The sequence below is a fragment of the Micromonospora sp. D93 genome (assembly GCF_018070365.1).
In the GTDB taxonomy this organism is placed as follows: domain Bacteria; phylum Actinomycetota; class Actinomycetes; order Mycobacteriales; family Micromonosporaceae; genus Micromonospora; species Micromonospora ureilytica.
This window is the reverse complement of record NZ_JAGPXW010000015.1, coordinates 1-163483: the sequence shown is the minus strand read 5'-3', so window position 1 is coordinate 163483 and position 163483 is coordinate 1. Positions and strand designations below refer to the sequence as shown.

133 protein-coding genes, 1 tRNA gene, 1 rRNA gene and 5 pseudogenes are annotated in these 163483 nt (G+C 68.1%); 70 read left to right on the top strand and 70 right to left on the bottom strand.

The window, feature by feature from the left end; genetic code table 11:
* The first annotated feature begins 4 nt into the window (after positions 1-4).
* Positions 5-121 (top strand): 5S ribosomal RNA (rrf, locus tag KBX71_RS18865).
* Between the two features lie 90 nt (positions 122-211).
* Here the strand turns inward: rrf and KBX71_RS18860 are convergent.
* Positions 212-2047 (bottom strand): hypothetical protein, encoded by a 1836-nt coding sequence (locus KBX71_RS18860; protein ID WP_210819320.1) that lies wholly within the window; start codon positions 2045-2047, stop codon positions 212-214.
* Between KBX71_RS18860 and KBX71_RS18855 the strand changes: the two genes are divergently transcribed.
* Positions 2036-3022, top strand: a complete 987-nt coding sequence (locus KBX71_RS18855) for a Replicase polyprotein 1ab (protein WP_307847166.1) — start codon at positions 2036-2038, stop codon at positions 3020-3022. The two genes, KBX71_RS18860 and KBX71_RS18855, sit on opposite strands and share 12 nt — an antisense overlap.
* Positions 3019-4050 (top strand): HAD-IIA family hydrolase, encoded by a 1032-nt coding sequence (locus KBX71_RS18850; protein WP_210819307.1) that lies wholly within the window; start codon positions 3019-3021, stop codon positions 4048-4050. Before KBX71_RS18855 ends, KBX71_RS18850 begins: the two co-directional genes overlap by 4 nt.
* Before the next feature lie 13 nt (positions 4051-4063).
* On the opposite strand, the gene KBX71_RS18845 is transcribed toward KBX71_RS18850, so the two are convergent.
* The gene (locus KBX71_RS18845; protein ID WP_210819306.1) at positions 4064-4402 is read right to left on the bottom strand and encodes an SCP2 sterol-binding domain-containing protein; all 339 of its coding nucleotides are present in this window, start codon (positions 4400-4402) and stop codon (positions 4064-4066) included.
* Positions 4403-4513: 111 nt separating this feature from the next.
* On the opposite strand from KBX71_RS18845, the gene KBX71_RS18840 reads away from it, so the two are divergent.
* From KBX71_RS18840 to KBX71_RS18820, 5 genes are all read left to right on the top strand, one after another.
* Positions 4514-5107, top strand: a complete 594-nt coding sequence (locus tag KBX71_RS18840) for a phasin family protein (protein ID WP_210819305.1) — start codon at positions 4514-4516, stop codon at positions 5105-5107.
* Positions 5108-5196: 89 nt separating this feature from the next.
* Positions 5197-5379 carry a hypothetical protein gene (locus tag KBX71_RS18835; protein ID WP_112584512.1) on the top strand — a complete coding sequence of 61 codons (183 nt, stop codon included), beginning with the start codon at positions 5197-5199 and terminating at the stop codon, positions 5377-5379.
* Positions 5380-5417: 38 nt separating this feature from the next.
* Positions 5418-6278 (top strand): TlyA family RNA methyltransferase, encoded by an 861-nt coding sequence (locus KBX71_RS18830; RefSeq protein ID WP_210819304.1) that lies wholly within the window; start codon positions 5418-5420, stop codon positions 6276-6278.
* Positions 6279-6387: 109 nt separating this feature from the next.
* Positions 6388-7272 (top strand): NAD kinase, encoded by an 885-nt coding sequence (locus tag KBX71_RS18825; protein WP_196927235.1) that lies wholly within the window; start codon positions 6388-6390, stop codon positions 7270-7272.
* A gap of 158 nt (positions 7273-7430) precedes the next feature.
* The gene (locus tag KBX71_RS18820) at positions 7431-11150 is read left to right on the top strand and encodes a S8 family peptidase (protein ID WP_210819303.1); all 3720 of its coding nucleotides are present in this window, start codon (positions 7431-7433) and stop codon (positions 11148-11150) included.
* 78 nt (positions 11151-11228) lie between these two features.
* Here the strand turns inward: KBX71_RS18820 and KBX71_RS18815 are convergent, their stop codons facing one another.
* Positions 11229-12248 carry a helix-turn-helix domain-containing protein gene (locus KBX71_RS18815; RefSeq protein ID WP_210819302.1) on the bottom strand — a complete coding sequence of 340 codons (1020 nt, stop codon included), beginning with the start codon at positions 12246-12248 and terminating at the stop codon, positions 11229-11231.
* An 89-nt stretch (positions 12249-12337) separates the two neighbouring features.
* On the opposite strand from KBX71_RS18815, the gene recN reads away from it, so the two are divergent.
* The 9 genes from recN to KBX71_RS18770 all read left to right on the top strand — a co-directional run bounded on the left by recN (position 12338) and on the right by KBX71_RS18770 (position 25080).
* Positions 12338-14095, top strand: a complete 1758-nt coding sequence (gene recN / locus KBX71_RS18810; RefSeq protein WP_210819318.1) for a DNA repair protein RecN — start codon at positions 12338-12340, stop codon at positions 14093-14095.
* A 119-nt stretch (positions 14096-14214) separates the two neighbouring features.
* Positions 14215-15393: a putative cytokinetic ring protein SteA gene (steA, locus tag KBX71_RS18805; protein ID WP_124773929.1), complete on the top strand. Its 1179-nt coding sequence runs from the start codon at positions 14215-14217 to the stop codon at positions 15391-15393.
* Between the two features lie 27 nt (positions 15394-15420).
* The gene (locus tag KBX71_RS18800) at positions 15421-16365 is read left to right on the top strand and encodes a copper transporter (protein ID WP_196927232.1); all 945 of its coding nucleotides are present in this window, start codon (positions 15421-15423) and stop codon (positions 16363-16365) included.
* Between the two features lie 67 nt (positions 16366-16432).
* Entirely contained in the window at positions 16433-17299 is an 867-nt protein-coding gene (locus KBX71_RS18795; RefSeq protein ID WP_210819301.1) for a hypothetical protein, read from the top strand.
* 1 nt (position 17300) lies between these two features.
* Positions 17301-18983: a murein biosynthesis integral membrane protein MurJ gene (gene murJ / locus KBX71_RS18790; protein WP_210819300.1), complete on the top strand. Its 1683-nt coding sequence runs from the start codon at positions 17301-17303 to the stop codon at positions 18981-18983.
* A complete protein-coding gene (locus tag KBX71_RS18785) occupies positions 18980-20149 on the top strand; it encodes a glycosyltransferase family 4 protein (protein ID WP_210819299.1) in 1170 nt (389 codons plus the stop codon). The genes murJ and KBX71_RS18785 overlap by 4 nt, the downstream gene beginning before the upstream one ends.
* Positions 20149-22563 (top strand): hypothetical protein, encoded by a 2415-nt coding sequence (locus KBX71_RS18780; protein ID WP_247683702.1) that lies wholly within the window; start codon positions 20149-20151, stop codon positions 22561-22563. Before KBX71_RS18785 ends, KBX71_RS18780 begins: the two co-directional genes overlap by 1 nt.
* 163 nt (positions 22564-22726) lie before the next feature.
* Entirely contained in the window at positions 22727-24478 is a 1752-nt protein-coding gene (locus tag KBX71_RS18775; RefSeq protein ID WP_210819298.1) for a CTP synthase, read from the top strand.
* A complete protein-coding gene (locus KBX71_RS18770) occupies positions 24475-25080 on the top strand; it encodes an NUDIX hydrolase (RefSeq protein ID WP_210819297.1) in 606 nt (201 codons plus the stop codon). Before KBX71_RS18775 ends, KBX71_RS18770 begins: the two co-directional genes overlap by 4 nt.
* 83 nt (positions 25081-25163) lie before the next feature.
* Here KBX71_RS18770 and KBX71_RS18765 read toward each other — a convergent pair whose 3' ends face one another.
* Positions 25164-25439 carry a TM2 domain-containing protein gene (locus KBX71_RS18765; protein ID WP_210819296.1) on the bottom strand — a complete coding sequence of 92 codons (276 nt, stop codon included), beginning with the start codon at positions 25437-25439 and terminating at the stop codon, positions 25164-25166.
* A gap of 292 nt (positions 25440-25731) precedes the next feature.
* On the opposite strand from KBX71_RS18765, the gene ald reads away from it, so the two are divergent.
* From ald to KBX71_RS18720, 9 genes are all read left to right on the top strand, one after another.
* The gene (gene ald, locus KBX71_RS18760; protein ID WP_210819295.1) at positions 25732-26847 is read left to right on the top strand and encodes an alanine dehydrogenase; all 1116 of its coding nucleotides are present in this window, start codon (positions 25732-25734) and stop codon (positions 26845-26847) included.
* Positions 26848-26885: 38 nt separating this feature from the next.
* Complete coding sequence (locus KBX71_RS18755; protein WP_210819294.1) at positions 26886-27851, top strand: site-specific tyrosine recombinase XerD; 966 nt, start codon at positions 26886-26888, stop codon at positions 27849-27851.
* Positions 27852-28031: 180 nt separating this feature from the next.
* Complete coding sequence (locus KBX71_RS18750; protein ID WP_124817891.1) at positions 28032-28955, top strand: ParA family protein; 924 nt, start codon at positions 28032-28034, stop codon at positions 28953-28955.
* 41 nt (positions 28956-28996) lie between these two features.
* Positions 28997-29977, top strand: coding sequence for a ScpA family protein (locus tag KBX71_RS18745; RefSeq protein WP_374102615.1), 981 nt, complete (start codon positions 28997-28999; stop codon positions 29975-29977).
* The gene (gene scpB / locus KBX71_RS18740) at positions 29970-30917 is read left to right on the top strand and encodes an SMC-Scp complex subunit ScpB (RefSeq protein WP_210819292.1); all 948 of its coding nucleotides are present in this window, start codon (positions 29970-29972) and stop codon (positions 30915-30917) included. The genes KBX71_RS18745 and scpB overlap by 8 nt, the downstream gene beginning before the upstream one ends.
* A complete protein-coding gene (locus KBX71_RS18735; protein WP_210819291.1) occupies positions 30904-31674 on the top strand; it encodes a pseudouridine synthase in 771 nt (256 codons plus the stop codon). Before scpB ends, KBX71_RS18735 begins: the two co-directional genes overlap by 14 nt.
* A gap of 195 nt (positions 31675-31869) precedes the next feature.
* Positions 31870-32550, top strand: coding sequence for a (d)CMP kinase (gene cmk / locus KBX71_RS18730; protein WP_210819290.1), 681 nt, complete (start codon positions 31870-31872; stop codon positions 32548-32550).
* On the top strand, positions 32547-33953 hold the full coding sequence (gene der, locus KBX71_RS18725; RefSeq protein ID WP_247683701.1) for a ribosome biogenesis GTPase Der: 1407 nt from the start codon (positions 32547-32549) through the stop codon (positions 33951-33953). Before cmk ends, der begins: the two co-directional genes overlap by 4 nt.
* Before the next feature lie 213 nt (positions 33954-34166).
* Positions 34167-34240 (top strand) — tRNA-Pro (locus KBX71_RS18720).
* 113 nt (positions 34241-34353) lie between these two features.
* On the opposite strand, the gene KBX71_RS18715 is transcribed toward KBX71_RS18720, so the two are convergent.
* From KBX71_RS18715 to KBX71_RS18705, 3 genes are all read right to left on the bottom strand, one after another.
* Positions 34354-35565 carry a site-specific integrase gene (locus KBX71_RS18715; RefSeq protein WP_210819289.1) on the bottom strand — a complete coding sequence of 404 codons (1212 nt, stop codon included), beginning with the start codon at positions 35563-35565 and terminating at the stop codon, positions 34354-34356.
* Between the two features lie 4 nt (positions 35566-35569).
* Positions 35570-35779, bottom strand: a complete 210-nt coding sequence (locus KBX71_RS18710) for an AlpA family transcriptional regulator (protein ID WP_112584515.1) — start codon at positions 35777-35779, stop codon at positions 35570-35572.
* A 1104-nt stretch (positions 35780-36883) separates the two neighbouring features.
* Positions 36884-38821: an Hsp70 family protein gene (locus KBX71_RS18705; RefSeq protein WP_210819288.1), complete on the bottom strand. Its 1938-nt coding sequence runs from the start codon at positions 38819-38821 to the stop codon at positions 36884-36886.
* A gap of 1347 nt (positions 38822-40168) precedes the next feature.
* Here KBX71_RS18705 and KBX71_RS33820 point away from each other — a divergent pair.
* The 3 genes from KBX71_RS33820 (at position 40169) to KBX71_RS18690 (ending at position 45154) form a co-directional block, all read left to right on the top strand.
* Positions 40169-41716: a hypothetical protein gene (locus KBX71_RS33820; protein ID WP_247683700.1), complete on the top strand. Its 1548-nt coding sequence runs from the start codon at positions 40169-40171 to the stop codon at positions 41714-41716.
* A gap of 328 nt (positions 41717-42044) precedes the next feature.
* Complete coding sequence (locus tag KBX71_RS34840; RefSeq protein WP_210819286.1) at positions 42045-42458, top strand: ankyrin repeat domain-containing protein; 414 nt, start codon at positions 42045-42047, stop codon at positions 42456-42458.
* On the top strand, positions 42401-45154 hold the full coding sequence (locus tag KBX71_RS18690) for a tetratricopeptide repeat protein (protein WP_210819285.1): 2754 nt from the start codon (positions 42401-42403) through the stop codon (positions 45152-45154). Before KBX71_RS34840 ends, KBX71_RS18690 begins: the two co-directional genes overlap by 58 nt.
* A 214-nt stretch (positions 45155-45368) precedes the next feature.
* On the opposite strand, the gene KBX71_RS18685 is transcribed toward KBX71_RS18690, so the two are convergent.
* The 22 genes from KBX71_RS18685 to KBX71_RS18580 all read right to left on the bottom strand — a co-directional run bounded on the left by KBX71_RS18685 (position 45369) and on the right by KBX71_RS18580 (position 65140).
* Entirely contained in the window at positions 45369-46391 is a 1023-nt protein-coding gene (locus tag KBX71_RS18685) for a C40 family peptidase (RefSeq protein WP_210819284.1), read from the bottom strand.
* A gap of 74 nt (positions 46392-46465) precedes the next feature.
* The gene (locus KBX71_RS18680; RefSeq protein ID WP_210819283.1) at positions 46466-46807 is read right to left on the bottom strand and encodes a hypothetical protein; all 342 of its coding nucleotides are present in this window, start codon (positions 46805-46807) and stop codon (positions 46466-46468) included.
* A gap of 75 nt (positions 46808-46882) precedes the next feature.
* Positions 46883-47212 (bottom strand): hypothetical protein, encoded by a 330-nt coding sequence (locus KBX71_RS18675; protein WP_210819282.1) that lies wholly within the window; start codon positions 47210-47212, stop codon positions 46883-46885.
* A 163-nt stretch (positions 47213-47375) separates the two neighbouring features.
* A complete protein-coding gene (locus tag KBX71_RS18670) occupies positions 47376-47654 on the bottom strand; it encodes a hypothetical protein (RefSeq protein ID WP_210819281.1) in 279 nt (92 codons plus the stop codon).
* 101 nt (positions 47655-47755) lie between these two features.
* Entirely contained in the window at positions 47756-48157 is a 402-nt protein-coding gene (locus KBX71_RS18665; protein ID WP_210819280.1) for a hypothetical protein, read from the bottom strand.
* Between the two features lie 119 nt (positions 48158-48276).
* Complete coding sequence (locus KBX71_RS18660; RefSeq protein ID WP_210819279.1) at positions 48277-49266, bottom strand: DUF932 domain-containing protein; 990 nt, start codon at positions 49264-49266, stop codon at positions 48277-48279.
* Between the two features lie 77 nt (positions 49267-49343).
* On the bottom strand, positions 49344-50636 hold the full coding sequence (locus KBX71_RS18655) for a MarR family winged helix-turn-helix transcriptional regulator (protein WP_210819278.1): 1293 nt from the start codon (positions 50634-50636) through the stop codon (positions 49344-49346).
* A 377-nt stretch (positions 50637-51013) separates the two neighbouring features.
* Positions 51014-51745 carry a hypothetical protein gene (locus tag KBX71_RS18650; RefSeq protein WP_210819277.1) on the bottom strand — a complete coding sequence of 244 codons (732 nt, stop codon included), beginning with the start codon at positions 51743-51745 and terminating at the stop codon, positions 51014-51016.
* Positions 51746-51834: 89 nt separating this feature from the next.
* A complete protein-coding gene (locus tag KBX71_RS18645; protein ID WP_247683699.1) occupies positions 51835-52530 on the bottom strand; it encodes a hypothetical protein in 696 nt (231 codons plus the stop codon).
* Positions 52531-52845: 315 nt separating this feature from the next.
* Entirely contained in the window at positions 52846-53697 is an 852-nt protein-coding gene (locus KBX71_RS18640; protein WP_210819276.1) for a replication-relaxation family protein, read from the bottom strand.
* Positions 53698-53902: 205 nt separating this feature from the next.
* Positions 53903-56368: a type IV secretory system conjugative DNA transfer family protein gene (locus KBX71_RS18635; protein WP_247683698.1), complete on the bottom strand. Its 2466-nt coding sequence runs from the start codon at positions 56366-56368 to the stop codon at positions 53903-53905.
* Positions 56368-58071: a VirB4 family type IV secretion system protein gene (locus tag KBX71_RS18630; RefSeq protein WP_247683697.1), complete on the bottom strand. Its 1704-nt coding sequence runs from the start codon at positions 58069-58071 to the stop codon at positions 56368-56370. The genes KBX71_RS18635 and KBX71_RS18630 overlap by 1 nt, the downstream gene beginning before the upstream one ends.
* 44 nt (positions 58072-58115) lie before the next feature.
* Positions 58116-59006, bottom strand: coding sequence for a PrgI family protein (locus KBX71_RS18625; protein WP_210819274.1), 891 nt, complete (start codon positions 59004-59006; stop codon positions 58116-58118).
* On the bottom strand, positions 59003-59920 hold the full coding sequence (locus tag KBX71_RS18620; protein WP_210819273.1) for a hypothetical protein: 918 nt from the start codon (positions 59918-59920) through the stop codon (positions 59003-59005). The genes KBX71_RS18625 and KBX71_RS18620 overlap by 4 nt, the downstream gene beginning before the upstream one ends.
* Positions 59921-59929: 9 nt before the next feature.
* Entirely contained in the window at positions 59930-60223 is a 294-nt protein-coding gene (locus KBX71_RS18615) for a pilin (protein WP_210819272.1), read from the bottom strand.
* 263 nt (positions 60224-60486) lie between these two features.
* Positions 60487-60705 carry a hypothetical protein gene (locus KBX71_RS18610; protein ID WP_210819271.1) on the bottom strand — a complete coding sequence of 73 codons (219 nt, stop codon included), beginning with the start codon at positions 60703-60705 and terminating at the stop codon, positions 60487-60489.
* Entirely contained in the window at positions 60702-60842 is a 141-nt protein-coding gene (locus KBX71_RS18605; protein ID WP_210819270.1) for a hypothetical protein, read from the bottom strand. The genes KBX71_RS18610 and KBX71_RS18605 overlap by 4 nt, the downstream gene beginning before the upstream one ends.
* Positions 60843-61591: 749 nt before the next feature.
* Positions 61592-61975 carry a hypothetical protein gene (locus tag KBX71_RS18600; RefSeq protein WP_210819269.1) on the bottom strand — a complete coding sequence of 128 codons (384 nt, stop codon included), beginning with the start codon at positions 61973-61975 and terminating at the stop codon, positions 61592-61594.
* A 302-nt stretch (positions 61976-62277) separates the two neighbouring features.
* Positions 62278-62895 carry a hypothetical protein gene (locus KBX71_RS18595; protein WP_210819268.1) on the bottom strand — a complete coding sequence of 206 codons (618 nt, stop codon included), beginning with the start codon at positions 62893-62895 and terminating at the stop codon, positions 62278-62280.
* Between the two features lie 236 nt (positions 62896-63131).
* A complete protein-coding gene (locus KBX71_RS34295; protein WP_210819314.1) occupies positions 63132-63341 on the bottom strand; it encodes an RNA polymerase sigma factor in 210 nt (69 codons plus the stop codon).
* A 224-nt stretch (positions 63342-63565) separates the two neighbouring features.
* On the bottom strand, positions 63566-63901 hold the full coding sequence (locus tag KBX71_RS18585) for a hypothetical protein (protein ID WP_210819267.1): 336 nt from the start codon (positions 63899-63901) through the stop codon (positions 63566-63568).
* Between the two features lie 462 nt (positions 63902-64363).
* The gene (locus KBX71_RS18580) at positions 64364-65140 is read right to left on the bottom strand and encodes a hypothetical protein (protein ID WP_210819266.1); all 777 of its coding nucleotides are present in this window, start codon (positions 65138-65140) and stop codon (positions 64364-64366) included.
* Positions 65141-65534: 394 nt separating this feature from the next.
* Between KBX71_RS18580 and KBX71_RS18575 the strand changes: the two genes are divergently transcribed.
* The 9 genes from KBX71_RS18575 to KBX71_RS18535 all read left to right on the top strand — a co-directional run bounded on the left by KBX71_RS18575 (position 65535) and on the right by KBX71_RS18535 (position 73643).
* A complete protein-coding gene (locus tag KBX71_RS18575) occupies positions 65535-65993 on the top strand; it encodes a hypothetical protein (protein ID WP_247683696.1) in 459 nt (152 codons plus the stop codon).
* Positions 65986-66828 (top strand): TRM11 family methyltransferase, encoded by an 843-nt coding sequence (locus KBX71_RS18570; RefSeq protein WP_210819265.1) that lies wholly within the window; start codon positions 65986-65988, stop codon positions 66826-66828. The genes KBX71_RS18575 and KBX71_RS18570 overlap by 8 nt, the downstream gene beginning before the upstream one ends.
* Before the next feature lie 722 nt (positions 66829-67550).
* The gene (locus KBX71_RS18565; protein ID WP_210819264.1) at positions 67551-68660 is read left to right on the top strand and encodes a hypothetical protein; all 1110 of its coding nucleotides are present in this window, start codon (positions 67551-67553) and stop codon (positions 68658-68660) included.
* Positions 68661-68827: 167 nt separating this feature from the next.
* Positions 68828-69862: a DUF4192 domain-containing protein gene (locus KBX71_RS18560; RefSeq protein WP_210819263.1), complete on the top strand. Its 1035-nt coding sequence runs from the start codon at positions 68828-68830 to the stop codon at positions 69860-69862.
* A 5-nt stretch (positions 69863-69867) separates the two neighbouring features.
* Positions 69868-70320 (top strand): hypothetical protein, encoded by a 453-nt coding sequence (locus KBX71_RS18555; protein WP_210819262.1) that lies wholly within the window; start codon positions 69868-69870, stop codon positions 70318-70320.
* A gap of 252 nt (positions 70321-70572) precedes the next feature.
* Positions 70573-70851: a hypothetical protein gene (locus tag KBX71_RS18550; RefSeq protein ID WP_210819261.1), complete on the top strand. Its 279-nt coding sequence runs from the start codon at positions 70573-70575 to the stop codon at positions 70849-70851.
* Positions 70852-71115: 264 nt separating this feature from the next.
* The gene (locus KBX71_RS18545) at positions 71116-71811 is read left to right on the top strand and encodes a GGDEF domain-containing protein (protein WP_210819260.1); all 696 of its coding nucleotides are present in this window, start codon (positions 71116-71118) and stop codon (positions 71809-71811) included.
* Positions 71808-73103: a hypothetical protein gene (locus KBX71_RS18540; RefSeq protein ID WP_210819259.1), complete on the top strand. Its 1296-nt coding sequence runs from the start codon at positions 71808-71810 to the stop codon at positions 73101-73103. The genes KBX71_RS18545 and KBX71_RS18540 overlap by 4 nt, the downstream gene beginning before the upstream one ends.
* A 102-nt stretch (positions 73104-73205) precedes the next feature.
* Entirely contained in the window at positions 73206-73643 is a 438-nt protein-coding gene (locus tag KBX71_RS18535; protein WP_210819258.1) for a hypothetical protein, read from the top strand.
* A 450-nt stretch (positions 73644-74093) separates the two neighbouring features.
* Here KBX71_RS18535 and KBX71_RS18530 read toward each other — a convergent pair whose 3' ends face one another.
* The 11 genes from KBX71_RS18530 to KBX71_RS18480 form a co-directional block, all read right to left on the bottom strand.
* On the bottom strand, positions 74094-74579 hold the full coding sequence (locus KBX71_RS18530; protein ID WP_307847160.1) for a GNAT family N-acetyltransferase: 486 nt from the start codon (positions 74577-74579) through the stop codon (positions 74094-74096).
* 12 nt (positions 74580-74591) lie between these two features.
* Positions 74592-75686 (bottom strand): FxsB family cyclophane-forming radical SAM/SPASM peptide maturase, encoded by a 1095-nt coding sequence (locus KBX71_RS18525; RefSeq protein WP_247683695.1) that lies wholly within the window; start codon positions 75684-75686, stop codon positions 74592-74594.
* A 19-nt stretch (positions 75687-75705) separates the two neighbouring features.
* Complete coding sequence (locus KBX71_RS18520; RefSeq protein WP_210819256.1) at positions 75706-75861, bottom strand: hypothetical protein; 156 nt, start codon at positions 75859-75861, stop codon at positions 75706-75708.
* A 33-nt stretch (positions 75862-75894) separates the two neighbouring features.
* The gene (haaT, locus tag KBX71_RS18515; RefSeq protein ID WP_210819255.1) at positions 75895-78579 is read right to left on the bottom strand and encodes a cyclophane-containing RiPP biosynthesis TPR protein HaaT; all 2685 of its coding nucleotides are present in this window, start codon (positions 78577-78579) and stop codon (positions 75895-75897) included.
* Positions 78580-78651: 72 nt separating this feature from the next.
* Positions 78652-80523: a hypothetical protein gene (locus tag KBX71_RS34605; RefSeq protein WP_307847159.1), complete on the bottom strand. Its 1872-nt coding sequence runs from the start codon at positions 80521-80523 to the stop codon at positions 78652-78654.
* Positions 80520-82601 carry a methyltransferase, FxLD system gene (gene fxlM, locus KBX71_RS18505; protein ID WP_210819254.1) on the bottom strand — a complete coding sequence of 694 codons (2082 nt, stop codon included), beginning with the start codon at positions 82599-82601 and terminating at the stop codon, positions 80520-80522. Before fxlM ends, KBX71_RS34605 begins: the two co-directional genes overlap by 4 nt.
* A 14-nt stretch (positions 82602-82615) precedes the next feature.
* Entirely contained in the window at positions 82616-83908 is a 1293-nt protein-coding gene (locus KBX71_RS18500; protein ID WP_210819253.1) for a lanthionine synthetase C family protein, read from the bottom strand.
* Positions 83905-87015, bottom strand: a complete 3111-nt coding sequence (locus KBX71_RS18495; protein ID WP_307847157.1) for a lantibiotic dehydratase — start codon at positions 87013-87015, stop codon at positions 83905-83907. Before KBX71_RS18495 ends, KBX71_RS18500 begins: the two co-directional genes overlap by 4 nt.
* An 81-nt stretch (positions 87016-87096) precedes the next feature.
* A complete protein-coding gene (locus KBX71_RS18490) occupies positions 87097-87255 on the bottom strand; it encodes an FxLD family lanthipeptide (protein WP_210819252.1) in 159 nt (52 codons plus the stop codon).
* A 109-nt stretch (positions 87256-87364) separates the two neighbouring features.
* On the bottom strand, positions 87365-87697 hold the full coding sequence (locus KBX71_RS18485; RefSeq protein WP_210819251.1) for a hypothetical protein: 333 nt from the start codon (positions 87695-87697) through the stop codon (positions 87365-87367).
* Positions 87694-87939 carry a hypothetical protein gene (locus tag KBX71_RS18480; protein WP_210819250.1) on the bottom strand — a complete coding sequence of 82 codons (246 nt, stop codon included), beginning with the start codon at positions 87937-87939 and terminating at the stop codon, positions 87694-87696. Before KBX71_RS18480 ends, KBX71_RS18485 begins: the two co-directional genes overlap by 4 nt.
* A 526-nt stretch (positions 87940-88465) precedes the next feature.
* On the opposite strand from KBX71_RS18480, the gene KBX71_RS18475 reads away from it, so the two are divergent.
* Both KBX71_RS18475 and KBX71_RS18470 read left to right on the top strand, forming a co-directional pair.
* Complete coding sequence (locus KBX71_RS18475; RefSeq protein WP_210819249.1) at positions 88466-89839, top strand: tetratricopeptide repeat protein; 1374 nt, start codon at positions 88466-88468, stop codon at positions 89837-89839.
* Positions 89839-90813: an aminoglycoside phosphotransferase family protein gene (locus KBX71_RS18470; RefSeq protein ID WP_210819248.1), complete on the top strand. Its 975-nt coding sequence runs from the start codon at positions 89839-89841 to the stop codon at positions 90811-90813. The genes KBX71_RS18475 and KBX71_RS18470 overlap by 1 nt, the downstream gene beginning before the upstream one ends.
* Positions 90814-91248: 435 nt before the next feature.
* Here the strand turns inward: KBX71_RS18470 and KBX71_RS18465 are convergent, their stop codons facing one another.
* The gene (locus KBX71_RS18465) at positions 91249-92514 is read right to left on the bottom strand and encodes a restriction endonuclease subunit S (protein WP_210819247.1); all 1266 of its coding nucleotides are present in this window, start codon (positions 92512-92514) and stop codon (positions 91249-91251) included.
* A gap of 95 nt (positions 92515-92609) precedes the next feature.
* Positions 92610-95039 (bottom strand): N-6 DNA methylase, encoded by a 2430-nt coding sequence (locus KBX71_RS18460; protein ID WP_210819246.1) that lies wholly within the window; start codon positions 95037-95039, stop codon positions 92610-92612.
* Positions 95040-95762: 723 nt separating this feature from the next.
* On the opposite strand from KBX71_RS18460, the pseudogene KBX71_RS34835 reads away from it, so the two are divergent.
* The 4 genes and pseudogenes from KBX71_RS34835 to KBX71_RS18445 form a co-directional block, all read left to right on the top strand.
* Positions 95763-95879: pseudogene (locus KBX71_RS34835) on the top strand (transposase); the annotation flags it as partial.
* A 175-nt stretch (positions 95880-96054) separates the two neighbouring features.
* Positions 96055-98151 carry an AIPR family protein gene (locus tag KBX71_RS33810; protein ID WP_210819245.1) on the top strand — a complete coding sequence of 699 codons (2097 nt, stop codon included), beginning with the start codon at positions 96055-96057 and terminating at the stop codon, positions 98149-98151.
* A 591-nt stretch (positions 98152-98742) separates the two neighbouring features.
* Positions 98743-100701 (top strand): ATP-dependent endonuclease, encoded by a 1959-nt coding sequence (locus tag KBX71_RS18450; protein ID WP_210819244.1) that lies wholly within the window; start codon positions 98743-98745, stop codon positions 100699-100701.
* A complete protein-coding gene (locus KBX71_RS18445; RefSeq protein ID WP_210819243.1) occupies positions 100698-102587 on the top strand; it encodes a UvrD-helicase domain-containing protein in 1890 nt (629 codons plus the stop codon). The genes KBX71_RS18450 and KBX71_RS18445 overlap by 4 nt, the downstream gene beginning before the upstream one ends.
* A 347-nt stretch (positions 102588-102934) precedes the next feature.
* Here KBX71_RS18445 and KBX71_RS18440 read toward each other — a convergent pair whose 3' ends face one another.
* Positions 102935-104350, bottom strand: coding sequence for a PQQ-like beta-propeller repeat protein (locus KBX71_RS18440; protein WP_210819242.1), 1416 nt, complete (start codon positions 104348-104350; stop codon positions 102935-102937).
* Positions 104350-105177 (bottom strand): hypothetical protein, encoded by an 828-nt coding sequence (locus KBX71_RS18435; protein WP_210819241.1) that lies wholly within the window; start codon positions 105175-105177, stop codon positions 104350-104352. Before KBX71_RS18435 ends, KBX71_RS18440 begins: the two co-directional genes overlap by 1 nt.
* Positions 105178-105769: 592 nt before the next feature.
* Here KBX71_RS18435 and KBX71_RS18430 point away from each other — a divergent pair.
* On the top strand, positions 105770-106438 hold the full coding sequence (locus KBX71_RS18430) for an HNH endonuclease family protein (protein ID WP_210819240.1): 669 nt from the start codon (positions 105770-105772) through the stop codon (positions 106436-106438).
* Between the two features lie 57 nt (positions 106439-106495).
* Here the strand turns inward: KBX71_RS18430 and KBX71_RS18425 are convergent, their stop codons facing one another.
* The 3 genes from KBX71_RS18425 to KBX71_RS18415 all read right to left on the bottom strand — a co-directional run bounded on the left by KBX71_RS18425 (position 106496) and on the right by KBX71_RS18415 (position 107875).
* Positions 106496-106744 (bottom strand): hypothetical protein, encoded by a 249-nt coding sequence (locus tag KBX71_RS18425; protein ID WP_210819239.1) that lies wholly within the window; start codon positions 106742-106744, stop codon positions 106496-106498.
* 129 nt (positions 106745-106873) lie between these two features.
* Positions 106874-107107 (bottom strand): hypothetical protein, encoded by a 234-nt coding sequence (locus KBX71_RS18420; protein WP_210819238.1) that lies wholly within the window; start codon positions 107105-107107, stop codon positions 106874-106876.
* A gap of 489 nt (positions 107108-107596) precedes the next feature.
* Positions 107597-107875 (bottom strand): hypothetical protein, encoded by a 279-nt coding sequence (locus KBX71_RS18415; RefSeq protein ID WP_210819237.1) that lies wholly within the window; start codon positions 107873-107875, stop codon positions 107597-107599.
* A 539-nt stretch (positions 107876-108414) separates the two neighbouring features.
* On the opposite strand from KBX71_RS18415, the gene KBX71_RS18410 reads away from it, so the two are divergent.
* From KBX71_RS18410 to KBX71_RS33805, 8 genes are all read left to right on the top strand, one after another.
* Positions 108415-108771: a CU044_2847 family protein gene (locus KBX71_RS18410; protein ID WP_210819236.1), complete on the top strand. Its 357-nt coding sequence runs from the start codon at positions 108415-108417 to the stop codon at positions 108769-108771.
* A gap of 11 nt (positions 108772-108782) precedes the next feature.
* Positions 108783-110675 carry a trypsin-like peptidase domain-containing protein gene (locus KBX71_RS18405; protein WP_210819235.1) on the top strand — a complete coding sequence of 631 codons (1893 nt, stop codon included), beginning with the start codon at positions 108783-108785 and terminating at the stop codon, positions 110673-110675.
* Between the two features lie 200 nt (positions 110676-110875).
* Positions 110876-111670 carry a MoxR family ATPase gene (locus tag KBX71_RS18400; protein ID WP_247683694.1) on the top strand — a complete coding sequence of 265 codons (795 nt, stop codon included), beginning with the start codon at positions 110876-110878 and terminating at the stop codon, positions 111668-111670.
* A 6-nt stretch (positions 111671-111676) separates the two neighbouring features.
* Entirely contained in the window at positions 111677-115063 is a 3387-nt protein-coding gene (locus tag KBX71_RS18395) for an SAV_2336 N-terminal domain-related protein (protein WP_210819233.1), read from the top strand.
* 416 nt (positions 115064-115479) lie between these two features.
* Positions 115480-115683: a hypothetical protein gene (locus tag KBX71_RS18390; protein WP_210819232.1), complete on the top strand. Its 204-nt coding sequence runs from the start codon at positions 115480-115482 to the stop codon at positions 115681-115683.
* A gap of 122 nt (positions 115684-115805) precedes the next feature.
* Positions 115806-116441 carry an RNA polymerase sigma factor gene (locus KBX71_RS18385; RefSeq protein ID WP_210819231.1) on the top strand — a complete coding sequence of 212 codons (636 nt, stop codon included), beginning with the start codon at positions 115806-115808 and terminating at the stop codon, positions 116439-116441.
* Complete coding sequence (locus KBX71_RS18380; protein ID WP_210819230.1) at positions 116438-118411, top strand: hypothetical protein; 1974 nt, start codon at positions 116438-116440, stop codon at positions 118409-118411. Before KBX71_RS18385 ends, KBX71_RS18380 begins: the two co-directional genes overlap by 4 nt.
* A gap of 307 nt (positions 118412-118718) precedes the next feature.
* On the top strand, positions 118719-118946 hold the full coding sequence (locus tag KBX71_RS33805) for a transposase family protein (protein ID WP_247683693.1): 228 nt from the start codon (positions 118719-118721) through the stop codon (positions 118944-118946).
* A 5-nt stretch (positions 118947-118951) separates the two neighbouring features.
* Here the strand turns inward: KBX71_RS33805 and KBX71_RS18370 are convergent, their stop codons facing one another.
* The 8 genes from KBX71_RS18370 to KBX71_RS18335 all read right to left on the bottom strand — a co-directional run bounded on the left by KBX71_RS18370 (position 118952) and on the right by KBX71_RS18335 (position 127085).
* Positions 118952-119602, bottom strand: a complete 651-nt coding sequence (locus tag KBX71_RS18370) for a hypothetical protein (protein WP_210819229.1) — start codon at positions 119600-119602, stop codon at positions 118952-118954.
* A gap of 172 nt (positions 119603-119774) precedes the next feature.
* Positions 119775-120998: a hypothetical protein gene (locus tag KBX71_RS18365; RefSeq protein ID WP_210819228.1), complete on the bottom strand. Its 1224-nt coding sequence runs from the start codon at positions 120996-120998 to the stop codon at positions 119775-119777.
* Between the two features lie 638 nt (positions 120999-121636).
* Positions 121637-122035, bottom strand: coding sequence for a hypothetical protein (locus KBX71_RS18360; protein WP_210819227.1), 399 nt, complete (start codon positions 122033-122035; stop codon positions 121637-121639).
* Positions 122036-122094: 59 nt separating this feature from the next.
* Positions 122095-122505 (bottom strand): hypothetical protein, encoded by a 411-nt coding sequence (locus tag KBX71_RS18355; RefSeq protein WP_210819226.1) that lies wholly within the window; start codon positions 122503-122505, stop codon positions 122095-122097.
* 26 nt (positions 122506-122531) lie between these two features.
* On the bottom strand, positions 122532-123650 hold the full coding sequence (locus tag KBX71_RS18350; RefSeq protein WP_210819225.1) for a hypothetical protein: 1119 nt from the start codon (positions 123648-123650) through the stop codon (positions 122532-122534).
* A gap of 114 nt (positions 123651-123764) precedes the next feature.
* Positions 123765-124007 (bottom strand): hypothetical protein, encoded by a 243-nt coding sequence (locus KBX71_RS18345; RefSeq protein ID WP_307847154.1) that lies wholly within the window; start codon positions 124005-124007, stop codon positions 123765-123767.
* A gap of 467 nt (positions 124008-124474) precedes the next feature.
* Positions 124475-125278: a DUF6308 family protein gene (locus KBX71_RS18340; RefSeq protein WP_210819224.1), complete on the bottom strand. Its 804-nt coding sequence runs from the start codon at positions 125276-125278 to the stop codon at positions 124475-124477.
* Positions 125279-125540: 262 nt separating this feature from the next.
* Positions 125541-127085 (bottom strand): helix-turn-helix domain-containing protein, encoded by a 1545-nt coding sequence (locus KBX71_RS18335; RefSeq protein ID WP_374102614.1) that lies wholly within the window; start codon positions 127083-127085, stop codon positions 125541-125543.
* 657 nt (positions 127086-127742) lie between these two features.
* On the opposite strand from KBX71_RS18335, the gene KBX71_RS18330 reads away from it, so the two are divergent.
* Positions 127743-127916, top strand: coding sequence for a hypothetical protein (locus KBX71_RS18330; RefSeq protein WP_210819222.1), 174 nt, complete (start codon positions 127743-127745; stop codon positions 127914-127916).
* 386 nt (positions 127917-128302) lie between these two features.
* On the opposite strand, the gene KBX71_RS18325 is transcribed toward KBX71_RS18330, so the two are convergent.
* The 3 genes from KBX71_RS18325 to KBX71_RS18315 form a co-directional block, all read right to left on the bottom strand.
* Positions 128303-128926 (bottom strand): hypothetical protein, encoded by a 624-nt coding sequence (locus KBX71_RS18325; protein ID WP_210819221.1) that lies wholly within the window; start codon positions 128924-128926, stop codon positions 128303-128305.
* A gap of 296 nt (positions 128927-129222) precedes the next feature.
* Positions 129223-130899, bottom strand: a complete 1677-nt coding sequence (locus tag KBX71_RS18320) for a tetratricopeptide repeat protein (protein WP_210819220.1) — start codon at positions 130897-130899, stop codon at positions 129223-129225.
* Complete coding sequence (locus KBX71_RS18315) at positions 130892-131764, bottom strand: alpha/beta fold hydrolase (protein WP_307847167.1); 873 nt, start codon at positions 131762-131764, stop codon at positions 130892-130894. Before KBX71_RS18315 ends, KBX71_RS18320 begins: the two co-directional genes overlap by 8 nt.
* Before the next feature lie 440 nt (positions 131765-132204).
* Here KBX71_RS18315 and KBX71_RS18310 point away from each other — a divergent pair, with 440 nt between their 5' ends.
* Both KBX71_RS18310 and KBX71_RS18305 read left to right on the top strand, forming a co-directional pair.
* The gene (locus tag KBX71_RS18310) at positions 132205-132906 is read left to right on the top strand and encodes a hypothetical protein (protein ID WP_210819218.1); all 702 of its coding nucleotides are present in this window, start codon (positions 132205-132207) and stop codon (positions 132904-132906) included.
* A gap of 341 nt (positions 132907-133247) precedes the next feature.
* A complete protein-coding gene (locus KBX71_RS18305) occupies positions 133248-134174 on the top strand; it encodes a hypothetical protein (protein ID WP_210819217.1) in 927 nt (308 codons plus the stop codon).
* Positions 134175-135269: 1095 nt separating this feature from the next.
* On the opposite strand, the gene KBX71_RS18300 is transcribed toward KBX71_RS18305, so the two are convergent.
* Positions 135270-136091 (bottom strand): DUF6338 family protein, encoded by an 822-nt coding sequence (locus tag KBX71_RS18300; RefSeq protein WP_247683692.1) that lies wholly within the window; start codon positions 136089-136091, stop codon positions 135270-135272.
* Positions 136092-136106: 15 nt separating this feature from the next.
* Positions 136107-136283: a hypothetical protein gene (locus tag KBX71_RS18295; RefSeq protein WP_210819215.1), complete on the bottom strand. Its 177-nt coding sequence runs from the start codon at positions 136281-136283 to the stop codon at positions 136107-136109.
* A gap of 151 nt (positions 136284-136434) precedes the next feature.
* Between KBX71_RS18295 and KBX71_RS18290 the strand changes: the two genes are divergently transcribed.
* The gene (locus KBX71_RS18290) at positions 136435-138723 is read left to right on the top strand and encodes a CHAT domain-containing protein (protein WP_210819214.1); all 2289 of its coding nucleotides are present in this window, start codon (positions 136435-136437) and stop codon (positions 138721-138723) included.
* A gap of 2 nt (positions 138724-138725) precedes the next feature.
* Here KBX71_RS18290 and KBX71_RS18285 read toward each other — a convergent pair whose 3' ends face one another.
* Positions 138726-139325, bottom strand: a complete 600-nt coding sequence (locus tag KBX71_RS18285; RefSeq protein WP_210819213.1) for an AAA family ATPase — start codon at positions 139323-139325, stop codon at positions 138726-138728.
* Positions 139326-139402: 77 nt separating this feature from the next.
* On the opposite strand from KBX71_RS18285, the pseudogene KBX71_RS18280 reads away from it, so the two are divergent.
* Positions 139403-140183: pseudogene (locus tag KBX71_RS18280) on the top strand (transposase).
* 106 nt (positions 140184-140289) lie between these two features.
* A pseudogene (locus tag KBX71_RS18275) lies at positions 140290-141063 on the top strand (transposase family protein).
* A 69-nt stretch (positions 141064-141132) separates the two neighbouring features.
* Here the strand turns inward: KBX71_RS18275 and KBX71_RS18270 are convergent.
* Positions 141133-142158 carry an HNH endonuclease gene (locus KBX71_RS18270; RefSeq protein ID WP_210819212.1) on the bottom strand — a complete coding sequence of 342 codons (1026 nt, stop codon included), beginning with the start codon at positions 142156-142158 and terminating at the stop codon, positions 141133-141135.
* Positions 142159-142490: 332 nt separating this feature from the next.
* On the opposite strand from KBX71_RS18270, the gene KBX71_RS18265 reads away from it, so the two are divergent.
* From KBX71_RS18265 to KBX71_RS18255, 3 genes are all read left to right on the top strand, one after another.
* Complete coding sequence (locus KBX71_RS18265) at positions 142491-142784, top strand: hypothetical protein (RefSeq protein ID WP_210819211.1); 294 nt, start codon at positions 142491-142493, stop codon at positions 142782-142784.
* A 356-nt stretch (positions 142785-143140) separates the two neighbouring features.
* Positions 143141-145201, top strand: coding sequence for a tetratricopeptide repeat protein (locus KBX71_RS18260; RefSeq protein ID WP_210819210.1), 2061 nt, complete (start codon positions 143141-143143; stop codon positions 145199-145201).
* 394 nt (positions 145202-145595) lie between these two features.
* Positions 145596-146840, top strand: coding sequence for a WD40 repeat domain-containing protein (locus KBX71_RS18255; protein WP_210819209.1), 1245 nt, complete (start codon positions 145596-145598; stop codon positions 146838-146840).
* A gap of 646 nt (positions 146841-147486) precedes the next feature.
* Here the strand turns inward: KBX71_RS18255 and asnB are convergent.
* Positions 147487-149310 carry an asparagine synthase (glutamine-hydrolyzing) gene (gene asnB, locus KBX71_RS18250; RefSeq protein WP_210819208.1) on the bottom strand — a complete coding sequence of 608 codons (1824 nt, stop codon included), beginning with the start codon at positions 149308-149310 and terminating at the stop codon, positions 147487-147489.
* A 989-nt stretch (positions 149311-150299) separates the two neighbouring features.
* Between asnB and KBX71_RS18245 the strand changes: the two genes are divergently transcribed.
* From KBX71_RS18245 to KBX71_RS18235, 3 genes are all read left to right on the top strand, one after another.
* Positions 150300-150953, top strand: coding sequence for a hypothetical protein (locus KBX71_RS18245; protein ID WP_112584355.1), 654 nt, complete (start codon positions 150300-150302; stop codon positions 150951-150953).
* A gap of 737 nt (positions 150954-151690) precedes the next feature.
* Positions 151691-152239, top strand: a complete 549-nt coding sequence (locus KBX71_RS18240; RefSeq protein ID WP_210819207.1) for a hypothetical protein — start codon at positions 151691-151693, stop codon at positions 152237-152239.
* Between the two features lie 991 nt (positions 152240-153230).
* Entirely contained in the window at positions 153231-153626 is a 396-nt protein-coding gene (locus tag KBX71_RS18235) for a hypothetical protein (protein WP_210819206.1), read from the top strand.
* A gap of 1195 nt (positions 153627-154821) precedes the next feature.
* Here the strand turns inward: KBX71_RS18235 and KBX71_RS18230 are convergent.
* Together KBX71_RS18230 and KBX71_RS18225 are read right to left on the bottom strand one after the other, a co-directional pair.
* Positions 154822-154963: pseudogene (locus KBX71_RS18230) on the bottom strand (site-specific integrase); the annotation flags it as partial.
* Between the two features lie 81 nt (positions 154964-155044).
* Entirely contained in the window at positions 155045-155683 is a 639-nt protein-coding gene (locus tag KBX71_RS18225) for a class I SAM-dependent methyltransferase (RefSeq protein WP_210819205.1), read from the bottom strand.
* Positions 155684-156800: 1117 nt separating this feature from the next.
* On the opposite strand from KBX71_RS18225, the gene KBX71_RS33800 reads away from it, so the two are divergent.
* Positions 156801-157640 (top strand): hypothetical protein, encoded by an 840-nt coding sequence (locus KBX71_RS33800; RefSeq protein WP_247683690.1) that lies wholly within the window; start codon positions 156801-156803, stop codon positions 157638-157640.
* Positions 157637-158005, top strand: a complete 369-nt coding sequence (locus tag KBX71_RS18215) for a hypothetical protein (RefSeq protein WP_210819203.1) — start codon at positions 157637-157639, stop codon at positions 158003-158005. The genes KBX71_RS33800 and KBX71_RS18215 overlap by 4 nt, the downstream gene beginning before the upstream one ends.
* Before the next feature lie 168 nt (positions 158006-158173).
* Here KBX71_RS18215 and KBX71_RS18210 read toward each other — a convergent pair whose 3' ends face one another.
* Positions 158174-158719 (bottom strand): HAD domain-containing protein, encoded by a 546-nt coding sequence (locus KBX71_RS18210; RefSeq protein ID WP_307847151.1) that lies wholly within the window; start codon positions 158717-158719, stop codon positions 158174-158176.
* 52 nt (positions 158720-158771) lie between these two features.
* Between KBX71_RS18210 and KBX71_RS18205 the strand changes: the two genes are divergently transcribed.
* On the top strand, positions 158772-159389 hold the full coding sequence (locus KBX71_RS18205) for a hypothetical protein (RefSeq protein WP_210819201.1): 618 nt from the start codon (positions 158772-158774) through the stop codon (positions 159387-159389).
* 368 nt (positions 159390-159757) lie between these two features.
* Here KBX71_RS18205 and KBX71_RS18200 read toward each other — a convergent pair whose 3' ends face one another.
* Complete coding sequence (locus tag KBX71_RS18200) at positions 159758-160015, bottom strand: transcriptional regulator (protein ID WP_210819200.1); 258 nt, start codon at positions 160013-160015, stop codon at positions 159758-159760.
* A 152-nt stretch (positions 160016-160167) separates the two neighbouring features.
* Here KBX71_RS18200 and KBX71_RS18195 point away from each other — a divergent pair, with 152 nt between their 5' ends.
* Positions 160168-160710 (top strand): hypothetical protein, encoded by a 543-nt coding sequence (locus KBX71_RS18195; RefSeq protein ID WP_247683689.1) that lies wholly within the window; start codon positions 160168-160170, stop codon positions 160708-160710.
* Between the two features lie 13 nt (positions 160711-160723).
* Here KBX71_RS18195 and KBX71_RS18190 read toward each other — a convergent pair whose 3' ends face one another.
* The 3 genes from KBX71_RS18190 to KBX71_RS18180 are packed head-to-tail and all read right to left on the bottom strand — an operon-like array spanning position 160724 to position 162498.
* Positions 160724-161473: a hypothetical protein gene (locus tag KBX71_RS18190; protein ID WP_210819199.1), complete on the bottom strand. Its 750-nt coding sequence runs from the start codon at positions 161471-161473 to the stop codon at positions 160724-160726.
* 41 nt (positions 161474-161514) lie between these two features.
* Entirely contained in the window at positions 161515-161832 is a 318-nt protein-coding gene (locus KBX71_RS18185; protein ID WP_210819198.1) for a hypothetical protein, read from the bottom strand.
* 9 nt (positions 161833-161841) lie between these two features.
* Complete coding sequence (locus KBX71_RS18180) at positions 161842-162498, bottom strand: hypothetical protein (RefSeq protein WP_210819197.1); 657 nt, start codon at positions 162496-162498, stop codon at positions 161842-161844.
* 289 nt (positions 162499-162787) lie between these two features.
* Here KBX71_RS18180 and KBX71_RS18175 point away from each other — a divergent pair.
* Positions 162788-163240: pseudogene (locus KBX71_RS18175) on the top strand (type VI secretion protein); the annotation flags it as partial.
* Positions 163241-163483: the final 243 nt, after the last annotated feature.

The following is a 163483-nucleotide window of genomic DNA, read 5'->3' as shown; positions in this document are numbered from 1 at the left end:
GAGTTACGGCGGTCATGGCGGAGGGGAAACGCCCGGTTACATTCCGAACCCGGAAGCTAAGCCCTCCAGCGCCGATGGTACTGCACTCGTGAGGGTGTGGGAGAGTAGGACGCCGCCGGACAATCTTCCAGTCGAGGGCCGCCCCATCCGGGTCGGCCCTCGACTGCGTAGCGCCATTGGTGGCGCAATCAGGAAGGATGTACCTGTGAGTTCAGGACCGCAGGGCGGAGACCGTCCCCGTCGTTACGAAGACCGTACTGACGGTGCGGGCGGACGCGACCGCGGCCAGCGCCGCGATGACCGAGACCGGCCCCCGTACCGGGGAGACCGCGACAGTGGCGGCGGCGCCCGAGGCGGATACGCCGGCGGCCGCGACTCTGGCTCCCGTGGCGGTGACCGGGACAGCTCGCGTTCCAGCGCCCCCCGTGAGGGTGGCTACCGTGGCGGTGACCGGGACAGCTCGCGTTCCAGCGCTCCCCGCGAGGGTGGCTACCGTGGCGGCGACCGGGACAGCTCGCGTTCCAGCGCTCCCCGCGAGGGTGGCTACCGTGGCGGTGACCGGGACAGCTCGCGTTCCAGCGCTCCCCGCGAGGGTGGCTACCGTGGCGGTGACCGGGACAGCTCGCGTTCCAGCGCTCCCCGCGAGGGTGGTTTCCGCGGCGGCGACCGGGACGGTTCGCGTTCCAGCGCTCCCCGTGACGGTGGTTTCCGCGGCGGCGACCGTGATGGTTCGCGCTCGGGTGCTCCGCGTGAGGGTGGCTTCCGCGGTGGTGACCGCGACGGTGGCTTCCGTGGCGGCGATCGCCGTGAGGGCGGTTTCCGGGGCGGCGACCGCGATGGTTCGCGTTCCAGCGCCCCGCGTGACGGTGGTTTCCGTGGCGGCGACCGTCGTGAGGGCGGGTACCAGGGCGGCGACCGCACTCGCTCCGGCCCGCCTCGTGAGGGCGGTTTCCGGGGCGGCGACCGCGACGGTGGCTCCCGCGGTGGTGACCGCCGTGAGGGCGGTTTCCGGGGCGGCGACCGCGATGGTTCGCGTTCCAGCGCCCCGCGTGACGGTGGTTTCCGTGGTGGCGACCGTGACGGTGGCTTCCGCGGCGGCGACCGTGATGGGTCCCGTTCCAGCACCCCGCGCGAGGGTGGCTTCCGTGGCGGCGACCGTCGTGAGGGCGGGTACCAGGGCGGCGACCGCACTCGCTCCGGCCCGCCTCGCGAGGGTGGTTTCCGTGGCGGTGACCGGGACGGCGGTTTCCGTGGCGGCGACCGCCGTGAGGGTGGCTTCCGTGGCGGTGACCGTGATGGTTCGCGCTCGGGCGCCCCGCGTGAGGGTGGCTTCCGTGGTGGCGACCGGGACGGTGGCTTCCGTGGCGGTGACCGGGACGGTTCGCGTTCCAGCGCTCCCCGCGAGGGTGGTTTCCGCGGCGGCGACCGTGATGGTTCGCGCTCGGGCGCTCCGCGTGAGGGTGGCTTCCGCGGTGGAGACCGGGACAGCTCGCGTTCCAGTGCCCCCCGTGAAGGCGGTTTCCGCGGTGGAGACCGGGACAGCTCGCGTTCCAGTGCCCCCCGTGAGGGTGGTTTCCGTGGTGGTGACCGCGACGGTGGCTTCCGTGGCGGCGACCGCCGCGAGGGCGGTTTCCGTGGCGGGGACCGGGACAGCTCGCGTTCCAGTGCCCCCCGTGAGGGTGGTTTCCGTGGCGGCGACCGCGACGGTGGCTTCCGTGGCGGCGACCGCCGCGAGGGCGGTTTCCGTGGCGGGGACCGGGACAGCTCGCGTTCCAGTGCCCCCCGTGAAGGCGGTTCCCGTGGCGGTGACCGCGAGGGCGGCTACCGGGGCGGAGAGCGTACCGGCGGTTTCCGGGCCGACGAGCGGCCGCGTCGCGAGGGGGAGTTCCGTCGCGACGACCGCGCGGGTGGCTCCGAGTCGTTCGAGGGCGGGCGTAGTTCGGCCCCGGCGCTGCCGGACGACATCGTCGCGACGGACCTCGACAAGGACGTCCGCGCTGAGCTGCTCTCGCTGAACAAGCCGGTCGCCGAGACGGTGGCCCGGCACCTGGTCGCCACCGGGCAGCTGATCGACGAGAACCCGGCCGAGGCGTTGGCGCACGCGCTGGCCGCCCGGCGCCTCGCGTCGCGCATCTCCGCTGTCCGTGAGGCGGTCGGCCTGGCCGCGTACCACGCGGGGGAGTGGCAGTCGGCGATCGCCGAGCTGCGCACGTACCACCGGATGAGCGGGTTGCAGAGCCACCTGGCCGTGCTCGCGGACTGCGAGCGGGCTCTCGGCCGACCGGAGCGGGCCATCGACCTGTTCCGTGGCGCGGACCGGGAGAAGCTGGACCAGGCCGTGGCGATCGAACTGCTGATCGTCGCCGCCGGCGCGCGGGGCGACCTCGGGCAGAAGGACGCCGCGGTCGCGATGCTCCAGGTCCCGGACCTCACCAGCGAGGCCACCGTGCCGTGGACGGCCCGGCTGCGGTACGCGTACGCCGATGCGCTGCTCGCGGTGGGTCGGCGCGAGGAGGCCCGTGAATGGTTCTCCCGCGCTGCCGACGTGGACACCGAGGATGAGACCGACGCCGCCGAGCGGCTGCTCGAACTCGACGGTGTGGTCATCGAGGGTGACGACGAGGACGAGACCGACGAGGAGATCGCCGCAGGCCCGGGCGCTCCCGGTGCGGTGCCGGCCCGGCCCGACGCCGACCTGGCTGGCAACGAGGACGACGCCGACGAAGACGAAGACGCCGACGAAGACGAAGACGACGACGAAGACGACGACGACGACGAAGACGACGACGACGACGAGGACTTCGACGACGACGAGGAGGACGACGCTGTCGGCCGTCCCGGCGACGACGACGGCTTCGACGACGAGGACGAGGACCGTCACCCCAGCGGAAGCGGCAACGCCGACGCGGACACCGCTGGCGACAGCGGCGTGACGTCCGGCGACGTGGCGGACGGTGACGCGGCGAACGCCGACGGGACCGTGCCGGCCCGGGACGACGAGTCGGGTTCGACGCAGCGGTGAGCGCGGGCGTGGGGGAGCGGCTGGTCGACGGGTACACCCTGGTCGTCTTCGATCTGGACGGCGTGATCTACCTGATCGACCGGCCGATCCCCGGCGCCGTCGAGGCGGTGGCCCGGCTGCACGCCGAGGGACGGTCGGTGGCGTACGCCACCAACAACGCGTCCCGTCGGTCCAGTGAGGTCGCGGACCTGTTGACCGGGATGGGTGTGCCGGCCCGGCCGGAGGAGGTCCTCACCTCCGCCGCCGCCTCGGCCGAGCTGCTGCGCGACCGGCTGCCCGCCGGCGCGTCGGTGCTGGTGGTCGGCGCGGAGGCGCTGCGCGCGGAGCTGCGCGCGGTTGGTCTGAACCCGGTCACCCAGGCCGATGAGAAGCCGGCGGCGGTGGTGCAGGGGTACGGCCCGCAGGTCGGCTGGGCCGAGTTGGCCGAGGCGTCGATCGCGGTGCGGGCGGGTGCGATCTGGATCGCCACCAACACCGATCGCACCCTGCCCAGTGGGCGGGGACCACTGCCCGGCAACGGTTCGCTGGTCGCCGTGCTGCGTACGGCACTGGAGCGGGACCCCGACGTGGTGGTCGGCAAGCCGGAGCCGGCGCTGTTCGAGACCGCCGCCCGGCGCAGTGGCGGTGGGCGGAGCCTGGTGGTGGGTGACCGGTTGGACACCGACATCGAGGGCGCCCGCCGGGCTGGGCTGGACAGCCTGCTCGTGCTGACCGGCGTCAGCGGCGTACCGGATCTGTTGGCCGCCGAGCCGCAGCGTCGTCCCACGTACGTCGCGAGGGACCTGGCGGGGTTGTTCGACCCGGCCGCCGCCGTGCGGGTCCCGGGCTCGGCGGACGCTGGCGGTTGGTCCGTGACCGACCGGGACGGCACGCTGGAGTTGGCCGGGGCCGGTCGCGAGCTGGACGCCTTGGCCGCGCTCTGCGCGGTGGCCTGGTCGGCGCCGGTGCCGGCGCTGCCGAAGATCCGCCCGGTGGGCCTGGACGCGACCCGCGCGGTGGAGAGTTTCGGTCTGACTGCGGCGGCGTGACCCGGCGGGGTCGTCAGAGCAGTTTGCGCAACTTGAGCAGGTCGAACGGGTTGGCCTTGATCGACACCCGGCGGGAGGTCACCGCGTTGGTGACGTCCAGGTCGCCCCGGACCAGGGCCAGCAGGTCGTCACTGGACGTGCTCAGCGCGATCTTGGCCTTGGGGTTGTCGCCGGCGGTCAGCTCGACCAGCCGACCGCCGGTGATCCGGCCGTGGAACGCGGTGTCCAGGTCGGTGATCCGGCAGGCCAGCGTCCGGTCCAGGTCGATCCGTTCGCGTACCGTCTCGGCGTTGCGATCCAACCGGGCGGCCAGCTCCTGCAACGCCTGCCGGCACTCGTCCACGCTGGCCACATCTCCCCCTCGCTGATCGCCACGCCGTCCTCGGCACCGTACCGCACGGGTCGGTCGGGGGTGCCCGGTAGCGTGACACCTGCACACCCCGCCCCGTGGAAGGACTCAGGCATGCAGGACGCGTGGCGCGCCTACCTCGAGCTGGCCATGGGCCTTGCGGAGGCGCCCCGGAAGAAGGCCCAGGACGTGGCACGTCGCCTCGTCGGCTCCGGCGGCGCGACCGCCGCCCAACTCCAGGCCCTCGGCGAGGAGTTGGTCACCACCGGCGCCGCCAACCGGGAGGCGCTGACCAAGCTGGTCCGCTTCGAGGTCGACCGGGCCCTCGGCGCGGTCGGTCTGGCCACCGCCGACGAGGTGGCCGAGCTGACCCGGCGGGTGCACGACCTGGAACGGCAGCTACGGGAGGCGCGGTCCGCCGAGCCGGCCGGCGGCCCCACGGCGCAGCCCGCCTCGGCCGTCGCCGCGCGGCCGGGCAACGGTCTCGTGCCGTCCGACGGCTCGGCCGGTGCCCCGGTCTCCGCGCCGGTGGCGAAGAAGGCCGTGGCGAAGAAGGCGGTCGCCAAGAAGGCGGTCGCCAAGAAGCCGCCGGCGACGATCAGCCGGACCGCCGACGAGGACGTCCCGACGCCGGCGGTGATGCCGGCCAAGAAGGTCATGCCCGCCAAGAAGGCGGTCCGCAAGCAGCCGCCGGACGACGCCGAATGAGCCGGCCCGGTCCACCGTCCGGGGGGTCGTTCCCGGCCCGGCCCGCGCCGCCGGCTGGCGGGTCGTTTCCGGCCCGCCCCGGTCCTCCGGTGGGTGCCCGCCCCGGGCCGCCGCCGGACCTCGGGGACGACGAGACGCGGCATCCGGCGGTGGACGCCGCCGTGCGGGCCATCGCCAACGCGGCGACGCTCGCCCCCGCCGACCAGATCGCCCAGTACGAGGCGGCCTACGAGACGCTGCGCGAAACCCTCGCCACCATCGACCAGACCTGAGCGGGACGACCAGGCCTGAGCAGACCGGAGAACCACCCATGGCACGTCGTAACCGGCTGGACGCCGAACTCGTCCGCCGCGGTCTGGCCCGTTCCCGTGAGCAGGCCGCCGCGTTGGTGGAGGCCGGCCGGGTCCAACTGCGGGGCGTGGTCGCCCGCAAGGCGGCCGCGATGGTCGACCCCGCCGACCCGCTCCTGGTGACCGGCGCGGACCCAGCCGAGGAGTACGTCTCCCGGGGCGGGCACAAGCTCGCCGGCGCGCTGGCCGCGTTCGCCCCCGGTGGGTTGCAGGTGGCCGGGCGGCGTTGCCTGGACGCGGGAGCGTCGACAGGTGGGTTCACCGACGTGTTGCTGCGCGCCGGCGCGACCGAGGTGGTGGCCGTGGACGTCGGCTACGGGCAGCTCGCCTGGCCGCTGCGCACGAACGAGCGGGTCCGCGTCCTGGAGCGCACCAATGTCCGTACCCTCGATGCTGACGCGATCGGTGGCCAGGTCGACCTCACGGTGGCCGACCTGTCGTTCATCTCGCTGCGGCTGGTGCTGCCGGCGCTGGCCGGCTGCACCCGCGACGACGGTGACCTGGCGTTGATGGTCAAGCCGCAGTTCGAGGTCGGCAAGGACCGGGTCGGCGCCGGCGGTGTGGTCCGTGATCCGGAGCTGCGCGCCGAAGCGGTGCTGGACGTTGCCGCGACGGCGGCGCGGCTCGGCCTCGGGTTGGCCGACGTGGCGGCCAGCCCACTGCCCGGGCCGAGCGGCAACGTGGAGTTCTTCGTATGGTTGCGCCGGGGCGCACCAGCGGCCGACCCACAGCGGGTGCGGGCCGTGGTGGCGGCCGGGCCGGACGGCTCGACGACGGCCGGCGACGTGTCGGACGTCGCGGCGGAGGAGGTCGCAGGGTGAACGTGCGCAGCGAGGGCGCCACAGTGGGCCGCGCGGTGACACGCGGCCGTGCCGAGGCGACCGCGCCGGTGGCGCGACGCCGCCCGGTCCGACGTGGGCGGGTGGGCCGATGAGCCGGACCGCGCTGTTGGTGACCCACACCGGCCGTCGGCGCAGCACGGAGCACGCCCGGTCGGTCGCCGCGGACCTGATCGACGCGGGTTTCGAGGTACGGGTGGTCGCCGACGAGGCCGACGACCTCGATCTGCCCGGCGTGGTGCCGGTGGCCGGCCCGCAGGCCGCCGAGGGCGCGGAGATCGTCTTCGCGCTCGGTGGGGACGGCACCTTCCTGCGCGCCGCCGAGCTGGCCCGGCCGGCGAAGGCGCCGCTGCTCGGCATCAATCTCGGCAAGGTGGGCTTCCTGGCGGAGGCGGAGATCGACGACCTGGACACCGCCGTCCGGGACGTCGTCGGCCGTAACTACACGGTCGACGAGCGGCTGACCCTGGACGTCACTGCCGAGTTCGACGGTGGGCCGACCATCGAGTCGTGGGCGCTCAACGAGATCAGCATCGAGAAGGGCGAGCGGGCCCAGATGCTCGAGCTGCTCGTGGACGTGGACGGCCGACCGCTGTCGCGTTACGGCTGCGACGGTGTCGTCTGTGCCACGCCCACCGGCTCCACCGCGTACGCGTTCTCCGGTGGCGGCCCGGTGGTCTGGCCGGAGGTGGAGGCGCTGCTGCTGGTGCCGATCAGCGCGCACGCGTTGTTCAGCCGCCCGTTGGTCACGGCCCCGACGTCCACCTTCGTGATCACCGTCGACCCGTTCACCACCCTCGCCGTGCTCTCCTGCGACGGCCGGCGGGTCTACGACCTGCCACCCGGCGCGCGGGTGACGGTGCGCCGGGGCGCACTGCCGGTGCGCATCGTGCGGTTGCGCCCCCGCCCGTTCACCGACCGGCTGGTGGCCAAGTTCGCCCTCCCGGTGCACGGTTGGCGCGGCAGCCGCCGGTGACCGTGGCGCACACGGTCGGTGGATGTCAGTTGTCCACCTGACGACATGTCGCCGCTGCGGCGGCGGGCGACTAGTGACCTGGTGACACGCTCCGACGCAGACTCCGATCGGCCCTCATCTACGGATGGCGGGCCTGGAGGAGTAGAGGAGCCCATCGCATGCACTGGTCCCCACGCTGGCTCGCCGTCGGCGCGGTCGGCGCGTTGGTGGTCGGCGTCGCCGCACCGGCGTCCGCCGGCCCGCCCGCCCGGCCCACCGGCCCGACGTCGGGCACGCCCGCCCAGCACGCACCCGTCCGCATCACCCTGATCACCGGCGACCAGGTCGAGCTCGCGCCTGCGGCGCCGGGCCGGGTCGCCGCCACCGTCCGCCCGGGACCCGGGCGCGAGCGGGTCATCTTCCAGACCCTGGAGGTCGACGGCGGGCTGCGGGTGCTGCCCAGCGACGCCCTGCCCTACGTTTCGAGTGGGGTCCTCGACGCCAACCTGTTCGACGTGCAGGAGTTGGCCGCCGACGGATACGGCGACGCCGCGCAGGGCGCGTTGCCACTGATCGTGCGCTACCAGGAGCAGGCGGCCGGGCGGGTCAAGCCGCTCACCGGTGCCACCGACGCCCGGCCGCTGGAGAGCATCAACGGCGCGGCGCTGCGGGTCGGCAAGGGCGCCCTCGGCGGCCTGTGGACCACGCTCGCCGGTACGCCGGCCAGCCGGACCACGACTGCCGCCGCGCCCCGGCTGGGTGCTGGCATCGCCCGTATCTGGCTGGACGGGAAGGTCCGCCCGACGCTGGAGCACTCCGTGCCGCAGATCGGCGCCCCGATCGCCTGGGCGGCCGGGCGCGACGGTGCCGGCGTGAAGGTGGCGGTGCTCGACACCGGCGTCGACGCCACCCACCCGGACCTGGCCGGTCGGATCGTCGAGGCGCAGGACTTCTCCGGCAGCGGCAGCGCCCGCGACGGGCACGGCCACGGCACCCACGTGGCCGCCACCATCGCCGGCAGCGGCGCGGCGTCCGACGGGTTGCGCAAGGGCGTCGCGCCCGGCGCGCAACTGCTGGTCGGCAAGGTGCTCGACGACGGTGGCTCCGGCTACGACTCGTCCATCATCGCGGGTATGGAGTGGGCCGCCCACTTCGGCGCGAAGGTGGTCAGCATGAGCCTCGGTGGCGACCCCACCGACGGCACCGACCCGATGAGCCAGGCAGTGAACGACCTGACCGCCGAGACCGGCGCGCTGTTCGTGGTCGCCGCCGGCAACTCGGGCGCCGCGCGTACCGTCGCCGCGCCCGGCGCGGCCGCGGCGGCGCTCACCGTCGGCGCTGTGGACCGTGCCGACAACCTGGCGGAGTTCTCCAGCCGGGGCCCGCGCCTCGGCGACAACGGCCTCAAGCCCGAGATCACCGCGCCGGGCGTCGGCATCGTCGCCGCCCGGGCCGCCGGCACCACAATGGGTACGCCGGTGGACGACGCGTACACGACCGCGTCCGGCACCTCGATGGCCACTCCGCATGTGGCCGGGGCGGCGGCGATCCTCGCCCAGGAACACCCGGACTGGCCGGCCGCGAGGCTCAAGGACGCGCTTGTCAGCACCACGAAGGCGAACCCGGCGCTGACCGTCTTCGAGCAGGGTGGTGGTCGGGTCGACGTGGCGCGGGCGCTCGGCCAGCAGGTGTACGCCTCGGCCACCGCGGACTTCGGCCGGATCTCCACCGGCGGTGCGGCGGTCGAGCGGACCGTGACGTACACCAACGGCACGAAGACCGCGCAGACCCTGCGACTGGCCCTGGAACTGCGCAATCTGGACACCGGCGCGGCCGAGCCCGACGGGGTCGCCGTGACCTCCGGTGAGGTGTCCGTGCCGGCGGGCGGCAGCGTGGCCGTGCCGCTGCGCGCCGACCCGGCGAAGCTGGCCCGGGGTCCGCACGGTGGCTGGCTGGTGGCGACAGGCACGGACGGCGTCGCCGTGCGCACCCCGGTCGGGCTCACCGTCAGCGGTCCCGTGCACCACCTCACCATCAAGCTGCTGGACCGGGACGGTCAGCCGGGCCTCTCGCCGGGGTTGACCGTCTTCGGTGAGCAGCCCGAGTCGGACTTCTGGGGCATGTGGGGTGGCGAGGGCACCCTGGAGGTCGAGGAGGGCACCTACGTGCTGACCGCGCTGATGACGCACGGCGTCCCCCTGGACGAGCAGATGACCCAGATCATCGAGCCGGAGGTGACAGTCGACCGGGACCTGACAGTGGTGCTCGACGCGCGCAAGGGCACGCCGGTGCGGATCGAGACGCCGAAGCCCAGCGAGCAGCGGGCCACGCTCAGCTACTACGTGCACCGGGTGCTGGGCAACGGTCGGCAGATCGACCACGGTGTGATGGCCTACAGCACCGTTCAGCAGGTCAACGTCACGCCGACCCGCCAGGTGCGCCAGGGCGAGTTCGAGTTCACCTCGCGGTGGCAGCTCGTCGCACCCATGGTGGACGCGACGATCAGCGGGGTGTCCGGTCCGTCGGACATCAACCTGCTGGGCACGTCGCCGGCGCCGACCGGTCGGCGGAAGCTGCCGCTGGTCTGGGCCGGCACCGGCACCCCCGCCGAGCTGACCCGGGTGCGGGGTGCCGCCGTGCTGCTCGGCGCCGACCCGAACCGCTCGGAAGAGGAGCAGGTGGCCGCCGCCGCGGCAGCCGGCGCCGCCGCGGTGATGGTCGTCCGGCCGGAGGACCAGAGCGCGTGGACGGTCTGGCGGCCCACCGGAGAGCGGCTGCCGATCCCGTCGATGGTGGTCGCGTACGACGACGGGCAGCGGCTGATCGCGGCGGCGCGCAAGGGCCGGGCGACGCTGGACCTGACGCTGACCGTGGACAGCCCCTACCTGTACGACGTGTGGCAGGTGTCGAAGGGTCGGGTGCCGGAGCGTGTCGTGCACACGGTGACCGCGAAGAACACCGCCGAGGTGACAGCGAGCTACGGCGACACGGGTGCGGGCTGGGCCACCGAGGAGCGGTTCGGCTGGCGTCCGTGGCAGGAGTACGCCTGGAACGACGACCAGCGCATGGTCCGCAACGGCACCACCCGGCAGGAGTTCGTCAGCGCCGGGGACTCCTGGTGGCAGCAACGGGTGCTGCACAAGCAGATGTTCATGCAGTGGGGGCAGCTGGCCGGTGGTCTGACCCAGCAGCCCCGGCGCTATGCCGCCGACGACCGGGTGACCGAGACCTGGCACGCGCCGGTGCTCCGCCCGGCCGTCCCGGCCAGCGGGGCGCCGGTGCCCACCCGCACCGGTGACAACCTGGAGCTGCGGGTGCCCGAGTTCGTCGATGCCGACGGGCACTACAGCGTGGCCGGCGAGAGCGAGGAGTCGGACACCGTCGCGGTGCGGGTCAGCCGCAACGGACAGCAGATCGCCGACCTCTCCGACGGCTGGGCGTCGGTGCCCACCACCGCCGGGGCCGCCCGCTACCGCCTGGACGTGACCACCCAGCGGTCCTCGGCCGAGTGGCGTTACGGCACGCGCACCGAGACGGCCTGGGAGTTCACCTCGGCTCGACCGGCGGGCGACGCCGCCAAGGCGTTGTCGCTGCTCCAGGTGGACTACCGGGTGCCGGCCGACCTGCTCGGCACCGTACGCGGCAACCGGTCGCACCAGCTGGGGCTGACCCTGCGGCAGCCGGCCGGGGTGTCTTCGCCGACGGGCACCAGCGTTCGGGTGCAGGTCTCCTTCGACGGCGGTGTCACCTGGCGGAACGCGCCGACCAGGGGGTCGGGCACCCGGTACACCGCTACCGTGCCGGCCGGGCGCGGAACGGTGTCGCTGCGGGTGCACGCCGCCGACCGGGCCGGGAACACCGTCGAGCAGACGGTGCTCCAGGCGTACGGGCTGCGCTGATCGGGCGGGCGGGGCGGCCTGGCCGTCCCGCCCTGCCGGTCGAGGGCCCGCCGTCGGTCGACGGCGGGCCCCAACGCGTCAGAGCCAGCCGCGTCGGGCCACCTGGAACGCCAACCCGGGCCTGGTGTCCACGCCGGCGGCGGCCATCAGGTCGGCGATGCGCCGTTGCACGGTGCGCCGGCTCACCCCGAGCTGGGAGGCGATGGACTTGTCCGGTACGCCCGCGACGAACAGCGACAGCAGCCGGGCCTCGTCGGCGTCGGGCTGGTAGCCGTCGCCCGGCTGGTCAGCGGGTTCCGGCCGCCGACCCTCGGGGGCCGCGACGGCGAGGGGATTGTCGAGGCGCAGCCGGGTGGCCACCCGCCAGTGACTCTCGAACAGGGCGAGCAGCGCGTCGAGCAGTTGACTGCGGCCGATCACGGCGGCGCTCGGTTCGCCGCCGTCGCGGTCCGGCACCAACGGGCAGATGGCCGTGCGGGCGTCCACGATGGCCAGTCGGACCGGCAGCCGGTCCAGGACGCGGGCCTGCTCACCGGCGGCGACCCCCTTGGCCAGGTCGGCCAACGCGCCCGGCTCCAGCAGCAGGTCGCGTTCGTAGATGGCCCGGTAGTTCACCCCACGGGCCAGCGCGTCGAACTCCTCGACATTCTCCGGGCCGGCCATGGCCAGGGGATTGGCCCGGCAGAACCAGAGCACCTCGGTACGCGCCGAGTTCTGCAGGTCGCGCAGGCGGTCCCGAAGAACCCGGGCGCCGGTGATCACCTCCACGAGGTGGTCGACGTGGTGGCGACGCAGCCCGGAACGGTATTCCTCGGCCAGTTGGGTGACCAGTCGGCGGGCCGACTCCAGGTCCTCCTGGCGGCGCAGCAGCGTCCCGCCGAGGGCGACGTCCGGGGCGGTCGGGCGCAGCGGGGCGTCCGGGTCGTTGTCACTGCGCTGCACGAGGCCCTTGCCGCGCAGTGCCTCGACCTGGGCGACGACCTGCTCACGGGGCCGGTGCAGGCGACGGACCAACTCGTCGATGCGGGCCGTGGTGAGCTGGAGCAGGCAGCGGTAAAGCTCCTCCTCAGCCGGGGTCAGGCCGATCACGTCCAACACGGGGCAGAACTGTACGTCGGCCGGGTACGGGCCGTACCCGGGCCCGTCGGCTGGTCAATTGTCGTGCCTCGCGTCTACTGTCGGTGGCTGTGCTGGAAGAGCTGCGCATCACCGGACTGGGCGTCATCGAGGACACCACGCTGCCGTTGACCGGCGGCATGAACGTCATCACCGGCGAGACCGGTGCGGGCAAGACGATGGTGGTCACCGGCCTCGGCCTGCTCTTCGGCGGCCGGGCCGACGCCGGGCGGGTCCGTGCCCAACCCGGCCGCGCGGTGGTGGAGGGGCGGCTGCGGCTGCACGGGCGGGTCGCCGACGCCGTGCACGCGCGGATCACCGAGGCCGGTGGCGAGCCCGACGAGGACGGCTCGGTGCTGCTGAGCCGCACGGTGACGGTGGAGGGGCGATCGCGCGCCCACGTCGGCGGCCGGAGCATGCCGGTGTCGATGCTCGGTGAGGTCGGCGAGCAGGCGGTCGCCGTGCACGGCCAGTCCGACCAGCTGCGGCTGCTGCGCCCGGCGGAGCAGCGGGCCGCACTGGACCGGTTCGCCGGCCCGGCGCACGAGAAGCTGCTCGACGCGTTGCGCGAGGCGTACACGGGGTGGCGTCGGGTGGTCGACGACCTGGCCGACCGGCGGCGCAACGCCCGCGAGCGCAACCAGGAGGCGGACCTGCTGCGGTTGGGCCTCGACGAGATCACCCGGGTGGATCCGCAGCCCGGTGAGGACGACGACCTGAAGACCGAGGCGCAGCGGTTGGAGCACGCCGAGGGCCTGCGGACGGCCGCGCAGATCGCCCAGCAGTGCGTGGCCGGTGGCGCGGAGGCGGCCGACGAGACCCCGGACGCGGCGGTGCTGCTCGGCACCGCCCGGCGGACCCTGGAGGCGCAGTCCGGCACCGATCCGGCGCTCGGTGAGCTGGCGGCCCGCCTGGAGGAGGCGGCCACGCTGGTCACCGACGTGTCCGCGGAGCTGTCGGCGTACCTGGCGACGCTTGACGCGGATCCGGCCCGGTTGCAGCACGTCTACGAGCGGCGGGCGGCGCTGCGCGCGTTGACCCGCAAGTACGCCGACGACGTCGACGGGGTGATCGCCTGGGCCGATCGTGCGCGCACCCGACTGTCCGACCTGGACATGTCCGACGATGTGCTCGACGAGTTGGAGCGGGAGGGCCAGCGGCTCGCCGTCGAGGTGGCCGACCTCGCCGGGCGGGTGTCCGCCTCCCGGCAGGAGGCGGCGGTCCGCTTCGCCGACCAGGTCACCGTCGAGATGGCCGGGCTGGCCATGCCGCACGCGCGGATCGAGGTGGCGGTGCTGCCCCGTCCGGCCGGGCGTGCCGAGCCGACGCTGTCGGTCAACGGCGTGGAGGTGGGTGTCACAGCGGACGGCGGTGACGAGGTGGAGCTGCGGTTGCTGGCCCACCCGGGCGCGCCGTCGCTGCCGTTGCAGCGCGGCGCCTCCGGCGGTGAGCTGTCCCGGGTGATGCTCGCCATCGAGGTCGTGTTCGCCGGCTCGGGCGGCCCGCCCACGTTGGTCTTCGACGAGGTCGACGCGGGGGTCGGCGGTCAGGCGGCGGTGGAGATCGGCCGTCGGCTGGCCCGGCTGGCTCGCAGCCACCAGGTGCTGGTGGTCACGCACCTGCCGCAGGTGGCCGCGTTCGCCGACCGGCACCTGGTGGTGGCGAAGGACACCGGCGGCGCGGTGACGACCAGCGGGGTGCGCGTGGTGGAGGACACCGAGCGGGCCCGGGAGTTGGCGCGCATGCTGGCGGGTTTGCCCGATTCAGATCTGGGTATCGCCCACGCCGAGGAGCTTCTGGCCGTGGCCGCCAAGGAAAGGCGGCTGTGACGCCGCGTATTGTGAGCGCAAGCACACCGGCTTGTGCCGACGTGTGCTTCCCTGGGTAGGCGGCCCTGCTCAGGCATGTCGCGACAGAAAAGCCTGCCTCACATGCCAGGATGGTCACGATGCGTCTACCCACGTTGCGCCGGAACCGGAACTCCGAACCGGGCAGAGTCCTCGGCACCGCGCGCCTTGATCGCCGGACGAAACGCCTGGTCGGTCGGCTGCGCCCCGGTGACATAGCGGTCATCGACCACGTCGACCTGGACCGGGTGGCGGCCGACTCGCTCGTCGCCGTCGGTGTCGCGGCGGTGCTCAACGCCAAGCCCTCGGTCTCGGGCCGTTACCCGAACCTCGGCCCGGAGGTGTTGATCGCCGCCGGCATTCCGCTCCTCGACGACCTGGGTGAGGGCGTCTTCGAACGCATCCGCGAGGGCGACCAGGTGCGCATCGAGGGCAACACGGTCTTCGCCGGTGACGAGCCGGTGGCCCACGGCAGCCTGCAGGACGCCGAGTCGGTCGGCAAGGCGATGGCTGACGCGCGGGAGGGTCTGTCGGTGCAGTTGGAGGCGTTCGCCGCCAACACGATGGACTACCTGCGCCAGGAACGCGACCTGCTGCTCGACGGTGTCGGAGTGCCGGACATCGAGACCCAGATCCAGGGCCGGCACTGCCTGATCGTGGTGCGCGGCTACGACTACAAGGCCGACCTGGACGTGCTGCGCCCGTACATCCGGGAGTTCAAGCCGGTGCTCATCGGCGTTGACGGCGGCGCGGACGCCCTGGTCGAGGCCGGCTACACCCCCGACATGATCATCGGGGACATGGATTCGGTCACCGACGACGTGCTGCGCTGCGGCGCCGAGGTGATCGTGCACGCGTACCCGGACGGGCGTGCGCCCGGCCTGCCCCGGGTCAACGGCCTCGGTGTGCCGGCGATCACCTTCCCGGCCGCGGCGACCAGCGAGGATCTCGCCATGCTGCTCGCCGACGAGAAGGGCGCCTCGCTGCTGGTCGCCGTCGGCACCCACGCCACCCTCGTCGAGTTCCTCGACAAGGGGCGCGGCGGGATGGCCTCGACGTTCCTGACCCGACTGAAGGTCGGCGGCAAGCTGGTCGACGCCAAGGGGGTGAGCCGGCTCTACCGGCAGAGCATCTCCGGCTCGTCGCTGCTGCTGCTCGTCCTGTCGGCGATCGCGGCGATGGCGTCCGCGGTGGCCGTGTCGACAGTCGGTAAGGCGTACCTGGGCGTGGTCGCCGAGTGGTGGGACAATTTCGTGTTCCAGCTGTACCGGCTTTTCTAGTTCCCGACCGATCAAGAGGCTGCAAGCGTGATCAACTTCCGCTACCACGTGGTGTCCCTCACCGCGGTCTTCCTGGCTCTGGCGATCGGTCTGGTGGTCGGCACAGCCGCCCTCAACGGCCCCGTCGCCGACTCGCTCGAGGGGCAGGTCACCGGGCTACGCAAGGACAACCAGCACTGGCGTCAGACGGTCAGCAACATGGAGAAGCAACTCGCGCTGGAAGAGGAGTTCGCCGAGGCGACCTCCCAGCTCCTCCTGCCCAACACCCTCACCGGGCGTCGGGTCGTGGTGCTCAGCCTGCCCAACGGGCGCGACCACACCGAGGCCGTGCTCAAGAAGCTCCAGCTCGCCGGGGCCACCATCACCGGCCAGGTCGAGCTGCAGGACAAGTTCATCAACCCGGACAACAACTCCAACCTGTTGGAGTTGGCCGTCACCGCGGCCCGCCCGACCGCGCAGACCACCGGCCTGCCGGGGAACGGGCACGGCGTGGAGACCTCCAGCGCGCTGCTGGCCAGCGTCCTGCTGGACCGGGCCCAGGGCGTCGCGCCGGTCAGCGACGCCGACCGGCGGGCGGTGCTCGCCGCCTACAACAACGCCGGTTACCTGACCACCGACAGCAACAAGGTCACCGCCTCGGCGGAGGCCGTCGTCGTGGTCAGCGGCCAGCCGTACGTCGACAAGGACTCCGACCGGCGCGACGAGTCGGTGGTCAAGATCGCGGAGCAGTTCGACCGCACCGGTTCGATCGTGGTGGCCGGCAACGGTTCCGTCGGCGGCAACCTGGTCGGTGTGGTGCGTGGCGATCCGGTGCTCGCCCAGACCATCTCCACGGTCGACAACGCCAACACCGTGCAGGGCCAGGTGGTCACCACCCTCGCCCTGGTGCAGCAACTCACCGAGAAGAAGGCCGGGCAGTACGGCGTCGGCGACAACGCGGCCTCGGGCCTGTTGCCTAGACTGCCCCAGTGAGCGAACGACGTACCCCCGTGTCCGGATCCGAGCTGGTGGCGCCTGACCGAGCGAGCGAGGTGGCGGCGTGAGCACGTTGGGCCGGCTGCTGATCGCCGGCGCGGGTGCCGCGGCGGCCCGCTACGCGCTTCGTGAGGCGCGTACCTCGCCGGCCGGGCCCGCATTGGAGCGCACCAACTTCCGTGGCCGCACGGTGAGCCTGGCAGCCGGGCCGGCGCTCGCCGCCGGCGCGGCCGCCGCCGGCGCGTTCGGTGCCACCGGCGGCGCGGCTGGTGGGGCCGCCCTGGTCGCCGGTCTCGGCGCGGGCGGCGTCGGGCTGTACGACGACGTGGTCGGCGCGCGGCCGGAGCAGAAGACGGCCAAGGGCTTCGCCGGGCACCTCGCAGCGCTGCGCGAAGGGCGGGTCACCGCCGGTCTGGTCAAGATCGTCGGGGTGGGCGCCGCCGGGCTGGGCGCCGCCGCGCTGCTCGCCGCCGACCCCCGGGTCGCCGCGCACCCGCGCCGACAGAAGCATCGTGCGTTCGGCCGGGGGCTCGACGTGCTGCTGGGCGCCGGCGTGATCGCCGGCACGGCCAACCTGCTCAACCTGCTCGACCTGCGGCCGGGCCGGGCGATCAAGTCCGGGTTGCTGCTCGCCGCGCCGCTGACCGGCGGCCCGCAGGGCGGGATCGCCGCGGGCGCGGCCGGCGCCGCCGCCGGCCTGCTCCGCGACGACCTGGCCGAGGACGTGATGCTCGGCGACAGCGGCGCGAACGCGCTCGGGGCGCTGCTCGGCGTCGCCCTCGCCGCCCGCACCGGCCCGCTCGGCCGGGCCGGTCTGCTCGCCGTCCTCGCCGGGCTCACCGCCGCCAGCGAGAAGGTCAGCTTCACGGCGGTGATCCAGCGGACCCCGGGGCTGCGCGAGCTCGACGCACTGGGCCGACGCGCCGACTGACGTGACGAGACCGGCACCCCTCGCCGGCGCCGGCCGGCTGGCCGGGGCAGCCGCGCTCATCGCCGTCCTCACCGTGGCCAGCCGACTCGCCGGCTTCGGCCGCACCGCCGTGTTCACCTGGGTGGTCGAGCAGAGCGACCTGGGCGGCATGTACGTCATCGCCAACACGGTGCCGAACATCGTCTTCGAGATCGTCGCGGGCGGGGCGTTGGCCAGCCTGGTCGTGCCACTGCTGGCCGGGGCGGTCGCGGCGGAGGACCGGCGGACGGTCGCGGCGACCACCGGCGCCCTGCTCACCTGGACGGTGAGCCTGCTGGTGCCCCTCGCCGTGCTCGTCGTCCTGTTCGCCGACCCGATCATCTCGCTGATCAGCGAGGGGCGATCGCCGGCGGAACTCGCCGCCGGGGCCCGGATGCTGCGCGTGTTCGCTCCGCAGTTGCCGCTCTACGGGATCGGCATCGTGCTCACCGGCGTCCTCCAGGCACACCGACGCTTCGCCTGGCCGGTCATCGCGCCGCTGCTGTCCAGCCTCACCGTGGTCGTCGTCTACGTGGCCTTCGGGGCAGCCCAGGGGCGGGGCGTGTCCGTGGCCCAGGTCGGCCGCAGCGGCGAGCTGCTCCTCTCCGGCGGCACCACGCTGGGCGTGGTCGTGCTGTCGCTCTCGCTGCTGATCCCGCTGCGGCGGCTGCGGGTACGACCCCGGTTCGGGTACGCCTTCACCCCTGACGCCCGGGCGCGGATCGGCGGGCTCGCCACGGCCGGCGCGGTCACGGTGGCCGCACAGCAGGTCGCGCTCCTGGTGGTGCTGAAACGGGTCTCCGGCGGCCCCACCGGCTCCCCGCAGGTGTTCAACCTGGCCCAGGCGATCTACCTGCTGCCGTGGGCGGTCCTCGCCGTGCCGCTGGCGGTGGCGTCCTATCCCACCCTCGCTACCGCGAGCGCCGCCGGTGACGAGGACGGTTATCGACGGACCCTCTCCGGCACGGTGCGGGGCGTGCTGCTCTTCAGCTGCCTCGGCGTCGCGGCGTTGATCGGTACCGCGCAGCCGATCGCCGCCCTCTTCTACCCCGACAATCCGGCGTCCACCGCCGCGGCCATCAGCGGGTTCGCCCCAGGTCTGCTCGGCTACGGCCTGTTCGCGGTCCTGTCCCGCGCGCTGTACGCGCGCGGCGACACCCGGTCGGCGACGCTGGCGATCACCATCGGCTGGCTTGTCGTTCCAGCCGTGGCGCTGCCGTTGACGGTGCTGCTCCCCACCGCCGACCGGGTGCTCGCGGTGACGTCGGCCAACTCGGTGGGGATGCTGGTGCTCGGCGCGCTGCTGCTCCTGGCGGTGCGGCGCGGCGCCGGCCGTTCCGCCCTGGCCGGCGCGGCCCGGGCCGGGGCGTCCGGTGGCCTCGCCGGTGTGCTCGCCGGGCTCGCCGGGTTCGGCCTCACCCGTTGGCTCGACCAGTCGGACGGCGGCACCCCGACGACGGCGGCGGCGCTCGGTCAGGGCATGCTGTCCGGGGTTCTGGTTGGGGTGGTGTTCCTCGCCGTGGTCTGGTTCGTCGACCGGCGGGACGTACAGCCACTGCTCGCCGGGGTGCTGCGGCGCCTGGGCCGGCGGGGGCCGTCCGGCGGTGCGCCGCCGGACGCGGGCTCCGCGCAGCGGGGCGACGGGAAGGAGACGGCGACGCGATGACTGAGCCAGCTCTGCCCACCGGGTGGTCGGGCACCGTCGCGTTGGTGCTCGCGTCCAGCACCGGTGGCGTCGGCCAGCACGTCCGCTCGCTGGCCCGTGGCCTCGTCGCGGGCGGCGCCACCGTCCTGGTCTGCGGGCCCGCCGCCACCCAGGAACAGTTCGACTTCACAGGTGTCGGCGCGCGGTTCGAGCCGGTGGAGATCCCGGCCAGCCCGACTCCGGCCGACGCCCGCGCGGTCCTCACGCTGCGTCGGGCGCTCACCGCGGCCGGGGTCGACGTGGTGCACGCGCACGGCCTGCGGGCCGGGTTGGTCGCCGTGCTGGCCCGTCCGACCGCCCCGCTCGTCGTCACCTGGCACAACGCGGTGCTCGCGGGGGGACTGCGGGGCGGGGTGTCCCGGCTCGTCGAACGGGTGGTGGCCCGGGGCGTCCGGGTGGCGCTCGGCGCTTCCGCGGACCTGGTGCGACGGGCCGCCGAGGTGGGCGCCACCGACGCCCGGCTCGCCCCGGTCGCCGCGCCGACGTTGCCCGCGCCGCGTCGACGCCCGGCGGCGGTACGCGCCGAGTTCGGCGTCCGCCCGGACCAGCCGCTGATCGTCTCGGTCGGTCGGCTGCACCCGCAGAAACGCTACGACGTGCTGATCGACGCGGCGGCCCGCTGGCGTACACGTACCCCGCCGCCGGTCGTGGTGATCGCGGGCAGCGGGCCGGCCTATCTGCCGCTCGCCGCACGGACCTCCGCCGCCCGCGCGCCGGTGACCCTGCTGGGGCACCGCACCGACGTGGCCGACCTGCTCGCCGGCGCCGACCTGGCGGTGGTGACCAGCGACTGGGAGGCGCGGCAGCTCTTCGCCCAGGAGGCGCTGCGCGCCGGCGTGCCGCTGGTGGCCACCGCTGTCGGCGGGCTCCCGGACCTGGTCGGCGACGCCGCCACGCTGGTCCCCGCCGGTGACGTGGACGCGGTCGACGCTGCCGTACGCGGGTTGCTGGACGACCCGGCCGCGCGAGCGGAGTTGGGCCGGCGGGGCGCCGAACGGGCGGCGACGTGGCCGACCGAGGAGGACACCGTCGCCACGCTCGTCGCCCTCTACGCCGAGCTGACCGGGAACCCCGGCGGTCCGGCGACCGCCCCGGGCTCCGACGCCCCGAGAACGGGACACCGGTGATGCTGCGCCGAATCGCCCCCGCCCTGCTGACAGTGCTCGTGGTGGCGCTGGGCGTCACCGCGCTCGCCGCCCGCCCACCCCAGGGCGCCCCGCAACGCACCGCCGACTTCGTGGTGCTCGCCGGGATCGCCGGGCTGCGCTGGGAGGACGTGGATCCGCAGAGCACCCCGACGCTGTGGCGGATGGCCCAGGACGGGTCGATCGGCTCACTGTCGGTGCGCTCCGCGCACCGGCCCACCTGCCCGGTGGACGGCTGGTTGACCCTGGGCGCGGGCAGCTTCGCCGCGTGGAACGGCAGCCGGGCGGCCGACGGTTGCCCGGCGGCGGCGGTGACCGTGGAACAACCGGACGGCATCGGCGCGAACCTGCCCGACCAGGAGAGCGTGGTCCAGTACAACCAGCAGCGGCTGCCCTGGGGCGCCATGCCCGGCTCGTTGTCGGAGTCGGTGCGGTGCTCCGTCGCCGTGGGCCCGGGCGCGGCGGTGGCCGCCGCCCGACCGTTCGGCCGCGTCGACAGGTACGCCTCGGCGCTGCCGGCCGACCCGCGGCCGCTGCTCGGCTCGTGTGTGCTGAGCATAGTCGACCTCGGCACGGTCGGTGGGGCCGACCCGGCGACCCGCGCCGAGGAGGCCCGCGCGGCGGACGCCGAGCTGGCCCGGGTGCTGGCGGCGCGACCCCCACGGTCGTTGGTGCTGGTCGCGGGGATCTCCGACACCACCCAGTCGTCACGGCTGCACGTGGCGGTCGCCGACGGGCCGGGCTGGGAGCGGGGGTGGCTCACCTCGGCCAGCACCGGCCGGGACGGGTACCTGCAACTTGTCGACCTCGCGCCGACCGCCCTCGCCGCGCTGGGCCGGCCGATGCCGGAACGGCTCTTCCTCGGCCGTCCGGCGCTCAGCGTCGGCGGTCGTCCGGCCGACCTGACCGAGGCCATCGACGCGCCGGCGAACGCCGACCGGGAGGCGGCCGCCCAGCACTCGGTCTCCGGTGTGTTCTTCGCGTTGCTCGCCGGGGTGCAGGTGCTGCTGGCGGTCGCGATACTGCCGCTGCTGCGCCGGGCACGTCCGCACGCCGGCCCGGCCGGCCCGACGCCCGTCTCCGGGCGGATCGTGGCGGTGGTGGAGCTGCTGCTGGTCGCCGCGGCGTTGACAGTGCCGGCGGCGCTGCTGGCCGACGCGGTGCCCTGGTGGCGGAGCGAGCACCCCGGGTGGATCTTCGCCGGGGTGACCGCGCTGTTGGTGGCGGCCGGCACCGCGGCGGTGCGATTCGCGCCCGGGTACGCGAACACCCTCGGGCCGGTCGGCGCGGTGGCCGGTCTCACCACGCTCGTGGTCGGGCTGGACGTGCTCACCGGGTCCCGTCTCCAGCTCAACAGCGTGGTCGGCTACTCCGCGTTGCAGGGCGGCCGGTATTCCGGGCTGAGCACGGTGGGGCTGGGAGTGTTCCTCGCCGGCGCGTTGGTCACCGGCGGCTGGTTCGCCCAACGGGTGCACCGGGGCTGGCGGCCGGCGGTGATGGTGGCGGTGGGTGGCCTCGCCGTGGTGGTGGTCGGCAGCCCGTACCTGGGTGCCGACCCGGTCGGCGCGATCGCGCTCACCGCCGGGGTGAGCGTCGCCGCCGTGATCAGCGCCGGCGGCTGGCTGACGATCAGCCGGCTGGCCTGGGCCGCCATGGCCGCGCTGGCGGTCGGTATCGGGTTCGCCGTGGTGGACCTGCGGCGTCCTGCGGCGGAGCGGGGCAGTCTGGGCCGGTTCCTCTCCGCGCTCGGCGACGGCACCGGCGGGTTCGCCGTGCACCGGTCCAGCACGGAGAACTTCGAGACGTTGGTCAACAGCCCGTTGACCGTGCTGGCGTTGACCGGCGGGTTGTTGGTGTGGTTCGCGCTGTTGCAGCCGTGGGGTGGGCTGATGCGGCTGTTCGGCATCTACCCGGCGGTCCGGGCCGCGCTGGCCGGCACGGTGGTCGCCGCGGTGCTCGGTGGTGTGCTCGACGGCGCGGCACTGGACCTGATGGGCGCTGCCGCGGCCCTGGTGGTGCCGATGGCCGCCCTGGCGTCGCTGCGGGTGCTCGGGCACGCCGCGGACCGGACCCGCCCGGCACCGGGCCGCTCCCGCGCCAACGGCGCCGACGACGACTCCGGCTCGGGCGGGGTCGTCCCGGTCGGTGGGGGTGACGGACCGACCGGCGGCGGTGGGCCACTGGGCGCCGTGCACCCCCGTCCGATCAGCGGCCCACTCGCGAGCGCGCCGGCGACTGTCACGCAACCGGCGTCGGACACTCCGGGCGACCGCCGCGGGGACGCCGACGAACCGGCCGACCCGACCGCGAGCGGGTCGACGCCGGACGCCGCGCCGACGGTGCCCGTGCCGCCCCGGCAGGTCTCCCGGTCATCGACGGAGGTTGCCGCGTCCTGAGCGCCGGGCCTCGCCCGGATGGCCCGGAGGTGTCGCAGCCGGGGTGCGGCCTGCGGGTACCCGCCCGGGAGGTGTTACCGTCGAATCCCGTGGATCGCGTGATCACTTTGCTGATCAAGCACGGCGGTCTGCATGACCGCGACAGACGACACGGGAGCAGGCCTTGGCCCCATCAGCACGGACGACCAGGCACATTTTCGTCACCGGGGGCGTCGCCTCCTCGCTGGGTAAGGGCCTCACCGCCTCCAGCCTCGGCAACCTGCTGACCGCGCGCGGGCTGCGCGTGGTGATGCAGAAGCTCGACCCCTACCTGAACGTCGACCCGGGGACGATGAACCCGTTCCAGCACGGTGAGGTCTTCGTCACCGAGGACGGCGCCGAGACCGACCTCGACGTCGGGCACTACGAGCGGTTCCTCGACCGGGCGCTGTCCGGCAAGGCGAACGTCACCACCGGCCAGATCTACTCCGACGTGATCGCCAAGGAGCGCCGGGGGGAATACCTGGGCGACACCGTCCAGGTCATCCCGCACATCACCAACGAGATCAAGTCGCGGATCCTGGCGATGGCCGACCCGGACGAGGACGGCCAACTCCCCGACGTGGTGATCACCGAGGTCGGTGGCACTGTCGGCGACATCGAGTCGCTGCCGTTCCTCGAGGCGATCCGCCAGGTCCGCCACGACCTGGGCCGCGACAACTGCTTCTACCTGCACGTCTCGCTGGTGCCGTACCTGGCGCCCTCGGGTGAGCTGAAGACCAAGCCGACCCAGCACTCGGTGGCGCAGCTGCGCAGCATCGGTATCCAGCCGGACGCGATCGTGCTCCGCTGTGACCGGGAGATCCCGGTGAAGCTCAAGGAGAAGCTGTCGCTCTACTGCGACGTGGACGCCGAGGCGGTCGTCGCCGCCCCGGACGCCCCGAGCATCTACGACATCCCGAAGGTGCTGCACCGGGAGGGGCTCGACGCGTACGTGGTGCGCCGGCTCAACCTCTCCTTCCGGGACGTGGACTGGGCCAGCTGGGACGACCTGCTGGAGCGGGTGCACCGGCCCCGGCACACGGTCACCGTCGCGGTGGTCGGCAAGTACGTCGACCTGCCCGACGCGTACCTGTCGGTGAGTGAGGCGATCCGGGCGGCGGGCTTCGGCCACCGGGCCCGGGTGCAGCTGCGCTGGGTACCCAGCGACGAGTGCGTCACCCCGGCCGGCGCCGCCGCGGCGTTGGCCGGCGTGGACGGCGTCCTCATCCCCGGCGGGTTCGGCGTCCGCGGCATCGAGGGCAAGATCGGCACCGCCCGGTACGCCCGCGAGGCAGGCATCCCGCTGCTCGGCCTCTGCCTCGGCCTGCAGTGCATGACCATCGAGGTGGCCCGGCACCTGGCCGACCTGGACGGCGCCAACTCGTTGGAGTTCGACGAGCAGGCGGCCCACCCGGTCATCGCCACGATGGCCGACCAGGAGGACATCGTCGCCGGCCGGGGCGACCTGGGCGGCACCATGCGGCTGGGCGCGTACCCGGCGACGTTGACCGAGGGCTCGATCGTCGCCGAGGCGTACGGCAGCACCGAGATCAGCGAGCGGCACCGACACCGGTACGAGGTGAACAACGCCTACCGGGACGCGCTGACCAAGGCGGGCCTGCACATCTCCGGCACCTCGCCGGACGGCCGGCTGGTCGAGTTCATCGAACTGGACCGCAGCCTGCACCCGTTCTTCGTGGCCACCCAGGCGCACCCCGAGTTGAAGAGCCGCCCGACCCGCCCGCACCCGCTGTTCGCCTCGTTCGTCAAGGCGGTGGTGGCGTACTCGCAGGCCGACCAGCTGCCGGTCGACCTGGACGCGGCGGCGGAGGCCCCGACGACGCGCAAGGCCGCCCGCAACGGTGCCGCGACGAAGGCGTCGTCCTCCTCGTGAGCGAGCTTGAGCACCGGTACGAGGTGCGTTCCCGACAGGAGCGGTACCGGGGGCGGATCTTCGACGTGGTCACCGAGGAGGTGACCATGCCGGGCGGTGGGACCGGGCTGCGTGACCTCGTCCGGCACGTCGGGGCGGTGGCCGTGGTGGCGCTCGACGACGCCGGTCAGGTGGTGCTGATCCGGCAGTACCGGCACCCGGTCGGGCGGCACCTGTGGGAGCTGCCGGCCGGTCTGATGGACGTCTCCGGCGAGGAGTTGCCGGCGGCGGCGTTGCGGGAGCTGGCCGAGGAGGCCGACCTCACGGCCGGGCGGGTCGACGTGCTTGTCGACCTGCACAGTTCGCCGGGTTTCACCAACGAGATCGTCCGGGTGTTCCTGGCCCGGGATCTCGGTGACGTGCCGGCCGACGAGCGGCACGAGCGCCACGACGAGGAGGCCGACCTCCAGGTCGTCCGGATCGACCTGGACGAGGCGGTCGCCATGGTCCTGGCCGGTGAGATCACCAACGCGTCCGCGGTGGCCGGGCTGCTGGCCGCGGCCCGTGCCCGGGACACCGGCTTCACGTCTCTGCGCCGGGCGGACGCACCGCTGCGGCGCTGAGCGTCGCCGCCGGTCCAGCCGGCGAGGGGAGTACGCGAAGAGGGGCCCCGCGGTCAGCCGCGGGGCCCCTCTCGTCCTCTGGTCTAGGAGTCGCGCAGCGGGCGGCCCTGCGCGTCCGTGCCGCCGTTGACCAGGATGAGGATGCCGTCGATGAGGCCCCAGAGAGAGCCGAAGCCGCAGGTCACCAGGCTCACGACGAGCTGGAGAACGGCGATCTTGGTGTGGCCGGTGTAGAACCGGCCGGCGCCGAAGGTGCCCAGCAGGATGCCGAGGACGCCCGCGACGAGCTTGCTCTTGTCGGAAACGCCCTGGGGGTACCCCGGCTGGGGGTAACCGGGCTGGTAAGGAGGAGTGGTCATGGGCGGACACACTAGTGATCCACTCGTCGGCTGTCCGCACCGCCGTCCGGCAGATGGGACGATAATGGTGAAACACTGTCCTGTCGGCTGAGGTGACACTCGGCCGCCGGATGCCGGCGGCGCCCTGACACTTCGTCAGGACACCCGGGCACCGGATGCCACTGTGCTGGCTCGCGGCGGCGCTGGGCGCGCCTAGACTGCCGCCGCGGGACCGGTGTACCGCGGCGGCAAAGGGGCCGTCGTGGCACCGAGCAGTCGGGGGAGAGCAGCCCCGAAGAGAGGTGTCTGCATCGTGAAGGTCGGAATCCCACGCGAGGTCAAGAACCACGAGTACCGCGTGGCGATCACGCCAGCGGGTGTCAACGAGTTCACCCGCAGCGGCCACCAGGTCTTCGTCGAGTCCGGCGCCGGGGTTGGCTCCAGCATCACCGACGAGGAGTTCGCCGCCGCCGGCGCGACGATCCTCGCCACCGCCGACGAGGTGTGGGAGACCGCCGAGCTGGTGCTCAAGGTCAAGGAGCCGATCGCCGAGGAGTACCACCGGATGCGCGAGGGGCAGGTGCTCTTCACCTACCTGCACCTGGCCGCCTCCAAGGAGTGCACCGACGCGCTGATCGACCGCCGGGTCACCGGCATCGCGTACGAGACCGTCGAGCTGCCCGACCGGTCGCTGCCGCTGCTCGCCCCGATGTCCGAGGTGGCCGGCCGGCTCGCCCCGCAGATGGGCGCCTTCTACATGATGCGCACCGGCGGTGGGCGCGGCGTGCTGCCCGGCGGTGTCTCCGGCGTGTACGCGGCCAAGACCGTGGTCATCGGCGCCGGCGTCTCCGGCATGAACGCCGCCGCGATCGCGCTGGGACTGCAGTCCGAGGTGCTGCTGCTGGACAAGAACGTCGCCCGGCTGCGGCAGGCCGACGCGATCTACCGGGGCCACCTGCAGACCGTCGCGTCGAACGCGTACGAGGTCGAGCGGGCCGTGCTCGACGCCGACCTGGTCATCGGCGCGGTGCTGGTGCCCGGCACGAAGGCCCCGACGCTGATCTCCAACGAGCTGGTCTCCCGGATGAAGCCGGGCAGCGTGCTCGTCGACATCGCCATCGACCAGGGCGGCTGCTTCGAGGACTCGCGTCCCACCACGCACGCCGACCCGGTCTACAAGGTGCACGAGTCGATCTTCTACTGCGTCGCGAACATGCCCGGCGCGGTGCCGAACACCAGCACGTACGCGCTGACCAACGTCACCCTGCCGTACGCCCTGGAGCTGGCCAACCAGGGCTGGCGCGAGGCGCTGCGCCACGACCCGGCACTGGCGCTGGGCCTCAACACCCACGCCGGTCAGGTCACCTACGGCCCGGTCGCCGAGGCGCACGGCATGGACGTGCTCCCGCTGGCCGACGCGCTGGCCTGAACGGTGGCGGGCTGACCGGCGGCACGGACTCCGCCGGCGTGGGCACACCACCCACGCCGGCGCTGCGCCGTGCCGTTCGCGGCTACCTCGACCACCTGACCGTCGAACGTGGCCTTTCCGCGAACACGCTCGCCTCGTACCGTCGGGATCTGGACCGTTATCTCGCGACCCTGGCCGACGCCGGCGTCGCCGACCTCGCGTCGGTCGGCGACGGCCTCGTCGAGTCGCACCTGGCGCGGCTGCGCGCCGGCGACGACGCGCACCCGCCCCTCGCCGTCTCCTCCGCCGCCCGCGCGGCCAGCGCGGTCCGCGGCCTGCACCGCTTCGCGCTGCGCGAGGGCCTGGCCGGCGCCGATCCGAGCCGCGACGTCCGCCCGCCCACGCCGCCCCGGCGGCTGCCCCGGGCGCTACCTGTCGAGGACGTGATCCGGCTGCTGGAAACCGCCGGCACGATCACCGCGACCGGCGACGACGCGCCCCTCGCGCTGCGCGACCGGGCGTTGCTGGAGTTCCTGTACGGCACCGGCGCGCGCATCTCCGAAGCGGTCGGCGCCGCCGTGGACGACCTCGACACCGACGAGGGCACTGTGGTGCTGCGCGGCAAGGGCGGCCGGGTGCGGCTGGTGCCGATCGGCGGGTACGCCGTCGACGCGGTCCGCGCCTACCTGGTCCGGGCCCGTCCCGGGCTGGCCGCCGCCGGCCGGGGCACCCCGGCGGTGTTCCTCAACGCCCGCGGCGGCGCCCTGTCCCGCCAGGGCGCCTGGGGCATCCTGCGGCACGCCGCCGACCGGGCCGGGCTCCCCGTGCACGGGCCCGCCGCCGTCTCCCCGCACACCCTGCGCCACTCGTACGCCACCCACCTGCTCGACGGCGGCGCCGACGTTCGGGTGGTCCAGGAACTGCTCGGCCACGCGTCGGTGACCACCACCCAGGTCTACACGTTGGTCACCGTGGAGCGGTTGCGCGAGGTGTACGCCACCGCGCATCCGCGCGCCCGGGGCTGAACGGGTCGCGGTCGGCGCCGACACGCCGGGCCGGTGCCGAACCCCCTGCTGGTCGGTGGCGTACAGTCGGCATCGGCGCGGACCTCCTGGGGCGACACGACCGGGGTGCGCAGCGGCGCCGCGAAGGACGTCGGACGGCTCCGACGCCGGGTGGGGTCGTCGGGAGGGGGCAACGAGCACATGGCTGGCAACGGTGACCGTGCCGAGACCTGGACGTCGGAGCTCCGCGAGCAGCAGGCCACGCTCGGCGCGGACCTCGGTCCCGCGGACCCGGCTGCCTACACGATGCGCAAGCCCATTCCCGAGCCGATGCCCACCGACCGGCACGGCCCCGCGCGCATCATCGCGATGGCCAACCAGAAGGGTGGCGTCGGCAAGACCACGACCACCATCAACCTGGGTGCCGCCCTCGCCGAGTACGGCCGCAAGGTGCTGCTCGTCGACTTCGACCCACAGGGCGCGCTCTCGGTGGGGCTGGGCGTCAACCCGCACAACCTCGACCTGTCCATCTACAACCTGCTCATGCAGGACGACATCCTCGCCGAGGACGTCGTCATCAAGACCGACGTCGCGGGGCTGCACCTGCTGCCGGCCAACATCGACCTCTCCGCCGCCGAGATCCAGCTCGTCAACGAGGTCGCCCGGGAAATGGCCCTGGCCCGGGTCCTGCGCACGGTCCGCAAGGAGTACGACTACATCCTGATCGACTGCCAGCCGTCGCTCGGCCTGCTGGCGATCAACGCGCTGACCGTCGCGCACGGTGTGCTCATTCCGCTGGAGTGCGAGTTCTTCAGCCTGCGCGGTGTGGCACTGCTGCTGGACACCATCGACAAGGTGCGTGAGCGGCTCAACTTCGACCTGGAGCTCGAAGGCATCCTCGCCACCATGTACGACAGCCGCACCACACACTGCCGCCAGGTCCTCCAGCGGGTGGTGGAGGCGTTCGGCGACAAGGTCTACCAGACGGTCATCACGAAGACGGTCAAGTTCCCCGAGTCCACCGTGGCCGGTGCACCCATCACCACGATGGACCCCGCCTCCTCCGGGGCACGTAACTACCGTCAGCTGGCCCGCGAGGTGATCGCCGCCCAGTCGGAGCGGTAGCCGGAACGCCCGGTGCCCGCCTCGTGGACTACGGTCGTCCGGTGACCGCGCCACCCCTCGACCCGCCCGAGACCGCCGCTCCGGCCGTGGTCGACGGTGTGCAGCCCGTCGGGTTCACGGTCCGGCTCGCCAACTTCACCGGCCCGTTCGACCTGCTGCTGCAACTGATCGGCAAGCACAAACTCGACGTCACCGAGGTGGCCCTGCACACGGTCACCGACGAGTTCATCGCCTACATCCGGGCGATGGGCGACGACTGGGACCTGGACGAGGCCAGCGAGTTCCTGCTCATCGCCGCGACCCTGCTCGACCTGAAGGCGGCCCGGCTGCTGCCCTCCGCCGAGGTCGAGGACGAGGCGGACCTCGCCCTGCTGGAGGCACGGGACCTGCTCTTCGCCCGGCTGTTGCAGTACAAGGCGTACAAGGAGGCGGCGGCGCACATCGCCGAGCTGGAGGCCGTCGGCGGCCGACGGTATCCGCGCGCGGTGAGCCTGGAGGCCCGTTACGCCGAGGCGCTGCCCGACCTGGTGCTCGGCATCGGCCCCCAGCGGTTGCTGAGGCTGGCCGTGAAGGCGATGACCCCGAAGCCGGTGCCGGAGGTCTCCATCGCCCACATCCACATGGTCCGGGTCAGTGTCCGAGAACACGCGGCGATCCTCGCCGCCCGGCTGCGCCGGGCCGGGACGGCCACGTTCTCGCTGCTCTGCGCCGACTGCGAGGCCACCCTTGAGGTGGTGGCCCGGTTCCTCGCGCTGCTGGAGCTGTACCGCGAGGGCCTGGTGTCCTTCGTGCAGGAGCGGGCCCTGGAGGAGCTGACCGTGCGCTGGACCGGCCCGACCGACGGCGACACCGAGCTGCACGTCGACGAGTACGCCGGCACCCCGCCCGACCCGGAACCGCCCGAGCCTGGGCCTGAGTCGGTGGAGCTTGGGCCTGCGCCGGTGGAGCCTGGGCCTGAGTCGGTGTTGGAGGCCGGCGGGCCGGACGGGGCGGGGACGACGGAGGGTGCGCGGGATGAGTGACGAGGAACGCCGGGACTCGCTGGCCGACCAGGCGGCCGCCTGGGTCCCCCCGTGGGACCGTCCCCGCCCGCCCGCCGCCGAGGACACCCCCGAGAACACCGACGTCCCGCGGGCCGAGTCGACCCCGTCGACGGTCTCGGCCATCGCTCCACCGTCGGATCAGGAAGATCTTGGAGGGGAAGTGCCCATCCAGGGGCCGGAACCTTCCAAGATCTCCGCCGAGCCGGACGCGAACGCGTCGGGCTCGGAGTCGGAGTCTGGGACGGGGACGGGCTCGACGGTGGGGGAGCCGGGTCACGTGGGGGAGCCGGACGCGACCGCTGGGGACGTACCCCGGCGGCAGTTGGCGGGGCGGCGGCGGGCGACTGTCGCGCCGGAGCCCGCGCCCGAGCTGTCCGACGCCGAGCTGCGAGGGGCGTTGGAGGCGATCCTGCTGGTGGTCGACGAGCCGGTCAGCGAGCTGGTGTTGGCCCAGGTGCTGGAGCAGCCCGCCGAGCGGGTCGGGCCGATGCTCGACGAGATCGCCGCCGGTTACACAGCGGCCGGGCACGGGTTCGAGCTGCGCCGGGCGGCCGGCGGGTGGCGGCTGTACACCCGGCCGGAATACGCTACGTACGTTGAGCGGTTCGTGTTGGACGGGCAGTCCGTGCGGCTGACCCAGGCGGCGCTGGAGACGCTCGCCGTGGTTGCGTACAAGCAGCCGGTGACCCGTTCGCGAATCTCAGCCATCCGGGGTGTGAACTGCGACGGGGTCATCCGTACGCTGGTCACCCGTGGCCTCATCGAGGAGTGTGGCACCGAAACGGACAGCGGGGCGTTCCTCTACCGGACCACCACGTTGTTCCTGGAGAAGCTCGGGCTGAACACCGTCGACGAGCTGCCGCCCCTCGCACCCTTCCTGCCCGACGACGTAGAAGAGCTTGCTGATGCGACCCGATAACCGTTCCCCCAAAGCCGACGCGCCCGTCTACGAGGGGGCTGAGCGCCTGCAGAAGGTGCTCGCCGCCGCCGGCGTGGGTTCCCGGCGCGCCTGTGAGGATCTGATCTTCCGCCGCCGGGTGACCGTGGACGGGCGGGTCGCCAAGCTCGGCGACAAGGTCGACCCGGCGATCTCCGTGATCCACGTCGACGGGGAGCGCCTCCAGGTCGACATTCGCCTGGTCTACGTGGCGATGAACAAGCCGCGTGGGGTGGTTACCTCCATGGCGGACGACAAGGGCCGCAACGAGCTGGCCGACTTCATCGGTGCCCGGCTGGAGCAGCGGGTCTACCACGTCGGGCGGCTCGACGCGGACAGCGAGGGGCTGCTGCTGCTCACCAACGACGGCACCCTCGCGCACAAGCTCATGCACCCGTCGTACCAGGTGCTGAAGACCTACCTGGCCGAGGTGGTCGGGCCGATTCCGCGCAACCTGAGCAAGCGGCTGTTGGCCGGCGTCGAGCTGGAGGACAGGCCGGTCACTGTCGACTCGTTCAAGGTAGTGGACACTCTGGGTAAATCCGCCCAGGTGGAGCTGAGCCTGCACGAGGGCCGCAAGCACATCGTCCGGCGGCTGATGGAGGAGGTCGGTCACCCGGTCACCCGGCTGGTGCGTACCTCGATCGGGCCTATCCGGCTGGGTGAACTGCGGACCGGGCGGATCCGGCGGTTGACCAACGCCGAGGTCGCCGCCCTGTTCAACGCGGTGGGTGACTGACCCCCGAGTTCGGGGTACGGCTGCCGGTAGGCTCCGCAACGGCCGGGACGCGGCCGCCGGGGTGGCGTGGGTCGCCTCCGGCGGCGTCGCGCGCGGGTTCGCCAGAGGACCCGGGCATGATTGATGACGATTGACAAACCGCTTGCGGCGCCAGATCACCGGGCGATCCGTGAGGTACGGGCTGAGGAGGACACGGTGGAGGAAAACGTACGGGCCGGGCGATGTGTGGTCGCTGTGGATGGGCCGTCCGGTTCGGGTAAGTCCACCGTGTCGCGGCGGCTCGCCGTCGCTGTCGGTGCGCGCTACCTGGACACCGGGGCGATGTACCGGGCGATCACGTTTGCCGTGCTGCGCTCCGGCGTGGACCTCGCCGACGCCGCGTCGGTGGCGAAGGTCGCCAGCGAGGTCAAGCTTCACATCGGCACCCACCCGCAGGGGTACGCCGTGACCGTCGACGGCGTGGGCGTGGACGCGGATATCCGGGGCCCGGAGGTGACCGGCGCGGTTTCCGCCGTCGCCGCCGTGCCGGCTGTTCGTGAGCTGCTCGTCACCCGGCAACGCGAGATGATCGCCAACGCTCGTCGGATGGTGGTCGAGGGTCGCGACATCGGCTCGGTCGTCGCGCCGGACGCTGACCTGAAGGTCTTCCTGACCGCCTCCGAGGCGGCCCGTGCCGCCCGGCGCAGCGCCGAGGACTCCGCCGACGTGGCGGCCACGGCCGCCGACCTGGCGCGGCGGGACCGTCTCGACTCGACCCGCAAGGTGAACCCGCTGGCCCAGGCGCCCGACGCGGTGGTGCTGGACACCACCGAGCTGGGCATCGACGAGGTCGTGGCGCGGCTGCGTGACCTGCTCACCGAGCGGGGTGTGGCATGAGTAGCGATGGTGGTGGGTGGGTCGAGCTGCGGGAGCCCGCCGTTATCTTCGAGGAACCGAGCGGCCCGCAGCCGGTGGTGGCCGTCGTCGGCCGCCCCAACGTGGGCAAGTCGACGCTTGTCAACCGGATCATCGGCCGCCGGCAGGCGGTCGTCGAGGACGTCCCCGGCGTGACCCGCGACCGGGTCCCGTACGACGCGCAGTGGAACGGCCGGGCGTTCACCGTGGTGGACACCGGCGGCTGGGAACCGGACGCGAAGGACCGTGCCGCGGCCATCGCGGCGCAGGCCGAGACGGCTGTCGTCACCGCCGACGTGGTGCTCTTCGTGGTCGACGCGATGGTGGGCTCCACCGACGTGGACGAGGCCGCGGTGAAGATGCTGCGGCGCAGCGCCAAGCCGGTGATCCTGATCGCGAACAAGGCCGACAACACCTCCATCGAGATGGAGGCCACCTCGCTGTGGTCGCTCGGCCTCGGTGAGCCGTTCCCGGTGTCCGCGCTGCACGGACGCGGCTCCGGCGACCTGCTGGACGCCATCCTCGCCGCGCTGCCGGAGGCACCGGCGATCGTGGAGAACCGTCCGCGTGGACCGCGCCGGGTGGCACTGGTCGGGCGGCCGAACGTCGGCAAGTCCAGCCTGCTCAACCGGTTCTCCGGCGAGGAGCGGGCGGTCGTCGACTCGGTGGCCGGCACCACAGTGGACCCGGTGGACAGCCTGGTCGAGATCGGCGGCCAGACCTGGCAACTGGTCGACACGGCCGGGCTGCGCAAGCGGGTCGGCAAGGCCAGCGGCACCGAGTACTACGCCAGCCTGCGTACCGCCGGCGCGATCGAGGCCGCCGAGGTGGCCGTCGTGCTGCTGGACTCCAGCGAGCCCATCAGCGAGCAGGACCAGCGGATCCTGTCGATGGTGACCGAGTCCGGCCGGGCGCTGGTCATCGCGTTCAACAAGTGGGACCTGGTCGACGCCGACCGTCGGTACTACCTGGACAAGGAAATCGACCGGGAGCTGCGCCGCATCCCCTGGGCGATCCGGCTGAACCTGTCCGCGATGACCGGCCGTGCCGTGGACAAGCTGGCCCCGGCCCTGAACAAGGCGCTGGCCAGCTGGGAAACCCGTGTGCCGACCGCGCACCTCAACCAGTGGCTGACCGCGCTGGTGCAGGCCACCCCCCACCCGGTGCGTGGTGGACGGGCGCCACGAATCCTGTTCGCGACGCAGGCCGGTGTGGCGCCGCCACGGTTCGTGCTCTTCACCACGGGCCCGCTGGACGCCGGGTACCAGCGCTTCGTCGAGCGCAAGCTCCGCGAGGAATTCGGGTACGAGGGCAGCCCCATCGAGATCTCGGTCCGTCCGCGCAAGAAACTCGGCCCCGGCGGCCGAGGCAAGGCGCACGGCTGACGCCGTTCCAGTACTCCGCGAATGCCGGATGGGCGATCCTGCCCATCCGGCATTTCCCTGCCCAACCCCACCCTCCTAGGACGCTTTAGGGGCTGTGTGGTGGCTCCTTGTGGGGTGGTTCGGTCGCGTCGCGACGCCGGTGGGGCCTGTGCGGACGACCCGGAGCTGCTGCGCTAAGCTGTACCGGCTGCCGCGGGGGAAACCACGCGGGGGCGGGACGTGGCGCAGCTTGGTAGCGCACTTGACTGGGGGTCAAGGGGTCGTCGGTTCGAATCCGGCCGTCCCGACAGAGAAAAAGCCCTGACCAGCGGAAACGCTGGTCAGGGCTTTAAGTTTGTCTATGGGGTTTTGAACCGCCCCCCGAAAACCCCCCATTTACCGGGGTCGGCGACCAGGTTCGTCATCCCTGCGCATCGTTGGGCAATGCGCGTGTGGGACGTCGCCCGCGGTCGGCGCCGAGTCGCTCGAGGATGTCCGAGACGTCCGGGGCTTGGGCGGGCTTGGCGATGTAGTACGTGGCGGTGACCTCCTCGCTGGAGTGTCCAAGCTGTGCTGCGGCGCTTTTCGTGTCGGTCTCTTCCTTGATGAGGGTGGCGACGGTCTTGCGGAAGGTGTGGGGAGTGACCCAGGCGAGGTCGGTGTCGGCGCGAGCCTCACGCCACTGGCGGCGGACGTTGTTGGGCGAGAGCCAGGTGCCGCGTCGGGAGGCGAAGATCGCATCGTGGGGGTTGTCGGCGGCAACGAGCTTGCGGGCCATGATCATGCCGACGGCGAACCGGGGCAGCACGACCATTCGCCAGCCGGCGTCGCTCTTGGTCCAAGGTTGGCGGAAGAAGCCCTGGCCTTTGACGAAGACGAGCGTGCCGCAGATCGTCAGGGTGGGGCGTTCGGCGGCGAGGTCGAGGTCCTCCCATCGCAGGGCAAGGATCTCGCCGATGCGGGCGCCGGTGGCGAGCATCAGGTCGACGACGTCCGCCAGGTCGCCGCTGTGCCGTGGTCCGGGCTTGCCGGGGATCGGTCGCTGCCAGTCACGGATAGCCGTGCGGACGGCCTGGAGATTCTCGTCGGTGAGGGCGACGACCGCGCGGCGGGGTTTACGGAGCCGGCCGGTGTCGCGGACGGGGTTGGTGGGGATCGCGCCGTGGCGAACGGCCAGGGCGAACATCTGGCTCAGGACAACTTTCGCGCCCTTGGCTGCCGAGGGACGGTCTTTGGCGATGTCGCGCAGGAACCGATCCAGGCGCCCGACGCTGGCTTCTCTGATTCGGAGGTTGCCCAGAGCGGGCAGGATCGCGTTGCGAGTGCTGGTCTCGTATCGCTGGATGGTCTGTGCTGCGATCCGCTCCTCGGTGGTGATCTCTTCGATCCACAGGTCGGCGAGTCTGCTGACGCGGGTCTCCCGGGTGATCTCGTCGTCGTTGGGGGTGGTGCGGTCACGTAGCTTGACCTTCAACGCCCGTTCCGCGGCCGGGCCGGTGGTGCCGGTGGCCTCGATGTCGCGGGTCTTGCCGTCGTAGTCGCGAAACCGCGCTCGGGCGCGGAACCGATTGGGCCCCAGCTTCTGAGTGCGGATCTTGCCCCAGGTGCCGATGGGTAGTTCAGGTCGGGCCATGGGGTCAGCGCTCCGCGTCGGTGTGGTCGTCGAGCCAGCGTTCGACTTCGCTGCGCCGGTACCGCAGGGTGTTGCCGACGCGGATCGCGCGGGGTCCCTTGCCTCGGCTGTGCCAGGCGTAGAGGGTGTTCTTGGGCTTGCCCAGCCAGGCGGCGACGTCGTCGATGCTCAGGAGAGGGTCTGGCCGCCATTCCGGGGCGGCTGAGACGTTCATCGGCGACCCAACATGTTGGTGGAGCCGGGCAGTCGGCGCGGCGTGACGCGGCCGGCAGGCTGCCGGCCACCGGGCGGTGAGGAACCGGCGGCGGTGCGGGGGTGGGGCGGGCATGGATCGGATGTCCTTTCAGGATTCCAGCATGATTGGTATCGGGGGTCCTTGGCGCTATCACTGCTAAAGGCGGTCGTGAGACTTATCGACTGTGGCTGTTTATCCACCCGGTTTGGTCGTATGGTGTCAAGCCTCTCGTCGATTGTTGTTACGGCAGCATGCTGCGGGCATTGCGGCTCGTCTCGGCGGAAATGCTTGCTCTGAATCTCGATGCTTGACGCCGGCGATTGGTGGGCGCCCACTGGTTTTCCGGTCAGTGAGGGTTTGGCATTGCGGGATCTCATGCGAGGCTGGGGTGCGTAGGAGTTTGTTGAGCAGGTTGTAGGGCGCGTCCGCTTGGCCTGCTCGACACCAATGCGGATCCGGAAATTCTGGAACGTTCCCATGTTTGTGCCCTTTCGGTGAGGTGCGGTGGCCGCGTTTGCTCAGTGGGGTTGCTCCACAACGGCGTTCGCGTGTCTGCCAGCACGGCTGAGTTGGAGGTCCTGAGATCGGCGCGCTGGCCGGATTGCCGACCGGTGCGCTGAAAGGACTGGCTGGCTCGAAGTCTCGTGGCGCTTGGGTCACTCGAAGGTGTTCGGTCTCGGGGTTCAGTCGGCCATCGTGGTGACCGAGTGGGATGGCCAGGACTGTTGATGGCTTCGGCGATTTTTGGAACTTCTTCCGAAAATGCGAGTGCCGGCTGAGCCTTCGCTCAACCGGCACTCGTTTGCTGCTATACGTATCGCTGTATGTAGGTGTGGCATTTCGGCCTGCCTCTTCCTCGGCGGGCGTGTCAGGCGTTCTCTAGTCGCTTGTTGACGTTGGTGGACTGCTGGCTCGGTTGCCTTGACGCGGCTAGGTAGGAAAGCAGGGACGAGTAATGGGTCGAGTTGGGCGAGGATCTGCTGCTGGCTGACGGAGACGCTGCGCGGATGGTCGATGTGACGGGCGTCGTTGTCATCGGCGTTGTAAATGCGGTAGTAGCGGCCCGAGGGGCTTCGCGGTCCTTCAGCTGCCCGTGCGGTCGGCGAGGCGGCGCAGCGCTGTTCCTGGCTGGGGGAAGGCGAGCCGCAGGGTGTGTGCGGTGAGTCGGATGCCCCACCAGGTGAGGGCGGCGAGGTAGCCAACGATGAGGGCGCCGGTGGTGTCAACGGTGAAGACGAGGGCGTAGCCGATGGCGAGACCGGGTGCGGTGATGGCGCGGATCGTACGGCGGCGGCTGATGGTGAGGGCGGTGGCAATGCCGACGAGGGCTGCGCCGATGCTGCCAGCGATGGGGGCGATGGCGTTCGTGGAGATGGGTGTGGTGAGGGTGATTGCGGCGCGCATGAGGTAGATGCCGGCGGTGGCGGTGATCGCGTGGGTGACGGCGGGGCGGGTCATGGCGAGCCACGTGGGTAGCGCGTCGGCGGGGATGCGGGGTGCGATGGCGGCGATGAGGGCGGCGCAAGTGGCCAACGGTAGGGCGGCGCCGAGGGTCCATTTGAGATAGGGGGTGTAGTCGTATTCGACGGCGGTGCCGGTGGCGAGGCCGTAGAGCGCTGCGGTGATGGCGCCGCCGACGGCGGTGGTGAGGTATCCGCGTCGTATGAGGCTGCCTGTGGTGGGTTCGGGTGTTGATGCGGTGGGTGTCCCGGCGAGCAAGGTGGTGGGTGCGAGGTGCGCAACGGCGAATGCGGTGAGCATGACGAGTGCGCCGGCGGTGCCGAGTTGCGGTAAGGAGGTGCGGACGCCGACGACCCAGGTGCTGAAGGTGGTGATGTAGGCGCTGAGGATGGCTTGCAGGAGCAAGACCAGGGAACAGGCACCGAGGAGCAGGGCGCCGGTGAGGTCGCTGATGCGTAGGCGCACGCGGGGTAGCCGTGCGGCGGCTGCCGAGCTTGATTGGTGCGTGGTGGTGAGGGAGAGGGCGCCTTCGGCGAGGGCGTGGGGGTGGTCGATGAGTGTGGGGGTTTTGCCGGTGGCCGCGGCGAGAGCTTCGGCCAGCGCGGGTACGCCGGGGGCTGGTCTGAGGACGACGTCAGCGAGGTGCGTTTTGTCGATGTCGGCCGCGTCGAGGAGTCCGTCGACTGCGTCGGGGATCTGGTCGAGGAGGGGCTGTGCGGCGGCCGTGACGTCGTGACGGGTGATGACGGCGGGTTGGCGGGGCGCGGGCAGCAGGATCGGGGCTTGGTCTTGGGTCGTGAGTAGGTGCCTGGCGGTGCGGACGGATTCCAGGAGGGCACGTCCGGCGTCTGCCTGGTCGCTACTGGGCGCAGTGATGATCGTGTGGAATGGGTCGGAGTCTGTGGTGGCCGTCTGGACGACGTGGTGGGCGATGAGGTGGTCGAGGTCATGGGCAAGGCTGATCTGCTGTGTCGCCAGTTCGCGGTAGCCGTCGGCGGCGGTTTGCAAGACGGTGAGGGTGGCCGGTTCGCGGTCTGCCTGGCATATAAGCACGCAGGAGCCTGCTGGCGCGGTGACGCCGAGGATTGTGGCGTAGGCGGCGAGGGCGGCGGGTGCGTTGACCAGGGCGGGAGGTGGAAAGCCGGCGCGGTTTGCTGCCTCGCTGACGTGTCCGCAGCGGCGTGGTCCCCAGCTCGGCGGAACGGTAACGGTGAGCGCGGTGATCGGCCCGTTGACGTGGACGGCAGCGTGATGGGTGACGTGCCGCAGCACGGTGGCGAGTAGATCCACCGGGTCGGGTTGCGTCGTATCGGCGGTGATGATGGGCCGGCCGAGGAGGTCCGTCGGGTTATCGACGAACCGGTGGTCTACCGGCAAGGACGTCGCGGCCATTGGGTCGAGACCGACGTAGATTTCCCCTGCGGGCCCGATAACGACGCCAGGTGGCATGACGAGGCGACCGTCGATGAGGATGGGGATCTTGAGGCCTTGCCGGCTGACAGTGGCGGCGATGGCCGACGAATTTAAGTCGACCGACAAGACAGTGCCCCCGCTTGGCATGAGGGGCAGTCTCGTCCCTGAAGGCATCCGGGTGTCAACCGTGATCCGCAGAACGTGACTCGTTGTACGCGGATGGTGAGAATCTCTCCCGATGGGATAGTCGAAGGCACTCACCCTCGTGTATTTGAAGAAGATCGGGGATCAACGGCAGGGGGACAGGTGCAGCAGATGCACCGAGGCAGAGACGACAAACTCGCCGAGTACGGTGCACGCGCCACCGTCCGCATCCCAGCAGATTCACGGCCGCGTGCGCGACCGTCCCTCGGCGGGGCTGTTCGCGGCGTCATCGGCGCGGGACTCTTCTTGGTAGCCGTTCCGGTGCTGCTGTGGGCCGCGGGTGGAAACCCTCTCCGTCGGCTGCCGGCCTGGTCGCAGATCCCCGACTGGTTCGCGCGCTCCAGTGGGCGGTTCACCCCGGATTTCCTCATTAGCGCGGCTCTCTGGACAATGTGGCTGCTGTGGGGCGTGTTCACACTGCTCCTGCTCGCCGAGCTCCTCGCGGCGGTGACCCGGTGGCGTATCCCCATACTCAGGTTGCCGGCCCCGTTGCACCGGCTCGTGTTCGGTCTGGCCGGCACCGCAGCGCTCGCCGTCACCCCCGCCGGCTCCCTCGACGCGGCGGTGCACGGGGATCGGCCGTCTACGCCCGCCGCCGCAACAGAGCGTGCCGAAGTTCCCCGGCAAGCCGCAGCCCGTGGACCCGCCATCATCCACGTCGCCAATCAGCGCTTCCTCTACACCGTCGAGCGACACGACACCTTGTCAAAGGTCGCGAAGGAGTGGCTCGGCGACGCGGGTCGGTGGCCGGAGGTCTGCCGCCTGAACAAGCACCGCCACTTTCCTGTCGGCGGTGTCCTGCGTGACTGCGACCTCATCTACCCCGGTTGGGAGCTTCGCCTTCCTGCTGACGCCCGCCCACCACAAGCCGCCACACCAGCAAGGCCCCCCAGCCCCCGGTCGGGCCGGCCTGCGAAACCACCCGCCTCGCCGAGCGTCGCACCGGACCCGCCCGATCCCACGGTGCCGCCACCTGCGCCCCAGCAATCGGCCGCCGCGCCCATCACCACACGGTCCGCAGCCCCAAGCGGGTCCGCTTCGTCGCCAGCACCGTCGTCGGGGATCCCCAACCCCGCCACGTCGCCGCCCGCCACAAACACTCCTACGGCGGCCACAGACGACCAAAGTGTTGATCTGTCGGACTCCGGTTGGCTGCCCTGGTCGCTCGCCGCCGCGATCAGCGCCGCCGCCGCGATGCTCTGGCTCCAACGCCGCCGTCGATACAACGCCGAGCCTGACGATGATCCGCCCACCGAGCTGCCCCCGACCGTGGTCCAGGTCCGCCGCGCCGTGGCCGCCCGCAACCCCGAGCCGTCGGATGCGAGCCGCGACGACGACCCTCCACTCACTCTCGTACCCGACCTCGGGCTATTGCCGGGCGGCGGAACCGGAATCGTCGGAGACGGCGCACACGCTGCCGCCCGCGCTGCCCTCGTCGCCGTGCTGGCCTCCGGCAGCCCGCACCACCCCGACGCCCGCGGCGAGGTCGTCATCGACGCCGGCACCCTGACCACGCTGCTCGGCCCAGACGCGGTGATCCTCAGCCCATGGCCGCGCCTCCAAGTGGCCGACAGCATCAACGACGTGCTCACCCGGATCGAGTCCCGACTGCTGCACCGCAGCCGCATTCTCGACGAACACTCCCTGACTGACCTGGACGAGCTGCGACGGACGGCGCCCGACGAGGAAGCACTACCGCCCGTCCTTTTCATCACCGAGACCCCACCCGCCAGTGCCCACCTGCGCACCAAGATCTCCCTCGCCCTGGGCGAGGGCCTGCACGTGTCCGCGCTGTTACTCGGCGAATGGGTCCACGGCCCCATCGTCGAAGTCACCCCGGACGGACACACCAGCCTCATCGCAGGGCAGTCCGCCGAACCCGTGCCGCTGCGCCTGCCCGTGCTCGAGCAGGCCGCCGCCCTCCAGATCCTGACCACGCTGCGCGAGGCGCAGACCGGCGAACCGCCAGCGATCACCCGACCCGACGCACCGGTCACGATCGTGCCTCTACATGCCAGCCGCATCGAGATCACGCCAGCCGCTACGGACCCGGCTACCCCGACCGCCGTAATGCCCGCCGCCGGCGCCGTGCCGACACGGGCGCGGCTGCGCGTGCTCGGCCCCCCGCGCATCGAAGGCATTACCGCGGAAGGTCGGCCGCTCCGAGCCAAAGCCCTGGAACTGGCGGTGTACCTCGCCGTCCACCCCGACGGAGCCGCCACCCGCGACATCGGCGAATACCTCGAGCCCGACGCTCGCATCAGCCAAGCCGACCAACGCGTACACACCAACGCCTCGAATTTGCGGCACGTCCTCGGCCGCGCTGGCACCGCAGAGACGAAGAACGCGTACCTCATCAAATCAGCCGGACGGTACCTGCTCGACCCCGCGACCGTGGACGTCGACGTGTGGGCCCTCCGCGACCTGATGCGCAGCGCCACCATCACCACCGAGCCGCGCCGCCGCGAACTCCTCACCGCCGCCTGCGACCTCTACACCGCACCCCTCGCGCAAGGCCAGGACTACGAGTGGCTGCAGCCGCACCGCGAGACGATCCGCCGCTGGGGCACCGAAGCCCACCTCTTGCTGGCCGACGACCTGCTCGGCAGCAACCCGCGGGCAGCATCCGACCTACTCACCAAGGCCATCGGACTCGACCGCTATAACGAGGCCCTCTACGTCAAGGCGATGCATGCCCGACACGCCCTCGGCGACGTCGACGGCATCCGAACCCTGCTGCGCGCCCTGACCAGAGCCCTCGCCGACCTCGACGCCGAACCACAGGAGGACACAATCGCGCTCGCCGCCCAGTTGCGCAAAAGCCTGGACGAGAATTGACCGTCCCCGCCAGACTGCCCGGCGCACGTGTGCTACCTGCTGGCGCTCGTACTGAACCCCCGCTGGGTCGTTGCCGTACAGGGTGTGCCGTACAGCCAGCCTTGGCGAGCCGCACGCCTGTGCGGCCGGGCGGGCGAGCTGGTGCCCAGGGTGGTGGTGGGGCCAGCGCCGGTCGCGGGGACGCAGCCGCTGTGGGTCAACACCATCAACCCGTCCGTTCGCTGCACCGCGTGCGGCCTACTCATCGGCGCGTCCCGCAAACCGACGAACCGCCACCGCGCCGTCCGCCCTCGTGTGATGGGAAAACGCAGCGGTTGCCAGCGCCCTCATGCGCGTCGGAGCGGACCCCAACGCGGCCGACTGCGAAGGCTCGACCCCGCTCTACCAGGCATCCGTGCGCGGCGCGGTCAATCTCATGCGGCTTCTTCTCGCCGCCGGCGCTGCACCGGACATCGAGAGCGGGCACGGCCAGGAAGGCACGCCCCTACGGGCGGCGGCAGCCCGGGGACATACTGGGGGTATCCGGTGCTTAGCGGCATCCCCTGGTGGGGGCGGCTGCCGGCTGGTGTGGCGGTGGCCTTCCTGCTGGCTGCGGGGGCGGCCGCTGCAGGAGCTAACTTCGTGCCGTGGCCGATCGCGGTGCTCCTCGGTGTGGTCTCGGGCGGAGCAGGGTTTGCCGGCACGATGCTCTGGGCCCAACACATCACCCGCACCGCCTGGGTCGAGGCATGGAACAAGGTGACCGATCCTCACCCTGCCAGAGATCCGGTCTCGGCCGGAGACAGCCTGCTCGCCGCGCTCAACCCCGACCAGCAGATCGTCGCGTTCAGCCCGCTGCGCGAACGCGATCTGCGGCGGCTGGTGCATTGGTGGACCGAACCGGGAACGCAACGGATATGGCTGGTGAGCGGGGCTGCGGGCTGCGGTAAGACCCGTCTGCTGATCGAGGCGATCTCCCGCCTTGACCAGAGTTGGACCATCGGCTGGGTCGGTCGCGGGAAAGGGGCCGACGCGGCGAAACTCGCCGTGGCTCGGGGCGAGCCGGTGCTACTCATCGTCGATGACGCGGACACCCACCCCGACCTTGCCGCGATGCTCACCACCGTCTACGACAGCACCACCGTTCTGGTGCTCGCTGCCGCTCGGACCGTCGAAACGTGGTGGCCACGGCTACGGGAGAGCCTCAACGCGGACGTCGACGCAATGGTCCCGGCCCGAGCGCAGACCATCTTGGATTCGCTCACTTCGGACGCCGCCACTCAGCAGCAACGGTTCACCCAGGCCGTGCGGTATTTCGCCGACGGCAGCGACACCGCTGCAACGCAGGCCAGCTTGATCCCCGCCGACCCGCCCGCCGGGCTGCTGCTCGTACACGCCGCCGCCGCAGTTGCTGTACACGACAACCTGACCGGTCCGATCACCCTCGACCGCACCGTGGACCGCCTGTTCACCATCGAGGAAGCCTGGTGGCAACGCAACGCAGCCGCCGCCAAGCTACCGGCGGTCGGGTTGCCTGCCCTGCGGGCGGTGGTGATGGCAGGAGTCCTGCTCGGCGCGGACGGCCTCGGCGACGCTACCGAGGTCTTGCGTCGGCTACCTGGCTTGACCGGCAGCGGCGACGATCTTCTGCACGATCTCGTCCTGTGGTTGCGCAAGTTGTACCCGACCAGGGCCGGTAGCTGGCTCGACCCCCACTTACCCGCCCGGCTCACCGAGCACTTCATCGCCACGCATCTGGTCACCAACCCGGCATTGCTTACCGCGATCGCGGACCTAACCCTTCCCCTGACCTCCCCGACCTCCCCGACCCGGGCGGTACGGGTCCTGACCATCGCTGCCGCAGCCGCTCAACACACCCCCGCCGCCGCAGACTCCATTCGGCAACTCCTGTACGCCAACCCACGGCTGCTGCAGACCGCTATCCGGGTCGCTCTGACCGGCACGGGGCCGATCGATCAGGCCATCGCCGACGCCATCGACACCATCCCTTTGGATCCCGGAGATCTCGCCGCCTACGACGAAGCCCTACCCGCCACCACGAACCAGACGCTGCTGCACACGCCTGTCGCGATCAGCCGCGCACGGCTGGCCCGCGCCGACACTGACGACCAACGCGCCCTACACCTCCACAGACTCGGTGCTCGGCTGTCGGCTCTGGGGCGGCGCGAGGAAGCCCTGACCGCCACTCGCGAGGCCGTTGACGTCCGGCGCCGGTTGGCCGTTGCCAACCCGGCCGCGTTCGACTCCGACCTCGCCCGATCACTGTCCAACCTCGGCCTCAGGCTGTCGGATCTGGGGCGGCGCGAGGAAGCCCTGACCGCCACTCGCGAGGCCGTTGACACCTACCGCCGGTTGGCCGTTGCCAACCCGGCCGCGTTCAACCACGTCCTCGGGGTATCGCTAAACAACCTCGGCGGCGACCTGTCGGGTCTCGGTCGGCGCGAGGAAGCCCTGACCGCCGCCAGCGAGGCTGTCGACATCCATCGCCGGTTGGTCGCTGCCAATCCGGCCAAGTTCGACCACGTCCTCGCGGTAATGCTGAATGTCCTCGGCGCCCAGTTGATGGAGCTGGGTAGGCGCGAGGAAGCCTTGTCGGCCGGAAGCGAGGCTGTCAGCATCGCCCGCCGGTTGGTCGCTGCCAATCCCGCCGCGTTCAACCCCGACCTCGCCCGATCACTGCACAACCTCGGCGTCTGGCTGTCGGATCTGGGGCGGCACGAGGAGGCCCTGACCGCCGCTCGCGAGGCCGTCGACATCGACCGCCGGTTGGCCACCGGCAACCCGGCGGCCTTCGATCCTAAGCTCGCGACATCGCTAAATGGCCTCGGCAGCCAGCTGATGGAGCTGAGGCGGCACAAGGAAGCCCTTACCGCCACTCGCGAGGCCGTCGACATCAACCGCCGGTTGGCCACCGGCAACCCGGCCGCCTTCGACCCTGAGCTCGCGACATCGCTGCACAACCTCAGCAGACGCCTGTCGGCTCTGGGGCGGCACGAGGAGGCCCTGACTGCCGCTCGCGAGGCCGTCGACATCGACCGCCGGTTGGCCACCGGCAACCCAGCCGCCTTCGACCCTAAGCTCGCGACATTGCTGGACGGCCTCGGCACCCGGCTATCGGCTCTGGGGCGGCACGAGGAGGCACTGACCGCCGCTCGCGAGGCCGTCGACATCAACCGCCGGTTGGCTGCCACCAACTCGGCCGCGTTCGACCCCGGCCTCGCCCAATCACTGCACAACCTCGGCCTCTGGCTGTCGGCTCTGGGGCGGCACGATGAAGCCCTGACCGCCGCCAGTGAGGCTGTCGACATCTACCGCCGGTTGGACCGCCACATGCCACACGTCTTCCACAACGTCCTCCTCGTGATGGAACACCAACTCCGACGAGCTCAGGCATTTCTTGGCCAAACACCCGACCCGTCAAGCGGGATTCCTAGCTAGGTCCCAACGAGGTCGCCGCGCTCGGCACCGGCGCTGAGCGCGCCGCGCTCGCCTGGCAAGGCCCGCTGCCCGAGCCGGTGCTGAAGGGACGCACGACTCGGGGAGATCGGACAAGCGCTGCCGTCACGATGAGGGTTCCGAAGATCATGTCTTAAGCGACATCGACCGCGACATTTTTGAGGATTTGCCATCGAGTTTGAGAACCCACAGACGGTCAGCGGATCTCGATACGGCGTACCGCCGCGATCTCGTCGATCCAGCTGATCAACTTGGTGATCTTGACGATGTCGCCGGTTCTCGGGGCTTGGATGATGAGTCCTTCGCCGACGTACATGCCGACGTGGCGTGGGTTGGCCATTGTGCCTTGGCGGCCGGGGATGAAGACGAGGTCGCCGGGTAGCAGAAGCGTGGGGTCGGCCACCGGCTTTCCGGCGTCGACTTGGTCGGTGGTGACGCGCGGGATGGAGATGCCGGCGGCCCGGTACGCCGCTTGCATCAGCGAGGAGCAGTCGCATTGTTTGTCGGGGTCGCCGGAGTGCGGGTCGGTGCAGGTGCCGCCGAAGTGGTACGGCGTGCCGAGTTGGTTGACGGCCCAGGTGATGGCGGTCGCTACGGCGGGTGGGGTGTTGGCGGGTAACGCGAACCCGGTGGGGAGCGCGTCCAGGGCATCGGTGGCACAGTCGGCGAGGGTGCTGGTCAACTGCTCCACGAGGTGCAGGGCGTCGTCGGTCCACGTGGCGTAGGCGTCGGGGAACGCGGACACCTGCACGGCCTGCGCAGCCTGGGTGAGTGGCATCGTCTGCCAGCCGGGCACGGTCTGGAGCTTGTCGAAGAAGGTGCCGGCCTGGTAGGCGGGCTTGGACAGTTGTGCGATGGTGCCCCAGCCTTGGCTGGGGCGTTGCTGGAAGACGCCGATGGAGTCGTGATCGTTGCGGTCGCCGAGGTGGGGCAGGTTGCGCAGGCCGGATTCCTGCATTGCGGTGGCGACGGCGACGATCCAGCCCCAGCGGGGTACGCCTCTGGTGACTCCGACGTCGATGATCGTGGCGGCGATGTCGAGTTGCTCGGTGTCCCATCGGCTGGCGCCGGGCGGCTGCCCGGAGGGGCGTAGGCCGGGTGGGGCGGCGATGGCGCATCGGCCGGGGCCGCGGCCGGTGACGGAGGACAGCAGGAGGAGGGGCAGGCCGAGACAGGCGATGACGACGACGGTACCGACGCCGACGATGATCTTTGTCATGGTGGTGACCTCTCGGGATAGCGAGAAGGGGTCGGTCTGCGTGCGGTGCGCGACTGGACGCCGCGACGTGCGTTCTAGAGGCGGTAGAGAAGGGGGAGCAGTGCGGCGTGGGTCTCGCGCAGGAGACCGGTGATCAGGGTGCTGGCCGGGAGCAGCGGGTGGCCCACGTCGACGGGGGTGGCGTAGCGCCAGTCCCAGTGGCCGGGCTCCAAGCTGGGCACGTACCAGAGGGCGTCGGCGGCATCGAGAAACACGGCGCCGTTGATCTGTGGGGCGAGCAGGGTCATGGGTTGGCTGGCGCAGGTGGCCAGGCAGTGGCAGTCGGGGTTGTTGTAAATCGAGCGCGGTTGGCCGTGGTGGATCGGGCAGCGGCAGTCGCAGGCGCGCACGCGGGCGGTGCGGTAGGTGCGGTGCATAGATGTCTCCCTTAGTCGTGAAGCACGAAAAGGTCGTGGGCCGCCCCCAAGGGCGGCCCACCTTGAGCGGGCGGGTCAGTCGGTGGACTTGTCGAGGACGTTGGCGGCCTGGCGTAGCAGGTGCTCGATGACGAGGCCGGCGTCGTAGACGTCGGCACGGGTGTCGATCTTGGTGGCGTTGTCCCAGTCCCAGGTGCCGCTGGCCATGGCGGGGACGTGCCAGAGGTCGCCGTCCTGGTCGAGGAAGAATGCGCGGCCCTGCTGATGGGCCAGCAGTGTGAGGGGTTGGGTGGCGCAGGTGATGGTGCAGGCGCAGCCGGGCTCGTTGTAGGTGGTGCGCGGCAGGCGGTAGTGGATGATGCAGCGGCAGTTGCAGACCCTGCGCCACGGTGGCGTGTGCGTCACGGGTTCCTCCGCAAGGGGTGAATGCGCGTACGCCTCGGTCGCCGCCGGCGTTGGGGCGGCTTCCGAGGCGTACGCGGTGGGATCGGGTTGTGTCAGGCCGTCCTGGGTTCGACGGCGGGATGGCGAAGGTTCTGCCTGGTCCGAGGAGCAGGTCGTTCTGGACCTACCGGGTTTCCTCGACGGTGAGCACATAGGTCGGCAGCCGCGGTATGTGTCTGCGCCAGGCGCGGTAGAGGCGGTGGGTCCCGTCGATGAGTAGCGTGGCGGGCGGCTGTTCGTTGACGCTGATTTGCGCCACAATCGAGGGCTCGGCCAGGTCGGTGGTCATGGCGTAGGTCCGATTGAGTGCGGTGTTGGTCGGGCCGATGAGGTTGGTTGCCCACGGGTTGGGGTTGTCGAGATGGGCAAGGCCGTATGCGGCGGCCCACGCCGGCACGTCCAACGGGTCGGGTGTCGCGGGGCGACGCCGCGATCAGCGCCTGCGCGGCGTCGATCGAGAACACCCACGGCCCGAAGTGGAACCACTGAGGTAGGCGGAGCCGGTCACTGGTGGTCCTTCATCGCGGTGACGCGGGTGTAGATCGCGATGCAGCGCAGGATCAGCTGGTGTGACGGCAGGGTCAGCAGCTGTTGCCGCTTGTCGTCGCGGAGTTGGTCCCAGATGAGGATGGTGACGCTGGCCGACCACAGGTCGACGAGGACGCCGTCGATCTTGGCGTGCTGCCGGTTGGCGATGATGCGCCGCAGCGTGTCGATGAGGGTCGCGTCTCCGGGTGGGTGGTTGGCGTCGTCGGGTCGGGCGGCTTCGGGGAGCAGGGTGTAGCAGTCCTCGCAGGTGGACTCGACGCGCTGCGGGTCGTCGGTCTCCCACCGCTGAATGTCGGCGGCGGGCAGGCCGCACACGGACTGTCGGAGGTCGTGGGGGTGGCGGATGTGGCGGATCATCGGCTTGCCGTCTCGTCTGATCCGCGCCGCCTGTTGCTCGGTGCTGCCATGGGCGTGTCCGTTCTGTGCGGGCCGGGGCAGCGGTCGGTGGACCGCCTCCCAGAGGGGCAGAGGTGCGGTCAGACCTTCAGCAGGTCGAAGGTGGCCACCTTCAGCTCGCCGACGTTGCCGGTGAGCACCCGGTTGGCGCGGGCGAACACGTTCTTAGCGGGCTGATAGTGGTCGAGGTACTCGGTGATGGCCTGGTAGCCGGCCCACCGGGTGCCGGAGATGGCCTTCTGGGTGTCGGCCTCGCGGATCAGGTACTTGAGGGTGCCGAGGCGCTGCTTGGCGTTGTTGCGGGTCTGCTCGGACGCGTTGTCCTTGACCGGCCACACCTGGCCGACGATCTTCTCGAACTCGCGCATGGTCAGCTCGGTCTGGAGCATCCGCTCGGCGGCCTTCTCGAAGGTCTCCATGTACTTCCACATCAGGCCCAGCGCCTCGCGAGCCTGGCTGATCTGGGAGTTGACGTTGGAGGTGTGCCGGAACGTGTAGTGCCCGGCAGAGTGGGCGAAGGCGGCGCGTTGGGTGTTGGCGCAGACGACCCGGATCGGGCTGGCGTCCACCCGCAGGGCGGCGGTGCCGTCGTGCGAGGTCGTGCCAATTAGGTAGAGGTCCAAGCGGTCCACCCCGGCGATCTCCATCGCCGTCGGCAGCTTCATCGTGACGAACACCGACTTGCCGCGGCGGAGGCTGCCCGCGGTCTCGAAGTGGGCGCCGCCTACCTGATCGACCAGGCGGTCGAGCATCTCGGCGCACTGCTCGTTCTGGACCACGGTGTAGTCGGTGCCGACGATGCCCAGGTACTCGGTTGCGCTGGTGACCGGGTTGCGGCGGACAGTCATGCGCTTGTCGTCGGCGGGGATCTGCACCTCGACTCCGTTGACGATGTCGATTCCGACGGTGCGGATGGTCCGTACGCCCCAGTCGCCGAGTCGGGCGGCGGCCATGATCTCCTCGGCCTTCATCGTGTCCTGGGTGACGGTGCCCAGCTGGTGCCAGGCCGACAGGCGGGCGCTGGCGAAGGCGGTCGTTCCGTCGGCGAACGTCTCGAGTTCGTGCGGCATGGGGTGCTCCTTCTCGATATGCCGCGGGGGCCGAGCGCATCCGCTCGGCCCCCGCGATGAGTTGGGGATGGTGCGGGTCAGGACTGCTCGGCGTCGTTGTCGTCCTGCTGGGGTTGCTCCACGCTGGTGCTCGCGGTGGGGCTCGGGTCGGCCTGGGCCGGGTAGATGAAGGTCAGCGGCGCATCGGAGACCAGGAGGATCCGGCCGGCGGCGGCGGCCTTGGTGCAGTTGTTGCGCACCGCCCCGGAGCTGACCGCGCGGCCGAGCTGTGCACTGATGGCGGTGGCGATGTCCTGCGGGCTCATCGTCTGGCCTGGGTTCGCGGCCAGGACGTCGAGGGTCAGCTTCTCCAACTCGCCCCTGCCGAACGGCTGGCTGCCGTCGGCGTTGGCGGTCGCGTCGCTGCGGCCCACGCTCGCGGTGATGCCCGGCGCGCGCGGCGGCATTCTCTGGGGCAGGGCGATGATGTGGGTCTCGCCGTCCGATGCGACGACGTGCAGCGTGCCGTCCGGCCGGATCAGGGGCAGCACTGCCGCAGTGGCGCTCGGCGCGGTCGCCAGGCCGCGGATGACCTGGTAGCACAGCGGGCAGCGGGGCGGCTCCGGGTTCGGGTCGACCTCGCTGGCCTTGGTCGGGCCGGCGATCCACCGCTGCGGCAGGCCGGGCAGCCGGCGGGCGGCGTCGGCCTGCTCCATCGCGGTCAGCAGCCGCGAGGCGGTCGGGTGACTGATACCGCTCTCGCCCACGATCAGGTCCAGCGTGGCGCCGATGTCCCCGTGGTCGGCCAGGACACCCTTGATGGCCATGACCTTGCGGTCACCAGGGCGAGCGGGCTGCACGGCCGCGACCGTCAGCGCCTGCTCGTCCTCGCCGCGCCCGATGTCGTCCACGGTGGTGCCGTCGGGCTCGTTCGCGCCGTCGCTGTCGAGCTGGCTGCCCGATTGGCCGGCCGTCTCGGTGTGCGGCGTGTCGACGGCGTCATCGCTGCCGTCGTCCGGTCCGTCGTTCTCGGCGACGGCGCCGTGGACCGCATCGGTGGGCTGGTGGCCCATCTCCGTGTGCGGCTGGTGGGCTGCGTTGTCGGCGCTCGGGTCGCCGATGTCGGTCTCGCCGGCCGCGTCGGCGGGCAGGTGGGCATTGGCGTCGCTCGGCGTGGCGAGGGTCCACCGGGCTGGGATGCCCTCGGCCGGGTCGGCGTCGGTGTCCATCGCGACGATGACACCGGCGTCGGCCAGGGTCTTGATCGCCTTGTCGGTGGTCGAGCGGGCCTTGCCGGACTTGTCGGCCAACTCGTGGACGTCGCCCTGACCGAGGTCGGTCAGGGCGTCGAGGACGGCCTGCGTGGCAGGCGTCAGCGACAGCTGTTCCATCAGGGTTTCCTTCCGTGGGAACTGGTGGGGGCGCCTGGCACGGTGGTGTGCCGGGCGGTGGTGCGCCGGGTCGCGGGCAGCGGTCAGTGCGGCAGGCGCGTGACGTCGTGCGCTGCCGAGGGGTGCGGCCCGGTGGTCGTGGCGGTGGGTGGTGCCGCGTCGGCCGGTCAGTGGCCGGGGAAGGCCTCGTCGGGCTGGAGGATGTAGAGGCGGCCCTCGGTCGGATCGCGGTAGATACCGGCGTCGGGGTGGGACAGCCACAGCGGGTTGACGCTGCCGGGCGGGCGGAGCCTGGCGTCGGACTTGCCGACCTTGACGTGGGTGGCGTGTCCGACGAGGTTCTGCCGGCGGCAGGAGTCGGTATCAGGTCCCCCGCTTCAGCTGGTGAGGTGGGCGAGTTCGGCGGGGTCGAGTTGGTTCGGGGTGCGGTTGCGCCAGGTGTCGGAGTGGCGCAGGTGCCACCAGCGCAGCAGCGACCGGCAGGCTGAGGCGAGGTCACCGCACGCGGGTAGCTGATACACCGTGGCGAGCGGGGCTTGGTGAGGCGGCCGAGCGATGTAGGCGGTGGGCGTCCAGCTGTGCTCGGTCTCGGTGACCTCGCCGACGACGCGATCCGGGTAGGGGATGTCGAACGCGCCAGCGGCCTCGGCGTCGGGCACCACCAGCCAGGTATGCGGGTCCTTGCGCCGTAGCGTCGCCACGCCGCGCGACGGGTCGCAGCGCCGCAGGAGCAGGTACCGCTCGTCGCCGTCGCCGATCGGCTGGTGGTTGCGCCAGGCGTGGTAGCAGGCGACGAGCGCGGCCCCGAGGACGTTGTGCCGTTCGCGGGCGACGATCGCGTCGGTGAGGGTCTGGTGGTAGCCAGCGATGTGCAGGTCGGCGCGGGCGGCCAACCCTTGCCGGGCCGTCTCGGCGAGCACACCGACCCGGGTGAGGGCCTGGTCGAGGTTGGTGGTGCTGTCGGTGAAGTCGCGGGCGGTCTTGTGCAGGATGCGGGCGAGGTCGCCGATCGGTTCGGGGGTGGCGGTGTCGTGGCGCCACAGGTGCTCGGGTAGGACGTCGTTGGTGTCGGCGGCGATGCGCCGCAGCGCGGGATCGGTTAGGAACACGAGGGTTCTCCTCTGCCGGCGGTCGTGCTGTGGGCATGGGGAAGGCCGGTCGCAGAGGGGCTGCGACCGGCCTTCGGTACTTCAGGCGGTTAGGCGATGGCGACGGCGCACAGTCGTGCGCTGGAGCGCAGGCCACGCAGGTAGGCGCAGGCTTCGTTGAGGAAGCGGAACCGGTCGGCGACGGAGTCAGTGGCCGGGGTGAGCAGGCGGCCGTCGGTGGTGATCAGCGCGTCGCCGATCAGCGCGATGCGCCAGTGCAGCCCGACGTAGGTGGCTTCGCCGGCCTGGTAGACGGACAGCTCGTACGGGTCGAAGGAGAGGGCGAGCATCGCCAGGACGCGTGGCTGTTGCTCGAAGCGGCGGCGGGCCTCGGCCACGCTGACCTTGGTCGGGTCGGCGTGGTGCTGGGCGAGGTAGTCCTCGAAGGGGCGGGCCGGACGGGTTGTCGCGGCGATGTGGGTGTTCCAGGCACGCCAGCGCAGCGCCGCGTAGTGGGAGGCCTTGGCGGCGGTGCCGGTCAGGTCAAGGCGACCCTTACGGCCTCCGGCGGCCACGGTGACCGCGCCGAAGCGGCGGGCGGCGTCGAGGAGGTAGTAGCCGAGGAAGCGGGTCAGCCAGCCGATGAGGCGGCGGTGGCGGACGTGGTAGCGGCGGGCGGGGGTGCCGTTGGCGCGCAGAAGATCGTTGACCTTCTCCGAGGCGGCGAACCAGTCGGCGTCCTCACCGGGGGCGAAGCAGACGGTGATCACCGAAGCGGTGAGCGGGGTGGGCGTGGGCATGGGCATGACAGGCTGCTCCCTTCGCGAAACAGAGGGCGTGGAGTGGGGGATGCGCGGTGGTGCCACCGACGCGCGGCGTCTGGACCGGGAAAGCTGCCGTGCAAGGCGCGGGGCGTGAATCACGAGCCAACCGAGGGTGGGCTGTGGGTGATCCCGCTGGCGCGGGCAGATCCGAGGAGGAACAGAGGCGGCGGCGGTGCGAGCAAAGAAAGAAGAAGCTGCACCGTAGCTGCGTGACCTGACAGCGCCGGCGTTGTCAGGAACCTCGACCATGCCTGTGAGCTGCGCTGACAGGATCCGCCGTGGGAGTGCCAGGGTCTGTCAGGGCACGAAGACACCGTCGTCGTAGTTGGGGTTGTCCGCCACGGGCTGTCCGTGGTCGCTGGGCAGGTCGGCGAGGCGGACTCGGCCGGTGGCGCCCACCGGGAGCCAGACGGCTTCGGCCGGTTCGGCGTCGTGGGTGGCGGTCGCGACCGGTACATCGCCGCGCTGGCCGCGCAGGAGTTGGTGAAGGTGCCCTTCGCGTTGCTCGCTGCTCAGCCAGAGCAGCACCGGGTAGCGGGGGCCGCCGCGGCGGATCAGCTGCGCGTACCGGTCGAGTTTGGCCACCACCCGGCCGAGGGGTTCGGTGCCGGTGTCGGCCTCCAGGAAGAACCCCACCGTGGCGTCGGCGACGCTCCACAGGCCGTGCCCGTCGGCGGTGATGGTGCGGAACTGCTTCGTGGTCATCGTCTCGGACCACCACCGGTCCAGCCGCGCCTGCGGGTGCTGGCGGGCGTGCACGGTGAGCCGGACGAAGAACTCGTTGGCCAGGAGCAGGTGGGTCAGGTTCGGGTTGGCCGAGAGCCGGTCGACGCTCTGACGGCTGGTGCGCACGGTGGGTTCGGGCCGGCGGTGAGCGGCGGCCTGGAACTGGTGCCCCTGGTGGCCGAGTGTCCAGTGCCACGGATGACTACCACCCCCGGCGCGGGCGAACCGGAACCGGTCCAGCAGGCCCAATGCGGCCAGCTCACCGAGGCGGATCTGACAGGTCCGTCGGGCGAGGAACAGCATGCGGTGGATTTGATCGGTGGTGAGGACCTGGTGGTCGTCGAGCAGTTGGAGGAGCCTGCGGTCACGGCTGGTGATGTGGGGATAGATGGACAGGAGGCTGGCCGATCGTGATTGCGGCATAGGTGGATACACCCCTGGAGAGAGAGTCCCGTAGGGAGTCTGGATGAGTTGATCTTTATTTCGGTGCTGGCGTCGGGTGGGTTGGGGCAGGTCAGGCGCCTGACAGACCAGGGGCGTGGGACTCGTGTGGGGTCTCGTGTCGCGGACACCCCCAGACGAGTCCCCGGTGCTGCACCCAGCCGAGCCCTGATGCGAGCCGGAGTGCTCAGCGGTCGCGGTCGGTCATGCGCCGCTTCATCGCGGTACGGGCGAGCTGCTGCATCGGCGGCTCACCACCGGTGCGGCTGTGGGCGGCGGCGCACTCCTGCCGGATCGCGGTCGCTTCACCCACCGGCAGCGCCGGCGGGTTGGTCACGAAGGTGAACGCGGGTAGCTCCCGGTTGCCGACCAGCAGCCGGGCTGCGGCGGTGTAGACGTCGAGGTGGGCGAGGTCGTGTTCGTCCAGCTCGGGTTTGGTGTGTCGGGACAAGTCCCGCGCGTCAGCGGGATCGACGTTGAAGAACAGCTTCGTCCGAGCATTGGCCGACACCGCCGCGGCGATGTCGTTGGGCAGTTGCGCAAGGTCCTGGTGCGCCAGGACGAGCCCGAGCCGAAAACCGCGGGCCTCGGCCAGCATGTCTCCAACGCTGCCGGGCAGAGTGAGGAAGTTGTGGCACTCATCCACGTAGAGGTTGGCGTCTTTGCGCTGGTCTTCGGGGATGCTGGCGCGGGCGATGGCGGCCTGCCAGACCCGGGCGACGATCATCGAGCCGAGGATGCGGCTGGTCTCCTCGCCGAGGATGCCCTTGGGTAGCCGGCAGAGCAGCACCCCTCCGTCGAGGACCCGGCCCATGTCGAACGACGAGTGGGCGTTACCGATCACCGATTTCACGAAGTCCCGCAGCAGGAAGGCTCGGAGTCTGGCGAGGACGGGTGCGATGACCTGGCCCCGGAACTGCTCGTTGATGCCGTCGTACCAGAGCCAGAACCCGCCGAGGCCGTCCGGGTCGTCCAGCCCGTGGGTGAACCGGGCCCGGAAGTCGCGGTCCTGCAGCAACGACGGGACCAGACTCAGGGTTGGTTTCGCATGGCGCATCAGGGTGAGGCAGGCGACGCGCATAGTGTCATCCATGCGGGGCCCCCACTGCCCTTGAAAGATCTTGGCGAAGATGCCGACGAGGTTGTCCACGGCCAGGTGCGGATCGCCGCCGTCATCGAGGGGGTTGAAGCAGCCGGGGTTCTCCTGGTCCGGGTCGATGATCACGATCCTCTTGGCGAAGGAGGCGGGCAATCGGTCGAGGATGTCGGTGATCAGGTCCCCGCGTGGGTCGATGACCACGGTCCCGCGCCCGGACTTGATGTCGCCGAGGATCATGTTCAGCAGCAGCGTGGACTTGCCGACGCCGGTCTTGCCGACGACGTGCACGTGCTGGCGGGCGTCGGTGACAGTGAGGCCGATGCTGTGGTGGCCGATCTGTGAGCGGCCCAGCACCTTCACGCTCCGCCCGCCGGAGGGGACCTGCACGGGCGCCGGCACGGCCTTGGCCCGCGCCCGGTCCAGGCCAGGAACGGCGAGGTCTTGCGGCAGCGCGGCCAGGGCCGCGAGTTCCAAGACGGTGGCCAGGAAGCCGCGCCGCAGTTGCCGTCCGGCGATCGTGGCCACCGGGTGGGGCATCTTCATCCGGCGTAGCCGGTTTGGGCCGGTGTACGCCGCGGCGGCCGAGGCGATGGTGTGCCCGAGCCCGACGAGGCGTTCGTGGACCTGCTTGGCCCGCTCCTTGTTCATCGGTGGGCGGTCGGAGTCGGCGGCGACGGCGAAGCGGACCGCGATCTCGAAGTGCGGCACCCGCACGGCCTTGTCCACGATGGTGCGGGCGTCGGCGGTGGCTACCGGATCCCTTTCGGCTGCGCGCGCCGCTGCGGCGCGCGCCGGGCTGTGCGGCCGGGACGAGCCGGGCAGGAAGACCTCCAGGAGCCACAGCAGAGGCTCGATGGCCAACCGCGCCGCACCCGAAACAGCTTGGGCGGCCATGTCGGGCCGCCCGTGGGGATGGTTGCTGGTGGTGGCCGCCGCCCGGCGGGCCGCCCGCACGCGGCGGGCGGGTGCCGGGCGGGCGAGGATCTGCACGCACGCGTGTTCGCGGTGGCGGACCTCAGCCCCGGCGGCAAGCAACGCCCGAAGCGGGTCAGTGTCGTGCTCGCTGCGCAGCGGCAGCCCGTCGGTGTGCTGCGGCCAGTGCGCCCCGCCCACCTGCTCGCCCACCTCGACGGGGATCGGCGCGGCGGCATCCGCGGTCGTGAGGGTCGCGGCGGGCCAGGCCGCCCGGACGGCGGCTTCGACCGCGCCGGGCGGCACCGTGCTCGGCACCCAGACCCGGATGGTCAGGGCCCGGCCGGTCCACGTGTACTCCCACCCCACGTGTGGGTACCCGTACGTCCTGCGTCGCCACACCGATGGCGTCAGCACGCCGGTGAGCGTTGTCCAGAACGCGGCGGCGGCCTCGGCGGTAACCTCCGGCGGTGCGGCGATGGTCAACCACCGCGCGCCAGCCGCGAACCGCTGGTGCCGCCAGGCCAGTAGCTGGTCGTGGCCCAACACCGCTGCGACGATCGCGGCAGCGGCGACGAAGCCGAGCCATGGCCGGGCGATGGTCCAGTGCCCGAGGTCGGTAGGCCAGGTCGGGGTGGTCATCAGTCGGCCTCCCCGATCCCAGTTACGGCAAGCCTGTGCTCGGCCGCCGACCCCACCGCGCGGAACGGGATCCGGCTACGACCTGCGACGAGGAGCCCTTCGCCGCGTGGCGCCGACAGCAGCAGCCGCGATTCCCCGGCGGTCAGGCCGAACGCCTCGGACACCGCGTCGATGGACTGCGTGCTCTGGCGCATCAGGACCTGGGTCGCGGCGTTGGACACCACGGCGAGGCCGAGATCGGTCGACAGCACGTCGGCCGCGTCCTGGGTGATCACGCACAGCCCGGCGGACCGCTTCCGGGCTGCCTTGGCCATCCGGAACAGAAACCGGCTGCCTTCGCCGTCGCGCATCAGCAGCCAGGCCTCGTCCACCACGACCAGCTGCCGCCGCCGGCGGGCCCCTGTGGTGGGGGTGTCGATGCCCGACCAGATCGAGTCGAGCGCCAGCAGTGTGCCCACCGTGCGCAGCTCGTCGGGCAGGTGCCGCAGCGACCACACCACCAGGTGCCCACGCGGGACGGTCGTGGTCGGCCCGTCCAACAGGGTGGCGAAGTTCCCGACCGTCCAAGGGGCGAGCCGGGCGGCGAGCTGCCCGGCGGCCGGGTCGTCGTCAGCGGCGAGCATGTCGGCGAGGTCCCGCAGCAGCGGCGCGGGTTTGGTCCAGGTGCCCGGGTCGCCGTTGATCCCGGCGCGGGCGTAGGTGGCGGTGATCGCCCGGTCCAGCGCGGCGCGCTCGCCCGGCGGCGGTGCCGCACCGAGCATGACCGAGATCAGGGTGTGCAGGTACAGGCCGCGTCGGGTGAGGGTGTCGGGCCGGTTGTCGGCGGGCAGATCGAGGGGGTTGACCCTGACGCCCGGTTGGCCGAGCTGCACGACCGTGCCGCCGACGTGCTCGGCCAGGGGCGCGTACTCGTCTTCGGGGTCGATGACGGACACGACGGTGCCCTGGTAGAGGTTCCGCAAGACCTCCAGCTTGACGAAGTACGACTTACCCGCGCCGGAGCGGGCCAGGACGACCGAGTTGTGGTTGTCCTGCGCCCACCTGTTCCAGATCACGACCCCGTTGCTGGTCGTGTTGACCCCGTACAGCAGCCCTTCGGGCGCAGCGACGGTGCCGGGGGCCGGGGCGGCGAGGTCCGCCGAGGCGAGGGGAAACGCCGCCGCGAGGGCGGTGGTGTCGAGGATGCGGCGCATCCGTAGCGGGTCCACGCCGACCGGCAGAGTGGAGATCCAGCCCTGGTGGTGCCGGAACGTAGCCGGTTGTAGGTCCAGCAGGACGCTGGCGGCGGCGGATTTCACGCCCGCGGTGACGGTGCGCAGCTCGTCGAGGGTACGGGCGTGGATGGTGACGTAGATGCCGGTGTCGAAGAGCTTCGCCGCGCCGCGGGCGACGCGTTCAGCGAGGTCGGCGGCGTCCGCTGCGGCCGCCTCGACCATGGGATCACCCAAGCGTCCCTGGTCGGCATCCAGGCGGCGCGAGGATTCGAGGCGGGCGCGTTGGCGCTTGAGTAGCGGCGCGGCCAGTTGCGGTGCCACCGGGTCCAGGTGCACCGAGACGGCGACCCGTGCCGGGTAGGACAGCAGCGGGTCGAGCCACGCGGGGCCGACCTCGGCCGGATAACCGCACACCGCGTAGGTGGCGGCATACCCGTCGCCGACCTGCACGTGCCACGGCGTGACCAACAACGCGGCGGGGGCGGGCATCCCCTCTCCGCCCGCGACACTCATTTTGGGCCTTCTCAACAGGTTCATGATGTGCTCCGCAGGGTGATCGGGGTGCCGGGTACCGCACGCGGGCCGGGCACAGGCGGGGAGAACGGATCGACCGCGCCGGCGAGCGCGGAGGCGACAGCCGGTCCGTCCAGAGCTGCGGCTTCGACACCGAGGCCGGACAGCGTGCGCACAGCGGCGTCGGCCCCGAGCTCTCCGGTGATGACGGCGAGGACCTGGCGGCGCAGCGGATCGCGCTGGCTGTTGAGGTCGAGCAGGAACTCGGCGTAGTCGGCGGCGGCGGCCTGCAACGCCGGGTGCGCCAGGCGCGGCGCGTGGTCGACAGTTGCCTGCGCGTAGACGGTCAGGTCGTGCCGCTGCGCAGCCACCACGATCTGCGCCGGTCCGGTCAGGCTGTTGAGGAACCGACCAAACCCCTCCAACAGTGCCCCCTGTTCACCGCCGGTGCGCAGGTGGATGTTCGTGGTGCCGCAGGCGATCAGGACTTTGCCGTTGCCCTCACTGGTCAGGAGTCCGGTCGGGCTGACCGCCGTGACCGGGGAACGCAGCGGCGCCGGAAGGATCGGGTTTCCGGCCACGACCGCGACCGAGCTGGCCCGAGCCTTACCCGGCGTAAGGGTGCGCGGCCTGCGGCTGAGCGCGAACCCGTGCCGCAGCCACACGTCCAGCGGCAGGCCGTCACGGCGGCCGAGCGCTACCACGATCGCCACGGCGAACACGATCGCCCCGGCGACGATCCAGGCCACCTGCGGCAGTAGGTGCACGAACGTGCGGTAGACACCGAGCCCGCCGAGGCCGGCACCGCCGACGATGCCCAACTGTCGGAACGTCAGCCCGAACGCGATGCGGTCGGGCTCGTTGACGTTGGCCGGGACGACGGCACGCGGGACGCTCTCCTCGACCGTCATCGCCCACCTCGCAAGGCGGTACGTCGTAGCCCGCCAAGCGGGAGACGGCGGGTGATGCCCTGGATGACCACTGCCCGCAGCAGAATCCCGCCGATGTTCGGCGACCCCTTGCCCGTGGCGTACCGGCCCATCATCGAGGGGATCTTGACCGTCATCCACAGCACCACCGCGACCAGCAGCAGGTTCAACACGTCCGATTCCGGCAGGCCGATCAGGACCGGAATGCCTGCGTTCGGGTCGGTGAGCAGTTGGATGCCGGTGGAGAACGCGATGGCCTGCAGTACGGCTGTGCTGAGGCAGCCCAGCAGGCTGCGCCACCACAGATCAGCGGTGGGTTGCGTCCAGGGCAGGCAATAGCAGGCCAGCGCGACCGGGGCGAGCCCGGCCAGGATGACCAGCACCGCCACGCGTACAACCCAACCGGTGACGAGGGCGAACATCAGCCCGACGATCAGCAACCCGATGACCAGGGCGATGAGCGCGTTGGCCGGGTCGATGAGGGCAGCGGCCACGTGGGTGCGGGCCATCGTGACCGCCTGCGTGGTCGGCGCCGCAGTGCCGACCATGGCCACCGTCAACGCATTCGCGACATCGATGAGGACGGCACAGAGCGGGACCGCGAAGTTCGACAGGATGAACCCGACAACGAGGCGTGGCACGAGTTCCTTGACGCCGTATCGCATCTCGAATGAACTGCTGGTCATCGTCACGAGGCCGGCGGTCAGCAGCGCGAGGATGTAGCAGGCGTTGACGACCAGCGCGCTCTTCGCGGCGATCGTCTGCACCTGCGGCAAGACAGTGACGTCCGGCGACAGGAACATCGACGACGTCAGATAGGCCAGGAGCCCGCCGAGCAGGTCCTGCAACCGCTCGGCGAGCCACTCCACCAGGCCATTCATCATCCAGTCGACCATGACGGGTCCTCAGCCGCCGATGATGCCCTGCAGCACCTGCAGGATCACGGGGGACAGGACCGCCAACGCGTAGCCGATCAACGCGGACTTGAAATTGCCCTTCGCCTGCTCGACCTGGGCAGGGTCACCGCCAGCGGCCATGTAGCGGAGGCCGCCGATGACCAGGAACATCGTCGCGACCAGCGCGATGATCCCCATGATCCACGCAGTGATCGAGGAGATGACCTCGTTGATCGTTTTCGGGGCCGCCAGGGGCTGTGGCGCGGCGGCGAGGTCGGACAGAACTGACAGAGTCGTGTGCATTGCGACGCTCCACAAAACATCTGCGGGGCCGCCGCGGTGGGGGCCAGGGCGAGGCTTCGACTGGGCCGGTGGGGGCGCTCCTCCCTTGCCTTTGGCGAAGGGGTGCGGTGTCAGTACGCCGCGCCAGCCGTGCCGGACCATCAGCCTCACCGGATAGGAGGTCCCCTCCGGGCGGACATGCCATGGATGACATGCACCGCCCAGAACTCGGCTGTCAGGCCGATCGAACTCGCCTGGCGCCTGTCACGGCCTGACAAGATCGGTCAGCGACTCGCGACGAGTTCGGCCTGAGGCACCCGCACCTCCGCCTCGTCGGTACCCAGGACGTGCAGCTCGAACGTGACGGACATCGCGCCCCGGTAGTCAACGCCGAACGCCCGGCCGTCGGCGCGGGACCGCGGCACGTCATCGGTTGCGTGCTGGGCCTGCCGGATGGCGCGGGCAACCGACCTCTGCCGGGCCGAGAACTCCTCGTCGGTCATCGCCGCGCGGCCGCGGCGATGACCTGCTTGCGGGCGAACCGACAGCGCCGGTCCCTGGAATGCAGCTCCTCATGGAAGTCCTTGCCGGCGGGGACGACGACGAACCTGGTCAGCATGAGCCGAGGTATCGACGTCACGAGGCGGATCCTCGCCAGCGCAGGCGGCTTACGTCCCGCCCGGCGCCGCGCCAACCCTGTGCGGTCTGCCGATCGGCGATTCCTGTTGTTCGGGGCGTACGGAAACCTCTCCTCATCGGAAAGGCCCTCCTCATGAACGGAGTCGGTTTGCCGAGCTCTACCCAGCCGTCGAACGACCCGCGCGGCAGCCTGCCCTTGGCCCTGGTCTTCATGGCCGCACTGCTGGTGGCGAGCTGGACGGGGTTCATCGTGTGGGCCAGCACCCACGAGCTGGCAGAGGTGATCCTCCTCGCTGGTGTGGCCTTCGCCGGCGCCGTCGGCCTTTTCCTTCGGCCTGGGCGGTGTACCGCCGGCGGTGACAACGGGGAGGCTCGGGCTTGGCCCGGGGCCTCCCCGGTTCACAGTCCGAACGGGGACCCGGTGGTCCTTGCCGGTCTTGCGCCGGCGGGGCAGCAGCTCGATCACCTGGTCAAGGACGGCGCGCTCGTTGGCGGCGACTTGGTCCTCGTACCGGCCCCCGTCGAGGGCGATGACGCCGGGTCCGCACGAGCAGTGATACTCCGTTGGGCAGTCGAGGACCTTGCGGGCCGTTTCGGCGCGGGACAGGACGTCTGGACCCCGGTCAGGGCGCGGTTGGCCTCACGGCCTGGGTGGCTTCCAAAAATTCTTCTCCTCGGCGGGTCGCTCACCCCCGCGCACCTGGTGGAGCAGGGTGGGCGCGGCCGGTGGTGACGGCCGCGCGGCGGCCGCTACGAGGCCGGCGCCATCGCCGCCGTTGGCGAGATGGACGGCGCAGAGCTTGACGGCTCTGAACCGGACGGCGCCGGGGTGGCGTCGGCCGGCCGGTTCATGCACCCGTTGACGTACGACACCTTTCGGGCGGCCTGGAACTGCTTGTCGCGCTGCTCGTCGTAGGTGCCTTCGGCGTCCGTGTTAGTGCTGACGAACATCTCGGCGCACGACGCGTCGGTCACCTCGACACCCCGACGCTCCATCGAGGCACGCGCCTCCTTGCCCTGCTTGTAGACCTTGTCCAGTGCCTCAATCCGGACGTCGGCGGTGCTCTTCTTGTCGCAGCCGGTCATGGCGAGTCCGACGCAAACCAGCGCGGCCACAGCGGTGAGTCTCTTCATGAGTCCGCACCGTAGTGGACAGCTGCGATGGCCGGAAACGGCGAAGCGCCGCCGACGTGGTGCCGGCAGGGCTTCGGGATCGGGGCCTAGACGAGTTGGCCGCGAGGATCGCCGCCGAGGGACTTCCCCCCCCGGCCCCACAAGGTGCACCCGTCGCGGATCCTCCCCGCCGGCACGATCCGCGTCATGCGCGGTCACCTTATCCACCAAGCGCTCACCGGGAAGCCAGCCCGCCTCAGCTGATCTGGTACAGAAAGGCCCGCAGGGGTTGCCCCAGGGTCCTTCCTCCGTTTGCCAGGAAGTCAGAGCCGGCGCGGCGGTAACGGGAGGAGATAGCCCTCCCTGTCTCGCAGCCACCGCCTCCCTGATGCGTCGCGGAACTCCAAACTGACCACAAGCCCGGCTTCCCCCGCAGTCCCCAGTCCCGTCTCTGCGAGGAGGTCCGGCACCGCGACGGTCAGCACGTCTTGGTGAGGGGGCACAACCAGGATCCACTCGCGGATCCCCCTCTGGAGAAGCGGGTGAAGGTACTTGAGGGTGTCCGCGTATCGGGGGGAGAAGATGACCAGCACGTCGTAGATCGGCTGGTTGGACGCGTTGAGGACGTGCGCTGCCCACACCTTGACCTCCCTGGTCCCGGACTTCCCCCAGTTCGTGTGCTCCTTCTTCGTCGCCTCCGCGAACCACACCGAGATGAGCTGGGCCTGGCTGCGCCGTTGGTCCTCCGCGCGTTCCCGCCGCTCATCCTCTGCCCGCTGATCCCGGCCGGACTCGATCTTGTAGATCCGGAACCCGACCAGCGACGCCACCAGGGCGAGCACGACCGTGGCTACGTTCGCGACCGCGCCAATCCACGTCGCCACGTCTCCGAACTCGGCCTGGGCCAGCATGACGGCGAGCCAGGCGTAGGTAGGCACCACGGGCTGAGGGTACGGAGCGCGTGCCACACCACAGCTGCCCCACCAGCACGAGTGCCCCCTGGGGACGGGTGGGTGCAAGCCAGCAGACCGGAGGACCTGCCCCCGGCCTGCTGGTGGTGCTGTGTGTCCCTATGCGCGGTGATGCTGTACCGGGGGGTGTCGTACGGCCACGTCTTGCGTCGTGCCAACGGATCGTCGCCGCCCGCCCGCCATCTGGTGAGGGCCTCCCTGTCGGACTACTTCGGGTGCCGGGTGTGGCCACCTCGGTGCTGCGGCCACAACAGCCCGCGGAGCTTCTGGCGCCCCTTGTAGAGGCTGCTGCGCACCGCCTCGAGGGTCATGCGCAGATGCTCGGCGATCTCGGTCGGCTCGTAACCCTCGAACGACCAGGCCAGTACCTGCCGCTGCCGCTGCGGCAGCTTCTGGACCGCCTCGGGTGGTCGCAGGGTTCATGACCGGAAAGGAGGTTGCCTCGTGGTCGACCAATGCAACGGGTAGCAGGAGCCGGAGTTCTGCATCGGGCTACCGGGTTGTGCGCCGCGTTGATGGCCCGCCGGGACTTCATCCGTGAGTCGATGGAGTACCCGACGATCAGGTTCGACCACATGTCTTTGATCGCGCACAGGTAGAGCTTGCCCCCGCCGGCGCGGTGCTCGGTGATGTCGGCCAGCTACAACCGGTTCGGGCCGTCGGCGGTGAAGTCTCGTTTCACGAGGTCGTCATGAAACGGTTGGCCGCCCCTGCCGCGCTTCTTGCGCTTGCCGAAGGCGCTCCACCAGCCGTTGTCCGAGCGGATCTTCCACGCGGTGCGATCTGCCAACGCCTGTCCGGCGGCGCGGGCCTCGTCGACCAGGAATCGGTAGCCGAAGTCCGGGTCATTGCGGTGGGTATCGGTCAGGGCGTTCGCGCGGTAAGCGGCGACGAGTTCGGCGTCGCCGACGGGCCGGGGGAGCCACCGGTAGTAGGGCTGACGAGCGATCTTCAATACCCGGCAGGTCACCGCCACGGGGATACCGTCGGTGGCCAGCTCGCGAACGAGCGGGTAGAGCCTTTCCCGGCAGATTCGCCTGCGACAGATACGCCGCGGCCCGACGCAGGATCTCGTTCTCCTGCTCCAGCAACCGGATCCTCTTGCGGGCCTCGCGCAGCTCGGCCGACTGGCTGTCGCTGGCACCCGGCTTGACTCCAGCGTCAACGTCAGCCTGCGCAGCCATTTGAACAACGTCATCGGGTGGACTCCGAAGTCCTTAGCGATCTGCTCGAGACCGTCACGCCCGGATCACGGTCACGTGCCACCCGTACGACATCATCGCGGCACTCACGAGGGTAGGGCTTGGGCACAGCGACATCCTTTTAGCCCGCCACCTGGGCATGCCATCTCAGATGTCACCTATCGGTGCGGCAGACCCCTTATCTGTCACGAGGTACCTATCTATGTATTCGGCCTGTTGCCGAACGGGTGGTGTGGTCACGCCGCCATGGCGGCTTCGCAGCGGACGGAGTAGGGGATCGGGCCGGACAGGTCGCCCCGCGTGACGGCGGCGGCCACGACGTGTTCGGCGCGGCGGCGGCGCATCCGCAGGACTGGCGCGGTCACGCCCTTTTCGGCAGCAAGGTGCTCGATCAGCGCGTCGCCGAACCGGGTGGCGCTGATCAGCTCAGCGGCTTCGGCCGTGATCAGGCCGGCGGCGGCTGCCCGGCCGAGCAGGAGGTCCGGATGCCCGTAAGGCATCCTTGGCGAGCGCGATCCGGTGGACCGGTCCAGCGGCAGCTCCTCGCTGTCGTCGGTCTTGACGACCCCGGCCCCGGCGCGCCAGGCCGCCCAGCAGAGCCGCAGCCACAGTCGGGGCGGGGCGAGATCCGCACTGCGCAGGGATTGCAGAAATCCGGCCAGGACTTCGGAGTCGACGTCGTCGGCGTGCCGGGCATAACCGCGGCTGATCTTCGCCGCGAGGTGCGTCAATGCGGGCAACGCCACGCCGATCGCGCCGACGACCCAGGCCGGCCCCCACTCGCGGGCGTGGTGGGCCAGCTGCCGCCACAACTCGTCGGTGGTGTCACTGTCGTAGCGCCCGAACATGAGCAGCTGGCGCAGCTCGTCCAGCGGCATCGTGGTGTCTGGCAGGCCCGGCACCGGCCGGGCGTCGAACACCAGCGGGGCGGGTTCGCAGGTCAGCAGTTCGAAGGCCTTCTCGGCGGTGGTCAGAGCCGTGTTGGCCGTCCTCGTGCGGGTGGTCGTTGCCATGGTGATGTCCCCCTTGGCGGGTTCGCTTCGCCCGGTGCGAAGGCTCCGAGACCTTCGATTAGGACAGCGCGGCCTGACACGACGAGCGTTTGTCAGACCCGGATAGGTCGTGACCGGTCGTGTCAGGTTCGCCCTGTGCTCACCACCGCTGGCGCGCTGACGTGGGTGTCAGACCGGCCCGGATGACCGGTGCTGTCAGGCCAGGGGTGGGTTCGATCGGCCTGTCAGCGGCGCACTGGGGATCGTCAGTACGCCCGCCGGTCCGGGGGCCACCGTGCCCATGACCGACAGAAACCATCACCGTGCGCCGGTACCCGTGGGGGACGTGGTGCCCGGCGACCCGCCCGTGCCGATCACTGTCTGGCCGGTCCCCGCCCCGCACGAGGGGGAGACCATGTCCAACGCGATGGGCGTGCGGTTGGTCCACAACCTCACCCACCCGTCCGACCTCATCGTCGACTTGGTCGACGGACCGCAGTTGGCGCGCGCGATCATCGCGGCACACCGCCGCAGTCACCTGCAGGCGGCCCGTCCGGTCGGCTGGGGCCGCGAGTCGGCGACGCTGATCGTCACTGGCTGGCCGCTTGCCGACGCCTCTCCGGTCGACTTTTTCCTCCGCTGCCGCGCTCATCTCGTGCTAGGTGGCTGCGTGGCGGTGTTGCTGGCGCACGGCGACGTCTCCTTGCCGGTCGATGTCGTCATCGCCGCGAAGCGGGCCGGGCTGGCGTACCTGCAGCACATCGTGGCGGCCGATCGGCCGCCCCGGCGTGGTCAGCATGCGCAGTTGGCGATTCACACCGACGTGCTGATCCTGACCCGCAGCGCGATAGGGGGCGGGGGCGCCGATGGCTGAGAGCATGCCGATCACCTCGGTGTGGCTGACGTGCCAGATACCCGCCCGTGATCAGCGGCGAGGCCGCTATGTCCGGGAAACCTCCAGCCATCCAGCCAAGATGTTGCCTCACCTGGCCGCGCACGCGATCAGCGCGTACACCGTGCCGGGGGATGTGGTGTTCGATCCGATGTGCGGGTGCGGCACCACGTTGGTGGAAGCCATGCACCTCGGCCGGCAGGGCATCGGGATCGACATCGAGCCCCGCTACGCCGCACTCGCCGAGGCCAACGTCGCCCTCGCCGCGTCGCACGGCGCCGCCGGCGCAGCAACGGTGATCGCCGGGGACGCCACCGATTTGCTCGACTTGGTGCCCGCGTCGGCGGTCGGGAGAGTGAGTCTCGTGCTTACCTCGCCGCCGTACGGGCGCGGGACGCATGGCCTCGTGCAGACGTCGAGGACCGGGGTACGCAAGCGGGATCACCTGTATGGGGACCGAGGGCGTGGCAATCTCGCCTATGCGGGGTGGTCCCGCCTGCTGGACGGGTTCGCCTCCATTCTGTCGGCCAGCTACCGGCTGCTGCGTCCCGGCGGAATCGTGGTGATTACCTCCCGGCCGGTACGTCGCCAACGCGATGACCTGATTGACCTGCCCGGCGAGTTGCTCGCCGCCGCACGGTCGGCCGGGCTGGTCCCGGTGCAGCGGACGGCGGCGATGCTCGCCGCCGTCCGCGACGGGCAGGTCGTGCACCGGGCCAGCATGTTCGGGATGATGGCGGTCCGCCGCAGCCGTGACGACGGCATCCCCGTGCACTTGGTGGCGCACGAGGACGTGTTGGTCCTCCGCCGCCCTTGAGAGCCATGCCATCCCTAGGAGTTTCGGACCTGGCAAGGCCAGCGCCGGAGAGTGCTTGACCAAGCCGCTGACGAGATCAGCTTGTCGGGCCCCAGTCCCGTCGAGTCCTGCTGCTGTCAGCAGACCAGACACGAGGTCGGGGTCGCGGGGCTGTCAGGTTCTGCCAGGAGGCCGATCCTGACAGCCCCGTCGAGGGCGCTCCCGGACTGGCTAGGTTGAGAGCTCTCCTTACTTTTCACGTGCCTCTGATCTGATGCCTCGCGCGACGGCATCGCGCCCACCAGCAATGGTCGGCCGCCGCCGCCAGGCTCGGATCTGGCACGCACCGACCCCACGCCCTCGCCCATGCGCGACCAGGGCGCGGCTCATCTATCCCTTCAGGCGGCCACCAACCGGTGGCCGCTTTCTTGCTGTCCGACGGAGGACAACATGCCTCGTCCCACCCCGCACCTGACAGACGGTGAGGTCCAAGCCGACCTCCGTCACCCCACCTCGCCCGATCTCCTCCGCGGAACCCTCGCGGCCGTCGGCGAACACACCGACGTTCATCCGGCTCACGACATGCCCACCGTTCAGGTGGCTGCACGCGCCGGGTTGGTCACGGGCATGCCCTTGGCTCATACCGGCAGTCGGGCGGTGCAGCGATGACTGGCGGAAGCCCGGCGGACCGGGCCCGTGCTCTGCATGCCGACACGACGGCTGCCATCGAGCAGCGGGCCGCTTTGGCCGTCGAGGCCCGTTGCGCCCTCATCGCCGCGTTGCGCAGCAGGCTGATCTGTCGGCCCGGATGCGAGGACGCCCTCGCGACCTGGGGCCTGGACCCGCTGCCGCAACGGTGGACGATCTCCGCAGGGGCGCAGCTGTCGTATACGCGGTCGCACATCAACTATGACGAGGCCCGCGAGCAAGCGCGCTGGGGTGTACCGGACGAACTGCGCCTGTTGCAGCCGGCGGTGGCGGTCTACCCGCAACACGTCATCGACGTGGCACCCGCCCCCGATGGCGACGACGCGCCGGGGCCGCAGCGGTACGCGATCACTGTGCAGGTCATGCTTCAAACCTGGGCCACGGCGGTCCGGGAGGCGGACGCGCGCGAGATCGCTCGCACCACGACGGACACCCATCTGCGGGCGCTGGCAGAGGCCGGTATCACCCTGACCACGCCGATCTGGCAGCGCACCGACAACCCTGACGAGGCCACGCCGGACCCCATCGGCACCCATGCGCAGCCCGCGGCCGGCGCGGTACAGCTAACAGACGCCGATGAGCTCGCCGCTGCGACGGCGGCGCGTGATGCTGCCGTACAGGCCCTCGCGGGACTGCGACGCAGCATCAGGGCCCGCGCGATCCGCGCCCTGGTCGACGACGAGTTCGGCGGCGTACATCAGCATGCGGCACAGCGGGTCAACCAGTTCCTCGTCGACCTCGGGCTCGACCCCCTGCCTCAAGCACACCAAGTCACGGCGATCGCCGACCTCACGCTGCCCGTCGGCGACGGCACCGCCGAGGACGCCTGCGACGCCGCACGAGACAGGATGCGTGCCGTCACCACGATCAACCCGGACGTGGCACGGCCATGGACCTCGTACGGCTGGACCATCCCCGACAACGCAACCGTCGATCAGGACGGCTGGCGGATGCCGTGGCGACACGAGTACGAGATGTGGCTCCGTGGACACGCCTCCCGTGCCGACGCCACCACCGCAGCCGAAGCCCTCGTCCGCGCGGACTTGGCCCGGGCACTGCCCGAAGTCAACGACGACCTGGTCACGGTGACCGCCACCGTCGAGAGCCACGGCATCGATTTCCAGCTTAACCCCGACAGCGACTGAGTCGTCTGCCGCCGAATCTTTGCGTCCCTGAGCAGGTGCCAACTGACCCTGCCTCCCACAGGCCGCCCTCGGTTGGCACCTGCCCGTGGATCGGCGCTATGCGCGACGACTGCGCCGTCCCGCCGGCTTTCACTCCTCTACCGACCCCACTATGACGGGAGATCAATGTGTCGTCCTCCGAGAACAAACTGACAGTCCGATCCTCAGCCGACCTGGCGGCCGCGGTGCCGTACCTCATCGGCTTCCATCCCGGTGACGGCAGTATCGTGGTGATCGCCTGCCGAGACCGGCGGATCGTGTTCGCCGCCCGCAGCGACCTGCCGGCCCTCGGATCCCCCGCACATCACCTGCGCGAGCTCACCGCTCACCTCGTCCCGGTCGTGCAGCGGCAGCAGCCGATCACCGACCTCGTGATCGTCGGCTACGGCGCCCAGGGACACATCGACCCGGCACTGCATGTCGTCGGCGAAGCGTTCACCGCCACCGGCCTGACCGTGCGGGAACTGCTACGGGTCACCGACAGCCGCATCTTCAGCCTCACCTGCGACGACCCCGGCTGCTGCCCACCACAGGGAACCGCCGTCGACTCCACCACCTCGCTCCTCGCCGTGCACGCGACTGTCGCCGGGCTCGTTGCGAGGCCGGACCGGGCGGCTGTGGCCAGCCGTTTCACCGCCGTCGACAGCAGCGGCGACGGCATCAGACACGCCACGACCGAGGCGACCGCCCGCATGACGGCCTTGGAGACCGCAGGCAGCACCGCGGTGTTCGAGGCCGGCGTGCATGCGGTCCGCGGCGCGCTGCGACAGCACGACGACGGCGCACGTCTCACCGACGACGAGGTGGCCTGGCTGACCGTGCTGCTGACACACCGGCCCGTGCGGGACCTCGCCGTTGACCTCACTCAACCGCACGACCAGCACGTCACCTTCTGGGCAGAGATCACCCGCCGCGCCGGCGAGCCGCTCGTGCCGGCGCCCGCGACCGTACTCGCGCTCACCGCATGGCGCTGCGGTGACGGCGTCCTGGCCCTCATGGCCGCCGAGCGTGCCCTGCAGGTCGACCCCGACTACCAGCTCGCCGACCTGGTCCTGCAGACCCTGCACGCCGGACTGCCGCCCTCTGCCTTCGAGCAGGCGAACACCGGCACCCTCCCCAGCCCCTTCAGCCCGAACCCCAACATTCCCTCAGAACAGGAGTAACCACGGTGGATCCCATTCGCAGCATCCTGCTGTCCCTCGCCCGTATCGCAGAAGAAGCCCGACTGCTCTGGCACGCCGAACGCGCCGCCCTGCGCGCCCGCGGAGAAGCGCCCATCCGCACCGGGGCATTCGCCTACGACGTCCAGGCCACCCTCTGCCTAATCACCGCGATCACCGCCGCCGACCTTCCGGTGAACTTCCGCCTCTACGACACCACCCTGTCCCGAGACCCGCTCACGGCAGCCGCGCAACTTCGCCAGGTCACCTCCGCCTACGACCACAGCGGCCCGATTGAGGCCGCACACGAGGCAGCGCGCCTGGCCTACAAGGCGGGATTCGCCGAACCGCTCAACGCCCGTGAGCAGCACTACGTCGACCTCCTCGTCGACCTGCCCGCCGCACGACGCGACAAGATCATCGAAGAGGCGGAGGAACGCGCCCGCCATTTGCCGGCATGAGCATCGGCGCACCTGCCGGCGGCACCCCCACTGCCCTCCGAGCAGGGGCGCAGCAACACACGGTGCCTCCTCCTTGGCTGTCGAAAACCAGACCAGCCGGCGCCCGACAGCGTCGGACACGACGGGGAGTGAGCCACGACGACGCAACGCGCGCCGCCCGGCACATCCACCCAGGCCAGCCGCCCGCCGCTGCACGACCTCCTGAGGCGCACGGCGCGCCGGGCATGGGCAGCAACCCCAGGAAAGGAATTCATGAGCCTGTACACCCTCACACCCAAACCCGGGTTCGAGCGGTACACCATCCAGGTCGGCTGGAACCCGCACCGCACGTACTTCGCGACCGTCGTCGACTTCACCTGGGACCCGGTCACCGAACCCCACCGCCAGCCCGACACCATCCACTTCGGCCGGATCGAGACGCTTCTCGACCCGGCCGAGGTGCTTGTAGCCGTCGCGCCCTACGCCGAGATACCGGCTGACCTACCCGCCAGACTTCGCGCCGACCAGGCCGCCCATCCGGTGCGCCGCTGACACCAATTCCCGGTTGCCGGACGTCGCATCGCGCGCCAACGGCGGCAACCAACTCGCAGGCACGCCATCACGAGCACTGCTGATTGAACCGCCGCGATGACGCCTCCTCGGGGAGGTCGTCGTCATCACCGATGCCGTGAGCCCGAGCGGCACGAACCCGCAAATCCGGCCCGTCCCAGAGGCGGGCCGTCGTCGTATCAGGACCCGGGACGCGCCGCCTACGAAACGATCGCGTCCCGGGTTCTCCTGCAAAGGAGGAACCCAGTGTCCCTACCACTGATCATGATCGCCACCGCGGTGGTGGCGCTCGCCCTGGGCAGGCTCACTGCCTGGCCGACGATTCACCGCCTCCGCACCCAACTCGCCAACGCCACCTGGTCGCTGCTCCACGACCCGCTCACCGGCATGCTCAACCGCGCTGGCCTGCAGGCCGCACACGCGACCCTCGCCAAGACCGCCCCCGCGCAGCCCCTCATCGTCGCCCTGATCGACCTCGACGACTTCAAACGCGTCAACGACACCCACGGCCACGGCCGAGGAGACGACCTCCTCATCGAGATCGGCGACCGCATCACCGACATCGCCGCTCTTCACGGAGGCACCGCAGCACGGCTCGCCGGCGACGAATACGCCGCGCTCCTTCCGGCCCGCACCGACGACCTGGACCGCATCGCCGACACCATCGCCACGATCATCGCCCAGCCCGTCGCGCTTCCCGCAGATGGCAGCTCTGCCGCGGTCACCATCACCGCCAGCATGGGCCTGGCACTCGTCGACACCAGCGACCCCTTCACCGAAGTGGCCCTGCATCGTGCGGACATCGCCATGTACCACGCCAAGCGGAACGGCCGGAGCCGCCACGCTATCTACCAGCCGGGCATGACCATGCCGCCCGCACAGCACCGTCGCGGACCCCGCCTGCGCGACCGGCACCAGCCGACCGACGGGGCCACGGCATGACCGCCCCACACGACGAGATGGCCTGCCAGACCTGCCTCTCCCCGCTGAACACCCTCGGCATGCCGCCCACCTACGTACACCCGACCCACCTCGCCACCGACGGACACCAGCCAGCGCCCGTCCCGCTCAACCGGCTCGACACCGTCCGCCGCAGCTGCGACTTCTGCGGCGACCCGTACCCCATCTGGACACTGCGCGGCGGCGAGGTGACCGCCATTGCCATCGGCCCCACCGCAGGGCTGGTCCAAGACTTCGGCGACTCCTGGGCAGCATGCGCGGCCTGCCACACCCACATCGACGAGGGCCGCAACGACAAGGTCATAGACCGCGCGGTACGGGCACTCGGCCTCGCCAACCACCCACAGGCACGACAACGAATCGAGGAACTGCACCGGGCGTTCCTCAACGCCCGACTCCCCGGCCGAACGCTCATCACAACGACCGCCTGGCCGGCAACCACCATCACCGCCGCAGAACTGCCCAAGGTCCGTGACCGGCTCACCCGCTTCTACCGAAGCACCGACAACCTGCCCGCCATGCTCAGAATCACCGACACACGTCAGCAGATAGCTGCCGGTCTTGAGCGATCACACCTGTACTGGATCGACAACGACTTCACCGACCTGGCCGAGCACGCCGCAGCGCAACTGCCCGACGTACACGTCAGCCGCGACCTCATACCCTCGGCCGACGGAATGCTCATCTGGCCCCAGCCAGTCACGCACCGGCAGCTCACCGCCGCCTCCTGGACCGACACCATCCACGGCCGGACATTAGTCCTCTACCGCACCATCGGCGCCGGACTGCACGGCAAACCGCTGCAACGGCTACGAGAACAGGTCGGCTGGCTCGCACCGACGAGCGCAACCCACCTCCCCGAACAACACGTGATACCCGGTGACCATCCGGCGGCAGCACTGGTCGCGACGTGGCTGCTGATCGCCCAGCAAACCGCCGAAGTGACCACGGCACGAGTCGACAAATCCGTCGCCAAGACCTACGCCCGCACAAACCGACCCGTACCCGAACTGCGCATCGTGCACATCCGCGGCCACCGCACCACCCCAGGCCAGGACGGGGAATCGATACCAGGCAGCCAAGAGCGCTCTCCGGCCAGCCGGTTCTGGGTCTCCGGCCACTGGCGAAACCAAGCCCACGGCCCCGGCCGAGCCCTGCGCCGCCCCGTCTACATCCACCCCTTCCTCAGAGGCCCCGACGATGCGCCGATCAAGCTGAGCACCACCGTACGCATGCTCAGCAGCCACCAACCCAAGCCCCAAGACTGTCAGTAGATGGCGATGTCGGCGGTGGCACGGTTCCGTCCGTGCCACCGCCGACATCGACGCCTGCTCGTTCAGGAATGTGCCCCAGTCACTAATAGGAGAGGATGAGCCATGCTCGAGGCCTTCGTAGCAGAACCACCGTGCGCGGTGTGCGGGCGACCGGCAGCACACATCGAACTCGTCGCACCCGGTACCCGGCCCGCGGACTGGCCGCGCTGGTCACCGGCGCAGCGCGACGCCTACAACGCCGCCCGACAGCGCGACGGAGGCCAGCAGTGGTGGCTGCTGTTCTCTGGAATCGAGGCGGGCAACGGATCTGGTCGGCCGGTGGACATGGCGCATGCGGATCGGATCGCCGTCGCCTTCACCCAGCCGTACCGGTACGCCGCCGTTACCGGCGCAGGCTTCTACGACGATGCCGGATTCTGCGGTCAATGCGACGCCCCGTTCTGCTATCACCACTGGAACGTCTCCAGCACTGGCTACGGAACCTGCCCTCAAGGCCACGGCAAGAGCCTCGATCCACACTGGTGGCCTGACGATCTTTAGAGCCCTAGAGTCCGTCGGCTGACCTGGCCCACGATGACGATCCGTGGGGACAGCGCTCTACGACGTCGGCGACCGCACTGGTGCCAAGCTCCTCGTAGCGGCCGAACAGCCTGTCTGCGTGTGCTCGCCCTGGCACCCCGTCTGTCGACGCCGCGTGAAAACTGGTTCTGGCACACATCTTGTGAGTTGTGCTCTCTGAGGTTCGGGGTGCGGGGTGGAGATCATCTTGGCGTTGCTTTCGCGAGAGCATCCTCGCCCCGTTCCACCCCTACCTGCGGTAACGCCTCACCAACGGCGTCCAACGCGACGCCTGCGGATGACGGGGCGCGCGGAGCCGACGGCAGATGTGATAGCCCGACTACATCCCGAGTGTCCACGCGCGCCAGACTGGCGGAGTTGGTTTTGACCGCCGAGCAGTACTGCCGGAATTGCGGAGGATCCCGCGTCCATTCAGCCGAGTGGCCCCGGGATGTCGGACCCGACGCGGTAGTTCACCTTCCCCTCAAATTCCTCGAATCCGAGTCGTCGGTAGAAGGCGCGTGCGCCGTCGTTGTCTCGGTCGGTCATCCACTCCACTCGACTGCACCCCGGCGCGGCGGCCGCAATTGCCTGTATCTCCTGCATGAGTCGCGTTCCGGTGCCCAACCGCCGTCCGTCCGGCCGCACGTACAGCTCCTTGATGAACAGTGAGTGCGTCGATCCGGCAGCCGGCCATAAGAAGGAGTACGCCGCCAAACCGAGCACGTCATCGCCGCTAAGTGCGAGCACGCAGTACGCCAGGGGTGGCGTCCCGAACAGCGAGGCTTCGACCTGTGCCAGTCGTTCATCGAACGGCTGGATCGACGTGGAGCCGTAGTACCGCTCGATCTCTTCGATCATTCCGGCGACGGTCTTGGCGTCGCTGGGCTCGGCGCGGCGGACGACGAGGTGCTGCACTGTGCTTCTCCTTCAGGCCGGAAGCGAGGCTTGGACGTGCCGGATGAGGTGGGCGAGGTCCTGACAGTAGACGGACGGGTTGCGGTATCCGCGCTCAGCGCTCAGTCGATGCGGCAGATACCCGCCGCCGCAGACCGACACCAGTGGGCAGCCCTGGCACTCTTCTGCCAGTGCCGCCACGCCGACCTGCCGTCGCTGGATCGCTGGGTGGTTCGCCACCTCGTCGAAGGTGTGGTTGAAGACGTCGAGGCCGAGGCTTGCGGCGCCCGGGGAGGCGGCTTTGAGCGTGTCGACGTTCTCGATCGAGCCGTCGGATTCGACCACGACGATGTCGGCCGGTGCGAGTCCGAGCGATTCGACGGAGCCTTTCGCGCCGAGGCTGAGGGCCACGATGTCTTCGAGTATGCGCACCGAGTGCGTGTAGGAGTCGGCGTTGGTCCATGCGTCGTAGACGCGGCTCAGCCAGCGGCCGTACTCCGGCTCAGCGGGATTGGTGCGTGCCGGTGGGGCGTCGTGCGTGGCGTGCGGCAGGTTGAAATCAATGACCGCCGGCCCGAGTGACGCGAGATAGTCGTGAACGTCAGCTGGGTCGTTGTGGAGGTCGACCACGGCCAGGACACCGGCAAACAGGTGGGGCCGATTGCGGAGCAGTTCGATACCGCGGACCGCCGCATCCGACGTCGACCGACCGCGGTGGCTGACCCGGTGGCGGTCATTCGCCGTGGGCCGGCCGTCGATGCTCACGCCGACCCGGACGTCGAACCTATCGAAGAGGTCCAGCCAGTCGTCGTTGAGCAGCATGCCGTTGGTCTGCAACTCGAAGCGGACGGACGGGACTCTGTCGTTAAGTATCTGCAGGATGGCGCCGAGGTGGCGCGGCCCGGCGAGCAAGGGCTCGCCACCATGCAGCACGACGTCTACGTGGTCGAGGTCGTGGGCGGTGGCGTGCTCGGCGATTCGCTGCGCGACGGCGTGGGCCACCTCGACGCTCATCCGTACGGGCAGGTTCCGCCAGGACTGGTCTGGCCCGTTGAAGACATAGCAGTAGTCGCAGTTGATGTTGCAGCGGTTGACCACCTTGAGGATGAAGGTTCGCAGTGGTGGCATGCCCGCGCTCCGCGCGTGCTCAGGATTGCGCGGGAATCGACGCCGCGTGCGCGGCTCGAACAGCCTCGGGCTTGGCCTGCTCGGCCGCGATCCGGGCGTGGACCCTCTGGACCACCGTCGCCAGCACAGGCTGCACGTTCGACGTCGTCGACTGCTGCATGGTCGCCTCCTTCATGTCTGACGGTGACGATACCGGGACGCAGTGAAGTTACGTAGGTTGATTTCCGAGCCGTTCGTGGAGCATCTGGGCCGCGCTGTGGAGGTCGGCCGCTCGCTCAGGTCGCCCCAGAGCAAGTTCGCAGCGCGCGAGGCCGTCCAGCGCATGCGCCTCCTGCAGCGGCACGCCCAGTTCGCGGGCGAGGGACAGTGCGAGCTCGTATCGCTCATTCGCCCGGTCGAGTTCACCGGCGTCGAGGTGCAACGCGCCGATGTGGTTGTGCACTTCGAGTTGACCAGTACGGTCTCCGAGCTCGACGTACCACGCCGCAGCGCTGTCCAACCCGCTCCTGGCACCGACGAGATTGCCCGCGAGACGACGCAGGACGCCCAGCTCGGCCGTGGCGGCGGCCAGCCCACCCCGACTTTCCAATTCGGCGTAGAGGGTCAAGGCCCGCTCCTGGGCCTCAATCGCCGTTGCCTGGTCCCCTCGGAGCCGGTGCAGCACCCCGAGGTGCCGGATGGCGTTGGCCTCGCCGAATCGGTCACCGAGCTCGGCGTACTTGGCCAGTGCCTGTTCGTGCGATTCAGTCGCACCGTCGAGGTCTCCCTTCAGGCGACAGGCGACTCCCAGCTCGTTGAGCGCGTACGCCTGATGCACCGGATCACCGATCCTGGTGTAGATCGCCAGCGCCTCGCGGGCGTTGTGCTCGGCCTCGGCGTAGTCGCCCGTCAGGGATCGGACCAGTCCGAGGTCGCGGAGCGCGTTGGCCTCGCCGAAACGATCACCGATCAGCCGGTAGATCTCCAGCGCTTCCGTCGAAGCTTCGGCGGAAGGTCCCAGGTCACCGGTCATGCGCCGCACCATGCCCAGGTCGGCAAGTGCGTTGGCCTGGCCGAGCATGTCACCGGTCTCCCGGCAGATACTCAACGCTTCCGTCTGGGTGCGGGCCGCCTCGTCGTACATAGCGGTCAGGTAGTGCACAATGCCGAGCTGGTTGAGCACCGACGCCTGCCCATGCAGATCGCTGAGAGCCCGGTAGATCGCGAGCGACTCGTCCAGGGTCTCCACCGCTGCGCGGTAGCGGGCCATGAGGCGGGACACCATGCCGAGGTTCGCCAACGCGTTGGCCTCTGCCTTCCGGTCACCCGTGCGGCGTGCCGCCACGACCGCAGTGCGGTGCAGATCGGCGGCCTGGTCCCACGGACCCGCTTGGCGCAGGTACGGCGCCATCACGGCGGCGAGTCCCACGACCAGGGCGTGCTGCTCGCGACGCACGCACTCCTCGACGCAGGCGAGAACGTTCGCGCGCTCAGCGTCAAGCCACGCCGAGGCCGTGGCCAGCGAGTCGAATCGGGTCGTGGTGGTCGTGGATCCACGGTTGATATGGGTATTCGCCGCGCCAATGGTCTCCAGGTAGTGTCCCGCGAGATTCTCGATCGACATGGTCCCGTCCTGCCCGTCTTCTCCGAGGCTGCGTCCATAGTCCCTGACCAGGTCATGGAACCGGTACCGTCCGTGCTCGGTTTCATCCAGCAGGTGATCCCCGTACAGCGCCTCAAGCTCGGACCGCGCCACCTCCTGGGAGACCGAAGCCAGCGCAGCGGCGGCCTCTTCATCGACGTCGAGCCCTGGGAACCGGCTCAGTCGACGGAAGAACCGCTGACGTTCAGCTGGCAGATCCTGATACGACAGGTCGAATGCGGCTGCGACGGCGCGCTCGCCCGCCTGCATCTCCGACAGGCGGTGCTGCGTCGACAACAAGCGATCCTTGAGATCCTCGACGCTCCAGGACGGGTGGTGCCGTAGCCTCGCCGCAAGCAGGGCGACCGCCAACGGAAGGTAGCCGCAGGCAGCGACGAGCTCACCGACCGACTCCTTGCTGACCCGGCTACGACCAGCCAGACGCATGAACAATGCGGCGGCGTCCGTCGCAGACAAAGCGCTCATCTGCAGACTCGTCCCGTCTAGTGCGGCTAGCCGACGACGGCTGGTAACCAACACGAGGCTGCCGGCCGCGCCCGGCAGCAGCTGCTCCACCTGCGCGTACGTGGCGGCGTTGTCGAGGATGAGCAGCATCCGCCGATCAGCCACCCGAGTGCGCCACAGTGCGGCGCGGGCCTCGGTCATCGCCCACTGATCGTCGCTGTTCGGGATCTTCTGCGGGGCGACGCCGTCGGCGAGCAGCAGCGACGCGAGTGCCTCGGCCGGTCCGACCGGCTCGCGTCCAGGCGTGTGCCCGTTGAGGTTCAGGAAAAGCTGACCGTCCGGGAACTTCGGCGCCAGCAGATGGCCGACGTGGATGGCGAAGGCGGTCTTGCCGACGCCAGCCATGCCGTCGATGGTCCGGACCGGCATGATCAACTGATCCTTCGATGCGTCGTTCAGGATCTGCTCGATCTCGTCCCACCGGTTGGTGAAGCCGGCGACATCGCGCGGCAGGGTGCGCAAGACAGCAGCTGACCCCACCGAGGGCGTGGGCTCATCATCGGCCTGCCGTACGCCGACCTGGCCGGGGTCGGTAAGGCCCGGCAGCAAGGCGGCGAGGACCACGGCAACGACCGCAAGCAACAGGAACGACTGCCACGGGTGCCGTTGAACTAGGGACAACCAGCCGGGCCACTGCTGCTCATTGGAGGCGGCGTTTGTCACCAGGCCGGTCATTAGCGTCACGGCGGCAACGCCGGCAGCAACCAGTGCCGCAACGGTTACCCGGCGCAACTTCACGATCAGCACCGTAAGGCATATCGACAACAAGCACTATGGAGAATCCTTCATCGCGACGTACACCGTCGCCCGGCGCACGACTTATCGAGCCTGCCGCTGCGTCGCGGCGATCGGGTAACCGATGGCGGCGATGTCTTCCCGGAGGTCGGTGACGGCAAGCTGAGGGTTCAACGCCCGTATCACGGAGTCGGTCAGTGGCCGGTGGGCGACGACGTGCTCAACTGCGGACCGGTCCACCTCGATCTCGTAGTAGTCGCTGGCAAACTCGACGAACCTGTCAACGACGCCGTCGAGCAGGATGTCGAGCATGCCGGATCCGTCCGGCGCGGTCTCGTCGTAAGCCTCGTGCACCGTTGGGAACGTGATGCCTTCGCCGGCATGCCAGCGGTCGTCGCCGGCCAGCCGCCACAGCACCGCAGTGGCGATGAACTGTCCGCTCTCATCGCAGAAAGCGGGTTCCTCCACCTGCGGATGCATCACTTGGGGGATGCCGTCGAGCAGGCTTGGCCATAGCTCGTGGTCTGGATCGCGGTAGGGCGACATCGCGGACTCATGATCGAAGACCCGTATGAAAGCGCCTTCGGCGCTGAACACGACGGCCCACTCGTCGCCGCTGCCGTTGCTCATCAGCGCCGCCTCGTCCGCGCCCCATCTCGAGGTGTAGCCGTAGTAGGGCTCCCCGCCGTCGATAATGCGTTCCAGCACGGCCAACGCCTTGCAGCGCCGCCGCAACAGGTCGATGGTAGGCAGTCGGGCGGCGATCTCGTACGCGGTCACCTGGTGACCGTACTTGGGCAGGCAGCGACTCGATCTCCTACGTGACTCGGCGCTGGCGACGCACACGCGCCTGTATCGGCCGGGTGGCAGCCGTTGGATCACCGCTCTACTGATGGCCAGGGACCGCAGCAGGTGCTCGTGAGCGACGCGCGGTATGCGGCCGTAGCCCGTCCCACCTTCCTGCAGCATATTGCCAAGGTCAGCTTCGCGTTGGGTATCGATGACCGTACGCATGCCGCTGTGATCCAGTAGTTGCCGTGCGACGTGGGCGTCATCGAAGGCGAGTGCATGGTCGATCAGCTCTTCAGCGAGGCTTCGTACCTCCGGATGAGCTACTCCGCCGACCACATCAATGACTGAGAGCCCGAGTCGGGTGTGAAAGACGGCAAGGCTGTGCGTGGGCGTGAGCCGTCGATAGCTGTCGATCATCGCGTCGAGCAAGCTCTCTTCGCCGGCGGCCTTCGCGCACAGGTAGTCCAGGCATGCTGTGACGGCCTGCTCCCACGGCTCGCCACGGGCGGTCTCGGCGACGAGCGTACGGGCGTGCTTGATCTCGCCGGTGGTGGCGTGGGCGATGACCGCGACCTGGCGTCCGTCCATCATCCGTTGACCGATGCCGTTGTGCCGCTGGAGGTGGTCGTATGCCTCTTTCCACCGGCCAGCGCTGGTGAGCGCCCGAGCACCGTCGGCGAGGAGCACGCCCCACAGCCATTGCCGCACTTCACGATGATCGTCGTCGGTTCGGGTCAGCCTGCTCCCCGGCAGGGGTTGACCGTCGATCCGGGTGTCGATACGGGATGAGACAGCTTCGAAGAGGTCGCTGAGGAGCCGAAGAGCGGCGTCGCCGTTGCTGCCTCTGATGCGCAGCCGGGCGAGGTTCACCAGGGGCTCGAGGGCGTGCCGCGCGGCTTGCGCGCCTAAGGGGAGGGCGTTCAGGTACGCGTTTGCATGTTGGTGGCACCACTGCCGGGCCAGTTCGGGCTGGCCGCAGTCCGAGGCGATCAGCGCTGCTTGGTTGTAGACGGCAGACGCCGCCGCCAAGTCATTCTGTCGATCGGCGCGGTCGGCGAGGGCGCGCAGGTCGTCGACGCGGATCGTCAGAGCCTTGGCGGCGGGCCGCGGTCGGGCCACGAGGGGAAACCGTCGGAGGACGAGGTTGTTCGGGTCCATCGTCACTGCCAGGTGACGGTGATCGGGTGGTGCGGCCGGGTGAGGACGAAGCGTCCAGCCGACGGGTTCGGCTCGGCCGGGGCGTCGGGGATCTCGAAGCGCACGGTCCGGGCGCGGTATTCGGTGTCCCAGACGCGGATCTCGTTGGTGACGTGCTGGGCGAGGTCCTTGCCGGAAGGGCCGTGACCGATGACTCCGACCTCGTACAGCTTGCCGCCGTCTGTGGCCGGCGGGGCAGGTCGGATGGTGAGGTAGGCGAGGTTGGCGCCGCGGGTGGTGGCCATCGCTCCCCACGGGAACATTGGGGAGACGGTGCCGCGTTCGATGGCCTGGGGCTTGGCGTTCATCCGCATGATGGCGTTGTCGAGGCGGCAGGCCAACCACAGATCCAGCCACTCGTACGGCACCATCGGCGGGAAGAGCACGCCGGTCCATATCTCGTGCCGCTCGCTCTCGAAGACTCCGGCGAGTGCGGCTGCGTCGGCGCTCTGGTCCTTGTGCACCTGCAGGGTCACGTCCTGCTCGTCAGTGAGGGTGACGAGGCGTCGGGAGTCGTCGCCGATGCCGCGCAGGGGCATGAAGACGGCGAGTTCGCTGCCGTTGTCGCGCCATCCGCCGTCGTACCGTTCGAAGATGATCGAGCGGGATGCGGCGCCGCGGAGGCGGAGCGGTACGACCAGCCGGCCGTCCGGGGCGAGTTGCTCTAGCCAGGCGGCGGGCGTCTCCCAGGCGCCGACGGTGGCGATGATCCGGTCGTAGGGCGCGCCGTCGAGGTATCCGATCGCGCCGTCGCCGCGAACAACCTCGACGTTGGCGACGCCTGCGGCGGCGAGGTGTTTTCGAGCCCCGTCGACGAGGTCGTCGTCGACGTCGATGGTGACGACGCGTCCGGTGTCGCCGACGATGGCGGCCAGGAGAGCCGCGTTGTAGCCGGTACCGGCACCCGCTTCCATAATGCGGTGGCCTGGTTGTGCGTCGAGCTGCTCGAGCATCATGGCGACGATCCGGGGCTGTGAGGCAGCGCTGATCGAGGTGCCACGTCCGTCGGTCTTGGTGTAGACCGGCCCATCGGCGTACGCCTGTTCCAGCGGCACGCCGGGCAGGAACAGGTGCCGTGGCGCCTGCCGCATCGCGACCTCGACGCCCGGCGTTCGGATGATGTCTTCTGCCCGCAGTCGGTCGGCGAGTGCGGTCCGGAGGTCGACTGGTTCACGATGCGTGGCCATCTGCTCGACGCTAGCGGTCGGCGGAGTGGTTTCTGAGGCGGACACGGTGCTCCTCCTGATGGGGTCGAAGACGTTCCTCACCGCGAGAGCGGCGAGGGCGGACTGGTCGCGTACGGACAGGCCCATGCGGTTGGCGTGGAAGATGACCTGGTGGGCGATGACCGCGCGGAGGCCTCGTCGGAGGCGGCTGCGCCGCGCCAGATCGGCGAGAGCCTGCCCGGCTGTCTCGAACGCGTCGAGCCATGCGCCGTAGCCCGGAAGCGGGCCGCCCGAGGCGGGACGGCTCAGGCTGCGGATGTCTGTGGTCATGAGCCGGTTCATCGCCCGGCCCAGGGCAGCGGTCGCAGCGCCCTCGTCTGGCAGCGCGAGGGCGGGACGGAGCTCGGCGACCTTGGCCCAGACGTCACCTTGCTCGTACCAGTCCAGGCCGGCACTGCGCATCAGCACGCTGCACAGGAGGACAGAGAGTTCGCGTCTCCCGAGCGGGGCCGACTCGGCGAAGCCTGGTCCAAGGAGCAGCTGTCGGCAGTCTTGATGGAAGAGCCTGTGGGCGACGTGCATGCCGGCCGAGCCGCCGAAGGCCAGCCTCTCCGGCTCGTAGATGCCGTTGGTCCAGTTGACGATTCGTTCGTCAACGGCGAGCGTCTCCAGCAGGTCCTCGAAAAGGTGAGAGCTCGGATCGTCGGCGACGTACCGCCACCGCCACGAGGGGTACTTCCGGACGTACCACCATCCGTGCAGGACGCCTTGGTCCTGGGCAGCAGCCAGTGCTGGGGCGAGCACGGTGGCGGCAATCTGCTCGGCCGCGACTGGGTTAGAGAATTCGACGGTGTAGTGCCGCCATGCTGGTGTCGGCATCGGATTGGACGTCCTCACGTGAGGGGGTGGGCAGGTCGGACGGTGAGCAGGCATGAGTCCCAGGAGCTGTTCGGCGTCGACGCGGTGCTGCAGCTCAGCGCGGCCAGGGCCACTCCGGCGGCGCCGTCGAGCAACCCAGGGCCTGGCGCGTCGCCGATCAGAGCGGCAGCCGTACGCCGAGGGCCGCCACCCGCTGAGTCGATCAGGCTGAGCAGGTGGGGGACCCGGGCGTCGAGGCGGGCGGTGTTTCCAGGGACAGCGTCGGCGGCGACCCGGTGAGCGATGTGGGCCAGGCCGGCGTACCCGTGACACAGGGAGGAGTCCGTGGTCGCGGCGAGCTGGCGCGGATCGGTCAGGGCGCGGGTGAGTGTGTCTTCGGCAGCCACGCGACGGGCCGCGTCATCGGTCGCGAGAGCGGCGAGCTGCTGGGCCCGCGCGACGCCCGCGGTGCCGTAGCACCATGACGGCCGTTGGGTGCCCGGCGCCGGCGCGCGGCCGGCGCGCAGCTGCGGTCTGGTGATCCAGTACGGCCAGCTCCGGCCGGCGTCGGTCTTGCTGCGCCACCGGTCGAGCCAGGAGCAGACGGTCGCGATCGCCGCGAGTTGACCCTCAACGACGACGCCTTGGAGGGCGGCGAGTGCCAGAAGCGCCAGGGGCCCGGCGATGCCGTGGGCCATTCCGGTGTTGCCGTGCCCGCCGGGGAACCGGGCGTCGGTGCGTCCGTTGGGGCCGGTGCCGGTCCACCAGCCGGGCAGCATTTCGCCGTCGCGGTGCAGGGGAGTGGTCAGACGAACCAGATATCCGAGTACGTCGCGAAGCTCCTCCCCGCCGGAGGGTCGGCGCAGCAGGTACACCCCGATTCCGGTGAGCCCTCGGATCGCGTCGAACTCGGCAAGAGCCGGCAGCTCGCCGGCATCGATGCGAGCGTGTGCGGCGGCTACGCGGCGTCGCGTGTCGGCGGCGATCGCTGTGTCGAGGCCGTCCAGCGCGCGGGCGTACGAGCCGGGCTGGTGGGTAGCCGCGCATGCCAGGACGTGCGCCAACGCGGGTGCGCCGTGGAAGGAGTGACTGTCTGCGCCCGCCGTTACCGGGCCGCCGGTAGCGGCGGTGAGCCAGTGCCGGGCGCGTTGCCATGGTCTTAGCCCCGCCGCTGCCAGCTCCACGTGCAGCAGCGCGATGCCCGGTACGCCGAGGGCGAGCGACTGCCGCCACCAAGGTTGGTGGATCGGCAGGCTGGGATCGTCGGGATCGGCAAGTAGGTCGGCGACCGCGACGGCAAGCTCGTGGCTCTCGTACGCCAGGCTCATGACCGGCTCCGGGCGAAGTAAGCCAGGGCGGCGGCTCGGGCGAGGTAGCGGCATTGGTCCTCGTCGTCGAAGTCGATGCCGACCGCCCGGATGTAGTGCGCGTGCATGAGCGAGCCGAGAACGTCGTCGGGGGCGATGCCGTCGGTGTCTGGGCCGGGCAGGTGGGTCCGGTAGACGGCGAGGGCCACGTCTCGGGTCTTCCAGGCGTCGACGATCTCTGTGCCGCCAGCGACCGCGCGGAGGGCTGCCCAATCGCCACCGGGATGAGCGAGGCGGACGGCTTCGCCGAACAGCGTCCTGGCGACCGACTGTGGTGCCGCCGCGGGCACGTGATCGATCAGCCAGCGCATGCCGGCCTCGACGCTGTCGGTGTAGGCGACGGCGATGGCTGCGATTTGCGCGGCGACGAGCGCCTGCCGGCTGGGGCGTACGGGTTGGCGCAGCTGCGTCAGTACGGCGTGGGAGTCGGCGATGAAGACCGCTTCGGCGGCCTGCATGGCGGAGCCGGATCCCCACCGGCCGGTCTCCGGGTAGGAGGTGGCGTACTGCACCTCTCGCAGCAGGCCGCGCCGGCGTAGGTCGTCCGCCCAGGCACTGACCCGTTCGGCTGTCGGCCCGAACGCCGACGGGTCGGGTAGGGCGATCCGCAGACGCAGGTGCTGCTCCGGGTCGCGGAACCGCAGAAACCACCAGTCGGGCGGGGCGTCCCAACCGGCCAACAGCCGAGGGAGGTGTTCAGCCAAAAGCAAATCCTGGCGGCGGATGTCTCCGTACAGCTTGGCGAGCAGGATCCGTGAGGTGGCCGGTGTTTGTCCCTGGTCGCGCCCGATGACGCGAGCCGGGGTCGGTGTGGGCAGCGGTGGCCAGGGTGGTGGTTCGGTGGCGTGCAGCGCGACGATGACCTCGTGCGGACGGCCGCCGCACCACCCGAGATCCTCCGGAGTGGGTGCCTCCACCAGGACCGCTCGCGGCGCCGTGAGCAGGTGGGTACGCAGGAGGACGCGGTGCGCCGACTCGTCGAGATCCAGCGGCAGGCGTCGGTCGGCCTCGACCAGGTGCACCAGGCGCGGCAGCCGCCGGCGTGCCCGCCATTCGTCGAAGGCGTCGTCCCAGGCGTACCAGGGTTGGTGTCGGTCGGGTAGCTCGGCGGCCTCCAGGCGCCACGTAGCTGGGGCCAGGATCGCTCGTCCGTACCGCACCCGGGGGAGGAAGGGCAGCTTCGCCCGGGCGGCGGCGCCCCAATTGAAAGCCGTGACCTGCGCGCACTGGGCGCGCCCGAGGTCGATGAGGAAGCGGGCCAGCGGAGGAGTGTGGGTGCGCAGGTTCAGCGCGTGCATGCCGACGGCCTCGATCCGATGGCCGCTGTCGGGCACCGCGAGGTACATGCGTCGGCCGTCGCACCCCACCGCCAGGTCGTCGATGGTGAGCACCGATCGACTCGGCCATCGGTGCTCGGCCAGGCTGATCACCGTTGGCAGCACCCGGACGGCACGCGCGACGTGCGCGGTCGCGGGGTCGAGCGGCGGGAATGACACCTGCGTCGGTTTGGTGGCCCGGTCGCTGGCGGGTAGATCGGCCAAGCTGGCGACGAACCTTCCCGCGTCGGTCGGTCGCAGCACACTGAGGAAGCGTCCGGTGAGTCCGCCGGCGGCTCGGGACACGGAGGTGACCTCGACAGTGAATTTGCCGCGTGTCAGGTCCTTCTCGTGGGCGGCCTGCACGCGTACGCACGCTTCGAGGTGCGGAGGTAGGCGTAGCCGCCGCGGCCCCAGGTCCAACTGCTGAATCAGCGCGTCGTCGAGGACGACCTCGGTCGCGCCGTCCAGTGCCGCGCGTTGCGCCACGCTGAGCAGCACCTCGTCCCGACGGGACATTGGCGAGCGAGGCTCAGGGGCGGGGCTGCCCGGGTAGCCGTCCGGCAGGCCAATGCCGCTGTCCGGGTCAACCACCTCCCGCACCGGCACCAGCGAGCCGATCCCGTAGCGCTCGTAGAAGCGCTGGTGGTAGGCCCTCCACGCTGCGGTGCCGTACGGATGCGCGCTCAACCGGGTCAGCGCCAGCGCGGCACGTTCCACCTCCCTGGCTACCTGATCGGGGAGCGTCACCGAGGCGTCCAACCGGAGATCCACGGCGAGCGGCTCCTGCTCGGAGATCGCGAGACTCCGCATCTGCAAGGCCACCAGCCGCCGGGCCGCCGCGGCGTGGCCCGGCTGCGCTGTGTTGTGACGGTGCAGCCCCACATGGATCTCCTTCAGGGCGTCAACGACGTCAGCGACGGACGTGCCGATTCCGGCGCCGGCCTCGTCGAGCTGGCGCAGCAGGTACCCGAGCGCGTCCGGCTCGGTGCTGGGAGCGTGCAGGCTCGTGATGAGGGCGTGGTGCGCGATCAGCTGGTTGAGCATCGCCACGACGACTGCCGCCGATGCCTGCGGAAACGCGCCACCGAGCTGCGAGCTGAGGACCTCCACCCGGATCGGGTTGCGGGCTGCCTCAATGGCAGCCCGTACCGGTGCTGAATGCCGCAGGGATACCTCCGTCGCTCCCACCTCGCCGTTGAGCCCAGGACGCGGCTGGTAGGGGACGATCAGCCGGTTGTCACGCACCGTCAGCGTGTTGTTCGCGACCACCGGCAGGCGGGAGACCAGCTCCGGGCAGCGTTCGAGATGGGCGATCACATCGGTCAGCCAGCCAGCGTTTGCCCGAGCGATCGCCTGATGGGTTGTGCCCCAGCGGGTAGGCGCTGTCGAGCCGAATACGGCGGGTGCCACGCCGGCGAGCAGTCCGAACGGCGTGGGTCGACCCAGTAGACGCTGCAGGTACCGGGCGACGGCGTGGACCGTCCGCCGCGTCTCGCGTACCGAAGCAGTCTCGCCCGCACAGAGCTTGCTGACCTTCTCCGTGAGCACCGGGCTCGAGAGCGTGACCGCCTCGGCCACAGCGTCGATGGCCCAAGCCTGCCGTAGCCAGCCGACCCAGGTCGGCACGAGGTCGGGGCGAGACTCGGTCAGGTCTGGCCACGGGGGCAGGTCGACCGCCGGGTGGGCGACGGCGCGGACAAGTGCGTTGCTCATTGACCGGTAGGCGGGGGACTGAATGGAGCGGCTCACGTGATCACCTCGGTGTGACAGGGATAGCCGGCCAGCACCGACGGTTGTGGCGGTGCCAGCCGGCCTTGCAGAGCCCGTTGATCAGGCGACGTTGGTGGTGCACGCGGTGCAGGTACTGCCGCAGCCGTCGTCGGTCAGGTTGACCAGACCGGCGAGGTCCGCCACCTCCAGCAGGCTGACGTCGAGGTCGAACTCGTCGTCGTTGCCGGTCGCGCTGAGCTCCAGCGTTCCGCTTGCCATGTGTTTCTCCTTCTCGGTTCCGCAGGTCTCCCTGACCCGCCATGAAGCTCGGCTTCCGTGCCTTTGGAACGGTCGCCGCTACCGCCGTCACCGGCGGAGATTGAGAGCGTTACCTCAGGCGCATGACCACCGTCTCGTCGGTGGCAGAAACGGTCGACACCAGCTGCAGGGCTGGGGCGCTCCGGTCGCTTTCGGACCGACGATCTTGAGTAGGGGTTCCGCCAGCCATGGGTGCAGGGCTGCGATACGTGGCGATGACTCGTGCAGCCCAAAGGTTGTACTCGCACGGGAAGGGCTTGAGCTGGCGGAAGTAGACATAGCAGCCGAGACAGAAGCCGTCGTCGTCTCGATGGATGTCCAGGACGAGGCGCGCGGTCGCACGGAACTTGCTGTCCGGTGAGGCCTGCGAGGCCTGGATCCCGGCCACGCCAGCGGTCTTCACGGCGACCTCTCCTTCTCGAGGTCACCGATCTCGCCATCGATCCAGACCAGCTCGCCGCCGTGGATGCGTTCGCAATGGGCAGCTCTACTGCAGAGGGCGACCGCCTGGCTGTCGAGGCTCAGCGAGACGGCGGAACCGTCGGGCAGTTCGATACCCCACCCGATGACCACTCGGCCGTCATCGCCGTTCGGGTAACGCACCAAGGCGAAACGACGGGGAACCAGGATCTGCTCGCCGATCATGAATCGCTCCTGTCAGGCGTCGGTGTGCGATCTCGGGTGGGATGCGGCCCCTGGAAGTGGCTGTGCGCGGAGTGGTCCGCCCGGTGGTCCGGAGCGGGGGTCGCACGGGGGACGGCGCTCCCGCGCAGCACAGACCTCCGGTGTACGCGGGCTGGAAAGTTGCCGACGTCTCGGGTCAACGCCTGCGTGCTTTCCTGCCGCGCGCTGGTTCGAGGCGAGCGGGCCTCCTGCACAGCACCCACCCCGAACCCGTCCACGCCAGCCTCGTGACGGCCGTCCTCACCGACCGGAGACTCGTCCGCTCCGGTAGCCAGCCCCTGAGCGGGAACCCGGAGCTGGCGGTGGCGTCTGGCTGGCATGGCAACGACCTTGGCCGATGCCGACTGCCACCAGCTAGCCACCGGTGAGCGCCTCACGGTGGGCATCTCACCGTGAGATGGCCAGCTACGGGACGGGCGGCAGGGCGGATATGTTGCCAGGGGACGACTACTCTGCGCAGTATCCGCAGCCGGAGGAGGTGACATCCATGCAGCGGGTCGTCAGACCGCAGTGGTGGCATGAGGGCGCCTATCGCGGCGTCGCCATGCGCGTACACCTCGCCCGCCATGACATCGGAGCCGTCTTCGGCTTTCTCAAGGAACGGGGCTTCAGCTGGTCCTCGGTCGCGACCGCGACGGGCTTGGGCGCTAGCCGAGTCTCAGAGATCGCCGCAGGTCGGCGCATCGTCAACGACTACGCCGTACTGGAGCGCATCGCCGAAGGGCTGCTTATCCCGCGCCACTACATGGGGCTCGCCCTCGACGACCACGCTCATCACTACCGGCAGAGAGCGCCGATCGAGCCGGTCGGTGTCGTTGCCCCACTCGATCCTCGCGAGTTGCTCGGCGTCGTCGCGAGCATCGCGGTAGGCGCCATACCCGCCGACGTAGAGCGGTATTTGCCCAGCTCCCATGATGTCGCGGTCCCTGGTGCGGTCGGCCATGACGAGGTCGCCACCGTTCGAGCCGTGACCGCCTTTCACCGCCGGCTCGACGCTGCCGCCGGGGGAGGTCGGTGCCTGCAGTCCGCACGTGGGTACGTGGCATGGGCGACGCAACTACTGCAGGTGAGGTGCACCGAGGTGGTGGCTGCCGACCTGCACGACGCACTCGCCGAACTGCACAACCTCGTCGGCTGGGTGGCGCACGATCTCGACGATCACGACATGGCGCGCCGGCACCTCACCCAGAGCCTCGTCCTAGCCCGACGGACTGACTCGCTACCGCTGCTGGCCAACACGCTGTATCGCCTCGGGCGGGTCAGTCTGCACCAGGAACAGCCGGCGGAAGCGTTGCAACTCTTCGGCCTTGGGCAGCTCGCGGCGCAGCAAGCCGCCTGTCATGCCAGCGTCGCCATGCTGCACGCCAACACCGCTTGGGCCTACGCGCTCCTCGGCGCTGACCGCCAGGTCGTCGACAGCCTGGCCCGCGCACGACGCGAACTCGATCAGGCAGACCTGGACACCGCGCCGGCCTGGACTCACTTCGCGCTGACCGAGGCGGACGTCCATGGAATGTCCGCCGTCGTCTACTCCGCCCTGGCCCGTCACCCAGAGCATGTGCGGTACGTCGACCGTGCTGCCGAGCACTCGCATCAGGCAGTGCGGCTTCGCCGCCCGCAAGATCGTCGGTCGTTCATCTTCGACACGATCTCGGTCGCCACGGCGAGTACTCTGGCCGGTGATCTCGCAACCGCTGGCGAGTACGGGATGAAGGCGGTGGGCCTGGTGGCGGATGGGATGCGATCAGCTCGTGTGAACGATCGTCTGAATGCACTGTGGGAGCTTGCCGCGCCGCAGGCCGCGCGGGAACCGGCGCTTGCTGCTCTCGGAGGTCGGATCGCGGAGCTACAGGCGGACTGATGACTACCGCACTCAGCGATGCGGTCGCCGCTGAGCTCCATGGCCATCTGAGCGATGTCTGTGCTCAGATCGGCGTGGACGCGGATGGTGCCAGGCTCGTCAAGTACACGATGAACGCGGTGTTCGTGGCGCCGCCGTTCGTGATCCGACTTGCTGCCGGACCCCATGCTGCGACGCTCGCCCGCCGGGTGGTGTCGGTGGCGGCCTGCCTTGAGGAGGCTGGCATGCCTACCGTGCGGCTGGCCCCCGGCGTGCTGTCTCAGCCGATCTTCAGTGGGGACTGGGTTGCCACGGCATGGCAGTACGTTCCCGCCGCCGACGAGCCCAAGCCGGTCGACCTCGCTGCGCCGCTGCGTGCGCTCCACAGCCTTGACGGGCTCGATGTAGCGCTGCCGATCTGGTCGCCGATCGAGAAGTTTCGTCGGCGTCTCAACGCTGCCGCGACGCTACCACCCGAGGAAGCCGATGAGCTGGAGCGCTGGTCATGGTCAGAACTGGGGATCCCGGCAGCCGACTTGCTGCACAATCTTCACCGGCGCTGCGACGAGGCTGAAGAGGATCTCGATCGGGTCGCGTGGCGGCTGCCGCCGGGGGTCATCCACGGGGACGCGCACACGGGGAACATCCTCTTGCCGGCACCAAATGACGGTGCGATCGCTTGCTCGGAGCCTCTGCTCTGCGACTTGGACGGGATCTGCATCGGCCCGCGGGAGTGGGATCTCGTGCCGACAGCCCACGGTGCTACCCGGTTCGGGCGCTCAGCCGCGGAGTATCGGGGGTTTGTCGACGCCTACGGGGTCGACATCACTGTCTGGGCGGGTTGGTCGGTCCTGCGCCGCGTTCGAGAGCTGCAGCTGGTTACCAGCACCATCGACGCCCTTGCTGGCCGACCCGACGTAGCCCGCGAACTGGCTCACAGACTTCGATCGCTCTTCTCGGACGATCTCAAGGCCACGTGGCGTCGGTATCGGTAGAGCTTGGGTGGCTGACCACCGGCGCGGCAGATCTTCGCGATCGCCGAACGGTGGCAGGCCGCTTGACAGCGACACTGTGTGCATCAACGGCCACGCGGAGACGTACTCCTCGGCAACGACGACGCGTTGCCACGCCTCGACCTGGACGATGCCATCCACCTGGCGCTGCTGCGCGGTCACCTTGATAGGCACAGACGGCTCCGCGGCCCCCGCGCACGCGGCACCACTGCTCCCCGCGCACACGGGCACAGTGGTCGGCCCACCTTCGCCGTCTTCTCCAGCCAAGGATCGCCCCCGCGTCAGCGGCAAGTTGCCTATGAACTACCGGGACATTGTTCGGGTTCTGCCAGATTGGTGCAAGGCCGAATCATCGTGCACCCGTGCCCGAAGCGCCGGCACATGACACGTCGGCGGGCATGCTCACTCGGGCCTTCGTCACGGAGACGAGCTTAATGCCGAGATAAGGTCGGTTTCGGCCTGCTTCCGCAGTCGTCCCGCGTCAATGAGAGCCGCATGAGCCTCAGCGAGGCCCTCTCGCAAGTCGGCGATGAGCCGAGCTTGATCTCCTATCGGCGGAACGGGGACGGGTGCGGTCGCGAGGACACTGACGGGGATCGTGTATAGCGTGCCGCTGGTCGTGCGGGCCCGGGCTCGGACGTGAGATCCACCCGGTGGGGAGTTGAACCAGGCTTCCACGTACTCAGGCAACAGGTCCGATGTGACCAAACGGGCCCGGATTACGTGGTTCTGGTGGATACACAGAGGAATCTGTCCGTCCCACCGTGCGCAGCGTCCAACTTCCTCAAGCGAGTTGGCTTCAAGGAACAGTAGGTCGTGGCGCTCCAGTGCGAGCCGGGCGACGGTGTCGGCGCTAACGTTCATCGTCTTCACGTGGGCTAGGTCGAGATAGCCGCGTTGAACATTGGCGACCCGGAGGTAGGGCACGTCCTGCCCTCCGGTGTTCGACCGCTGCAACTGGACGCCAAGCCGTACGTCGGCGACCGCGTCGAGGCGAACCAGCGGATACGGACTGGTGGTCCCGACGGGAGTGACGTCGGTATCCCAGCGGTCGAGCGCGGAAAACCGGGTCACGGTTACCATGCCTGCAGTCGCGGCTGCCGCCGGTTCGTGGATCAGGTGTGAGCCGAAGCGATCCCACGCGGCGCGAGTGAGAGCGGCCGACTTTCGCTTAGCCTCTCCGGCGCGCTGCAGCGTCTGCCGGTGGGCGGCGACGATTTGCCGCTGGACGTTGATCGGCGGAAGGGGGATCGGAGCGTTCGCGAGCTTGCCGGCGCCGATATGCCAAAGAGATCCAGATGTGGTAGTAGCGTGGCGACGGATGTACCCGTTTCCGGCGCTAGTATTAAACCACAACATGACGAAGTCTCGATCAAGCCGGTCGGTGGCTAGTCGAACCCTGATGAGGGCGTTCTGAATGATTGTCGGGTTGTCCCCATGCCACGCAGCGACCCGACCAACCTCCTCTAGAGAATTCCCTTCGACGAATAGGAGATCACCCCCGATCAACTGGAGACGTTCGGCTTGCTCCTTTGTAACGAACATCGTCTTAACATTCTTCAGATCGAGAAATCCGCGCTGGACGTTAGCGGCCCGAAGATAGGGCAGTCTGATGCCGTCCGTGATCCTGCTTTGGAGTTGCGTGCCGAGGCGGATATCGGCAACATCCTTCAGAACTGTCATCGGCCAGCACCATTTGTGACCCGATGGAGAGCCGCCGAAGCCAGGATCCCACCGGTCGAGCTCGGCGAAGCGTACGACGCTTGTCATCGTGGCGGTCACCAGGTGCCCTCAGGAAGGTTCTCCGCATTGAACTGCTGCCAGGCAGTGAGGATGGCTGGAAGGTCGTTGGGCACGTTGTCCCCGGTTTCTCCTGTGGCGGTGATCCCGACTGCCTTCGGCGTCGCGGTGAATACCGGGTAGTCGAATGCCTGGCGGACGTGCTGCCACATGCTGGTCGTCTGCTGCTCATCGAGATCCTTCAGCGCTGCCCGCAACGACGCCAGGGACTTCGTCAGGCCGGGGACCTTGGCAGCACGGTCGGTGTATGCCTTCTTCAAATCTCGCGTGGCTGTGGTCGCGCTGCCGTGCCAGATGGGGCTCCGCAGCGTGGTGGTGGGCGCGGCTCGGACAAGGCCCTCCTTCCGCGTCCGTGTGGGCTCCGGAAGAACTCGCGTGACTCCGAGTGCAAAGAGCAGGTCGAGCAGTTCGCGAAGCTCGGTGTCGTCGCTGTGTAGCAGCGCGTCGGAAGCGTTGCTCAGCAGTCCATCGCGCCGAGGCCCGAACTCATGCTCGGTGGCTTCGAAGGCGTCAGTCCAGCACTGTTCCCACCGCTGGGCGTCTTCCTCGGTGAATTTTTGCATGAACACGACCGAGGCCGTGACAGAGGCGCCTGAGAACTTGAAGGTCTCCGGCGCCAAAGCGACGACGGCTCGGAGGAGCGCCTTCCCCTCGGCCCAGCGGCGTAGCCACGCCTGCGACGATGCGTTCAGGTTTCCGTTGGGCAGGACGATGCCCAGTCGCCCTCCCGGCTCGAGCAAGCGGAGGCATCGTTCGAGGAACATCTGCTCCGTCTTGCGGGACGTGGTGCCCGTGCCGATCTCGAACTGGTCGAGGACCTTCTGTCCGCGAGAGTTGACTACACGATTGTGCGCATCCAGCCAGTCCTTGCCGTAACGCTGCTGCTGGCGCCGGCGGTAGTCAAGGTCGTCTGGCACATTCGTCTCCGGGCCGGAACCGATGCGCTGTGAGGAGGTGACGGTGGCACCGAAGGGTGGGTTGGTGACAACGACGCGGAACCGGCCCTCGAAGATCCCGTTGATGTCCACTAAGCCGTCGTGCCAGTGAATCCCGCCATGCCCGTCGCCATGCATGATCATGTTCATCTTGGCAGTGCGAGCGGCTCGCGGTTCCTTATCGGTGCCATAGATGCACTGCCAGGCGAGCTGGCCGACGCGGGTATCCGTCGGACCGCCGTCCGTTCTGCTCGGGGCGAGTTGCCTGTTCAGCTCTTCCACGGCGGATTCGATGCGCTTGTCACGTTCGTCGAGAGCTGCGTCATCGGCGTCATCGGGGTACTCCCCAGTGATCGTGTCGATGAGCTGTTGCCGTTCGGCGGCGATGTCCGCGGAGATCTGGTCACGGACATGGTCGAACACCCGGATGAGGAACCCGCCGGAGCCGGCGGCTGGGTCGCAGATGACCTCACCCTCCTTCGGGTTGAGGACACTGACGATAAATTCCACGACCGGGCGGGGTGTGAAGAACTGGCCGAGCTCACCACGGAATGTGCGCCCAAGGAACCTCTCGAACGCGATTCCTTTTATGTCCTCGCCGGTTTTCGAGAGGTTAAAACGTTCGAGCTTGGCGACCAGGTCGCGGAAAGTGTCCGCCGAGATGTCCAGGCGGTCGTCTTTCGCGAATAGGTCGTCAGCCGAATAGGCTTCCTTCGTCTGGTCGAACATCTGCTCGTGCAGAGCGAGCCTCGGATTATTAAGGAACCGCGCTGCGTCGGCAAGGTACTTCGTCGTGAACGTATCGTGCGTCCTTGTCCGTTCCACATGGAGCTTGATGAAAAGCACCTTTGAGATTGTGTCGAAAGCGCGATCGGGAGTCATCGCATGATTGTCCCGCAGTAGGCTATGGCATTCGAAAAGCACCCGCTGGAATTGTTCGCGGTCGAATACCTCAAGCCGGTTAACCAACGCATTGAGGCGCTTCTCGTCTTCGATGTCGACCAACTTTGGCCAGTCGTTGATCTGACGGGCGCGCCCCGGTATGCCCTTGGTCAATTCGAAGACGACGTGGTTGCTGGCGTTAGCGAGAACAAGAAACCGCGCCCCAGCCGACCGCGCGTAAGATTCGCCCTGCCAGAAGTCGGCCGGCCGAACCACGCCCGCACCGGCCTTGGTCTCAACGACTAATACTGGCTCGCAGCCGGCCTGTTTTTCGGCCGGGTTACGCCACACCACGATGTCAGCACGCGGAGAGCGCCGGCCTGAATACGTGCGACGCTCCTGATCCATCTGCCTCAGCGAAAACCCGCCGTCGATGTGGAGACGTCGAATCCACTGCTGCCGTACAAGTTCCTCCGGCTTGTGTGACACATCCACCCAACCACGCAGCGGGGCCCATGCCATGGATCCTTCTTGATGAATCCCTTCTGCGGGAAACGGCGTGCTGGGGGTGCTGAGGAGCGGGCCTGTCATGCCGAGAAGGCTAACGGCTCCCGCTCGCGGGACGGTGCACCCCCTCGCCGCCCGCGCCAACCTGCATGACCAGCCGGGCCGGGGCGGGGAGCGAGCTAGGAGCATGCGGTGCCATCGCGCACTTGAGCGGTACTCCGCCCATCGATGGTCAGGCAGGGTTGTCAGGTGGAGTTCTCGCTTCACGGACTGCATCCGGGCTGCGGAGAATGATCGACATAGCAACTATGCCGCTTACGGACGTCTCGTCGATGCCGAGTCACCCTAAGTGATCTTGAAACTGCGATGCTGGTTGCGTTGGGCGCACGCTCAACCTCCGCTGCATCATCGACGCGGTGAACAGCGTTGACGTGATGCCATTCGCCGACAGCGGCCCCCGGCGCGCTGGAGGCTGCCTACGAACGCTGTTCAAGCGGCGGCGCGCTTCCGGCGAAGCGGTCACGATTGCAGACGACGGTCAAGTTTTCGCACACGAGCTCGTGCTCATGGCGAACGAGCCACCGCCACGCTCAAGACTTAGAAGATCCTGGCCAAGCTGCGCTGATGCCCACGCCGCGTCCTGCACCACGTCGAAGCGAAGCGCAACCCCGGAGCAACGTGCCTCATAGATCGTCGAAGTGCCCTACGCCCTCCGCCGGCACTGTCAGTTTAGTGCGTGTTTGAGAAGGTAGAATGTGGACGAAGTGGCGGCGTGACGATGGCCGCCGGGGCGGGCAGGGTGTCCGGGTGTCGTCGCCTCGTCGTGGTTACCCGTCGGACCTGACCGATGCCCAGTGGGCGTTGATCGAAGGGTTGTTGCCGGAGCCCAGCACGGACGGGCGGCGGGAGAAACACCCTCTTAGGGCCGCTTCGGGCGGTGAGTCTCCGTAGACCTCTTCATGTCAGGTGTCATCTTGCAGGTGCCGCCACCGCCGGGCCCGCGCGTAGGATGACGCCGTCCATTTTGATCTCGAGTACCGGGGGCGTAAGGGGTGGGGGACGTTTGAGCTCGGTCAGGCGTAGGTCTGGTCATGTGGACGTGGCTGTCCAGGTGCGGCAAGTGGAAGCGGCTCTTCGGTCAGTTTATGTGGAGTCCGGTCTTCTTGACCTCAGTGATCTCGAGGACAAGCCTGAGGAGGAGCGCACGCCTCGCGAGCTTTCGCGAGCGCTTGCGGCGCAGGCGGTGCGGATCGTGACGGGTTGGAGCCCAAGGGACGCGGCTGCTTCGGTCATCGATGGCGATGCGGATCAGGGCATTGACGCGATCGCCGTGATCGAGGGCACCAATCCCCACATCTTCCTCGTTCAGGCGAAATGGAGCAAGAACGGAAACGCCAAGTCCGAACGGTCCGCGGTGATGGAGTTGCTCGCCGGACTTCGGCTTATTGACGACGAGGACTTTACTCCATTCAACTTCCGCGGCCGTCCCCTCGCCGAGCTGGCGAAGACCGTCATGTCCCAAGGGCCGGTTGCCGTGACGCAGGTGATCGTGCTGATGCGTGCCGAGCCGGTAACCGCCGGCTTCTTAGCCGCCATCGAAGGCGGGGAGGACGAGTTCAATCGTCATGGCAGCGTGTTGGGCAACCGTATCATTCTGTGCGCCGAGGTATGGACCTCCGTGCGTGAGGACATGGTGCCGCGACCCGTCGATTTGGAAGCGGAGCTGTTTCCGTGGTTCCCCATCACCGTGCCCTACGAGTCCTATCAAGGTGTGGTTCAGGCGGACCAGGTCGCCGATTGGGTCGTACACGGTTCCGGTCTCTTTAATCTAAACATTCGCAACCCTCTTGGTCGTACGCCCATTAACAATGAGATGATCGAGACGCTGATCGGCGAGCCTGCAAACTTCTGGTACTTCAACAATGGAGTCACGATTCTTTGTGAATCGGTTGAACGCGTTCAGCAATCGATGCGTTCGCCACAGTCTCGCCCGCTGCGGCTGACGTTGAAGAACGCAAGCGTGGTGAACGGTGCCCAGACAGTCAGGTCGGTAGCGGAAGCTCTCGAGACCGACGAGGACGCCGCCTCGGCGCAGGTGGGCGTACGTATCATCGTGACTGGCAAGGCTGTTGAATTTGCAAAGCAGGCCACCCAAGCGACCAACCGGCAGAATAGAGTCGAGTCTCGAGACTTCATTGCGCTAGACCCAGTGCAGGCGGCGATTCTAGAGGAAATGCGCGCCGAATTAGGGCTCGACTATAGCGTTCGCCGTGGCGAACTCGAGCCGGAGCCCGACACCGGGTGTTCCGTAGTGGAAGCTGCCTGTGCCCTCGCTTGCGCTCATCCTGACAGCCAATATGCGGCCCGCATGTCGACGACCCTCGACGTGCTGTGGGAACGAGGCGCGCAAGGAATTTACGATATTCTCTTCCGGCCACAGCCGGGGGTTTACCTCCTCTGGAATGCGGTTCAAATCCTACGCCAAGTGCGCCGGACACTGCACGACCTGCGGCCCCGTTACGAGGGCCGCGGTGCCGCGTTGGCAGACCACGGTGTTTATCTACTGACCCATCTGGTCTTCCAGCAACTCGACACCGAAGCCATCGACGAGCCGGATCCCCGGCTCGAATGGGCTGCACAGGCATGTAGTCAAGTCGGATCCCTAGTGGAGACACTGCTGCCGACGGTTGCTGCGGTGATCGATGCTCTCTATTCGGACCGCTCTCAGATCCGATCAGTCTGCGCGGATGTCGACCGCTGCCGCGAATTGACCGAGAAGGTGCTTACCGGCGCAGGGGCGGAGGACAGCACGGTCCGCGCCAAGTACCGGCGCGTACCACCCACTAAACGCAAGCGCCGTCCTAACGCGGTCTCTGTCATCATCGACCGAGGTCTCCTGGACGAAGGCGCGGCACTAACACTGGTTACCCCGTTGGCCGCTGAAATCGAGGCCACGCGGGACTGGTTGGCCGCAGACCCTCGACGAGCGCGGGGCACATGGGTATCGCATCGTTCCAGGCCGATCTTGTGGTCAGCGGACGGCCAGCAATACTCACCATCGGGCCTAATCATGAAGATCTGGGAGCAGGCTGGCTGGGAAAAACACCCGGTTGCCGTCCAAGGAACTGCACGTTGGACTGTGGAGTCGGGCGAGACGCTCACTGACCTAGCCTGGCGTGACCTCCTAGATCAGTGAAGGTCTCTGCGGCTCCCGAGCGATGCCAGGGCCATGACGATCGTGTGGGTGGTCGGTCCCGTCGGGTACGGAGCGATTCGCCACTACGCCGCTTCGCCCTGCTCGCCGCCGAAGTACCTGGTCCAAGCGCGCCATAAATCAGCGCTAGGCATGCGGACCGAGTGCAGTGTCGGCTCCGCCTGCTGCGTCGCTGACCACATGGTGCTGTCGTCGATCGCCGCGGGTTGACGACTGGGGTCGGTATAGGCCTGGCCATGGGGCGTACCCAGACGCGGATAACAGGATGAGGCGGGGTCGCCGCACGCCGCGTTACTCTGTCCGCCGCTAGTGCAAACGGACCAGGCGCTCCGGGCGCGGGCGACGGCACGGGGGTCTCTCGTCAGAGTGGTGTCACGACGATTCCCCGAAGCAACACTTCCCGGCAGGGTCTGTCGCCGAGGTGTACTCACGGCCGTCGGAGCTTAGGAGCGTTCCGGTCCCCCTTCGTCTCAGAGGAGGACTGTGGAGATCGCCTGCGCGAAGACCTCCAGTAATCACCCAATCTGCCGCCCACATGAAACCGGCATCGCTCCAGGCCTCGGGCGGTAGATCGTGCGCATCAGCCGACTCGCCATCAGGAACTTCCGGAACTTCCGAGACCTCGTCATCGACCCGTTCCCCGACAACGCTGTCATCGTTGGCGAGAATGGCATCGGCAAATCGAACCTGCTGCACGCGCTGCGACTGCTCCTCGACCCGGATCTGCCGTACAGCGCCCGAAAGCTGCGGGCGGAGGACATCTGCGAGTTCAGTGACCGGAGCCTCGCCGACGGGGTCGAGGTGCGCATCGAGGTCGACCTGGTCGACATCGACGAGAGCATCGGCGAGGATGGGACATGCGACGGTTGCTTCGTCAACCTGAACCCCTTGACAGCCCGCCTCACGTACGTTTTCCGGCCGCGACTCGGCCTTGCCGGCGCAATCGAGCCACTCGGCCGGGACGACTACGAAATCAGGATCTTCGGTGGCTCAAACGAGCAAGACGCGCCGCGGCGATTCAGCGACGACGTGTCATTGACGGTCCTTCCGCCACTGCGGGATGCCGTCAACGAGTTATCGCGTTGGCGCGGTTCGCCGCTACAGGACCTTCTTGAGGCCCGCCCACCATCGCGGTCGGCGCTGGACACTGCCGCCACCGACGTGCGGGACGCGATGGACACCTTGGCTGCCGATCCTGCGATCACCGGCCTGGCCGGCGACCTGGATACCCGCCTAACCGACATGGCTGGCCCTCGGCTCGCCGTGGTGCCTACCCTCGGATTCGCCTCAAGCATCCCAGACAGACTCCTACGATCCATCCGGCTGTTCGTCGATACAAACCGAACCCGGAGCGTCGGGGAGACCTCCACCGGCAACGCCAACGTCGTCTACCTCGGCCTCCTTCTGGAACGGCTCGCCTCCCGGAAGGCACGCGATCTCATCGTGGCGGGGCTACTTGCCGTCGAAGAACCCGAGGCGCACCTCCACCCGGTGCTTCAGCGGCAACTCTTTCGCTACCTGCTGCGCAACGAGACCTCGCTCGTAGTGACCACCCACAGCCCGCACATTGCTGCGGTTACCGACCTCGAATCCCTTATTCTGCTGCGTGCCGACTCCAGCGGCGCGACGGTCGCCGCGTGCGCCGGGCACGCCAACCTGTCGAAGGATGAGGTGGCCGACCTCGAGCGTTACCTCGACGCGAACCGGGCGGAGCTGCTGTTCTGCTCGATGGCAATACTTGTCGAAGGGCCGTCCGAGACCTACCTGCTGCCCGCGATAGCGTCGACGCTCGGGTTCGACCTCGACGCACACGGTGTCATCGTCGCGGACATCTCCGGTACGAACTTTGGCCCGTATCGTCTCCTGCTCGGTCAACCTGCCCTCAACATCCCCAACGTCGTTGTCACCGATGGTGACCCAATCTCCGGCAAGAGGTACGTTGCCGCAGGCCTCACCCGAGCGGCGAAGTTCGCTTACACCCCCGCGCTCGGGCAGGAAATGACAGCCCAAGTCACCATCCTGGTGGCGGCCGGCGGCGAAACCGACCCTACCGATGTCCGCTTGGCCGCCATGAAGAGCAACGTGTTCGTCGGGGTAGACACGCTTGAACCCGACCTCGCACCGCTGCTGGCCGACGAGATGATCGCCGCATACCAAGAATTGGATGACTCGGACAGCCTGGTAGGGCAGTTCACCGCAGCCGTGGAGTCCTTCCGCGTCGGGACCAGTGACGACGAGCACCGGGCCGAACTTCTACGGCGCATCAAATCGGTAAGCAAGGGCCGCTACAGCCAGCGGCTTGCCGACCACGTCCACGGCAGCAAGCCGCAGTCCCTCCTCGGTGACCTCGAGCTATCCGACGAAGAGGAAATCAATAACCTCGACCAGGTCGAGACAGCAAACTTGCTGCTATCAGCGGGGACCTACGGCTACGTGCTCGCCGCGCTGGACCGAGCATCGTGGATGATCCGCGGTCACAGCATCCTGCAGATCCTCAACAAGCCGGAGTCCGAGCCGGAGAACCCTGAGTGAGCGTCCCGGCTGGGTTAACACGGCGCCTGACAGCGGAACTCGCTGCACTCAACGACTCTCAATTAGCAGCGGCGATCTATCCGGGCAGCCTGGTCGTCCGGGCCGGACCCGGGTCCGGCAAGACTCGAACCCTCGTCGCGAAAGCCGCGTACGCACTCGAAACGGTGATCCCGCCCCGGCGCGGACTCGCCGCCATCACCTACACGCGACACGCCGCCCAGGAGATCGCCCGCCGGCTCGATGCCCTCGACGTGCAAGCCGATGACCGCCTCGCCGCCGGAACCCTACACAGCTGGTGCCTGCGCCGTATTCTGCGCCCGTTCGGCCCGCTCGTCGGTGTCACCCCACCCGGAACTGGCGACATCATCGGCGACCAGAGCGACGAGTGGATTGGGCTCCTGCAGCAGTGCCTAGACGACGTGGCGGGCGGCGCAATCGCCGGTCATGTCAGAGTCGAGCTCTGTAGGATTCGACGCCGGATGGCTGCCGGCGTGTCCCAGGATCCACGCGACCCGCTGGTGCGCGCCGCCGTAGAGATGGAAAGGCGCATGCTGGCACGGCACTGGTACGACTTCGACCTCATGATCTCGGAGTCGCTCGCGCTGCTGCGTCGCAACCCTCGCGTCACGCAACTACTTGCAGCACGGTTTCCATTACTTATCGTTGACGAATATCAAGACCTTGGACCGGTACTCCACCAGGTCGTCATCCATCTGCGCGACCACGGCGGCGTGCAGGTCGCCGCCTTCGGCGACCCCGACCAAACCATCATGGGCTTCACAGGCGCGGACCCCGCCTACCTCCTAGAGCTAGCCGGCAGGGCCGACTTCTTCGACACGACCCTGAACATCAACTATCGATGCGGCACCGCGATCATCACCGCAAGCCACGCCACTGTCGACGGTGAACGAACGCACCAGGCTGACCCGCTGCGCAGCGATCCTGGCATCGTCGAACTGGTCTCCGTGCACGGCGCCGTACCAGATCACGCGGCGATGACGCTCATGAAGATCGACGAGCTCGTCGCTCAGGACGTCGACGAACATCACATCGCGGTGCTGTACCCGAGCAAAGGCCCCCTGCTTGACGCACTCATCGAGGCTCTAAGCAACAGCATCTATGAGTTCGTCCACGAAAATGATCAACGGTTGCCTGATGGTGACATCGTCGAATTCGTCCGCGGATGCGCAGCGCGCGCTATCGCGGGGCCGCAGCCGGTCGGCTACCCCGACGTCGGGCACGCCTCCGCGGTACCGACTATCCGGCAGATGACAGCGAACTACCGCGAACTACATGAGACCTTCGGCCAGCCGGCACCCCTCCGCCGACCCGCAAGTCGCCTCCTGTCCACTGCGCTGCGCACCATCACGCCGGATGTCAAGCTGAACAGCTGGCTTGAGCAGCTCGACACCAAGATGGGTCTCAGTGACCTTGCCGGACACAGTCCGCAGCGGCGGGACCGCAACGCAATCGCGTCACTGCAGGAAGTGGCCACACGTACAGAGTTGTCCGTGGGTGACATTGCCGGCGCCCTGCGGACCGGCAAAATAACTCTGACCACGTACCATGCAGCTAAGGGTCGGGAATGGGACTACGTCATCCTGCCTGGCCTCATCGACGGAGTGATGCCCAGGCGTCGCTTGGACAAAGCGACCTGGCAATGGCTGCCCGCTCCGGCTAATGAGTTCGAGCAATCCCGACGAGCTTTTTACGTCGGTCTGACCCGCGCCAAGCGGGCCGCCATTCTAATCGAAGGCGACCACTGGCTCAGCCCGCGCGGGATCCCGAACCGTTATGGGATCTCTCCGTTCGCCCGCATGGTCCGCACGCAGCTCGAGCCCCGCAGGGGTGGGCCGCGAGCCCGAGGTGTAGGCGAGCCGTTGTAGCACAGTCGCGTATACCCAAATTTGCCCGGAGCGCTCAGGCCTGCCCTCTACACCTTGCCCACCCCGTTGACTCCGGCGAAGCGGAGTAAGCTCACATTACAGAGTAGCCCGCGCCGTAATGACCCTTATGCAGGCTGATTTGCTGAAGTTGGGTCCATGAACTCGGGCGCAGCGGTGAATCCTTCGGTGAGGGGCTGTCGTCGTCGAACATCAGCAGGCCGTGATCTCGATCTCAGACCTCGCCCGGCTCCGCATTCCCTGTGCGACAGGAGCACGAGCGCCTGCCGGAAGTTGGCCCTGGCTGGCCAAGATGGGTGTGACGGCGGCCTCCCGCATCCTTCAACGGGTCATTCGGCCGGCAGATCGATCGAGTACAGGGCGTCGGCGGTAATCATGTACAGGGTCCGCTCGATGACGAACAGCTTTCCGTAGATCGACGGGGGCTCTATCGGTGATTGTGCGACGCCATCAGCTATCCGCCAGCGCCACACACCGCCGACCTGGTCTTCCCACCGTCGCATATAGACGACGCCGTCATGCGCGACCGGAGTGGCGGGATGGGAGAACTCCGGTACGGTCGCGTGCCAGCGTTCTATGCCTGTATCGACGGAGAGCGCAACCAGGCCGCAGACCCCGCCTACACAGACAACTCCTGAGTCCGCCGCAAAATGATGGTCCCGGTCGTCGCCGAGGATCTTCGCTGCCTCGCCGACGGGACGGTAGATCCACTTTTCCCGACCCGTACGTGCGTCCAGTGCCTGAATTCGCGCCGGGCCGCCCAGTCGTTCGCGGCTCATGAGATACAGCGTGCCGTCGTGCAGTAACGGGTCGTGTTCCATGCGGTGCGCCACGGTTCCCCAGAGAGGCTTCCCGGCGTTGACGTCGAACGCGGCCAGGTCGTACCTGATGTTGTCGGGTGGGTCGTCGGCGGCGATTACCACCCGTTGCCGGATCAGGTGCACGATGCCGTCCGAGGCGGTGCTGAGCCAGGCCAGCCGCCATGCTCTCACCGGTGGCTGTGGAGCGGCTCCGGGACCGACCGCTCGCCATCGTGCGGCTCCGACCTCTGCGTGCCACCGCAGTTCCCCGCTCGCACCGTTTACGGCGCAAAACGTCGCGGTCTGTCCGCGCGCGAAACTCCGGACTCCTTCGACGAGGACCGTTTCCCCGACAGTGGCCAGATGGTGGATGCCCCAGTCGCCGCCTGGGACGGTTGTGCTCCACCGGGGTTGTCCGGTGACGGGGTCGAGGCCGTACAGCATCCCGTCGGAGTCACCAACGATCACATTGCCCGCCGCGAGAGTCGATGCGACATTCACGTTGCTGGGCATCGGCGTGCGCCAGCGCTGCCTGCCTGCGGGGTCAAGGCCCACCACAGCGCCCGACAGTTCCGGATCGTCTATCAGTGCGCCGCCGACAACCAGAACGCCGTCAAACGACCTGACTCCGGCGTGCACGGCCAACCCGGTGTTGACCTGCCAGCGGGTTGCTCCGGTGCTGACGTCGAGTGCGTACACGACGCCCCCTGGGCCGATCACGTACAGATCGGTGTCCCCCCGCAGCGGCGTGGCGAGTACGGAAGCCTCGACCGCAGCACGCCACCTGCCCTTGGTCGCCGGGGTCGCTGAAGGTCGTACGAATCCACCCGGTCCGTCAGATGGGGACTCGGCCGGGGTCTTCCGCGATCCCAGGAACAGCCATCCGAGCCCGGCGCCTGACAGTCCAAGCGCTGAGCCGGCGAGGAGTACTGTCCGCCGGCGCATTAACCGGTTGCCATTCGGCGATATGCCGCGATCAGCCGATCGACTCCGGGATGCACAACGGTGGCTGGTGGGTCGCCGTCGGAGACGAACTCCTGCAACTCCTCGGCCGCCTCTGCGGCGCAGCGGCGCACCCGGTCGGTGTCCGAGGCTGGCTGAGGTCCCGCCCAGATGAAGCTGCGGTAGACCTCGTCATCGAGCGGGGGGTACTCGGTCGCGACGCCGTCCACCCAGTGCGCCTCCTTGCCGTCCTTCGATACCGCGTAGATGGAGAACCGCCAGACCAGGCCGAGGTCCCCGCCGATGCGCGGGCCCATCGTGATGGAGAGTGCGTCCACGCTCCGCGGAGCGACGGTGAAGTTTTGTGGATTGACCTGCGACCACTCTGCACTCAGTGCTTCTGGGAAGTGGAAGTCGTAGTTGAGGCTGGGGTTGACTCCACCACCCATTGGATCACCACAGACAGGCGTCCGGAAAGTCCGATGCACGACCAGTTTGACGCCGGTCAGCACCGCTGGATCATCGCTCGGATTCCGCTGCGTCAGAACCAACTTCAACCGCTGTAGGGTATTTGCGCCCGGGGCCGGCGAAGTCTCAGGATAGGGCGATACTTCGAAAGGATGCCCCGGGAACACGTCTTCCAGCACGGTGACGGGCTTGGGAGTGGGATCAAACTCCGCATCGACAAGTTCCAGACGTTCGTCCGCGGGTGGCGCCTTACTCTCCGGCTGGTTCGCACCAGGTGGGGCGATCCACTGAAGGAAGCCGAGCACAATACCTACGACCAAGGCGGCAACTCCAGTGATGCCGGTGACCGCGTTCCAGGACACTCGTCGGCGAGTCCTCGTGGGGACACCGCTTGGGACCTCGGACTCGGCGGTCGGCACCGGAGCCGGTTGGACTGGCTCATCTGCCGGATCTGCCGGATCTGACGGATCCGCCGGGCCAGACAGGTCGGAACTGTTGCCGTTGTGCGACGCCGACATCGGCTCCCTCACTGATGGAGGACTGGTGCCGTGAGCCTAGAGATACGGGTTTGCGACGTGATCTCGCTGTCACTTATGCGACACGGGCCAGCATATTCGCCCGGCTGCTGCCCCTGTCAGTTCCCCGCCCAGGCCCCGGGCAGCTTGCCCACTCGTCCTTCACAGCCATCCAACCCGGCTTGGCCGCCTCAGACAGATCTGATGGCTGGGGGTCTATGGCCTTGCCAGCATCGCGGTGGCTGAGGCTAGCCGAATGCAGGCCGCGTCGGCGGCGCGGGACGAGTTGGCGCCGTGTCCCGCGCGCACGCTGAGACGCCAGCGACGCTCAAGCTCCTCGAAGATTGGTAGCTGCTTCCTCGCCTCTTCACAAACACGCCCTTCGATGGACATGCTCGTCAGAGACGGTTACTGCCCACCCAGTGCTGAGGAGGCCCCCATGCGGGCAACCCGAGTCTCTGCCTACTTCCCACGCGTCACGCGCTATGCCGCCGCAGTCGTCCTCGCCGCCGTCGCCGCCCTGGTCGGCGTCAGCCCGCAGCCAGCGTCGGCCACACCTCCCGGGATTCCGTCGAAGGCGACAGCCCAGTCACAGCTCAACGCCCTGACCGTGGCATCCCAAGGCTCGACCAGCGGCTACTCCCGTGACCTGTTCCCGCACTGGGTCACGATCAGCGGAAGCTGCAACACCCGCGAGCAGGTCCTCAAACGCGACGGCACCTCCGTCGTCGTCAACAGCGCCTGCGCCGCCACCTCCGGCCGCTGGTACAGCCCCTACGACGGCGCCACCTGGACGGCAGCATCCGACGTCGACATCGACCACGTCGTCCCCTTGGCCGAGGCCTGGCGTTCCGGCGCCAACTCCTGGACGACCAGCCGCCGGCAGAGCTTCGCCAACGACCTCACCCGCCCCCAGTTGATCGCGGTGACGGACAACGTCAACCAGTCCAAGGGCGACCAGGACCCCTCCACCTGGCAGCCGCCCCTGTCGTCGTACCGGTGCACCTACAGCAAGATGTGGATCACCGTGAAGTACAACTGGGGCCTGACCCTGCAGTCGTCGGAGAAGTCCGCCCTGCAAAGCATGCTCAACACCTGCAGCTCCTGACCACGACCCTGGCTCGCGGTCCGCGGCCCTGCAGGCTTGCGGACCGCAAGCCAGGCGCTATGCCTGCTGGGGCGGCTGGCCGTCGGGCTGCTTGCGCCACTGGCCGCCCGCATCAGCGGCGAGAAGGCGTTTGACCATGGCGAGGGCCTCGTCCTCGGTGGCGAACTCCCACCGCAGCACCCTGCCGGTTTCGCTATCTCCGGCACGGGCGGTGACCTTCCACCTGACCTCCCGGGTCAACCACACATCCCGGCGGCCCAGACGCCCCCAAATGCCGTTCCACCAGCGCCCCGCCACGTCCGCCACCAACGCATCGTACAAACGTTCGAATCGCGGCCGGCGTGGGGTAGCCGGTTGACCCGGATGAGGCTGCGCCGACCGTTCCGTGGTCCGAAACGGCCAAACCCTTCGGCCTGCTGGCTATCCTCGCCGACGTCACTCGTCGTGGGGGAGCGGCCCGTCGTACTGGAAGGTTGGCGGATCGGCCTCGCCGTCACAACGAACATAGCGGTACTGCACGGGTGGGCTGGGGTGCTCGCGGGCGCCGAGATACGCGCCGCTCTGCGGCAGGATGATGACCTGCGGAAGGAACCCGTCCTCGTCGACCTCGATCGGGGTGATACGGCCGTCGGCCGGTCCACCGAGCAGCCATGCCTCGACCGCGGGCATCAGCGATCCACCAGCAGCGCGGCGGCAGCCGTCAGCAGCCCCGCGACGGCCGCGACGAGAGCCGCCACCGCGCCGACGAGACCAGTCACACCGGCAAGGTCGACTGGTGCCGTCTGCCAGTGCCTGCGCCGTGATCGGCTGCGTCCACCCCGGGTCATGGCTGCTCTCCCTCACCAGTCGATGGGACGTCGCGTCGTCCCTGCGGAGGTACTTCAGCAGGCACAGTTCAGCCGTTCAACCCGCAGCAGCGCCATCTGTGGATAACTCAGCGCCTGTGGATAACAGAATGATCATCACGATCTTCAGGGATCGTCTCGCGCGCCGTCGACCCGAAACGCGCGGTGCGAATGAAAGCGCCCTCACTCGCCCGCATGTGATGACCGGCGGCCCATGGATAGCTGGTCCAGCGTCACTGTGGAGGCGGCCGCCCCGATCCTCGAGTGTGAGCAGGATGGGTCGTTCGCCCATCACGGCGGTGCTGGCAAAGGGTCACCAGGGTCCGCTGGTAAGCGCCATGTCCCGGCATCCCTGCCAAGCAGGATCGAGTCCGGCGCCAAGGCGGCTGCGGTAAATGTCGATGGTGGCCAGGACCATGAGGTCGGGGTTGTAGCACCAGGCCGGGTCGAAGAGTCGGTCGTTCAGATCGGGTGTGCTGTAGCGGACGACGGCAGGCGCCTCGTCCTGGTCGACGAGCCCCTGTTCCTCGGGCCAGTACCAGGCCGGTCGGAGCGCGTAGCGGGCGGCGATCAAACGGCGGATCGCCGCCACATGGGGTTGAGGACGTGCTGGCAGGTCTGGTGCCCAGTGTGGAGGACGGTCGCAGCACCGATCGTTCAGACAGCAGGACCGGTGGGCACCGGTAGGGCCTTCCATCAGGTCGTACCGCTCGTCCATGCCGTCGTAGCGGTGTTCGCCGTAGAACCACTTCCGTTCGAAGTAGGAGTGGACTCACCGAAGGCGCTCAACCGCTCGGTGTCGCTGGCCCGATCGACGCGTGGGGCGAGGGCCACGGACCGGGCCTGGTGCAGCTGGTCTGCAAGGTCGCTGACGAGGACGAGCCCGACCAGCCTCGGCGCCCACCGGCCCCAACTTCCCGGAAGGCGATCTCCGAACCACCCACGGATGCATCAGGAAACCCGCAGAAGGTCCGGGCAGCCCCACCGCTGGCGATCATTGATGCGCTACATGCAAGCGACCGCGGCGGACTGTCGCCGATCCGTCGCTCAGCGGCTGTCGCAACGTCGAGCCGGAAGGTAGCCTTACGCCCTGCCCGCCGACCGCTCCTGCTTGTCTTCCTGCGAGGTCTGATGCCGAGCAAGCTTGTCCAAGTCGAGCTGCCGACCGGGGACCTCATCTGGGCTTGGGTGGCCGTCGACGGGCCGACCAACGTCGCATCTGGGGTGCTCCAGAAGCTCGACGTCGAGGACCTGCGGAAAACCGTCAGGGGCGTGTCGACGAGCCTCCCTGAGGCGGTCAACGATCTAGTGCCCGACGCAGTGCAGGTCGAGTTCGGACTCGAGCTAGCGCTGAAGTCGGGAAAACTCACTAGCGTGCTGGCGGAGGCTGGCGCCACGGCGAGCGTCAAGGTGACGCTCACCTGGAACGGCGCAGACCTGCAGTCGACGGGCGTGGCCCTCGGTTCAGTGCCCGTCCAGGGAGATTGACGAGTTCGTCATTGAATAATCCCCTGGGGAAGCTGACCGAATTGGCCGCTGCCTGCCTCGTGCGGATCGGCACTAGCCTGCGCGAGGCTCATGACGAGGGAGGATCCGGTGTCTGGATCGCCCCCGGAGTCGTGCTGACCTGCGCACACGTGGTGCGCGGCGGCCTGGCGACCGACGTCGAGGTCGGCTGGGGCGCTCATATCCTCCGAGGCCGGGTCACCGATCACACGCCGAACGAGTCGGTGACCGACCTGTGGTCGTACCCCGACCTCGCGGTGATTGAGGTCGCCGATGCGCCGTCTCATCCCTGCGCCTGGCTCACTGAGACACCCCCGATCGAACAACTCACTGCCTTCGGACACGCGGCCTCGCTCGGGGATGGCCTGAAGCCGCTCTCGGTCATTGGACGGTGCGGTGGTACTTACTTCTTCGGCTCCGGACAGTTCGCCAAGTTCAGTGGCAACGAGGTAGTGCCGGGCATGTCAGGCGGCCCGGTGCTGGACCTGCAACAGGGCGCGGTCTGCGGCATCATGAGCAGCACCCTGGGCGAGGGCGCGGACCGGGGTGGATACCTCGTGCCGGTGTCTGCCCTGCGGTGCCTGGGTCAACGGCGACGACGTGATCTCCTGAACGCGCACGATCGGTTTCACGGAGCTAATCCGGAGTGGACCGACATTCGTGCACAGATGCCGCCTAGCATGCTTCTGAGTAGCCCCGTCAAGCCAGCCGAGGAGGTGGAACTCCTCGCGCTCCTAGCCCAGCTCGACGCGCCAGAGCCCGATGAACTGCTCAGCTTCGTCGCGCTCAACTCGGCGACCGGTCGTCTGCCCGACCCACCGGCCGGCTGCCTCCGGGACGTCGTGTGCAGCCTGCTAGACAGCGTCGATTCCGCCTCGGGCGAGGTGCTCGCCCTGCTGCGCCTGATCCACGAATTGATCGGCTCCGCCCCGCGGACCGAGCATGTGGGTCTGTACCACTGGGCGACCGCGTTTGCCGCACAACACCATCGCCTGCCCGACCTACGCCGGCTCCGCACCGAGCCAGCGAGGTCGAGCGTGCCGCCGGGCGGGACGGTGTCGGTCGAAATCGCCTACGGCGCGGCCCAAGTCGACCGGTTCCGGTTGGCTGTATCGGTGCACCCCGCGCGCCAGGCCGCCCGGCTGATCTATCAGGACAAGGAGCCGGTGCATCGGCTCAACGACTTGATGCAGATCGTTTCCGATCAGCTGCGCACGGCGCTAACCCTGCTGGGCGGTAACGCGCAGGTTGAGTTCGTCGTACCCATCGAACTCTTCGACGTGCCCTTCGACGACCTTCAGCCGCTGCATCGATTCACCACCCTCGGCCGTAAGTTCCGGGTGGTGCTGCGTGACTACGACCGGCAGTCCAACCCGCTCGTACGCTACGACTGGGAACGCCGTTGGAACCACGCCCGGTCCACCTCGTGGCGTTCACACTGGATTACCTGCACCGACAACCTCAGCGCCGATGAGTTCTCGGCGGAACTCGAACAGCATGCTGACACCGCGCTCGTCGCTCTGGGCCGGCGGCCGTCATCCGCCCGCCATGTTCGCGAGTTGCTCCAGGTCGCCCTTGAGTCGGGAGTCCCGGTGGCCGTCTGGCGCCGGGACGCGTGCGCCGAACACGACCGCGAGGCGGCCGACTCGGACTGCTCCGGGGCGCGCTTCCTGACGTCCGTCCGCCCAGTCCTTGACGAGACGGCCATCGACGAACTCCCGGAGACGGTCCGCCAGCTACGCAACCGGGCCGTGGGCCAATCGCCCAGCCCAGCGGACGTCTCCTGTCAGTGCACTGTCCTGCTATACGACAAGCCGGCCCGCATGACCTACCAGACCGCGTCGGTCCGGGAGCCCTCGTTCGAGTCCTTGGAGAGCGATCGATGACTGCACGGATCTACCGCGGCGATGGCGAGCACCGCGAGTGGGAGATGCCTCTCGCACCACCGTGGCGGCAATTCGAGGGCGAGCCGGTGATATGCGGCCCGGGCGACGACGATTGGGATTCCGGGCACCCCAACCACCTGGAACGAGCTCGCACGTACCGCCCGCAGGAGCGGGAGATCGAGCTCATAAACGTGGCGATGATGCTTCGCCGGCCGCTGCTGATCACCGGTCAGCCGGGCACCGGCAAGTCCACGCTCGCTTACGCGGTGGCGCACGAGCTACAGCTCGGCCCGGTGCTCCGCTGGCCCATCACCAGCCGTACTACGTTGCAGGACGGGCTCTACCGGTACGACGCTATCGCCCGGCTGCAGGACTCCAACTTGGCCAAGCGGAACGATGAGGGTGCCGGCGAGTCGGCTGGCATCGGGCGGTACATCCAGCTCGGTCCGCTCGGCACCGCGCTTCTGCCCTACGAGCGGCCGCGTGTCCTGCTTATCGACGAGGTGGACAAGAGCGACGTCGACCTGCCGAACGACCTGCTCAATGTGCTGGAGGAGGGCGAGTTCCGGATCCCGGAACTGGTCCGGATTGCGGAGGCCATCGAGGAGGTGCAGATCGGCGTCGAAGACTCGCGGAATCCGGTGCCAATCCGGCACGGGCGGGTGCGGTGCCGGGCCTTCCCGATCGTCGTGATGACCAGCAACGGGGAGCGTGACTTCCCGCCGGCCTTCCTCCGCCGGTGCCTGCGGCTGGAGGTTGCCGAACCGGACGTACAGCGTGTGGCGGACATCGTCCGGGCGCACCTGGGCGACGACGCCCTCGTAGCCAGCGCCGACATCATCGAACTTTTCCTGCAGAGGCGCACCGGCGGCGAACTGGCGACTGACCAGCTCCTCAACGCCATCTTCGTCACGCTGCACGCGGACACTACGCACGCCGACGATCGCCGTCACCTCGCCGATCTGATCTTGCGCCACTTGAGCGTTGCGTACTGACCGATCATGTCCGTCACCGACGTCATCAAGGTCCTGCAGGACGCCGGTATCCAGGCCACCGGGCGGGAGATCGCCGAGGTGATTTGGCTCGCTCAGCACCTCACCCCGCCCACGGCGCCCGCCCCCGAGCAGTCGCCCGAGGCAACCCGCAGCGAGCACCGGGACGAGGCAATCGAAACCGCCACCCCCGCGGACCCTCCCGATTCAGTCCCGCTCGCCGTGCCGAGGCCGGCGAGCCCGCAGGCCGGCTTCCTCGGGCACCCGGTCCGGGTCCCTGAGCTGCCTGGCATGGCTGAACAGCCAGCCGTCCAGCGCGCGCTTCGGCCGCTACGCCGACGTGGCCCATCGCACACCCGTCGGTTGATCGATGAGGACGCAACAGCGACGTTCATCGCAGCCACCGGGATATGGTCACCGGTCATGCGGCCGGCCCAGGAGCGCTGGTTCGATGTCATCCTCGCGGTAGACAGCTCATCGTCGATGGACCTGTGGCGTCCGCTCGTGGAGGATCTGCGGCAGGTGCTCACGCGAACCGGCGCCTTCCGGGACGTTCGCGTGTGGCAGCTGACGCCCCGTCCGCGGGAGAGCATCGTGCGGCCCAGTTCGGCGTCGGCCGCCCGGAGCCCGCGGGAGCTCGTCAACACCGCCGGTCGGCGGCTGTTCTTCGTTGTCACCGATGGCGCAGCCGAGGCATGGCACGCCGGTCACGCCATGCCGGTGTTGTCCCATTGGGCATCTACCGGTCCGGTTGCGGTGTTGCAACCCCTGCCCGAAGAGATGTGGAACCGGACCGGCTTGACCTCGACCCCGGCACGGCTCGGCGCCCACCTGCCGGGCACGCCAAACAGCAAGTTCCGGGTGGCGTACCGCCATCGGCGACACGCCGACGGCGTACCTATTCCGATCCTCGGGATCGAACCGGTCGCGCTGCACACCTGGGCACAGCTGGTCGCTGGGTCGGCAATGGGCTTGCCGCTCGCGGTGATGCCCACCGGCACCGAGCCGTCGAGCCTTCCGCCGATGCCCGGCACGGATGACGCCGGCAGCTCCCTCGACCGCTTCCTCGCCAGCGCCTCACCGCAGGCGTACCGGCTCGCGGTGCTGCTGTCGGCCGTGCCGCTGACCCTGTCGATCATGCGGCTGGTACAGCATGTGCTGTCGCCGGTCGCACCGTCCTCGGCGCTCGCCGAGGTGGTGTTAGGTGGTCTTCTGTCGCGCACCGGGCCGGATACCTACGAGTTCCGTCCGGGCGTACGCGACCTGCTCTTCTCGGAACTGCGCCGCTCCGAAGCGGCGATCGTGTTCTCGGCCGTGGGCCGGTACATCACTCAGCGGGCGAGCGCGGTGGACGACACCTTCCCTGCCATCGCCGGTCGCCCTGACGGGCCGGTCGCGGCCGACGCAGATGCGTTCGGCTGGGTACCACCGGAGATCGCCGCCCGGCTTGGGCTGCCCGTTGGTCCGAACGGCGACCGGCAGCCCAGTATTGCAGTGGCTACCGATCCCATCCCAGGGCTCGATGCGCCCTCAGCCGCCACCGCATCGCCCTCGGGATCGACTACAGAGGTCAACGCGACCCGGATCACCAGTGTGTCCGTCGTCGGAGGCGACGGAACGGTCCGGGCCGGCTCGGGCTGTCATGTGACCCGCGGCGTGGTGCTGACCTCGGCGCAGCTCGTCGACGGCGCCGATCAGATCAGGCTGCGCCTCGGCTCCGACCGATTCCGAGACGTGACGATCCGCGGGTACGTGGCCTGGACCGATGACGAGGCCGACCTCGCCGTCGTGCACTTCACGCCCCCACCGGAGGTACGGCCGATGGCACCGGTGCGGTGCGGCGCGGTGTCAGAAGACCTGCCGGGTGCACTCGTCGACATTCTTGCCTTCGGTAAAGAGGATACGCGCTCCGCCCAGCCACATATCCTGGCAGCAGGGGAAGTCCTCCCGACAATGGATGGCGAGCGCGCGAGTTTCGATGTCTATGGTGTTCTGCCGCCCGGCGTACCCGCCCCGGCCAGCCTCGCCGGAGCGTCCGTCTGGTACGAAGGCCACCTCATCGGCATCCTGTGCTCCAGGAGCGCGGCCGAGAAAAACGATCGATGGACAGCGACGTCGGTTATTCAACCTGCGGGTGGCATGCTGGCGCAGCGGCTCGATGAGGCGTTGGGCATAGTCGATCGGCGCACGGTCGAAACGGTCCCCACCACCGATCGGGCAGCGGGCCATGCCGCTCGTCGAAACCGCCTGCACGGTCTGGTCCCGGCGGATCTGGCCGAACGCCAGAGCGAACTCGACGAGCTGCTTGAGTTCTGCTCCGGCTCAGAGCCCTACGTTTGGTGGCAGGGCGAGGCTGGGGCTGGCAAGACGGCCCTGATGGCCGCGTTCGTCGAGCGCGCCCCGGAACATATCGAAGTGGTGTCGTTCTTCGCCGATGTCGACGCTGGCGCTGGGCCCGGACAACGGGCGGATGGTGCAACCTTCGCCGAGGTAATGGCGGTGCAGCTCGCGGCGGTTATAGCGGAAAGGACGGTTACCTCACGAACATTGCGTCCTGGAGAATGGCCGACGCTGCTCGCCCGCGCCGTCGAACGGCTACGCGCCAAGGGGCGGAGCGTCCTTGTGCTGGTCGACGGCATCGACCAAGATCAGGCGTTCGACCCGGACCACGGAGCGATGAGCATCGCCGCACTATTGCCGGCCGCCCGAGACGGCCTACGCGTGATCGTGACGAGCGGCATCCGGTTCCTGCTTCCCCCGGACGTACCGGCCGACCATCCGCTACGGCACTGCCGCGTTCGCGTCCTACGTCCAGCGGCCGGACAGGCGTATTACCCGGAAGCCCCGGCGACGACGAAGCAAACCGCGCTCACCGCCACGAATCCGCAGCAGATCCTCGCCGAGCGAAGCGCCGAGTTCGGAGCGGACCATCCGCACACCGCGATCGCCGCAGCCGAACTGGCCTGGGCCCGACGCGACACCGACGCTCCGAACAACACTGCCGCCGTATTGGAGCGGGCATTGTCCACACTCACCCGTACCTTCGGCCCATACCACACGGAGACCCACCGGAATCTCATCCGGCTCGCCCTGTTACGACTTGAGTTGCGCGACCCCAGCCTGGCAGACGCCTGGGCGCGCGTCCTCGAGGTGCGTGTCCGCGAGCTTGGGCCCGACCATCTCGACACCCTCGCCGCCCAAGCCGTGTTCGCCTCGGCGCAATATGAAATCGGCGACCATGCACAAGCCATTGCTCTGCTGGACCGGGTCTTGGCCACGCGTCTCGCGGTGCTCGGGCCCGAGCATCCCGACACGCTGGCTACCCGGGCTCTGGTAGATAGGTGGCGCGCAGGGTCACCCCGCGGCGTCATGCGCGACTATCTCAATCCGGAGTAGCGCAGACCGACCCGATGGAGTAGCTGCGGGCGTCGTCTGGGCAGGGAGGGGATCATCGCCCGGCGCCGGCTTGCTGGGCCAGCGTCGGCCTCACGCCGACATTTGCAGATGCCGCGTATGACCACTCCGAGGCCGATGACGGCCAGGCCCAGCTGAGGCGGATCACCATCTCCGTGCTCGCTTCGGCCAGTGAGGTCGATGCCTTGATCGACCGTCTGGTCAACACCACCCGGTCCACGCCCCGCCAGGGTCGCTTACCCGGACCGTGCCGCCTCACGACGCGACGGTCGCGTCCTCGGGCCGCTCATGCGAGGGCGGCGTTGACCTGCGAGTTTTCACACCGAGGCCGCCGACCGGTTCTCGTTGGTGGAGCGCGTCCCGGGCGGGCGCGGCGGATCAACGAAGGGCGGTGCGGCATGGCCCGCAACGAACGTAACCGGCGCCGGCCGCAACGGGACAGCGGCGGTCACCGGACGGTGCTGTGGCTAGTCAACGGCGTGCTGGCTGGGGTGGGCGGTGTTTTCGTGGCCACCGAGTCGGTGGTGGTCACCGCGGTCGCCGCGGCGGCCGCAGTGGTCATCGTCGTGACCGCGATTGTGGTGTGCCGGCGGCTGCCTTAAAGATCTTGGGCGCCAACTTCACAAATCTTGGCCCGGCCGGTTCTAGCCAATAGGGACCGGCCAACACGGGCCCCGCCGACAGGCCCGGCCCTCCGGCTAGGCAGGCTGTCTAGTCGTCATCGATGACGAGATCGGAGGGGCCGTCGGTGGTCCACGCGAACAAGGGGCTGGCCCCCGCGGCGCCCGAGCAACGCTCCGAGCATCGGGCTACAGGGCCGGAGCGGGAAGCCGAGATTGAGTTCGAGGCCTTCCTCAACGAGCACTACGAGTCGTTGCTGACCTTCGCCACATGGTGGGGCAAGGATCCCGACGACGCGGACGACGCCCTCAACAAGGTCATGATCCACATCGGCCGTAACTGGAGCACGATCCGCGAGCCGGTCGCCTACGCGCGCACCGCCGTCACCCGGGCGATTCTCAACATCCGCCGGGACCGCGGCGCCCACCGATACATCCCGGTGCCATCGGATGAGCTGCCCGAGCAGGCGCAGGACACCTGTGACCTCGACCGGCTGGAAGGCCAGGAGTGGGTCGACGGATTACTCAGCAAGCTCCCGCCCACCCAACGAGCGGTGCTGAGCCGGTACCTCGACGGCCTGGGCATGCGCGAGATCGCCGACGAGCTGCGCAAGAGCGAGTCGACAATCCGGAAGAACCTCCAGCTGGCCCGCGACCGGCTCAGCCCGTTCGTCGCGGAGTACGACCGAAGAAGACCCCGCCCGTCCGGCGAGCAGACGACGAGGGAGGACAACCGATGAACCACGACGACTTCGACCGCGACCCGGTGACGGACGACGAGTTCTTCGGGGAGCTGGCCGACACGATCGAGCTGGTCGACAAGCTGACCCGGGACCGGCTCGCCGACGGTGAGTTCGAGCGGCGCCGCAAGGCCATCATGGACCAGGTCCGCGGACGCATTACGGCTGAACCGGCCGCTCACTCTGCACCAGCCCCGACACCACGCCCGGCCATTGACCCGGCCGACTTGTGCGCGCGGGACGGCAACAGCCGCATCATCATGCGGCTCACCGACTGGCGGTCGCCGACCCGCGACCGCCACAGCCATCACCAGGGCGATGTGCACCGCGTTAACATGGCTGACGGCGCATTCACGCACCACCTCGGCCCGGCCATGGCGGGCGCCGTGGCCGACGCTGAGCGCTACCGCGACGGCGCGCTACGCCGAGCCGCAGAGATCGTCAAGCAAGCCCAACGGGACGCAGACAAGCTGCTAGCACAAGCCCAACAGACGCTGGACGAAGCCCGCCGTACGGCGGTCGCAGCAGCCCGCGAGGCCGGGGTCGCCCGACGCGAGGCGACCGTCGAGCCGAATCCGATGATCGCGCTGCCGACCCGGTCCTGGACGAGCTGGAGACCGCACAGAATGGCGGGGCCTGCCGCGCCGACAGGTGCCGAACGGCGGCTGCCGAAACTGCTGCTCCGTGTGGACGAAGGCTGCGCAGACACGACCGAAACCATGTCGCGCCTGGCCGACGATGTCCTACTGGCCGGCGGAACCGACGCGATGAGCCGTGCCTCGTATCTGACGGCAACGTCCACCATGGGTGACGAGCGACGGTGGGCCACTTGGGCAACGGCGTCGCACGACCGGACGGACTGGCTGAGCTGGAGATCGTCGCGGTTGACCTCCCTCAGCCCCGATGCAGGCATGGAAATCGCCGGACTCGAAGCAATCTCAAATGCGGTGCTCTACCAATGCAAGAGCACCGCACGCTTGGGCGATGCCGCGCGGCAGCAGCCCGAGCAGGGCTGGCCGACACGGCGCGAGGCAGAAATCGTTATGTTCTTGGTCAACGCCCAAGCACTCGCGCACGCGGTGCCCGAAGCCTGCCATGCTGCGTTCAGCACCGCCGTACTCCGCCGCGCCTGGTATCTGAAGAACGAACCCGTCGACGTGCAACCAGATCCGCGTTGGCGCCGACTCTTGTCCGCGGTACTCGCTGCAGGTGACAGCCTCGCTCTGGACAGCGTCGCGTCGGAGCGGCTGCGCCTGCCGGCTGCGTCATCGCACGTCGGTGGTTGGCTGCCCATCCTGTCGCCGGCACAACGCCTGCTGTTCGCCTGCGACGTCGAGGGCTTCGGCCAGGCCGACGCTGGTCTGCAGTCACGCTGGCGGCACGCGGTCCATCAGATACTTGGCGAAGCCGCCAGCCAGGTGGGACTCGACAGCCAGCGCTGGCAACGGCAATGCGCCGGCGACGGTGAGCTGGCAGTCCTACCGCACGGAACATCGTGGCGGACCGTGTTCGAGCACCTAATGGACGCTGTCGACCGGCAGCTGCACGAGTACAACCGGTACGCCACCGACAACGCCCGGCTGCGACTGCGGGTCGCCGTGCACGAAGGAACCGTGGCCGACACCAGCGACGGCTTCGCCGGTCAGGCGGCCGCCACCGTCACCCGCCTCGTCGACGCGTTACCGCTACAGCAAGCCCTCGCGGAACACCCGAAAGCCAGCATGGCGGTGGCCGTGTCGGACCCGGTGTTCCACGAGATGACCGCCGGCCGCAGCACCGAGCCGGATCGGTACATGAGGATCACCGTCCCGCAGAGCATGGAGTCGACCGAAAGCGCGTGGATGTTCGTACCGGACGGCACCACGCGATTTCCCAACTACACGGCACCCGGATCGCCGCCTGTTGCCGACGATCACGGCCTGACAGCAAGACGGCTGCAAACGGGCCCACGGCAGGTGACCCCGGCATAACCGAATACCGGTGCAGAAGACGGCTGCTCGACCAGCGACGGCACCGAGAAGGGAACAAGCACGCGGGGCAGTGCCCCGCGTGCTGACCCAGGTCCGGCGAGCACAGCGGCCCCGCGGCCGTCCGTGGCTGAGCGGGGTTGCCGGGTGCATGACGGAGTCCGGCCGCGCACTCTCGCCGACGTGGTCGGGTATCTGGGTTAGCGCCGGCGAGCGTTGACGGACGCCACCGAGGTGGAGGCGTCCGCCTGCCGGTCGAGGGCGGGCGGATAGGGACCGGCTCGTATCTGGCAAGGCTCGGCTGAACACAATGAAGGCGCTGGTGATCTGCGATTCGGCTGGCCGGCTGTTGTTCTGCGGCGAGACTCGGCCAGGTTCGATGCATGACCTCACCCAGGCGCGGACCGCCGGCCTTATCGGCCTACTGCTCCACGCGCCCCTCGGAATCCGGGTCCGCGCCGACGCCGGTGAGGCAGCCGGCACCAGCCGCGATCGACGTCGCCACCGTGGGCGGAAGCGTCATCGACGCCGCAGATGAGGTCGTCACAGGCCGGGTATCTCCTGCTGGATGTCAGCCTGGAATCCGCGGGGTGGAACATCATCGGGCGGCTCGACAGCGTGCTCGATGACGGGATCGGCTCTGCGTCGTTGTCGCCTCAGCGTCGGGACAAGCAGGTCAGGTGGCATCACGTGGTTGGCCTCATTCCAGCAATCGTCGCAATTGACCTCATCGCGTGCCAGTGGTCGCGGGCTGGTGCCTAAGAAGTCAACGATCCGTTTGACACGCTCATCAAACAGGCGAGGGCCGGCGTGCAAGAGGTGGAAAAGTGTTAATCGGGTGCAGATCAGCGGGCTGGGGCGGCGTGGAACGCAGACGTCGAGGTACTCGAGTGGGTCTAGAGGATGCTCGCGTATCCGGACCACGATGTTGTTCCGGTACTGATCCCAGCCGGCAGACATTGCTCGGCTCTTCTCCCAGTCCGTCGCTTCTCGGGACAGGTGCCAATGAGCGCCGTCATATTCAACGATCAACGCGCTGGTGTCGGTCAGTGGGAACAGCATGTCGATGCGGCGCCGGCGGTTGCCGAGTTGCACCTGGAAGTCCTGGATTCCCGGACCGAGGACGTAGTCCAGGAGGGTGAAGATGTCGGCCTCAAGCTTGGACGTCGCCCGGTTACCGGTGAGGGCGCACACCCCGTCCTCGCACCTGGGGGTGTATCGACCGTTGGCTCCGGCGAACTTCGACCACCGCATAACGCGAGAAGGTAGCGGCGGCGTACGACATTCCGCGATCAAAGGTCTGCAGGGGTGCAGACTCGTAGCCCGGGCCACTTCTCCCAGCCCTTCCCGGTCTGGGCGGCCCCGATCACAGGTGGGTGCTGGACCACGTCCCGTCGATCTCGTCTCGGCGCCAGTAGGTAGGGGAGTTGCTGCAGAGCTGGCAGGCGAGCACCAGCGGCTGACCGGCTCGTCCGGGTGGCTTCTTACCGCAGCACAAGGGCAGGCTTTCTACCTCGGGCGCTTCGGCCTGCGCGACGCCCGGGCCGTATCGCCGTTCGCAGGCACGTTCGGCTGCCTCGTCGCGGCGGGGGTCGCTTGCGGTTTCGGCCAGCTCGATGGTCCCGCCCCGTTCGGTGGTGACCGTGGTGTGTGCGTCGGCGGGGATCCAGCTGACGCGGTCGCGGTGCCGGTAGGGCAGCCACGTCCCGTGCAGGATGCCCTCGAGTAGGTGGTCCAGGTGGGGGCGTGGACCGCAGGGGAACATGGCAGTTGTTGCGGCCTTCTGCCGGCTGTAGCTGCGTGGGTTGAGCGTTGGGTACAGGTGTAGGCGGCCGCACGGGATGGTCTTGCGGGTGACCGGGCACCGGGTGGTGCCGGTCCAGAGGTCCGCCCAGCCGCACCGTTGCGTTTCGAACGTGATGGCGCCTGCGCCGATTTCCAGACGGGTCTCGGATAGGTACATGCGGTGGTCGTCGAGGGCCGGTACGGACAGGTGTGGCACCGAGTGCAGGAACGCGATGTCGTCGGCGCCGCGGTCGGTGGTCCACACCACCCGGTCGCCGGCTTTGCGGAGCGCTCGTTGCCGCGCCCGGATGGTCCGAGGAGTTTCCTTGGAGTGCTGGATCTCTCCGGCCACGGTCAGGACCGGACCGGTGGCCAGGACGTCTGGTCGGCGGCGGGCGCGTGGCCGCCACACCTCGACCTCTACGGTGCCGCCGACGGATTCCCATGTGCGGGCCTTGCGCTCTTTGAGCGCCTTGTGGGTGTCGGTCTCGGGCTGGTGTTCCGGGTGAGGGGAGCGGCCATCCTCGTGTCGGAACATTGGGCCGTGCCGCCCTTCGACGAAGGTCAGCCAGACCGGTGCGCGGGGGAGTCCTCTTTGGGCCTGGTAGCGCATGCAGAGCAGGCAGAGTAGCTTCTCGCCGCTGATGCCGTGGGGGCGGTCGTTGGCGATCCGCTCGCGCAGAGTGGGTTGGTCAGGATGGCCCCAGAGCGTGATTCGCGGCTGCAACTCGACCGCGGCCGGCACGTAGAACACGCCGTCGTTGTACGTGAGCGGGTCGAGGTGTTCCCAGACTGGTCGGTTCACGGGTCCCCCTGGCGGTGGTCCTGGCGTGCGGCCGGCGGAGTCTACGAGTTACGTGACGCCTACTGAGAGTATCGGCACTCGTCAATCTTGAGAGCTAAGTGAGTGGATTTCGCTGAGGTTGTAGCCTGCGCACGGACTGGCCAGGCTGTTCCGGCCCGTGGATGGCGCTCGGCACAATGCCTTCGGGATCCAGGGCCGCTTCGAACGCCTGGGTGGCCAGCGCGAAACCTCGTCGGCGAGCATCGGCCGAGGGTCGCCCCGCTTTACGTCAGCCGAAATCAGCTCTTGTGGGACGTTCAGTGGCTGGTTGGCATGGTCACCATCCTGACCGAGGCCGAGCCTGCTCGCTCTGCGCGCCGACAGAAGCAGCGCACCGCGTAAACCCTGACCGATGGCGATCTCCACCTACGCGGGAGCAGGGCTTCTTGAGCTGGGCACTGGACGTCAGGACTGCCGGCTTTCTTCGCGCCGGCTCGGGTGACCGTCCTCCTTCGAGGTCGCCCCCGTTCTGCGGGCAGATCGGCGGTTGGAAACATGGGGGCTGCTGCGGCAGGCGTGCTTACACCTCGAATTTTCGACACGCGAGCAAGCTCTGACCTCCGTAGCGGCTCCTAGTGCGTGGGCGGCAGTGCTGTTCGTTACGGGTAACGGGAGGTGTGGCGGAATAGGCCAAGCCGGTCTAGTCCCACCAGGGTCAGCAGAATTCCGGCCAGGAGCACCAGCCACTGCTCGACCAGCGGATACAACGGCACGGCCCACCCCTGCGTGAATGTCACGTTGTCCGTACAGGAGACCGGGGCCGGTCCGGAGAACCACGGGTTGACTCGACGACCGTCGATGTGCGGGCCTCGGCTGGGCCAGGACGGCACGTCGACGGTCCGCTCGTCGCCACTCACCGGGGTGATGGTGCAGGCGTGCGTGCCGCCGCGGACGGCGCTGGTGAGGTACGCCGGACCGGTGCCGTCCCAGGTGTGGCCAGTACCGACGGCACCGGTGCGGGCGTAACCCATGAGAGCCAGGCACAGCGCGACGATCACACATCCGAGAGCAACGAGCCCTCGGCCCAACAGTCGGGTAGTTCGCTCCGACCGCGCTCTTACCGCCACGGGCCCTCCCTGTGCGGCTCGTCGCCGTCGTTCGTCCCACTCCAGCCCGAGCTGGGCGCGCTGTCGGACGCGGCCGCGGGTTCATTGGGGGTCGATGAGGTGTCGTCTGTCGCGACGGCACGGGCGGCGGTGGCCAGGGCGTCCAAGTCGAGTCGTTCCGCCTGGGCACGGGCTTGGCGGAAGAAGTTCTGGTAGTCGCTGGCGGCGAGCAGGTCCCGAGGGCTGAGGCTGCCGTCGCGCAACTGCTGCCCGATCTCCCGGCCGACGGGGTCAACTCCGGAGATCAACGATTCGTAGACCATTTGCCGCCGTCGGGCCTCGTCGCGCACGACAGAACCGTACGGTGTGCGGTCGACGGCGGCGAGGACATCCGCTGGTCGGGAGTGCGGGGTGTCGTTCACGCAGATCATCCATTTCTGAGGCGGGATCAGTGGGGCATCCCGTTGGGTGCCGGTGCGAGCACCGGCAGCTCCTGGGCGGTGGCCGCCATACCGAAGTTGCCGACGGCTGCGGTGAAGGCGCTGGTCAGCGAGTCAGCGCGGCCCACCAGATCCAGCGCCTCCTTCAAGATGTCCCACATCTTGTAACCCTCGTACAACGCCGCCGCTCCGAACACGACGCCGCCGATAACGGTCTCCGACGTGGCGACGGCCGTGCTGGCGGTCACCGTGAAGATCATGGCGGCGTCGACGAGGTCAGACAGCAGCGATCCAAGGACCTTGCCGATCTCGAACATCGCCTCGGCCGTCCTGCGGTACTCGGCAGCGAGCGCGAGCAACGGTCCCCCGGCGGTGTCGAGCTTGCGTGCCGAGTCGACCAGGTGCGCCTGAAAGGCGGTGGCGGCCTTGCCCTGCCAATGCTGTTCGGAGCTGAGGGCACCCCACCGCACATTGTCTGCCATGCCCGCCAAGGCTGCGGCGAGGTTGCCAAACACGTCCGCACAGCCCCGCACCCCGGCCCAGTCACCGGCGACCGGCTTCAGCAGCGACTCGTACGGGTCGTACGCGCGGTCACAAATGCCCAGCTTAGCGGCGAGCCAGGTGGCGCCCCAGATCACATCCCGGGTCACTGACGTGGGGCTCGCCATGTCCCACAGTTGCGGCTCGAACTGGAACGCGTCGTCCTTGTCGTAGTCAGGTACCGCGCGCAGGAGTTGCTGCGGGTCGGTCCGGTCGGCGAACGGCGCCGGCAAGGCGACGTCCCGGTAGAAACCCGCGTACTCGGAGCGATCCAGCACCCAGTCACGCCGGAAGGCCTGGTCCAACCGCTCAGCGGCCGCAGCGTCGGTCCGTTCGTAGTAGTCGAGCGACTGCCGCAACGCTCCGCCGGTGTCGGCCGCCGTGTACTTCGCGACGTCCTCGACGAGGTCTCGGATGGCCAGCATGGCGTTCTCGTGCTTGCCGCTGATCCGGTTGATGAAACCCGGCCCATACTCCAACACAGTGTTCGAATCGACATAGGTCAACCCGGCGCGGGCGTCATCCCCGAGCCGGTCGAACAACGGTGGAAGGCCCCGCAGCGCGGCCACATCGACTGCAAAACCCATGACCCAAGCCCCCGTGTACGCCGACCGACGGCCCCCGCGACCGACATCGGCTCACACATCGTGCTACACCTGCCACCTTCTGTGGGGGCGGCGTTTGGAGGCGCGTGACCCCGCTCAGGCAGTGTGCTCGGCGACCAGATCCCCGTCGACATAGGCCCTGATCTGCTGCGGCCGGAAGCCGGCGAAGAGAAGCTTGCGCTCCTTCTCGATGCGCACCGAGTGACGTTCCTCCTGGCCGACCACAAACTCGTACCGCTTGACTAACTCGACCGACAGGACCCGCAGCTCCTGGCGGACAGGCTGGCCGTCTACCAGGATCGACAAGCCTCCCCAGAACTTGCTGAACGAGAACGTCACCTCGTGCCGCTCCTGGACACCGACGTCAAAGTTGAACTTCACTAGCCGAATTCTGCCGCACGGGTACAGGCGGTGGTAGCCGGCCGTGCGTCGTCCGGTACTGAGCGAAGGCCCGGAATACCCGGTGGAGCCGAATATGGCTCAGGCATGCCTCAATGTCGGAACAATCACCCGTTCGCGCGGGGACCCCGCCGTCGGCCGGCCCCTTCGGCAGCCAGCGGATCGACGAAAAATCAAGCGTTCGCGTGCTCGAGGCCGCGGCCACTGCTGGATCCGGTCAGTCGCCCGACGACACCAGGGGTTAGCCGGCCGGAAACTATTGTCGTTCTGCGAGGGCCTGGCCGGGTGGACGAGACTCCGCCGTTGTCGGACGAACGACGAGCCCATGATCACCTCTTGCATGCGATCTGCAGCCGCGCCTCACGGATGGACCTTGACCAAGGCTCGCCTTTCATACCAGTGAGTGACTATTTGGCTGGGGGGATCGGTTCAGGCCGTAACTCCTCAGCTGTGACATGCTGGCCGACTGGCCGGTCGATCCATCGTTCACCTTGGCCGGGCCGCCGGTATGTCGGCGTGTCGTCCTGCGATGTCCACAAGACGATGTCGATCAACTGAAGGTCTGGTAGGTCGTGGATCTCGGGTACGGTTGGTGTCACGGCATCTCGCAGGGCCGCTATCTCGGCGCGGTGGATTCGAATCCAGATCGCCAAGGCCCGAACGACCTTGTCGATGCGCTCGCGGCGGCCCAGGTCGTGCTGGCGCGCCTTGTTCGAGAATCCCTCGCGGTTGAAGCCGAACACCTCCGCAACGTGTCCGTCGAGCACGGGAACCGCGTGGGGCCGATATAGGGAACCCATCTTGGTGATCTTGGGTCCCCAGACACCGTGGTACCCGAAGTGGCACAGGTTGACAACCGCGGCTACGCCGTCGTCGTCCATCGTGTGCAGGTCGGTGTCCTCCGGTACGGCGGCGACTCGGGCTGCGAAGTCGCGCCGGCGGTCACGGGAGAATCCGGCCACGTCTTCGATGTCCACTCGGCCGGCGAGCGCGTTGACGTAGAGCAGTGACCAGGTGGTGACCTGATCGAACAGGCCGGAGGTCTGGGTGCTGCGGGCGGCGAGATGGTAGGTGACCCATCCGCTGCGCGGCTCGGTGCAGAAGGCGAGCACTCGTCGGGCTGCATCCGTCACGGGCACCGGAGCCAGCACGTCACCGTCAAATCCTGCCGCTGCCGGGTCGATGACCATCTCGGAGAGGTCAGTAGTCACAGCGACACCGTACGGGCTGGTCTCCTAAAGATCGACGGACGGCCCTGCCGCGGCAAGTCGTTGAGAGGTAGATGCCGGTTAGCCAGTCGTCACTCCGGCCTGGAGGCGCGCCGGTCGGCTCCGCTCAGGGCAGGGTGAGCGCGTCATCCGGCAATATGGCGCTTCGCCGTGGCCCGGCGGCATACCGCGAGTTCGTGGCGGACCGCGACGTGGTGCCGCGAGAGCCTGAACCAGGCGACGCCTTCGGCCTGGGCCAAATCCGTCAGGCTTTGTCACGTAGGCCGAAGTCGGAGTGCCCGAATCGGGCTCCCTCACTGCTTGCCATTTCCAGGACGTTGGCGAGGGCTTCTCGTAGGTCAGCGGGTGTGGTGTCCGGGAACACGCCCGCGACGACGGGATCATCGATTAGCAGTCGACGAACCATCGGCTGGACACGATGCTCGTACAGGGCCGCGAAAGTGGTGTAGAAGTCGCGGGTGCCGTGCTTGCCGCCGTGTAGGAACGCGACGAGGCACCACAACAGGTCGGCCTGGCAGAGCGAGTCCAACAGGGTGTCGCCTCGTTGTGGTGTTTCGCCGACTACGAAAGCGTCGACTGGTGCGGCGACGTCGCGGCGCAGTGCCGGGACTCGGCTGATGATCTCGCGGGCTTGAGCGATCAGAATCCCGGGGATGGGCTGCCCGTCAGCGTTGGTGGGGACAGTGTTCCACCGAGAGTTCCATACGACCGCGTGCCGGAGCCAGGAAGCCCGCTCGTACGCGCCAGGCTCGGTGCCGACTGGTTGCAGCGTGAGGGGCCGGACTGCCCACCATGCCTCGACGCGCACGGCGAGCGCGATGGTCGCCAGTACGCGCGCCACGATGGTGAGTTGGATGGTGGCGGCGGCATCGTTACGGGGTTGATCCATGATCAGCCCATGGGTGTAGATCTGATGTAGTGCGCGGGTGAGTCGTTCGGCCAGGTTCCTGTCATCGAGGACGATGCCGTAGGCGAGCGCGGATACGGCCCGGTCCAGGAGATCTTGCAGCCGGCCCGGTCCGTCGTCGCTGGGGTCGTCGAGCAACGCACAGCCATCCCGAGCAATGTCGAAGCCGAGGAGCCGGATCGGTGCCTGATCCTGTCGGCGGGACAGTTCGATGACGGCGGTGTCGAAGTCGTCTTGGCCGAGTTGCCAGGTTAGTGCGGTGGCTGGACCGAGCGCGGCCTCTAGGCCGCGGTACTGCTGCCGGACTGCTGCCACGATGTCGTCTACTCGGGCGCGTTCCTCGCGGCGAGCGGCTTCGACGTACGGGGTCAGAAGTGACGCGAGGTCAGCCGATCTCCAGCGGCGGGTGCTGGTTCCGTCGCGGACGTACACGTCGCCGGCCCGTAGGGCGGTCTTCTGGGTGCCGCCCGGCTCGGTGTAGGTGAAGTCCGACTTGACGATCGGAAACAGTCCGTCGGTTCGTCGTGCGAGGTAGATCAGCGCGATTGGAATTTTGTCGACCTCATGGACGGCGCTGCGCACGTCAATGCTGCCTTCGAGGTGCTTGGCGAGCATGTCGCGTAGCCGGCTGGAGTCGAAGTCCGCGGCGCGCAGGCCAGAGGCGACCGGGTGGCCTCGTTCGTCGACTCCGACGACGAGGTACCCGCCGTGTGGGCGGCTGAGCATGGCCGCGCAGTCCTTGACGAAGTCGAACCTTGACTTGCCGGCCGTCCCGAGGTCGTACTTGTGCTTGTAGTCCAGAGACGGCAACTCGGTCTGCAGCCCCAGCAGGTAGTGCAAGCGCTCATCGTCAACAGCGCCGTCGTTCGGCACGGAATCCATCAAGCGGAGTTCCTATCTTGATCTTCGATTTGCTTTGCGGTCTCGCAGGAAGAGGGCCCACTCAGGGCTGCTGTCGTTGATTCGTTGCCTCGAAACCGTAGGTCGGGCTGGTGTTCCGGCTCAACCTGGTTATAGCGGAACGTCAACGTTACTCGAACGGGTGTCCGATTGGTCCCTTCATGTTCGGCACCACGGCGGGCCACTCATGATCGTCGCCTTCTGGACACTTCCACCACAGCTGGCTACCGCTGCCCGCCAATCAAGGTGGCCAGGTCCACGCCCAATTCCGATCCGGGTGCAGCAACGGCACCAGGTGCGAATGGGCATCCCGCAGCAGTGTCCCCGCGCAAAACGTTTCCCCCGCCCCACTGCGAGCGGGAACAGCGGTGGCTGGGTTGGGTCCCGTAGCCCATGGCTGGAAACCTACGCGCGGGGTACGACAGTTCAGCTCGCGGTGAGGTTAGAGCTGACCAGAATCCACACTTGCAGCGGACGCGGACATCGAGGTAGGCCGTTTCGCTACTGCCGCGACAAGGTTGGGCGCCTCAAGATGAAGCAAGCCCTACCGAGACTCTCCGGTCGCTCAGGCAGGGGAAGACGGGTACGCCGTCGTACTCGTTTGATCCGTCGAACCGCAGCCCAGCCCAGCGTGGAGCCGTGCAGGTCGTCTATCGCGCTTCGCTGCACGACTACGACTGGGCCGAAGGTTGGATCGAGGAATTCGTCCGCTGCTCCGAGCGCGAGAAGGCGATCACCTTCTACGATCCAACCCGGTTGGCTCAGGAAGTGCAGAGCGGCCTGGCAGGGGTCGCTTATCGCTGTCTTGATTGACCGATTTGATTGAGTTCTGGTATGGTTGTTCTGGCACCTCGGGTGCCCCTGACCAATCCGGTCGGTTGCGGGTTCGAGTCCCGTCGTCTCCACGCCTGGGGGCGTAGTGCTCAACTGGTAGAGCCGCGGATCGTCTTACCGAGGCCGGAGCGGCTCCCGCTCCGGCCTCGGCGTTTCAGGAGACTTGACCGGCCCCGCGACTGTACCGGTGCCGCGCGCAGTTCGTCGACGAGCCGGCGCATCGACTCCGCGTCGGCCCGGCCGGTCCCGGCCATCGCCCAGACTGCTCGCCGCTGCCCACGGGTTCGATTGCCAGGGCCAGCTCCTCCTCGGCCCGGGTCATCCGCTGCCGGCATAATGCGGCGAGTCCCTCCAACCGCTCGGCTTCAGACAAGTTCCTCGTCGAAGCCTTCGAGTTCGAGCGCCCGTCGCGCGAGCAACCGTCCGTCCTTCCCCAGGTTTGCATACATAGCGTTGTACGCCGTTCTCCAGCTTGAGTCGCTTCGGACGACCCGATACAGGACCTGGACGCCCCCAGCGATCTCGAAGGGCACATCGTCGGCGTAGAGGTGGTCGGCGGTGATCGGCATGATCAGGCAACCCCGAGGACACCCGGTGACGGGGCCTACCTGGTCCAGCGTGGGATCCAGCATGATTCCCTCCTGCGACGCGAAGAGAAAGAGGTGCCCGGCGCCGTTCCATAGCTCGGTGCTCGACGCCCGCCGAACCGCCCCGCCGGGCAGCAGCGGGATCACACCCTCCACCGCCTCACCCAGCATGCAGGCTCCAATCGGCCCCTGAACCGCGACCGCGACCGGTACGGGCTCGGCCTTGATGCCAAGCAGGCCGGCTGCGCGCTCAAGCACCGCCACCCTCTCGATGCACTGCGGCTTCCCACCGTTGTACTCGGCGAGGACCCGGCCGGCCCGCTTGAGAACAGCGGTCCGCTGCTCACGAGTGAGGGCGCGGATCCCGCGGGCCTTGGTGCTTTTCCGGGCCGCCTTTGCCATCGAGAGTCCTTCCGTCCGAGACCTGGATGCAGGGTGGTTCACGATAGCGACCAGTGCTCGCCATCTCCTGGTAGAAGCGGGTGCATTCGTCGGCCAACTGCCCGCACGGGCCGCCGTTGACGCCGGCTCCCCGTCCAGATAACGGGAGCCGGCGCCGGACCCTGCCGAAGGCAGGGGTTTTGACAAGCAATGACAAGCCCTGAACGAGGCTCGACAAGAGGTTCTTCTGGGTTCAAGTCTCCTCGTTCCCACGCAGACCGCCTGGGCAACTTCTGGAAACCTTACTGAGCGCTTCCTCAAGATCCGCGTAGCGTCGTCGTCAAGCTTTCGACGAGATGCTGTTCGGCGATCGGGGTCATGTTGTTCAATGCGCTCGTTGAGAGTTCGATCCGTTTGCCGTCCGGCGCCGTAATCACCACCCGCGCGCGGCGTGGGCGGGCTCGGATCCACGACACGAGCACCCGGACGAACGGGGAAACCGACGCGGAAGCAAACGCGACCGCGATCGTGTCAGAGAGCGAGCCCATGGCGCCCGGGTCGAGTGCCGGCTCGGTGAGGCGCAGTGTGCCACGCAGCGCCGGCTCCTTCTCAATCCAGCTTGCAAGTGACCGAACCTCGCCAGAATCGCCGCCAAGCACCGTCAGCGCTACCTCCGTCTCCACGGGCGAAGTGCCGTACTGGGCCGGCTCACCCGGTGGCCACAACGCAGCAAGCTCAGCGAGAATGCTCCGGCATCGTGGATGCTCGGCGCCGAGGACAAGCTCGGAGACCTCCAGCGCCTGCTGGTATAGCTCCCGCGCCCCAGCCACATCGCCGAGCTCACGTCGCACTCCGGCCAGGTTGGTCATTGACACCAGGGTGCTCGGATGCTGTCGCCCGAGAAGGCGCCGCGACTCCGCCACCACCTGTTCGTACATCCGCCGGGCCACGGCGAGGTCGCCAGTGCTCCGGAAGATACCCGCGAGGTTGTGCATCGACGCCAACGTGTTTGGATGATCCGGCCCGTATAGCCGGGTGCGGACCGCGAGCGTCTGCTCGTAAAGACGCTGTGCGCCGTCGAGGTTGCCGAGGTCCTGCAGCACGCCGGCGAGGTTGTTCATTGAAGAAAGCGTCGTGGGATGTTCCGGGCCGAGCACCCGGCCTGCACGTTCGTAGGTCTCCCGGTGCAGGCGCTCGGCGGCCTCGAGATCGCCCTGGTTCTGCAGTACGACCGCGAGGTTATTCATCGAGGCGAGAGTCTGTCTGTGATCATCACCGAGGAGCCGCCGACGTCGGTTCAGCACCTCGCGGTAAATGTGCACCGCCTCCATGTTCAGCGAGCGCAGCTGCCCGTCGTCCTCGTCGATGAGCCGTCGAGGCGTTCGCTCGTACTTCGCCCGTAGTGCGTCGCCGAGGTTGGACATGGCCGTCAGATATTCCGGCTGATTGGGTCGGAGACGGCCCACTGCGGTCCGCAGCACCGCCATTGCCCGATCGACGTCCTCTTCGTGATCCGACTGGTTAAAGCGGAGCAGCAGTGCGGTGCCGAGGTTCGTCAATGCTGCGATGTCATGGTTGGTCTCCGTTAGCTGCTCGACGGCGGCGCCGAGCACCTGGATCGCCTGCTCTAGATCGCTGGCTTGGCCAGCAAGCTCGTAACGGCGAAGGTGGACAGCACCCAAATTTGTCAACGCTGGCAACCGCCGCCGGTCGCCCTCCGGTAGTCCGTCGACTGCGGCTCTCAACGCCCGAGCCGCCTCCTCGACGTCATCGGCGTGCCCGGCAAGCTCGTAACGACGCAGCAGCGCGGCGCCCAGATTCGTGAAGGCGGCGTTCCACTCCGGCGTGCCGGGTGGTAGGTGCACCAACGTGTTACGGAGCATGGTAACGATCTTGTCGAGGTCCTCGCCGCGCCCTGTACGGCTGAAGTCATCCCACGCTTGCTGGGCCTCGCGGAACGGCACTCGCCGCTGGTAGTTTTCTTCGCTACTCATCCGGCTGCTCCTCGCGCAGTTCCCTGATCCATGACAGCGCGACGTCCGGTGTGGTGATGAAGTCGACCGTACGAGAGTCGGGGTTCCATCGCACCACCACGTTCTCCCCGTTTACTGGCTCGGTGGAGTCGGGGGACGGCGGGGCTACCGCGCCATTGCCGGTGACGATGATGGCGGGACGTTGGCCGAAGGTCTCGACGAGGTGCCGTTTCAGGGTGGGAAACGTCAGGTTGTCGGCCTGCGCTGCGTGCAGGATGGAGGAATGGTCTCCCGGTAGGGTTTCGGCCTCCGGGAAGACGCTCTGCGCCGAGGCGCGGGTGACGATTCGGTCGCTGCGCCCGGCGTAGACCCGGAAGGGAATCCGGCACTCCCGAGCGGACACGGTGTCGGCGTAGACGACCTGCCGCAGCACCGTGCGGCGCGCGTCGGTCACGTCCGAGCTGAGGACCTGCAGGTCGCGGGCCTGTGCGTGGCGGCCGAAGCCGGCCATCTTCCGAATGGACCGGCTGAACTCTGAGCCCTCGTTGGGGCAGGCGAGCATCAGGACCAGCTTGACCGACGCGAGTTCCTGCCCATGTCCCTCATTCAGCATCCAGGCGAGGAACCGCTGCAGGATGAGGCCGCCCTGGCTGTGTGTGACGATCGCGGTGTCGCGTCTGGACACCGTCGCCGCGAGGTAGCTCCGCAAGGACTGCGCCACGTCGTTGTAGTCAGGAATCCGGGTGGCAGCGAACGGCATCGGCAGCTTCGGCGACTCGTACCGGAACCGGTGGACGCGCAGGCCCCGCAGATCCAGGTCGGCCTGCACCCGCTCGGCCACCTGGTCCCAGGTGGCGGGCGACGACCAGAAACCGTGGATGAGCACCAGGTCCGCGTCGATCAATGACGTCTCCGTAGCACGCAGTTGGATGCCCGTTCACGCAACGTGCCGGAATACTACCGGCCCGGGAGGCCGGCAGGGTGAGGGGCGGGTCGCCAGCCGGGATCTACGTGGCCATTGAGGGCTCCGCCTCGGGACCGGCCGGCGAGCCCACCATCTTGCACGCTAGGACACCGGCCAGGCGGGCGCCGCCCGCACGTTGACCGACACCGCTTCCGCCATCGCGCACCTGCGCAACATCGCCCTGACCTGGTGACCGCCAACCCGGCGCAGGGCAACCTCCTTCAACTAGTTACGAGACAGCCCAAAGGCCCAAAGGCCCGAAGGCCCGATTTCCATACAGGACTTTCGGCGCTCGCCGCAGCCCAGAGTGCACCGGCACTGCTGCGTCGATGCTGGTCGGATAATTGATCAAGGTCGGTAGTGTGCTGTCGGTGGAGCCGAAACGTAAGTCATGGGTGCCCTGGCTGCTGACCATCTTGGCTGCATGCCTGGTCACCGTACTTTCGGTAATTGCCGTTCGCCTTTCCGTGACGTACGAGCCACCGCCCGGTACGGAGCCGCCGAAGATAACCGACTGGATGCAGGGGTGGGGGAGCTTGGCCGGCGTGCTCGCTGGCGCTGGGGCGGCGGTGGCGGCGAGCTGGTTGCTGGTGCACGAGCGGCAGCAAAGCAGGGAGGCTCGCGTCGAGGCTGAGCAGGTCGGAGCCCGCGCGGTCCAATACAAATCGTTGTTCGGGACGATGTGGCGCAGTGCGAGTGGAGGCGCGCGCCTCTCGATTGACTTCCAGGTGACCAATTACGGTCCAGAGCCAGCGCGCCGTGTCGTGGCGGTGGCTCGGTGCCCGCGCGCGCGTAACATCTGGGTGATCTTCGTGGCGGAGATCCTTGAACCGCACGATAGCTGCGGGGGGTCAGGGATGTTCGAACTGCCCGGCGCGCTGCTTCCTCCGACACCGCTGACCAGTATGGGGATCGATAACTTCCTGTCGGACATCTCCCTGACGTTGCGCTTTTTCGATTTCAACGGCCGGGAATGGCAGCGGACAGACAACGGCGATCCAGTGCGAGCGCGAGAGCCTTTCCCACAGGGGGAGCCGGCAGTGGAGTACGAGGACCAGCCTTGAACCGCGCCGCCAAGCCTCCGACGTCCGTTTCACCACCTCTGCCCCGCTAGACGTGGGTCCGCAGTTCCGTGAACGGGGGCAGGACCCGCCTCCAGGGCCGCGTTCGACTCGCCCATGCGCTGCCTGATCTGCATGTACCTCGGCACGGGTTTTCCTCGCCCGGCGGGACCGGCTCTCGGCCCTCGCACCCTAAGGTCGAACGGCTGGCCCAGTGATCGGTATGACCAAGGAGGTAACCCTCGCCGATTCACCGGTTCGGTCGACTGGCGGTTCCGGCCGGCCTGGATCATAAGGACGACAAAGACAGGAACTTTGCCGGCGAAGCTCGGTACCTTCGCGTGATGCCAGCTCCCAGGCCACGGCGCAGGCGACGCCGAGCCGGCTCCACGGCTCAGGCGGGCGGCGACGCGCCCAGGACGATGCACGTCCACGCCACCGGCGACGTGTACGTCGATAGCAGCATCAGCAACAGGAGCAGTGTCAGCAGCAGTACCGTCAGCTACGCCCCGGATCGGGCGAGCGTGGCCGACGACCTGATGCCGGCCGTGCTGACGGCGCTCCCGCTGCTGCTGGTGCTGCTCCTGCTGTCGTTGACCGGTCAGCACGTCCTCCTCCGTTCGATCGTGCAGGAGGGGAACCCGCTCGGCCTGACGGCGCTGCTGCTGCCGCTGTTCCTGCCGACTATCGCGGCGTCGCTCGTCTACCTCGCCCGGCAACGCGGCTGGCTGGGCTGGACCCTCCGTGCCACCAACTGGGCGGCGGCCGGCCTCGCCGCCGGCTTCGCGATCTTCGTCCCGTTGAACTACCTGCTGTTGCAGTTCATCGCCTTCCTGGTGAGTCTCGGGTGGATCTGGGCCCGGCGCCGGCTGGCGCCGCATCGCCAGGGCATCGCGATCGTCGCAATCATCGTGCTCGCGGCTCTGGTCGTCGAGGAAGGGCTCGCCGAGTCCGGATGGCCCCGCTACAGCTTGTCCCGGGTCGCCGTCGGACGTGTGGTGGACGGTCTGACGCGGATGAACCTCGAAGATGCCGGCACGAAGACGGAACGCTCCGTGCTCGTGGTGAGCGTCAACGACGGCTACGCGATCGTCGCCTCGACCGGCTATCCACCCAGGATCGAGAGCATGGCCCCGAGCGAGCTGGCAGGCGGCCGGATCTGCCAGCTCAGGCCCCGGGGAATGCAACTCAGTCCTTTCCAGTGGATCGGCAGGGTGGTCTCGGCGAACCGTCGGACGCCCCCGGCCGCGGAGTACTGCGTTGATCCCTAGCCATCGGCCTGCTGCAACCGGGGGTCCGTGATTGCGTCGATCTCTGCGGTGGATGTCGCCAGATGGCGAGGAGGGTTAGCCATGCGTATCTGCGTCGCCTGCCGAGTGGACCAGCGCACCGTTGTTCGTATCGGCAGTTGGGGCGTGCCGCACGGTACTCCCGGGCACCAGGTCACCTACCGCTGGACCAGCCTGTCCGTCTGTCCATTGTGCGAGGCCGGGCTTCTCGTGCACTTCGATCATGACTGCTTCCACCAACCCTGGGAGGAGCCATGGGACATGAACTGGTCGTGGCCGGTCCCCGTTGACGGAGTTCAACAGCTGAACGCTGCTCTTGCCCGATGTCCGGATCCGCTGCATCCGTCGTGCGAGTGCCCTGTCCACCGGTCGTTGCGGGACAGCATCGAAAGCGCACCGCCACGTGAGGTTCCGCTGACGGTCGCGCTGACCGAGGAAGGGCTGCCACAGATTCGGTCAGCACCCATGCCGTGAGGCAGGCGCCACACGGTGACAGGGCCAGCGGGGGCGATCAGACCTGGCGGGATTCTGTGTGGCACCCCCGTTTACCCCCCGAAAACCCCGCCCAATCGTTGACGAAGGGTGACAAGGAGTGATGAGCGCCTGGCGGTGTCTTCGCAGCTCAGCGACCACTTTCGTCAAGCAATGACAAGCTTGGTTCGGTTACTGTTGGTAACAAGGGGTTTTGACAAGCAATGACAAGCCTTGAACGAGGCTCGATGAGTGGTTCTCCTGGGTTCAAGTCTCCTTGTTTCCCACGAGGGTTGCGTGGGCGGCAACCGCCTAGCAGGGAGGATAACCGCTGCCTGCGCGAGGACGATGGAGACAGGCAGCCTGGAGGAATTGATCCGGGTGGACGCCGAAGAACTCGGCGAGCGCTGTCAATGTTGAAGTCGTCAGGTTGGAGTGCTCGGCAGTCCGCAATCTCCGCAGAGTCTCTTCGGAGATGCGATGCCCCTTGGTGGCGCGCCTGTTCGTGCGTCCGCGCTAGCGCCGCCGACCAAGCCCGCCACCTGGGCCTTCGAGACGGGCGGGATGACCTCCCGCGGAGTGGCCGCGCGCACGAGGAGCTCTGACTCATAGCTGGCGAAGAAAGATGCCGAGTGCAAGGGGGATCAGGATCTCCAGCCCGAGTATCACGGCGAGGCGCTGGGGGTCGGTGACCAGCGCAGCTAGGAACCGAGTGGTCCTGCGGCCGCGAAGCTGCGACGCTGTGGCGGAAGGCGCCCCTCGGGTGAACCGGACCATGATCGAACGGATCTGTGACGCCGGGACGATGATCCGTTGCCAGCCGGGTTCGAGCGGCTCGAATGGGCCCTCGGCGCGCCGCACGTGCAGAGGAGGAGCCAGCACGAGCTCCCGGTCGACCAGTGCGGCGTCCGCCGAGTAGGTGTCCCGGACGCCGAGGTAAGCGGTGCCGTCAGTGAGCTCTACCTGCAACTGCGTGCGGATGCCGAATCCCGGAGATGACGCGTCCTGCTGGTCGTACAGTCGCTGCGGCAGCCGGTTGAAGGTGAAGACCCATGCGCTCTCCATGTGCACGTTACCGGCGAGTCCGGGCGCGGGCAGCAGGGCGTAGCACAGCGCGGCCAACGTCAGGGAGACCAGCAGAAATAACACCAGCGACCAGAGGGTCAGCCACAGGTGGTCGGCGACGTACCGCGGTTCGATCCAGAGCTGCCGGGGATTCAGCATAACGGCGGGCGCAGCCGTCCTGATCAGGCCGAGCGGCAGCAGGGTCCCCACCGTGACCGCCGCGCCGCCGAGCAGGACACGCGCTGTCTCGACGAAGACGCTGTCGGCCCGGCCCGGCCGGGATCGCTGACGCAGCAGTTCGAGCGCGATGCCGGGAAGCACCAGCAGCACGAAGATCGTCACGCTCACCAGTGATGTGGGCATCAAGGCGGCCCGCCGTCAGTCCGTTGTGGTGGACGCCTGCTCTTCGCTGGCCTGTTCCTCCCCGCTGTCGGACATGATCGGCGGCGTCAGCAGGTCGCTGAGGCTGATGGGGTTGTCCAGGTCGTCAACGAGTCCACGTTCGGCGAAGGTGAGATTGGTCTGCTCGGGCTGCGGGTCTTCCATCCGGCGCATGTCCCCTCCTGTGATCATCCATCGAATCCTGTCAAGGCGCCGGTGGCGGTTCAACTGTCCGATCAGCCGCTATGTCCGGCCGAGCGTGGATTGTGGCCGTGGTCCCACAGGAGTCTGCTGGAGGCTCGCACCGACACAAGGGGAGCCCGCCATGTTCGACAGAGCTCGGGGGATTTTGTCTGCCAATGCGGCGCTGAAGGCATACCACCGCGGCGACTTCGACACCGCGCTGCGAAAGATCCGGGCGTCCGAACCGCTCTTCGCCACCGAACCGGACGCCCGTCAGCGCGATCGTGACCTCGGTCGATTACACCAGCTGGCTGGACAGGTGTACATGCAGCGAGGCAGCGTGGAGGAGGCGTTGCGCTCGTTCGCCCGTGCCGAGGAGCATCTGGAAAAAGATCCACGAAACGTACGGCATTACGGCGAAGCGATGCACGACATCGCGATCTACTTCGCGGACCTGGGCATCGGCTCGGTGGCGGAGATCTACATCGAGAAGGCGGCGAAGGCCGTCGGGCATCTCCCTGGCTATGTCGATCAGATCCGACGGGTGAGGGAGGATCTGGCGGAGCGGGGCCAACGCCGGATGAGCGCAGCGTCGATCGAGGGCTTCCGGCATGACCTGGAGTCGGCACGCACCGACGCCGACCGCGCCTTACATAGCTACAACCTCGGGGCCGCCCTACTGGAAGTTGATGGGGCCGACCAGCACGAGGCGTTCACCCATATCCGCTTAGCCGTGAACTACTACGCGACGCGTGACCGTGAGAAGTTCCTGACCACGCTTAGCATTCTCACCGACTCCCGGCACCGCAGTCGCTCGTTCCCCGCATGGCTGGACTCGGCCTCCCAGCACGGACTGCGAGTGGCACGGGAGACGGCCAACCCCCGTCATGTGGCCAATGCGGAACTTGGCCGGGCCGCCTTCCTCCTTAGCTGTGGCAACCTTGATGACGCACTCACGCACGCTCTCGCGGCGGTAGCTCGCAATAACGAGATCAGCGCTCGAACGGAAGCCTCCGCCTTGCGCCTGTTCAGCAACATGGGAGGAGAGGCAGCGCGGGAAGTGGCGCTCCAGATTGCCTGTGCACGCCACGACACAGCGCTGGCGGCCGAGCTCATGGAAAGCGCCCGTCTCCAGGTGCTCCCCACGGGCGGACCGACCGCAGAACGATATCGCGGCATGTCGCCGGCGGGCCTGCTCACCACCCTCGGCACCACCCGGGTCTCCCGGATGCGGCCGATCGCCGTGGACGGCTTCTCCCACCTTGCCTCGCTGTACGCCGAGGATGTCGCCGGAACCCCGCTGTCCTTCGACGACTACGTCAGGCAGGTCGGCGGCGAGGACGCCTGGTGGTGGGGAGCCTGGGGGTTCAACGAGCGCATCTACTGGTGTGTGCGGGGCGGCGGCGAGGCGGCCTGCGGGTTCCTCGATGCCGCCAATGGCACCGAGCTGGGCGACGCCTTCGAGACGTTGATGAACGCCAGCCTCGTCAACGACGACGCCACCGCCGCGGATGTGCTGAACGGTCCCCTCAGTTCCTCGTACCACGCGGAGGAGACCCTTTCGACGCTTCTCGGACATCACCTCATCCCGCCGATCCTGCGCGCCGAGCTGCTGCGCCGGGTCGGCACCGGTAACCCCTTGCAGCTGGTGCTCTGCGGCACTCTGTTCGCCGTCCTGCCGACCACCCTCCTGGGCATCGAGACGCAGAGCCCCGATCGCCACCCCGCGCGGCTCATCGACGCGGCGGTGCCGCGGGTCGCTCCGCCGGCCGCCCTGATGGACTACGTCGACCGTCATCCGACGTTTCCGGTGGACGAACTCCCGCTGAGTGTCGCGTGCGTCGACCCGCGCGGCGACCTGCAGTTCTCCCGGCTTGTGCCACCTGGCACGGAGATCGCGCTCACACATCCCGGGGCTACCCCGCAGGCCCTGGCGATCGCCTTGCGGCGGCTCGGACCGTCACATCCGAGCCTGTTCTACTATTCCGGCCACGCGAGCGGTGACGGCGATGTGGAGAGCGGCCTCGCCCTGCAGGGCAGTCTGGTCACCGCCGATCTGATCTTCACCAGTGCGGGTGACGACCCGGCCCTGCCTTTCCCGTCGCGGGTGATGCTCGCTGCGTGCGCGTCCTCGGGTGCTGGTGGCGGCGGTGCCGGCGAGTGGTTCGGGCTGTCCTCCGCGATCCTGTGGGCCGGTGCGCGGCAGGTCGTGGCGACGAACTGGCGGGTCTGGGATACTCCGTTCACCAGTCGTTTCGATCTCGACCTGGCTGACGCGCTACGCCGGCCGGAAGATGCGGCCACGGCGTTGCGGGCTGTGCAGCTCAAGTGGCTCCACCGGTGGCGGTCCACGCCGCAAGGCGCGGACCCGGGCGAGTCACCGCTGCCGGTGATCTGGGCCTCCTACATCTGCATGGGCGCGCGTTGGTAGGCCTAAGGGACGTCTCGTAACTCGGGGCAGCTCAGGCGGGGTGATCCAGGAAATTCGGGATTGATGGCTGCGGTGTGTTGCTGGATGAACTCGACGCGCGAGGCGACGTCGCTGCGGGGCAGGGTGCTGAGCTGGTAGCCGTGTTGGGTGTAGGCGGCGACCATGGCGTCGTGGGTACGGACGGCTTCGGCGAAGTCTTGGTGTCGTTCTCTGTCGGTGGTGTAGATCTGCGGCCAGGGCGGGGCGATGAACACACGCTGGTGGTAGCGGAAGAGCTGTGCTGCGGCTGTCACGTGTGCGGGAACGGGCTGGCCGAGTAGGTAGTAGTAGCCGACCAGGTCCGGGATCCCCCGGTCGAAGAAGACGGGTCCGGGATACCGGCTGGCTTGGCGGTAGGAGCGGATCTCCCAGCTGAGCATGAGCTCGGCGAACAGTCGTGAGTCCCCGGTGTGCAGCGCTTGACCGTCGATCGACAGTTGGTCCTGGATGATCTGTCGCCCCGCTTCGTCGACGCAGGCGTGACCGGCACGCCGCAAGCTGTCGATCAGCGTGGTCTTGCCAGCTCCGGGTCCCCCGGTAATGACGATGTACTGGCTGCTCACGTCGTCCTCTCTTATAGGCGCTTACTCCCTCATCACCCCGGCAATGTCCGCTGCGGACGATCGCCGAAGATGCATGGGTGCAGGTGATCTCCGCAGCCCGCCAGGAGTGGATCCTCCCGTTCACTGGGCTGACCCCCGCTCAGTTCCGCAGGCTGGTCCGCCTGGTCGCCGAGCGTGGCGGAGACGGGATCGCTGACGGTCGGCCGGGCCGGCAGTGGGCCCTCGATCTTCCCGACCGGGTGCTGCTGGTGGCCGTCTACTGGCGCACGAATCTGACGATGCGGCAGATCGGACCGCTGTTCGGAGTGTCGCATTCCGCCCGCGCACCGAGTCATCGACACTCTCGGCCCGCTGCTGGTTCTCGCACCTGTGCGCCACCGGCCGGTCGATCAGATCGCCATCGTCGACGGCACCCTCATCCCGACGCGGGACCACCGCCTCGCGCCACCGAGCAAGAACTACCGGTACTCGACGAACCTGCAGGTGGCCATCGACGCCAGCACCCGCCTGGTCATCGCCGTCGGCGAGCCCCAGCCGGGCAACCGCAACGACACGATCGTCTACCGGGCCTCCGGCATCGAGCAGAAGTTGGCCGGACGGCCCGTCATCGCCGACGGCGGCTACCGCGGCAATCCCGAGGTGATCATCCCGTACCGCAAGAACCGCGACGGCAGCCCGCTACCGGTCTGGAAGCAGGACCTGAATGCCCAGCACCGCACCGTCCGAGCGCAGGTCGAACACACCCTGGCCAGGATGAAAGACTGGAAGATTCTGCGTGACTACCGCCGCGCTGCCCGCACATTGACCGCCGCTGCTTCCGGCATCGCCAACCTCCACAACATTGCCCTGACCTGGTAATCACAGACGCCGCACCAGCCAAACGCCCGCACCCAGTTACTAGACAGCCCTTAGGTAGGACAGCTGTCGACCAAGACTCGAAGCCCCGACCGGCAGCCTCGCCAGGCTGTCCTACCCCGCCACGATTCCGTTGTCCAGCCGCACCCTGAACCACCTCGCTGACCGCATCCGCGGCCACCGCAAGCAGCGCCGATTCCGGTGGCGGCGCCTCGACCCCGGTTGACAGGCGCTACTGGCTCTCGCCCACCTGCGCAACGGCGACACCTACACCCGACTCGCGGCCGGCTTCGAGATCGGCGTCGCCACCGCCTGGCGCTACGTGCAGGAAGCGATAACCCTGCTCGCGACGGCCGCCAACGACCTGGCCACCGCCATGGACCGGATCCGCCGGCTGGCGTACGCGATCCTGGACGGCACCCTGATACCGATCGACCGGGCCGCCGACCAGAAGCCGTACTACTTCGGGAAACACAAGCACCACGGCGTGAACGTGCAGGTCATCGCCGATGCCGCTGGCCGTCTCGTCTGGGCATCCCCGGCGCTGCCCGGTTCGGCCCACGACCTGACCGCAGCCCGAACCCACCGCATCATCGACGCGCTGACCGGCGCAGACGTGCTGACCTTCGCCGATAAGGGCCACCAAGGCGCCCGCGGCACCGTCTGGACCCCGGGCAAACACCGCCGAACCCGCCTGTCCCGCCGGCAGAAGTCCATCAACAGGCACCACGCCAAGATCCGAGCCCTCGGTGAACGCGCCGTTTCCACGCTCAAGTCGTGGAAGATCCTGACCAAACTACGCTGCTGCCCACGCCGCGCCACCCCGATCGTCCAGGCCATCCTCGTCCTGCAAGCCGCCGAAGACGCCCGCTACCCACGATGAAAATGGCTCAGTGACGCGTACGACGAAGAGGTCCGCTACCTTGACGAGTAGGCCAGTCTCCGGACATCTCTACGGCCGACGCGACTCCAGATCTGCTCTGCCCTTGTCAGTGAGCGTGGCGCTGCTGGACCGGAACTCCAGGCTCTCGAAGCAGAGGATCAGGCCCTCGTTGCGCAGGCCGCGGATCAGATCCCGCCAAAGCACCTCCGAGTGTCCGGAAGGTGGCTCCTCTCCGAAGAACTCGGCCAGCGGCGCGGGATCACCCGGATGCTCAACGCCGTACTGCTCCAGCCATCGCAGGAACATCACACGCCCGACCTCGCGGCTGACAGCGCCAGCCGTGGCACCCATCGGCTTGCCGTCCTTGTCCACGATCTGGGCCTGGTCGCCAGCGTGAATCTCGATGTGGAGCTCCGGCCACGGCGAGCCCTCCTTGGATACCCCGCCGATTAGAAGAAGCCGCCTCATGTACGCGCCAACGAAGTAGTTGCGCTCGGCAAGTTGGCTGATGTACTCGCCCAGGGCCTTGGCGGCATCGCGGTGCTCACGGACGGTGTGAAGATCGTCGTGGATATCGGCGTAGTCCCTGACCACCTGTAGGAACTCGACCATCAGCTCCTCGTCCTCATCTGGCATACGGTCGGGGATGATGTAGCTGGTCGCCATGCACTCCTGGATCATCGGCCAGAGGGCGTGTCCAGTGGCGATGATGTTCAGCTTCTTCGGCACCGGATACGTCGGGTCCCGCATCAGTTTCATGTCGTCCGGGGCACTAGACTCCGACGCCACCCAAGCCGCGTGATCGCGTTTGATCTGATGCAGCTTCTCCACGGTGAAGTGGTTGGGCTGGTCGTCAACCTGCTTGTGGTGCTTGTTACACAGCAGCATCAGGTTCTCGTGGGTGTCGAGCTTTGACGGGTCCAGGCCGCCGGCTCGGGGACCTCCAGGACTCTTCGCCACGATGTGGGCCAGTTCGCCGAAGACCGACGGGTCGTCGTCCTCAGTGCCGGGCGTCAGCACCAGCACGCGACAGATGCAGCACTTGCCACCGGCCTCCGACCAGACGATCTTCAACGTTCTCTCGGAAATCGCCACAGGAACCTTCACTTAGAAGCCGACTCGGGCCAACATCCTGTCCCACCGCCGACCAAGATCGGTAGCTCGGCTCATCGGCCGATACCTGGCTCATGGCGGCCAGCGACTTCATCGACTTCTCAACCGATCCAGAGCAGTTCTCGCTAGCGAACTACTTGGCTCGGGCGGTCCTGGTCAGCGGCCACTTCGAGTCTAGGCACGCTCGCCTCGCAGCCGTGTTGTCGGCGGCGCCCCACCTGCGGCAGATGAGGACGCTTCGATAGACCTGGATGGCCACAAGTGTGGCGGATCAGCTGAACCGTCACGGGCCAGACCTGCTCTAACGTGACTGGATGCCTGAGACGTTCGAGGTCGACCGAGTCGACCGTATCGCGGACATCCTTCTCGGCGTCGCTACGGCGAAGGGATTGATCGGCTATGGCCCCCTCGCAAAGCGGGTGGACACCAGGCCGGACTTCCTGAGGCAGCCGCTCGACAAGGTCTCCCGTCGGGCGTTCGACAAGGGTGAGCCGCTATGGAGCGCCCTGGTCGTCTCCCGTAGCGCCGGCCGACCGAGTTCGGGCTTTTACGGCTTGGCCCGAAAGATGCGGCCCGAGTATGCCTCGCAGAGCGACGACGAGCTGTGAAAGCAGGAACGCGGGCGCTGTTACGAAGCGGCCTCCTAGAAGGTCGTGGGTCTGGCAGGCCCAGCGGCAGGACCAGCTGGGCGGCCAGACCTGCTCGGAGGGCCGTGCCTTCTCAGCGGCAGACGAGGATGCTGGCGGCGTCGGGGGCGCGGGATACGAATCGTGCTGGGCGATGTGATCAGCGCTGTGCGGCATGGCAGCCGGCGCGCCCGGCGGACCAGCTTGGCCCGCGACTATTCGCACGGCAAGGAGTTCGTGGCCGGCTCGCGTGCCAGACGCAGCCGCTTCCGCAGCGCCCGGATCCGGCGCCATTATCATACTTGGACTCCCTGCACCGCCTGCCGAGGTAGGTTCGAATGGCAATTCCGACCGCGAATCCCTTCGCAGTTCCCCGCCAGTTGCCAACATCGAGCCCGATCTTCGTAGGGCGTGGCGGGGAACTCAGCCAACTCGATCAGCTCGCGACGCATCCACAAGATGATCAGGTCGGTCAGATGGCTGTCATTTCGGCCATCGCAGGTACTGGCGGAGTCGGCAAAACGTACATGGCAATCCACTGGGCCCATCGAAATCAACATCAATTTCCGGACGGCCAGCTCTACGTAAATCTGCGCGGCTACTACCCCGACGCCCCGCCGCGTGACCCGAACGACGTGCTTGGTGACTTTCTTCGCTCTCTCGGCGTCGGACCTGGGATCTTGCCTGAGACCACAGAGGCCCGTGCGTCGATGTTCAGAACCATTATTGCAGGCCGCAAGATGCTCTTGCTTCTTGACAACGCGCGCACAGCTAGCCAGGTAAGGCCTCTTCTTCCCGGACAGGGCGACTGCTTCGTGTTGATTACGAGTAGGGACTCGTTAGCTGGGCTGACCGTCCGGGAGGGAGCGGTGCGAATAGATCTCGGGATCTTGACGGCAGAAGATTCGGTCGCGCTTCTCAAGCAAACCATCGGGAAAACGCATTTCAGTGCGAGCGATCTGAGCCTCGAACGTCTGGCGACGTTGTGCGGCAGGCTACCACTCGCACTTCGAATCGCAGCAGAACGGGTCACCCGGGATCCAAATATTGGCATCGACGATCTGATCTTGTCTCTGGCGCGTGAACGAGATCGGCTCGACATGTTCGCGACCGTCGACGATGATCCGTCTACCGCGCTCAAGAGCGTTTTCGACTGGTCGTATAAGGCGCTACCACCGCAGCAGTCAAGGGCTTTTCGGCTGCTCGCGCTGCATCCGGGCGCGCAGTTTCGGATTGAGGTTGCGGCAGCACTCACCGGGCAGCCGATCTCCGACGTGCGCAGGCTAGTACAAGCCTTGGCTGCAGCAAGTCTCCTGGAACATAGCTCCGCGCCAGACACGTATCAATTCCACGATCTTGTTCGAGCATTCGCCGTACATTGCGTCGAAGAACACGAGACGGAGGATGGGCGACGAATCAGTCGCCAACAAGAGTGCCTCTGGTACGTGAACGCAACCGACTCGGCTAATCGGTCAATATACCCGTTTCGCACGCCCATCGATCTGCGCGGACTGGCGCCTGCTCTACCAATTCACCCCTTCGCCACATTCGAGGACGCACTACGGTGGTTCGACTTCGAACGGGGTAATCTGATCTACATCTTACGTACCGCGGCAGAACTCGGCATGCACGACGTTGTCTGGAAGATGGCAACCGCCGCATGGAGCTATTATGAGCTTCGGAAGTACCGCAGGGATTGGATTGAGAGCCACGAACTCGGACTGGTCGGGGCGAAGGCCCTTGGGAGTATCCGGGGCGAGTGCCGGATCCGCGATAACCTCGGCATCGCGTACCGCGAGGACGGAAGGCTCGCCGATGCGGCCGCCTGTCTCGAAGAAGCTCTTGAGCGATGGCGCGATACAGGATTTACCTACGGCGAGGCCGCGACGCTTGACAACCTGGGATGCGTGTACATGGACGCCAGTGATCTTGCGCGATCGATTCGGTACTTCGACGACGCCCTGATCTTGAACCGCCAGCTCGGCGATCGGTGGGGTGAGGCACGCGTAATTAATAACATCGGGCGTGCCAGGCTCAGGTTGGGTGAAGCTAGAGAAGCAACCGAGAACTTCACCGATGCAGCGGCGATCTATCGAGAGCTTAATGATCGGGTGGGCGAGGGCCGGACGGTCGCAAACCTGGGTCGATCGCTAACATTTATCGGCGATTACGACGGCGCGGCTGTGAAACTGACCTACAGCCGAGACCTTCAACGTGAAATAGGTGATAGATATGGCGAGGCCGAAACACTCGGGTACATTGCTGAGATCGCGATTCAACAAGGGCGACCCAGCGACGCGATCAAGGTACTGCGGCACTCGATGTCCATCTTTCGCGAATTGGGAGACGCGAATGCCGACATCACCCAAGCACGTATCGATGAGCTAGAACGACCTTAGCCGCCCACTCGGTTATAGTGAACGGCTTAGGATCGAATGCTGTGACTACCCGTGGCGCCGGAGGAGGATACTCAGCAGACGCCAGGCGCGCCGGCGGCGGCCCTTGTCGCTCGAGAACAGATACACAGAGGCAACCGACATGGTTCCAAGCAACGCCAGAGCAGACAGGAGCGCTGTGTAGTTCACGATAGGTCTCCTCGAAATACGCATGGGAGTCGGCTCCCAGTGCATCCTATGACCGCTCGTTCGAGTGGCTACTAGAAGCCTGGGCGCAACAGGGAGTCCCTTTACGCACGGTGACAGCCGCTTACGGATTACTCCAATGATTTACAGCCGAACTGGAGAAGCGCCATTACAACGACGTTGTTGAATGCTGGAGCTAGGGAGGTCGACGATGCCGGAACCAGACCCAACAACGCCATTGAATGCGCTGCGGGACCGGATTAAGCGACTGCATAGAGAGGCTGGCGAGCCGAGCACCCGCGACATAGCCTCCGGGACGCACAAGGCTATCAGCCATACGACCGTGGCGAACGTGCTTAGATGTCAAGTTCTGCCGCGCTGGGGCCAGGTGGAACTGACCGTCGAATTCCTGGGCGGGCCGGAATGTGTCGAGGAATTCAAGCATCTGTGGCTCGCAGCACGCGAATTCGAGCCCGAAAACGAAGGCACCCTCGCCAAGGACTTTCAGATTGATTCGGCAGCGTTCGACCAAACTACATTCGGCGCAATTCAACGGCTAGCCCTGCGAGCTCGCGCTGGCACGATAAATACGTTAGCGTTTTCTGCCGACTCTCGCTACATCTTGAGCGGTGGCGAGGATGGCTCGATCCACTGTTGGAGCTTGGACAGTGGCGCATCCGTCGCGGAACTCCGGCCGGCCGGCACGCCGAGCATTAACGGCATCGCGTGGTCCGTTGACGGAAAGATCGCGGCAACGACAGAGAACGGCGAAGTGCTTCTTTGGGCTCAGGCGCTGAACACCGACGAACCCGTGATTATCGGGTCGCACACGGCAAGTGGCTACGGGATCGAATTCTCGCCGTCCGGCAACTTAATCGCCACAGCCGGACACGACTACGCCGCGCGCCTGTGGAACCCCCGTACCGGTCAGGAAATCGGGGAACCGCTGAGAGGTCACAGCGACACCGTGTACGGGCTTGCATTCTCGGCAGATCAGTCGACACTGGCCACCGCAAGTCACGACTGCACGGTTCGGCTCTGGAATGTCATCACCGGCCGCCAGGCCGGTGAGCCGTTGAAGGGTCACACTGCTGCTGTGCATGCCGTTGCTTACGCGCAGGGCGGGCAGCTCCTCGTTAGTGCCAGCCACGATCGCACCGTTCGAATCTGGAACCTCGCCAATCCGTCTCAGTCGGCCTACATCCTGGACAGCTACGTCGATGGCACGTATGCGCTGGCGGTGTCTCGAGACATACTTGCAACCGCGGGATATAGCTCCGGCATCCACCTATGGGACATCAGGCGCCAGCAGAGATTGAGGGACATTTCGACTAGGTCCGGCGCAACGGCCTTGGCGTTCTCGCCGGACACCAAATACCTGGCGTCGAGTGACTCATCTGGCCGAGTCTTCGTCTGGTCCGGCACTCAGTCGAAAGTGGCAAGCGAGCAGCATTAGCGCTTCGACGCCAAGACTAGTATCGCTCGAACGCCAGCCGGAGGTGCACCATGCCGACTCAAGCTGAGATGGCCAGCCACCAGATAGCGCGCGATTCAGTGCTAGTTTTGCGCAGGAATATCGGTCCAAGGATCGAGGTCTACTCTGGTAACATTCGACGCTTCGCCAACACATCCGAAATCCCAACGAGTCTGCATACCGTCTTCAGCCTTGTCCCGTTCAGGTAGGTCTCCGAGAAGGGTTTCGACTGCGTAGACGACACCACTCCGATACTTTGCCTGATCCCGGATCAGCTTACCGAGGTGTCGGAATCGGAGATGATCGCGCTGCTTCCCTCCGTGAAACACACATCCAGCGCAATTTTTCGCCGACCGATGACGAGTAGCGGACATAGTACGGAGCGTCGTCACGAAAGAGATAGGAGGTGGAGAAGGTGCCAACTTTGTTCTGAGGCATGACCTTGTGGGACGCACGCAAGGCCTGGTATCGATCTAGTCGTCGATGCGGCCACTGATGAGATATATGCAATGTGGGGACCATACTTTGTTTCGGTCCAGTTCCATCCTGAATCGATATTCTCGCGTGATGGAGCCCGACTATTGGCCCTACTGCTGGACGACTTGCAGCCCGGCGTTAAACACGGCGCCTAACCTGTGAGTCGAACTCTATAAAATGTTAGCCAGTTGTCCAGGCTCACTAGCCGCCCCATCCAGACGCTCGGACGGGATGTTTGCTCGGGAGTATCGCCATTCAAGCGATCCAGCACTTTCCTTCGGTCTACCAAGGTCGACAACGGGCCGCTCCTACGCATGGCGGCTGCGAGCTGATCGCGTAGCGCCGACTCGTATGCCGGATCGAAGGTTGTCGGATATGACGCCTTAGGTCGCCGCAGAATACCAGTGGGGACAACACCTGCCATCGCTCGACGCAATATTCCCTTTTCGGCGCCACCGGCCAACTTAACCGTATATGGCAGGTTCCAAGCGTATTCAATAAGTCGTCTATCGCAAAACGGGACCCGCGCCTCCACTCCGTTTGCCATGCTCATCCGGTCCTTTCGTTCAAGCTGGCCCGGCAGGAACCGTGTCAAGTCCAGATAGTTCATAATGCGCGTTTGCCGTTGTGCCGAATCCTCCCATGGACTCGGAGGTACCTCACGGATTGCGTCGCTGAATCTGTCGTTTCGATACTCGTCGAGACGCAGATCCTTGAGCACTTCAGGCAAAAGCAAGGATTGATCGAGGCAGAGATACTTGGTCCACGGAAAGGTGGTAACTGGGGAAGTCGCCGACTCGCGGTACCAGGGATATCCGCCAAACAGCTCATCTGCACCTTCGCCGGAGAGGGCCACTTTGAAACTTTCTGCGACTTTACGAAAAAGAAGGAAAAGTGACGCATCCATGTCAACCGTATCAGGGAGATCCCGCGCTTCCAATGCGCAACGATGAGTCTGGAGAATTTGTTCCGTGGAAAGCAAGAGGTTCGTGTGATGGGAGCCGAGAAAGGTGGATGCGGTCGTGACGAAGGGAGCATCGCGGCCAGGACGAAATTTGTTCGAACGAAAGGACTCTCCGGCGTCTAGAAAGTCGACCGAGTAAGTTGACAGCGGCCCGCGTCCGTCTAGCATGAGTTGACGCGTGGCGAGCGCCGCGATTGAGGTCGAATCGATTCCTCCGGACAGCAGCGAACAAAGCGGAACGTCGGACACGAGATGCGACGCTACAGCCTCCGTCAGCAGCGCTCGTACCCGCTCGGCGGCAATGTCGATGGTGTCTCGCTCCTCGCGCAATGGAGGAGTCCAGTATTTTCTTCTTGATCTGGAATTTGATTCGAAGGACACCACTTCCCCCGGTCGTACTTCGCAAAGCCGCTTGTAGATTGCGTGTCCTGGTGTCTTGTATGGCCACATCGCAAGAATTTCCGCGAGCCCTTCATTGTCAACCTCTGGCGGCGCTAGTGGGCTCGCTAATATGGCCTTAGGCTCAGATCCGAATAGAACGCCTCCGTTATGTTCGAGGTAGTAGAGCGGTTTCACTCCAACACGATCGCGGATCAGCGTAAGGCGCCGTTGCGACACATCCCAAATTGCTATCGCAAACATCCCCTCGAGCTGCTCCACAGAACCAGCACCCCATTGCAGATACGCTCGAAGGACGACCTCAGTATCGGAGTCTGTCCGAAAGGTTGCTCCGGATCTAGCAAGTTGGTGGCGCAGCTTTCTGAAGTTGTATATCTCTCCCCCGAACACCACGGCTGCTCTGGGGTCGTCTCGATTGTCGATCATTGGCTGATGCCCCGCGCTGGGATCGATTATGCTCAGTCGCCGATGACCCAGAACGACCCCATCGTGCTGCCATATTCCAACATCATCTGGGCCCCGACACGTCAGGGTCGACGTCATGCTGATTACGGTCTCGCTTGCATTTGTGGTGGGACTAGCCCACTGAACCCAGCCAGCAACGCCGCACATGACTCCCTTTCTTGACGTCCTGCGTCGGCGGCAACCAGCGTTCCGCGTCCACGTTGATCCTCGGGCTGATATGCTTCGCCGAGTCGGCGCACCGTTCGCCGACGCCAGCTGGCTTCAATGATAGTCTCGACCCATTTGAAAGTCATCATTAGGACGCTCGTCGGCTGTCATGCCCGCTTTGTCGTCCTCGGAGGTCATCAGGTTGACATTCTGGACCGCGGAAAAACGCGTTCTCATGTGAAAGATCCGGCTCGTCGTAGGCCGTGTTGTGGCCATGGAAGGGCACTTGCCCGGGCAGGTTCGACGGGACATCGCGTGTGCAAGATCGAGTGCGCGCTCATCGGCATGAGCGCGCACCACGTCGGGTCACGGAGGCGCGTCCGGCTGAGAGGGCTCGTGCGTAAACACGGGTCCCGAACGCCTGGCCCGGGACCCGTCAAGGTGGGCTGATCTTCACCTGGGGCGGGATGGCGCCGATAAGGCGTATCCCACGTGGGCCATCAGTCCGTGGCGATCCACCGACACCAACCCCTTGCCCGAGTAGGCGAGTCGCGACGGACAGGCGCACGCTGTTTCCTGGTGACGGCACGTCCCCGATGGTGGTCGAGCGGGGCGGGTGGGACGCAGGCTGTCATGTCGGCCGGCCCCCGTTTACCCCCCGAAAACCCCCATCTGCCGTTGACAATCCGTGACAAGAAGCGACCAGTGTCTGATCGTTTCTGTGCAGCTCAACGCCTATTTGTGACAACCAATGGCAAGCTCGATTTGGTTACGGATGGTAACAAGGGGTTTTGACAAGCAATGACAAGCCTTGAACGAGGCTCGACATGAGGTTCTCCTGGGTTCAAGTCTCCTCGTTGCCGCAAGGCTGCCTTGGCGAATCGCTCCACAGGTGCGGTAGCCGGTGCAGACGACAGTCGGCAGCCTAGAGTCCATGTGGATCCCGGGACGACGCGTTTTACCGGCATGGTGCACGCTAGACGATCGTGATGACGAACCAGTTCCTCCACCTCGCAGCCAACGCGAGCAAGGAGACGAACCCCCTGCTCCTGCCGATCTTCACCTTGGCCGGCGTCGTTGTCGGCATCGCAGGGCAATGGCTCGTGGCCTACATCAACCGTCGTCACGAGCGTGGCCTGGCAGACCTTCCCGCTCGCCGCGAGGCGTACGCCCGCTACCGAACTTCGCTAAGGAGCGTCACCACCGCGAAGGACAAGCTGGATCGTCTCAACAAGGAACTGGCGTCCGCGCATAATGACCTACGCCAAGCAGGTCGGAGAGCCGTGGAGTTGGAGCCGAGAGTTGAGTCGATCCTGGTTGGTGGGTCTGCACGGGTGAGGCTCAACAAGGAGGTCATCGCCGCTCTCGATGCCCATAAGGCGGCCCAAGACAAGCATTCGGCGTTGATGACCGAGCGAGAGACTCTGCAAGGCACACGAGAGCAGGCATATCGCGACTTCGGCGAAGCTCGGACTCTAGTTCACTTCCTCGGGACGAAGAAGGTGCGCCGTACGGCTGAAGACCTTTGGATCGTCACCCTCGCCTCCCCGCACCCCGACTTTTCGCAGGCGGAGCAGCTTCAGGAGAGCGCAGAGGTCGACTTCATAGAGGCCGTGCGTGAGGAGTTCGGCTCCAAAGACTGATTACATCTCGTACTGCGGTCGGATACGGGTCGAAGAATCTGTCGTTCAGATCGGGTGTGCTGTAGCGGATGACGTCTGTATCTCGTCGTCTGGATCGACGAACCCCTGCACCTCGGCCCAGTACCAGGCTGATTGGAGCATGTAGCGAGCGGTGATCGAGCGGTCAATCGCCGAGCACGTGGGACTGAGGGCGTGCTGGTAGGTCCGGCGCACGGGTTCCGCGCGCCAGGCGGTCACGCAAGGTCTTCACCGCCAAGACCCTTCGCCGGTTAGCCACTGATCAAGTCATATGCCCGGCATAAGGCTGCTCCGCGAACCCGCTACCGCGCTCAACTCGCCCCACCAACACGTACCCGCCGTGTAGCCGGATGTGTTGAGCGACGCTGCGAGATGGTCGGCCGCACCGGGTCGAGGGACGACACCAGCAGGCGATGATCGACGAAGGCCCGGCCGCCGGCGTTGAGCAGCCGATGCACCGCGCTGCACGAGCAGCGGCAGTTGGTGCCGTCACGGGGCTCTCTACAGTGCACACCGGCAAACTCTTCCGTCTGCTCAGACGCAGGCTTACTGAGACTAGGCTTCCCCGCAGCTCGACGGATCAGGAAGCCGGTTGATCCTTGCGGTGCCATCGCTGCCGATTTATCAACTGGGGCGGGACTCCGAATGGTACGCCCTTCGACAAACTCCACTTGACTGCCACCTACTCGGCTGTCTGCGGTGGTGGCAGGATACGTCGCATGCGACGATCCTCATCCCGGCTGCTGCTCGCGGCGTTCATCTTTCCGATGTTGGTGTCCGGGTTGAGTGCTTGCGGCGACCAGGCCGAGCACAGTTCGGGCTCGCCTCTCGGGCCCACGCCTTCAACCGTTGAGGTGGTGAAGCCGTCGGCCAGCATACCGGCAACTCCGTCGGCTCTAGCCACGGCTGCGCCTGCGCCTCCTGAGCTCCATTTCAGCAAGTCGATGGTGCGCGGCAATGAGGTCAACAAGCAGAACAAGGGTGGGCAAGCGAACGTCGAGTTGGTCGCTGGTAGCAACGACCTGAAGACGCTTGAGCGCGTCGGCCGGGAGTGCGTCGAGGTCTATCTGCAGGAGCAACAGGCGGCGTTCTGCAAGGTCTTCGGCACCGAGGTTGACTACAAGGCTCGCGATTTGCGGAGGGCGGGAGATTCCAACTGCTGGGCCTGGTACGTGGGGGTGCCGCTGGCGGGTGGCGGGACGATGGTCACCGAGGGAAGCGATATTGGATACGTTGCCGAGCGCTGTCCCGGCAAGCTGTATCGCTGATCGCCAGGGCGCTGACTATCGGAACGACTGCCAGGGTGCGCCGAGGGCGCCACCATAGCGGTGGCGCCCTCGGTAACCGGGAGAGCTCGATCGAGGGGCGTAAGCGGTGTGGGCGGGCGGTCAATCCACCGAGCTGCGCGTCTTGAGCTGCTCGTGAATGCCTTGAAGCTGCTCGGCCACGGCGAGGACCGTCAGGGCGAGAGCTTCGAGCCAAAGCCTGTGGCCCCTCTCAGGGGCGGTGTCAGACTCCTTCCGCTCCCATGGGTGCAGAGCTGCTACCCGGTCTGACCGAGCGGTAAGTATTTTTTCGAGCTGTAGAGCATCGTCGTCGATCTGCCAGCGTTGTCCCGCGCGGGCCGCAGCAGTAGCCGTACGACGACCAGTGAGTCGTTCGTCCGGGCTGTCGGTTTCACTGTTCGGCCGAGCGTAAGTGGCCGCGGCGGTCACGACAATTGTCGTACGCCCTCTCACTGGAGAAGCCGTGCAGCAGACACCCGATTCGTCGGAGCCATCCGCTCAGCAGCCGGCCGGGACCGACGCGTCGCCTTCTGCAGGGCGCCCTTCGGTGCAGCCTATGGCCCCGGCTGCTCAACTTCGGGCGGGTGGCCGGTCGGACGTGCGGGTGGGAATCGTCCTGTCAGTGGCAGTCGTCGGTGGGCTCTTCATGTGTTGCATCGGTGTAGGAGCTCTTGTCACTGTCGGTTTGATCATCGGCGAGGCGCCACCTTCTCAATCCGCTCCGACCGTCTCTGCCGCCGGACCGACGCCGTCACCAACTACCCGAACACCTGAGCCGGCTCGCACCACCGCTCTACCTAGCCAACCTGCCACGCCCCCCGCACAGCCGACTCGCCTACCGACGCCCGGAAAACGCCTACCTGCCTACGACGCCTTCGAGCGTCGGGACGTCAGCTCTGGATCCGGCGCTCGCCGTCTAGCCCTGCGGGTTGAACTACGCGTCTTTCCCGTCGACAGTCAGCAGGTCGTCGACGTGGCGACGCGCATCGTGGAGAGCCATCGAGGGCAGGGGTGGCAGGCGCTGTCGATCGTGATCACGTATGACCGACGTGAGGTGGTGCCCAGCTACGTGGTGTTCGAATGGGCGCCCGAGGGGCGCTGGACGGACGCCGCCGATGGAGACCCTGCTTCCTGGCAGGGCTACCGGCTCCATCAGGCCGTCGTCCGCGACAAGCTGACGCAGCCTGACAAGTGCCAGGTGCCGACGGAGCAGGCCTATGTGCTCAACGCCGAGTTCAACCAGGCAACCGAAGACGACGTCGACGTCAGCGAAGAAGCCGTGCTGGCAAATATCGCCGACCAGCACAGCATCTCGGCCGCCCGCGTTGAAGAACTGGTCCTGGCCGTCGAGGACTGGACGGTGTGTTGAGCGCCCAATACTGGGCGAGTCCACCCGGCCCTTTGGAGCGGCCTCCGAGAAGGCCAGCCTTCGCTGTTCCCCGCCTTGCCGGGGCCGGCGGCCGTCGTGACCCCACAGCGGGAGCCGCGGCAGCGCTGCTGCGGCAGTACCCGACGCAAGGTGCGACGCTTGCCCTTTTCAAAGTCACATCGGACCGGGCGGTCGCCGACCAGTATCTTGCCGGCCGGCCGGAACAACTCGCCCGAGATGGGATCACGTCGGCGCTGCTGACCTGGCTGGCCGAGCACGGCGGGCTCACCGCCCGCCAGCACAAGCAACTGCGGAGCCTGATCCAGGCTTCTGGATTCGGGCAGTTGATGTCGGCCGGCAAACTATGGCTCCACGACGGTCCCTTGACGCGTTGTGCGTTGCTGCTGGACGGTGGCCGTGATTGCGTCGATCTCTACGGTGGATGTCGCCAGACGGCGGGGGAGAGTTAACCATGCGCATCTGTATCGCCTGCCGGGCGAACCACGGCACCGTTGTTCGTATCGGCAGTTGGGGCGTGCCCCACGGTACTCCTGGGCACCAGGTCAACTACCGCTGGAGCAGTCTGTCCGCTTGTCCCTTGTGTGAGTCCGGCCTCCTCGTGCACTTCGATCATGATTGTTTCCACCAGCCCGGGGAGGAGCCGTGGGACATGGACTGGTCGTGGCCGGTCGCCGTTGACGGGGTTCAACGGTTGAAGCCTGCTCTTGCCCGGTGTCCGGATCCCTTGCGTCCGTCGTGCGAGTGCCTCGTGCACCGGTCGTTGCGGGACAGCATCGAGAGGCCGCCGTCGGGTGAGGTTTTGGTGACGGTTGTACTGGCTGAGGAAGGGCTGCCACAGGTTCGGCCAGTACGCATGCCGTGAGGCGGGCGGCAGCACGGTGGCAGGGCCAGCCGGGGGCGATCAGACCTGGCGGGGTCTGTGAGGGACCCCCGTTTACCCCCCGAAAATCCCGCCCAACCGTTGACGAAGGGTGACAAGGAGCGATGAGCGCATGGTGGTGTCTCTGCAGCTCAGCAACCACTTTTGGCAGGCAAGGACAAGCTTCATTCGGCTACTGTCGGTAACAAGGGGTCGTCGGTTCGAATCCGGCCGTCCCGACGTAGGTCAGAGGCCATCCGGATTCTTCCGGGTGGCCATTTCTGATCTTGTACAGCAGCGAAGTACAGCAACGGCTCATTGATCGAGGCTTTCGCCGAGCCTCCGCCGAGCCTCCCGGGTCGTCTTGGACGAGACCTGGCTGTAGATCTCCATCGTGATCGAGAAGTCCGCGTGCCGCAGGATCGCCATCGCGACCCGGGTGCGCGTCCAAGTCGGACCGCACAAGCCCTCGCCAGGGTAGGCAGACGAGCCGCCCGGGCCGCCTGAGACCGCGGTTCCGGGTGGTCTCGGCAAATTCTCAGCGGTGGGCGAAGACGAACCCGCCCTCGATATTCGGGGCTGGCCGATGCGTCATCTCGGCCTCGACGGTCAAGCCGGCGGCGTCCAGCCAGGCCGCTACCCGGTCCGTCGGGCGGCGGTGCACGTAGACGCGCATCGGGTGACCGCCGTAGCCCTCCGTCTTCAGTCGACTGCCGTCGCCGGCGTGGAACCCGAGCAGCACGACGCCGCCGGGCCGCAGCACCCGGCGGAACTCGGCGAGGACCGCGGGTACCTCGTCGTCGGGAACGTGGATCAGGGAGAACCAGGCAAGCAGGCCGATCAGACAGTCGTCGGGCAGGTCGAGACGAGTCATCGAGCCGACCTCGAAACGCAGGCCGGGATGGTCCCGCCGGGCAATCTCGATCATCGCGGGTGACAGGTCGACACCGAACGCGTCCAGGCCGAGACGGTGCAGGTACGCGGTGAGCCGGCCCGGGCCGCAGCCGACGTCGGCGACCGCCCCGTTCCCTTGGGCCCGCACCAGCTCGGCGAAGAGCGCAAGGATGCCGCGCTGGAACGGTTCGTCGGCGAGATCGTCGCGCAGCATGTCGGCGTAGCTGACAGCCACCGTGTCATAGGAGGTCCGGGTGTCGTCGAGCCAACCGGGATCGGCCATGCGCTGCACGATAACGCCGACTCAGCCAACGCCATCGTTCGGGCCGACATCAGATTGACCTGCGTGAGTCAGCCCGACAAAGGTCGCGGCAGACCCATTCGGAGAACAGGGATACCGATGCGCCCTCCAGGTGAGCCCAACGGCGGAGGGCCGTCACCCAACGACGGCGAGTCTCGGCCCAACGGCGGCGGGCTGCCTGCCTTCTCCGTACCGCGAAGATCATTTATTTGGTTCGGGCCATTTCTGACGGTTGGTTGCCAGCCGCTCCGGAGTCGCCGTGGGGCTGCGGGTGAAAGCGCTCGCTCGGTCGGGTCGTGGGCGACAGAATGGCTGCGCTGATGGTGATCTCGCGGTGGGAACGGGGGCGTCGGTGGGCGCGATGTCGCTGGGCACAGTGCTTCGGCGGTGGCTGCGAGCTATGTCTGCCAGCTCGAGCGAGTCGCCTGAACGTGACTATCTGCCTGAGCTGCCGGCCATCGAGTGGGCGCGGGCTGGCGGTGCCGATCGAAGCGTCAGCCCCGCAGAGTTCTCTGCCGTGTTGCTGACGGTGGCCCGCGACGGTGACCCGGGCCTGCGGGCCGCGGCTGCGGATGCGCTTGGTTCCGCTGAGGCGCGGTGGTGGTTGGCGGTGGATGAGGCGCTGCGGGAGCGGTGGTGGTCGGCGCCGCGCTGGTCGCGGAGCCTCGCGGCGGAGCTGGCTGACGGTGAGGTGGAGGTACTGCGCCTGGTCGTGGCCGGCTGTCACCGTGACGGGCGGATCCGCGAAGCGGCAGTTGTTCACCTGGCTGATCACGCGCACCCGGCTGCGCTGGCGGTGCTAGCGCTTCGGACCGCCGACCATGTGGCCGAGGTGCGCCAGCGGGCAAGGGCGGCGGTGGATCGTTGGCTGTCGTCATCGCGGGGGTCGTTGACCCAGCTCACGGAGATGGCGTTCGCCCTGCGCGGTCGAGGTCAGGGCGCCTGGCTGGCCGAGCGCGTCGAAGGTGTCCTGCGGGACCTGCCATTGGAAGACTTGGAGCCGTTGCTGGCGGCGCGGGATCGTCGGACCCGGCGGGCGGCGTACCAGGCCGCGACGGCCGGTGGTCTGTTGAGTGTGAGCCGGTTGATCACAGCCGCGATGGAGGACGATGACCTGCCGATCCGGTCCCTGTGCGCCCAAGGTGCCGTTCAGGCCGCGCCGGACCCGGCTCAGCTGCGGGGGTTGCTGGTCAGTCGTACTGCGCTGGTTCGGGCTGAGGCGCTGCAGGCCGTGACTGCGGTCGGTGATCTGGGTGCCGCTGAGGCGGCGTTGCCTGATCGGCATCCGCTGGTGCGGGCGATCGCTCAGACCGGGCTCCGCCGCAGCGGCGCGAATCCGGCAAAGTTCTATCGCCTGCTTGCTCGACGGGAGCCGCCGCTACCGGGGGTGATCGCCGGGCTGGGCGAGACCGGTGGCGTCGAGGATGCCGGCCTGGTTCGACCGTGGCTGGCGCATCCACGTGCCCGTGGTCGGGTCGAAGCGGTCCGCGCATTGCGTCGCCTCGGCGTGACCCGATCGGCCGAACTGGTGCCACTGCTGCGCGACGGGTCTGGCGCGGTGACCCGCCAGGTGGTCGCGGCCCTGCGACACGATTTCGGCGTCCTGGACCCGGAGATGCTTGAGGCCCTACTCGGGCCGGGCAACGCGCCGCATGTCCGGTTCGCGGGCTACCGGCTACTGACCTTGGCCAACGCATGGCAGCGGCTGGCCACCAACCTACGGCTGATCGATGATCCCGACGACCGGTTGCGCGTCGGTGCGCGGGCGGACATCAGCGTGTGGCTCAATCGGCAGGCGGCCACGACCTATCACGGGCCATCGGACGATCGTGCCGCCGAACTCGACAAGCTGATCGAGCGTGCTCGCCCGATCCTCGATGAGGACAAGGTCCGGCTGCTGCGGTTCCATGCCGGCCTGCCCCATCAGGCGGCGGTATGACCGGCGACGACACGCCTCGCCCGCTCAGCGACGTCGAGCGGGACGTCATCGCGCGGCTGCTGTCCGTGCCGTTCCCCGGGCGCGACGAGTTACGGGCGCAGTTGCCGTTCGCCACAGTCGAGGGGCGGTGTGGGTGCGGCTGCGTGACCGTCAGCCTTGCCGTGGACCGCGCCGCGGCGCCGGCTCCGGTGTTGTCCGGTGCACCAGTGTCGGCTGATATCAGCGACGACGAGTTCTACGCCGGCATCGTGCTGCTCGTCGACGGTGAGGGCTATATGTGTTGCCTGGAGGCCTACTCCATCGGTGACGACCCCGTTCGGCGGCTCCCACCCGCAGAGCAGATCAACGCCCGTCCGCAGAGGTAAGCCTCAGCCTTCAGCTGGACGGACGGCGCAGCAGCCGGACCACGACTAACCGTATGATCTTGGGCTCCTGTCGGACCAGCGGCGGCCGGCCCGGTATCTGGGTGAGCCTAGTGAGTCTCTCGACTTTGAGTCGTCGGCGTGTCGCGGCACCCGACTCTGGCTGGGGGTTCAGGCCGCGCCACGCGGCGGTGTGTCGTGAATCCTGTGTAGCCAGTCCATGAGTGCGGCGTAGTCAGCATCAGTGAGACCCTGACGGGGATCGACGCGACGAAGCAGGGCGTGTCCTGCGTGATGTGCTGACACCCAGGCTCGGTCGGTGTTCGTGATTTCGTCGTCGACCCAGGCGAAGGGGCGGCCTGCGGCCCAATCAACGAGGGCGCGGGTTTTCCAGTGCAGCCCGTTCCGCTCGTCCCGCTCGTCGGTGTCGGTCGGCTCCGGCCAGATCACCACCGCCAGCTGCGGCAGACCGATCCGTGGCGCGATGGTCTCGTTTGCGTCGTCCATCCAGGTCGTGGCCCAGACCAGATCGCACCGTAGCGCCGTCAACCGGGGTCCGTGTTCGGGATTGATCCTGCCCAGAAGCGGATTCGAGCTGGTCTCTCGTGGTTCAGTGCCCGTCTCGCAAGTTGCGTATTGCTGCGGTGTCCCACCGAACGGAATGAGGGGTCCGTCAACATCGAGGAAGAGCAGCGGACGCTCTGCAGAGCCGGTCACGGCAGCACGATATCGGTTCATCCTGGCCGGCCCGAAGGACTATCGTGCCGGCGTGATCAACGGTGATGGTGTTCGACTGGGCACGGAGGCGGCGCGTCGACTCGCGCAGAGCGGGTGTTGTGAGATCGCGCCGGGCCTGACGGATGAGGAGTTCGATCGCATTGAGAGGACGTACGGCTTTGAGTTCGCCGATGACCATCGGGCGTTCCTTGCGGCGGGGCTGCCGCTGAACGTCCCGTTCGAGCCGGAGGAGGGCGTGTCCTATGCGTGGGAGAGGCCCTGGCCGGACTGGCGCAGCGGTGACCCCGGTGCCATTCGTGAGCGCTTGGAGTGGCCCGTGGAAGGGGTGCTCTTCGACGTGGAACACAACACGGTATGGCACGACACCTGGGGCGATCGGCCGGCAGGCCGCGATGAGGCGTTGGAGACCGCGCGGCGCAAGCTTGCGCAGGCGCCACGGCTGGTACCCGTCTACGGACATCGGTTCCTGCCCGCCGGGCGTGGAACCGTCGGGCACCCAGTCCTCTCGATCGTCCAGACCGACGTCATCTACTACGGCATGGACCTGGTCGACTACATCCATCAGGAGTTCGGCGGGCCGGGTGTGGACAGGACAGATCAGCGCTGGGACCCGAAGGCGACGGTGGCGTTCTGGCGGGACTTCCTCTGATCCGTCCGGCACGCCGGAGCAACCTCGACCCATGCCGCCGTCGTAGCCCTTCCGGTGTTCAACTGACCGCGCGCCAACTGTCGAGGCTCCCGACTGCTCGGTCAACGGGACGTGGAGGGGCCCGTAGGGCCGATCGCAGGCGTCCAACGCGACCTGCGGGCAAGGACAGCCATCAGTTCTGGCCTGTCGAAGGCCCGTTCCACCGCATCCACCCCTGCGGGCCTCGCTCCGGGTGAGCGTTGAACCTCCTGTAGATCGCTGGGCGGCTCGACAGGCCAGTAGTGCGATCAGCAGATCCACGGAACGCTACGGTCCGATGGCGGTCACCTGCTCAGCCGCGTCAGGTCAGCAGGGTCCGGGAGTCATCGTCACCGTCGTCGCAGGAAGGCGTAGACGATCTTGTTGGAGGCGAATTCCGAGATGTTGACGAGGTCCCAGCCGAACTGGCCGAGGACCTCGGCGGCAGCAACCGCCTCGCTGACCTTGTCGCCGCTGACGCCGTGATGGGAGACGACGGCCAAGAGACGATAGGGGTACGTGCGAAGGTCGGCTTGGCCCTGCAGGACCGCCCGGGCGGTGACCATCCGGGTCCGGGCGATCTGCTCCGGGGTCTCTGCGGCGGTCATACCCGGCACCATAGTGGCTCGTCGCTCGGGCAGTCTGCCAGCTCCGCAGCCGGTATGTTCGAGACGTGTCTGCGTCGGCCGGTGTTACTCGACTTGTCGTGGCGCTCGTTGCGGCGCTCGCCGCTGCCGCCTGTGACGGTGCCTCGGCTCCAGTGAGTGCGCCGACCGCCGGGCCGGCCACGAGCAGCGTCGCCTCCACCCCGCCCACCGCCTCAGTCGGCCCCACCTATCGCGCTCAAGATCTGGAGCTGTGCAAGCGTACTGATCTTCGGCCGTTGGCGGAGCTGTCCCTGACGGTGGCCCGCACCGATCCGAAGCCACCGCTGGGGCAGCCGGGTGCGTCGTGTCTGTTCGAGATGCGGACGAAGGACGGGCATCAGGCGAACCTGCGGGTGGAGGCGGCCACTCCAGCCAGCGAGCAGGAGGCTCGGCTGCTCTACCGGGCCACGGCGCAGGTGACGGTGATGACTCCAGCCGGCGTCATCACCGGTGTGGGCGACGAGGCCGAAGCCTTCACCAGGCGCTCCGAGCCCGGCTTCAAGTACGCCGAGTACATGGTCCGGGCGCGCACGGGCAACCTGGTGGTGAAGGTCTGGTTGGCCGTCGGTGGTGCTTCGTATGCCGCGACTGAAACGCTCGCATCGAAGGCGCTGACGTTGCTCAAGGCCACCCAGGCGGCCGTACCCACGGTGTGATGCCCCCGGTCTGTCATCCGCGGACGGCCTCGGGCCACCGCCCACCGGGTAGCTTCGAGTGGTCGCCGACCTGCGTGGCGATGTCGCGGATGTTGCCCAGCGCGTCGATGAAGCGTTGGCCGATGGTGAGCAGAACGTCCAGGCCGGCGGTGACCAGGTCTCCGACCGACTCGGCGAGGGTGGAGATGGCCCAGGGTAGGTCGATGACGGTTGCCCCTTCGGACGCGGCCTGCGCCAGTTTGCCGACCAGCCCCGTGACGATCTTCGCGAGTTCGACGGCGTAGTCGACGTTCGCCTTGGCGATCGTGAACAGCCACTGGCTGATGAACTCCGACTTGACGACGGACTCGTCGACCGCGGCCTTCTGCTTCAGTGCCTTGGCGTTGTAGGCACTCGCGGCGTCGCCGGTCCACTTGGGCAGGTTCTCGTTCGCGGGGTCGGTGGTGGCGGAGGAAAGGTCGGAGACCGGGGTCTTGACGTCGTTGACCCAGCGGAAGCTGACCTCGATCAGCGAGAGCACCGGCAGTTGATGCTCCAAGGCCTGCTCGACGCGGTCGAGGACGGCGTTCAGTGCCGTTTTGGTGCTGTCCAGGCTGTGCTTGATCCACAGGAGTGCTGCGGGTCCGAGGAGCCACTTCCACTGCTGTACCTGCTCGACGATCTCGTTGAACGTGGCGATGGCCGTGTCGATGCCGGCGCGGATGTGGTCGAACGCCTTGTTGAACGGTTCCCCGTACTCGAGATCAGTGGTGCCTGGCTCCATGGGGTGCTCCGTGCCCTCTCCGAACGTCGCGCGGTGGGTCGCTAGGCCTTGTAGATCTTGTTGAGGTCGAGTGAGACGACCTCGTCGGCCCGGTCGTACTCGTCGGCGATGTGCCGCAGGGCCTTGCCCACCTGTTCGAATTCGGTCACCGCCCCATTCAGAACGGCGACCATGAAGGTGTGGAAGTCGTTGTATGCCAGCGAGTGGATGAGGACGTTCGCGTCACCGATGAAGAAAGCCGACGGGTCGAGGTGGAGCTGCTCCGCAGCCACCTTGATGGCGGCGACCCGGTCCGACAGTGACAGCCACTTACCACCCTCATCACGTAGCGAATCGGTGATGACGTTCAGGTCAGCCATCTCACTACCTCACGATCCAGTCCGTCCGGCGGTGGGCAGCTCGAACGCGCGGAAGAGGGAACCGGCTTCGAACTGCAGCTGACCCGCGTCTGCCCGTGCGATCCGCCTGACGTCGCCGGTGATACCGGTGATGCCGCCTCCGCTGATGTGCAACGTCAGACAGCCGTTCGGGCTCGACATGCTCGACTCGTCCGTCCGCCTGGGCAAGCGAGTCGCAGCGTCGAGCTCTGCGTCGAGGGCGGACAGCGTTCGCCAGGTGCCGCGCAGCCAGGTGTGCTCGTCGACGTCCTGCTCGGGGCTCCTGCCCAGTGGTTCCCGCTCCCGCGATGCAGGGCCACTCTCCTCCGCCTGCAGACGAAGGAGAGCCGCCAGTTCGAGGGCAGCCTGCACGGCGGCGGCGTACGCCTCGAAGAGCGCATCGGCGAACCCGCTGGGGCCGAGCCGGCTGCGCCAGTCGTGAGCGATCGTGACAGCTGAGACCTCTCGCTGGGTGTCGACCATGACGCGGACGGAGCCGGAGTGGTCCGCCCCGGAGCACTCCTCGGGTCGCAATTCCCGTCCCGCCTCGCGCAGCGCACGATCGGCCTGCTCGCGTAAGACGGAATCGTCGCCCAGGAAGTCCAGACTCGCCAGTTTGAGGCGCTCATGCCTGCTGCCCTGCTGCATTCGCCCCCGGCTTTCTGCTCGGTCAACGCTTTTCCGTGATGCCCCCGCCACGGCGAGGTAGGACCACGGTACGTGAATGACCAAGATCCGGGGGACCCCGGCCGCTGGGCTGGACGTCTCGCCATGCCGAGGACATTGTCGCGGCAGAGACGCCCCGGGGCCCGAGCCGATTTCCCACGGCGATAGCCGGACGCACTCCGTTGGCGAGGTTTCTACCCAACGCCAGCCAACAGACTGTTGAGCTGCCGAAACGGAACCTGTCGGCGATCTCCGTGCGGGGTCTCGCGACAACTTTCTGAATCTGCCCGGCTCGGTGGACGACATGCTTGCCGAAGCGCGCGGCTACCGCCTGAGCCTGGTGCTGGCCCACCAGGACCTCGCTCAATTGCCACGACCCACCCAGCTCGCGTTGAGCGCGAACGCCCGCAACAAGATCACCTTTAACGTGGCGCCCGAGGATGCGCACCAGATGGCCCGGCACATGTTCCCCGAACTGTCCGAACACGATCTGAGCCATCTGGACGCCTACCAGGCAGCCGCGCGGCTGGTCATCGGCAACCGGGAGACCGCCGCGTTTACCCTGCACACCCGGCCGCCCCGCCCCGTGGTCGGCGCCGCCACACACATCCGGGCCGCCTGTGCCGCCGCCAGCGGGAATGCGACTGACCCGACCGCCATCGAGCAGCTCGCCAAGCGTCTCGCCGGCGGCGATCGAGGCAAGACATCCCGTCGCAGCGAATGATGTCGAGCCTCCCACTCCATACACCGGGGTGGGTTCGCACCCTGGTCGGCGGTCCGGCCCCGCCATGGTCGTTGCGAGCAGCCTGCAAATCAGTCGCTGCTCACCCAACAACGCAGCTAGTACGGCAGCCGCCGTTTGAGATGTTGCTGGTGGGGCCGGGTGGACGAGGTGCGGCCACCGCGTGATCGTCTGTCTGTTGTGGACAAACTTTCGGATCTGGCGGTGGCCGCGTGCCCCAGCGTA

Coding starts and splice junctions, on each gene's coding strand:
- KBX71_RS18840 (WP_210819305.1), top strand. CDS start 4,514: ATGCAGGACGCGTGGCGCGCCTACCTCGAGCTGGCCATGGGCCTTGCG.
- KBX71_RS18830 (WP_210819304.1), top strand. CDS start 5,418: ATGGCACGTCGTAACCGGCTGGACGCCGAACTCGTCCGCCGCGGTCTG.
- KBX71_RS18825 (WP_196927235.1), top strand. CDS start 6,388: ATGAGCCGGACCGCGCTGTTGGTGACCCACACCGGCCGTCGGCGCAGC.
- KBX71_RS18820 (WP_210819303.1), top strand. CDS start 7,431: ATGCACTGGTCCCCACGCTGGCTCGCCGTCGGCGCGGTCGGCGCGTTG.
- steA (WP_124773929.1), top strand. CDS start 14,215: ATGCGTCTACCCACGTTGCGCCGGAACCGGAACTCCGAACCGGGCAGA.
- KBX71_RS18785 (WP_210819299.1), top strand. CDS start 18,980: ATGACTGAGCCAGCTCTGCCCACCGGGTGGTCGGGCACCGTCGCGTTG.
- KBX71_RS18780 (WP_247683702.1), top strand. CDS start 20,149: ATGCTGCGCCGAATCGCCCCCGCCCTGCTGACAGTGCTCGTGGTGGCG.
- KBX71_RS18765 (WP_210819296.1), bottom strand. CDS start 25,439: ATGACCACTCCTCCTTACCAGCCCGGTTACCCCCAGCCGGGGTACCCC.
- KBX71_RS18750 (WP_124817891.1), top strand. CDS start 28,032: ATGGCTGGCAACGGTGACCGTGCCGAGACCTGGACGTCGGAGCTCCGC.
- scpB (WP_210819292.1), top strand. CDS start 29,970: ATGAGTGACGAGGAACGCCGGGACTCGCTGGCCGACCAGGCGGCCGCC.
- KBX71_RS18735 (WP_210819291.1), top strand. CDS start 30,904: ATGCGACCCGATAACCGTTCCCCCAAAGCCGACGCGCCCGTCTACGAG.
- der (WP_247683701.1), top strand. CDS start 32,547: ATGAGTAGCGATGGTGGTGGGTGGGTCGAGCTGCGGGAGCCCGCCGTT.
- KBX71_RS18715 (WP_210819289.1), bottom strand. CDS start 35,565: ATGGCCCGACCTGAACTACCCATCGGCACCTGGGGCAAGATCCGCACT.
- KBX71_RS18710 (WP_112584515.1), bottom strand. CDS start 35,779: ATGAACGTCTCAGCCGCCCCGGAATGGCGGCCAGACCCTCTCCTGAGC.
- KBX71_RS18705 (WP_210819288.1), bottom strand. CDS start 38,821: ATGCCAAGCGGGGGCACTGTCTTGTCGGTCGACTTAAATTCGTCGGCC.
- KBX71_RS34840 (WP_210819286.1), top strand. CDS start 42,045: ATGCGCGTCGGAGCGGACCCCAACGCGGCCGACTGCGAAGGCTCGACC.
- KBX71_RS18690 (WP_210819285.1), top strand. CDS start 42,401: ATGCTCTGGGCCCAACACATCACCCGCACCGCCTGGGTCGAGGCATGG.
- KBX71_RS18685 (WP_210819284.1), bottom strand. CDS start 46,391: ATGACAAAGATCATCGTCGGCGTCGGTACCGTCGTCGTCATCGCCTGT.
- KBX71_RS18680 (WP_210819283.1), bottom strand. CDS start 46,807: ATGCACCGCACCTACCGCACCGCCCGCGTGCGCGCCTGCGACTGCCGC.
- KBX71_RS18665 (WP_210819280.1), bottom strand. CDS start 48,157: ATGATCCGCCACATCCGCCACCCCCACGACCTCCGACAGTCCGTGTGC.
- KBX71_RS18660 (WP_210819279.1), bottom strand. CDS start 49,266: ATGCCGCACGAACTCGAGACGTTCGCCGACGGAACGACCGCCTTCGCC.
- KBX71_RS18655 (WP_210819278.1), bottom strand. CDS start 50,636: ATGGAACAGCTGTCGCTGACGCCTGCCACGCAGGCCGTCCTCGACGCC.
- KBX71_RS18645 (WP_247683699.1), bottom strand. CDS start 52,530: ATGCCCATGCCCACGCCCACCCCGCTCACCGCTTCGGTGATCACCGTC.
- KBX71_RS18640 (WP_210819276.1), bottom strand. CDS start 53,697: ATGCCGCAATCACGATCGGCCAGCCTCCTGTCCATCTATCCCCACATC.
- KBX71_RS18635 (WP_247683698.1), bottom strand. CDS start 56,368: ATGACCACCCCGACCTGGCCTACCGACCTCGGGCACTGGACCATCGCC.
- KBX71_RS18630 (WP_247683697.1), bottom strand. CDS start 58,071: ATGCCCGCCCCCGCCGCGTTGTTGGTCACGCCGTGGCACGTGCAGGTC.
- KBX71_RS18625 (WP_210819274.1), bottom strand. CDS start 59,006: ATGACGGTCGAGGAGAGCGTCCCGCGTGCCGTCGTCCCGGCCAACGTC.
- KBX71_RS18620 (WP_210819273.1), bottom strand. CDS start 59,920: ATGGTCGACTGGATGATGAATGGCCTGGTGGAGTGGCTCGCCGAGCGG.
- KBX71_RS18615 (WP_210819272.1), bottom strand. CDS start 60,223: ATGCACACGACTCTGTCAGTTCTGTCCGACCTCGCCGCCGCGCCACAG.
- KBX71_RS18610 (WP_210819271.1), bottom strand. CDS start 60,705: ATGACCGACGAGGAGTTCTCGGCCCGGCAGAGGTCGGTTGCCCGCGCC.
- KBX71_RS18600 (WP_210819269.1), bottom strand. CDS start 61,975: ATGAAGAGACTCACCGCTGTGGCCGCGCTGGTTTGCGTCGGACTCGCC.
- KBX71_RS18580 (WP_210819266.1), bottom strand. CDS start 65,140: ATGGCAACGACCACCCGCACGAGGACGGCCAACACGGCTCTGACCACC.
- KBX71_RS18575 (WP_247683696.1), top strand. CDS start 65,535: ATGTCCAACGCGATGGGCGTGCGGTTGGTCCACAACCTCACCCACCCG.
- KBX71_RS18570 (WP_210819265.1), top strand. CDS start 65,986: ATGGCTGAGAGCATGCCGATCACCTCGGTGTGGCTGACGTGCCAGATA.
- KBX71_RS18550 (WP_210819261.1), top strand. CDS start 70,573: ATGAGCCTGTACACCCTCACACCCAAACCCGGGTTCGAGCGGTACACC.
- KBX71_RS18540 (WP_210819259.1), top strand. CDS start 71,808: ATGACCGCCCCACACGACGAGATGGCCTGCCAGACCTGCCTCTCCCCG.
- KBX71_RS18535 (WP_210819258.1), top strand. CDS start 73,206: ATGCTCGAGGCCTTCGTAGCAGAACCACCGTGCGCGGTGTGCGGGCGA.
- KBX71_RS18525 (WP_247683695.1), bottom strand. CDS start 75,686: ATGCCACCACTGCGAACCTTCATCCTCAAGGTGGTCAACCGCTGCAAC.
- KBX71_RS18520 (WP_210819256.1), bottom strand. CDS start 75,861: ATGAAGGAGGCGACCATGCAGCAGTCGACGACGTCGAACGTGCAGCCT.
- fxlM (WP_210819254.1), bottom strand. CDS start 82,601: ATGCCGACACCAGCATGGCGGCACTACACCGTCGAATTCTCTAACCCA.
- KBX71_RS18500 (WP_210819253.1), bottom strand. CDS start 83,908: ATGAGCCTGGCGTACGAGAGCCACGAGCTTGCCGTCGCGGTCGCCGAC.
- KBX71_RS18490 (WP_210819252.1), bottom strand. CDS start 87,255: ATGGCAAGCGGAACGCTGGAGCTCAGCGCGACCGGCAACGACGACGAG.
- KBX71_RS18480 (WP_210819250.1), bottom strand. CDS start 87,939: ATGATCGGCGAGCAGATCCTGGTTCCCCGTCGTTTCGCCTTGGTGCGT.
- KBX71_RS18475 (WP_210819249.1), top strand. CDS start 88,466: ATGCAGCGGGTCGTCAGACCGCAGTGGTGGCATGAGGGCGCCTATCGC.
- KBX71_RS18470 (WP_210819248.1), top strand. CDS start 89,839: ATGACTACCGCACTCAGCGATGCGGTCGCCGCTGAGCTCCATGGCCAT.
- KBX71_RS18465 (WP_210819247.1), bottom strand. CDS start 92,514: ATGACAGTTCTGAAGGATGTTGCCGATATCCGCCTCGGCACGCAACTC.
- KBX71_RS18460 (WP_210819246.1), bottom strand. CDS start 95,039: ATGACAGGCCCGCTCCTCAGCACCCCCAGCACGCCGTTTCCCGCAGAA.
- KBX71_RS18440 (WP_210819242.1), bottom strand. CDS start 104,350: ATGCGCCGGCGGACAGTACTCCTCGCCGGCTCAGCGCTTGGACTGTCA.
- KBX71_RS18430 (WP_210819240.1), top strand. CDS start 105,770: ATGCGGGCAACCCGAGTCTCTGCCTACTTCCCACGCGTCACGCGCTAT.
- KBX71_RS18420 (WP_210819238.1), bottom strand. CDS start 107,107: ATGCCCGCGGTCGAGGCATGGCTGCTCGGTGGACCGGCCGACGGCCGT.
- KBX71_RS18410 (WP_210819236.1), top strand. CDS start 108,415: ATGCCGAGCAAGCTTGTCCAAGTCGAGCTGCCGACCGGGGACCTCATC.
- KBX71_RS18400 (WP_247683694.1), top strand. CDS start 110,876: ATGCTTCGCCGGCCGCTGCTGATCACCGGTCAGCCGGGCACCGGCAAG.
- KBX71_RS18395 (WP_210819233.1), top strand. CDS start 111,677: ATGTCCGTCACCGACGTCATCAAGGTCCTGCAGGACGCCGGTATCCAG.
- KBX71_RS18390 (WP_210819232.1), top strand. CDS start 115,480: ATGGCCCGCAACGAACGTAACCGGCGCCGGCCGCAACGGGACAGCGGC.
- KBX71_RS18385 (WP_210819231.1), top strand. CDS start 115,806: ATGACGAGATCGGAGGGGCCGTCGGTGGTCCACGCGAACAAGGGGCTG.
- KBX71_RS18380 (WP_210819230.1), top strand. CDS start 116,438: ATGAACCACGACGACTTCGACCGCGACCCGGTGACGGACGACGAGTTC.
- KBX71_RS33805 (WP_247683693.1), top strand. CDS start 118,719: ATGAAGGCGCTGGTGATCTGCGATTCGGCTGGCCGGCTGTTGTTCTGC.
- KBX71_RS18350 (WP_210819225.1), bottom strand. CDS start 123,650: ATGGGTTTTGCAGTCGATGTGGCCGCGCTGCGGGGCCTTCCACCGTTG.
- KBX71_RS18335 (WP_374102614.1), bottom strand. CDS start 127,085: ATGGATTCCGTGCCGAACGACGGCGCTGTTGACGATGAGCGCTTGCAC.
- KBX71_RS18325 (WP_210819221.1), bottom strand. CDS start 128,926: ATGGCAAAGGCGGCCCGGAAAAGCACCAAGGCCCGCGGGATCCGCGCC.
- KBX71_RS18320 (WP_210819220.1), bottom strand. CDS start 130,899: ATGAGTAGCGAAGAAAACTACCAGCGGCGAGTGCCGTTCCGCGAGGCC.
- KBX71_RS18305 (WP_210819217.1), top strand. CDS start 133,248: ATGCCAGCTCCCAGGCCACGGCGCAGGCGACGCCGAGCCGGCTCCACG.
- KBX71_RS18300 (WP_247683692.1), bottom strand. CDS start 136,091: ATGCCCACATCACTGGTGAGCGTGACGATCTTCGTGCTGCTGGTGCTT.
- KBX71_RS18295 (WP_210819215.1), bottom strand. CDS start 136,283: ATGCGCCGGATGGAAGACCCGCAGCCCGAGCAGACCAATCTCACCTTC.
- KBX71_RS18290 (WP_210819214.1), top strand. CDS start 136,435: ATGTTCGACAGAGCTCGGGGGATTTTGTCTGCCAATGCGGCGCTGAAG.
- KBX71_RS18265 (WP_210819211.1), top strand. CDS start 142,491: ATGCCTGAGACGTTCGAGGTCGACCGAGTCGACCGTATCGCGGACATC.
- KBX71_RS18260 (WP_210819210.1), top strand. CDS start 143,141: ATGGCAATTCCGACCGCGAATCCCTTCGCAGTTCCCCGCCAGTTGCCA.
- KBX71_RS18255 (WP_210819209.1), top strand. CDS start 145,596: ATGCCGGAACCAGACCCAACAACGCCATTGAATGCGCTGCGGGACCGG.
- asnB (WP_210819208.1), bottom strand. CDS start 149,310: ATGTGCGGCGTTGCTGGCTGGGTTCAGTGGGCTAGTCCCACCACAAAT.
- KBX71_RS18245 (WP_112584355.1), top strand. CDS start 150,300: ATGACGAACCAGTTCCTCCACCTCGCAGCCAACGCGAGCAAGGAGACG.
- KBX71_RS18240 (WP_210819207.1), top strand. CDS start 151,691: ATGCGACGATCCTCATCCCGGCTGCTGCTCGCGGCGTTCATCTTTCCG.
- KBX71_RS18225 (WP_210819205.1), bottom strand. CDS start 155,683: ATGGCCGATCCCGGTTGGCTCGACGACACCCGGACCTCCTATGACACG.
- KBX71_RS33800 (WP_247683690.1), top strand. CDS start 156,801: ATGGAGGACGATGACCTGCCGATCCGGTCCCTGTGCGCCCAAGGTGCC.
- KBX71_RS18215 (WP_210819203.1), top strand. CDS start 157,637: ATGACCGGCGACGACACGCCTCGCCCGCTCAGCGACGTCGAGCGGGAC.
- KBX71_RS18200 (WP_210819200.1), bottom strand. CDS start 160,015: ATGACCGCCGCAGAGACCCCGGAGCAGATCGCCCGGACCCGGATGGTC.
- KBX71_RS18190 (WP_210819199.1), bottom strand. CDS start 161,473: ATGGAGCCAGGCACCACTGATCTCGAGTACGGGGAACCGTTCAACAAG.
- KBX71_RS18185 (WP_210819198.1), bottom strand. CDS start 161,832: ATGGCTGACCTGAACGTCATCACCGATTCGCTACGTGATGAGGGTGGT.
- KBX71_RS18180 (WP_210819197.1), bottom strand. CDS start 162,498: ATGCAGCAGGGCAGCAGGCATGAGCGCCTCAAACTGGCGAGTCTGGAC.